At 71.3% G+C, this 230686-nt stretch carries 175 protein-coding genes, 2 tRNA genes and 8 pseudogenes (1 of these 185 cut by a window edge); 80 read left to right on the top strand and 105 right to left on the bottom strand.

The features are described from left to right. On the bottom strand, window positions 1-912 hold the 5' portion of the coding sequence (locus tag IE239_RS13270) for an NADH-quinone oxidoreductase subunit D (RefSeq protein WP_190149464.1). 240 nt of this gene lie to the left of the window's left edge; 912 of the gene's 1152 nt are visible here — the first part of the coding sequence; the start codon lies at window positions 910-912; its stop codon lies beyond the left edge, outside the window. Window positions 913-943: 31 nt separating this feature from the next. Between IE239_RS13270 and IE239_RS13265 the strand changes: the two genes are divergently transcribed. Beyond that, entirely contained in the window at window positions 944-1456 is a 513-nt protein-coding gene (locus IE239_RS13265; RefSeq protein WP_190149463.1) for a PH domain-containing protein, read from the top strand. A gap of 218 nt (window positions 1457-1674) precedes the next feature. Then, window positions 1675-2949, top strand: a complete 1275-nt coding sequence (locus IE239_RS13260) for a PH domain-containing protein (protein ID WP_190149517.1) — start codon at window positions 1675-1677, stop codon at window positions 2947-2949. Between the two features lie 103 nt (window positions 2950-3052). On the opposite strand, the gene IE239_RS13255 is transcribed toward IE239_RS13260, so the two are convergent. Together IE239_RS13255 and IE239_RS13250 are read right to left on the bottom strand one after the other, a co-directional pair. Beyond that, the gene (locus tag IE239_RS13255) at window positions 3053-4696 is read right to left on the bottom strand and encodes a hypothetical protein (protein ID WP_434095664.1); all 1644 of its coding nucleotides are present in this window, start codon (window positions 4694-4696) and stop codon (window positions 3053-3055) included. Window positions 4697-5114: 418 nt separating this feature from the next. Next, on the bottom strand, window positions 5115-6242 hold the full coding sequence (locus IE239_RS13250) for an alpha/beta hydrolase (RefSeq protein WP_190149461.1): 1128 nt from the start codon (window positions 6240-6242) through the stop codon (window positions 5115-5117). A gap of 236 nt (window positions 6243-6478) precedes the next feature. Here IE239_RS13250 and IE239_RS13245 point away from each other — a divergent pair, with 236 nt between their 5' ends. The 6 genes from IE239_RS13245 (at window position 6479) to IE239_RS13220 (ending at window position 11846) form a co-directional block, all read left to right on the top strand. Continuing rightward, a complete protein-coding gene (locus tag IE239_RS13245) occupies window positions 6479-8290 on the top strand; it encodes a phosphatidylglycerol lysyltransferase domain-containing protein (RefSeq protein ID WP_190149515.1) in 1812 nt (603 codons plus the stop codon). Between the two features lie 181 nt (window positions 8291-8471). Next, on the top strand, window positions 8472-9458 hold the full coding sequence (folP, locus tag IE239_RS13240; RefSeq protein ID WP_229878065.1) for a dihydropteroate synthase: 987 nt from the start codon (window positions 8472-8474) through the stop codon (window positions 9456-9458). Next, a complete protein-coding gene (locus IE239_RS13235) occupies window positions 9455-10021 on the top strand; it encodes a nuclear transport factor 2 family protein (protein ID WP_190149460.1) in 567 nt (188 codons plus the stop codon). Before folP ends, IE239_RS13235 begins: the two co-directional genes overlap by 4 nt. Window positions 10022-10309: 288 nt before the next feature. After that, entirely contained in the window at window positions 10310-10669 is a 360-nt protein-coding gene (gene folB, locus IE239_RS13230) for a dihydroneopterin aldolase (RefSeq protein WP_190149459.1), read from the top strand. Beyond that, window positions 10666-11277, top strand: a complete 612-nt coding sequence (gene folK, locus IE239_RS13225; RefSeq protein ID WP_190149458.1) for a 2-amino-4-hydroxy-6-hydroxymethyldihydropteridine diphosphokinase — start codon at window positions 10666-10668, stop codon at window positions 11275-11277. The genes folB and folK overlap by 4 nt, the downstream gene beginning before the upstream one ends. A gap of 83 nt (window positions 11278-11360) precedes the next feature. Continuing rightward, window positions 11361-11846, top strand: coding sequence for a DUF3180 domain-containing protein (locus IE239_RS13220; RefSeq protein ID WP_190149457.1), 486 nt, complete (start codon window positions 11361-11363; stop codon window positions 11844-11846). 73 nt (window positions 11847-11919) lie between these two features. Here IE239_RS13220 and folE read toward each other — a convergent pair whose 3' ends face one another. From folE to dacB, 6 genes are all read right to left on the bottom strand, one after another. Continuing rightward, complete coding sequence (gene folE, locus IE239_RS13215; RefSeq protein WP_190149456.1) at window positions 11920-12525, bottom strand: GTP cyclohydrolase I FolE; 606 nt, start codon at window positions 12523-12525, stop codon at window positions 11920-11922. 154 nt (window positions 12526-12679) lie between these two features. Further along, on the bottom strand, window positions 12680-14719 hold the full coding sequence (gene ftsH, locus IE239_RS13210; RefSeq protein WP_190149455.1) for an ATP-dependent zinc metalloprotease FtsH: 2040 nt from the start codon (window positions 14717-14719) through the stop codon (window positions 12680-12682). A gap of 186 nt (window positions 14720-14905) precedes the next feature. Further along, window positions 14906-15466, bottom strand: coding sequence for a hypoxanthine phosphoribosyltransferase (gene hpt, locus IE239_RS13205; protein WP_190149513.1), 561 nt, complete (start codon window positions 15464-15466; stop codon window positions 14906-14908). Window positions 15467-15540: 74 nt separating this feature from the next. After that, entirely contained in the window at window positions 15541-16572 is a 1032-nt protein-coding gene (gene tilS, locus IE239_RS13200) for a tRNA lysidine(34) synthetase TilS (RefSeq protein WP_190149454.1), read from the bottom strand. Between the two features lie 193 nt (window positions 16573-16765). Further along, complete coding sequence (locus IE239_RS13195) at window positions 16766-17899, bottom strand: Rv3626c family coenzyme F420 biosynthesis-associated protein (protein ID WP_190149453.1); 1134 nt, start codon at window positions 17897-17899, stop codon at window positions 16766-16768. Window positions 17900-18022: 123 nt separating this feature from the next. Further along, window positions 18023-19696, bottom strand: coding sequence for a D-alanyl-D-alanine carboxypeptidase/D-alanyl-D-alanine endopeptidase (dacB, locus tag IE239_RS13190; protein ID WP_229878064.1), 1674 nt, complete (start codon window positions 19694-19696; stop codon window positions 18023-18025). A gap of 79 nt (window positions 19697-19775) precedes the next feature. Here dacB and IE239_RS13185 point away from each other — a divergent pair, with 79 nt between their 5' ends. Continuing rightward, window positions 19776-20267 carry an inorganic diphosphatase gene (locus IE239_RS13185; protein ID WP_007452023.1) on the top strand — a complete coding sequence of 164 codons (492 nt, stop codon included), beginning with the start codon at window positions 19776-19778 and terminating at the stop codon, window positions 20265-20267. A gap of 127 nt (window positions 20268-20394) precedes the next feature. Next, window positions 20395-22059 (top strand): threonine/serine exporter family protein, encoded by a 1665-nt coding sequence (locus IE239_RS13180; protein ID WP_190149452.1) that lies wholly within the window; start codon window positions 20395-20397, stop codon window positions 22057-22059. A 45-nt stretch (window positions 22060-22104) separates the two neighbouring features. Here IE239_RS13180 and IE239_RS13175 read toward each other — a convergent pair whose 3' ends face one another. Next, on the bottom strand, window positions 22105-23118 hold the full coding sequence (locus IE239_RS13175) for a DedA family protein (protein WP_190149451.1): 1014 nt from the start codon (window positions 23116-23118) through the stop codon (window positions 22105-22107). A gap of 141 nt (window positions 23119-23259) precedes the next feature. Here IE239_RS13175 and IE239_RS13170 point away from each other — a divergent pair, with 141 nt between their 5' ends. Beyond that, window positions 23260-23625: a YbjQ family protein gene (locus tag IE239_RS13170; protein ID WP_190149450.1), complete on the top strand. Its 366-nt coding sequence runs from the start codon at window positions 23260-23262 to the stop codon at window positions 23623-23625. A 46-nt stretch (window positions 23626-23671) separates the two neighbouring features. Here the strand turns inward: IE239_RS13170 and IE239_RS13165 are convergent, their stop codons facing one another. Next, on the bottom strand, window positions 23672-24433 hold the full coding sequence (locus tag IE239_RS13165) for a MerR family transcriptional regulator (protein ID WP_190149449.1): 762 nt from the start codon (window positions 24431-24433) through the stop codon (window positions 23672-23674). A gap of 551 nt (window positions 24434-24984) precedes the next feature. Between IE239_RS13165 and gad the strand changes: the two genes are divergently transcribed. Then, window positions 24985-26391: a glutamate decarboxylase gene (gene gad / locus IE239_RS13160; protein ID WP_190149448.1), complete on the top strand. Its 1407-nt coding sequence runs from the start codon at window positions 24985-24987 to the stop codon at window positions 26389-26391. A 255-nt stretch (window positions 26392-26646) separates the two neighbouring features. Here the strand turns inward: gad and IE239_RS13155 are convergent, their stop codons facing one another. From IE239_RS13155 to IE239_RS13145, 3 genes are all read right to left on the bottom strand, one after another. After that, a complete protein-coding gene (locus IE239_RS13155; protein ID WP_190149447.1) occupies window positions 26647-27288 on the bottom strand; it encodes a PadR family transcriptional regulator in 642 nt (213 codons plus the stop codon). A 149-nt stretch (window positions 27289-27437) separates the two neighbouring features. After that, window positions 27438-28898, bottom strand: coding sequence for an aldehyde dehydrogenase family protein (locus IE239_RS13150; RefSeq protein WP_190149446.1), 1461 nt, complete (start codon window positions 28896-28898; stop codon window positions 27438-27440). Between the two features lie 131 nt (window positions 28899-29029). Next, window positions 29030-29866 (bottom strand): Sco1979 family transcriptional regulator, encoded by an 837-nt coding sequence (locus tag IE239_RS13145; protein ID WP_491591139.1) that lies wholly within the window; start codon window positions 29864-29866, stop codon window positions 29030-29032. A gap of 341 nt (window positions 29867-30207) precedes the next feature. Here IE239_RS13145 and IE239_RS13140 point away from each other — a divergent pair, with 341 nt between their 5' ends. Next, on the top strand, window positions 30208-30714 hold the full coding sequence (locus IE239_RS13140; RefSeq protein WP_190149445.1) for an ATP-binding protein: 507 nt from the start codon (window positions 30208-30210) through the stop codon (window positions 30712-30714). A 127-nt stretch (window positions 30715-30841) separates the two neighbouring features. On the opposite strand, the gene IE239_RS13135 is transcribed toward IE239_RS13140, so the two are convergent. Further along, complete coding sequence (locus tag IE239_RS13135) at window positions 30842-31072, bottom strand: DUF397 domain-containing protein (protein WP_190149510.1); 231 nt, start codon at window positions 31070-31072, stop codon at window positions 30842-30844. Window positions 31073-32254: 1182 nt separating this feature from the next. Between IE239_RS13135 and IE239_RS13125 the strand changes: the two genes are divergently transcribed. Both IE239_RS13125 and IE239_RS13120 read left to right on the top strand, forming a co-directional pair. Next, complete coding sequence (locus tag IE239_RS13125; RefSeq protein WP_190149444.1) at window positions 32255-32773, top strand: hypothetical protein; 519 nt, start codon at window positions 32255-32257, stop codon at window positions 32771-32773. Window positions 32774-32867: 94 nt separating this feature from the next. Continuing rightward, entirely contained in the window at window positions 32868-33413 is a 546-nt protein-coding gene (locus IE239_RS13120; RefSeq protein ID WP_190149443.1) for a DUF4232 domain-containing protein, read from the top strand. 33 nt (window positions 33414-33446) lie between these two features. Here the strand turns inward: IE239_RS13120 and IE239_RS13115 are convergent, their stop codons facing one another. Continuing rightward, window positions 33447-34583, bottom strand: coding sequence for a DUF2786 domain-containing protein (locus IE239_RS13115; protein WP_190149442.1), 1137 nt, complete (start codon window positions 34581-34583; stop codon window positions 33447-33449). 228 nt (window positions 34584-34811) lie between these two features. On the opposite strand from IE239_RS13115, the gene IE239_RS13110 reads away from it, so the two are divergent. Continuing rightward, the gene (locus IE239_RS13110; protein ID WP_190149441.1) at window positions 34812-35558 is read left to right on the top strand and encodes a Clp protease N-terminal domain-containing protein; all 747 of its coding nucleotides are present in this window, start codon (window positions 34812-34814) and stop codon (window positions 35556-35558) included. A 38-nt stretch (window positions 35559-35596) separates the two neighbouring features. Further along, window positions 35597-37351 (top strand): bifunctional 3'-5' exonuclease/DNA polymerase, encoded by a 1755-nt coding sequence (locus tag IE239_RS13105; protein WP_190149440.1) that lies wholly within the window; start codon window positions 35597-35599, stop codon window positions 37349-37351. Here IE239_RS13105 and IE239_RS13100 read toward each other — a convergent pair whose 3' ends face one another. The 3 genes from IE239_RS13100 to IE239_RS13090 form a co-directional block, all read right to left on the bottom strand. Beyond that, complete coding sequence (locus tag IE239_RS13100; protein ID WP_190149439.1) at window positions 37352-37492, bottom strand: hypothetical protein; 141 nt, start codon at window positions 37490-37492, stop codon at window positions 37352-37354. Window positions 37493-37610: 118 nt separating this feature from the next. After that, a complete protein-coding gene (locus tag IE239_RS13095; RefSeq protein WP_190149438.1) occupies window positions 37611-38156 on the bottom strand; it encodes a hypothetical protein in 546 nt (181 codons plus the stop codon). 45 nt (window positions 38157-38201) lie between these two features. Further along, the gene (locus IE239_RS13090) at window positions 38202-39092 is read right to left on the bottom strand and encodes a glycosyltransferase family 2 protein (protein WP_190149509.1); all 891 of its coding nucleotides are present in this window, start codon (window positions 39090-39092) and stop codon (window positions 38202-38204) included. Window positions 39093-39453: 361 nt separating this feature from the next. On the opposite strand from IE239_RS13090, the gene IE239_RS13085 reads away from it, so the two are divergent. Continuing rightward, window positions 39454-40413: a D-2-hydroxyacid dehydrogenase family protein gene (locus IE239_RS13085; RefSeq protein ID WP_190149437.1), complete on the top strand. Its 960-nt coding sequence runs from the start codon at window positions 39454-39456 to the stop codon at window positions 40411-40413. 64 nt (window positions 40414-40477) lie between these two features. Here IE239_RS13085 and IE239_RS13080 read toward each other — a convergent pair whose 3' ends face one another. Further along, window positions 40478-41380, bottom strand: a complete 903-nt coding sequence (locus IE239_RS13080) for a hypothetical protein (protein WP_190149436.1) — start codon at window positions 41378-41380, stop codon at window positions 40478-40480. A gap of 33 nt (window positions 41381-41413) precedes the next feature. Then, window positions 41414-41836: an ATP-binding protein gene (locus tag IE239_RS13075; protein WP_190149435.1), complete on the bottom strand. Its 423-nt coding sequence runs from the start codon at window positions 41834-41836 to the stop codon at window positions 41414-41416. Window positions 41837-42038: 202 nt separating this feature from the next. On the opposite strand from IE239_RS13075, the gene IE239_RS13070 reads away from it, so the two are divergent. The 3 genes from IE239_RS13070 to IE239_RS13060 all read left to right on the top strand — a co-directional run bounded on the left by IE239_RS13070 (window position 42039) and on the right by IE239_RS13060 (window position 43462). Continuing rightward, on the top strand, window positions 42039-42890 hold the full coding sequence (locus IE239_RS13070) for a helix-turn-helix domain-containing protein (RefSeq protein ID WP_190149434.1): 852 nt from the start codon (window positions 42039-42041) through the stop codon (window positions 42888-42890). Window positions 42891-42898: 8 nt separating this feature from the next. After that, window positions 42899-43093: a DUF397 domain-containing protein gene (locus tag IE239_RS13065; protein WP_190149433.1), complete on the top strand. Its 195-nt coding sequence runs from the start codon at window positions 42899-42901 to the stop codon at window positions 43091-43093. Window positions 43094-43258: 165 nt separating this feature from the next. Next, window positions 43259-43462: a DUF397 domain-containing protein gene (locus IE239_RS13060; RefSeq protein WP_190149432.1), complete on the top strand. Its 204-nt coding sequence runs from the start codon at window positions 43259-43261 to the stop codon at window positions 43460-43462. Window positions 43463-43473: 11 nt separating this feature from the next. On the opposite strand, the gene IE239_RS13055 is transcribed toward IE239_RS13060, so the two are convergent. After that, a complete protein-coding gene (locus IE239_RS13055) occupies window positions 43474-44220 on the bottom strand; it encodes a class I SAM-dependent DNA methyltransferase (RefSeq protein ID WP_190149431.1) in 747 nt (248 codons plus the stop codon). 374 nt (window positions 44221-44594) lie between these two features. Between IE239_RS13055 and IE239_RS13050 the strand changes: the two genes are divergently transcribed. Together IE239_RS13050 and IE239_RS13045 are read left to right on the top strand one after the other, a co-directional pair. After that, entirely contained in the window at window positions 44595-47912 is a 3318-nt protein-coding gene (locus tag IE239_RS13050) for a right-handed parallel beta-helix repeat-containing protein (protein WP_190149430.1), read from the top strand. Further along, on the top strand, window positions 47909-49204 hold the full coding sequence (locus IE239_RS13045; RefSeq protein WP_190149429.1) for a S8 family serine peptidase: 1296 nt from the start codon (window positions 47909-47911) through the stop codon (window positions 49202-49204). Before IE239_RS13050 ends, IE239_RS13045 begins: the two co-directional genes overlap by 4 nt. A 16-nt stretch (window positions 49205-49220) precedes the next feature. On the opposite strand, the gene eccCa is transcribed toward IE239_RS13045, so the two are convergent. Continuing rightward, a complete protein-coding gene (gene eccCa / locus IE239_RS13040; RefSeq protein ID WP_190149508.1) occupies window positions 49221-53159 on the bottom strand; it encodes a type VII secretion protein EccCa in 3939 nt (1312 codons plus the stop codon). Window positions 53160-53349: 190 nt separating this feature from the next. On the opposite strand from eccCa, the gene eccD reads away from it, so the two are divergent. The 3 genes from eccD (at window position 53350) to IE239_RS13025 (ending at window position 56926) form a co-directional block, all read left to right on the top strand. Further along, window positions 53350-54750 carry a type VII secretion integral membrane protein EccD gene (gene eccD / locus IE239_RS13035; RefSeq protein WP_190149428.1) on the top strand — a complete coding sequence of 467 codons (1401 nt, stop codon included), beginning with the start codon at window positions 53350-53352 and terminating at the stop codon, window positions 54748-54750. A gap of 33 nt (window positions 54751-54783) precedes the next feature. After that, window positions 54784-56340 carry a type VII secretion protein EccB gene (eccB, locus tag IE239_RS13030; protein WP_190149427.1) on the top strand — a complete coding sequence of 519 codons (1557 nt, stop codon included), beginning with the start codon at window positions 54784-54786 and terminating at the stop codon, window positions 56338-56340. A gap of 127 nt (window positions 56341-56467) precedes the next feature. Then, complete coding sequence (locus tag IE239_RS13025; protein ID WP_190149426.1) at window positions 56468-56926, top strand: helix-turn-helix domain-containing protein; 459 nt, start codon at window positions 56468-56470, stop codon at window positions 56924-56926. 130 nt (window positions 56927-57056) lie between these two features. Here IE239_RS13025 and IE239_RS13020 read toward each other — a convergent pair whose 3' ends face one another. The 10 genes from IE239_RS13020 to IE239_RS12975 form a co-directional block, all read right to left on the bottom strand. Further along, window positions 57057-58262: a ricin-type beta-trefoil lectin domain protein gene (locus tag IE239_RS13020; RefSeq protein WP_190149425.1), complete on the bottom strand. Its 1206-nt coding sequence runs from the start codon at window positions 58260-58262 to the stop codon at window positions 57057-57059. Window positions 58263-58357: 95 nt separating this feature from the next. Beyond that, complete coding sequence (locus IE239_RS13015) at window positions 58358-81244, bottom strand: EndoU domain-containing protein (RefSeq protein WP_190149424.1); 22887 nt, start codon at window positions 81242-81244, stop codon at window positions 58358-58360. A 6-nt stretch (window positions 81245-81250) separates the two neighbouring features. Beyond that, window positions 81251-81607 (bottom strand): hypothetical protein, encoded by a 357-nt coding sequence (locus tag IE239_RS13010; protein WP_190149423.1) that lies wholly within the window; start codon window positions 81605-81607, stop codon window positions 81251-81253. Next, complete coding sequence (locus tag IE239_RS13005) at window positions 81600-82100, bottom strand: YbaB/EbfC family nucleoid-associated protein (protein ID WP_190149507.1); 501 nt, start codon at window positions 82098-82100, stop codon at window positions 81600-81602. Before IE239_RS13005 ends, IE239_RS13010 begins: the two co-directional genes overlap by 8 nt. A gap of 14 nt (window positions 82101-82114) precedes the next feature. Next, window positions 82115-85204, bottom strand: coding sequence for an AAWKG family protein (locus tag IE239_RS13000; RefSeq protein ID WP_190149422.1), 3090 nt, complete (start codon window positions 85202-85204; stop codon window positions 82115-82117). A gap of 33 nt (window positions 85205-85237) precedes the next feature. Next, window positions 85238-85699, bottom strand: coding sequence for a type VII secretion system-associated protein (locus IE239_RS12995; RefSeq protein ID WP_190149421.1), 462 nt, complete (start codon window positions 85697-85699; stop codon window positions 85238-85240). A 97-nt stretch (window positions 85700-85796) separates the two neighbouring features. Beyond that, window positions 85797-86120, bottom strand: a complete 324-nt coding sequence (locus IE239_RS12990) for a WXG100 family type VII secretion target (RefSeq protein ID WP_190149420.1) — start codon at window positions 86118-86120, stop codon at window positions 85797-85799. A gap of 46 nt (window positions 86121-86166) precedes the next feature. Continuing rightward, the gene (locus IE239_RS12985) at window positions 86167-86508 is read right to left on the bottom strand and encodes a hypothetical protein (RefSeq protein ID WP_190149419.1); all 342 of its coding nucleotides are present in this window, start codon (window positions 86506-86508) and stop codon (window positions 86167-86169) included. Between the two features lie 538 nt (window positions 86509-87046). Next, window positions 87047-87559: a hypothetical protein gene (locus IE239_RS12980; protein ID WP_190149418.1), complete on the bottom strand. Its 513-nt coding sequence runs from the start codon at window positions 87557-87559 to the stop codon at window positions 87047-87049. 175 nt (window positions 87560-87734) lie between these two features. Then, window positions 87735-88874 (bottom strand): PucR family transcriptional regulator, encoded by a 1140-nt coding sequence (locus IE239_RS12975; protein WP_190149417.1) that lies wholly within the window; start codon window positions 88872-88874, stop codon window positions 87735-87737. Window positions 88875-88960: 86 nt separating this feature from the next. Here IE239_RS12975 and IE239_RS12970 point away from each other — a divergent pair, with 86 nt between their 5' ends. Continuing rightward, window positions 88961-90016, top strand: a complete 1056-nt coding sequence (locus IE239_RS12970; RefSeq protein WP_190149416.1) for a ferredoxin reductase — start codon at window positions 88961-88963, stop codon at window positions 90014-90016. 7 nt (window positions 90017-90023) lie between these two features. Continuing rightward, window positions 90024-91142: a fatty acid desaturase family protein gene (locus IE239_RS12965; protein ID WP_190149415.1), complete on the top strand. Its 1119-nt coding sequence runs from the start codon at window positions 90024-90026 to the stop codon at window positions 91140-91142. A gap of 616 nt (window positions 91143-91758) precedes the next feature. Here the strand turns inward: IE239_RS12965 and IE239_RS12960 are convergent. From IE239_RS12960 to IE239_RS12945, 4 genes are all read right to left on the bottom strand, one after another. Next, window positions 91759-92559 (bottom strand): serine hydrolase domain-containing protein, encoded by an 801-nt coding sequence (locus tag IE239_RS12960; RefSeq protein ID WP_229878062.1) that lies wholly within the window; start codon window positions 92557-92559, stop codon window positions 91759-91761. Window positions 92560-92620: 61 nt separating this feature from the next. Continuing rightward, a complete protein-coding gene (locus IE239_RS12955; protein ID WP_190149413.1) occupies window positions 92621-93625 on the bottom strand; it encodes an HTTM domain-containing protein in 1005 nt (334 codons plus the stop codon). Beyond that, the gene (locus tag IE239_RS12950; protein WP_190149412.1) at window positions 93622-94281 is read right to left on the bottom strand and encodes a DUF5819 family protein; all 660 of its coding nucleotides are present in this window, start codon (window positions 94279-94281) and stop codon (window positions 93622-93624) included. Before IE239_RS12950 ends, IE239_RS12955 begins: the two co-directional genes overlap by 4 nt. Next, window positions 94278-94541, bottom strand: a complete 264-nt coding sequence (locus IE239_RS12945; RefSeq protein ID WP_190149411.1) for a hypothetical protein — start codon at window positions 94539-94541, stop codon at window positions 94278-94280. The genes IE239_RS12950 and IE239_RS12945 overlap by 4 nt, the downstream gene beginning before the upstream one ends. A gap of 562 nt (window positions 94542-95103) precedes the next feature. On the opposite strand from IE239_RS12945, the gene IE239_RS12940 reads away from it, so the two are divergent. Together IE239_RS12940 and IE239_RS12935 are read left to right on the top strand one after the other, a co-directional pair. Beyond that, the gene (locus IE239_RS12940) at window positions 95104-96492 is read left to right on the top strand and encodes a phytoene desaturase family protein (RefSeq protein WP_229878061.1); all 1389 of its coding nucleotides are present in this window, start codon (window positions 95104-95106) and stop codon (window positions 96490-96492) included. Between the two features lie 150 nt (window positions 96493-96642). Next, on the top strand, window positions 96643-96930 hold the full coding sequence (locus IE239_RS12935) for a hypothetical protein (RefSeq protein ID WP_190149409.1): 288 nt from the start codon (window positions 96643-96645) through the stop codon (window positions 96928-96930). A 978-nt stretch (window positions 96931-97908) separates the two neighbouring features. Here the strand turns inward: IE239_RS12935 and IE239_RS12930 are convergent. From IE239_RS12930 to IE239_RS12905, 6 genes and pseudogenes are all read right to left on the bottom strand, one after another. Further along, window positions 97909-99084, bottom strand: a complete 1176-nt coding sequence (locus tag IE239_RS12930; protein ID WP_229878060.1) for an acyltransferase family protein — start codon at window positions 99082-99084, stop codon at window positions 97909-97911. A 1193-nt stretch (window positions 99085-100277) separates the two neighbouring features. Further along, entirely contained in the window at window positions 100278-100697 is a 420-nt protein-coding gene (locus tag IE239_RS12925) for a hypothetical protein (RefSeq protein ID WP_190149408.1), read from the bottom strand. 295 nt (window positions 100698-100992) lie between these two features. Beyond that, complete coding sequence (locus IE239_RS12920) at window positions 100993-101175, bottom strand: hypothetical protein (RefSeq protein ID WP_190149407.1); 183 nt, start codon at window positions 101173-101175, stop codon at window positions 100993-100995. Between the two features lie 127 nt (window positions 101176-101302). Further along, complete coding sequence (locus tag IE239_RS12915; protein ID WP_190149406.1) at window positions 101303-101791, bottom strand: hypothetical protein; 489 nt, start codon at window positions 101789-101791, stop codon at window positions 101303-101305. Window positions 101792-101811: 20 nt separating this feature from the next. After that, entirely contained in the window at window positions 101812-104184 is a 2373-nt protein-coding gene (locus IE239_RS12910) for a ricin-type beta-trefoil lectin domain protein (protein WP_190149405.1), read from the bottom strand. Window positions 104185-105377: 1193 nt separating this feature from the next. Next, a pseudogene (locus tag IE239_RS12905) lies at window positions 105378-105659 on the bottom strand (IS701 family transposase); the annotation flags it as partial. A gap of 323 nt (window positions 105660-105982) precedes the next feature. Here IE239_RS12905 and IE239_RS42040 point away from each other — a divergent pair. From IE239_RS42040 to IE239_RS12870, 8 genes are all read left to right on the top strand, one after another. After that, window positions 105983-106261 (top strand): hypothetical protein, encoded by a 279-nt coding sequence (locus IE239_RS42040; protein WP_229878059.1) that lies wholly within the window; start codon window positions 105983-105985, stop codon window positions 106259-106261. Continuing rightward, the gene (locus tag IE239_RS42035; protein ID WP_229878058.1) at window positions 106258-106533 is read left to right on the top strand and encodes a Uma2 family endonuclease; all 276 of its coding nucleotides are present in this window, start codon (window positions 106258-106260) and stop codon (window positions 106531-106533) included. Before IE239_RS42040 ends, IE239_RS42035 begins: the two co-directional genes overlap by 4 nt. Before the next feature lie 323 nt (window positions 106534-106856). Next, window positions 106857-107123 (top strand): hypothetical protein, encoded by a 267-nt coding sequence (locus IE239_RS12895; protein ID WP_190149403.1) that lies wholly within the window; start codon window positions 106857-106859, stop codon window positions 107121-107123. Window positions 107124-107480: 357 nt separating this feature from the next. Further along, complete coding sequence (locus IE239_RS12890; RefSeq protein WP_190149402.1) at window positions 107481-107834, top strand: hypothetical protein; 354 nt, start codon at window positions 107481-107483, stop codon at window positions 107832-107834. Further along, on the top strand, window positions 107831-108043 hold the full coding sequence (locus IE239_RS12885; RefSeq protein ID WP_190149401.1) for a hypothetical protein: 213 nt from the start codon (window positions 107831-107833) through the stop codon (window positions 108041-108043). The genes IE239_RS12890 and IE239_RS12885 overlap by 4 nt, the downstream gene beginning before the upstream one ends. Next, entirely contained in the window at window positions 108040-108348 is a 309-nt protein-coding gene (locus IE239_RS12880; RefSeq protein ID WP_190149400.1) for a hypothetical protein, read from the top strand. Before IE239_RS12885 ends, IE239_RS12880 begins: the two co-directional genes overlap by 4 nt. Next, window positions 108345-108935, top strand: a complete 591-nt coding sequence (locus tag IE239_RS12875; RefSeq protein WP_190149399.1) for a hypothetical protein — start codon at window positions 108345-108347, stop codon at window positions 108933-108935. The genes IE239_RS12880 and IE239_RS12875 overlap by 4 nt, the downstream gene beginning before the upstream one ends. Then, window positions 108932-109150, top strand: a complete 219-nt coding sequence (locus IE239_RS12870; RefSeq protein WP_190149398.1) for a hypothetical protein — start codon at window positions 108932-108934, stop codon at window positions 109148-109150. Before IE239_RS12875 ends, IE239_RS12870 begins: the two co-directional genes overlap by 4 nt. 444 nt (window positions 109151-109594) lie before the next feature. Here the strand turns inward: IE239_RS12870 and IE239_RS12865 are convergent, their stop codons facing one another. The 4 genes from IE239_RS12865 to IE239_RS12850 all read right to left on the bottom strand — a co-directional run bounded on the left by IE239_RS12865 (window position 109595) and on the right by IE239_RS12850 (window position 119189). After that, on the bottom strand, window positions 109595-110122 hold the full coding sequence (locus IE239_RS12865) for a hypothetical protein (RefSeq protein WP_190149397.1): 528 nt from the start codon (window positions 110120-110122) through the stop codon (window positions 109595-109597). 182 nt (window positions 110123-110304) lie between these two features. After that, window positions 110305-110727, bottom strand: a complete 423-nt coding sequence (locus IE239_RS12860; RefSeq protein ID WP_190149396.1) for a hypothetical protein — start codon at window positions 110725-110727, stop codon at window positions 110305-110307. A 219-nt stretch (window positions 110728-110946) separates the two neighbouring features. Further along, the gene (locus tag IE239_RS12855; RefSeq protein ID WP_190149395.1) at window positions 110947-111411 is read right to left on the bottom strand and encodes a hypothetical protein; all 465 of its coding nucleotides are present in this window, start codon (window positions 111409-111411) and stop codon (window positions 110947-110949) included. Then, a complete protein-coding gene (locus IE239_RS12850) occupies window positions 111408-119189 on the bottom strand; it encodes a ricin-type beta-trefoil lectin domain protein (protein WP_190149394.1) in 7782 nt (2593 codons plus the stop codon). Before IE239_RS12850 ends, IE239_RS12855 begins: the two co-directional genes overlap by 4 nt. Before the next feature lie 306 nt (window positions 119190-119495). Here IE239_RS12850 and IE239_RS12845 point away from each other — a divergent pair, with 306 nt between their 5' ends. Together IE239_RS12845 and IE239_RS12840 are read left to right on the top strand one after the other, a co-directional pair. Further along, entirely contained in the window at window positions 119496-123911 is a 4416-nt protein-coding gene (locus IE239_RS12845; RefSeq protein WP_190149393.1) for a LamG domain-containing protein, read from the top strand. A 309-nt stretch (window positions 123912-124220) separates the two neighbouring features. Next, window positions 124221-124649, top strand: a pseudogene (locus IE239_RS12840) (DedA family protein); the annotation flags it as partial. A gap of 513 nt (window positions 124650-125162) precedes the next feature. On the opposite strand, the gene IE239_RS12835 reads toward IE239_RS12840, so the two are convergent. From IE239_RS12835 to bldG, 11 genes are all read right to left on the bottom strand, one after another. Further along, window positions 125163-125236 (bottom strand) — tRNA-Thr (locus IE239_RS12835). 107 nt (window positions 125237-125343) lie between these two features. Beyond that, window positions 125344-126927 (bottom strand): alpha/beta hydrolase, encoded by a 1584-nt coding sequence (locus IE239_RS12830; protein ID WP_190149392.1) that lies wholly within the window; start codon window positions 126925-126927, stop codon window positions 125344-125346. A gap of 296 nt (window positions 126928-127223) precedes the next feature. Continuing rightward, window positions 127224-128429, bottom strand: a complete 1206-nt coding sequence (locus IE239_RS12825; protein WP_190149391.1) for a DNA polymerase III subunit delta' — start codon at window positions 128427-128429, stop codon at window positions 127224-127226. A 214-nt stretch (window positions 128430-128643) separates the two neighbouring features. Beyond that, window positions 128644-131949 (bottom strand): dTMP kinase, encoded by a 3306-nt coding sequence (gene tmk / locus IE239_RS12820; RefSeq protein ID WP_190149390.1) that lies wholly within the window; start codon window positions 131947-131949, stop codon window positions 128644-128646. A 141-nt stretch (window positions 131950-132090) separates the two neighbouring features. Next, entirely contained in the window at window positions 132091-134931 is a 2841-nt protein-coding gene (gene topA, locus IE239_RS12815; protein WP_190149389.1) for a type I DNA topoisomerase, read from the bottom strand. A gap of 358 nt (window positions 134932-135289) precedes the next feature. Further along, complete coding sequence (locus IE239_RS12810; RefSeq protein WP_190149388.1) at window positions 135290-135487, bottom strand: hypothetical protein; 198 nt, start codon at window positions 135485-135487, stop codon at window positions 135290-135292. A gap of 410 nt (window positions 135488-135897) precedes the next feature. Next, window positions 135898-137439, bottom strand: coding sequence for a DUF7059 domain-containing protein (locus tag IE239_RS12805; protein ID WP_373308089.1), 1542 nt, complete (start codon window positions 137437-137439; stop codon window positions 135898-135900). A 74-nt stretch (window positions 137440-137513) separates the two neighbouring features. Next, entirely contained in the window at window positions 137514-138116 is a 603-nt protein-coding gene (locus tag IE239_RS12800) for a small secreted protein (protein ID WP_190149386.1), read from the bottom strand. Between the two features lie 193 nt (window positions 138117-138309). Further along, a complete protein-coding gene (locus IE239_RS12795; RefSeq protein WP_190149385.1) occupies window positions 138310-140715 on the bottom strand; it encodes a sodium-translocating pyrophosphatase in 2406 nt (801 codons plus the stop codon). A 300-nt stretch (window positions 140716-141015) separates the two neighbouring features. Next, complete coding sequence (locus IE239_RS12790) at window positions 141016-141444, bottom strand: ATP-binding protein (protein WP_190149384.1); 429 nt, start codon at window positions 141442-141444, stop codon at window positions 141016-141018. 114 nt (window positions 141445-141558) lie between these two features. Then, window positions 141559-141900 (bottom strand): anti-sigma factor antagonist BldG, encoded by a 342-nt coding sequence (bldG, locus tag IE239_RS12785; protein ID WP_009189842.1) that lies wholly within the window; start codon window positions 141898-141900, stop codon window positions 141559-141561. 81 nt (window positions 141901-141981) lie between these two features. Between bldG and sftH the strand changes: the two genes are divergently transcribed. Continuing rightward, a complete protein-coding gene (gene sftH, locus IE239_RS12780; protein ID WP_190149383.1) occupies window positions 141982-144486 on the top strand; it encodes a DEAD/DEAH box helicase in 2505 nt (834 codons plus the stop codon). Here sftH and IE239_RS12775 read toward each other — a convergent pair. The 7 genes and pseudogenes from IE239_RS12775 to ssd form a co-directional block, all read right to left on the bottom strand. Next, window positions 144401-144928, bottom strand: a complete 528-nt coding sequence (locus IE239_RS12775; protein ID WP_308435390.1) for an Rv3654c family TadE-like protein — start codon at window positions 144926-144928, stop codon at window positions 144401-144403. The genes sftH and IE239_RS12775 overlap by 86 nt on opposite strands. Window positions 144929-145128: 200 nt before the next feature. Next, window positions 145129-145485 (bottom strand): annotated as a pseudogene (locus IE239_RS42025) (TadE family type IV pilus minor pilin); the annotation flags it as partial. A 70-nt stretch (window positions 145486-145555) separates the two neighbouring features. Continuing rightward, window positions 145556-145765 carry a DUF4244 domain-containing protein gene (locus IE239_RS12765; protein WP_190149380.1) on the bottom strand — a complete coding sequence of 70 codons (210 nt, stop codon included), beginning with the start codon at window positions 145763-145765 and terminating at the stop codon, window positions 145556-145558. A 121-nt stretch (window positions 145766-145886) separates the two neighbouring features. Next, window positions 145887-146672, bottom strand: coding sequence for a type II secretion system F family protein (locus IE239_RS12760; protein ID WP_190149379.1), 786 nt, complete (start codon window positions 146670-146672; stop codon window positions 145887-145889). Between the two features lie 224 nt (window positions 146673-146896). Further along, window positions 146897-147772, bottom strand: coding sequence for a type II secretion system F family protein (locus IE239_RS12755; protein WP_373308087.1), 876 nt, complete (start codon window positions 147770-147772; stop codon window positions 146897-146899). Next, a complete protein-coding gene (locus IE239_RS12750; RefSeq protein ID WP_190149378.1) occupies window positions 147765-148976 on the bottom strand; it encodes a TadA family conjugal transfer-associated ATPase in 1212 nt (403 codons plus the stop codon). Before IE239_RS12750 ends, IE239_RS12755 begins: the two co-directional genes overlap by 8 nt. Beyond that, window positions 148973-150076, bottom strand: a complete 1104-nt coding sequence (gene ssd / locus IE239_RS12745) for a septum site-determining protein Ssd (RefSeq protein WP_190149377.1) — start codon at window positions 150074-150076, stop codon at window positions 148973-148975. Before ssd ends, IE239_RS12750 begins: the two co-directional genes overlap by 4 nt. A gap of 579 nt (window positions 150077-150655) precedes the next feature. On the opposite strand from ssd, the gene IE239_RS12740 reads away from it, so the two are divergent. Continuing rightward, window positions 150656-151489 carry an HAD family hydrolase gene (locus tag IE239_RS12740; protein ID WP_190149376.1) on the top strand — a complete coding sequence of 278 codons (834 nt, stop codon included), beginning with the start codon at window positions 150656-150658 and terminating at the stop codon, window positions 151487-151489. A gap of 458 nt (window positions 151490-151947) precedes the next feature. Here the strand turns inward: IE239_RS12740 and IE239_RS12735 are convergent, their stop codons facing one another. Next, the gene (locus IE239_RS12735) at window positions 151948-152772 is read right to left on the bottom strand and encodes a Fic family protein (protein ID WP_190149375.1); all 825 of its coding nucleotides are present in this window, start codon (window positions 152770-152772) and stop codon (window positions 151948-151950) included. Window positions 152773-152873: 101 nt separating this feature from the next. On the opposite strand from IE239_RS12735, the gene IE239_RS12730 reads away from it, so the two are divergent. Continuing rightward, complete coding sequence (locus IE239_RS12730; RefSeq protein ID WP_190149374.1) at window positions 152874-153854, top strand: ATP-binding protein; 981 nt, start codon at window positions 152874-152876, stop codon at window positions 153852-153854. Between the two features lie 33 nt (window positions 153855-153887). Here IE239_RS12730 and IE239_RS12725 read toward each other — a convergent pair whose 3' ends face one another. After that, window positions 153888-155165 (bottom strand): polysaccharide deacetylase family protein, encoded by a 1278-nt coding sequence (locus IE239_RS12725; RefSeq protein ID WP_190149373.1) that lies wholly within the window; start codon window positions 155163-155165, stop codon window positions 153888-153890. Window positions 155166-155502: 337 nt separating this feature from the next. Between IE239_RS12725 and IE239_RS12720 the strand changes: the two genes are divergently transcribed. The 6 genes from IE239_RS12720 (at window position 155503) to IE239_RS42020 (ending at window position 164268) form a co-directional block, all read left to right on the top strand. Then, window positions 155503-158361: a SulP family inorganic anion transporter gene (locus IE239_RS12720; protein ID WP_190149372.1), complete on the top strand. Its 2859-nt coding sequence runs from the start codon at window positions 155503-155505 to the stop codon at window positions 158359-158361. Window positions 158362-158673: 312 nt separating this feature from the next. After that, complete coding sequence (acs, locus tag IE239_RS12715; RefSeq protein WP_190149371.1) at window positions 158674-160635, top strand: acetate--CoA ligase; 1962 nt, start codon at window positions 158674-158676, stop codon at window positions 160633-160635. 343 nt (window positions 160636-160978) lie between these two features. Then, entirely contained in the window at window positions 160979-162457 is a 1479-nt protein-coding gene (gene nhaA, locus IE239_RS12710) for a Na+/H+ antiporter NhaA (RefSeq protein WP_190149370.1), read from the top strand. 59 nt (window positions 162458-162516) lie between these two features. Beyond that, complete coding sequence (locus IE239_RS12705; RefSeq protein WP_190149369.1) at window positions 162517-163005, top strand: phage holin family protein; 489 nt, start codon at window positions 162517-162519, stop codon at window positions 163003-163005. Continuing rightward, a complete protein-coding gene (locus tag IE239_RS12700) occupies window positions 163002-163958 on the top strand; it encodes an alpha/beta fold hydrolase (protein ID WP_190149368.1) in 957 nt (318 codons plus the stop codon). Before IE239_RS12705 ends, IE239_RS12700 begins: the two co-directional genes overlap by 4 nt. A gap of 127 nt (window positions 163959-164085) precedes the next feature. Next, window positions 164086-164268, top strand: coding sequence for a hypothetical protein (locus tag IE239_RS42020; protein WP_229878057.1), 183 nt, complete (start codon window positions 164086-164088; stop codon window positions 164266-164268). 35 nt (window positions 164269-164303) lie between these two features. Here the strand turns inward: IE239_RS42020 and IE239_RS12695 are convergent, their stop codons facing one another. The 3 genes from IE239_RS12695 to nth form a co-directional block, all read right to left on the bottom strand. Next, complete coding sequence (locus IE239_RS12695; protein WP_190149367.1) at window positions 164304-165503, bottom strand: MarP family serine protease; 1200 nt, start codon at window positions 165501-165503, stop codon at window positions 164304-164306. Window positions 165504-165516: 13 nt separating this feature from the next. Then, on the bottom strand, window positions 165517-166212 hold the full coding sequence (locus tag IE239_RS12690; protein ID WP_190149366.1) for an NUDIX hydrolase: 696 nt from the start codon (window positions 166210-166212) through the stop codon (window positions 165517-165519). 277 nt (window positions 166213-166489) lie between these two features. Next, window positions 166490-167398 (bottom strand): endonuclease III, encoded by a 909-nt coding sequence (nth, locus tag IE239_RS12685; RefSeq protein ID WP_229878056.1) that lies wholly within the window; start codon window positions 167396-167398, stop codon window positions 166490-166492. Window positions 167399-167726: 328 nt separating this feature from the next. On the opposite strand from nth, the gene IE239_RS12680 reads away from it, so the two are divergent. Next, the gene (locus IE239_RS12680; protein WP_020129286.1) at window positions 167727-168401 is read left to right on the top strand and encodes a Crp/Fnr family transcriptional regulator; all 675 of its coding nucleotides are present in this window, start codon (window positions 167727-167729) and stop codon (window positions 168399-168401) included. A 25-nt stretch (window positions 168402-168426) separates the two neighbouring features. Continuing rightward, window positions 168427-169260 carry a nucleotidyltransferase domain-containing protein gene (locus tag IE239_RS12675; protein ID WP_190149364.1) on the top strand — a complete coding sequence of 278 codons (834 nt, stop codon included), beginning with the start codon at window positions 168427-168429 and terminating at the stop codon, window positions 169258-169260. 19 nt (window positions 169261-169279) lie between these two features. Here the strand turns inward: IE239_RS12675 and IE239_RS12670 are convergent, their stop codons facing one another. From IE239_RS12670 to sp36, 4 genes are all read right to left on the bottom strand, one after another. Next, window positions 169280-170110, bottom strand: a complete 831-nt coding sequence (locus IE239_RS12670) for an MBL fold metallo-hydrolase (RefSeq protein WP_190149363.1) — start codon at window positions 170108-170110, stop codon at window positions 169280-169282. Window positions 170111-170231: 121 nt separating this feature from the next. After that, window positions 170232-171110, bottom strand: coding sequence for an NUDIX hydrolase (locus tag IE239_RS12665; RefSeq protein WP_190149362.1), 879 nt, complete (start codon window positions 171108-171110; stop codon window positions 170232-170234). A 192-nt stretch (window positions 171111-171302) separates the two neighbouring features. After that, a complete protein-coding gene (locus IE239_RS12660) occupies window positions 171303-171767 on the bottom strand; it encodes a RidA family protein (protein WP_069768406.1) in 465 nt (154 codons plus the stop codon). Continuing rightward, window positions 171764-171922: a Sp36 family protein gene (gene sp36 / locus IE239_RS12655; protein WP_020129281.1), complete on the bottom strand. Its 159-nt coding sequence runs from the start codon at window positions 171920-171922 to the stop codon at window positions 171764-171766. The genes IE239_RS12660 and sp36 overlap by 4 nt, the downstream gene beginning before the upstream one ends. A 120-nt stretch (window positions 171923-172042) precedes the next feature. Between sp36 and bagA the strand changes: the two genes are divergently transcribed. Together bagA and bagB are read left to right on the top strand one after the other, a co-directional pair. Then, window positions 172043-173020 carry an ATPase BagA gene (bagA, locus tag IE239_RS12650; RefSeq protein ID WP_190149361.1) on the top strand — a complete coding sequence of 326 codons (978 nt, stop codon included), beginning with the start codon at window positions 172043-172045 and terminating at the stop codon, window positions 173018-173020. Further along, window positions 173017-174507 carry an ATPase BagB gene (gene bagB / locus IE239_RS12645; protein WP_190149360.1) on the top strand — a complete coding sequence of 497 codons (1491 nt, stop codon included), beginning with the start codon at window positions 173017-173019 and terminating at the stop codon, window positions 174505-174507. The genes bagA and bagB overlap by 4 nt, the downstream gene beginning before the upstream one ends. Before the next feature lie 18 nt (window positions 174508-174525). Here the strand turns inward: bagB and wblA are convergent, their stop codons facing one another. Further along, a complete protein-coding gene (wblA, locus tag IE239_RS12640; RefSeq protein ID WP_069768403.1) occupies window positions 174526-174864 on the bottom strand; it encodes a transcriptional regulator WblA in 339 nt (112 codons plus the stop codon). 406 nt (window positions 174865-175270) lie between these two features. On the opposite strand from wblA, the gene IE239_RS12635 reads away from it, so the two are divergent. Beyond that, complete coding sequence (locus IE239_RS12635) at window positions 175271-177559, top strand: transglycosylase domain-containing protein (RefSeq protein WP_190149359.1); 2289 nt, start codon at window positions 175271-175273, stop codon at window positions 177557-177559. Between the two features lie 128 nt (window positions 177560-177687). Here IE239_RS12635 and IE239_RS12630 read toward each other — a convergent pair whose 3' ends face one another. After that, window positions 177688-178152 (bottom strand): GatB/YqeY domain-containing protein, encoded by a 465-nt coding sequence (locus tag IE239_RS12630; protein ID WP_190149358.1) that lies wholly within the window; start codon window positions 178150-178152, stop codon window positions 177688-177690. Window positions 178153-178246: 94 nt separating this feature from the next. Between IE239_RS12630 and IE239_RS12625 the strand changes: the two genes are divergently transcribed. The 3 genes from IE239_RS12625 to IE239_RS12615 all read left to right on the top strand — a co-directional run bounded on the left by IE239_RS12625 (window position 178247) and on the right by IE239_RS12615 (window position 180163). Then, window positions 178247-179173, top strand: a complete 927-nt coding sequence (locus IE239_RS12625) for a metallophosphoesterase (RefSeq protein ID WP_190149357.1) — start codon at window positions 178247-178249, stop codon at window positions 179171-179173. Window positions 179174-179261: 88 nt separating this feature from the next. Next, on the top strand, window positions 179262-180047 hold the full coding sequence (locus IE239_RS12620; RefSeq protein ID WP_190149356.1) for a Pr6Pr family membrane protein: 786 nt from the start codon (window positions 179262-179264) through the stop codon (window positions 180045-180047). 42 nt (window positions 180048-180089) lie between these two features. After that, window positions 180090-180163: transfer RNA gene (locus tag IE239_RS12615), tRNA-Pro, on the top strand. 116 nt (window positions 180164-180279) lie between these two features. On the opposite strand, the pseudogene IE239_RS12610 reads toward IE239_RS12615, so the two are convergent. After that, window positions 180280-181005 (bottom strand): annotated as a pseudogene (locus tag IE239_RS12610) (site-specific integrase); the annotation flags it as partial. Window positions 181006-181056: 51 nt separating this feature from the next. Between IE239_RS12610 and IE239_RS12605 the strand changes: the two are divergent. Beyond that, window positions 181057-182133 carry a hypothetical protein gene (locus tag IE239_RS12605; RefSeq protein ID WP_190149355.1) on the top strand — a complete coding sequence of 359 codons (1077 nt, stop codon included), beginning with the start codon at window positions 181057-181059 and terminating at the stop codon, window positions 182131-182133. A 66-nt stretch (window positions 182134-182199) separates the two neighbouring features. On the opposite strand, the pseudogene IE239_RS12600 reads toward IE239_RS12605, so the two are convergent. The 3 genes and pseudogenes from IE239_RS12600 to IE239_RS43250 all read right to left on the bottom strand — a co-directional run bounded on the left by IE239_RS12600 (window position 182200) and on the right by IE239_RS43250 (window position 183721). Continuing rightward, window positions 182200-182855, bottom strand: a pseudogene (locus tag IE239_RS12600) (integrase). Beyond that, window positions 182852-183223: pseudogene (locus IE239_RS12595) on the bottom strand (sigma-70 family RNA polymerase sigma factor); the annotation flags it as partial. The pseudogenes IE239_RS12595 and IE239_RS12600, both read right to left, overlap by 4 nt. Before the next feature lie 141 nt (window positions 183224-183364). Further along, window positions 183365-183721: an ATP-binding protein gene (locus IE239_RS43250; protein WP_190149504.1), complete on the bottom strand. Its 357-nt coding sequence runs from the start codon at window positions 183719-183721 to the stop codon at window positions 183365-183367. 71 nt (window positions 183722-183792) lie between these two features. On the opposite strand from IE239_RS43250, the pseudogene IE239_RS43245 reads away from it, so the two are divergent. From IE239_RS43245 to IE239_RS12570, 5 genes and pseudogenes are all read left to right on the top strand, one after another. Then, window positions 183793-183864, top strand: a pseudogene (locus tag IE239_RS43245) (hypothetical protein); the annotation flags it as partial. Window positions 183865-183939: 75 nt separating this feature from the next. Beyond that, window positions 183940-184398, top strand: a pseudogene (locus IE239_RS12585) (HNH endonuclease); the annotation flags it as partial. A 64-nt stretch (window positions 184399-184462) separates the two neighbouring features. Then, a complete protein-coding gene (locus IE239_RS12580; protein ID WP_190149354.1) occupies window positions 184463-184741 on the top strand; it encodes a CopG family transcriptional regulator in 279 nt (92 codons plus the stop codon). After that, window positions 184738-185163 (top strand): PIN domain-containing protein, encoded by a 426-nt coding sequence (locus IE239_RS12575; RefSeq protein WP_190149353.1) that lies wholly within the window; start codon window positions 184738-184740, stop codon window positions 185161-185163. Before IE239_RS12580 ends, IE239_RS12575 begins: the two co-directional genes overlap by 4 nt. A 145-nt stretch (window positions 185164-185308) precedes the next feature. After that, window positions 185309-185908, top strand: coding sequence for a hypothetical protein (locus IE239_RS12570; protein ID WP_190149352.1), 600 nt, complete (start codon window positions 185309-185311; stop codon window positions 185906-185908). Window positions 185909-186112: 204 nt separating this feature from the next. On the opposite strand, the gene IE239_RS12565 is transcribed toward IE239_RS12570, so the two are convergent. After that, window positions 186113-187411: a hypothetical protein gene (locus IE239_RS12565; protein WP_229878055.1), complete on the bottom strand. Its 1299-nt coding sequence runs from the start codon at window positions 187409-187411 to the stop codon at window positions 186113-186115. A 310-nt stretch (window positions 187412-187721) separates the two neighbouring features. On the opposite strand from IE239_RS12565, the gene IE239_RS12560 reads away from it, so the two are divergent. The 4 genes from IE239_RS12560 (at window position 187722) to IE239_RS12545 (ending at window position 191207) form a co-directional block, all read left to right on the top strand. Then, window positions 187722-187943: a hypothetical protein gene (locus tag IE239_RS12560; RefSeq protein WP_190149351.1), complete on the top strand. Its 222-nt coding sequence runs from the start codon at window positions 187722-187724 to the stop codon at window positions 187941-187943. Between the two features lie 1637 nt (window positions 187944-189580). Further along, complete coding sequence (locus IE239_RS12555; protein ID WP_190149350.1) at window positions 189581-190009, top strand: hypothetical protein; 429 nt, start codon at window positions 189581-189583, stop codon at window positions 190007-190009. Beyond that, window positions 190003-190236 (top strand): helix-turn-helix transcriptional regulator, encoded by a 234-nt coding sequence (locus IE239_RS12550; RefSeq protein ID WP_190149349.1) that lies wholly within the window; start codon window positions 190003-190005, stop codon window positions 190234-190236. The genes IE239_RS12555 and IE239_RS12550 overlap by 7 nt, the downstream gene beginning before the upstream one ends. After that, window positions 190233-191207 (top strand): NAD(P)-dependent alcohol dehydrogenase, encoded by a 975-nt coding sequence (locus tag IE239_RS12545; protein WP_190149348.1) that lies wholly within the window; start codon window positions 190233-190235, stop codon window positions 191205-191207. Before IE239_RS12550 ends, IE239_RS12545 begins: the two co-directional genes overlap by 4 nt. Here IE239_RS12545 and IE239_RS42010 read toward each other — a convergent pair. From IE239_RS42010 to IE239_RS12520, 5 genes are all read right to left on the bottom strand, one after another. Continuing rightward, window positions 191197-191472, bottom strand: a complete 276-nt coding sequence (locus IE239_RS42010) for a ferredoxin (RefSeq protein WP_229878054.1) — start codon at window positions 191470-191472, stop codon at window positions 191197-191199. The two genes, IE239_RS12545 and IE239_RS42010, sit on opposite strands and share 11 nt — an antisense overlap. A gap of 25 nt (window positions 191473-191497) precedes the next feature. After that, window positions 191498-192010 (bottom strand): hypothetical protein, encoded by a 513-nt coding sequence (locus IE239_RS12535; RefSeq protein WP_190149502.1) that lies wholly within the window; start codon window positions 192008-192010, stop codon window positions 191498-191500. A 311-nt stretch (window positions 192011-192321) separates the two neighbouring features. Further along, entirely contained in the window at window positions 192322-192717 is a 396-nt protein-coding gene (locus tag IE239_RS12530) for a luciferase domain-containing protein (protein ID WP_190149347.1), read from the bottom strand. A 113-nt stretch (window positions 192718-192830) separates the two neighbouring features. Next, window positions 192831-193760 (bottom strand): TIGR03943 family putative permease subunit, encoded by a 930-nt coding sequence (locus IE239_RS12525; protein ID WP_190149346.1) that lies wholly within the window; start codon window positions 193758-193760, stop codon window positions 192831-192833. Further along, complete coding sequence (locus tag IE239_RS12520) at window positions 193757-194923, bottom strand: permease (protein ID WP_373308086.1); 1167 nt, start codon at window positions 194921-194923, stop codon at window positions 193757-193759. Before IE239_RS12520 ends, IE239_RS12525 begins: the two co-directional genes overlap by 4 nt. A gap of 194 nt (window positions 194924-195117) precedes the next feature. On the opposite strand from IE239_RS12520, the gene IE239_RS12515 reads away from it, so the two are divergent. Continuing rightward, window positions 195118-197112 (top strand): NAD-binding protein, encoded by a 1995-nt coding sequence (locus IE239_RS12515; protein WP_190149500.1) that lies wholly within the window; start codon window positions 195118-195120, stop codon window positions 197110-197112. A gap of 48 nt (window positions 197113-197160) precedes the next feature. Here IE239_RS12515 and IE239_RS12510 read toward each other — a convergent pair whose 3' ends face one another. Beyond that, complete coding sequence (locus IE239_RS12510; protein WP_190149345.1) at window positions 197161-198978, bottom strand: S9 family peptidase; 1818 nt, start codon at window positions 198976-198978, stop codon at window positions 197161-197163. 146 nt (window positions 198979-199124) lie between these two features. Here IE239_RS12510 and IE239_RS12505 point away from each other — a divergent pair, with 146 nt between their 5' ends. Beyond that, window positions 199125-199964 carry an SURF1 family protein gene (locus IE239_RS12505; RefSeq protein ID WP_190149344.1) on the top strand — a complete coding sequence of 280 codons (840 nt, stop codon included), beginning with the start codon at window positions 199125-199127 and terminating at the stop codon, window positions 199962-199964. Here the strand turns inward: IE239_RS12505 and IE239_RS12500 are convergent. From IE239_RS12500 to IE239_RS12470, 7 genes are all read right to left on the bottom strand, one after another. Then, on the bottom strand, window positions 199934-200962 hold the full coding sequence (locus IE239_RS12500; protein WP_190149343.1) for a hypothetical protein: 1029 nt from the start codon (window positions 200960-200962) through the stop codon (window positions 199934-199936). The two genes, IE239_RS12505 and IE239_RS12500, sit on opposite strands and share 31 nt — an antisense overlap. A 155-nt stretch (window positions 200963-201117) precedes the next feature. Next, complete coding sequence (locus IE239_RS12495; RefSeq protein WP_190149342.1) at window positions 201118-201792, bottom strand: SigE family RNA polymerase sigma factor; 675 nt, start codon at window positions 201790-201792, stop codon at window positions 201118-201120. A gap of 338 nt (window positions 201793-202130) precedes the next feature. Further along, a complete protein-coding gene (locus IE239_RS12490) occupies window positions 202131-203204 on the bottom strand; it encodes an aspartate-semialdehyde dehydrogenase (protein ID WP_190149499.1) in 1074 nt (357 codons plus the stop codon). Beyond that, complete coding sequence (locus IE239_RS12485; RefSeq protein ID WP_190149341.1) at window positions 203204-204481, bottom strand: aspartate kinase; 1278 nt, start codon at window positions 204479-204481, stop codon at window positions 203204-203206. Before IE239_RS12485 ends, IE239_RS12490 begins: the two co-directional genes overlap by 1 nt. A 246-nt stretch (window positions 204482-204727) precedes the next feature. Next, window positions 204728-205393 (bottom strand): DUF5063 domain-containing protein, encoded by a 666-nt coding sequence (locus IE239_RS12480; protein WP_190149340.1) that lies wholly within the window; start codon window positions 205391-205393, stop codon window positions 204728-204730. Next, complete coding sequence (recR, locus tag IE239_RS12475) at window positions 205386-205985, bottom strand: recombination mediator RecR (RefSeq protein WP_109003361.1); 600 nt, start codon at window positions 205983-205985, stop codon at window positions 205386-205388. Before recR ends, IE239_RS12480 begins: the two co-directional genes overlap by 8 nt. Window positions 205986-206077: 92 nt before the next feature. Continuing rightward, a complete protein-coding gene (locus tag IE239_RS12470; RefSeq protein ID WP_190149339.1) occupies window positions 206078-206419 on the bottom strand; it encodes a YbaB/EbfC family nucleoid-associated protein in 342 nt (113 codons plus the stop codon). A gap of 355 nt (window positions 206420-206774) precedes the next feature. Here IE239_RS12470 and IE239_RS12465 point away from each other — a divergent pair, with 355 nt between their 5' ends. After that, on the top strand, window positions 206775-207509 hold the full coding sequence (locus IE239_RS12465) for an SLATT domain-containing protein (protein WP_190149498.1): 735 nt from the start codon (window positions 206775-206777) through the stop codon (window positions 207507-207509). A 39-nt stretch (window positions 207510-207548) separates the two neighbouring features. Here IE239_RS12465 and IE239_RS12460 read toward each other — a convergent pair whose 3' ends face one another. Next, the gene (locus IE239_RS12460; RefSeq protein WP_190149338.1) at window positions 207549-209471 is read right to left on the bottom strand and encodes a serine/threonine-protein kinase; all 1923 of its coding nucleotides are present in this window, start codon (window positions 209469-209471) and stop codon (window positions 207549-207551) included. Between the two features lie 387 nt (window positions 209472-209858). Between IE239_RS12460 and IE239_RS12455 the strand changes: the two genes are divergently transcribed. From IE239_RS12455 to IE239_RS12440, 4 genes are all read left to right on the top strand, one after another. After that, a complete protein-coding gene (locus IE239_RS12455; protein WP_190149337.1) occupies window positions 209859-211214 on the top strand; it encodes an aspartate aminotransferase family protein in 1356 nt (451 codons plus the stop codon). Between the two features lie 284 nt (window positions 211215-211498). Beyond that, window positions 211499-212200 carry a GntR family transcriptional regulator gene (locus tag IE239_RS12450; RefSeq protein WP_190149336.1) on the top strand — a complete coding sequence of 234 codons (702 nt, stop codon included), beginning with the start codon at window positions 211499-211501 and terminating at the stop codon, window positions 212198-212200. Between the two features lie 98 nt (window positions 212201-212298). Then, complete coding sequence (locus IE239_RS12445; protein WP_229878071.1) at window positions 212299-214734, top strand: dolichyl-phosphate beta-glucosyltransferase; 2436 nt, start codon at window positions 212299-212301, stop codon at window positions 214732-214734. A gap of 87 nt (window positions 214735-214821) precedes the next feature. Beyond that, window positions 214822-215472, top strand: a complete 651-nt coding sequence (locus tag IE239_RS12440) for a putative DNA-mimic protein (protein ID WP_190149335.1) — start codon at window positions 214822-214824, stop codon at window positions 215470-215472. Between the two features lie 19 nt (window positions 215473-215491). On the opposite strand, the gene IE239_RS12435 is transcribed toward IE239_RS12440, so the two are convergent. Further along, window positions 215492-215785 (bottom strand): DUF3303 family protein, encoded by a 294-nt coding sequence (locus IE239_RS12435; protein WP_190149334.1) that lies wholly within the window; start codon window positions 215783-215785, stop codon window positions 215492-215494. A 107-nt stretch (window positions 215786-215892) separates the two neighbouring features. Continuing rightward, window positions 215893-216480, bottom strand: coding sequence for a TetR/AcrR family transcriptional regulator (locus IE239_RS12430; RefSeq protein ID WP_229878053.1), 588 nt, complete (start codon window positions 216478-216480; stop codon window positions 215893-215895). Window positions 216481-216586: 106 nt separating this feature from the next. Between IE239_RS12430 and IE239_RS12425 the strand changes: the two genes are divergently transcribed. Then, the gene (locus tag IE239_RS12425; RefSeq protein WP_190149332.1) at window positions 216587-217495 is read left to right on the top strand and encodes an SDR family oxidoreductase; all 909 of its coding nucleotides are present in this window, start codon (window positions 216587-216589) and stop codon (window positions 217493-217495) included. 108 nt (window positions 217496-217603) lie between these two features. Here IE239_RS12425 and IE239_RS12420 read toward each other — a convergent pair whose 3' ends face one another. Continuing rightward, window positions 217604-218887, bottom strand: coding sequence for an adenylosuccinate synthase (locus IE239_RS12420; protein ID WP_190149331.1), 1284 nt, complete (start codon window positions 218885-218887; stop codon window positions 217604-217606). Between the two features lie 206 nt (window positions 218888-219093). Here IE239_RS12420 and IE239_RS12415 point away from each other — a divergent pair, with 206 nt between their 5' ends. Then, on the top strand, window positions 219094-220191 hold the full coding sequence (locus tag IE239_RS12415; protein ID WP_190149330.1) for a diacylglycerol kinase family protein: 1098 nt from the start codon (window positions 219094-219096) through the stop codon (window positions 220189-220191). Window positions 220192-220315: 124 nt separating this feature from the next. Here IE239_RS12415 and IE239_RS12410 read toward each other — a convergent pair whose 3' ends face one another. Further along, window positions 220316-220828, bottom strand: a complete 513-nt coding sequence (locus IE239_RS12410; RefSeq protein ID WP_190149329.1) for a GbsR/MarR family transcriptional regulator — start codon at window positions 220826-220828, stop codon at window positions 220316-220318. 72 nt (window positions 220829-220900) lie between these two features. Here IE239_RS12410 and IE239_RS12405 point away from each other — a divergent pair, with 72 nt between their 5' ends. Next, the gene (locus IE239_RS12405; RefSeq protein WP_190149328.1) at window positions 220901-221791 is read left to right on the top strand and encodes an ABC transporter ATP-binding protein; all 891 of its coding nucleotides are present in this window, start codon (window positions 220901-220903) and stop codon (window positions 221789-221791) included. Then, complete coding sequence (locus IE239_RS12400; RefSeq protein ID WP_190149327.1) at window positions 221788-223359, top strand: ABC transporter permease; 1572 nt, start codon at window positions 221788-221790, stop codon at window positions 223357-223359. Before IE239_RS12405 ends, IE239_RS12400 begins: the two co-directional genes overlap by 4 nt. Window positions 223360-223553: 194 nt before the next feature. On the opposite strand, the gene IE239_RS12395 is transcribed toward IE239_RS12400, so the two are convergent. Both IE239_RS12395 and IE239_RS12390 read right to left on the bottom strand, forming a co-directional pair. Next, window positions 223554-224771: a cytochrome P450 gene (locus IE239_RS12395; RefSeq protein WP_190149326.1), complete on the bottom strand. Its 1218-nt coding sequence runs from the start codon at window positions 224769-224771 to the stop codon at window positions 223554-223556. 442 nt (window positions 224772-225213) lie between these two features. Next, window positions 225214-225657 (bottom strand): ATP-binding protein, encoded by a 444-nt coding sequence (locus tag IE239_RS12390; RefSeq protein ID WP_190149325.1) that lies wholly within the window; start codon window positions 225655-225657, stop codon window positions 225214-225216. A 176-nt stretch (window positions 225658-225833) separates the two neighbouring features. On the opposite strand from IE239_RS12390, the gene IE239_RS12385 reads away from it, so the two are divergent. Together IE239_RS12385 and IE239_RS12380 are read left to right on the top strand one after the other, a co-directional pair. Beyond that, entirely contained in the window at window positions 225834-226703 is an 870-nt protein-coding gene (locus IE239_RS12385; protein ID WP_190149324.1) for a helix-turn-helix domain-containing protein, read from the top strand. After that, window positions 226700-226876: a DUF397 domain-containing protein gene (locus IE239_RS12380; protein WP_190149323.1), complete on the top strand. Its 177-nt coding sequence runs from the start codon at window positions 226700-226702 to the stop codon at window positions 226874-226876. The genes IE239_RS12385 and IE239_RS12380 overlap by 4 nt, the downstream gene beginning before the upstream one ends. Before the next feature lie 117 nt (window positions 226877-226993). Here the strand turns inward: IE239_RS12380 and IE239_RS12375 are convergent, their stop codons facing one another. The 4 genes from IE239_RS12375 to IE239_RS12360 are packed head-to-tail and all read right to left on the bottom strand — an operon-like array spanning window position 226994 to window position 230597. Continuing rightward, entirely contained in the window at window positions 226994-227659 is a 666-nt protein-coding gene (locus tag IE239_RS12375; protein WP_190149322.1) for a response regulator, read from the bottom strand. Then, window positions 227656-229017: a sensor histidine kinase gene (locus IE239_RS12370; protein WP_190149321.1), complete on the bottom strand. Its 1362-nt coding sequence runs from the start codon at window positions 229015-229017 to the stop codon at window positions 227656-227658. Before IE239_RS12370 ends, IE239_RS12375 begins: the two co-directional genes overlap by 4 nt. Beyond that, window positions 229018-229344: a serine hydrolase domain-containing protein gene (locus tag IE239_RS12365; protein ID WP_229878052.1), complete on the bottom strand. Its 327-nt coding sequence runs from the start codon at window positions 229342-229344 to the stop codon at window positions 229018-229020. A 53-nt stretch (window positions 229345-229397) separates the two neighbouring features. Further along, the gene (locus IE239_RS12360; RefSeq protein ID WP_190149319.1) at window positions 229398-230597 is read right to left on the bottom strand and encodes an RNA-guided endonuclease InsQ/TnpB family protein; all 1200 of its coding nucleotides are present in this window, start codon (window positions 230595-230597) and stop codon (window positions 229398-229400) included. Window positions 230598-230686 lie beyond the last annotated feature (89 nt).

Genomic DNA, 230686 nt, shown 5'->3' with positions numbered 1-230686 from the left:
CCGCTGGTTGATCGGTCCGGGCGGCAGGTCGGCGAGACGGTCCAGACAGGCGTCCGCGAGGTCGAGCGCGTTGTGCGTCTGCTCCAGCAGACACTCGAAGCGCGCGAGGCAGTCGCCCTCGGTCCGGGTCACCACCTTCAGCGTGTCCTGCAGCAGCCCGTACGCCAGATACGGCTCGTCCCGGCGCAGGTCGAAGTCGACGCCCGAGCCGCGCGCGATCGGACCGCTCACGCCGTACGCGTGCACGTGCTCCGGCGCGAGGACGCCCACGTCACGGGTGCGCCCGCGGAAGATCTCGTTGCCGAGCACCAGGTCGTCGTACACGTCCATCCGGGAGCGCACGGCGGCGACGGCCTCCCGCGCGCGGGACGTCCAGCCGGCCGGCAGGTCCTCCTTGAGGCCGCCGACGCGGTTGAACATGTAGTGCATGCGCCCGCCGGAGACCTCCTCCATGACGTTCTGCAGCACCTCGCGCTCGCGGAAGGCGTAGAAGACCGGCGTGATGCCGCCCAGCTCCAGCGGATAGGAGCCGAGGAACATCAGGTGGTTGAGCACCCGGTTCAGCTCGGCGAGCAGCGTGCGCGTCCACACGGCCCGCTCGGGGACCTCCATGCCGAGCATCCGCTCCACCGCGAGGACCACGCCCAGCTCGTTCGAGAACGCCGACAGCCAGTCGTGGCGGTTGGCCAGCATCACGATCTGGCGGTAGTCGCGCGCCTCGAACAGCTTCTCCGCGCCGCGGTGCATGTAGCCGATCACCGGCTCCGCATGCCGGATGCGCTCGCCGTCCAGCACGAGCCGCAGCCGCAGCACACCGTGCGTGGACGGATGCTGGGGGCCGATGTTCAGCACCATGTCGGTGCTCTCGGCGGCACCGCCGATCCCGACCGTGGTCTCCGTCGTAGGAGTCATGGCGACAGTCTCCCCTACGTACGCTGACCCCATGGAGACGGGGAGCCCGGTTGACCCGGGGGGCGCGGAGACGGCGGCGGTCGCACCGGTGTGGAGCGGGCTGCCGCCGGGCCTGCTGCGGATGCGGCGGCTGTTGCTGGTGGTGTGGCTGGGACTGGCGGCCGTCGGAGCGGGCCTGCTGCCGGGGCTGATCGCCGGGCCCGCCTGGGCGGCGTTCGCGCTGCTGCCCCTGACGGGCGTCGCGTGGGGCTGGGTGCTGCTCGGCCGCAACTGGCGCTCCTGGCGGTACGCCGAGCGGGCCGACGACCTGCTGATCAGCCGCGGGGTCCTGTGGCGCGAGGAGACCGTGGTGCCGTACGGGCGCATGCAGCTCGTCGAGGTCACCTCCGGTCCTGTCGAGCGGTACTTCGGGCTGGCCAGCGTCCAGCTGCACACCGCGGCCGCCGCGACCGACGCGACCATCCCGGGCCTGGCCCCGGCCGAGGCGGAACGGCTCCGGGACCGCCTCACGGCCCTCGGCGAGGCCCGATCGGCGGGACTGTGAAGACCCCCGACGTCGACAACGGCATACCGGACGGGCCGGGCGGCGGCCCGGACGGCCCCCGAATACCGGACGGCCCCGACGTACGGGACGGGCTCGACGTACGGAACGGGCTCGACGTACGGAACGGGCTCGACGCACCGGGCGGCCCCGGCAAGCCGGACGCGTCCGGTGCGGCGGCAGGGGACGCTCGCCCGCAGCGGGCCGTCCTCGAGCGGCGGCTGCATCCCGTCACGCCGTTCCGGCGGGCCTGGGCGCCCATCGCGGTCCTCGTCGGCTGGGCGGTGCACGACCCGAACCAGGCGCAGGAGCAGCTGACCCGGCTGACCACGACCACCCTGCTGATCGCGCTCGCAGTCCTCGTCCCCGCAGCCTCCCTGTACGGCTTCCTGACCTGGTGGTTCACCCACTTCGCGGTGACGGACAGCGAGCTGCGCATCCGCACCGGGCTGCTGTTCCGGCGCGCCGCGCACATCCGGCTGGAACGCATCCAGGCGATCGACGTCAGTCAGCCGCTGCTGGCCCGGATCGCGGGCGTCGCGAAGCTCCGGCTCGACGTCGTCGGCGCCGAGAAGAAGGACGAACTGGCCTTCCTGGGCGAGGAGGAGGCCCGCGCGCTGCGGGCGGAACTGCTCGCGCGGGCGGCCGGATTCGCACCGGAGACGGCGCACGAAGTGGGCGAGGCGCCCGCGCGCGAGCTCTTGCGCGTGCCGCCGCGCAAGCTCGCGGTCGCACTGGTGCTGACCGGCGCGACCTGGGGAGCGCTGGCCGCCGCACTGGTCGTGCCGCCGGTTCTGTGGCTGGCCACCCACAGCGTGTGGACGGTCCTGGCGACCGGCGTGCCGCTGCTCGGCGCGGCGGGCGCGACCAGCGCGGGCCGGTTCGTCGGCGAGTACGACTGGACGGTGGGCGAGTCGCCGGACGGCCTGCGCATCGATCGCGGCCTCCTGGACCGCACGCACGAGACGGTGCCGCCCGGGCGGGTGCAGACCGTGCGCATGGTCCAGCCGCTGCTGTGGCGGCGGCTCGGGTGGGTGCGCGTCGAACTGGACGTGGCCGGCTCGGCCAACTCCGTTCTCGTGCCGGTCGCTCCGCGCGAAGCCGCGGAAGCCGTCGTCGCGCGCGTGCTGCCCGGGGTGAGCGTCCCGGCCGCGGACTCGTTCTCGCGCCCGCCGCGACGAGCCGGGCGGTGCGTACCGGTGTGGTGGCGGGGTTACGGAATCGCCGTCACCGACGCGGTGTTCGCCACCCGGCACGGACTGCTGCGCCGGAGACTGACGCTCGTACCGCACGCCAAGGTCCAGAGCGCACGGTTGACGCAAGGGCCCTGGCAGCGCCTCTGGCGGCTCGCGGACGTCCACGTGGACACGGGGGCGAACAAGACCGTCACAGCCCGTCTGCGGGACGCACAGCAGGCAGCGGAGCTGCTCGGGAGCCAGGCCGAACGATCACGGACCGGGCGCCTGGACGCCCGGCCCGACCGGTGGATGGCTTAGACAGCGCGACACGCACCGAACACGCGAAACACGCCGACACACGCTGGTGCCACGGAACACGCGGGTGCCACGGAAGACGGAGAAGATCGGAACGGACGGGCGGTCAGGAGACGGCGCTGCGCAGCCCCTGGAGGTCGATGTGCTCCGTCTCGTCGTGCGCGGTCAGGTCGATCACCTGGCCCACTCCGCGCGCCGCCTCGTCCGCCGGCTTGAACCCCGCCTCGGACTCGGCCTTGTGCAGCGCGAGGGCCTCCTGGCCGACGACGTCGGCGAGGTCCTCGTTCTGCACCGCCTCCAGCGCGTCGGGCTCCGTCTCGCTCTTCGTGCCGAAGAAGTCGAAGCCGCCCTCGGCGGTCGGCCGCCGTACCGGCTCGGCGGCCGGGACGACGGCCACGGCGGTCGGCACGGCGAAGTGCCCGGAGGGGCGCTGGACGGGAGCGGCGGGACGCCGGACGACCGCACCCGCCTCGGCGGCGGCAGCGGGCTCGGCGAGGGGGGCGGCGGCCCCACGGCCGGGGCCCGGGCCGGGATCCGGATCGGGGTCGAGGTCAGGGTCGGGGCCGCGGTCGAGGGGCGTCTCGGAACGCGTGGTCCGCGCGCCGTCCGCCGGAGCATCCGTCGCCTCTGCCGGAACGGCGGCACGACCCGACTCGTCCAGGGCGGCCTCGTCGTCCGCCGAGGTGTCGTCCGCGGCGTTCTCGTCCGTGGCGTTCTCGTCCGACGAGGCCCCTCGTGCCTCATCCATGTGGGGGACGGCTGGAGCGACGTGCCCCGGAATCGCTCCGTCGTCGGGAAGCGCGCTCGCCGAAGTGGCGTCCCTGGAAGTCGCTTCCGACGCAGACGCTTCCCTCGAAGGTGCGTGGTCGGTGGACGCGTCGTTCGAAGGCCCCTCGTCCGGCTTCTCACCGTCGGGGGTCTCGTCGTCCTCGACAGCCTTGCGGGGGGCGGTCGCGCGCGTGTGCTCGTCGACCGCCTCGGGCTTCCCCTGCGCCTCGTCCTCCGGCGCGGCCTCCGCGGAGGTCTGCCGTGCGGGCCCCTCGTCGGCAGGGTTGTCCGTGAGCCCCTCCGAAAGGTCCCCGGTGAGGTCCCCGGTGAGCCGCTCATCCGACGCCTTGACGCTGTCGGCATCGAGCCGCGCGAGGGCCTCCTGCGCACGCAGGAACAGCTTGGACCCCTCTGGTGAGAACACCGCCGGCGTCTTCGCCTTCTCCCCGCCGGGTGCGGAGGACTCGACGGCCTCGCCCGATGCGCCGGAGCCGGAGGCCTCGGAGGTCTCGGCCCCCTCGGACGTACCAGACGTACCAGATGTCCCAGACGTCCCGGACATACCAGCCGTATCGGCTGCATCGGCTGCACGGGCCGGGTCGGTGGGCTTCGCGTCCTGCGCCTCGCGCGCGGCGGGCAGCGCGGGCGCCGGAGCCGCCTCGATCTCCAGCAGGCGACGGCCTTCCAGGGCGCTGGCGCGCTCGGTCTCCGCGGTGGCGTAGCGCCGCAGCAGCGCGGCGTGCTCGTTGCGCAGTCCGGCCAGTTCGGCCCGCTTGGCCCGCAGCCGCTGCTCCAGCTTGACCCGGAGCTCACGCGATTCCTCGAGGTCGCTCTCCAGCTCGGCGACGCGTTCCTCGAAGCGCCACTCGTCGCCGGCACGCGCGCGCGTGAGGTCGGCGACCTGCTTGCCGGCCTGCACGTCCCAATGACGCATCACGACCGCGCCGACGATCGCCGTCGCCGCGGCGGCCGCGGCCAGCACACGGAGCGCCGTCGGCTCCGTGAAAACCCAGGGACCCAGGGCGCAGACAAGGGAGACGCCTGCGATCGCCGAGGGGGGCAGCAGCCTGTGCAAAGGAGGGGAATGGCGGTGACGTCCTCGTGGCATGGCCAGAAACTTACCGCGCGTAGGCGATTGTTGGTGCCCCGCCCCACAAAAACACAGCCATAACGAAGCCTTCACACCGCATCAGGAATCAGGGCCGTCGCCGAATTCGACAAGGGGCAAGATCATTTCTGCTCCGGAGAGGCGCCCCGGGACGTCCGTCGCCTCCGTGCCGGGCAGCGGCCGCACCCGCCCGGCACGTAGGCCGCCCCCGGCCCGCCGTCACCTCGCACCCGAGCCCGCCTCCGCCTCAACACCGCCTCCGACCCGCACCCGCACCCGCACCCGCACCCGGTCAACGGTCGCTCAGCCGGCCGCTGATCCACTGCAGCGTCGGCGGAATCTCCCGTCGCCAGGTGTTGAAGTTGTGCCCGCCGCTTTCCAGGATGATCGACGAGACCTTGGTCCTGTCCGTGGCCTTCGCCAGCTCTATGAACTTCTGTGTGGCCTTGTAGTTCGATTCTCCGGCCCTGCTGCTGGTGACCAGCAGAGAGGCGGCGGGAGCGGAACGATTCTTCAGGAACCAGAGCAGATCCGCCTCATTGCGCAGGGTCTTGTTACCGTGGAAGAGGTCTCCGGTGGTCGGGTCGATCGGCGCCTTGTAGTACGCCGACAGGCCCGCTGCCGCCGCATAGGCCTCGGGGTGGTGCATCGCCAGTTTCAGCGCGCAGTACCCGCCCGTGGAGTCCCCGATGATGCCCCAATTGCTCGCCTTCTTGCCCACCCTGTAGTGGGCCGCCACGGCCTCGCGCAGATCCTTCGCGAAGAACGTCTCGGTCTGCGGACCGCCCGGGATGTCCACGCACTCCGTGTCCCTGGGCGGCGCCACCGTGGGACGCATCATCACGAGGATCATGGGCTGCATGCTCCCGTCCCTGGCCAGCTGCCGCGCGGTGCGCGGGTAGTGCAGCTTGTCCACGAGCGCCTCTGCCGTGCCGGGGTACCCCGTGAGGACCACGGCCGCGGGGAACGTCCGCGTGCGATAGGCCGGCTCGAAGTACTCCGGCGGCAGGTACACGTACGCGGGCGTGGTGATGTGCGTCGTCCGCCCGTTGACGGCGACCTTCTGGACCTGCCCGCCGGACCGCGGCCGGCCGTTGCCCCCGCCGTCCACCCGCCGCGTGTCGACCACCCGCAGCGGTCCCGCCGAGCCGCCGCCCGACGAGTGGTCGACGACCACCCCCTGCTCCGTCTCCTGACCGAACAGGTCCGCCCAGCTGGCGTAGAACCCGAACGCCTGGTTGGCGGAGAGCCCAATCGACGCGAAGAGCGCCAACTGGGTGGCGAGCAGCAGTCCGACCCGCCCGCCGACGGCCCGCCAGTTCCGCTCGGCCAGCCTCGGCCACAGCCAGACCGTGCCGACGAACAGCAGTAAGGCGAACAGCACTGACAGCAGCAGCACTTTGTTGCTCGTGAGACCCATGAGGTGGATTCCTGCCTGCTCTCCGTCCGGGATCGCACCCGCTCCCCCCGACTTCTTCGCGAGGACTTGTCCCGGATTTTGCTTCGCTTTTTCAGTGCCTTTGGCGAGATGAGTGAACCTCTCTGCCCAAGACACCGTCCTAGAGGGCGCAATGTCGCCGGATGCCCGAATCGGCACCGGGTCCAAGGTCTCTCGCGGAACTATGGGATGCGATGTCTGTCACGGAAGATGCGGAAATGTCGGGCGGGGTTCCGCGCCGAGCGAGCCGGGTGCGGCGGATAGTGCGAGGTCCGCGCCCTGAGGCCGTTCCCGCCCTCGTCGCGAGGGCCTGTGCCCTCGTGGGCCTGCTGGACGTCGCCGGTGGCGTCTTCCCGCGGTTCCGGCACAGTCGTATGCACACCTTCGCCGAGGTGCTTCCGGGCTCCTTCGGGCCGTTCGCGGCCGCGCTGTCGCTCAGTGCCGGTGTCCTGCTGCTGTTGCTGGCCCACGGCCTCAGGCGCGGCAAGCGGCGCGCGTGGCGGGCCGCGGTGGTGCTGCTGCCGGCCGGCGCGGTGGCCCAGTTCGTGTACCGCCACTCGATCGTGGGCGCGCTCATCTCGGTGGCGCTCCTGGCGCCGCTCCTGGTGCACCGCGACCAGTTCGCGGCGCTGCCCGACCCGCGCAGCCGCTGGCGCGCGCTCGCCAACTTCGTCCTCATGGGCGCCGGTTCCCTCGGTCTGGGGCTGGTCATCGTCAGCGTCCACCCCAACCGCATGATCGGCGACCCGAGCCTGGCCGATCGGCTCGCGCACGTCCTGTACGGCCTCTTCGGCTTCGAGGGCCCGGTCGACTACCAGGGCAACACCTCCTGGACCGTCGGCGCCTCCCTGGGCGCCCTGGGCCTGCTCACGGCGGTCACCACGATCTATCTCGCGTTCCGCCCGGAGCACCCGGCCGCCCGCCTCACCGAGGAGGACGAGACCCGACTGCGCGCCCTGCTGGCCAAGCACGGCCGCCGCGACTCCCTCGGTCACTTCGCGCTGCGCCGCGACAAGGCCGTCGTCTTCTCCCCCAGCGGCAAGGCGGCCGTCACCTACCGCGTGGTCTCCGGCGTGATGCTCGCCAGCGGCGACCCCATCGGCGACGTCGAGGCCTGGCCCGGCGCCATCGAGCGCTTCATGGACGAGGCAAAGGCCCACTCCTGGACCCCGGCCGTCATGGGCTGCTCGGAGACCGGCGGCGAGGTCTGGACCCGGGAGACCGGCCTGGACGCCCTCGAACTGGGCGACGAGGCGGTGGTGGACGTGGCGGATTTCTCCCTGGCCGGCCGCGCGATGCGCAACGTGCGCCAAATGGTCAAGCGCATCGAACGCGCCGGTTACGAAACCCGGGTCCGGCGCGTGGGTGACCTCGGCGAGGCCGAACTGGAGCGCGTCCAGCGCGCCGCGGAGGACTGGCGGGGCACCGACACCGAGCGCGGCTTCTCCATGGCCCTGGGCCGTATCGGCGACGCCGCCGACGCCGACTGCCTGATCGCCACCGCCCACAAGGCCGACGAGGTCCCCGGCGAGTACGGCGACCTGAAGGCGATCCTGCACTTCGTGCCCTGGGGCCCCGACGGCGCCTCGCTGGACCTGATGCGCCGCGACCGCTCGGCCGACCCCGGCATGAACGAACTGCTGATCGTCGCCGCCCTCCAGGCCGCACCGAAGTTCGGCATCACCCGCGTGTCGCTGAACTTCGCCATGTTCCGCGCGGCCCTGGCCCGCGGCGAGAAGATCGGCGCCGGCCCCGTCCTGCGCGCCTGGCGCGGCCTGCTGGTCTTCCTCTCCCGCTGGTTCCAGATCGAGTCCCTGTACAAGTTCAACGCCAAGTTCCAGCCGCGCTGGGAGCCCCGCTTCGTGGTCTACCGCGCCTCCGGCGACCTTCCCCGCATCGGCTTCGCCGCCATGCAGGCCGAAGGCTTCGTCAACCTGGCCCTGCCCCTGCCGCGCTTCCTGCGCCGTCGCTCCGCACCGGCACGCGCGTGTGCGCACACGGTGGCGGACAGGGACGTACGGGCCGCATAGCCCCGCAGCCACGCCGGGTCCGCCTCCGAGCGGACCCGGACCGCCGACCGGACCCGGGTCGCCGACAGCGGCCGGGGCAACGGCCCCGCGTCCCGGTTCCGAGGCCCGGCCCCGCGGGTTCGGGTTCGGCCGGGCCGGGCCGGACCACGGCACGGCTCCCTCCTGGGCCTACGCTGAACGCATGAGCAAGCAGAGCGGACGCGGGCGCGTCGTCGGACTTCCCGAATGGGACCGCTGTGCGGTCATGGGAGTCGTCAACGTGACCCCCGACTCCTTCTCCGACGGCGGCCGCTGGTTCGACACGACGGCCGCCGTCAAACACGGTCTGCACCTCGTCGCCGAGGGCGCGGACCTGGTCGACGTCGGCGGCGAGTCCACCCGGCCGGGCGCCACCCGCGTCGACGAGGCCGAGGAGCTCCGCCGGGTCGTCCCCGTGGTCCGGGGCCTGGCCTCCGAAGGCGTCGTCGTCTCCGTCGACACCATGCGCGCCAGCGTCGCCGCCCAGGCCCTCGCGGCCGGCGCCGCACTCGTGAACGACGTCAGCGGCGGCCTGGCGGACCCCGCGATGATCCCGACCGTGGCCGACGCGGGCGCCCCCTTCGTCGTCATGCACTGGCGGGGCTTCCTCGAGGGAGGCAACGTCAAGGGCGTCTACGCCGACGTCGTCGCAGAAGTCGTGGACGAGCTCCACGCGCGCGTGGACGCGGTGCTGGCGGGCGGCGTCGCCCCCGACCGCATCGTCGTCGACCCGGGCCTCGGCTTCTCCAAGGAGGCCGACCACGACCTGCTGCTGCTCGCCCACCTCGACCGGCTGCACGCCCTCGGGCACCCGCTGCTGGTCGCCGCCTCCCGCAAACGGTTCCTCGGCCGCGTCCTGGCCGGCCCGCAGGGCTCTCCGCCGCCCGCGCGCGAGCGGGACGCCGCCACAGCAGCCGTCTCGGCCCTCGCGGCCCAGGCCGGCGCCTGGGCGGTCCGGGTGCACGAGGTCCGCGCGACGGCGGACGCGGTGCGGGTCGCACGAGCCGTGGAGGGGGCGCGCGAGGAGAAGGACGCGCCGGGCGCAGGCGCACCGCACCGGGCGCGGACGGCGGCGCATTCACCCGGCGCGGGAAGCACGGCCGAAGCGCGGACCGAGTCCGGCGCCCGCCGCGCGGGGGAAGCCCGGTGAGCGCCCCCCACACGGACGTCGAGCAGGTCGAAGCCGCCAACGCCGCCTTCTACGAGGCACTCGAACAAGGCGACTTCGCAGGCGTCTCCTCCCTCTGGCTCGCCCCCGCCGACCTCGGCGTGGACGAGACGTACCACGACCCCGCCGACGTCGGCGTCGTCTCGTGCGTGCACCCCGGCTGGCCGGTGCTCACCGGCCGGGGCGAGGTCCTCAGGTCCTACGCGCTGATCATGGCGAACACCGACTACATCCAGTTCTTCCTCACCGACGTGCACGTCTCCGTCACCGGCGACACCGCTCTGGTGACCTGCACCGAGAACATCCTCAGCGGTGGTCCCCCGCCCGAGGACGGCGAGGAACTGGGTCCGCTCGTCGGCCAGTTGGTGGTCGCCACCAACGTGTTCCGCCGCACCTCCGACGGCTGGAAGCTGTGGTCGCACCACGCCTCTCCGGTCCTGGCCGAGAGCGACGACTCCGACGACTCCGAGCTCCCGGAGACCCCTGGGGGACCTGCGGGCCCCGAAGACCTCGAGGGCCCCGGGAACGACGACACCTCTTCCTGAGCGGACGGACGGGCCGCAACGGGGCAGCAGGCCCTCCGGTCGCCTCGAGTCGACCGGAGGGACGAAGAAGTGGTTGGAATCACGAGCCCACGGGTAGGGGCGGCTACCAACCCGTGAGCCACCGGGTTCTCCAAGGGAAACGCCCGGTGAAAACTCACGGCTCGGGTCCGGGCCACCGCGGCCGGGGCCCGGGACTGTCAGTGCTCGCAGGTAGATTCGTTCGAGGCCGGGCCGCCGCCCGCACCCGGTACGCACCGGCCCCAACCGACGATTGCAGGAGTGATTCGCGTGGATCGTGTCGCGCTGCGCGGCCTGAAGGCCCGCGGGTACCACGGCGTGTTCCCCAAGGAACGCGAGGAGGGCCAGACCTTCATCGTGGACCTCTCCCTGGGCCTGGACACCCGACCGGCCGCCGCCGACGACGACCTGGCGAAGACCGTGCACTACGGCATCGTGGCGGAGGAGGTCGTGGCCGTCGTCCAGGGCGAGGCCGTCGACCTCGTCGAGACGCTCGCCGAGCGCATCGCCCAGGCCTGCCTGAAGCACGAGGGAGTCCAGGAGGTCGAGGTCTGCGTCCACAAACCGGACGCGCCGATCACCGTCCCCTTCGACGACGTGACCGTCACCATCACCCGGAGCCGAGCATGACCGCGTTCTTCACCGAGGGCCAGAGCGACCCGACCGTACAGCCGGTACCCGCCTCCGTCGTCGAGAAGGTCGACGCCGCCGACACCACCCTGCACAACCCCAAACGGGCCGTGATCTCGCTCGGCTCCAACCTGGGCAACCGCCTGGAGACGCTCCAGGGGGCCATCGACGCCCTGGAGGACACCCCCGGCGTCCGCGTCAAGGCCGTCTCCCCCGTCTACGAGACGGAGCCGTGGGGCGTCGACCCCGGCAGCCAGCCGTCGTACTTCAACGCGGTGGTCCTGCTGAAGACGACCCTCCCGCCGTCGTCCCTCCTGGAGCGCGCCCATGCGGTCGAGGAGGCCTTCCACCGGGTACGGGACGAGCGCTGGGGCGCGCGCACGCTGGACGTCGACATCGTCGCGTACGCCGACGTGGTCGACGACGACCCGCGCCTCACCCTCCCGCACCCCCGTGCGCACCAGCGCGCCTTCGTGCTGGCCCCCTGGCACGACGTGGAGCCCGAGGCCCGGTTGCCCGGCCGCGGCACCGTCGCCGATCTCCTCGGCGCCCTCCCCCGCGAAGGCGTCGAAGCCCGCAAGGACCTGGAACTCCACCTGCCCGACTAGTCGTTAAGGTCAGCAGAGAGGTCAACGAGACCACTGCCCGCGAGATCTTCCTGCCGTGGGCTCGGGGGAGCTGAAGGGACACCGTGAGAGAGCTGCGCATCAGGGTGCTGGCAGGCGTGTTCGTCGTGGCCGGGATCCTGTCCTGGGCCGGCGCCCGCCTGTGGAACTCGATCGGGACCTTTCCCAGCGTCCCGCTGGCCGCCCCCATCGTCCTCGCCCTGATCGCCGTCGTGCTGGCGGCCACGGCGCTCTCGCTGCGCGCCCGCCTCAAGGCCCAGCGCGAGCGCCGCCCCGAGGCCAAGGGCGTCGACCCCCTGATGGCGGCGCGTGCGGTGGTCTTCGGCCAGTCCAGCGCCCTGGTCGCCGCCCTCGTCTCCGGCATGTACGCAGGCACGGGCGTCTTCCTCCTGGAGTCCCTCGACATCCCCGCCCGCCGTGACCAGGCGATCTACGCCGGCGCCTCGGTCCTCGCGGGCATCGCGGTGATAGCGGCGGCCCTCTTCCTGGAACGTGTCTGCAGACTCCCGGAGGACGACGACCACGAGAACGGCGCGGCGTCCGCGGCATGACGCCGTCCGCCGCCACGGAGTCCCGCCGCCACGGAGTCACCCCGTCCCGCCGTCGCCGGCAGGTCGGCGTGTGTCAGCGCGCCAGTATCAGGCCCATCGCCTCGGCCCGGGTCGTGGCGTCCCTGAGCTGACCCCGCACCGCGGACGTCGTGGTCTTGGCGCCGGGCTTGCGGATTCCCCGCACCGACATGCACATGTGCTCGGCCTCGACGACGACGATGACGCCGCGGGCCTCGAGAATCCGCATGAGGGAGTCCGCGACCTGCGTGGTGAGACGTTCCTGCACCTGGAGGCGGCGGGCGAACACCTCGACCAACCGCGCCAGTTTGGACAGGCCCGTGATCTTGCCGGACTCCGCGGGAATGTAGCCGACGTGGGCGACGCCGTGGAACGGCAGCATGTGATGCTCGCACAGAGAGACGATCTCGATGTCCTTCACCAGCACCATCTCGTCGTGGCCGAGATCGAACGTGGTGGTCAGGACATCCTCGGGCACCTGCGTGAGGCCGACCAGAAGCTCCCTGTAGGCCCGCGCCACCCGCGCCGGCGTCTCCCGCAGTCCCTCGCGCTCCGGGTCCTCGCCGACCGCGATCAGCAGCTCGCGTACGGCGTTCTCGGCGCGCTTCTCGTCGAACTCGCCGACGAAGCCGTCGCCGTCCAGCGTCACGGGGTCGGTCATGGGGGCCTCGTTCCTGTGCGGGTCGCTCGGGTGGGTATGCACCTCATCTGCGAGCCTACGAAATCGGTCATACGGAAAATGCCGCGCCCCCCAAGCTAGAACCTGGGGTGCGCGGCATCCATTCCGGGCCTGGTGGGGCCTGCCGGAGCCGGGATCAGCTCTCGGGGCGGTCCTCCGGGCTGGGCTCGGCGACCGGTCCGGTCTCGACCGCGGTGGACTTCACGGTCGAGATGGCCGGCGTCGCGCCGTTGGCGCCGTTCGTCAGTGCCAGCTCCCTGGGGGAGAGCACCGGCGGCCGGGTGGACGGCGTACGTCGCGAGGAGCCGGTCCAGGCGGGGCGTGCCGGTCGCTTGACGATGGCGGAGAAGATCTCGGCGATCTCCTCCTTGTTCAGCGTCTCCTTCTCCAGCAGCCGGAGCACGAGGTTGTCGAGGACGTCACGGTTCTCGACCAGGATCTCCCAGGCCTCGTTGTGCGCGTTCTCGATCAGCTTCTTGACTTCCTCGTCCACCAGAGCGGCGACCTCTTCCGAGTAGTCGCGCTGGTGAGCCATCTCACGGCCGAGGAAGGGCTCGGTGTTGTCGCCGCCGAACTTGATCGCGCCCAGCCGCTCGGTCATGCCGTACTGGGTGACCATCGCCCGAGCGGTGGCCGTGGCCTTCTCGATGTCGTTCGCCGCGCCCGTGGTGGGGTCGTGGAAGACGAGTTCCTCCGCCGCGCGCCCGCCCAGCATGTAGGCCAGCTGGTCGAGCATCTCGTTGCGGGTGGTGGAGTACTTGTCCTCGTCGGGGAGGACCATCGTGTAGCCCAGGGCACGGCCTCGGGACAGGATCGTGATCTTGTGGACCGGGTCGGAGTTCGGGGAAGCCGCCGCGACCAGGGCGTGTCCGCCCTCGTGGTACGCGGTGATCTTCTTCTCCTTGTCCGACATGATCCGGGTCCGCTTCTGCGGGCCCGCGACCACACGGTCGATCGCCTCGTCCAGCATGTGGTTGTCGATCAGCTTCATGTCCGAGCGGGCCGTGAGCAGCGCGGCCTCGTTCAGCACGTTGGAGAGATCGGCGCCCGTGAAGCCGGGGGTGCGGCGGGCGACCGCGGCCAGGTCGACGTCGGGCGCGACCGGCTTGCCCTTCTGATGAACCTTGAGGATCTCCAGACGGCCCTGCATGTCCGGACGGTCGACCGCGATCTGGCGGTCGAAGCGGCCGGGACGCAGCAGCGCGGGGTCGAGGATGTCGGGCCGGTTCGTGGCGGCGATGAGGATCACGCCGCCCTTCACGTCGAAGCCGTCCATCTCGACGAGCAGCTGGTTCAGGGTCTGCTCGCGCTCGTCGTGACCGCCGCCGAGGCCGGCGCCGCGGTGGCGGCCGACCGCGTCGATCTCGTCGACGAAGACGATCGCCGGGGCGTTCGCCTTGGCCTGCTCGAAGAGGTCGCGGACCCGGGAGGCGCCGACGCCGACGAACATCTCGACGAAGTCGGAACCGGAGATCGAGTAGAAGGGGACGCCCGCCTCGCCGGCGACGGCGCGCGCGAGGAGCGTCTTGCCGGTGCCGGGCGGCCCGTACAGGAGCACACCCTTGGGGATCTTGGCGCCGACGGCCTGGAACTTCGCCGGTTCCTGGAGGAACTCCTTGATCTCGTGGAGTTCCTCGACGGCTTCGTCCGAGCCTGCGACGTCGGCGAACGTCGTCTTCGGGGTGTCCTTGGTGATGAGCTTGGCCTTGGACTTCCCGAAGTTCATGACCCGGGAGCCGCCGCCCTGCATCTGGTTCATCAGGAACAGGAAGACGACCACGATGAGGACGAAGGGGAGCAGGGACAGCAGGATCCCGACGAAGGCGTTCTGCTTCGTCGGCGAGACCGTGTAGCCGTCCGGGATCTGCTTGTCCTGGTACTTGGTCTGCAGCGTGTTGGCGATCGTCACGCCCTGATCGCCGATGTAGCTCGCCTGGATCTTCGAGCTGCCCTTGATCTTCACGCCGTCTTTGAGCGTCGCCTTGACGGTCTGCTCGTCACCGGTGGTGAGCTTGGCCGACTCGACCTTGTTGTCGTTGATCGCTGCAATGACCTGGCCGGTGTCCACCGTCTTGTAGCCGCCGGACGAGCCGACGACCTGCATCAACACGACCACGGCAAGGACGGCCAGCACGATCCACATGACCGGCCCACGGAAGTATCGCTTCACGTCCATCCATACGGAGCGGTGTCGCCCCGTCCCTCCTGCCATAGTGAGTTTGATAAGACAGTTCTTCTGACGGTACCCCAGCTTCGTCGCGCAAAGCCGCACGGGACGGCTGGCGCACCCGTCTGCATGCTCCAACGGCGTGAGGCCCGCCGGGGTTCCCGATCTTCCCCATGGGCTTGCGCCCTTCGGGTTTCAGCCGCCGTAGACGTGGGGCGCGAGCGTACCGACGAACGGGAGGTTCCGGTACTTCTCGGCGTAGTCGAGGCCGTAGCCGACGACGAACTCGTTGGGGATGTCGAACCCGACCCACTGGACGTCGATGGCGACCTTGGCGGCCTCGGGCTTGCGCAGCAGCGTGCACACCTTGAGGGAGGCGGGCTCGCGCGAGCCGAGGTTGGACAGCAGCCAGGACAGGGTCAGGCCGGAGTCGATGATGTCCTCGACGATCAGGACGTGCTTGCCCTTGATGTCGGTGTCGAGGTCCTTGAGGATCCGCACCACTCCGGAGGACTGGGTGCCCGCGCCGTAGGACGACACGGCCATCCAGTCCATGGTGACGGGGGTGGACAGGGCCCGGGCGAGGTCGGCCATGACCATGACCGCGCCTTTGAGGACGCCGACGATGAGCAGGTCCTTGCCCGCGTACTCCGTGTCGATCTTCGCGGCCAGCTCGGCCAGCTTCGCGTCGATCTCTTCCTTGGTGATGAGCACCTCTTTGAGGTCGGTGCCCATGTCTTTCGCGTCCACCCGCATCACTTTCGGTTGTCCCACCGCGGCCGCCGGGACCGCCCACGACCACGTAAGCGGTCCTGCCGGAGGGCCCGGATTCAGCCTTGCCGAATCACCAGTCTGCCACCCTGGCGCTGGGCGACGACTTTGCCCGGGAGATTGATGACCCCCTGGCCGCGCCAGCCGGTGATCAGCCGGTCGACCTCCTCGATGTGCCGGGCGAAGAGCGAGCCGGCGGGAGCGCCCGCCTCGATCGCGGCGCGGCGCAGGATCCGGCGGCGTACGGCGGGCGGCAGGGCGTAGAGCTTGTCGCACTCCAGGAGGCCGGCCGCGTCGCGTACGGAGGACTCGGCCTGGCCGGCCCAGGCGTCGAGGGCGTCGGCGTCGTCGCGGGAGAGCTGGGCCGTGCGGGCGAGGGCTTCCACGACGCCCTTGCCGAGGGCCTTCTCCAGGGCGGGCAGGCCTTCGTGGCGCAGCCGGGAGCGCGTGTAGGCCGGGTCGGCGTTGTGGGGGTCGTCCCAGACGGGCAGGGACTGGACCATGCAGGCCTTGCGGACGGTCTGCCGGTCCAGGTGGAGGAAGGGGCGGCGGTAGCGGCGGGCGGCGCCGGGCCGCCCGGAGACCGCGGCCATGCCGGACAGGGAGCGGATGCCGGAGCCGCGGGCGAGACCGAGCAGGACGGTCTCGGCCTGGTCGTCGCGTGTGTGCCCGAGCAGGACGGCGGTGGCGCCGTGGGCTTTGGCGGCGGCGTCGAGGGCGGCGTAGCGCGCGTCGCGGGCGGCGGCTTCGGGACCGCCCTCGCGGCCGACGGCGACGACGGTGGACTCGACGGGGTCGAGGCCGAGTTCGCGCAGTCGCAGGACGACTTCCGCGGCGCGCAGGTCGGAGCCGGGCTGCAGGCCGTGGTCGACGGTGACGCCGCCGGCGCGGACGCCCAGCCGGGGGGCTTCGAACGCGAGGGCGGAGGCGAGGCCCATGGAGTCGGCGCCGCCGGAGCACGCCACGAGCACGAGCGGCGCGGTCGGGCGCTCGTGCGGGTTCGCGTCGGGGGCGGGTTGGTCGTTGAGGATGTCGTGAAGTACGCGGCGGACCGCCAGGCGTATCGCCGCGACCGCAGGATGGGGACCCATTGTCCGGTTCCCTTCATGAAGTTTTTCGGGGGTTGGCCCGAGGTTCGGTCACTCAGAGTGTGTAGATGGTGACAGAGCCGGGCCGTTCCCTGAGCATTGCACGCCTACGCAGGCCTCACGGTCCCTCGGACGGGTGATTGCGGGGGCGTTCGTCTGCCGGCGGCCGGATTCGGTTCCCGGCCGTTCCGACGGTTCACGAGTCGGCCTTGCGGTGCACTCGCGCGACCCACTCGGCGGGTTCGGCGATCTCGGCCTTGGTCGGAAGTGTGTTCGGAGAGGTCCACACCCGGTTGAAGCCGTCCATGCCGACCTCGTCGACGACGGCCCTCACGAAGCGCTCGCCGTCCCGGTACTGCTTGAGCTTGGCGTCCAGGCCGAGCAGCCTGCGCAGGGCGATGTCGAGCCGGGAGGCGCCCTTGGCCCGGCGTTGCTGGAACTTCTCGCGGATCTCGGCGACGGTCGCCACGACTTCGGGGCCGACGCCGTCCATGACGAAGTCGGCGTGGCCCTCCAGGAGGGACATCACGGCGGTGAGGCGGGCGAGGATCTCACGCTGGGCGGGCGTCTGCACGAGTTCGACCAGGGAGTGGCCGCCGTCGTCCTCCTCGCCCTCCGGGCGGCCGCCGGCGAGGGACTGGGCGGCGTCACGGACGCGTTCCAGGAACGTCATGGGGTCGACGTCGGTCTCACCCAGGAACGACTGGATCTCGCCCTCCAGGTGGTCGCGCAGCCAGGGCACAGCGGAGAACTGCGTGCGGTGCGTCTCCTCGTGGAGGCACACCCAGAGGCGGAAGTCGTGCGGCTCCACGTCGAGTTCGCGTTCCACGTGGACGATGTTCGGCGCGACGAGCAGCAGACGGCCGCCGCCGTCGGCGCCGGCGGGGAGTTCGCGGGTGGCGGGGGCGAAGGTCTCGTACTGGCCGAGCACGCGGGACGACAGGAACGAGAGCAGCATGCCGAGTTCGACGCCGGTGACCTTGCCGCCGACCGCGCCGAGGACCGCGCCGCCGGGGGTGTTGCCGCGTCGCTCCTGCATCTTCTCGAGGAGGGGTTTGAGGATCTCCCGGAAGCCCGCGACGTTGGCCCGCACCCAGCCCGGGCGGTCGACGACGAGGACGGGCGTGTCGTGGATGTCCTCGGTGGCCATACGAGTGAAGCCCCGGACATGTCGCTCCGAGGCTTTGGCGTGTCGGCGCAGTTCCGCGACGACGGCACGCGCTTCGTCGCGGCTGACCTCAGGTCCCGGCCGTACGAGCCGGGTCGCGGTCGCCACCGCGAGATTCCAGTCGATCATCCCTGATGAGGCGGCGCCACCGATGCTCGTCATGCGTCAACCGTACGTGAGCGCCGCCGGGGAGGGCAGGCCGCGAGAGGCCGGTCAGGGAGATGTCAGGGTCGGGTCCCCGTGCGGCTCGGGGGCGGCCCGGGGGCGGCCCGGAGACCGCGGGGCTCAGCGGCAGCCGCAACCGGCCAGTGCCGTGGCCGCCTTGTCCAGCGCCGCCTGGGCCGCCGCCGGGTCGGTCGTGCCGGCGGCCATGAGGGCGAAGGCGAGAAGCCGGCCGTCCTGGTCGACGACCGTGCCGGCGAGGGTGTTGACGCCGGTCAGGGTGCCGGTCTTGGCGCGGACGACACCGGCCGCGCCGTCGGCGTAGCGGCTGCTGAGGGTGCCGGTGAAGCCTGCGACCGGCAGACCGGTGAGGACGGGTCGCAGGTCGGGGCGGCGCGGGTCGCCGGCCTTGACCAGGAGGGCGGTGAGCAGGTTCGCGGTGAGGTGGTCCCGCCGGTCGAGGCCGCTGCCGTCCATGAAGCGGGCGCCGGCGACGGGCAGTCCGAGCTTCTTCAGCTGGGCCAGGACCGCTTTGCCGGCGCCGGCGAAGTCGGCGCGGACGCCGGTGGCGACGGCGGTCTGGCGGGCGAGGGCCTCGGCGATGTCGTTGTCGCTGTTGGTGAGCATCCGCTCGACCAGGCTGGACAGCGGGGGCGAGGAGACCGTCGCGACGCTCTGCGCGCGGGTGGTGGCCTTGGACGGGCCGGGGGGCGTGGTCCTGACGCCGGCGGCCTCGAGGAACTTCCCGAAGGCGGTGGTCGCTTCGGCCGCCGGGTCGCCCACGCGGGTCGTCGGGCCGCTGTCGGAGCCGTCGGTACGGCCCTCGTCCGCGCTCAGGGCGGTGACCGGGGCGAGGTTGGGGTTGACTCCGATGGGGTGAATCTGCGGGCCGGCGTACAGGGTCGTGTCGTACGAGAGCGTCACCCGGGTGAGTCCGCGCTTCTTCAGGGCGGCGGCGGTGGAGGCGGCGAGGGCGCGCAGGCTCGCCCGGCCGTCGGCGTCCGCGCGGGCCGTGAGGGCGGGGTCGCCGCCGCCGACGAGGACGAGTTCCCCGGTGTCGGGTTCCAGCGCGGCACGGGTGGTGAAGCGGTGCTCGCCGCCCATCGCGGAGAGCGCGGCGACAGCGGTGGCGATCTTCGTGGTGGAGGCCGGGGTCAGCGCCTGGGCGGCTCCGGCGCCGTAGAGGCTCTTGCCGGTGGCCACGTCGACGACCGCGGCGGCGTGCTGGGCGCCCAGGGCCGGATCGCCCAGCAGGGGCCCCAGGACACCCGTGAGGCCCGTGCCGGTCGGGAGGGCGCGGGGAGCGGACTTCACTGTGTCGCCGCCTCCGCCGCCGAGGGCGCCGAGGCCGGTGAGGACCGAGGCGGCGCTGGGCGCGGGCCGGGGCGCTCCGGCCGCCTCGTCGGACGTACCGGACGAATCACCCCGACGTCCGTGATCTGTGCCACCCGTCCGTCCCAGGGCGGCGACCCGGTCCCGCTCGGCCGTACGCTGACCGCTGGAATCCCAGGGCCCGGCCGCGGTCACCACGACGGCGGTCAGCGCCAGCCCGGCGGTCGCCGCACCCGCGGTGTACTGCCAGGTCCTGGCGTTCGGACCAGCCTTCGTGATCCGCGCGAGCTGCGGTCGCGCCGCCTGCGCGAGCCGCGCGGCCTGCGGCTTCACGGCCGCGGCCACGTGCGCGAGGCGGGGCCGTACGATTCCTGCGGCCCGTGCCAGACGCGGTCGTACGGCGTCCGCGACCCGCACCACATGCGGTCTCGCGGTCCGCCAAGGCCTCAGCTCTGGCACGAACACCAGCCCCTTTCGCGATCACACACCTGCGTGAGGGACACTTAACCACCAGAACTATGTGCTGATCATGGAGGAACCACCGGTGGAGTTCGACGTCACGATCGAGATCCCGAAGGGTTCGCGGAACAAGTACGAGGTGGACCACGAGACCGGTCGGATCCGCCTGGACCGTCGACTCTTCACCTCGACCGCCTACCCGACCGACTACGGCTTCGTCGAGAACACTCTCGGCGAGGACGGCGACCCGCTCGACGCGCTGGTCATCCTGGACGAGCCGACCTTCCCGGGCTGCCTCATCCGGTGCCGCGCCATCGGCATGTTCCGGATGACGGACGAGGCCGGCGGCGACGACAAGCTGCTGTGCGTCCCGTCGACCGACCCGCGCGTGGAGCACCTTCGCGACATCCACCACGTGTCGGAGTTCGACCGCCTGGAGATCCAGCACTTCTTCGAGGTCTACAAGGACCTGGAGCCCGGCAAGTCCGTCGAGGGCGCCGACTGGGTCGGCCGCACCGACGCCGAGGCCGAGATCGAGCGGTCCTACAAGCGCTTCAAGGACCAGGGCGGTCACTGAGGGACCCGCGGTGTGAAACGCCTGCGCAGAGGTAGGTGAAGGGCTGCACGCAGGCGCGTGCGGCCCTTTCGCGCGTCTGTGCGCATACTGGGGCCACGGAAGGTGTCGTTCCAGGGAGCGTTGCTGAGTGTCGGAGGCGGAGGACCGCAAGCCGCAGTCGGACGAGGCGAGGAGTGCCTTCGACCCCGAGATCACGTCCGAGTTCGCGATTCCGTCGGGTCTGGCCGTCGCCAAACCCGTGGGTGAGCCGGAGACCACGTCCGAGTTCGCCGTCCCGGCGGGGCTGGACGTGGTCCAGCCGGTCGCCGGCGAGGGCGAGGGGTCGGCGTTCAGCCCGCCGAGCACGTACAGCGCCCGGCAGGCCCCGGCCGCCTTCACCCCGGCCGACGGCGTCCCGGTGGTGAGCCTGATCAAGGACCTGCCCTGGCAGGACCGGATGCGCACGATGCTGCGGATGCCGGTGGCCGAACGGCCCGCTCCGGAGCCGGGGCCGAAGACGGCGGAGGAGGACGGTCCGGCCGTCCCCAGGGTGCTCGACCTGACGCTGCGCATCGGCGAGTTGCTGCTGGCGGGCGGGGAGGGCGCCGAGGACGTGGAGGCCGCGATGTTCGCGGTGTGCCGCTCCTACGGGCTCGACCGCTGTGAGCCGAACGTCACCTTCACGCTTTTGTCGATCTCGTACCAGCCGTCCCTGGTGGAGGACCCGGTGACGGCGTCGCGGACGGTGCGCCGCCGGGGCACCGACTACACGCGTCTGGCGGCCGTCTTCCGGCTCGTGGACGACCTGAGCGACCCGGAGAGCCATCTCTCGCTGGAGGAGGCCTACCGGCGGCTCGCGGAGATGCGCCGTAACCGGCACCCGTACCCGACCTGGGTGCTGACCTCGGCGAGCGGGCTGCTCGCGGGCGCGGCCTCGGTGCTGGTCGGCGGTGACCTGGTCGTGTTCGTGGCGGCCATGCTCGGCGCGATGCTCGGCGACCGGCTGGCGTGGCTGTGCGCGGGGCGCGGGCTGCCGGAGTTCTACCAGTTCCTGGTCGCCGCGATGCCCCCGGCCGCGATCGGCATCGCGCTGACGCTGTCCCACGTCGACGTGAAGGCGTCCGCGGTCATCACGGGTGGGCTGTTCGCGCTGCTGCCCGGGCGGGCGCTGGTGGCGGGCGTCCAGGACGGTCTGACCGGCTTCTACATCACCGCGGCCGCCCGTCTGCTGGAGGTCATGTACTTCTTCGTGGGCATCGTGGCCGGGGTGCTGGTGATGCTCTACGTCGGGGTGCAGCTCGGCGCGCATCTCAATCCGGACGCGGCCCTGGGCGTCACCAAGCGGCCGCTGTGGCAGATCGGGGCGTCGATGCTGCTGTCCCTGACGTTCGCCGTGCTGTTGCAGCAGGAGCGGTCCACCGTGGTCGCGGTGACCCTCAACGGAGGTGTCGCCTGGTCGGTGTACGGGGCGATGCGCTACACCGGCGACATCTCGCCCGTCGCGTCCACGGCCGTCGCGGCCGGGGTGGTCGGCTTGTTCGGGCAGTTGCTGGCGCGCTACCGGTTCGCTTCGGCGCTGCCGTACACGACCGCCGCGATCGGACCCCTGCTGCCGGGTTCGGCGACCTACTTCGGGCTGCTGGCCATCGCGCAGAGCAAGGTGGACGCGGGGCTGGTGTCGATCACCAAGGCCGCGGCGCTCGCGATGGCCATCGCGATCGGGGTGAACCTGGGGTCCGAGGTGTCCCGGATGTTCCTGCGGATCGGCTCCCAGGAGAAGCGGCGGGCCGCCAAGCGGACGAGGGGTTTCTGACCCCCCGTCCCTGTACGCGGTTTCCCGTAGCCCCGGTTGTCGTTTCTAGTAGCCCTGGTTGTCGTAGGGGTACTGGCCGTTGGGGCCGTCGTGGCCGTTGTGCTGAGCCCCGTACGGCTGTTCCTGCTGCGGCTGCGGCTGCGGCTGCGGCTGCGGCTGCGGCCAGTCGTCCTGGGCGTGCCGCTGACGCTGCCGCTGGGGGTACGGCTGCTGTTGCGGGTACTGCTGCGCGCCGTAGTAGTCGCCCTGTCGGCCTTGCCGACCGTGATCCTGGCCGTGGTTCTGGTTCTGGTCGCCGTACGGGTACTGCTGGTCGTGCTGGTCGATCCGGCGGAGCCGGGTCGTCGCGTCGTCCATGACCGGGAACTGCTGCTGGTGGGGCCGGTGCTGCTCAGGGGCCTGCGACGCGGCCTGCGGCGCGGCCTGGGACGCGGCCTTCTTGGACTTGGAGCGGGCCCGCGCGAACTCGATGATGATCGGGACCACGGAGAGCAGGACGATCAGGATGAGCATCGCTTCGATGTTCTTCTTGACGAAGTCGATGTTGCCGAGCCAGGAGCCGAGCAGGGTGACGCCCGCGCCCCACAGGACGCCGCCGATGACGTTGAAGGTCAGGAAGGAGCGGTACCGCATGCCGCTGACGCCGGCGATGATCGGCGTGAAGGTGCGCACGATGGGGACGAAGCGGGCCAGGATCAGGGACTTCGGGCCGTGCTTCTCGAAGAACTCGTGCGCCTTGGTGACGTTCTCCTGTTTGAAGAGCCGGGAGTCCGGGCGGTTGAACAGCGACGGTCCGACCTTCTTGCCGAACATGTAGCCCGCCTGGTCGCCCAGGATCGCGGCGGCGCAGATCAACGCGACCGCGCCCCACAGCGGGAAGTCCAGCTGGTTGGACGTGATCAGCAGGCCGGCGGTGAACAGCAGGGAGTCGCCGGGGAGGAAGAACCCGATCAGCAGGCCGGACTCCGCGAAGACGATGAGCAGCAGACCCCAGATACCGAAGGTGTCGAGCAGGTAGTCGGGGTCCAGCCAGCTCGGTCCGAGGGCGATCGTCGTCACGCTTCCGGGCTCCTGACGGGTGGGGGAACGTACAGCGTCCATGCTGCAGCCGGACAAAGCTATCAACGCAATGCGTCAGCCCCAGGTTCCACGGACGTCTCCGGGATGCACAGTGCGCCCTCCGGGGCGAAGCTGTGAGCCATGGGTATCGAGGATTACGGCGGCGGGCAGGGCCCCCAGCCGGACGTACTGGTCGTCACCACGAACGACGTGCCCGGGTTCCGGGTGCAGCAGGTCATCGGCGAGGTCTTCGGGCTGACGGTGCGCTCACGGCATCTGGGCAGTCAGATCGGCGCGGGCCTGAAGTCGATGATCGGCGGTGAGCTCAAGGGGCTGACCAAGACCCTGGTGGAGACCCGCAACCAGGCCATGGAGCGGCTGGTCGAGCAGGCACGCGCGCGGGGAGCCAACGGTGTGCTGATGTTCCGCTTCGACGTGACGGAGGCGGCCGACGTGGGCACCGAGGTGTGCGCCTACGGGACCGCCGTGGTCCTGGCCCGGGAGTAGGTCCTGGCCCGGGAGCAGCCCCGGACCAGGACCGCCGGGTCGCGGCTCACCCCGTGCGCCGGGACGCGTTCGCCAGGATCGCCTCCCTGAGGTGTTCGGCGAGGCCCGGGTGCATGGCGTCGTAGAACGCCTTGAAGCGCTCGTCGGAGACGTACATCTCACCCAGGCAGCGGTGCATCTCGGGTGGGCAGTCGTAGTACCAGGCGCCGATGTGCGTGCGGTGTTCCTCGGCCAGGTCCATGGCCTCGTCGCCGGTAGCCGGCTCGCCGGCGGCCACCAGGGCGGAGTAGCGCTCGCTCCAGGCGTCGACCTCGGCCTGCAGCCGCTTCCAGTCGGCCTTGGTGTAGCGGGCGACGCGGCGCTGCGACTCGGCGTACGCCTCGGTGCCGCCCCAGCGCTGTTCCGCCTCTTCGGCGTACTGCTCGGGGTCCTTGTCGCCGAAGACCTCGAACCGTTCATCGGGTGTGAGGTTGATGCCCATCTTGCGTGCCTCCATGGCGTGTTCCACGGCCTCGGCCATCTCCTGCAGTCTCCCGATCCGGGCGGTCAGCAGTTCGTGCCGGCGGCGCAGGTGCGCGCGCGGGTCGGCCGCCGGGTCGTCGAGCAGGGCCGCGACCTCCTCGAGCGGGAAGCCGAGCTCGCGGTAGAACAGGATCTGCTGCAGCCGGTCGAGGTCGGCCTCGTCGTAGCGCCGGTGGCCCGCGTGGCTGCGCCCGCCGGGGACGAGCAGCCCGATGTCGTCGTAGTGGTGCAGCGTGCGCACCGTGACACCGGCGAATCCGGCGACCTGTCCTACGGAGTAGCTCACTTCGTCCGCCCCCTTCCCGGTACGCCTCCACGATGCGTCCTCACGTCGCGTGAGGTGCAAGCCGGTCTCCCCGGATCTCCCCGGAGGCGTCCGCGCCCGGATGTAGTGTCCGTTTCGTCCGTTTATCGTGAGGCCGTGGTCCAGACACCTCGCAGTATTCGCCCACCGCTCCGGCGGCGACGGCGCGCACCCTGCTGCCGTCGATCCCGCCCGCTCCGCCGGCCGGGGCCGGCCGGCGCGCCGCGGCGCCCGGGGCCGGGCGTGGGCCCCCGACCTCGTCCGGTCTCCCGAAGCGCGTCAGCGGGCCGCCCAGGGCCCCTGGCAGGCCCAGGACGACACCGCCGTGCGACGCCGCCGAACGGCGGCGCCGGCCTCGGGCGCCGCGGCACACCGGCCCCGGCGTCGAGCACCGCACTGCTCCACGTCGCCTCGCTGCCCGCCCCGCCTCTGGTGACGGGGCCGCCGCTGGTGACGGGGCCGCCGCAGAGGCAGTTGCGCACGGACGGAACTTCGGTCCGCTGACACCCGTTCGATCCTTCAGGAGGCATTCCATGCCGTTGCACAAAGGTTCCCAGAAGTCCGACGAGCGTCCACTGTCCGTCAATCCCTTCTACGGGGAGGCGGATCCGGTCACCGGCATGACCGAGGCGCCGCCCAAGCACCGGCTGCCGGACGGCCCGACGTCCCCGTCGACGGCGTATCAGCTGGTGCGCGACGAACTCATGCTGGACGGCAACGCGCGCCTCAACCTGGCCACCTTCGTGACCACGTGGATGGAGCCGCAGGCCGGCATCCTGATGGCGGAGTGCCGGGACAAGAACATGATCGACAAGGACGAGTACCCGCGCACCGCCGAGCTGGAGCGGCGCTGTGTGGCGATGCTCGCCGACCTGTGGAACGCGCCCGACCCCTCGGCGGCCGTGGGCTGTTCGACGACCGGGTCGAGCGAGGCGTGCATGCTCGCCGGAATGGCGATGAAGCGACGGTGGGCGCGGCGCAACGCCGACCGCTATCCGGGGGCGCGTCCGAACCTCGTGATGGGGATCAACGTCCAGGTCTGCTGGGAGAAGTTCTGCAACTTCTGGGAGGTGGAGGCCCGCCTGGTCCCCATGGAGGGGGAGCGCTTCCACCTCGACCCGCAGCTCGCGGCCGAACTGTGCGACGAGAACACCATCGGGGTCGTCGGCATCCTCGGGTCCACCTTCGACGGGTCCTACGAGCCGATCGCCGAGCTGTGCGCGGCGCTGGACTCCCTCCAGGAGCGCACCGGCCTGGACGTCCCGGTCCACGTCGACGGCGCGTCCGGCGCGATGATCGCGCCGTTCCTCGACGAGGACCTGGTCTGGGACTTCCGCCTCCCGCGCGTGGCGTCCATCAACACCTCGGGGCACAAGTACGGGCTGGTGTACCCGGGGGTGGGCTGGGCGCTGTGGCGCGACAAGGAGGCCCTGCCGGAGGAGCTCGTGTTCCGTGTGAACTACCTGGGCGGCGACATGCCCACCTTCGCGCTCAACTTCTCCCGCCCGGGCGCCCAGGTCGTCGCGCAGTACTACACGCTGCTGCGACTCGGCCGCGAGGGCTACCGGGCGGTCCAGCAGACCACGCGGGACGTGGCCGGACGCATGGCCGGGCAGGTGGAGGCGCTCGGCGACTTCCGGCTCCTCACCCGGGGCGACGAACTTCCGGTGTTCGCCTTCACCACGGCGGAGGGCGTGGACTCGTTCGACGTCTTCGACGTCTCCCGGCGGATGCGCGAGAGCGGCTGGCTGGTGCCCGCGTACACCTTCCCGGCGAATCGGGAGGACCTGTCCGTCCTACGCGTCGTGTGCAGAAACGGCTTCTCGGAGGACCTCGCCGACCTGTTCATGGAGGACCTCACCCGGCTGCTGCCGGACCTGCGACGGCAGTCGGGTCCCGCGATCCGGGACAAGAGCGCGGCGACGAGTTTCCACCACTAGGAGACCGGCCGCGGGCGGGCGGGCGGACGCACGCCGGGTTCGCCGGCCGTGCCGTCGGCGATCGCGCGGCCGCGGTCCACGAGGGACGGTCCGGACGAGCGGGGCACGGCGGTCCCGGGCCGCACGGCCCAGGACCGGGACCTGGAGCCGAAGGCCGGGGGCCGGGGGCCGGGGGCCGGGAGCCGGGGCAAGGTCACACCGGTGAGGATTCGGTCGTCCATGCCGTTGCGGCCGGACACCTGGCGCGTCGACGTGTCAGCGAAGGTCTCCCGGATGCCGCTCGCCCGTGGCGTACGGGTTGTCCTCGCCCTCCCGCAGCACGCCGACGAACGGCTCGCCCTCCCCCGCGAAGGTGTACGCCCCGCCCTCGATGCGGGCGATCAGGCCGCGGGTCCACTCGGCCTCGCCGTCGGCCGTGTGGAGCCAGAGGTTCATGATCTCGCCGATGTGGCCCAACTGCTCCGGGCCCTCCTCGGGGACGTAGTGCGCGGTGACGGCGGAGCGCCACGCCTCGATGCCGCGGATGCGCTCCTCCAGCAGCGACACGGCCTCCGCGCGCGGGAGGTCGAGCATGAAGCCGATGGCCGCCGACTTCACGTCGGTCTTCTGGTCGTACGAGGTCAGCGCGTCGCGCAGCAGCCGGAAGTACTCCTCGGCGCCGGCCTCGGTGATCTCGTACTCGGTGCGCGGCGGGCCGCCCGCGGTGGACGGGGCCGTCTCGTGCTCACGCAGCAGTCCCTGCTTGGCCATCTGCTTCAGCGCGTGGTAGATCGAGCCCGGCTTGGCGTGGGACCACTCGTGGGCGCCCCAGTACTCGAGGTCGCCGCGCACCTGGTAGCCGTGGGCCCGCCCGTGCTGACGCACGGCTCCCAGAACGAGAAGACGGATCGCTGACATGCGCCCAGGTTAGGGCGTGGCGGGCGGACGCCCGCGGGCCACCGCCCCGGCCTCCCGCACCGGGCCGCCCCGGCCTCCCGCACCGGGCCGCCCCGGCCTTCCGCGCCGGGTGGTCGGCGCGCGACCCGCACGGCCCGGCCCGGCGCCGTTCAGAAGGGAAACGTGCTGCGGCCGTGCTGGACCGAGATCCACCTGGTGGTGGTGAAGGCCTCCAGGGTCGTCTCGCCGTTGAGGCGGCCGACACCGGAGTTCTTCTCGCCGCCGAAGGGCACGATCGGCTCGTCGTGCACGGTGGCGTCGTTGACGTGGAACATGCCGGTGACGATCTGCTTGGCGAAGGCCACCCCGCGCTCGACGTCGGCGGTGTGGACGGCGCCGCTCAGCCCGTACGGCGACTCGTTGACCAGGCGCACGGCCTCCTCCTCGCCGTCGAAGGTGTTCACGAACACGACGGGTCCGAAGACCTCCTGCCGGAGCAGCGCGGAGTCGGCGGGGAGGTCGGCCAGGACGGACGGCTCCACCAGGTTGCCCACCGTCGTACCGTGCACCAGCGCGTGCGCGCCCTCGCGGATCGCCTGCTCGACGACGCCGGACACGGCCTCCGCCTGCGAGGAGTTGATCACCGGGCCGATCGCGGTCTGCGGGTCGCGCGGATCGCCTGCCTTGAGGGTGCGCACCTTGGCGACGAACTTCTCGGTGAACTCGTCGGCGAGCGCACGGTCGACCAGGATCCGGTTGGCGGCCATGCAGACCTGGCCCTGGTGGACGAAGCGGCTGAACACGGCGGCGTCGACCGCGTAGTCGACGTCGGCGTCGTCCAGGACCACGAACGCGCTGTTGCCGCCGAGTTCGATGACGGTCCGCTTGAAGTGCGAGGCGGCGACCGTCGCGACATGGCGGCCGACCTTGTCGGAGCCGGTGAAGGAGATGACCCGCGGGACCGGGTGCTCCAGGAACGCGTCGCCGATCTCGGCGATGTCGGTCACGACGACGTTCAGCAGGCCCGGCGGCAGGCCGGCGTCCTCGAAGAGCTTGGCGATCACGGTGCCGCCGGAGACCGGGGTGCTCTGGTGCGGCTTCAGCACCACTGCGTTGCCGAGCGCGAGCGCCGGGGCGACGGACTTCAGCGACAGCAGGAAGGGCACGTTGAAGGGGCTGATCACACCGACCACGCCGACCGGCTCGCGGTAGACGCGGTTCTCCTTGCCGTCGATCGGCGAGGGCAGGATGCGGCCCTCGGGGCGCAGCGACAGGTGGATCGACTCGCGCAGGAACTCCTTGGCGAGGTGGAGTTCGAAGGCGGCCTTGCCGAAGGTGCCGCCGGCCTCGTCGACGAGGAGAGCGCTGATCTCCGCCTCGCGCTCCTCGACCAGGCGCAGCACCTTCTCGAAGACCGTGCGGCGGGCGTAGGCGTTGGTCGCTGCCCACTGCCTCTGGGCCCGGGCGGCGGCCCGGTACGCCTCGTCGACCTCCTCGGCCGTGGCTATGGTGATCGAGGCCAGCTTCTCGCCGTCATAGGGGTTGATGGTGATGATGTCCCAGGACCCGGTGCCCGGACGCCATGTGCCGTCGATGTACTGCTGGGCCAGGTCCGTGAAGTAAGGCGACATGTGATCCCTCAATCCCCTGCTGCGATCGGCTGCGATCGATCGCGGCCACGATCTGATCGCACGTCATCGTACGGCTGATACAGGGGAGTTGTCGGGAACTTCGGCGGGCCGTGGGCCCCGCGGAGGGATCCCTACGACAGCTGGATGAGGCCGCGCAGCAGGTCCCGGCTCTCGTCCGGTCCGGGGCTGTCCTGCTGGAGCTCCGCGAGGGCCTGCTCGTACTGGGCGACGTCCTCGCGTTTGTCCAGGTAGAGCGCGCTGGTGAGCTGTTCCAGATAGACGACGTCCTGCAGGTCGGACTCCGGGAAGCTCAGGATCGTGAACGCCCCCGACTCGCCGGAGTGCCCGCCGAGGCTGAACGGCACCACCTGCAGCCGCACGTTGGGGCGTTCGGAGATCTCGATCAGGTGCTGGAGCTGTCCGCGCATCACCTCGCGGTCGCCGTACGGCCGGCGCAGCGCCGCCTCGTCCAGCACGATGTGGACGTCGGGGGCGTTCTCGGCGACGAGGTACTTCTGCCGCTCCAGCCGCAGCGCCACGCGACGGTCGACGTCGGCCGCGGTCGCGTCCTTCATGCCGCGGCTGACGACCGCGTGGGCGTACGCCTCGGTCTGCAGCAGACCGTGCACGAACTGGACCTCGTACGCCCGGATCAGCGCGGCAGCGCCCTCCAGGCCGACGTAGGTGGGGAACCAGTTGGGCAGGACGTCCGAGTAACTGTGCCACCAGCCGGCCACGTTGGCCTCGCGGGCGAGGCCGACGAGCGACTGGCGCTCCGCGTCGTCCGTGATGCCGTACAGCGTGAGCAGGTCCTCCACGTCGCGGGTCTTGAAGCTCACCCGGCCCAGTTCCATTCGGCTGATCTTCGACTCCGACGCCCTGATCGAGTATCCGGCGGCCTCGCGCGTGATGCCGCGTGTCTCACGCAGCCGCCGTAGTTGCGAGCCGAGCAGCATCCGCCGCACCACCGATCCGGGCTCTCCCGCGCTCACGTTCGCCAGCCTCCCCAGCCGTCTTAGGGCCCGCAGTCTGCCACTAAAACACTTCGAGCAGTACTCGTCCGATTACAGAGATGGAAAGAAGCCAAAGGATACGCGCAGCGAGATGCGTGGGAAGGGTGAGGAGACAGCAAGGAAAGTGCCCTTGATGGGCGAGAAGTTGGCGGAAAAAATGGCCAAGAAGCGGTACGGGCGGGTCCATTTCGGTCATGTGCACGTGCATCTGCCCTTGCATCCACAGTGCGCATCAGAAACCATGGTCCCGCGCCACCGCTGCATCGCAACGACCGCGAATCCCGGGAGTGCCTCGCATGGGGACGAATGGATCGACCATGCTCCAGCCGTTACGGCAGGGCCTTCCGCCGCTCGATCCCGCGGCCGTGTCCGACGCCGCCTCCTGCGCTCTGCCCACCCGGTTCGAAGCGGTGCGCGAGGCACGGCAGTTCGCCAGGAGAACCCTCGGCCAGTGGGACGTGGGCGACAGGCTCGACGACGTCTGCCTGGTCGTCTCGGAACTGGTGACCAACGCGCTGAGACACGGGCTGTCCTCCGAGGACGTCCAGGTCGTACAGGATCACCGGCATGCGCCCGTGCGTCTGCACCTGATGCGGTGGACCGAACGGCTCGTCTGCGCGGTGCGCGACCCCAGCCCCGACAGCCCGCTGCCCCGGGAGGGCGAGGACTTCGCGGCCGAGTCGGGCCGCGGACTCTTCCTCGTGGACTCGTTCGCCGAGAGCTGGGGCTGGCATCCGCTCTCCGGCAGTCTGGGCGGCAAGGTCGTCTGGGCGCTGTTCCGGCTGCACACCCCCGCCGAATGACGAACCGCGGGGCGTGGTGAGGCACCGGCTCTACGCGCGTTGCTCCACAGCGGAGAGCCTGGGCCGCCACGGAGAAGCGCAGGAGACGGACAGGGGGGACGGGCGGCGGCGGTGACGTCGGACGCCGTCAGCTCGCGATGAGATGGTCGAACTCTCCGTCCTTGATGCCCAGCAGCATCGCCTCGATCTCGGCGCGCGTGTAGACGAGCGCGGGACCGTCGGGAAAACGCGAGTTGCGCACGGCCACGTCACCGCCCGGCAGGCGGGCGAACTCCACGCACGAACCCTGTGAGTTGCTGTGCCGGCTCTTCTGCCAGGCAACCCCGTACAGCTGTGTGGCCGTCATGCCGTTGTACATGTCGTGCCCCCCGTCAACGTGGTGGTCCACAGGTCGCTCCCTGGTGGTGCACTGGCTTGTGTGGCCATGGGTGCCGTTGTCAACTGTTCCGGATCATAACTCCGTTCACGTGCAGTTGCATGGGCATATGCACGTGCACGCGCGGTGCCTGAGTGGTTACAGCTTTGACGCCTGCTTTACCCGGCTCGTTCCCTTTCCCGGGCCCGTCATGGGCTCTCCGGGAAAGTCGTCCGGATCGAACCATGAGCATATGAGGAACAGACGCTCAGCACGCCGGTCCTGTTCCGTCGGCAGGAGAACGGATCGGCCGCGGGCACGCGAAGTCCGTCGCAGACGCCGGTACGGGGAGAAGCCGTTCCGGCGGACTCCCTGCATCCGCTCGGGGCCCCGGGCGGGCTCCCGCGGACCGAAGTCGGCGCCCTCCGCGGATCCGGGAAGCCCATCGGTCCGGGCGACCCCCTGCCCGTGACGTCCGGCGACGACGACCGCGTCCCCGCCCACGGCGAGGGAGTCGCGCGCGGGAGCGAGGTGAGGACGGCCGGGCGCATGAGCGACCGGTCGGCCGGTCGTCGGTCGGGGGGACGGGACGAACGGCTCCGGCGGGTGGACGTCAGGAGTGAATCTGCTCGCCTGTACCGAGGAGACGGCCTACGGGGACAGAGGGAGCACGCCTGCGCAGAACGGCGTCGTCCGGCGTGCCGAGAGTGGACGGGAGGGACGCGTACAGGACACGCCTGGGCGGGGACAGGCAGGTTCCTCCACGCGTCCGGGCCGGTGGGCGCTCCGGGCCGGACTCGGGGCGCAGCAGGGGTTGCGCGCCCGCCCCCGCGACGCCGAAGCGGCGCGGATCCGCAACGGGGAGCGGGTGGACGGGCGCCGCGTGGGTGCTTCCGCAGGTTCGGGCTGTCCCGGCCCGGTCTGCCCGAGCAGAGCCGCGCCGGACGGGTGCCCGGGGTGCGGGAGTCGTCCTGGTGGGTCACCGCCCGCCTCGGGGTTCCGCAAGGGCGTGCGGGCAGGTCGCCAGCCCCGGGCCGCGGTTCCGCCAGGATGCGCGGGCAGGTCGCCAGCCCGGTCCGGGGTTCTGTCAGGGCTTGCTGGTAACTTGCTGCGGACCCCCGGCCCCTGCGGTCCTCACGGCCGATGTCCGGGCCGGCCGGCTACAGCACAGCTTGGGAGCCAGCAGTGACTTCGGCGATCTTCTCGCGGGGCGCGTCCCGTCGGCCGGTGCGGGCCGCGGCGGCGGCCGCCGCGCTGGCGGGCGCGCTCGCGCTGACCGCGTGCAGCGACGGCGGCGGGTCCGACGGCTCCTCGGCCACGCCGTCCACGCCGGCGGCCGCGGACGCCGGCGGCGCGGGCGGTTCATCGGCGCCGGCGCCGGTCTCCGCTTCCGACGAACTGGAGGGAAGCTGGCTCGCCACGACGGGCGGCAAGGCAGTCGCCCTGATCGTGACCGGCAAGCAGGCCGCCCTCTTCGTGACCGGCGGGGCCGTGTGCAGCGGCACGGCGGGCGAGGAGGCGGGCATGCGGATGATCCACCTCAAGTGCAGCGTCGGCAAGGACGACCGGAAGACCGGCATGGTCGCCTCCGTCGACGCGAAGTCCCTCCAGGTGACCTGGTCGGGCGCGGCCGGCAAGGAGACGTTCACCAAGGCGCAGGGCGGCCAGTGGCCGTCGGGACTGCCCACGCCGGGCCTCGGGTAGCGAAGCGGTCACAGAAACGGGGGGCGCGCGAACTGCCGCCGCACGCGTGCGTGATGATCCATCGAGCATCGTCACGCGACCCTAGGAATCACTCATGCGCGCCGTTCCCCTCACCGTCACGGCCCTCGCCGCGGCACTGCTCCTCACCGCCTGCGGAGGCGGGGACGACAGCGACTCCGGCGGCGACGAGAGCAAGGCCACCGGCTCCGCCGCACCGGCCGGCGGCGCCTGTGCCGCCGACGGCCTCGGGCAGGAGGTCGGCCCCGTGGACGCCGCACCCGCCGCCGGTGACACCGGCAACGTCACCGTCACGCTGACCAACAAGGGTGCGCAGTGCACCCTCAAGGGCTTCCCCAAGGTGACGCTGCAGGCCGACGGCGCCGCCGCGACCGTGGCCGAGGACGGCGCCGCCGAGGCGCAGACGCTGACCCTCCCGGCGCAGGGGACCGCCTCCTTCACGATCACCTACGTGCGTGGCGAGAAGGGCGGCGACAAGAGCCTCGCCGTCAGCAAGGTGAAGTACGGCCTGCCGGGCGCCTCGTCCACCGTGAGCTTCGACTGGTCGTACGGCGACGTCGCGCTGAAGAGCAAGGACGTGCCGGACGCCACCGTGAGCGCCTTCACGCAGGCGGGCGACTGACCTGCACCGGAGCGGCCGGGGCAGCCGGGGGCGTCAGGGCAGCCGGGGGCGGGCCCGCATGCGGGCCCGGTCGGCGGCTTCGGCGCCCTCCGTCCAGCCCGCCTCGTCGGTGACCCCGCGCAGACGCGTGGACACGGTCTGCGGGAACATCCGGTCCGTCGCCGCGCCGACCGCGACCGCGCGCGTGGCGAGGACCGGCAGCAGATCGTCGTTCACCGCGGTCTCGGCGGCCGCCGCGATCTCGCCGAGGCGGGCGCCGATGCGATGGGCGTACGCGGCGAGGAAGGACTGCCGGAAGGTCTTGGTCCGCCTGCGCCCCCCGGCCCGCTGGCCCGCCTCCGCCTTCGCCATCGCGGACTGCGCCTGCACCAGCAACGAGGTGTAGAGCAGCTCGACGGTCTCCAGGTCGGCCTCGAATCCGACGACCGTGGAGAACGCGAAGGGCTCGTTCCACACCGCCCGGCAGTGGTTCGCGTCGGCGACCGCGTCGAGCAGCACCGCTTTCGCCTGCTCGTAGGGCGGCTCCACGCCGATCCGGCAGGCGCCGGGCGCGTCCGGGTCCGGAGCCCGGGCGTCGAGCAGCGCCTCGTCGACGCTGTGCCGGGCCATCAGCTCCTGCGCCTTCGCGGTGAGCGCCTCCGCCTCCTGCGGGAACCCGGTCGCCTCGGCCTTGGCGAGCAGCGCGCGGATACGGGTGAGCATGCGGGAGTGCGAGCCCGGGCGGGACTGCCGGTGCGGCTCGCGCTCCTGGAGGGGCTCGAGGGCGGGCAGGCGCAGCAGCAGACGGTACAGCTCCAGGACCGCCGTGACGTGCGAGAAGCGGTCGGTGGACGCCGGCGGCTCGGCGGGCAGCTCCGCCAGCTGGTCCGCCCAGCGCCGGCCGCGCGCCCGGTCGTCGCGCGCCTGAGCGCGGATCAGCGCCGTCACGAGGGCCAGATGGACGGCGTCCAGCTCGCGGCGCACGATCCGCACCGCGTCCGCGGGCTGCCAGCCCCGCCGCCAGAGCGCCGCGACGAACTCCACGCCCCGGCGCGTGAGTTCCGCGTCCGTCGCGGGGTCGGCGGCGAGGAGCGACGCACCCGTGTCGAGGGCGGTGTCGGCGCTGTCGTGGAGGGCGGCCCGGAAGGCGCGTTCGACGGTGTCGACCGGACTGCTGCTGGTGCTGCTCACCGGTCGATCGTGCCACGGGACCCGGACGGCTCCCGCGCGCGGGACGGCTGGAAGCGGCGTGAGGCCGAGCGGGGAGACGCCGGCGGGGCGATTGCCCGCGCGCGGGAGCGGCGGGGTGGCCTCAGGGCGGGCTGCGCGTGGGAAGGGGGCGGAGCGGGGCGGCTTTCACGCGGATCGGGGTGACAACCTCGGGTTGACACCCTTTTACTGTCAACCTAGGGTTGACGCATGACGAATCCACGCCCCGGCACCACTTCGTCCGTCCGTCTCGACGACCTCATCGACGCCATCAAGAAGGTCCACGACGAGCCGCTCGACCAGCTCCAGGACGCCGTCATCGCCGCCGACCACCTCGGTGACGTGGCGGACCACCTCATCGGCCACTTCGTCGACCAGGCCCGCCGTTCGGGCGCGTCCTGGACGGACATCGGCCGCAGCATGGGCGTCACCCGGCAGGCCGCTCAGAAGAGGTTCGTGCCGAAGGAGTCGGCCGGCGTCGACGCCCAGAACTTCGGCCGCTACACCCCCCGCGCACGCAACGTGGTCATGGCGGCCCACAGCGAGTCCAAGGCGTCCGGCAACGCCGAGGGGCTGCCCGCGCACCTGGTCCTCGGTCTGCTGGCCGAACCGGACGGCCTCGCCGCGAAGGCGGTCGTCCAGCAGGGCGTCACCCTGGACGCCGTCCGCGAGGCCGCGACCGCCGCGCTCCCGGCGGCCGTCGAGGAGCCGCCGGAGCTGGTCCCTTACGGCGCGGACGCCAAGAAGGTCCTCGAACTCACCTTCCGCGAGGCGCTCCGCCTCGGCCACCACCACGTGGGCACCGAACACCTCCTGCTGGCCCTGCTGGAGCACGAGAACGGCGAGGGCGTGCTCAGCGGCCTCGGCGTCGACAAGGCAGAGACCGAGAGGTTCGTGGCGAAGACCCTGGCCGAGCTGGTCGAGGCGCACGAGGACGAGGAACGGCCACAGGGCTGAGGAGGGCCGTTGTCAGACCCTCCTGCCACACTCGCGGCATGGCCGACCGGTGGGCGCTCGCTCCGGCCGAGGACGGTGGCGTGGAGCTCGCCCCCCTCGGCCCCGGCGGGCTGCCCGCCGGCCCGGTGCTGCGGGAGCCGGACCTCGTCCGCGCCGTGCGCGCGCGGCCCGGCGTCACCCGCTGGGTCTGGCGCTCCACGGCCGAGGTGTATCCGCCGCTGCTCGCCGCGGGGGTGCGGGTGGAGCGGTGCTACGACGTCGAGGACGCCGAGACCCTTCTGCTGGGCCACGAGGGCCGGTCGGGCGAGCCCCGTTCGGCGGCCGCCGCGCTGGCCCGGCTGCGCGGCGGCCCCGTGCCGCCGGATCCGCCGCCGCGCGCTGCCGTGCCCGGCGCGCAGTCGGCGCTGTTCGAGCCGCAGGCCGCCGCCCGGCTCCCCCTCGCCGACCTCCTCGCCGTCTACGCCGAGCAGCAGCGACGCCACGAGCGAGCGGCACACCCGGAGCGGATGCGGCTGCTGACGGCGGCCGAGTCGGCCGGCATGCTGGTGGCCGCCGAGATGAACCGGGCCGGGCTGCCCTGGAGCGCGCACGTACACCGCGCGGTCCTGCACGACCTGCTCGGCGACCGCTACGCGGGCCGCGGCGAGCCCCGTCGGCTGGCCGAGCTGGCCGACGAGGTGTCGGCCGCCTTCGGCCGCCGGGTCCGCCCCGACCTGCCCGCCGACGTCGTCAAGGCCTTCGCGCAGGCCGGGATCAGGGTCCGGTCGACCCGGCGCTGGGAGATCGAGTCCCTCGACCACCCGGCCGTGAAGCCGCTGATCGAGTACAAGAAGCTGTACCGCATCTGGGTGGCCCACGGCTGGTCCTGGCTGCAGGACTGGGTGCGCGACGGACGGTTCCGGCCGGAGTTCCTCGCACACGGCACGGTCACCGGCCGCTGGGTGACCAACGGCGGAGGCGCTCTGCAGATCCCCAAGGTCATCCGACGCGCCGTGGTCGCCGATCCCGGCTGGCGGCTCGTCGTCGCCGACGCCGACCAGATGGAGCCCCGCGTGCTGGCGGCGATCTCCCGCGACCCGGGGCTGATGGAGGTCGCCGGCCGGGAGAGCGACCTCTACCAGGCCGTCTCCGACCGCGCCTTCTCCGGCGACCGCGGCCAGGCCAAACTCGCCGTCCTCGGGGCGGTCTACGGACAGACCTCGGGGGACGGCCTGAAGAACCTCGCGGCACTGCGCCGCCGCTTCCCGCGCGCGGTGGCCTACGTCGACGAGGCGGCCAAGGCCGGCGAGGAGGGCCGGCTCGTGCGGACCTGGCTGGGCCGGACCTGCCCGCCGGCGGCCCGAAGCGGCGACGGCGGATCGGAGGAGGCCGGCATCCCGCTGCCCGAGGACGACGCCGACGGCCCCGGGGCGGGGCAGGCGCGGAGGAGGCCGCGAGGCTACGGCGACGGTGACGGTGAGGGCGACGGACAGGAATGGGTGCCGGGGTACGCCTCGACCGACGCCCGCGCGCGGGGACGCTTCGCCCGCAACTTCGTCGTCCAGGGCAGCGCCGCCGACTGGGCGCTGCTGCTGCTCGCCGCGTTGCGGCAGGCCTGTGCGGGGATGGCCGCCGAGCTGGTCTTCTTCCAGCACGACGAGGTGATCGTGCACTGTCCCGAGGAAGAGGCCGAGAAGGTCGCCGCCGCGATCCGCGAGGCGTCCGACCTGGCCGGACGGCTCACGTTCGGGAAGACGCCGGTGCGGTTCCCGTTCACCACGGCGGTGGTGGAGTGCTATGCCGACGCGAAGTAGTCACACCCGGCCCGCGAGCAGTTCCCTGAGCTCCCCCACGACCGCCTTCGCGTCCGTCCCGTCCAGCGCGTCGAGCGCCGACCGCCACTCCTCGTGCGCCCGCTCCCCGGCTCGCCGGGCCACCCGCCCCTCGGACGACATGCCCCTCGGACGACCGTCGGTTCGAACGGCCTGCCCCCGGTCGGACGACCGGCGGACCCGACCAGCCGACGGACCCGACCAGCCGACGGCCTCGGACGACAGGCGGACTCAGCTCAGCTCAACACTCTGTGATGTCGTCCATGCAATCCTGTACGTCCTCAGCTCCTACGGTGTTGAGTCGCCAGCTGATGATGCCTTCGGTCTCGCCACTCGCTGGTCTGATCTGAGCGGTGATGGGAGCGCCGGCCGGGATGTCGAGTTGGTCCGCTTCGCGGTCACCGCACTCCACGTCCCATTCGTTCGCCACGTCGCCCCGTATCAGCTTCAGCGTGAGCGTGTGCGTTGCGGGAGTCTGGCAGGCGATGTCGAACGTGTAGGGCCTTTTGCCCTGCATGGTGAACGTCCTGTCCAGGCCCTTCGCCAAGGTTGTCGTGTCTGAGTCCTGGCGAGCAGCGGTCTCGGGTTCGACTGCGTTCAGAGCGCGTGTGGCGCGCTGCATCGCCGCTTCTGCGTCTTCTTTGCCGTCCCATGTGGCGGGTTGTGACGCGGATATCGTCTTTTCTTTTGCGGAATCGGGCGGTTCCTGCTTCCGCTCCGTACAGGAGCTGGTGAGAGCTGCAGCGGAGAGGACGAGGGTGAAGACGAGGGGGCGGTGTGCGCGCATGGAGCTCCAGTCGGGTAGATCCCCAGGCTCGGACGACCGGTGGACTCAGACGACCGGCGGCCTGCCCAGTCGGGTGAGCCGCCACACCGTCCGCCACTTCATGGGCCGACGAGCGCCCGCCGGTTTCCGCGCACCCTCCGCGAAACCGCCGAACCAGGCCCTGAGTCCGGCGAGCGAGCGTGTGCGCAGCAGCGTGACGGCGATCCAGACGCCCAGGTGGACCGGGATGAGCGGCAGCGGAAGGTTGCGCCGGACCAGCCAGACCCGGTTGCGCGCGGTGACGTGGTGGTAGATGGCGTGCCGGGCGGGCGACGTCTTGGGGTGCTGGAGCAGCAGCTCGGGCGCGTAGAGGATCTTCCAGCCGGCGTCGGTGGCGCGCCAGGCCAGGTCCGTCTCCTCGTGCGCGAAGAAGAACTCGGCGGGCCAGTCGCCGGTCTCGTCGAGCATGGCCATGCTCAGGGCGTGGCCGCCGCCGAGGAAGCCGGTGACGTAGCCGCCCTGGAGCGGGTCGGACGCGCCGACGCGCGGCACGTGCCGGCGCTGGGTCTCGCCGTGTTCGTCCGCGATGCGGAAGCCGACGATGCCGAGGCGGGGGTCGGCCGCGTAGAGGTCGCGGACGCGGCGCAGGACGTCGGCGTCGACGAGCAGCCCGTCGTCGTCCAGTTCGACGACGACGTCGACGTCCCCGAACTCACGCAGGCGGGCGAGACCGACGTTGCGGCCGCCGGGACAGCCGAGGTTCTCGTCGACGTCGATCGTGGTGACCTCGCCGGGGAGGGACAGCCGCTCGGCGAACTCGGGGAGCACGCAGCCGTTGCCGATGATCACGATGCGGGCCGGGGCCAGGTCCTGCTTGGCCACCGACTCCAGCAGCGCGTCGACCTGGGCGGGCCGGTCCCCCATCGTCACCACGGCGACGGCGATCCTCGGCTCCACCGAGTCACCCGCCTTGTCCGGGTCTCCCGCGTCTCCCGCGTGTCCCGCGTCGAGCGCATCCCCCACGTCCACCACGTCCCTCTCGCTCCGTCCGGCCTTCGACGGCAGCCGCGCCCGGTGCTCGCGCGGCGGCGTCGTTCACCTAGATGTTGCCTCAGAGGCGGCCGTTGCTCCGACAGCCCCCTGTTTCCTCTCCCTTCGCCACATGTTCTTCTTCCCCATGTTCTGCTTCCGCTCGACGCCGCGCTGCTCGGCCAGGGGGTGGGCGGAGGCGCTCACGTCCGCACCGTAATCTCGGACGGGAGCTTCCCGGTCGGGACGGGAAGGACCACCCGCGGACAAGCCGCCTGGAGGAAACGCCGTGCCCTTCCGCTGTGCCGTACTCGACGACTTCCAGAACGTGGCGACGACCGTCGCCGACTGGTCGGTCCCGGGCCGTGAGCTGGAGGTGGTCCCCTTCACCGAGCACTTCGGCGACGAGGGCGAACTCGCAGCGGCGCTGGCCGACTTCGACTGCGTGGTCACGTTGCGGGAGCGGGTCACCTTCCCCGCGTCGCTGCTGGACCGTCTCCCCCGGCTGCGGTTGCTGGTGGCCTCCGGCATGCGCAACTCGGTGATCGACTACGCGGCGGCGAAGGCGAACGGGGTGACGGTCTGCGGCACGCAGAGTTCGTCGACTCCGCCCGTCGAGCTGACGTGGGCGCTGCTGCTGGGCCTGGCCCGGGGCCTGGTCGAGGAGAGCACGGCCCTGCGGGAGGGCGGGCCGTGGCAGTCGACGGTCGGCGCGGACCTGCACGGCCGCCGGCTCGGTCTGCTGGGCCTCGGGAAGATCGGGAGCGCGGTGGCCCGGGTGGGGCTCGCCTTCGGCATGGAGGTGAGTGCGTGGAGCCAGAACCTGACGGAGGAGCGGGCGGCCGAAGTCGGCGTGCGGCGGGCCCCGTCGAAGGAGGCGCTGCTCTCCGAGAGCGACTTCGTGTCGGTGCACCTGGCGCTGAGCGAGCGCACCCGGGGTCTGGTGGGACCGGCTGAGCTGGCCCTGCTGAAGCCGACGGCCTACCTGGTCAACACCTCGCGGGCGGCGATCGTCGACCAGGAGGCGCTGCTGGCGGCGCTGCGCGAGGGCCGTATCGCGGGCGCGGGCGTGGACGTCTTCGACGTGGAGCCCCTCCCCGCCGGCCACCCGATGCGCAGCGCCCCCCGCCTGCTGGCGACCCCGCACCTCGGCTACGTCTCCCGGGCCAACTACGAGCGGTACTACGGGCAGGCGGTGGAGGACATCCGGGCGTACCTGGCGGGAACGCCGGTGCGGGAGCTGGGCTGACCGGTACCGCGAAGAGGGCCCCGGCCACGTCTGCGCGCACGGCCCCCCTCGCCGGCCTTCGCGCTCATGCCGGATCCTCGCCGAACAGCTCCTGCACGTGGTCGACCTCATAGGAACGGTCGAGCCAGGTTCCGAGTTCGTCGAAGTCCGTAGAGGCGAGGACACGTTCGCGGACGGAGGCGGGGACAGCGATCCGGCGCCACTTGAGAGTGCGCAGAATCGCCTGCGCCCGCTCCTGAAGCCGGCCTTCCTCGCGGCCTTCCTCGCGGCCCTGTTCCCGCACCTCCTCGGCGAGCGGATGCCGCCAGAAGTACTGCATCGCCGTCATCAGGTCCCTCCACATCTGCCGGGCCTGGTCATCCGCCAGGCACGAGTCGACGAACTGCACGAGAACCGCGGCGCTGTCGCGGTCCATGCCCTTCAGGGCGGCTGCCAGCGATTCCAGTATGGCGGGAGCCTGCCGTCCCCGGCCGTGTGTCATGGCCGAGAGCGCCGCGAGGGGCGGATCCTGTCTTGCCTCCTCCTCCGTGGCGATCACGGGTACGTTGTCCGGCCCGAGCACGAAAGGGCGCACTGTCAGCGAAGGCATCTCGCGTACGCCCCTGTGGATGGGCTGCGCCGCCCAGCGGGCTGTGGTGCTGCTCTGCGTGACGACGATCAGCACCGGTTCGCAGCGGTACTTCTCGTACAGGTAGCTGAGGTAGTACGGCCAGCTACCGCGCTTCCGCTCGTCCGGCTTGCCCTGCGACTCCACGACCAGCAGGTAGCTTCCCTCGTCGGTCTCGGCCCTGAGGAGCGTGTCCACGCGGCGCTCGACGGGCTCGATCTCGGTGAGGTCGACGTTCATGCCGGCGAAGTCGTACGGCTCCGGAAAGGGGACGTGCAACACCTGTTGAAGTGCACGGGTGAGCAGCGCTGGATCCTTCTGGAAGATCCGGTGCAGCGCCTCGTGCGACGAGCCGACCATCGGCTCTCCTTTCTGTACGACGTGATCAACGAGCTACGCCGCATTAAGTTCGCACCACACCAGCTTGCCCCGGTGCCCCATGCGGGACAGCGGCTGCCAGTGCCAGAGGTCCGAGCAGGCCCGGACCAGGGTCATCCCGCGTCCGCTCTCGGCCTCGCCCGGGTCGTCCGGCCTCCCCGGCGGCCGGGGCGGTTCGGGGTCCGCGTCCCACGCGCCGATCTGCAGGACGCCGTCCCGGAAGCGCAGGCGCAGACACGCGGGGCCCTTGGTGTGCAGGACGGCGTTGGAGACCAGCTCCGAGGCGAGCAGTTCCGCCGTGTCGACGAGGCCGGCCAGGTCGTGCAGCGTGAGGATCAGCCGCAGGGTGCGGCGGCAGACGGTCACGGCTCTGGGGTCGGTGGGGATGGAGAGGGAGTACTCCCAGGCGTCGTCACGGGCGCGGTCGGTTTCGGGCATGGCTCGGCTCCACGGGTGGGTCGGGGGGTGACATCACGGGCGGTGGCATGCCGCAGCCGTCCCGGCAGGACGGAGTGGTGCACTTCCGCAGCGTGTTCGGTGCGTCACCGACGGTAGACCTGGATTTCCAGGTTGGGCAAGTCGGTCCAGTAATCTGACGCCGAACGAGTCGCCTTCGCGGGCGGGTTGGGAGGGGTGGCCGATGGGCTTGAGGCGCGAACCGACCGCACGCCAGGTGCGTCTGGCTGTTGAGCTGCGCAGGCTCCGGGAGGCGGCCGGCCTCAAGGCGCGTGAGGCGGCGGCCCTGCTCGGGGTGAGTCCGACTCAGATCAATCAGATCGAGTACGGCCAGTCCGGTGTGAGCGAGGCGCGATTGCGGAGTCTGGCCGCCCATTACGCCTGCATGGACGAGATGTTCATCGACGCGTTGGTGGCCATGGCGACCGATCGCACGCGGGGCTGGTGGGAGGAATATCGAGGACGACTGCCCTCAGCGTTCCTGGACCTGGCCGAACTGGAGCACCATGCCACGTACCGGGCGGACGTGGAGTGCCTGCACGTGCCCGGCCTCCTGCAGACGGAGGACTACGCACGCGCCGTCTTCGCCTATCGAGTACCTGAACTACCCGGCCCCGAACTGGAATTGCGGGTGCAGCACCGGATGGAACGCAGGGTGATCATCGAGCGGCCGGAGCCCGTCCCCTACGAGGCTGTCGTCCATGAATCGGCCCTGCGCATCAGGGTCGGCGACCGCGCCGCCGCCCGGGCCCAGCTCGTGCACATCCTGCAGCTGTCCGAGGCGGACCACGTCACCGTGCGAGTGATCCCCTTCGACCGCGACGGCTTCGCAGGAGCCTGGAACACCATGATGCTGGCCGGTGGCGCGGTACCCAAACTGGACTCGGCCCAGCGGGACGGCCCGGAAGGCACGGCCCTCGTCGACTCCGAAGCCCAGCTCGACTCCCTTCGAACACTCTTCCGTAAGCTGGAAGCGGAGTCGCTGGGGCCGGACGCGTCGCGCGACTTCATGAGCAGGATGGCCAAGGAAGTGTGAGGCGCGCTGTGACGAGTACCGGCAACTGGCAGAAGTCGTCCTTCTCCGGTGGTTCCGACGGCAACAACTGCCTCGAACTCGCCTCGACCGCGACCCCCGCCGTACTCCTGCGGGAGTCCGTCACGCCCGCCACGGTCCTCACCACCACCCCGACCGCCCTCGCCCATCTCCTGGCAGGCATACGCACCGGCACCCCGGCCTGAGCCGCGGTTCTCAGACCCGGACCGGCTTGCGCCACACGGCACGGCCTACATCGACTCCGAGGCTCAAATGGGCGCACTTCGAACGTTTTTCCGTAAAGTGGAGGGAGTCTCACTGAACGCCGAACGTTCACGTGACTTCATCCACAGGCTGGCGAAGGAGCTGTGATGCGCGCTGCGACGACGTCCGACGACTGGCAGAAATCGTCCTTCTCAGGCTTCGGCGACGGCAACAACTGCCTCGAACTCGCCTCGACCGCCGCCCCCGCCGTACTCCTGCGGGAGTCCGTCACGCCCGCCACGGTCCTCACCACCACCCCGACCGCCCTCGCCCATCTCCTGGCAGGCATACGCACCGGCACCCCGGCCTGATTCACGGTTTGTCAGGCCCGGACCGGCTTGCGCCACACGGAGATGTGCTTGGCGGACTCCTGGGTGAACGGCGACCCGTCCCAGTCCGCGACACGACGCTCCAGCTCGAGCCCGGCGATGCGCGCCATCAGGTCGAGTTCGGCCGGCCAGGCGTACCGGTGCCGGGAGGCGTCACGGCGGTAGCGGCCGTCGTCTCCGTCGGCGGTGAGGTGGTGCGAGACGAGGATCTGCTCGACGAGGTCGAACGTGTCGAAGCCGAGGTGCCGTTCGGAGACGTCGAAGGGCACCGCGACCTGGCCGGGCGGCAGGAACCGCAACGGCGGCACGCCCAGCTCGATGACGAACCGGCCGCCGGGCTCCAGATGACGTGCGGCGTTGCGGAAGCACTCGACCTGCTCGTCCTGGGTGAGCAGGTTCGAGATGGTGTTGTAGACGAGATAGACCAGGGCGAACTCGCCGGGCACGACTGTCGTGGCCATGTCTCCGATGACGACCGGGAGCATGTCCTCACCGATCTTGCGCCGCAGGGCCGCCGCCATGTGCTCGGACAGCTCGATGCCCGCCACCGGCACGCCCCGTTCCCGGAGCGGGACGCCCACCCGGCCGGTTCCGACGGCGAACTCCAGCGCCCGGCCTTCCCCGGCGAGTTCGGCGAGGAAGGCGACCGTCGGCCCGAGGACCGCGGCCGAGGACATCTCGGTCTCCTCGGCGTCGTAGCGGTCGGCGGTCGCGCGGGTCCACAGCTCACTGCTCGTCACGGGCGGCCACTCTGCCGGGCCCGAAGGCGCGCTGTCGACGGGTTTACGTTCCACCGCCTCCCGCGTGCTCCGCCCTTCGCCCGCTCTCCCCGTCGAGCGCCTCCCCCGGAGGCCGGGCCGCGAGGGCGGTCTGCCGTCGGCCTCGTGGGGCGCGGACATGCGCTCTCGCATCGCCGCCGGTCCGTGCCGCTGGCGGAGCCGCCCGCGCCGCCGGCGGGCCGGTCCGGCAGGTGGAAGCTCAAGTCAGGCTCAGGGCTCCTCACTTGAGGCGGTCCCCGGCGTTCCGGCAGGGCCGTGCCCGGCATGATGGTGATCCAGACTTCTCGGGGGCGGGCTCTGTGGCCTTGCGAGGTCGCGAAGAAGGAGGAACGCGCGTGTCACGCCAGGTACTTACGGTCCGACCTGAGGGACCCGACGGCTTCCGGACGATCAGTGAGGTTCTGGCCAGGGCGCGAAGCGGTGCCGTCGTCAATGTGCTTCCCGGCACGTATGCGGAGAACCTGACCCTCACCACCCCGGTCACCATCGTGGCGGAACAGGGGCGCGGCACCGTCCGGATCGCACCGCGCCGTGGCAGCGCGCTGGTGCTCAGGGCCGAGGCCGCCATGCTCACCGACCTGGTGTTCGAGGGGCGTGACCAGGATCTGCCCGTCGTCGACGCGCCGCGCGGACAGCTGGCCATGCACGGCTGCGAGATCACCGGCGCCGCGTGGACGGCCCTGCTGGCCCGGGCCGGCGGCTCGCTCGCCCTGCGGGACTGCCGGATCAGCAATCCCGGCGGCGCCGGCCTCGTGGTCACCTCCCCGGTGGAGACCTCCGTCGAGTCGTGCACGATCGAGCACCTCGGCACGTCCGGCGCCGTCATAGGTGAGAACGGGCGGATGACCCTGCGCGGCTGCACGGTCCGTGACGCCCGCGGCAACGGCGTCCTCGCCGGCGGGGAGTCTCACGGGTCGGTCGAGGAATGCGACATCTCCTCGACCGACAAGCCCGCCGTCGCCCTGGAGGGCCACAGCACCACGCGCGTCCTGCGGAGCGTGGTGCACGACACCAGCACGGGCATCCAGCTCTCCAGCCGGGGCCGGTCGGAACTCGAGGAGGTGCGGGTCACCGGCACCACCGGCGCCGGCATCGTGGTCAGCGGCGGCAGCGACCCGGTCGTCCGGAGATGCCGTACGGCGCGGACCAGGAGCCATGGGCTCCTGATCACCGACCGCTCCCGGGGCACGTACGAGGACTGCTGGCTGGACACGGCCGAGGCCCCCGCCCTCCGGGTGAGCGATCACGCCTCCCCCGTCCTGGTCGGCCTGACCGTCAGGGACTGCGCGGCGACGGCCGTCCTGCTCGAGGAGGAGTCGGCCGCCGAGCTGGACCGGCTCGACGTCACCGACGCGCAGGGAAACGGCGTGTCCATCCGCACCGGCGCCAACCCTCTGGTCAGGCGCGCCCGTATCACGGCGCCGCGGGGGCACGGCGTGGAAGTCCTCGAGGACGGCCGGGGCCGGCTGGAGGACTGCACCGTGGAGCGGCCCGGCGGCTGCGGTGTCAGGTCCGAGGACGACGGCAACGTCTACGTCGGCGGCGGATCGGTCCTCGCACCCGCCGCCGGCGGTGTGTCGATCGGCGCCGACGGCGCCATGACGCTGCGGGACCTGGAGATCACCGAGGCCGCGGAGTCCGGTGTCACCGTCGAGGGCGGCGGAGAGGTCACCGCGACCCGGCTGCGAGTGGCCGGCAGCGGCCGGCACGGGATCCTGGTCGCCGACGGCGCGCGCGGCTCGTTCACCTCCTGCGAGATCCGGGGCAGCGCGCAGGACGGTCTGCGCATCGAGTCCACCGATCCGGTGTCCGTGGTCAACTGCGCCGTCCGGGACAACGGCGGACGTGGACTCGTCCACTCCAGGCCCGGCGAGCGGCTCGCCGTCGAAGGGCTGACCAGCAGCGGCAACGGCGGGCAGGACGCGTGGGGCCCCGACGGGGCGGACGGCGCGGACCTCGCCCGGGGGGACGGCGCGGCAGGCCGGGAAGCCGGGCTCACCCGGGAGGACGGCCCGCTCGGCGCTCTCGACTCCCTCATCGGCCTGGACAACGTCAAGCAACAGGTCCGCACCCTGGTCAACCTGACGCGTCTGGCGCAGCGCCGCGCCAAGGCGGGCATGCCCGCCCCTCCCATGGGCCGCCACCTCGTCTTCGCGGGCCCGCCCGGCACCGGCAAGACGACCGTGGCCCGGCTCTACGGGGCGATCCTCGCCGAGCTCGGCGCACTGCGTTCGGGCCATCTCGTCGAGGTCTCCCGGGCCGACCTGGTGGCGCAGGTCATCGGCGGCACCGCCATCAAGACCACCGAGGCCTTCGAGCGCGCCCTGGGCGGCGTGCTCTTCGTCGACGAGGCGTACACCCTGCTCTCCGACGGCCGTGGTTCCGGCGCCGACTTCGGAAGGGAGGCCGTCGACACCCTCCTCAAGCTGATGGAGGACCACCGGGACGACGTGGTCGTCGTCGCCGCCGGATACTCCGCCGAGATGGAGGCGTTCCTGGCCTCCAACCCCGGTCTGGCCTCGCGTTTCTCCCGGACCGTGGAGTTCGAGAACTACGCGGTGCCCGAACTCGTGGCGATCGTCGAGAGCATGTGCTCCGGGCACCAGTACAGCCTCGACGACACCACCCGGATCAGCCTCGGCGCGCACTTCGAGCGCATGCCTAAGGACGGGTCCTTCGGCAACGGCCGTGCCGCCCGCCAGGTGTTCGAGCAGATGGTCGACCGGCAGGCGTCCCGGCTGGCCACGCTCGCGGACCTGTCCGACCGGGATCTGCAGGTGCTTCTCCCCGAAGACCTCGGCGAGGAGGCCGCGCGCGCGGCCGCCGGCCCGGCCGGCGACCCGTTGGCCCGTCTCGGCGACCTGGTCGGCCTGTCGGCCGTCAAACGCGACGTCACCGACCTGGTCAACCTGCTGTCCGTGACCCGGCAGCGCGAGGCGGCGGGGCTGCCCGCGCCGCTCATCAGCCATCACCTGGTCTTCACCGGACCGCCGGGCACCGGCAAGACCACGGTGGCACGCCTCTACGCCGAACTGCTGGTCTCGCTGGGCGTGCTGCCGCGGGGGCAGCTCGTCGAGGTGGCGCGCGCCGACCTCGTCGGCCGGTACGTCGGCCACACCGCGCAGCTGACCCGGGAGGCGTTCGAACGGGCCCTGGGCGGCGTGCTGTTCGTCGACGAGGCCTACACCCTGACCCCCGGCGGGCCGGGCTCCGGATCGGACTTCGGGCAGGAGGCCGTGGAAACCCTGCTCAAGCTCATGGAGGACCACCGGGACCAGGTGGTCGTCATCGTCGCCGGCTACACGGCGGAGATGGAACGCTTCCTCTCCTCCAACCCCGGGCTCTCCTCGCGCTTCTCCCGCCGGGTGAGGTTCGCCGACTACACGTCGGACGAACTGGTCACCATCGTGCGCCAGCACGCGACCGCCGCGGGGTACGAGTGCGGGCCGGGCACGGGCCAGGCGCTGCGCGCGTACTTCGATTCCCTTCCCCGCGACCGGTCCTTCGGCAACGCGCGGCTCGCCCGGCAGGTCCTGGAAGGCATGATGACGCGGCAGGCCGGGCGGCTGAGCACGATGGCCGCCCCCGGGCTGGAGGATCTCCGGCTGCTGCTTCCCGAGGACGCGACGCCCGCCGAGGCGGTGGCCGAATGAGCCGCGCCGCCGCGTCGCCCGCCCTTGCGCAACCGCCCCGGAGCGACGTCCGCCACGGCACCGCGCGCCGCCCGCGCCGCCCGCGCCGTCCGGGGGCGAGGCGCGCGCTGCGGGTCGTCGTCGCCCTGCTCCCGGTCCTCGCGGCGGTGGCCGGGCCGCCCGCCGCGGCCGGCGCCGCGACCGGGACCCCGGTACGGCTGCCCGTGATGCCGTCCCGGCTGGCGGCCGGGGCCGCCTGCACCGGCGGCTCCGCCACGGTGGCCCGGGCCACGCCCTGGGAACAGCGGAGCCTGGAGCTGACGCGCGTGCGGGAGTTCGCCTCCGGCGCCGGGGTGACGGTGGCCGTGGTCGACACCGGGGTCTCCCTCAAGGCGCCGCCCCTGGCGGGCCGGGTCGCCGCGGCCGGTCAGGCGGGCGACGACTGCGTGGGCCACGGCACCTTCGTGGCCGGGTTGATAGCCGCCGCCCCCGTGAAGGGCGTCGCCTTCGCCGGAGCGGCCCCGCAGGCCCGGGTGCTGGCCGTGCGGGGCACGGACGAGCGGGGCGCCGCGACCGCCGCCACGGTCGCGGCCGGCATCCGGGCGGCCGTGGACGCCGGGGCACGGGTCATCGCGGTCTCCCCCGCGGTGCCGCGCAGTTCCGCCGCGCTCAGGAGCGCCGTGTCCCACGCCGTCGGCCACGACGCCCTGATCGTGGCCGCCGCCGCTCCCGACGCCCCCCGCGACAGCACGTCCTCCGCCGCGCCGCCCGCCGACTACTGGCCGGCGGGCGAACCCGGCGTGCTGTCCGTCGTCGACGTCGACGTGCAGGGGCGCAGACCGCGGGGCGCGGTCGTGCCGATCCACGCCGACCTCGCGGCGCCGGGCGACGGCGTCCTCGGCATCGGTCCCCGGGGACATGGGCACTTCATCGGCTCCGGCCCCTCTCTCGCGGCCGGGTACGTCGCCGCGACAGCCGCTCTGGTGAGGTCCGCGCATCCCGGCCTGTCCGCCGCCGGGACGGCCCGCCGCCTGATCACCAGCGCGTACCCGGCGGACGTACCGAGGCTCGACCCCTTCGGGGCCGTCACCCGGGTGGCGGGCGAGGCGGCCGGGCGGGTGACGCCGGCCGCGGGCTCCGGACCGGTCCGTCTGGAGACGGACGCGTCGGGGGCCGGCGCCACCCGGCGCGCCCTGATGGCGGCGGGGGCGGCCGGCAGCCTGGTCCTGGCGGTCCTCTGGGCCGCCGCGGTCGGCCCGAAGGGCCGCGCCCGCCGCCGGGGTCCGGCCGGAGACGAGACGCCACCGCCCTGACCCGCCCCTCGGCGGCTCACTCCCCGCCCGGCGCCTCCCCCGTCTCCTCGTCCGCGAGCGCGGTCTGCATGAGGACCGCCTTGCGGCGGGCGATGTACTGGGCGCGGCCGGGCGGGAGGTTGCGCGGCTTGACGCTGCCGAAGAGGTAGCCCTCCGAGGGTGGGCAGGACATCAGCAGCCCTGGTGTGTTGATCTCGTCCAGGCGTCTGAGCAGCGGGTCGTTCAGGCCTCGCCCGGCACCGGTCGCGGACCGCGCCACCACCATGTGCAGCCCCGCCTCGTGCCCCAGGTTCAGATGGTCGAACAGCGGGTCGAAGGGGTGCGTGCCGCCGAAGCCGCCGCCGACCATGTCGTAGTCGTCGACGAGCACGAACAGTCTCGGCCCGGTCCACCAGTCCGCGAGCCGCATGCGGGCCGGAGCGATGTCCGGTCCGGGCAGCCTGGCCTTGATGGCCCGGCCCGAACCGGCCGCCATCTCCCGCAGGACGTCGAGCGACACCGCGTGCCCGAGGCGGTACTCCTGCGGCACCGCCTCGACCAGCGTGCGGCGGTAGTCCACGACGAGGATGCGGGCCTCCTCGGGGCTGTAGCGGGCGGTGACGGCCGCGACGACCAGACGCAGCAGGTTGGTCTTCCCGCTCTCGGTGTCGCCGATGCCGATCAGGTGCGGTGTCCGGCTGAAGTCGTGCCAGACCGGCGACAGGGTCTCTTCGTCCAGGCCCAGCGGAATCCGCAGTCCGTCGGCCACCTCCGGCTCCGGCAGTTCCGAGACCGGCAGCCGGTGCGGCAGCGTCCGCACCGGTGGGGCGGCGGGGCCGGACCAGCAGCCGGCGACCCTCTCCACCAGCGCGGCCACCCCTTCGGTGAGGTCGTCGGCGTCCTCCCGGCCGTCGACGCGCGGCAGCGCCGCCAGGAAGTGCAGTTTGCCGTCCGTCGTCAGACCGCGTCCCGGGCTGCGCGGCACGTTCCCGGCCGTGCGGATGTCGACCACGGAGTCCATGGGATCGCCCAGCCGCAGTTCCAGGCGGGTCGCCGCCTGGTCGCGCACCTGGGCGGACAGCTCCATCCAGCGGGCCGTGGCGACGGCGAGGTGCACTCCGTAGTTCAGGCCCCGTGCGGCGATCTGGTTGAAGGTGGGCACCAGCGCGTCGAAGTCCTGACGCAGCGTGCCCCATCCGTCCACCACCAGGAAGACGTCGCCGTGGGGCTCGTCCTCGAACTCACCCGCCGCCCGACGTCTGCGGTAGGTCGCCATGGAGTCGATGTTGTGGTCCAGGAAGAACTGCTCGCGCCGGTTGAGCAGAGCGGTCACCTCTGCCACCGTACGGCTGACCCGCTCGGGATCGAGCCGGCTCGCCACACCGCCGACGTGCGGCAGTCCGGCGAGTGCGGCCAGCGTGCCGCCCCCGAGGTCCAGGCAGTAGAACTGCACCTCGCGGGGGGTGTGGGTGAGGGCGAGCGCGGCGATCAGCGTGCGGAGCACCGTCGACTTGCCGCTCTGCGAACCGCCCGCGACCGCGATGTGCCCGCCGCTGCCCGAGAGATCGACCACGAGCGGGTCACGGCGTTGTTCGAACGGCTTGTCCACCACGCCGACCGGCACCTTCAGCCGTCCGAGCCCCGGCCAGGCCGAGGCCGCCAGCCCACGCTCCGGGTCCTCGCACAGGCCGGGCAGCAGCCCGTCGAGGGTGGGCGGCAGGTCGAGCGGCGGCAGCCACACCCGCAGGGCCGGCGGCCCCGCGTCGCGCAGCCGCTCCACGGCCACCGACAGCAGGGACGCCGCGTTCTCCTCCTCCGGCTCCGGCTCCGGCTGCTGCTGGGCCGGGGAGCGCGGCACCACGTAGTCCGCCGTCCACGGCACCACCTGACTGGCGACCCGTGCCCGGACCACCGCGCCCCGGCGTGAGCGGTACGGCCCCGACACGTACGCCGCACGGAACCTGGTGAGCGCCTCCACACCGCTCTTGAGGAAGCCGGCGCCCGGCTGGGACGGCAGCTGGTAGGCGTCCGGGACGCCCAGCACGCCGCGGCTCTCCATGGCCGAGAAGGTGCGCAGGCCGATACGGTAGGACAGATGGCTCTCCAGCTGGTGCATGCGTCCCTCGTCGAGGCGCTGTGAGGCCAGCAGGAGATGCACCCCGAGAGACCGGCCCAGCCGGCCGATCATCACGAACAGGTCCATGAAGTCCCGGTGGGCGGCGAGCAGTTCGCTGAACTCGTCGACCACGATGAAGAGACTCGGCAGCGGCGCCAGCGCAGCTCCGGCCGCGCGCGCCTTCTCGTACTCGAGGGCGGAGGTGTGGTTCCCGGCTGCCCGCAGCAGTTCCTGACGTCGTATCAGCTCGCCGTGGACGGCGTCGCGCATACGCTCCACCAGGGCCGCCTCGTCCGCGAGGTTGGTGATCACCGCCGAGGTGTGGGGCAGCTCGTCGAGGCCGAGGAACGTCGCTCCGCCCTTGAAGTCCACGAGGACGAAGTTCAGGGTCTCCGAGGAGTTCTTCAGGGCGAGCGCCAGCACCAGGGTGCGCAGCAGCTCGCTCTTGCCCGAGCCGGTCGCGCCGATCAGCATGCCGTGCGGACCCATGCCGCCCTGCGCGGCCTCCTTGATGTCCAGTTCGACCGGGCGTCCGTCGGCGCCCACCGCGACCGGAACGCGCAGCCGGGCGGCGCCCGTGGTGTTCTTCCACAACGTGACCGGATCCTGCCGGTGCAGGTCGGGGATGCCCAGCAGGGCAGTCAGTTCGACGTCCGTGGACAGCGGCTCGGCGATGTCGGCGGTCAGACTCATCCGGTACGGCGCGAGCATCCGGGCCAGCGCCCGCGCGCCGGCCGGCCCGACGCCCTCGGGCCGGCCCAGCAACGTCGACTCCTCCTTGCGGTTGCGGTCGGTGCGCACCAGGCTCAGCCCGTCCGGCCGCACGTCCAGCCGCAGGGTGGTGCGTCCCGGTCGCCACCGCAGGGCCTGCGACAGGTCGAGCACGACGACGTTGCGCAGGCCCGTGCCGTCCACGCGATGGCCGGCGGGGACCCTGCCGCCGTCCACCACGAGCACCGTGAACGGCTCGTCACGGCCGGGAACGCCCTCGGGGTCGAACGAGGGCCGCTCGGTGAACTCCACACCGAGCAGGTCCTCCAGAGCGTTGAGGTCGGCGGCCACCATCCGGGCGGGGCCCGCGCCGTCCTGTTCGTACGGGTGCAGGTTGTGCGGCAGCCACTTGACCCAGTCCCACTCCGCCCGGCGCTCGTCGCTCACGCACAGGACGATCCACAGTTCCTCCGGGGCGTGGAACACCGCCAGTTGGCACAGCGCGCTCCGCACCAGAGCACGTGCCGCCGCCTCGTCGCCGCGCAGCAGCACCCGGGCCCAGGACCGCAGGTACAGGGCGATGGGCTGATCCGGCACCGTGCTGTAGGCCCGCATGAACCGGCGCAGCGCGTGCGCGCACAGCGGGTCGAGGTCCTCCACGGGCTTGGTGGACACGGGGGCCAGCTGCACGGCCAGCTGCTGGTCGCCGACGGCCACCCGCACCTCCGCGAAGTCGTCGTCCTTGGCACGCCGTTCCCACAGCCGTGTGGTGCGCACCATCGAACGCAGCGTCCGCGGCGCCGGATGACGCCAGGCGAGCGCCGAGTGCTGCTCGACGACCGTCCGCTGGACCTTCCGCCGGGTCTGCGCGAGGTAGCGCAGATAGTCCCGGCGCTCGCCGCGCAGGCGCTGCTTGCGCTCGCCGTTCCTGCGCATCACCTGACCGACCATCATCACCGCGGAGCCGACGACCATCACGCCCAGCGCCACGTAGGTCAGCACACCTCCGCTGCCGCCGGGCCGGACGAACGCCAGCATCATCGATACGGACATCAGCCCCATCGGCAGATATGTCCACACCGCCGAATTGTCCGGAACCGTCTCCGGCAGGACCGGCGGCTCCTGGAGGGTCAATTCGCCCTCCGGCATTTCTGGCCCCCGTCTGCGGGCAGGACGGCGGAACAGGACGACACTCAAGAACGTGCTCCTTAACCGTGGCGCGCCGCTCATGGGTCGGGTCAAGAGCGGGAAATCCCCCTGCGGCGTTCACGAATACTTCGGGGTGTCAGTAGTCTGCATCTGTTCAACTCCCAGAACCAAGCTGGCGGATGACATTTCCATGACTGAAAGCCCGGTTTCGGCCCTGTGCCATCTCACCGTGCGCGCCCCGGGAAGAATCCTGGACCTGGCGGTGCCTTCCGACGTTCCCGTCGCCGACCTCCTGCCGGCCCTGTTGCGCTACTCCGGCGAGGAACTGGAGGAGAACGGCCTGGACCACGGAGGCTGGGTCCTGCAACGGCTGGGCGAGGGCCCCCTGGACGACGAGGGCACCCTGGAGTCGCTCGGCCTGAAGGACGGCGAGGTGCTCCACCTGCGTCCGCACGCCGACGCGCTGCCCGAGGTCCGGCTGGACGATCTCGTCGACGCGATCGCCGACGTCATGAACGACCGTGTGCACGGCTGGAGTCCGGCGGCCGGACGCCGGCTGCTCCGCGGGGCCGTGGCGCTCTGCGTGCTGACCGGTCTGGGGGTGCTGGCCTGGCCCGGGGGACCGGTCGCCCTCCGGGCGGTGACCGCCGCCGTGGCCGGTCTGCTGCTGCTGGCCGGAGCGGCGACGGCCGTCCGGGCCGTGGGGGACGCGGCGGCGGGCGCCACTCTCGGCTTCCTGGCGGTGCCCTGCCTGGCACTGTCCGGCTGGCTGCTGGCCGGCGGCACCCTCTCCGGTCCCCACCCCCACCATGTCCTCGGCGCACGGCTGCTGGCCTCGGGGGCGACGGCCGCCGGCGCCGCGGCTCTGGCGCTGGCCGCGACGGCCGTGTACCCCCCGCTGTTCGTCGCCACGGCGGCCGTGGGGATCGCCGCCGCCTCCGCCGGGTCGCTCATGAGCGTCGGGGACGTGCCCGCGGACGGCGCCGGCGCCACGGTGGCCACCGTGGCCGTCGTCCTGGGCGCCTTCGTGCCCTCGCTGTCCTTCAAGCTCGCCGGGCTGCGGCTGCCCCCGCTGCCGGCCGGCGCCCAACAGCTCCAGGAGGGCATCGAACCCCACAACGGCGGTGACGTCACCGCCCGGACCGAACTCGCGGGCGGCTGGATGACGGCCCTGTACGCGGCGACCGGCGCCGTCTGCGCCGGCTGCCTGGTGGCCCTGGTGCGGTCGCCGGAGCTGCCCCAGGTCCTGACCGCCTGCACGGTGTCGCTGCTTCTGCTGCTGCACGGCCGGGGACTGATCAACGTCTGGCAGCGGCTGGCGCTCGTGATCCCGGGCCTGTGGGGAGCGGCCCTGCTGGTCGTGGGCGCCGCGGCCCGGATGTCCCCGGCCGACCGTCCCGCCCTGGTCGTGGGACTCCTGGCGCTGGCCGCCGCGCTGGCCGTCGCGTCCTGGACGGTGCCGGGCCGGCGCATGCTGCCGCACTGGGGCCGCACGGCCGAACTGCTGCAGTCGCTGCTGGCGATCGCCCTGTTGCCGCTGACGTTGTGGACGCTCGGCGTGTTCGGCGCCCTCCGCGCGATCAACGGGTGACCGGCACTCGGAACGGAAAGGGGACGCAGACCCGTGCAGTCCAAGCGTGACCAGGTCCAGGCCCATGCCTTCGCCATGGGCAGGCTCACCTCCAGCATGCTGCTCGCCGATCCGGACGCCCCGGAGAGCCCGCTGTCCCGGACCACCCGAGGCGCGGCCCTCGGCGTGGTCGTGGCCGTTCTCGTCGCGGCCGGCGCCACGGTCTACGGGATCATCTCGCCCGGCGGCGACACCTCCTGGCAGGCCTCGGACACCCTGATCGTCAACAGGGACACCGGAGGCCGCTACCTGTACCTCGACGGCCGCCTGCGGCCGGTGCGGAACTATTCGTCCGCCCTGCTGATCGGCGGAGGCGACCTGAAGACCACGGACGTGCGCGGCGCCTCACTGCGCGGGACTCCCGTCGGAACCCCCGTCGGCATACCGGGCGCCCCGGACACCGTGCCGACGGCCGACGGCCTGGACGGCGGCGCCTGGCACGTCTGCTCGGTCCCCGGCCCCTCGGGGCCCACGGCCACCACCCTCGTCGCCGGCGCCCCGGTGGAGAGCCGGGCGACGGCCGACGGCGAGGCGCTCGTGGCGACCGGTCCCGACGGGACGGCGTATCTGGTCTGGCGGGGCAGCCGGCTCCGGCTGGACAAGGCCTCCGGCGCGGCCGTCTCCCTCGGCTACGGCTCCGTCACGCCCCGCCCGGTGTCCGCCGCCTTCCTGGACACGCTGGCCCCCGGTCCCGACCTCGCCCCGCCCGCCGTCGTGGACCGCGGCGCCGCGGGGCCACGGCTGGGCGACGGCCCCGGCACGGTGGGCCGGGTGTACGTGGTGCGGGTGCCCGGGTCCTCGCCCCGGTACTACCTGCTGCGGAAGGAGGGCCTGTCGCCGCTGACGGACACCGGGGCCGCGCTCGTCCTCGGCGACCCCGCCACCCGTCGCGACGCCTACGCCGGGCGCTCTCCCGAAGCCGAGCCGCTGGGCGCCGACGCCCTGCGCGGCCGTCTGGTCGCCACGGACCGGGCCGGGACGGCCGTCCCCGCGGGTCTGCCCGAGTCCCCGCCCCGGGCGGTCGGCGTACCGGACGGGCTGGTGCTCTGCGCCCGGGTGCAGCCCGTGAACGGGCTGGTCCGGATCAGCAGCGTGCTGGCGCCGCGCGCGTCCCTGGCGCCGGTGGCCCAGCCGGCGCCCGGCGAGTCGGCGGCGGCCTGCCTGCCGGTGGACTCCGTCGTGGTCCGGCCGGGCCGCGCCGTCGTGGTGCGGGCCCTGGGCGCGGGCGGCGCGGCGGTGGGCGACACGACGTACTTCGTGGCCGAGGACGGGGTGAAGTACCGGGTGCCCTCCGGCGAAGCGCTGAAGGCGCTGGGGTACGGCGAGGAGGACGTGGTGACGCTGCCCTCGCCGCTGCTGACGATGCTGCGTTCGGGGCCGGACCTGGATCCCCGGGCGGCCGCCTCCGGCGGCGCCGCCGGGACGACACGCCCCGCGTGCGGCCCGACGCCCGTCCGCCCGCCCGGCGGAACGCGGAACGGGACGACCGGTGGAACGACCGGCGGGACGACCGGCGGGACGACCGGTGGAACGACCGGCGGGCAGAACTGACAGCTCAGAGCTTCCTCAAGTCCCGCTGCCTGTACAGAAGTTGGCTCTACTCTCGTGTCGTTACTCCTCTGCGGCGCCGGGCGGCTCAACCCCAGAGGAGTCCAACACCGCACGAAAGCGACGAGGCATGGACCGACCACCCTTCTCCCCAGCCAACTTCCTGTCGATCCGCCGGCGCCTGGGGATGTCGCCGCACGACGTGGCGCGCGAGATGAGGGTGTTGAACAACCCCGTCCATCCCGAGTTGGTCACCGCCTGGGAGAGCGGCGTACACCCCACCGAGGGGCAGCTGTTCGCCTTGGCGGACGTATTGTGGTGCCGGACCATCGAATTGATGGGCATCGAAGAACCCCGCACTCTCGCCGAGCATCGAATCGCCCGGCAATTCAGTGTCCCGAGGCTGACCCGGGCCATCGAAATGGATGCCGCCGAATACATGAGGGCCGAGGCGGAGAACCGCTGGCCGGGAAATTTACGCCAGACCATTTCCCTGCTGCGCGTGTTGAACATTTCCCAGCGTCAGCTGGAGGCGGCGACCGGCTCCCGTGACGTGATGCACGCCCCCTCCTTCCCGGCGGACGAGTAGGGGCGGGCTCCTCCTTCCCGGCGGACGAGTAGGGGCGGGCACGCGTCCGGCCGGGAAGCAGTCCTCGCAGCGTTCCGTCGGCCGCGCCTGCCTGCCGGACCGGCTGTCCGGCAGGCAGGCGCCCCGGCGGTCAGCCGGAAGCCCACTTCTGGTTGCTCCCGCCGTTGCAGTCCCACAGCTGGAGGCGGGCGCCGTTGCCCGTGCCCCGGCCCTTCACGTCGACGCACTTGTCCGCCTGGGGGTTGACCAGGTCGTGCGCGGCGTTGAGGCGGAACTGCTGGGCGGGATTGCCGCTGCAGGTGGCCAGTTGGATCACCGCGCCGTTGCTGGTCGATCCCCAGGCGACGTCCATGCACAGGCCCAGGGAGCGGACGGTCCCGTCGCTCATGAACCGCCAGGTCTGCTGGGCCGATCCGGTGCAGTCCCAGATCTGCAGCGGTGTGCCGTTGCCCCCGGCGTCCGTGACGTCGATGCAGCGGCCGGAGGCGTAACTCGTGACGGACTTCCCCACGACCGTCGCGGAGCCGCCGGCCGACTGCTGGGAGTGGGAGCCGGACGACGTGCGGTGCGGCGCCGGCGGGGTGGGCCGCGGAGTCGGCGACGTCGTCTTGGGCCTGCTGGGCGCCGCGCCGCCGGTGTGGTTCGCCGGCCGGCCGGAGGAGTTCCCGCCCCCGCCGGGCCCGGCGCCGTCGGCGCCGGGCCCGGCGTACGTCTGCGGACGTCCGGCGGCGTCCGGCGCCGAGGACCGGCCGCCCGCACCTGTCCCCACGGGTCCTGCGCCGGTGGTCGGGGAGGCCGACCCGATGGTGCCGTAACCGGCTTCGTCCGGCCCGGAGCCGAGCACGGTTCCCTGCGTCCCCCCGGACCCGGCGGCGTGATCCTTGTCGTCGCCGCCGCCCACCAGGAACGGTATGGCCAGCAGCAGCACTCCCGCGAAGGCGGCTCCGGCCAGAATGCTCTTGTGCGGCCGTCCCACCGGGGCGGCGGGCGCCGGCTCGGCCATGCCCGCGCGAGCCTGCGCGGCCTCCTCCGTCTCTTCTGTCTCCTGCGCCTCCTGCGCTTCCCGCGCCTCCGCCGCCTCCCGTGTCTCCTCCGTGCGAGAGGCGGGGACGACGGCGCTCTCCTCCTGCGCTCCGGAGACCTCCGGCGGACGGGCCGGGCCGGAAGCGCTCTGCGCCGTGGGCTCGGCCCCGGGGAGAGCGGCGGTCGCGCCGGCCGTGGACGGGGGCGCACCGGCCGCGGCGGTCCGGGCCGCGACCGCCGCGCCCGTTCCCTCCGCCGGTTCGGCCGTCCGGTCAGGTGTGGTCCGAGGCTGCTGGGGCTGTGACGTGGTCATGGTTCCTTCTCGTGAACGACAGGGATGGTGCGGATCGTTTCTGCAGTCGTCCGGCCGGCCGGCCTGACGGCGTGTCCGGCCTGCCGGACGCGCCGTCAGGCGGGGTCCGGAACACGTCCGGGGTCGCGCTCCTGTTGCTCGGTCGTCCTGCGGTCGGCGATCAGCCGAGCGAAGGCGGCCTGCGTCCCGGGGGTGAAGAGAGCCGGGTTGCGACGCAGCAGGCGCTCGAGGCGCGCAGGGCCGAATCCGAGACCGCTCAGCGGCTGCGGCCATGACGCGAGGTCCCACCAGGTCCTCGTCTCCAGGGAGTCGTCCGGTTCCGCCACGTCCTCGCGCCTCACCGGGGTGGCGAGCAGCTCCGCGGAGCCGAGCAGCGCGGCCAGCTCCGCGCCGGGGTCCTGCGCTTCCGGCCCGGGCGCGCTCTCTTCCGGTGCGGAGCCGCGGGCGGCCGGGTGTGGTCCGGGAAGGGAGATCTCCTGAGGATCCGACCATACGAGACGGGTGTTGACGTCCTCCGGACGGAATCGCAGCAGTGGCTCGCCGCCGGGCCGGTGGGAATCCCTGATCTTCCGGAACACGCTCTCGCTGAACGGCGACCTGGGTTCCGCCCAGTACATGTGCGCCCCGTGCATGACGCCCATGTCGTCGGCCCGCATGTCATTGACGAGCTCGTCGTACGAGCGGGGAGTCAGCCTCGAACCGCCGGTCGTCGAGATGTCGAAGATGTCGTGGTCGCCCGTGATCGGTTTCTCGGCGCCGGCGCCGTCACGGCCCAGGACCAGACCGTCCCTGACCACGAAGGTGCCCGCGTCCTCCAGTGCCGCCATGGCCGGCGCCAGCTCCCGGAACTCCCGCGACCGCTGGTCGTGACGCGCCTGGAGACGGCCCCACGAGTCGTCGTCCATGTCGGAGGTGCGCTCGGGCGCCTTCGGCTGGAAGTAGCCCACCAGTCCGATGTGGTCGGGGTCCGCGCCGAGACCGACGTCCAGTTCACTGATCGTCTTCGCCTTGATCTCCTTGGGCTTGGGCAGCGCGCCCCTGGCCAGCCAGCCGGGGGCCGCGGGGTTCGTGGGCCGGACGTCGATCAACAGACCGCGTTCCGACGCGAACCGGCGGAACTTCTCGAAGTTCTTCACCGGCAGTCCGTACTCCCGCTCCGCCGTCCGCGGCGTCACGACAGCCCCGGCGCCTTCCCACCCGCTGTCAGGGGCCGGGTGCGACCCGGCGTCGAGCTCCTCCTGGGGCTCGAGCGCGGCGGCGTCCTCCGATCGGTCATCAGCGGCACCGTCCGGGGTCCCGTCCTCGGGAGCGACGGCCGCCGGGTCACGCACGCCTTCGACGCCGCCTTCGACGAGGCCTTCGTCGACGGCGTCGGCCGTCTCGGCGTCGGCGGCGGTGTCGGCGGCTGTATCGACGGCGGCAGTGCCGACGGGCGTTGTGGCGGCAGTGCCGGAGTCGTCGTGGCGTGGCGCGGGACCGCCGGCCGCACCGCCGTCGGGTCGCGCCAGCAAGTACTCGCCCGCCCTGCGGTACAGCACCACCGGACGCCCCGCCGGCCGGTCGCCCCCGGCCCGGACGCCTACCGTCCCGTCCTGGCTCACGACCGTCCCGTCCTCGCTCACGACGGTCACGTCGGCGCCGAGGACCTCGGCCGCGTAGCGGACCGCCTCCCGCTCGTCGGCGTCGTCCCAGACGCCGTCCCCGGCGGGCGCGTTCCGGTCGCCCCCGGGGTGGGGCGGCCGGGGCCCGGTCGCCGGCAGGGCGCGTGACCCGCCGTCGGCTTCCGGCAGACCGTCGGTGACGGCGTGCCAGAAGCCGTTTCCGTCGCCCACCGGTTCGACCAGGGTGTGGACCGTGCCGTCGGGGCCGGTCAGCGACGGTGCGCGTCCCGGCGGGAAGACGGCGCGCCAGCCACCCGATCCGGCCCTCCACGGCACGGAGGCGTGGGCGGGCCGCGGCGGGCGTCCGGCCGGGATCCCGCCGGTCTCGGCGGCGGCGGCCGCCGCGGGCCGCGGGGCGGGCAGCGCGGGCGTGCGCGGGGGCTCGGCGGCGGGGAGGGCCGGCCGGTAGTGCCGGTCCCTCAGCTGGAGCACGACGTGCGGCCGGGCCTCCTGCTCCCCGTCCGGCACGCCGGAGGACGGCGGCGTGAACTCCTGGAAGGCGCCGTCCGCGCCGACGACCGTGACGCGCGCCCCGAAGTGCCGGGAGGCCAGCGCGGCCAGCAGATCGGCGGCGCCGTGGTCCCAGCCCGCGTCGTCCGCGGCGTCGCCGGAGCGCAGCAGCTGGGCCCGCGCGAGAGCGGCGCGCTGCCCGGCGAGCAGCTCGGCGTGCAACGGCATCCGTTTCACGGCGTCGAACTCGCTGCGCTCCGGCGTGCCCTCCTCGAAGGCCACCCCGCTCTCCCGCAGTTCCGCGTCGTCGAACCCGTCCCTCGTGTCGGGCGACGTGAAGTCCAGCAGGTCGGCGTTGCGCGGATCGCCGAGTTCGGCGGCCAGGCGGCTCCGCAGGTCGCGCACGATCTCCTGGCGGTCCGCCGCCGCCGTCCACTCCTCGGCCTGCTCCGGGGAGGTGTGGTGCACCCCCTCGGCCAGGGCGTGGAAGAACGCGTCGCCGTCGGCGGGGACGTCGTGGACCGTGTAGAAGACGCCCTCGGGTGAGACCAGTCGGTCCGGCGAGCCGTCGGCCTGCGTGTAGCGGGGAGCCTGCGCGCCACCGGCCTGCCCGGCCGACGGAGGCGCCTGGTACACCACCGGCGGGGGCTCGGTGAGGCCCTGGCGCTCTTCCGGCTCGCCGGGGCGCGGTGTCTGCGCCGGCAGTTGGTGCCAGCGGGTGAGCCGGTCGGCGGCCGCGCGTACCCGGTGGAACTCGGTGGCGGCCGCCTCGGCCTCGTCGAGCAGGGGCCGCAGGAGCCGCAGCTTCTCCGCGCCGACCGGTTCGCCGGCCGGTTCGCCGCCGTCCTGCCCCAGGAACCCCTCCGGCTGGTCCGCCAGGGTCCGGCGCTTCTTCCAGTAGGCCTCGTCCGCAGCGATCCAGGCCTTGGACGCCCTGGTGACCTGGTCCCAGGCGTCCGCCACCCGGGCGGGGAAGTTCGCCTCCTCGATCAGGCCCAGCTCGCGGGCCGTGTCCTCGTGCACCACCGTGATCAGCTGGGTACTCGTCTCGACGGCCCGGACGCGCCGGACACGGCCGAACACCCGATGGGAGCGCTCCACGTCGGCGACGCCGAGCCAGCTCGTCGGGACCGCGAACACGAAACTCCGGCCCGCGGGCTTCTCGGTGAGCTGGGCCCCGTCCACGGCGCCCATAATCCAGCGGTCCGTGCCGGAGACGTTGGGCCCCGTGACGCTCCCGGTGGGAGCGACGGATCCGACGGTGTCCGCGGCCAGCGTGGGCAGCACGCCGAAAGCGGAGTCGTAGCCGCTCGTGCGGGACCGGACGGTGCCCTGCCCGGCGCTGTCGCGCTCCGCGACCTCCATCGTGCTCTCGGGCACCACCGCGAGCAGGGTGGCCCGGGTCAGGTCCGGCCGGGAGTGGAGGCGGAAGTCGCCGTGCGCGCTCCGCGCGTCGTTCAGGCCGGGGACCGTGTAGCCCTCGGCGGTGCCGCTCTCGTCGAAGAAGGAGGCCAGCGCGGCGTCCCGGGTCGCTTGGTCGAGAGCGAGCGCCGCGGCGGTGCCGGGGCGGGTGAGCCTGGTGTCGGCGGCACGCTTCGCGGCCGTGTCCAGCCGCGCGCCGGCGAGTTCGAGCGGACCGTCGGCGTCGGGGGTCACGGAGACCCCGAACGCCTCGCCCACGGCCAGGGTGGCGGCCTGCCGCAGGGTGTCCAGGCCGACGACCCTGCGCACCATCCAGCCGACGGCGGGCGGCCGGAAGGGACCGCGTGTGCCGTCCGGGAGTTCGGTGGAGCGCCAGGCGTCGACCTGTCCCTCGACGGCGCCGGGCGTCCACCGGGTGACGGTCCGCGGCGGCGGGGCCACCGCGGGCGGGCCGAGCGGGTCGTCCGCCGGCAGCGCCCGCGGCGTCGGAGCGGTCATGCTGAGCGGTACGTACTCGCGCAGCGTCCCGATCGCGTTCTCCGACCAGACCGGCGTGCCCTGGCCCGTGTCCAGCGTCAGCCGGAGCCGGTAGCGGGTGAGGTACTGGGCGTGCGGTTCGCGGGGGTAGAACCGCTGCGTCCGGGTCTGGGTGCGGGAGAGGCTCCGCCCGGTCTGTCCGGCGGAGACGACCGACCCGTCGAACGTCGCCGGCACCGAGAGCACATCGCCCTGCCGGGCCTTCTCGGGCTCCTCGGTCGTCACCGTGCTCTGGCCGACGAGGGCGCCGACTGCCCTGGACGTGCTCCTCGAACTGCCGCTCGTCCGCGTCACGTTCGCCGTCCGGGTGTCCTCGACGTTCACACCGTGGTCGAGGCCGTCGAACTCCGACTCCTCGGCGATCAGTTCCACCCGCAGACCGGCCACGCGGCTGCCCAGGGGAACTCCCAGGGTCCAACGGCCGATCCGGGTGCGCCCCGTGGCGCCGCCGGCGGTCATCTGCTCCCGCAGGGCACGCAGGGCACGGGGCGCCACCAGGGACCGAACGCGCTCACGGTCGGCCTCCCTGACCCGCAGCTCCCGCAGCCGCTGGTCGAACTCCGCCAGCACCGGGGTGGCGTCCAGGGTGTTGACCGGATAGGAGCCGAACGAGTGCTCGCGCCACCACGGGGCCATGGTCCACTCGTGCGCCGTGTACAGCGGCACCGTGCCCAGGCCGTCCCGGAGCAGCCCGAGCCGGTGGGCCTGCTTCTCGCCGAGGTGGCCGAGGTAACTGTCCGGGAGGGTGAGCCGGACGCCCGCCGGACCGGCGGGGCCGAAGGGCGCGAGTACGGGGCGGAGCAGCCCCTCGATGCGGACGGAGCCCGCGATGTCGTGCCGGGTGTCACCGGCCACCAGGACCTTGTGCCGGCCGTCGTCGGCGTTGGCGTCCCAGGTGACCGTACGCGTCACGGTGGTGGTCTCGGTGCTCGAGCGGCCGCGGCTGTAGCGCAGGCCGTAGGTCGAGACGAGTTCCGTGCCGCCCGGGTGCGTGGTGTCCCTGCCGCCCGCGGCCAGGGTCCAGGCGAAGCTGCGGGCCGCGGTGACGGATCCCCCGACGATCAGGTCGCTGCCGATCGCGAGCTCGGTGCCCATCTTGACGGGCTTGGAGACCACGCGCAGTTCCTGGACCCGGACATGGTGCACCAACTCGCCGACCCGGTGCCGCAGCAGGCCCTCGGCGAAGAACACCGACCGGGAGCCGGCCGGACCGGACGCCTGGTCGAAACCGCCGGTGAGGGCCTGCGACTGGAACAGCCGCACCATGGCGTCGTGCGGGACGGCCCCGGTCCGGGTGAAGTGCCAGGCGCCGCCGGACAGTCCGGCCATGAGGTCCTGGGCGGCGCGGGCGAGTGCCAGGGGCGAGCCCACACCGACGGTCTGGTGGGCGTGACCGCGGAACACGTCCCACGGCCGGTCTTCGCCCGCCTCGTCGGGGGGCGGTGTGCCCTCCATGAGGGCACGGGCCCGAACCGGGTCAAGACGCTCCGTGGACGGCCCCGGCCGGCCCCCCGACGGGGTGCCCGGCTCGCCGGAAGCGGGTGTCTCCGCCCCGGGTTCCCGGGGTTCCCCGGGCTGTTCGGGGTCTTCGGGCTCTTCGGGGTCTTCGGAGTCCCGTTGTTCCCGCGTCGGGGACTCCGGGGTGACCTGGGACGTCCCGGGCGCGGGTGTCGTGCCGGCCCGGCCGGAACGGAGCGCCGGGTCGTCGGACGCCGGTTGCCCTTCCGGCTCGGACGGCTCGGACGGCTCGGACGGCTCGGACGGCGTGCCGTCGGCTGACGGGCTCCTCGGGCCGGTGGTGTCGTGCGGTTGAGCGGCGTCGGCGTCCGTCGTCCGGACCTCCGGCACCGGGTCCAGGGCGGGGGCGGGAACGGGAGCTGCGGTGGGGACCGGATCGAGGGCGGGAGCGAGGGCGGAGGGCGTGTGCTCGTCCGGTACGGCCAGCACGACGCTGCCGGTGAACGGCGCCCCCGCCGCTCCCCCGATCAGGTCGTGGCTCTCCTGGGGCCGTGCGCCGAGCATGCCGAGCGACAGCGCTCGCGGGACCGAGCGGTAGCGGGCGAAGCCCTCGACGGCCGCCGTCAGGCTCAGCCGGTAGCTGTACAGGTGGGACGGACGGGCGCTGGCGGCCAGCGGCTCGAAGGACAAGGTGCCCCCGTACTGCGTGCCGCGGCCCCGGCTGCGGCCCCACATCACGCGGGCCGAGCTGACGGCGCGGTCCGTGACACCGGCCCGCGCCTCCACGCCCCAGCTCGTGGCGCGGTTCACCGCCGAGGAGCCGTCGAGGCGGTCCGTACCGGGGGCACTGCTCCGCAGGATCAGGTCGTTCTGGGTCCCCTCGTAGCGGCGGTGCGTCAGCTCGCCCTCGATGCGGAGGGTGAGCTGCGAGCGGGTCGCGGCGGCGGACGGAACATCCAGGGCGATGGAGAGCCCGGTGGTGGTGATCACCTCCAGACCGCCGGCGACGCTGTGGTGGGACAGGGCGTTGCGCACCCGCAGGGTGTTCTCCAGCGCCATGACGAACTGCTCCCGGTTGCCCCAGCGGGCATCATCCGGTGTGGTGAACGCCTCCAGCGGCGCCAGGACGCGGGGGTAGCGCCGCGCCACGTCCCCGATCACCCGGTCGGTGAAGGTCTCCAGCCAGCCCTGCGACGCGTCTGCCGGAACCCGGCCGCCCTCCCAGCCGAACGCCTCGGGCCTGCTCATGCCCAGCAGGGCGGGGCGGTCGTCGCTCAGGTACGCAGGGGGAAGGGGAACGTTGCCGTGCCGGGCGCGCAGGGTGGTGCCGTCGTCCCAGCCGGCCAGCCTGCGGGCCTCCGTGTGGGTCATCCGGTCCAGACTCCAGGTCTCGAAGGAGATGACCTCCTCGCTGCCGCTCCGGCGCACACGAACGGTCTTGCGGACGTGGTAGAGGACCGTGGGGACGTTCTTCGCCCGGCCGACGATCTTGCGGGCGCCGGAACCGCCGAACCCGGCGCTCTCCGTGACCGTGTGCTCCCGGCCGACGACGCCTCCGGCCGTCGCCTTCCCGAGGAAGCCCAGTTCCGCGCTGGGACCTGCGGTGACCTCGACGCCAAGGGAGGACGAGCGGGAGAAGCTCCGCTCGTTCCTGGCCGTCTGCTGGAGCGTGTTGCGCATTTCGACGACCTGGCTCTCGGTGAGCAGGACGGCCTCCCCGGGCACGATCCGCTCCACGACGAACGCGCCGAGGGGCGCACCCTCCTCGTCGAACAGCACCTGCGTGGCAATGCTCCCTCGGGCCAGCCGGTCGGCGGCCCGCTGGAAGTGATCCGCGCTGAAGAAGGCGGAGAGGTACGTGTGGGCATGGCTGCCGGGCGGGACGTCGACCGCGTTCACGACCCGGTCCCGCAGCGGCCTGAGCGGTCCGTAGCCCTCGGTGTGCACCAGCCGGTAGTCGGCCCGCGCGTCGAGCTCCATCCGCCGCGGCACGCGCCCGGGTTCGGCCGGGGAGGTGGCGCTGTCGGCGAGGCGCACGGTCAGTCCGTTGCGCACCGAGAAGGCGAGACGGTCCCCCGGCTGCTGGGAGGATCCGTCCGCACCGACGACGGTGACCTCGTACCACACGTCGTCCAGGTGCAGATGCGACGCCTCCGCCGCACGGCTCTCCACCTGGCTCAGCGTCGCGTTCTGCAGGGTGTGCTCGTGGGACCTGCTGACGCCCCCCGAGACGCCGATGCGGCCGAACCCGGCCCACCCCGACGGCGGGCCGACCAGGAGGCCCGCCCCGCCCCTCACCCTGCTGCCCGCCACGCCGCCGCGGCTGTCGCCGGTCTGGCTCCGGTGGGCGGCGTCGATCTTGACAGGGGTGGCGTGGACGTCGGTGAACCGCTCCCAGTTGCCGTGCGGGCGGGTGACCACGCGCAGCACCCGGCGCGTCCCGTCGCCGTAGGGCGGGGACTCGTAGCCGTCACCGGCGAAGGCGTGCGGCGTGCTGTCCAGCGCCCGGCGCAGGTCGTCGAGCGCCTCCTCCAGGCCGGGCCCGGCGTTCCGGCCGTCGAGACGGCCGGCGATCTCCGTCACGACCAGGCCGGCGCCGCGCAGGGTGACCCGGCTGTGGCCGTAGCTGCGGGCCCGGCTGTCCTGCGTGCCGTATCCGGCGGTCAGGTACTCGGGCAGCCGGCCGCCGTCGGTGAAGACCACCGGCCCGTCCTCGGCGGCCGGCGCCGGCATCGAACGGTCCACGCGGGGCGGGCGGTGCGTGTCGAGTTGCGTCTCGATACGGGCCAGGGCGTCCGCCCGGTCACTCCCGTCCGTGGCCCCCTCGGAACCGTCCCCGGGCGCGGCGGGGCGTTCGGCTTCCCCGGCGTCCTGCCCGGACGGCATGTCGCCCTCGGACAGGCCGCTCGCCGTTACCCCGGCATCCGGCCCGGACGGCATGTCGCCCTCGGACAGGCCGCTCGCCGTGCTGATGAGGGACAGACGCATGGCGGACGTTCCCGGCGGCGCCTCGTCGTCGGCTCCGCGTGCTTCCTCGGACTCGCCGGACTCCTCGGACTCCTCGGACTCCTCGTCCGAGTCGTCCGAGTCGTCCGAGTCGTCCGAGTCGTCCGAGTAACTCGAGTCGTCCGAGTCAGCCAGGTACCGGTCCCATTCCGCCGACTCCACCGACCCGGACTCCGAGCCGGACTCCGAGCCGGATCCGGATCGGCGCTCGGTCTCGTCTCCGGGCTCCGTGGCACCGTCGGCGTCGGTCGCGCCCCGCGGGCCGGGGGGCGTCAGGTGCTCCGGAACAAGTCCGGGAATCGCGTAGAGGGCTGTGACATCGCCGTCCAGCGCCGCCGCTTCCTGCGGCGTCGAGACATCGGCGAGATGGGAGGCGCGCATGATTTCGTAGAGGGAATGCCCCTGTCCGGGGAGCATCCACCCCATCAACGCGCTCCGGAAGTCGACGGCGTGGGTCCCCCGAACGTTCAGCCACTGGAACTCCCGCATCATGCGCAGCGTCGTTCCCGAGATTCCCGAGATCAGCGGCATCCCCCTGTCCCCATGCCACTGCCGGTACCAGGGCGACTGCTCGTCCAGGTGGTATTTCGTGGCCCCGTTGATCCAGGGCAGGGGCAGTTCAGGTCCCATTTCGTCGGCGGAGACCAGATCGCCCGCGCGAGGCTGCCGCGCTTCCATGGGTTCCCGGACGACGGCGAAGACCCTCAGGTCCGTGCGGGCGGCCGCACCCGGAGCCTCCGGGTCCTGCTGGGCCGACACCCCGTCGGGCAGCGATCCGCGCCGTATCTCGACCCCCACCACACCGGGTTCGTCACGAATGTGGTCGACGAGCGGTTCGCCGCTCTCCGGATCGAACCGCAGGGTGTCCAGCGGTATCTCCCTGCGGGTGAATCCCGTCAGGGGCACTGCTCCCCCACGAAGCCACAGGAGATCGTTCTCACGGTCGGTGAGCGGGACACCGAGATACGCGTAGTCCCGCGGTGTCATGCTGTTCGAACCCGGCTGCCCGGCATCCGGCTGCCTGACGCGGGACGCGAGGCTGTGAGCGACCTCCAGAGGGTCCTTCGGCATGTCCCTCGTGCTGTAGGCGGCGAGGTTGCCCAGGGCGAGGGGATTCCGGACGAAAAGACCGGCCTGATCGCGGATCGCCGGGTCGTCGAGGGCCCGCCGCTCGAACTCCGTCGCGTGTCCTCCGTAAACGAACGCCGCGTAGGCCGCCAGAGATTCGCCGTCGAGCCCCAGTTGCTCGGCGCGCCTCCTGACGCCGTGAGAGGGATCGGTGTTTCCGGACCCTGCGCCCAGAACCCGCTCGATGACATGGGTCACCGACGGAACCAGCGGGTCCCGCTCGTACAGGGTCTTCTTCCCCATGGCGTTGAACAAGGCCGTCATCAGCTCGCGCACCGTGCCCGACTCGATCAGCTCGTCGAGCCGTTCGGTGTCGGGGCCGCTCCGGTTGCGACCCACCTGACCGTCAGCGGTCGTGTCGGCACTGAGGAAAGCAGAGTCGATGAACTCCGGGGAGTAGTGCGGGTAGGCGGCGCGCAGCACCTGCCGGACCCTCGTCACGGCCGAACGGGCGGCCTCGAGCGCTGCGGGGTCGGCGTGATAGTGAGCCCCGAGTTCCTGCTCGAACCGGGCTCGCTCGCGGGCAAGGCCGTCCGCCGCGGACGTCTCCTGCCCGAACGCCGTCACAGCGGCCGGGTCGGGATCGCGGAGCGACGACTCGCCGTGCACCGCCTCGGTCCGACCGGAACGCGCTGCGGGCGGTGCGGCGGGCGCGATGGGCGCGGCGTCCTGTCCGCCGTCGGCCCACGCCTCGTCGTCCATCAGGTCCGACGGCGGGGCCGAGGGGGCGACACGAGGGAGCCAGTCGCCCCGGTCCGAGGGGTCGGGCTCACGCAGTGTGGTGGGCGTGCTGAAGGGGTCGGCCAGTGCGAGCCGGTGGACGGCCCGGCCGAGGTGGAAAGATCCGCCGGCGGTCGGCGTCCAGGCGTCGGGGCGCGGCACCGGGCCGTCGAGCAGTCGCTCGGCCAGCTCGCGCATCGTCCTGTCGCCCGGCATCACCCCGATGAGGAGCTTGGACATGGCGGCCTTGGAGTCCTCGACCCCGGGAAATGAGTGATGTGCCTGCTCGGCGCCGTCGGTGTGCACCAGCGACAGCCGGACCAGAGCACCGTCCGACCGCATCCGGTTCATCGCCGGGTTGAAGAAGTTGGTCAGCGCCGTGCGGACGCTGCCGAAGTTCTCGTACATCCGTGCGACATCGGTTCCGGGAGCGGGGTCGAGATGGACCCGGACCGCCAGCTCGATGGCGCGCTGTCCGTTGGCGAACAGCACGTGCCGGACGTCGAAGGGAAGGACCCGGCCGCGGCTGTCGACCGTCACGGGCTCGGCAGCCGCCTCACCGACCGGACCGTATCGGGGCCAGCCGGTGTGCGGTTGGACGTGCGTGGGCCGGAAGACGAGGATCCGGCCGTCACGCTCCAGGCCCTCGATGCGGACGTCTGCGGCCATGCCGACCCAGTGTTTCGTGCCGCGGTCGTCGGCCGGCCTGACCAGGTTCGCCTCGACGGCGGAGGCGTGCGCGTGCGTGACGCCGGCCAGCAGCCGGTCCGGTCGCCATTCCCGGGGGAACATCACGTGCGGCTCCCCGTCCACGTGGGGGGCCCAGTCGAAGTACCCATACGGTGACCTCGGTTCCTCGCCCTCACGAAGCGGCTGGGCCACGGGAAGCCGGGGGTCGAGGAAACGGACCTGGGCGTCGTACGTGCCGTTGTGGTGTTCCCTGCCGGGACTGACCTCCAGACCGTAGAAGTACTTCTGATGCTCCGGCGGCATCCGGAGTGCGTGGTGGGCGCCGGTGCGGGTGCGGCGGTCGCCGTAACGGACCAGGTCCTCCACGCGCCGGCCGATGACGGGACCGCTGTCGGTGCGGGCCGGCGGAGCGGAGGGCGCCTCGTCGGCCGGCGGAGCGGAGGGCGCCTCGTCGGCCGACGGCGCGGAGGGTGCCTCGTCCGACGGCACAGGAGTACCGGGCTGGTCGTCGCCGGGGCGGAAGTCCGTGAAGACGCCGCGGGAGATCTCTCCCTCGATCCGTACGCCGTCGTATTCGCCGGTCCACTGATAGACACCGGGCCGTTTCGGGACGGCCTGGACAGTGCCTTCCCGCAGGGCGTGCAGGTAGGCCTGTTCGGCGGCGTAGACCGCGTCGTCCTCGGTCCACCGCGCGGGGAACATCATCAGCCCGCGGTCCGGCTGTGACGGCAGGGCGAGATCGCCGGCGTCGGTATGAAGGGCGCGGTCGTCACCCGTCGTCCGCCCGTGCAGGCCCGGGTACCTTGCGCGATAGGTCCCGTTGCCGTTGGCCGTGCCCTCCAGTGCGACGGGCCGGGGCCGGTCCGAGGCGGGTGTGGGCGTCACGCGTCCGCCGCCACCGGTTCGGGCCTCGCCGTGGAGCACCGACCTGCGCACCTCCAGAGCGAAGTGGGCGCGGGCGGGCAGGCCGTCCGGGCGCGGGCGCAGCGCGTCCTCGGTGAAGAAGGTCACCTCCGACTCGGTCCGGCGCCCGGCCGTCTTCAGGGCGGACTCGATCCACGCCCCCAGCTGGCGCAGATTCCGGGGAGGAATCCGCATCCGGCCCTGTGCCACGCCGGAGTTGTGGTCGTTGTCCACAGCGGGGCGGCCTCGGTCGTCCACGAGGAAGGCCCCCATCAGGCCCTCGTCCTCGTACAGGGCACGCCAGCCGTTGCGGTCGAACTCCCGGTACTCGTCCTCGAGGCCCAGCAGGTGTCCAAGCTCGTGCGCCAGCACGAACGGCTTCGCTCCGAGCGCCCAGTCCTCGTGGGACGACCGCTCGCTGTCGCGGCGCACTCTCACGATGTGATGCGGGGAATCCGAGTCGGTGACGAACCGCAGGCCGACCTGGAAGACGTCCCCGTTGGGCAGCCGGTGGCCGGTGTTCCACAGCCTGTCGACACCCTGTCGGGCGCGCTGCCTCAGCTCGGCGAGCTCCTCGTCGGTGATGGGCCGCTCATTCGGCATCGGCATGAGAGACAGACGGACCTCGGCCCGAGAGGCGAACTCGCCCAAGGGGAGCCGGTAGCGCCGCACCTCGAAATGCCGGATCGCGAGACAGCCTCCGTAGGGCGCACCGACCCACCGTCCCGCTCTGCCCGGCCTGATCGTGGCGCGGCCGATCTCGACACCGTCGGCGAACCCGGGCCCGGCGTCCCGGGCGTCTCCCGCGCCCTCCGCCGTGCTCGGCGCGCCCTCGGCAGGGGCCGAGCGCGCGCCGGAGCGCCAGGTCCGTCCCGTGTCGAGGCCGGGTGTGTCCTCGTCGCTGCGGGGGCTGTCGTCGCCGGCCCGGCTCATACCCGGACCCGGAAAGGCCGGCGCCTCCCGGCCCTCCGTCGGTACGGGGCCGGTGGGCGCGCTCGGATGGACGGTCCGGGGCTCCGTCGGCCCACTGGCTTCTTCCTCGGGGCGGCGGACGCGGCCCCGTTCCTGCGACCAGGGGCCGGCATCGGACGGATCGGGTTCACGCAGAGTGGTGGGCCGCGCGAAGGGGTCCGTCAGTTCGCGCAGGTCCAGGGCGTCACGCAGGGCGTCCTGCGCCCCGTCCCGGTCGATGCGGTCGGCCGGCCGCCATGCGACGGCCGCCGGTGTCTCCTGGCCCAGCAGTTCCTCGGCGACAGCGCGCAGTTCGACGCGGTCCGGCAGCGTCTCCAGGACCGCGTCCGAGAACGCGGCCAGGTCGTCCGGGTGCGCGGGAAGCGAGTGGTGCGCTTTCTCAGGGCTGTGGACCCTGACCAACGACGTACGGACGAGCGGCCTGTCCGCCCGGTCCGCCAGAACCTCGTACGCGAAGAGGCCGGAGCCGGCCGCGACCTGGCGCTGCAGTGTGTACCAGGTGTTCTCCACCGAGGGGTTGCCGTCGCCGGGTGCGACCGTCACGTGGATCCGGATCTCGACGTCGATACCGTGCTGACCGTTGCGGAACAGCACGTGCCGGGCGGAGAAGGGAAAGACACGGCCCTCGCGGGTGAACGATCCGGTCGGGACGGACTCCTCGCCGACCGGCACGTGGTAGGGCCACCTGCGGTACGGCTGCATCTGTGTGGGCCGGTAGGCGAGGTGCTGACCGTCGCGTTCGAGGCCCTCGACACGGATGTCGCCGCTCCAGCCGACCCAGTGGTGCGTGCCGGGTACGGCCGACTCCCGGACCGCTCCTGCGGCGACGGCCTCGGAGTACGCGCCGTCGACGGCGTCCAGCAGCCGGTGCGGTGCCCAGCTGTCGGGGAACATGACGTGGCGGTCCCCGTCCTGGTGCAAACGCCAGTGGCGCAGAGCGGCCGCCCTGCGGGTGCCGACGCGGACCGCGGGGTCGAGGAACCGGACCTCGGCCCGGTACGTGCCGTTGTCGTGTTTCAGGCCGGGGATGACCAACACGCCATGCTTCCGCGCCCGATCCGCCGCACTGACCTTGGGCAGGTGGTAGGCGCCGGTCCGCGTGCTTCTGTCGCCGTACCGGGCCACGTCCTCGACCCGCTGCCCGAACTCCGGTCCTGTCCGGGCACGGGCCGGTGCCGGCCCGGGTGACGCGGGGGCGTCCGTGTCGGGCTGGTCGTCACTGGGACGAAAGCCGGTGAAGGCGCCGTTGACGAATTCCCCCGTGATACGCACTCCGTCGTACTCACCGGTCCAGACGTGAGCGCCGGGTCTGTCGGCGACAGGCCGGACCTCGTCCGCGCGCAGGGCATGCAGATATGCCTGCTCGGCGGCGTAGACGGCGTCGTCCTCGGTCCAGTGCGCCGGAAACATCATCTGTCCGCGCGTCGTCTCGTCCCGTCGGCGGATGTGCAGGTCGCCGGCGAGGGGGTGTGAGCCGGTCGACGCCTCCGGCCGCCGCACAGGCAGCCCCGGGTACTCGGCGCGGAAGGTCCCGTTGGCGTGGGTCGTCCCCTCCAGCGCGACCGGCCGCACACGGGCCGACATGCCGCCGGGCGGCAGGTGACCACCTGAGACACGAGGCTTTCCGTACAGCACGGCCTGCCGGGTCTCCAGGGAGAAGTGGGCGCGGGCCGGCAGTCCGTCCGCGCGGGGCCGGAGCGAGTCATCGGTGGAGAAGGCCACCTGACGGTCGATCCGCAGCCGTGCGGTCGCCAGGACGGACTCGACGGCCGCTCCGATCTGGCGCAGATGGCGGGGGGCGATCCGCTTCCGGCCGAGGCCCACAATGCCGTCCGGGTGCTCTGCGTCGACGAGTTGGCGCCCTCGGCTGTCCACGCCGTAGCCGCCCATCAGGTTCCCGTCGTGGTAGACGGTACGCCCGCCCCGGGCGTGGCTCTCGCGGTACTCGTCGTCGAAGCCCAGCAGGTGCCCCACCTCGTGGGCCAGCACGTGCGACGGGGTCCCGAGGCCCCAGTTCCTGTGGTTGGCCCGCTCGTACGTGCGGTGCACCCCGACAGGGTGGCGAACGGACGTGAAATCGGCATCGAAGTCCAGGTCGACCCGGAACAGGTCTCCGCCGGGAAGGCGCGAGCCGACGTTGTACAGCTCGTCGACGCCTTGCTGCGCACGCGCGGCGAGCGCGCGCATCTCCTCCCCGGAAAGACGCGGGTCCTGCCCGCCGCGATTCATCATCCAGATCCGGACCACCGCGCGCGTGAGGAAGTCACCCCCCGGCAACCGGTACCGCCGTACCTCGAAGCGCCGTACGTCGAGCACTCCCCCGTCTGCCCCGACCCAGACCCGCCAATCGTCAGGTCTCGGAGCGCCCAGCAGGTAGCCCACCTCGTGGGCCAGCAGGTCGGAGCCGGTGTCGAGTCCCCAGTTCTCGCTGTCCGGCCCCTTCCGCTCCGCGTGCACGGCGACGACATGGTGAGCGGATTCGGCTGTGGGGACGAACTCCAGGTCGACCTTGAACCTCTGCCCGTCGGGCAGCCACAGCAGGTTGTCGTTGAACCATTGGCGGACGCCGTCCCGCGCTCTGTCCTCGAGTTCGCGCAGTCCGTCCTCGGAGACGGACGCCCCGCTTCCGGGGGCCGGCACCAGCGCTATGCGCATCACCACGCGCGTGACCGACCCAGACTCCGACGACTGGTCCTGCCGCACCTCGAAGCGCCTGAGGTCGAGCGTCCCGTCGGCTGCTCCGACCCAACGGCGCCAGTACGCAGGGTCATGGACCTGGTGGACCGGGGAGGGTTCCACCTCGCCGCGGGCGATCTCGACGGCGCCGGGAAAGCCCGGCACCGGCGCCTCCGGCACCGGCTCCGGCCCCCCTGCCGCCTCCGGCTCCGCCTCCTGCTGCGTCCTCGTCCGGTCCGGGACCGAGCCGTGCAGCCAGTTCCTGACAGCCTGCCAGAGCCGCCCGGCCCAGGCGGCCGTGGCCCGCCGCATCCCGACGATCCGCCCCCAGATGTCCCGCAGACGCCCGATCAGGCCGTCCCATGCGGAGGCCTCCTCGGCGTCGACGGCCCGTTCTCCCTCCGGGGGCGCGGCATCTTGACCGCCCCGGCCGAGCCTGTCCGCCGCGTCCTGGGAAGGGGACGCGGTGACCGGATCCGGGGAGTCGGCGGTGAACCCGGCCTGGAAGACCACCCCCGGTGGCGTGTTCGAGAACCGCCACACCCGCTCCTCGCGGCCCACGACCAGGTGGTCGCGCTCGTTCGGAGGCACCCTGGTCAGGTCCACGGCCGGTACGGTGTCCGCCTCGGCGGGGGTGCTCGACTCGGTGCGCAAGGCAGCGGCGGGCTCCGTGTCGGTGGCAGTGGCCGGCTCGACGGCGGGGGCGGTGGTGGTGTGGTGGAGGTAGGGGGTCAGGACGTCGGCGATCTGCTGCAGGTGGTCGGTGGTGAGGACGAAGTCCTGGTGTGCGGGGTCGGTGAAGGCGCCCATCAGGCTGGATTCGCCCTCGGCGACGGTCTGCTCGCTGCGGCCGCCGGGGGTCAGCAGGACGCGCGGGTCGGCGTCGTCGTCACGGACACCGAGGCCGTGGACGATCTCGTGGACGTACGCGGCCGGATGCACACCGGTGTACCAGGCGTTCTGCACCATCGACCGCTCGGAGGGCGGCAGACCACCACGTACGGTGACGACGGAGTCCGCCTGCTCCTCCGAGCCGACGAACCGCACCTCCACCCGCAGCAGCGGCCCCGGCAGGGAAGGACCGGTGACCTGGTCGGGCTGGAGCGCCGGCAGACGGTAGTCGCGCTGGTTGACCAGGTCGTCCAGGGCTGCGCGCAGGCCGTTCTGCAGGACGGTGACCTGTTCGGGCGATGCGTCCTGGGTGGCCAGACGGATCCGGCGGGTGAAGTGGACGGTGTCCTGGGCGGGGGTCGCACCACGGTAGCGGGCCCAGGAGTAACCGGCCTGCGTCCGCTCGCCGGAAGATCTCGGGCGGTCCACCAGCCACGGCGCGTCGAACTCGACCAGCTCACCGTCGACCAGCCGGGTCACCGTGCGGGCGCCGGGCGCAGCGGGCGTGAACTCGAACGCCTCGCGCGTCCCTTCACCGCCGAACGGAATCCACCGGTCACTACGTACCTCACCCGAGGCCGACAGCTCACCGCCGGCCCAGTCGACCGACTCGGTGCCCGGGTTCCAGGTGCCGGTGCGGTGCAGTTCCCGGTCGAAGACGCTGACCACGGCTTGGGCAGTGATCGGGCCGGTGAACGCGATCTCCTGCTCGTCGAGCTGCATGTCGATCGTCGCGTTGACGTCGATACCGGTGGGGTCCGGGTTACGGGCGGGGTCGATCTGGTAGCGGTACCGGCGGTCCCCGTACCACAGTTCGCGGTTGCGGGTCGTGCCCACGAACTGCGCCGACGGGTTCTCGGTCACCCATTCCATGATCGGCACCGCATTGCCCGGGTCGTACGGACGAAAACCCTCCCGGAACACCTGCTCCGGCGGCAGATCCGAGAACCGCCACACCTGCTCGCCCGCACGGCTCTCCGGGTAAGGGAAGAGATCGAAGTCGTCGCCGTGCACCATGGTGTAGTCCACCGCCGGCGCCACGTCGCTCGCCGTGTCCCCCGTGCCCGCCGTATCGGCCGGGCGGCCGCTGCCGGCCAGATCGTCCAGCAGGTCCTCGACGGCACCCGGCTGCTCGAACCACTCGTCCAGTTGCGACTCGTCCGCACCGGATCGGTCGTTCAGCCGTCGCTGCTTCGCCGGAGGCCGTCCCTCAGTGGATTCGGCGGCCCGGCTTGTGGCGGGCCGGGTCGTGCCGGGCTGGACGTGCTCCTCGCCCGTCGTGCTCACGGACTCGTGGGACGACGCCTGCAGCCACTGTTCGCTGAGGAAGAGGGCCTCGTCCTCGGTGAACAGATTCTGGAAATCACCCGTCAGGAAGTCGGCATCGTCCTCAGTGATGAGCCACTGCTCGCCCCCTGTTTCGTCACCGGGGTGCGGCGAGTGAGGCGGCCCTGACCGGACGGCACGTTCCCCCTCCTCTTCGAGTTGCGTACCGTCCGTGGGTTGCGCGTCCCCGAAGAAATCCAGCTCGTTTCCGGTGAGCTGGACAGGCTGCTCGGCGCTGTCACCGAAGTCGACGCCCAACACCCGCAGCCGATCGCGGACCGACTCGTACGCTGCATCGATTCGGTCCCTGTCGAGCATGGACGGAGCAGCGAGCTCACCGGACATCAACCTCCTCACGGTATTGGGCCCAGTACCGACGCTTCTGGCCACGGCCTTCTTCGACCCCAGCCGCTTTTCCAGGTCAGCCAGCTTGCCGCGGGCGTCGTACGGCGTGACGCGTGCTGTGACGTCGGCGGCGGTGACCGTGCCGCTGGGGCCGCGTTCCGCAAGCAGGGCCAATGCCGCGTCGAACCGATCGGCGATGTCAGGCGACAAGTTCGTGACACCGCCGAAGCGGTAATGGTCCACGTCTCTCACCTTGATACGGAGGATGTCTGCCACGGCCTCGCGCGATCCCAGCCAGTCCAGCAGGCGCGCCGTCTTGGACTGGAGAGGGCTCCAGCTGCTGCGGACCCGGTCCGTGACCTCATCCGCGGTGACCGGGCCGGTGCGGCCGGGTTCCTTGAGCAAGGCCACCGCCGCCTTGATCCGCTCGGCAACGCCTAGCCCCGGAGGTTCGCCGCGCCTGTAGCCCCGCACCAATTCCGCGTGGTCCTTGAGTATGCCGGCCACGGCCTTGTCCGACCCCAGCCGGTTCACCAGATACCGCACGCTCGCCTGGGACACGGTGATGACATCGGCGAGCCCCAGCTCCAGGTACATGCTGTGCGCCGCATCGAGCCGATCAGCGAAGTCCGCCCCTGGGTTGTCGCTTCTGAGGACGTCAGATATCGACGCTCTATGCACATTGAGCTCCCGGGCCACGGCCCTCGCCGACCCCAGCCACTTTTCCAGGTCAGCCAGCTTGCCGTAGGCGTCGTACGGCGTGACGCGTGCTGTGACGTCGGCGGCGGTGACCGTGCCGGTACGGCCGGGTTCATCAAGCAGGGCCAATGCCGCGTCGATCCGGTCGACCATGGCCTTAGCCGGGTTCCGGATATCGCCGACGCGGTAAGCGCTCACGACGCTCACGTGGACGCCGAGGACTTCTGCCACGCCCTTGTCCGATCGCAGCCGTTCCCTCAGGCGCACCACCTTGGACTGGAGGGGGCTCCAGCTGCTGCTGACCCAGGCGTCAACCTCCTCACCGCTGGGGGGGCCGGTGCGGCCGTGCTCCTGGAGCAGGTCGACCAACGCGCGGAGCCGCTCAGCATGGACCACGTCCAGCGTCGAAGTCCGGCCGCTCTCCCAACTTTGCACCCTTGGCATGCTGGCACCGACGATGTCGGCCACGGCCTGGAACGATCCCAGACTGTGCCGCGCATAGCGCACCTCGGCCTGGAGGAGAGTCGCCGGGCTGTGCCCGTCGGCCGCCGTACCCGCCACGGTCGAAACGCCCGCCGCGGGCGCCTGCGGCGCAACAGGCCCTGCAGGCTCCCCGTTCGTACCCGAGGACTCCTGGGGCCGGCCGAGGAACTCGTCACTCCCGAGGAAGTCGAGCTCCCCCGGAGTGAAGTCCGGCAGACCCTGCGGCGGTCGTCCGTCAAGCGCACCGGGATGCGCGACCGCCTGCCCCTCGCCCGCGGTCCGGGCGGCCACGCCCTCGCCCTGTTCTCCCGCTCTCCGTGCATCGCGCATCGCCGGGGCGACATCCGGACCGCGCCGGCCTGAGGGTTCCTCCGCAGCCGCCGCATCGGGCGCGTTCTCCGAACGGGACGCGGCGACCGCGTCCGAAGCCGTGACCATCACCCCCTGAGCCGACGTGGCGCCGACCGTGTTCTGGTGGAGGTAGGGGGTCAGGACGTCGGCGATCTGCCGCAGGTGATCGGAGGTCAGGAGAGCCTTCTTGCCGTCCTGGTACGGGTCCATCAAGTCGTAATGGCCATCGGGGACGTCCTGCGGGCGGTGACCACCCGGCGTCAGCAGGACCCGCGGGTCGGCTCCGTCCCTGCCATCACGCACACCCAGGCCGTGAACGATCTCGTGAACGTACTTGTCGGCGGCAGCGTCGGTGTACCACTCGTTCTGTCTCATCGGCTCGTCGTCGTCGGGCCTTCCCTTGACGACGTCCACCACGGTGTGCGCCCGGTCCCCGGAGGTGACGAACTCGACGGTGACCTGGAGCCGGGGGCCCGCCTCTCCCCGGTCGTCGCCCTGGTCCTGGAGGGCCGGCAGCCTGTGGCCCGGCTCGTTGACGAGGCGGTCCAGGCCCCGGACGAGCGTCTTGCGGACCTCGGCGACCTCGGCCTCGCTCACACCGTCCTTCGGAACCAGAAGGACACGGCGGGTCAGCCGGATGGTGTCCTGCTCCGGCGTGCTTCCCCGATGCCGTTCCCATGCGTAGCCGACATCGGTCCGCTCTCCCGAACTGTCGGGCCCCCGCCGCACCACGGGTGACCCGTCCTTCAACCCGAACTCGAACGCCTCCGCCAGATGTTCTCCCTTCGGCCCCTGCCCGGCCCGGTAGGGAATCCACCGCTCGGAACGCACCTCGCCCGCCCCCCACAGCGCACCCGGCTCCTGCCCGTCGGCATTGCCCCCGCCGCCGGGTTGCGCGGCAGGTTCCACGGTCACGGGCGTGACCGCGGTGGCCTCGCCCTTGACGGACCGCCCGGAAGGGCCGGCGGACACGGCGGTGTCGCTGTCGGACTCCGAGACGTCGGGCCGGTCGGGCCTCCGCTCCTCCGTCCGTCCGTCATCGGCGCCGGCCGCGGGTCCCGCGACGGCTCCGGACACGGTGGGCACCTGTCCGGCAGGCGCCACCGCACCGGCGTCCTCACCGTGGGCCAGTGCGTCCTGGGCCGGTGCGTCGTGAGTCAGGGGGTCGTGAGCCAGGGCGTCGTGGGCCGGATCCGCCGCGTTCCCGCCCACCGTCTGGACCGGGTCCGCGGCCTCCTGGGCCGGGGCCGCCCCGTCTGCCTCCCCAGGGGTCTTGGGCACCGTCTGCGCTCCGGCAGTGGGCCGGGCTGTGGCGGCCGGCGCGGCAGCCGTCGGGGCGGAGTGCGGCGCGGCGGCGGGGACGGGCTGGACCAGAGGGGGAGTGCGGTCCGTGGACTGCCCGTCCGTGCTGACCGGGCCGGGGGTCGGCCCGGTCGACGGGACGGAGCCCGCGGAGGTCTCCGAAACCGTCCGCACAGGGCCGTCGGCGCCCTCTTCGCCGACGGCGGCATCGCTGTCGGTGTCGCTGTCGTGCTCACGGTCCCCGGCCGTGTCCGGGTCCCCGGAGACGGTCCGCACGGGCCGTGACGCGGGGGCGTGGGCGGGGTCGCCCGAGGGGGCCGGCTGAGGGGCAGCCGTACCGGAGTGCGGCGCCTCGGCCGGGACGTCCGTGGGCGTGGTGGCCGGCGGCGTGGCCGTCACGGGAGTGACGGCGGCGGGTGTGACCGCTGTGGGCGCGAGCGGTGGAGTCCGGTCCGGGTCGGTCTCCCCGGCTCCGGCGTCGTGCGCGGGCGTGCCGTCGGGGTTCTCGCCCTGGCCGGCGCCGGGGCGGTTGCCGGGGACGTTCGTGGTGTTCGTGCTCGGCGTAAGGCTCGCGGGGGCCGCCGAGGACGGCGTCGTCGGGGTGGCGGCCTGCGGAACCGAGGTTCCCCCGAGGCCGGTGGAGCCGTCCGAGGCAGCGGCGGGGCCCTCGGCCCCGGGTGCGGGCCGCGTTCCCGTGTCGAGGCTCCCCGGGACCGTGGGACCGGCGCTGACGGTGGGAACGGGGACGACAGGGTCCGACGGTCCGTCGCCGGCGTGTGTGGACCCACCGCTCCCCGCAATGCCCGGACGGGCGTCCTTCCCGGTCGTGTCCTTGTCCTCGCCGCCGGTGCCCGGGCCGGCGTCCGGCCCGTTGACCGTGGCAGCGGGCTGGTCGACGGAGAACTTGGTGTTGATCCACGTGCCCGAGCCCACGGCGCCCGTGTGGAGGACGTGTTCGGACCGGTTGCTCAGGCCCGCGCCGACGAACGTGTCCGGGGACGTGGACCAGTTGCCGTAGAAGAGCCCGCCGCCGAGCACTTCGGCCAGGGACTCGCCGCCCGCCTCACCGAAGGCGTGGCTGCCGCCCGAGAGGTGCCGCCCCTGTGCCGGCTCGACAGGTACGGCCGGCCCCGTGACCGTCTTGCCTGCGGGGTTCTGTCCGGGCACGTGATTGTGCACCGGGGGACCTGACTTCTTGCCGATCTTGGGGATGACGTCGTCGGCGACGTTCTTGACCGCCGACGTCCCCTTGAAGCTCTTCTTGAACGCGTCGAAGACGCCCTGACTGCCCTTGGCCATCGGGGCGATGAACGCCCCCGCGAACGCGCCGAAGACGCCGTCCTGCGCGATCTGCTTCCAGTCGAAGCCCTTGGGGCTGAACTCGCCCTCCGTGAAGGCGATCATGCCCAGGCGCACCGCGAACGACTGGAACGCCTCCTCCAGCGCCTCGCTGAGGATGGGCAGCATGCGGGTGTGCCGCATGAGCGTGTCCATGAGCGTGAGGATCACGACGCGGCTGCGCGCCTTGGCCACGGCGGCCCGGCCGGCCGCCGCCCCGCCGCTGAACACCGACAGCGCGAAGACGACGACCAGCTCGACCATGAGGCGGATCACCTCGGCGATGATCTGCCACTTGGCCTCCTTGATCTGGTAGGAGGTCCTCACCCTGTTGTCGGCGACCTCGTCCAGCCGCCGGGAGAACTGCTGGAGCGGAGCCGCCCCGCCCTGGTCCACGAACATGCGCATCGCGCGCACGTAGTTCTGCCCGGCCTGGGGCGGCAGCGCCCGGGCCGCGCCGCCGATCGACTTCTCGATCAGGTCGGACAGCTCGTCCAGATTCCTGGCCAGCTTCCGGTAGGGCGCGTGGCTCTCGCGGGCCAGGTCCTCGTTCGCCTGGATGAGCCGTTCGCCGATGAGGACGAACAGCATGTTGTTCACCGGCTTCGAGGCCTGGATCGCCATGTCGGGTCAGCTCTTTCTGCCGGTGCCGGTGCCGCCCGTGCCCCGTGACTGGTGGATCGCGTCGAGGTTCTCGCCCTGGGTCCGCAGGATGTTCCGCGCGTTCTCGAGACTGCCGTGGGAGACGGCGCCGATCGCGCCGGCCACCGCCTTCCCGGTGTCGGTCGTCGACGTCCGTTCCTTGTCCAGGTTCTTGCGCAGCGACCGGCCGTAGCTGTCGTCGCCCTCCCAGCCGCTCGTCGCCCGCGCCCCGTCGGCGAAGTCGCCGACGATGGAACCGGACATGGCGGCGATCTTGTTGATGAGCTCCGCCGCCCTGCGGACTTCGTCCGCGTTCGCGCTGTAGGAGCCACCGGTGTCAGACATCGTGCTCGCTCTCCCCGTCCTCGTGGATCTCGTCGCGCAGCCGGTTCCTGGACGGCGCGGATGCGGTGTGCGCGCCCTCCTGGACGCCGGGACCGAAGATCGCGGCCCAGTCGACGTCCACACCGGTCATCTCGGGCACGGCGTCGCTCGGCCGGGTGAAGGGCTCGAACGTCTCCATCACCTGCCGGGACATCTGCGTCCGGGCACGGTCCGCCGCCTCCAGGACGGCGGCGGCGAGGTCGCCGGCGCTCATGGTGCGGTACTTGCCGTCGAGGAACCTCAGTGCCGTCAGCTCGCCCTGGTGGCCGACCGTGACCTCGACGGCGCGGTCCTTGGAGCGCACGGTGCAGGAGGCGTGGCGCAGTTCCGCCTCCGCCTCGGCCACGGCCTGCTGGGTGGCTTCGAGTTCGGCCATCGCCCGGGCCAGCCGCTGCTCGATCGATGCCGCCGCCGCGGTCTCCCGGGGCGTGTCCCCGCCGTCGCCGTCGTTCATCGTCCTGTCTCCGCTCATCGTCCGATCACCGCCGGAGCGCCTCCCTCGTCCGTGCCCCACACGTCGTCGTCCTCGTCCGTCCCCCAGTTCGACCGCACGCGGTCGCCGGACTCCGTGGACCGGCCGCCCTGACCGCCGGCCGCGCCCACGGGGGCGTACGGGGTGGAGGTCGTGACGGGCCGTCCGCCCCTTGTGACGACGACGTTCTCCTCGTCGTCGGCCGCCGCGGCCCCCCGGGTCCTCGGCCGTCGGCGCAGTGCGGCGCCGTCGCCGTCGCCGAGCACCGAGCGGACGCGTTCACCGTTCGAGCCGCCGCCTCCGCCCCCGCCTCCGCCCATGCCGGGCATCCCGCCCATGCCGCCCATGCCGCCGAACGCCATGGGGTTCAGCGGCATGCCGCCGGTGGCCCCCTGACCGGCCGCGGAGTCGCCCGGGGAACCGGCCGCGTCACCCGTGGGCGCGCGGAGCGCGCCACCGTCGTACGGGGTGCTGTCGTACTCCTCGTAGGAGTCCTGTCCGGCCTCCCCGGCCGCGCCGGCGCCGGCTCCGCCGAGGCCGGCCAGATCCGGGTTGAGCGGTGTGGCCGCGAGCCCTCCGAAGTCGAGACCGGAGGTGTCGAAGTCGTGGTCGTCGCCGTAGTCGTGGCCCTGCTTGTCCGGGCCGGACGAACTCGGCGCGGGCAGACCGTCGTTCAGACCGGACGTACCGCCGCCCGAGGCGCCGCCCTTGCCCGGGGCGTCGGTTCCGGCGGATGATCCGTCCAGGTCGGTGGTGGTGACCTTTCCGTCGGGGTCGGTGGTGGTGACCGTCCCGTCGGGTCTGATCGTCTGGACCGACCCGTCCGGGTACTTCGTGGTCAGCGAGCCGTCCGGATTCAGGGCGGTCGTGCTGCCGTCGGGGTTGGTGAACGTCTTGCCGGGGGCGAGGGAGTCGGTGTGCTTCGTGCCGTCCGGCGAGGTGGTCGTGACCGTGCCCGCGGACGGATCGACGGTCTCCTTCGTACCGTCCGGGAAGGTCGTCGTCAGCGTGCCGTCCGGGTTCAGCTTCGTGGTGGAGCCGCTGGGCGTGGTGACCGTGCCCGGTGAGGGATTCAGCTGCGAGGAGTGGACGGAGCCGTCGGGGTCGGTGGTGGTGACCGTTCCGTCGGGTCTGATCGTCTGGACCGACCCGTCCGGGTACTTCGTGGTCAGCGAGCCGTCCGGATTCAGCACGGTGGTGCTGCCGTCGGGGTTGGTGACCGGCTTCCCCTGGCCCAGCTCGGTCGTGCTGATCTTCCCGTTGGCGGAGGTCGTGGTCATGAGCCCGGTGGAGGGGTTGAACGCCGTCACCGTGCCGTCGGGGTAGGTGGTGGTCAGGGTCCCGTCGGGGGAGCGGGTGGTTGTGCTGCCGTCGGGGTTTCTGACGGCGTCGCCGGTGCTCCCGTCCGACGTGTCCGTGCCGAGGCCGGGCAGGAGGTCGTTCAGTGGTGAGGTGACCGGCGGACGGCCTCCGTCCGCGGCGTTCCCCCGGCCGTCGCCTCCGCCGCCGAAGACGTCCCCCAGACTGTTGCCGAAGCCCTTCAGGCCCTCGTTCAGGCCGCTGACGTTGTCGCCGATGCCCTTGGTGACGTCTTCCAGGCCCTTGTTCATGCCCTGCCCGAAGTCGTTCAGCCCCTTGTTCATCCCCTGGCCGAAGTCGTTCAGCCCCTTGTTCAGCTCCTGACTGAAGCCCCCCAGCCCTTTGCCCATGTCACGGCTGAAGTCGTCCATGGACTTGTTCAGCTGCTTGCCGAAGTCACCGAGGCTGTTGAGGGTCTTGCTGAGGGAGTCGCCCTCCTTCGCGGCCTTCTCCTTCGCGAGTCGGGCCTCCTCCTTCTGGAACCTCTCGGTCGGTGTCTCGGTCGACCTGGTCCGCAGCGGGACGCCGACCGCCTTCGCGGCGTCCAGCCACTGATTGCTGAGATGCGCCAGGGCGTTGCGGGCGTCCTTCTCGACGTAGAAGTCCTGCCACTCCCGCCACTTCCTGACGGCCGTCTCGCCCAGCTTCTTCCAGGCCTCGTCCTTGTTGAGGTCGCCGTACACGGGGTGGACCTGGTGGAAGCCGGCTCCGGTGTGAAAGATCGGCGGAAGGAGCGAGTGCTGGGGGCCGGTCCCGCCGGCCGTCATGAGCACCTTGGTGAGGTTGTTGGTGATCAACCATCCGACCAGGTCGTCCAGCAGGGTCACCACCACGCGGTGCGGGTCGTGCCAGTCGGAGTCGGCCCAGTCCTGCCAGGCGCGTTCCAGCACCTTCGCCTGGGCGAGGAGGTTGCGCTGCGCGACCGTGACCGCGTGACCGGGCCTGGACGTGGGCCGGTAACCGTCGACCGTGAGGTGTGCGCCCTGGTAGTCCCGGCCCCCGAGCTGGTCGGCATAGCCGTCGTAGTTCTTGTGCAGCTGTTCGATCAGCCCGCGGAAGACCCCGGCGGCCTTTCCGCGCCAGGCGGCCTGCTCCGACCCCAGGGCCTTGTTCCACTGCTCCAGCGTCGCCGCCTGACGCACGAAGAAGTCCTTCGTACGGTCGAACGACTGCGCCGTGCGGGTGAACGAGCGCAGATCGACCGCGCTGCTGTCCGCCACGGACTGCCCGGCGTAGGTGAAGTCCTTGGTGCTGTGCTGGCCCGTGAGCGCCCCCAGCGCTCTGCGGCCTCCGAAGATGTACTGGGCCATGGCGGAGGCGTCCCACTGTTTGCCCCCGATGCCGGTGAACGTGTTGTTGTCACTCCACTGGTCGCCCAGAGGGTCCTTGTTCTCGCCGAAGAACGTGGCCCGGCCGTTCGCGTCGGCCAGGACGCCGATCAACACGATCCGGACCCGTCGCATCTTCACGCCGCCGTGCGCGCCGTCCCCGCCCGAGGAGGTGTAGAAGACGACGTCGTAGTCCTCGCCCGAGCGGACGTTCCGGCCGTATTCGCCCGGATGCACCTGCCTCACCGGCAGGGTCTCGATCCCGTGCCGGTAGAGGGGGACGTCCTTGTCGCTCTTGAGCTTCTCGAACAGCTCGTTGCGGTTGGGCAAGGGGTACCCGGTGAACAGGGAGACGGCCCTGGACCAGTAGTCGTCGTCGACGGATGTGCTGTCAGCCACTGCGGGAGACTCCCGGGATGAGGAGGGGACGGCTCAGGAGCGGGAGGACGAAGCGTCGGCCAGGTCGGCCTCGATGTCCGAGAAGACGTCGAGCAGCTTCTCCCCCTCGACGGCGGCCAGACTGGCGGCCTGGTCGCGCAGCAGCGTGTCGACGGTCGTCTGCAGGTTGCTCTCGATGTCCTTGAACAGGGTCTGCTGTGCCGTCAGAACCTTGTCGACGGCCTGGGCGGCCTTCGTCAGCCCCTCGACGAGGGCCTTGCCGTGCGTCAGTTCGTCACCGCTCATGGTGCCGATGGCGAGGACCGGGTTCTGGTTCAGCGTCTCGGCGGTGGTGCGCCCCTCCACCAGACTGCTGAGCGAGGGAACGGAAAGGGTCGTCCCGGACTTCGGTGCGTCCGCACGGATCACCTTCAGCGCCTTGCTGAACTCGGCCACCTCTTCGATGAACCTTTTCAGTTCCTTGGCGTCGAGGTGCGTCAGATCGAGATCGGTCACTGTCTGTCTCCTGAGTGCGTGCCCGCCGCCCGGAACGGGGGCCGGGCGGCGGGCGGTGGCGCGAACGCGGGGGATCGCTCGCGCCGGCCGGGGTGGCTCAGCGGCCGATGGTGACGTCGGACCACATCTGGGACAGGGAGTTCTCGCTGTACTTGTAGTTGTCGGAGATGTCCGTCAGCAGACCGGCGTGCGAGATCAGCAGCTGTTCCATGTTCCGCACGGCCTGGTCCCACATGGCCTGCTTCTGCCGGTACACGTCCGCGTCGGCGCCGTACCAGGTGTTCTTCAGCTCGTTGAGTTCCGCTTCCAGGTTGGCCAGGGTGGTGGCGATCGCCTTCGTCTGGCCGACCATGTCGTCCGCCGCGTTCTGCACATGGGAGTAGGCGACGTAGATGTATCCGTCGGTGAGGTTGTCGCTCATCACTCGTCTCGTCTCGGTCGTCGGTGCGGGAGGGTCGGCGGGCGGATCAGGAGCCGTTGAGCTGCTGGAAGATCCCCTCCGAGGTGTGGGAGGCCTGGACGATGGCCTCCCCCGCGGAGGTCTGGGTCTGCTGGTGCTGCTTCATGCTCAGTTCGAGCGCGACGACCATCTCCTGGAGGTTCTTCTGGATGACGCCGCACTGCTCGTCCCACAGCCGCAGCAGCTCGCCGAACTGCCCTCCGTCACTGCCCTTGTACGCCGCGGAGAGGCCGCCGCGTGTGGCGTCCACATCCTGACGGCACCGCGTGACGCCGTTACGGGCGGACTCCAGAGCCTGGATGCCGTTCCGGGTCGACTGTGCGCTCGACTGCTGTCCGCCGCCTGCCATGGGCCTGCTCCTGGGGTGATGAGTCACTGGGAGGGAACGGCATGAGATTAGAGCCCAACTCCTCAGTAGCTTCCGCCTGTTGAGCAAGTTCTGAGCTTTCGCCCCTTAAACGACCTGCACTTTCTTCCGTCTCCCGGGAACCACCGGCCCGCCCGTGCCCCACCGAGACGGTTCACGGCATCGAGAGGTCGGCGGGACGGGGCTCGGCGGGATGCCGTGAGGCTCGGCGGGGCAGGGCTCGGCAGGACGCCGTGAGGCTCGGCGGGCGGGCTCAGCGGCCGCCGCCGGTCAACTGTGCGGTGGATGCTGAACGTCCTCGGCACGGGAGCCTCCCTCACACCCGGCCTGCCGCACCGTCAGGCCGCTGGGCGGAGTCGCCGGCCGGCCACGGCGGCGAGCCGATGCCGCCGCGCTCCGCCACGGCCTCTCACGGCGCGCCCTGACGGCCGCCGCGCCCGCACGAACGACGTCGCCGAGCCGATCGCCTGCCCCCTCGCCGGACTCGCCACAGCTGAGTTGAGCCGAGCAGGCTACCGGCTCATGACCTGCGGTCCTCGGTGTCCGCCTGCCCGGGCGTGGTCCAGCCGTGCTGAACCCCGTACGGCTCCCGGTCGTCCGTCCTGTTCACCTCGGGGGTGTCGAAGCCCTGGGTCAGGACCAGACTGCGCAGGGTGTTGTACCCGAGCAGGACGGCCGCGGCCCCGGTGAGGAACAAGCCGAACAGGTCGTCGTACCCCAGGCCGTCACCGGTGCGCACCACCTGCACGAAGCCCCAGCCGCTCAACACGGCCAGCAGGGCCCACACCGGCCACAACAGCCGGTGCGTGCGCCGCCGCTGCCGTATGTCGGCAGTGGACCGGAGCACCACCCGCAGCCGCGCATCGCAGTGCTCGCAGAACACGCTCGTCTCGCTGGGCCGTTCGGCGAACCGGTCCAGGCTGCCCACCCCCGCGTTGACCAACGTCGCCGTCCGTGTGCTGTCACCGACGCGCAGCGTGACGTAGGTGTGCGTGATGCTGTACCGGACTCCCTCCGAGATCTCGCTCCCCACAGCGCCTCCCCTCTCCCCCGGCTCCAGCCGGTTCCTTCCCGTTCTCGACAGTTCACACCCGTGGGCGACAGGGACGGTTCCGGTGGGCGACAGGGAGGGGCCCGGTGGGCAGAAAGGCAGGCCGGCGAGGCTGAGGCACGATTCCCGGACCGCTCGCGGACGGCCGAAGAACGCGTCAGCCGACGGGAAGGCCGACCGCCAGCGTCAGTTCGAGGATCCGGTGCGGCGACCCGAGATCCGGAAACAGCTCCCGCAGCTGCGACACCCGGTACCGGACGGTCTGGGGGTGGACGAACAACGCCGCCGCCACCTCGTTCCGCCTGCCGTGGTGCAGCAGCCATGCCCGCAACGTCTCCTCCAGCCGCCGCGCGGTCGCGGCAGGCACGGTCCGCAGCGGTGCGAGGGCTCGGGCACGCAGGTCCGCGAACGCGTCCGCGTCGGCGCTGAGCACCAGCTCGGGCAGGTGGTTCTCGGTGTCGCGGATATCGGCGGAGAGGGCCCGCGCGCGTACGGCCCGTGCGTACGAGGCGGACGCACGCGTCCACGGCCGGGCCGGGCCGACCACCGCGGTGCGGTCGGTCAGCTGCCTCAGGAGATGCGATCGGTCGGCATCGGGGACGAGCAGCACGCCGAGGGCGTCCGGCAGATCGTCGAGGACGAGGGTGCTCGGGTCGAGCGTGCGGTAGGCGGGCCGGGCCTGGGCGGCGGGCAGCAGGACCGCGGTCAGCGAGACCGAGGGCTGCCACCCGGCCCGCTGAGCAGAGGCCAGCAGCACGTCCGGGCTCGCGCCGGCGAGAAGGTCGCGGACCAGTTGTTCGAGGTGGCGCTCATGAGCCCTGCCCCGGGCGGCCAGCTCGTCGGCGTGGCCCGCGGCGCTCGCGGCGGAGAGCTCGTCGATGTAGGCGAAGGTCAGCTCGGCGAACTTGGCGACCTCGGCGGCGGGCAGACCTGCGGGCACGGCGCCCGCGGCCAGGCATCGCCAGGCCACGCGGGCGCCGACGCGGTAGGCGCTGAGCAGAGCGTCCATCGACCGGCCGTCGCGCACTTCGCCGCGGCCCAGCTCGTAGGCTGCGTCACCGGCGTCGCCGCCCGTGGCGTTCCCGCTCGCGAGGTCCAGGTAGTGTCCCAGCGCGGTGCGGACGGCTCGGCGGATGGTGCCGCCCATGTGTCCCGAAAGAGCGTTGGCGTAGGGAGGGACCTCGTCGATGATCGCCTGGACCACCTCGTCGGCGGTGGTCCTCAGCGCGGCCCGAAGTGCGGTGACCGTCGTCTCATCCAGGGCCAGTTCGGTGGCCTTCCGGATTACATGGCTCATTTTCTGTTCCTTGCGAACAATTCCGCCGAGCAGATTTACGTCCTACGGACAGGACTTTACGCCTCGAGGCACATCAAGCTGGAGTCATGACGAGTACAGCCCTCCGCAGCAGGGCGTGGAAACTGCTGGAGATGGTCACGACGCCGGTGCTGCCGTCGGACTACCTCGACCTGGTCAGCCCGCTGCGCGCGGGCGCCGACCTGCGTGGGCGCATCGAGGCCGTGCACCCCGAGACGGATGACGCGGCGACCGTCGTGATCAGGCCGGGGCGGGGCTGGCGCGGCCACACAGCGGGTCAGTACGTGCGGATCGGGGTCGACGTCGACGGAGTGCGCCTGTGGCGCGCCTACTCGCTCACCTCCCCGACCGACCGCCAGGACGGCCGCGTCACGATCACCGTGAAGGCGATCCCGGACGGCAAGGTCAGCAACCACCTGGTCCGCAGAGCGAAGCCGGGCACGCTGATCCAGCTCGACCAGGCGACCGGTGACTTCGTGCTGCCGCAGGCCAAGCCCGCCAAGGTGCTCTTCCTGACCGCCGGCAGCGGCATCACGCCGGTGATGGGCATGCTGCGCGACACCGAGTTCGACGACGTCGTCATGGTCCACTCCGCGCCACAGCCGCAGGACGTGATCTTCCGCGACGATCTGCACGCCCTGGTCGCGGACCGGAAGCTGCGTCTGACCGAGCTGCACACCGACACGGACGGCATGCTCGACATCACCCGTCTCGACGAACTCGTGCCGGACTGGGCCGAGCGCGAGACCTGGGCCTGCGGGCCCGCGGGCCTGCTCGACGCCGCCGAAGAGCACTGGACCGGGCGCGGCGTCCGAGAGCGCCTGCACACCGAACGCTTCCGCCCCGCCATCGTCGTCACCGGCGACGGTGGCGAGGTCACGTTCAGCACCACCGGCAAGACCGTCGACGCGGACGGCGCCACGCCGTTGCTGGACGTCGGCGAGGAGGCCGGCGTGCTCATGCCGTCCGGATGCCGCATGGGCATCTGCTTCGGCTGCGTCACGCCGCTCAAGGCGGGCGCCGTCCGCGACCTGCGCACCGGCGAGATCACCGAGGCCGAGCCGGGCGTCCTCATCCAGACCTGCGTGTCCGCCGCGGCGGGTCACTGCGCCATCGAACGGTAGGAGCACCTTGACCGCCATCGACCCCACCGCCCACCTGACCGCCGAGCAGATCGAGGAGCTCGGCCGCGAGCTGGACGCGATCCGCGACGAGGTGATCGCCGACCGCGGCGAGAAGGACGCCGCCTACATCCGCAAGGTCATCTCGGCGCAGCGCAAGCTCGAGCTGGTCAGCAGGGGCGTGCTGCTGTTCTCGATCTTCCCGCCCGCGTGGCTGATCGGCACCGCCGGTCTGTCCGTGGCGAAGATCATGGACAACATGGAGATCGGCCACAACGTCCTGCACGGCCAGTGGGACTGGATGCGGGACCCGAAGATCCACTCCACCACCTGGGACTGGGATCACGTCTCGCCGGCCGAGCAGTGGAAGCACTCGCACAACGAGCTGCACCACACGTACACCAACGTGATCGGCAAGGACAACGACCTCGGCTACGGCATCATGCGCGTCGACGAGGACCAGAAGTGGCACCCGTTCCACCTCGGCCAGCCGCTGTGGAACTTCATCAACGCCTGCTTCTTCGAGTACGGCATCGCGGCGTACGACCTGGAGCTCGGCAAGAACCTGCACAAGCGCCGCCGCAAGGACCCGGAGTTCCGCGCGCGGGCCAGGGCCGTGGGCCGCAAGATCCGCAAGCAGGTGCTCAAGGACTACGTGATCCACCCCGTGCTGTCGGGCCCGTCGTTCCTCACCACGCTCGCCGCCACGTTCACCGCGAACCTGGTCCGCAACGTCTGGTCCCACTCGGTGATCATGTGCGGGCACTTCCCCGAGGGCGTGCAGGTCTTCGAGCGCCGGTCGATCAAGGGCGAGACGCGCGGCCAGTGGTACCTGCGCCAGATGCTGGGCTCGGCGAACATCAGCGGCAGCAAGGCCATGCACTTCATGACCGGCAACCTGTCGCACCAGATCGAGCACCACCTGTTCCCGGACCTGCCGAGCAACCGGTACGCCGAGGTCGCGGTGAAGGTGCGCGCGTTGTTCGAGAAGTACGAGCTGCAGTACGTCACCGGGCCGCTGCCCAAGCAGGTGTTCTCCGCGTGGCACAAGGTCTTCCGGCTCTCGCTGCCCAACAAGAAGCCCAAGCTCAAGGTGCCGGACCGCGAGCAAGAACTCGTCGCGGCCTGATTCCCGCCGCTGGTTCAGGTCTTTCGGCCGTCCCGGCGCCACCGCCGTTCCGGTGAATCCGTTGCCGACGGCGGGCGACCGCGACGGCAGACCGTACGACACGGGCTCCGGACCGGCCCGGAGCCCGGCCGCGCCGCCACCGGGGTGCGCCAAGAGCCCGGCTCACAGCCCCCGGCAAGCGCACCCGGCAAGGCGGCGGGGTGCGCCGGCCCGCCATGGCCGGGCCGGTGGCCGGACGCCTGCACGCACTCGGCTCGCCGACGGCCGGGCCGGGCCGGGCCGGGTGCGAAACGCGGCCGTGGCGGCGATGGTGATGAGCCGCCCGGCACCCTGCGCCCTGCGCCCGGAGGACCACGGAGCCGTCTTCGGCATCCGAACCCGAGACCTGGGCATGACGAGGACTGCCGCGATCGGGATGGGCAGTGCCGACTCGTGCCGCGCGGCGCTGTTCCGCAGACCAGCGCCGCGCGGCACGTTGCCGCGTCCGGCGCGCGATGGCTTTGTGCCGCACCCTCCGCTCACACACCGCTCGCACACCGCTCATACACGGCTCACGCAGACCGAACCGCGCACCGCAGTGAGGTTCCCCGGTGTGCGGAAGGCGGAAGCCGCTGCTTCATCCGCCTTCCTCGGCCGCTGCGCGGAGTTCGTCGATTCCCGCCGCATCCGTGTCCTCGGTGGATCCGGAGAGGCGATGAACCACGACCCAGCGGCCGTCGGGCAACGCACCGGCGAAGACCCTGGATTTTCGGGTGGCGCCGTTGTGGAAGGTCAGCGGCAGATCTCCGACCCGGCGCCAGGTGAGCGCCGGCTCACCGAGGGTCTTGTCGACGAGCAGTCCGGTGAGCAGACGGGCGGTTGTGCGCGTGCTGGCCCACATGCCACCCGCGGGCAGGATGGCTCCGGTCAAGTCCCATGGCTTCACGGGGCGGCCGAACCAGCCCGACGCCAGCAGACGCCGGTCCGCGGGTGGTCTGGCGGTCACCGACCCCGCGGGCAAGCCGAGAGGCGCGAGCACATGATCGCCGACCAGTTCCTCGTAGTCCTGGCCGGCAGCCGAGACGAGTGCGGCGCCGAGCACGGCGTACCCGGCGTTGGAATACTCCTCGCGCTCACCCGGGCTCGCGGTCACCACACTGTCGAGACGACCCACGAACTGTTCGAGCTGAGTCTGTGTGAAGTCCCGGTACGGGTTGAACAGGCCCGTGTCAGGAGGCAGCCGCGGAAGGCCGGAGGTGTGGTCGGCGAGGTGTCGCAGGGTGACACCGGTCCCTGCCGGCGCGTTCAGCCACCGTTCGACCGGATCGTCGAGGGAGACGACGCGCTTCTCGGCGAGCACGGCCAGGACGGTTCCGGTCAGGACCTTGGTGAACGAGCCGAGCTCCACGTACGCGTCGGGATCATGCCCGCCGGTCACACGAGGAGCGTCGAGGTGACTGCCGATGACGCAGGTGGGAGGACGTCGCACGGAGAGCCTTTCAGTCGGCGGAAGCGGCCGCTACCGGCTCGCGGTGGTGTGCCGCACTGCTTCCGGCGCCGTCGGCCGCTGCTCTCTCCTTGCGGCGTGCGCTCAGCTTTCGCGCCGCCTGCAGTGCACGGGACAGTTCCGGTGACAGGAAGACGAGGTCACACGCGATCATCGTCAAGGCGAATCCGGTGAGACCCATGAACAGGCCGATGGAGAGGTGGAAACCGATGGATGCGGCAGCCGCCCATGGGCGCAGGGACCGTACCAGGACCCCCATGGGGAAATAGACGAGAAAGAGGACGGTCGCATAGGTGCCGAGGTACACCAACAGATCGTTGTTGTAAACGAAGTGCGAAATGCCGGGGAGTTCGAATTCCGGTACCCGCATGATGTAGAAGAGAGCGGTTCCGTCCTGCCACGCCTGCCCCTGCACCTTGTAAAGCCCGCTGACCATGTAGACCATGCACATCTGCACCGCGATCGCGATGACGCCCAGGTTGTGCAGCGGGGCTCCGACGGCTCGCAGAGCCATGGGGACACGCTGCAGCACCCGTTGCCCCAGCGGAGAGCGCAGGGAGAAATGGTCGTAGCAGCGCGTGAGAAGCAGCATCGGGACGACGAGCTGCATGAGGTTGTCGCCGCCGTCCATGAGCGCCGACTGCCTTTGGTAGAGCGACCAGAGCAATACGGCGTGCAGCGCCAGGACGGGACGTCCCCCGATACCCAGCGTGACAGCCAGAGCGGCGATCAGTCCGAGGTGGAACAACACCTCGAACGCGACCGGTGAGTTGCTCCACGCATAGACGCTGAGACTCCCCGAGTCCTGCAACTCGTCGAGGAAGAGGTGGTAGGGCAGCAGCGTGTCGTTCCCGGGGCCGAAGAGGTAGCGCCGGTCCCCGTACTGGCTGACATAGAACATGAGGCCGACGAACCCCAGTAACGCGCGGGTTCCCGACACACCCAGGACCGCGACAGGGCGGCTGGCCCAGATGTCGATCTTGTCCGATATTTTCACTGCAGATCAGCAGCTTTCTTCCATGGAAAGTCGTAGGCGTCGACCTTGTCGCGGGCGTGGGCGTTGTTCCTCTGCGACCAAGGCGGGAGAGTCCGGACGTACATCCGGACCTGCACCGCCTGAAGACTTCGGCCGTCCGCGCACGCCTGAGTCATCTGAGTCATCGCATACCTCGACAGGTAGTTCACCGCTTGGTCGCGGGTGCGTTTCTCGTACGGCAGCAGCGGAATGGGGTTCTTTCCCGGCTTCTTCGCCTTCCCCTTTTCCTTCTGCTCGCGGAGGCGCCTCAGCAGGTCGTCGGTCGAGTTGTACTGCTGGATGCCGTTGCTCACGACCCGGGACATCCTCGCGGGAAAGAACCTGTCGTTCTGGACCCTCTGGATGGTCGGGCCCGTCACGTCGTAGTACTCCGTGACCTCACCGTCGCTGCAGCGGCCCCGCGCGATGACCCCCTGGTCGACCATCACCGGATCCGGGGCGAAGAGCATCCAGTTCTGCGAGAAGTACGGCTGGAGATAGGCGTTCAGGAGCGGCGCCAATTGCACCTTGGCAGGACTCAGCGGCGTCTGGGAGAAGGCCGCAATGGAGAAGTGGGCACCCAGGAGGGCGGCACCGGCAAGCAGTACCGCCCTCTGGACGCGACGAGTCGCCGTCACCTATCGAACGCGGTCGCACTGGAGACGCCGCTGGCGATTCTGGCCGGCTCGCTGAACACTCCGCCGAGGCTCAGGTTGTCCGTCAGCGCTCCCACGGCGTGCCCCACGGAAGGGCAGGCAGCCCTGGCGTGCACGGCCGCTCGGGCGGCCGCCCGGCCGACCGCGCTTGCCGCGGCCTTGGGCGCGACGGCCTCACCCTTGCTGACGGCCGCCTTCTCGGCCACCGGCGCCACAGGCGTGGCCTGGGCCGAGCCCTGCATGGTCAGTGCAAGGCACGTGCCCGCGACAGCGGCACCGATAACGGCACCGACAGTTCGCTTCTGCATTGTTCCCCATTTCGTTTTTCCGGTCATTGCACAGCCCCCACGGTTCCCGGATCCCCTCGGCGCCTCTGGATGAGAGCACCACTGATCACCGGGGATGTTCCCCCGCGTCCAGGGCTGGAGTCAGCTGCATTGCAACCGTTCGGAGCGAACAAAGCCCAACATCTAGAAAGTCAGGCCTCTGGTCGCGTTCGCTCCTGACATCCAACTTAGCGTGTTCATGATCGCGGGACAAGTGATTATTTCCGGGGCCCCGTAATGCGCCAACCGATAGTTTCCGAGCGAACAGGACAAAAGAAACCAAGGGGCCCACCACCACATCTTGCTGAGCCATGGCGTTTCATGTTGCCTTGTGTCGCCTATTGGGCGAGCCGTCGGGCAGGTCACATGTCGGCCGACCTGCGAGACGGCACTTGCCGACGAAAGGGAACAGCCGGTGACGAAAGCGGACGTAACAATCGTGGGGACGGGCCCGAACGGGCTGGCGGCCGCAGTCGTCATGGCCCGCGCTGGATTGCAGGTGCAACTTTTTGACGGACACCATGAGATCGGCGGAGGCCTGCGCACCACATCGCTGTTCGACACTGACATCACGCACGACGTGTGCGCGGCCGTCCACCCCATGGCAGCCGCGTCGCGGTTCTTCCGGGAGTTCGATCTGCCCTCGCGCGGGGTGCGCCTGTGTCTGCCGGAGGTCAGCTACGCCCACCCGCTGCCCGACGGCACGGCCGCCCTGGCTCACCACGACCTGGAGACGACCTGTGCTCGGCTGGGGGCGGACGGCGAATCCTGGCGACGCCTGATGACTCCACTGCTGGAGCACAGCTCCGCCGTGGTCGACCTCGCTCTTTCCCACCAGCGCGCCGTCCCCCGGGACCTGCTCGTCGCAGTCCGGTTCGCTGCGCGGACTCTCGCGCTCGGCACTCGGCTGGGAAGGCGGACTCTGACCACCGAAGCCGGCAAGGCCCTGTTGACCGGTGTCGCGGCACACGCGGTGGGACGACTGCCGAGTCTCGCCTCGGGCGCGATCGCACTCCTGCTGGGGCACCTCGCCCACGGCAGCGGCTGGCCCCTTCCCGAGGGCGGCAGCAGCCGCATCGCCGAGGCACTGGCCGCGGACATCACCGCGCACGGTGGCGTCTTCCACACCGGATGCAGGATCGATGATCTGCGGCAACTACGGGAATCGAAGGCGGTGCTGTTCGACACCGCCCCGAAAGGCCTTCTCCAGGCCGCCGGCGACCTGCTCCCCGCCCGTTACGCCGGCCACCTCTCCCGTTTCCGCCACGGCCCCGGGGCCGCCAAGGCGGACTTCCTCGTCAACGCTCCCATCCCCTGGAAGGATCCTGACGTAGGCCTGGCAGGCACCGTGCACCTCGGCGGGACACAGGCGCAGATACGTCACCAGGAAGGCCTCACCGCCGCAGGCATCGCCGCACCGGAGCCCTTCGTCCTGGTCGTCGACCCCGCCGTGACCGACCCGACTCGGGCCAGGGGCGGAAAGCGGCCGGTGTGGGCCTACGCCCACGTACCGAACGGGAGCTCCCAGGACCCCATGCCCCTGGTGCAGGCACGTATCGAACAGTACGCGCCGGGCTTCACGGACACCGTCGTCGCCGGCCGCGGTATCAGCGCCCGCGACTACGAGGCCTACAACCCCAACTACGTCGGCGGGGACATCAACGGCGGTGCTGTGACCCTGAAGCAGAGCGTGCTCCGCCCGGCCCCCCGGGTGGATCCCTACCGCACGCCGCTCCGTGGCGTGTACCTGTGCTCCGCGTCCACACCGCCAGGACCTGGCGTGCACGGCATGTCCGGTTACCTGGCCGCCCGTTCCGCGCTGAGACACGAATTCGGCATTCACACGGCACCGAGCCTCGCCCCCTGACCGGAGCGCCCGCCCCCGTCCATGGGGCGGCGGGCACGACAGACCGCAGAGGTCCCTCGTACACAACCTGTGCGACCTGGGCATGTCGCTCACTTCCCCGGGCCCGGGCCCGGCACGACCACGGACCGTGAATGCGTTAATGTGCGAGCCATGACGGCTGATGAGCGTGAACACCCTGGCAACGAGCAGGAGTTGGCGGAGACTCCTTGGAGCTGGGGGGGCTTGGGCCCGGTCGGCGGGTTCCTCCTGACGCTCTCCGGAATCGGTCTGCTGCTGTGGGGTTTCCTGGGCCGGACGAGCACCGGCCCTTCGCTGATCTACCAGGCCGCGAAGGTCGTGGCGGTCGGTCTGGTGATCACCGGCACCACCCTGATGGCCCGCCGACGCGGCTCCTCACGACGCCCCGACGCAGAGACCGAGTCCGCTCCGCGGTCGTGACACGTACCGGTCCGAGCCGGAGATCCGGCTCGCACCGACGGTGCCCTTGCAGCAGCTGTCCACAGTCGGGCCGGACCCCTCACAAGGCCACCAGGAAGACAGCCGACGGCAAGCGCGGCGCCGGCCTCCGGGCAGCAGGACCGCACGCCCTGACGGGGCCACCGACGTCCTTGCCTTCCTGACCGAGGACCAACTCACCAAGCTCGAAGGCGTCCGCCCCAAGGCCGCCGACTCACGGCCGTCCGCCACCGTCAGGATCGTGGGCGCGCTGAGGGAGGTGAACGACACTTCCTTCAGCGGCCCGAGCAGCGCACGGCCCCCGGCGTCGGCGCCGCGTGACCGTCGGTCATGCCCAGGGCGTTGACGCCCTCCCCTGCCCGAGGGCAGGAGATTCCGGTCCGTACCGCTACGCGGTACCACCTCGGGTTCCTGTTTCACGGGCCACTGCCGACCGGTGAGGATCGGTCTTACACGGCCTCCGCAGGCCTGACATCCCGCCCGTCCGGCGGTAGATCCGACAACTACGTCGTCGGACAAGGCGATCCTGCCATGAATCTGCGGCCCTCCGGGCCGCCAGGGGCAGGATGCCCTACACCTCCACCCTGAAGGGTGGAGCACTGGGCAAGAGTTCGGTAGCGCAGGCCCACCGTGACCTCGTCCGCGACGACGACCGCCCCGGCCCGGGAGCACAGTCGCCGCACCTCTCGGTACCAGGCGGGCGACAGGTGCATGTGATCGGGCGACGACCACCGCGGCGCCCCGCTCAGGGAGCCCGGCATCCCGTTCCCGCGCACCGCCGAGCGCGGCGGCGACAGCTTCGGAACTGTTCCTCGGGGGCTCACCCGGCCCGGATGCTCCTGATGATCTTCGGCGAGCCGCGCCCCGGTACATCGTGGGCGGCCCGGCGCAGCCACTGCCGACGGCGCCCCGCCGACGAATCTGCCGGCCGGGCAGGAGACGAAAGAACGAACTGGAGAATCAATTCCGTTGAAGGTCTGGCGCGCTCCTGCCGGCCCAACGGGAACGGCACAGCGCGATCATGGATTTCCAGGACCTGTTCCCCTTGAAGGGAAGCTCGAAGACTCGGGCGAAAAGCCATGACCCAAGCACCGAGACCGGCAGGGCCACGATCAGCGTGAAGCCGAAGGTGGGCAGTCCGCGCGAGACGAAATGCGGGGCCACCCGGCGAATCACGGCCATGACGATCGGCAGATGGATCAGGTAGAGGCTGTAGGAGAAGCTACCGAGACTTTGAACGGGCCGCGCGGTCAGGCACCGCACGAGGACGGCGGGCCTGCCGGTGGCAACCGCGGCGATCAGCATCGTCATGGCGGGAGCGATGGCGAGATCCACCCAGAAGTAGTGGTTCACCGTCCACACAGCCCCCCGGACGACACCGACAGTCACGACAGGCATGGCGGCCAGCACGGCGAACCACCCCCAGGGCAGACGCCGGACCCGGTCCGACGCGACGACGATCCCCGCGCCCACCATGCCCGCGACGAACACGGGAGCGAGATGCGGAGCGAGCCAGTTGGCGCCCTCCACAGGAGACGCGCCAGGCGCCATCAGGCCACGAGTGACCACCGGAAGAGCCACGCACGCGACCAGGACCGCCGCACCCCACCGCCGCCGGACGAGCAGCAGAAGGGGAAAGAGGAGATACAGCTCGGCCTCGACCCCGATCGACCAGAAGGCGCCGTTCGGCGTCGGTGCGGTGAACACGTCCTGAGCGAGAAGGCCGTACACCAGAACCGACGAGCCGGTCGGCAGTCCGAAGTGCGAAGCCGGCACCACGAAGAAGGAAATGATCAGACTCATGGCCAGCGCCGCCCAGTAGGGAGGCAGAATGCGCCAGGCCCGTCGGTGCAGGAACTGGACGACGCCGCCCGACCCCCAGCCATGACGCGCCGGGGAAATCGCCAGGGAGAAGCCGGACAACACCAGAAAGAAGACGACGGCAAGACGCCCGAACATCAGCTCGTCCAGCCACGGAGGCGCCGAACTGTTCGGATACCCCGGGAACGTGTACAACCAGCAGTGGAACAGCACCACATACAGTGCGGCCAGGCCGCGCAGACCATCCAGGCCGAGAACCTGCCGCGGGACGTCTGCCCCGCCCGCCCCCTCCGCCCGCCCCACCGGGGCGGCCACGTCGAGAGCGCTACCGACCGAACGGCTCGAATCCACTGAAATCGTTCAGCCCTCTTCCTGGACACCGCTTCCACAGCACGCCGCCGACACCTCGACGGCCGCCACACGATGCACACCACGACCGGCACCTGCCCGCCGACCCGATCCCTGCTGGTACACCGGGCGCCACGATGCCACCCACCGAGACTGATACGTGGCGTCCGGCTGCGCAGTTCAACTCACCGGAGCCCTACGTCCCGGCCGTCGCCCCTGCCGTGACCGACCCCACGGGCCCGGGACGGAAAGCGGCCGGTGTGGACCTGCCCGGCGCCCGCCCCGGAATCTCAGCCGGCGCCCGCCCCGGAACGGTCCGCTGAGACCAGAATGGAGACCACGGACAGCCGCGCGGCCCGCGCTCAGCGCCGTCGCCGCATCCGGCAAAAGCAAAAGCCCCAGGTCACGGCGAGTGAGTCCTGAGGCTTCGGCAGAGCCGCCTTCGGGATTCGAACCCGAGACCTACGCATTACGAGACCATGAGCGTTCGTGTTACGTGATGCTTCGTCGTGCTGCCTGGTGATGTTCTGCCTGATCAGAGCACCTGCAACAGGTTGACCCGTGCCACCCCGTCATGAACCGTCCAAAGGCGTCTGTCCACCGGCTGTCCACCGACGAGGTGATCGTCAACCTGCCAGCCGCGACAGCCCCCGGGGTGTCGCGATACTGCAGGCCGAACGAAGAGACGAGTGGGCGTCACTATGGAGACCCTACAAAATAATTCACCGGGCGGTCCCGCTGTTGACCGTTCCCAGCAATACCGCATCGCGGGTGCCCGGGGTCTCAGTGTTTCCTGGTCTGTGGTGCCTACCGGGCCTGCGCCGTGGAGTTGCCCCGCCAGCTGCTGCCCGCCATGGGAGGTGCTCTGTATCGACGAGACCCGGCGGAGCCCCACACGCTGGGAGCGGCGTATGCCGCCCCGGGCTTGGTTGCCGTCGGGCCCGAACCGGTTCAGCTCGGTCCGCTGCTCCCTGAGAGCCAATCGATCAGCTTCTCGATCTCTGCGCCCGCCCGATCCGCATGCACGTCGGACATTTCCCGCGCTCCGCCCGTCAGTTCTCGTCCCGTTTTCCCTGTCGTACAAGGCGGCCGGTCAGTCAGCGAGGTAATCGGGCAGATCCAGCTGCCCTGCATTTCGGTAAGCGCTGAGCCGGTCCCCGTCATCCTCGATTCACCCGCAGGACGTAGTAGGCGCATCCGACAATGCCTGGCAAGGCGCCTGACCACAGATCCCGGTACAGCAGCCAGAGCCCCTGCCGCGCGATCTCCTGGCATGCCTTCGACGAGTCATCACCGTCGTTGAACACCAACCCGCAGAGCAGATCCAGGCACACGAACCTCACGCCTGGGGAGAGGTCGCCCGCAAGCGCCGCCATGAGCACAGAGGCTACGGGCACCGGCTCCTGAGGGATCGACTGGATCAGGGCGTGGTTCTCGATGTGAAGCGCCCGCGCCTCCTCGACCGACTGCGCCTCGACCAGTCGCCGCAAGTCGTCCGCCAGGTGCGCGGCCGAATTCGTGCACCCGCACTCGTACGCCGACCAGTCGTAGCGGCCTGCCTCCACATCAACCAGCCGCATATCCCACCCTTTCACCGGGACCGGTAATGCTCGAGCCTCGCCGGTTCCCACTCCACGATGTCCAGCACGTCATCGGCGCACGCCTTGGCTGCAGTGCTGCGGGCACCGAGGTACACCCTATGGACGAGCCGGGCTTCGCACGGCGCCGGAGGCGCCGCCGGCGAGGATGATCTCCAAGGTGCCGACCGGTTGCCGCGCGGGGTGACCGCAGCCGCACGGGATCGCGTCCCAGTCATGCCGCTTCAACTCAGCACGCACGAGAGTCACCGGCATCGACCGGCGGTGCACCGTCCGATCAGCCGACGAGGTCGTCGGGCAGGTTGAGCTGCCCCGAGTTCCGGTAGGCGCGGAGTCGATCCTCATCGGTCTCGATCACCTGCAGGATCTTGTAGGCGTAGCCGACAATGCCGCGCGAGGCGCCGAACCACAGGTCTCGGTACAGCACCCAGAGCCCCTGCCGCGCGATCTGCTGGCACATCTCAGATGATTCGTCGTCATCAGTGCCGACCAGATGCTGAGCGGAGTGACCGCGGCCGCACGGGGTCGCGTCCCGGTTGTGCCTGGCCACATCCGTTCGAGCGAGACCCATCGACGTGTTCAAAGTTTCAGTCGGCCAGATGGTCGGGCAGTTGGATCCGGCCCGAATCCCGGTAGGTGCGCAGCCGTTCCTCGTCAGTCTCGATCACTCTGAGGACGAGGTAGGCGTAGATCACCAGGTCGGGGTGGGTGTTGGACCACAGGTCCCGATACAGCCCCCAGAGCCCCTGCCGTGCGATGGACTGGCACGTCTCCGCCGAGTCCTCGTCGTCGGTATCGACGAGCCGGAGGAGCAGATCCAGACACACGACCCGCGCGCCGACAGCCAGGTCACCTGACAGTGCTGCCATCAGGACGGCGGCGACGGGCACCGCCGGCTCCTGCGGGAACGACTGGATCAGCGCGTGGTCGTCGATGCGGAGAGCACGTGCCCCCTCCCGGGACTGTGCCTCAGCGAGCAGTCTCAGGTCATCGGCGAGGTGCGCGGCCGTTTTCCCGCATCCACACTCGAACGTCGACCAGTCGTACCGGTCGATCTCCACATCGATCAATCGCATGCGCGCTTCCACTTCGATCGTCATCCGTGCAACTCGTCCCAGTCGCCGCCGGGTTCATGTGTGATACCCGACACGAAGTAATCGCGGGTGGGGAAATCGCTCTGGCACCTCTTGCACACGGGCTTCACTCTGGCTGAGAAGGCGCCATCGTTAACCACCACCTCGTACGCGTGTGTGAACCGCACCAGTCCCGGATCGCCACCGAGAGCCCGCACCACATTACCTTCGGCGCAGAAGCCACACGTCGGGCCGATACCGCCGGGGGCACCGCCGCCTCCGGACGAGGCCAGCGCGATATCCCCGGTCTCCGTGTGGTAGCCGCCAACGTACGCCCGGTTCATCGGCTGGTTGCCTTTCGCATGCTTGACGGCGAAGTCGGGCACCATGTTTCCGGCCGCCTCAAGCTGCCCCTCAGGTGTCCAGCCGTCCGCTGCGGGAATGTGCTTGACGGCGGGCGGTCGCTTGGCGCTTCCGGCCCCGCGCGGCGTAACCCGGGCAGGCCGGGTAGCGGGTGCTCCCGTGGCAGGGCTGCTCGGCGCGGCCGAGGCGGCCTCCGCCTGCTCCGCCCGCGCCTGGGCGTTCGCGCGCTTGATGGCGGCGAGGTCCGCGGTGTCGGCGGCCGCTTCGTTGACGCCCTTCGCGGCCGCTCCGGCCGCGGCCGCCGCGTCGGCGTCGGCTCCGCCCCTGGCCGTGTTGACGAGCGCGCTCTCCCCCTCGCCCGCGGCACCGCGCTCGAGAGCTCCGATGCCGCTGCCTTCCATGCCTCCGCCGGAGACGACGCCGCCGGCCACCTGGCAGGCCTGGTCGTGGTCCGGTCCGCTTCCCGTGAGCCAGAACTCGCAGACGGACAGGGAGCGGATCGCCAGACCGATGTCCTCGAAGCTGCTGTAGAGGAGGTCGGGGGCGGCGTTCGGGTCGGGCGGCGTCGCCGGAGGGGTGACCCCGGGAGACGGCTGCGCAGTGGAGCTGCCAGTGCCGCCGCTGGAGGTGCTGGTGGGCGCAGGCGCGGGTGACGGGGAAGGCGTCGGACCGCAGTCGATGACGCACTTGTTCATCGACGGGTCGTTGTACCAGTCGTCGTATCCCGTCGGGTCGGAGCTGCTCGCCGGGTTGTCGGCGGCGTACGTGTACCCGCCCATCTGGTTGGGATCGCCCGCCTGGAAGATCGGGTCGGGCGTGAGGAAGCGGCCCAGGGTCGGGTCGTAGTTGCGCGCTCCCAGCAGGTCCAGGCCTGTGACCGAGTCTGCCGGTTGACCCAGGAAGCCGTGGTTCTCGTCCGCCGCCACCCACGTCGACGGTTTCGTGCCCCTCGGGTTGCCGTAAGGGTCGTAGAAGCGGCGGGTGACCGCCAGGGTGGAGGCGTCGACGGCCGTCGTGGCCGTGCCCTGGGATGTGGCCACCTGGTACGTGACCGCCCCGGAGCTGGAGCGGGTGACGCTCGTCCCGTCCGGCCCCGTGTAGTACCGCAGCGCCGTGCACGTCTTCGCCGTCACGTCCAGCGTCAGCTGTTCCGCGCCGCCGAAGAGGTACAGGACCCGCGTCTTGTCGGTGCCGCCGACCGACGCGGTCTGCTCCAGCAGGTCACCGTCGGCGTCGTACACATAGGAGCTTGTGCGGGTCGTCGTGCCCGACGGCGTCGACACCGTCGCGGTACGGCCCTCCGCGTCGTAGGTGAACGTCTGCGTCTGGCCCGCCGGGAGCGCGCCCGTCGTGACGGTCGACCAGATCTGGCCCTTGCCGCCGCAGGTGGCGGCGGTGAGCTGGGTACCCTTCGTCGCGCTGGCGCTCGGGTCGGTCAGGCACAGGGTGCTCTTGGCCGCGTTGACGAGGGTGCCGGTCGACGTCACCCGCCACTTCTGGGTGGCGTCGGTCGAGCAGGTGTCGACGACGACCCCGGCGCCGGACGTGGTCGAGTTGCTCGCCGTGTCCAGGCAGAGGCTCGCCGCGCGAACCGTGCCGTCCGCGCCGATGGTCCACTTCTGGGCCGCCGACGAGGCGCTGCAGGTGTTGACCTCGACCTTCGCGCCCGAGCCGGTCTCCTCCACGCACAGCTTGCCGCCGCCGGTGAGCGTGAAGCCGGTCGTGACGGGGCCCGTCGTCCTTGTCGCGCGGGTGACCGTGTTGCCAGCGTTCTTGCCGGTTGCCGCGTCCGTGTACGACGGGGTCTGTGTGACCGTGCCCGTGCCCGGGTTGGCGATCGTGGTCGCGCCCGCCTGGTCGGGGCGGGTGGCGGCGGTCGTACCGTCGACGCCGGGGTAGGAGGTCGCCTGGGTGGTGTCCGCCAGCGCGTTGCCGGTGGTGGCGTGGTCGACCGTGCCGGTGCGGTCGCCCAGCAGGTCGTAGGTGTACGTCTGCCAGTACGGCGCCGGGCCGCCGACCGTCTTCGTCTTCACCGGGGCCGCGCTCGTCTGCACGGAGGCCGTGGCGCAGCCGCCGACCGCGCCGACCGGGGCGGTGCCCGAGCCGGTGATGCCGACGGTGTCCGTCCAGGCGGCGGTCAGCCGCTGGAACGAGTCGTAGCGGTCGGTCAGCGTCCACGGGGTCTACCGCCTCGCACCCCAGTCCGCAGAGGAACTGCGTGCCGTCCTCGACAATGAGGTCGCACAGCCGGAGCCGATGGCGCACGGCCTCTACGAGTTCCACCTGAGACCTGAGCGCCCAGGTGACGGACACTCCGCTGCCCGTCACCCCCATACCTCGCTCTCGACATCTCCATGGTGATCGTCGGGGACTTCACGAACGGTCGGGATTCGAGCGGCAACTGCCCGGCGCCGACAGGGCCGCGCCTCTTGGCATCCAGGGCGTTGGGGGCACCGAATCCGAAGAGCTGATCCTGCTCTGAAAGGACGACGCTCGCGCATGGACCGACGCAGCCGCCCCTTCAATGCCCTTGCCTGGTCACGGCCCATCATCGCCAGGACCCGAGCCGGACGTGAGATCTGTCCGGACCGGACAGTCCCGACGACGCCTATCGTCCTATCGGAGACCAGTGGATTTCACCCATCGCCGCAGGGCAACAAGAGTCCCCTGATGGAGTGTCACGCACAGCTGTCCACCGGTTGTCCATCGGGACCCATCACGCAAGCGTGATGGGTCCCTTCAGAGCAAGCAAAAGACCAGGTCAGAAGGCCCGATCGTCGATCTCCTCACAGAAACCAAACCTCTGGCCTACGCATTACGATCACAGGCAGACAGTGCCCGATTTGCCAAGATTCCAAGGTCACCCAAAGCAAGAAACCCCAGGTCAGAGGACTGACCTGGGGTTCACCTCGGAGCCGCCATCGGGATTCGAACCCGAGACCTACGCATTACGAGACCGTGAGGGATCGGGCTGCCGGGTACTGCGTGATGCCGCCGAGTGATGTCGTGCCTGATCAGAGAACTTGCGGCAGGTTGCCCTCTGCTACTTCATGCTGCCCCGTCCAAAGGCGTCCGGCCACCGAGCGGCCACCGGATCGGGTACTCCCGAAGCAGCGGGTCTCGAATCGCCGAGTTGTCCGACTCAGACAAAGCCCCCCATCCACTGGACATCAAAGCCACCACCACTGACCACTCCAGCCGTAGTTGGTGATCTTGATGTGAGGGATGCGGTTCGCCTCCCGTAGCAACTGGTGCGTGATCGTGCCTGGTGGGCGGCCCCAGTCGGACCAGGCAAGTGAGTGGGCCGTGTCGCGGGCGGGCCGGACGACGAGCGCGATGAACAGGCGGCAGATCTCGTCGCAGGACAGCGGGATCACGTCGTCCGGCGTGGGCCGCTGTGCGTGTTCGTCGGCGCGGGCGACGGCGAGGAAGGCGTGGGCCGGCATCGCGAGGGTGACCAGCGGGCCCAGGCGGGACAGCGGCCGATCTGGTGCTCATCCAGCCCGCCCGGCCCTGGTGACGACTAATGCCGCCAGATGCCGTTGTGCCTGATCAAACCACATGCGTCGTAGCGGACGCAGGTACCTCGTTCCGCAACGTCCAAAGGCGTCCGGCCACCCCATGGCCAGCCGGAAGGTGCCCGCCGCCCCTGGAGGTCACCCAACGCCAGCTGTTGGGTCCGAACACCTACGGGCCCAGCTCACGCCCCGCGTCACGGCGTCCGCTCGTGCGGACCGGTTCCCCCCTGTGGTGCGCGCACGCCACGGAAGTCCACCCGTGGGACGGCTCTGTCCGCCGTATCATGACGGCACACGGGAAGGAGCACCGTCCATGAGTGTCGACGCGATCACGCACACCGAGTTCCCCGCGGGATACGTGGTGTTCTTCGGCGCAAACGGAAAGATCATCATGACCCCGCAGAGCGAAGAGCACTCCAGCACGATCAGGTCGATGCAGATCGACTCTCTCGCCCTCGGCCGTCACGCGAAGGTCACCTCGGACGTCTACATCGACTTCCCTGCCGACGAGAACTCCGCCCCCGACCTGGCCATCCTGCGCGAGGACGCGCGCAGGAGGGCAAGCGCTACAGCTTCGAGGACGTCCTGTTGATCTCGGAGGTCGTCTCCACGCCCTCGGCACGCAAGGATTACGACGACTGCACCGCGAAGTACGGCCGGTACGGCATCCCCGTCTACCTCGTCGTGGATCCCTACGCCCGGGAAGTCGTCCTGCACACCGAGCCCACCTCCAGCGGCTACAGCACCGCCCACACCCGCGCATACGGCACAGGCAGGCTCCCCATCCCCCTGGCCGACGGCCGCACCTTCCCCCTCGACCTCGACGAACTCCCCCTGCCGGACCCGGAGCCCGACACTCACTGAGTCTGAGAAACGCGCCCCGAAGCAGGAAGAGGCCCGGCAGCCGGTCGGCGAGGGCACGATCATCGAAACCCGCGACTGAAGAGCTCCACGCAATCGGGCGCCCGGGTTTGGTGATCACTCCCGGGGTTTCCCTGTCCTTCCGGCCCCATTCTGGCCCCAGGAAGGCCCGGCGGCGGGCTGGGCCGGGCTCCATCGGGCGGGACTCCAGTTCTGGCCCCGGCGATAGAAGGGCGTCCAGCGCACCGACCTTGCGACGCGAAGACGCTCTTCTCACATCCCCGCACCGTTCATCCGGTGCGGGGCAAGTCGGCACCATCATCGACGTGGTCCGCTCCGTCGTCGCCTCCGCCGCCCTCATTGCCGACCAAGCCGAGACCGCGATCGTCGAGGCCCCGAACCCGGCTGGCCTGGAAGAGGTCGGCGAGATCCCCCCGGTCGAGCAGATCGAGGTCGCCGCCCGCGAGTACGAGCGCGCCGCCGACCAGGCCCGCCGCACTGACCGTGGCGAGCGCGCCGCGAAGAAGGTCCTCGACCAGCTACCCGCCGGCACCTACGGCACATGGCGCGTCTTCCGCACCCCGTCGCGGTAGGCCCCGGACCTCGCTGAGATCACCCGCTTCTTCAAGGCCCACGGCCTCGCCCCGTCTCGATGAATGCCTGCGCCCCGAGCCTCAAGGTGGAGCTCGCCGAGGCCGCACCGGCCGACGTCGATACCGCGGTTCTCGTCCCCGGTCTAGCAGTCGTCCAAGATCCCCAAAAAAGGAGCATTCTACGCACTTCATAGCAAGGCGGTAATCGGTCTCGGGGGCAGCGTCCCCCGAACGGAGAAGGACGCCTGTTCCGCCCTCGTCAGGGCGACTACCACCGAAAGCAGAACGCCCTCGGCCGGTGGTTACGTCAACGGTCCCGAGGTCTGGACCCAACTCCTGCATCGAAGGAGCAAGACCATGGCGAAAACAGCAGCAAGCGTTACTCCCGTCGGCGTCGCCAAGTACCTGGCTTCTCTGCCTCAACAGCCCGAAGCCCTCGATCTCGACGCAGAAATGCAGGCCCGTGTCGAGCAGGACGTCGCCCGCATCATGGCTGCCATCAACGACCCCACCACCGCGTTCGAGATGCTCACCGCTGCGCATGGCATCCAGGTCGTGGAGTTGGAAGGTCCATTCGACGGCCTGTACGGGCACTACCTGCAGCACAAGGACGGCACCCGTCTCCTCGTTGTCGCCGCCGGACTGGCTCCCTCCACCCGCCTGTGGGCCGTACGCGCGCTCCTCGCCCACCAGGGCGTGATGCCGGTATGACCTTCTCCGACTTCGACAAGGCCACCGCCGCCACCCCCACCGCGTTCCTCGACCGGCCCGCCGCCGTCCTCCCCGGGGCGGTCGACGAGGCGATGCGGAAGGCCCTCCCGGGCGTGTACATCCCGGAGAAAGCCAAGGAACTCGCGGGCGACATCTTCCTTCGCCTCCGCCAGCTGTACACCGACAAAGCCACGGAGGTGACGCTGTGACCATCTCCGCCACGAAGCCGTCCGCCGACCACCTGATGGACACCCCCCTACCCGTGCTCATCAACGAGTTGGGCGTCACCCTCGCCGACTCCCCGATCACCGACCGGACGTTCTTCGGCGCCGTCATCGTCCAGCGCAAGACGGGTGAGCTGCGGCTCACCATGCCGACCGGGCGCAGCGAACTGGAGCACGACACCGTCGCCCGGTACCTGCTCGCCCAGGCGCTCGGGGTACCGGTGCCTGGCATGCCAGCGCCGTTCGTCACGACCCGTATCCCCACCAAGCAGACCGAGGTGACACTGTGACCGCCACGATCCCCCTCGACCTCACCCTCACGGTCCGACGCGGAACCACCTCCCCCGGCAAGGCCGCCGTCATCCGCGACCTCAGCCCCGCCGACGGCACCGCCACCCTCGTCTACGACAGGCACCTCGCCAACCCCGGCACCGCCGTCTGCCTCGCCCGCATCTCGCTGCGCCGGCACGGGTACGCCGTCCGCGAGGTGATCCTCGACGGCATGAGCCCGGGCATCACCGCCCTGTTCCGGGAAGCGTCCCTGCTCCGCCTGGACGTCCACCTGGGTAGCGGCAAAAGCACTCCCAGGGTCGTCACCTACGACGACAGCCCGGCCGCGTACCAGGTCCCGGCTGGCTGGGACCTGGCGGATGCCACCGACCGGCTGCCCGCCGCGCATGCGGCGGCCCGCCCCCACGTTGTCCGCGTACTGCGCGCCATCGACGTAGAGAAGGAGAACAACGGCGGGCGTATCGACAAGGCCCTCGACGTGGCAGCCGGGATGATCCTGGAGACCGGGGACCCCGACCAGGTGTGGGACACGCTCACTTGTGTCCTCTGCGAGACCGGATCCGAGCGGGCGGAGGTGCCGGCATGACGACCGCCGTCAACACCGACGCCGCCCGCATCATCGGGCAACTCCAGGAAGGGCACGCCGCGATGAACGCGGCCGGGCTCGGCAGCCCCGCACTGGACGACTTCAACAACCTGCTCACCGAAATGATCGCCGAGGCTCCCGACCCGAAGTTCCGTCTCCACGAGATCGTCGAGCTCCTCGCCCGAGAACGCGGCATGACTGCCAAGTCTGCCTGAGCGGCACCCCGTAGATGGCCCCGGGCTCAGCGACTCCACCGCTGGCCCAGGGCCTGGGACTCGACCATTCACCAACAAGGAGTCAGACCTTGTGCAGGCCAGTACCCACCTCTTGGAGCACGGCGAGGCCGAGGGATGGTGGCACTGGGAGGAAGGGTGCGTCACCACCGCCCGGCGATCCACGGCCACTACCTGACTGCCGTGTTGGCGCTGATCGTCTCCCTCTGATGCCACTCGCTCAGCCGCGGTTGCTGTCTACACGGTCCGAAGGCGTCCGGCTCCCCATGCGCTCCCCACCACTTGACGAAACGGCTGCGCCGGGATGAGTTATCCATCATTGACGACATGCGAGATCAGGCTGCGGAATTCGCACAGGCGAGACGGCACCCGTCAGGTCCAGGCTCCTCACTCGCCATGATCACGCTGGTGAGCAGCTCACCTGCTTCACCAGCCTGTCGGTCCGTGACGCTTCGCCCGCTTCTGAATCCGACCCTTCAGATTGGCGTCGAAATACTCGAAGCGTTCCCGATCGTTGTCCACCACATCCAGGACGAGCCTCGCAAGCAGCGCCCGGCCGGTCGCGTATTCCTGGTAGAGCGTCCAGAGGCCCTCCCGGGCCGCGATCTGGCAGTCGATCTCGATCTCAACTGCGCCTGCCTCAACCTCGGTCCAGTGGGACTCCCCGCCGACACAAGCGCCGAGGTCGTCCAGGAGCCTGCTGCGTACATCCTCCCAGAGGGGCTCGTTCAGGGCCGCCACGACCATCGAGGAGACGGGAACCGCCACCTCGAAGAGGAGCGACTGGATGTAGACGTGGCCCTCTAGGGATGCCTCCGCCACCTCCTGCGGCGTCGTCGCTTCGACCAAGGCCGCGAAGGTCTCGGGGATATGCGCGCCGGTCTTGCCGCAGCCACACCGCAGGGAAGCCCAGTCGACCCGTTCGGCCTGGATCAGCGACGCTCTGATGCCCATGTTGTGCACTCCCCATCGCCCCGTCCCACTTCAGCGCGCGCCGGCAGTCTCGCACCGAATCGCGTCCCAGCCGTGCTCCAACTCCGTGTGAGCGAAACCCAGCGACCTGTCCGGAGGTTCAGCCGGTCAGATAGTCGGGCAGTTTGATCCGACCCGAGTCCCGGTAGGCATACAGCCGTTCCTCATCCGTCTCGATCGCCCTCAGGACGTAGTAAGCGTTGGCGACGATGCCAGGGGAGGCACCCGTCCACACATCCCGGTACAGCAGCCACAACCCCTGCCGGGCGATCTCCTGGCACCTCTCCTCCGAGCTCGCCGTCGTTGAACACCAGCGCACCGAGCAGATCCAGGCACACGAACCTCGCCCCGGGGGACAGTTCACCCGCGAGCGCCGCCATCAGCACCGAGGCGACGGCTTCCGCCGGCTGCTGCGGGATCGACTGAATCAGGGCGTGGTTCTCGATGTGCAGCGCCCGCGCTTCCTCCTCAGACTGGGCCTTGGCCAGCCGCCGTAGATCACCGGCCAGATGTACAGCCGACTTCGTACAGCCACACTCGAACGACGCCCAGTCGTACCGGCCGATCTCCACATCGATCAATCGCATGAGCGCCTCCGCGCTTGGGCCAAGGCGCCACTTCGCCGTCTCACGGGACCTAGAAATCGAACCCCTCCGGCGGCCTCGCAAGTCCCGCCGCCAGGCCGGGTGGCTTCGCCACAGTTCGTGTTAGACACCCCATTGCATTTGAGGTGGCGAGGAGCCATAGATCCCGTCGCCAACGCTGCCGTACCTGACCAGATGATCCCCAAGGGAACAATGGTCAAATCATCGATACCTCAGTCGGTGATAATATTCCCGGAAAAGATCCATCAGGCTGCGAAAAACCCGGGACTTCGCTGGATTCGCAAGCCATCGCTCATAGAATTCATCCTGCTCCACCACAGTACCGACATCACTCAGGCTAGCCGGGGCGAATATCCAGGCCTTCTTTCTTGCCTCCCGGTTCGGCTCGAGTAGATAGACGAATTCACCTTGAGTCGTATCGCTCAGCATGCCAGATGGGCGCGCGTTCACCATTGATCCTGCGCACAAAACCTGGTATCCATCCGCATGCAAGGAAATCCGGAGGCTCCTCAGTGCATCAAACCAGTCGGAACCGGAGCCGCGCCGCTCGGCGCCCGCAATATCGTGCGTGACGATGCTGAAGGTGTCTCCGCTGACGCATTCGAAAACCCAGACGGCCGAGTGGCCATCCGCCCCCACCACCGGCAGGTCCACTGACTCTTTCATCGCTTGCCCTCAAAGTTCGGATTGTAGACCCAGTCACCCGAGGGCATAAGCCCTCGATACGGACGAGCGCGATAGATGTACTTTGCATCGATTCTGCTGACGTAGGCTATCTCGTACTCTCCATGGAAGACTGATTGGTTGCCGAGGGTGGCATTGACATCAATACCCTCCTCGGGTGACCGGATCTCGTACATCCAGCCGTCCCATATCCCCTTCTGCTTGTCGACCGTGAACCCGGCAGCCGACGTGCGGCGGGTTGATGTGCTGACGACGTTCGCAGACTGCTTGTACCACACGTAGTCTTTCAGGGTTGCTGTGCCGTCCTTGGCATCGAATCCCTGCTTGAAGATGTGGTCCGGTCCCCGATCGGCCCCCCGCTCACCTCTGTAGACCTTCTTGGGAGTGCTGGTCTTTATGGGTTTGCCTGGCACACCGGTATCGATGTCGCTGGGCTTGGCTGCAGTTGCTTCGGCTTTCTCGGCCTGTCCTTGGGCGTTGGCGCGTTTGAGCGCCGCCAGGTCCGCGACGTCGGAGGCGGCCTCGTCGACGGCCTTGGCACCAGCGCCCGCCGCGGCGGCAGCGTCGCCCTCGACGACTCCCTCCGCCGCCCCTTCCGCGTCGCCCACCACACCGCGCTCGGCGGCTCCGAGACCACCGCCTTCGAGACCGCCGCCCGAGACGACACCGCCGGCCGTCTGGCAGGAAGCGTCGTGGTCCGCGCCGCCTCCGCTGAGCCAGAACTCACAGTTGACCAGGTCGTACGCCGTCTTGACGAGGCTGACGACGACAGCGGTGACGAAGTTGTGCGGGGCCGGCGGGTACGGCCCCGGAGTGGGCGGCGCGCCCGGCGAAGGCGACGGAGTCGGTGAAGCACCGCTGCTGCCGCTGCCGCCGCCGGTGTCGCCGCTTGAGGTAGTGGTGTCGTCCCCGCCGGAGTTGCTCGACGTCGTGCCGGTGTTCTGCCCGTACCCGTCACAGATGTCCTTGGGGCACAGGCCCGACGGGTCGGACTGCGTCGCCGGGTTGTCGCCTGCGTAGCTGTAGCCGCCCATCTGGTTGGGGTCGCCGGACTCGAAGACCGGGTCGGGGGTCAGGAAGCGGCCCAGGGCCGGGTCGTAGTTCCGGGCCCCCAGGAGGTCCAGTCCCGTGACCGAATCCGACGGCTTGCCCAGGTAGCCGTGGTTCTCGTCCGCCGCCACCCACGCCGACGGCTGGGTACCGCGCGCGTTGCCGTACGGGTCGTAGAAGCGGCGGGTCACGGCGAGGGTGGAGGCGTCGACGGCCGTCGTCGCCGTGCCCTGGGAGGTCGCCACCTGATAGGTGACCGACCCCGAGCTGGAGCGGGTGATCCGCGTCCCGTCCGGCCCCGCGTAGTACCGCAGTGCTGTGCACGTCTTCGCCGCGACGTCCAGCGTGAGCTGCTCCGCGCCGCCGAAGAGGTACAGGACACGCGTCTTGTCGGCGCCCCCGACGGACGCGGTCTGCTCCAGCAGGCCGCCGTCCGCGTCGTACAGGTAGGTGCTGGTACGGCTGGTGGTGCCGGACGGTGTGGTGACCGTCGCTGTACGGCCCTCGGCGTCGTAGGTGAACGTCTGGGTCTGGCCCGCCGGGAGCGCGCCCGTCGTGACCGTCGTCCAGGTCTGGCCCTTGCCGCCGCAGGTGGTGGCGGTGAGCTGGGTGCCCTTCGTCGCGCTGGCGCTCGGGTCGGTCAGGCAAAGGGTGCTCTTGGCCGCGTTGACCAGGGTCCCGGTCGACGTGACGCGCCACTTCTGGGTGGCGTCGGTGGAGCAGGCGTCCGCGACCACGCCCGCGCCGGATGTCGTCGAGTTGGCCGCCGTGTCCAGGCAGAAGCCGGCCGCCTTCACCGCGCCGTCGGTGCCGATCGTCCACTGCTGGGCGGCGGCGGACGAACTGCAGGTGTTGACCTCGACCTTGGAGCCCGAGCCGGTCTCCTCCACGCACAGCTTTCCGCCGCCGGTGAGCGTGAAGCCGGTCGTCAGAGGGCCCGTGGTCTTCGTCGCCCGGCTGGCCGTGTTGCCCGCATTTTTGCCGGTCGTCGCGTCGGTGTACGTCGGGGTCTGCGTGGCCGTGCCCGTGCCCGGGTTGGTCGTCGTGGTCGCGCCCGCCTGGTCCGGGTGCGTGGCGGCGGCCGTACCGTCCAGCCCCGGGTACGTCGTCGCCTGGGTGGTGTCCGCGAGTGCGTTGCCGCCCGAGTCGTGGTTCACCGTGCCCGTGCGGTCGCCCAGCAGGTCGTAGGTGTACGTCTGCCAGTACGGCGCCGGGCCGCCGACCGTCTTCGTCTTCACCGGGGCCGCGCTCGTCTGCACGGAGGCCGTGGCGCAGCCGCCGACCGCGCCGACCGGGGCGGTGCCCGAGCCGGTGATGCCGACGGTGTCCGTCCAGGCGGCGGTCAGCCGCTGGAACGAGTCGTAGCTGAAGCACTGTGTGTCGTGGGTGGTGTTGTTCTGGAGGTCGTCCGTCGCCGTGAGCTGGCCGGTCTGGTCGTAGCGGTAGTTGACGACGTCCAGGGCCGTGGTGGACGTCTGCAGCATGCTGGACGTCTGGGTGACCCGGCCGGTCGTCGCGTCGTACTGGGCGAAGGTCGCGAGTTCCTTGCCCGTGGGGCCGTAGTTGGTCTGCAGGACGCGGCCGAAGGGGTCGTGGACCGTGCCGTCCAGGTAGGACGGGGTGTTGGCGGCGTTGATGTAGCCGCCGAAGCCGTCCAGCGCGCCCTGCTGGGTGTAGCCGTAACCGATGCGCTCAGCGGGCAGGCCGCCGTCCGCCTGGTACTGGGTAGTCGCGAGCAGGCCCGTGGTGGGTGTGTAGGTCGAGGCCAGGCTGTACGTGACCGTGCCGCTGTCCTTGCCCGCGGCGCCCGGGAAGCCGTCCGCGGACGGGATCGTGAGGGTCGAACCCAGCGGCTGGTAGGCGGTGTTGTAGCCGGTGACGGCCTCGGTGTAGGCGCTGCCGTTCGCGCCGCCCAGGTAGCGGGTCGAGGACGTCGGGTAGCCCTTGAGGAGGGTGTCGTAGACCCGGGAGATCTGCTGCTTGGCGGGGTCGGGCGTGGCCGACCAAGGGGCCGCGTATGTCGCGGTGAGCCGGTTGTCCCAGTCGTAGGCGTACGACAGCACCTGGCCGCGCGCGTCGGTGGACTGGAGCAGGTTGCCGAGCACGTCGTACTTGTCGAAGCTCGTGGTCCCGGTGTTGGGGTCGGTCTGGGAGGTCCTCTGGCCGAGCGGGTCGTAGCTGTACGACCAGGTGTTGCCCGCGCTGTCCTTGATCGTGTCGATCTGTCCGGCGGGGGTGTAGGTGTAGCGGGTGGTGGCGTCGGCGGCGGGAACCGCGCCTGCGGTGCCCTGCTTCCAGAGCACGGCGGTGCCGTCGCTCGCGACGACCGCGAGGGTGGAGTCGGCCCGGACCTGGAGGGTGGCGCCGGTGGTCGCGGTCAGGCCGGTCGTCCACTTGGAGGTGCCGGCGGGGGTGTAGACGGCGAGGTTGCCGTCGGCGCCGAACTGGGCGTAGGCGCCCTGGTTTCCGCTGGTGCCGGAGGACCAGACGGTCTTGCCGGTCGCCAGCGCGGAGAGGACCAGGTTGCCGTCGGCCTGCATGGTCAGACGGACGCTGCCCGAGGTCAGCGAGGTGCCGGACGGGATGATGCTGCCGCCCTTGAGCGTGACCGTCGCGCCGGTGTTGCGCACCACCGACTTTGCCGTCTGGCCGAGGGCGTCGGTATACACGGCGGTCGCCCGGCCGCCGGCCGGCGGGGTGGAGTCGGTCTCGTCGGCGCCGGGGTAGGCGGTGGAGGTGCTCCACTGTTTGACGGCCTGGTGCCACAGGGTGCCGGTGGTGGCGCGGCCCTGGCCGTCGTACGTCGTGGTGGTCTCGGCGGGGATCTCGTTCTCGTTGGCCGCGTACAGGGTGGCGGACGGGGTGTGGTCCGGCTCCGAGTAGGGGGCGTACGAGGCGCTGGGCCAGCCGTGGGAGTCGTAGAAGGTGTCGGAGATGATCCGGCCGGAGTCGGAGTCGCCGTCGGCGGTCGTCTGGGCCTGGCGGGGCTGGAGCATCCCGTCGTAGATGCTGATCGACGTGGCGTAGGTGCCGTCCTCGCGCAGGGTGCGCGTGGTGACGGAGGTCGGGTCGCCGGGCTTGGTGATGGTGCCGCCGGGGGCGGGCACCGCGCCGGGGTTGATGGAGTATGCGAACGTCATGTCCGCGCTCTGCGTCGCCTTGTCGCGGCCGGGCAGCCAGACTGCGGTACGGCGTCCGAGGGCGTCGTAGGTGATGTCCGTGACGCGGTCGTTGGCGTCGACGTTGCGCAGAGGCTGGCCGCGCAGCGGGTCGAGGGTGGAAGTGACCTTCCACTGTTTCTGGTTGGTGGAGACGATGCTGGTGGGGTTGGTGTTCCCGCCCGCGCTGCTCCACTTGGGCAGGTAGTCGGTGTGGGTGCCCTTGCCGGTTGCGTCGAGGGCGTCGGTGACGCGGCCCGCCCCGTCGTAGGCGATACCGCTGGTGGTGCGCCAGTTCTCGGTGCCGTCGGTGGCGAAGCCGGTGGCGACCTGGGTGCCCGTGACGTGCGGCTGGGCGACCATGCCGTAGGCGCCGAGGGCGGTGACGGAACCGTCGCCGTCGTAGTAGACCTTCTTGTCGGAGAGCAGCGTGTCGGCGCCGGCCTTGGTGCCGCACGGCCCGGAGACCGCGGTGATGCGGTCCGGGTAGGCGAGCAGCATGGTGTTGCCGGCCGAGGAGGCCGGGTCGGCGTACTGCGTGGTGCTGCACTTCTCCTGCGTGGCCACGGAGACGTCGCCGTGCGCGTCGACCGTCTGGACACGGCCCCGGTCGTCGTAGGCCGTGTCGGTGCGGGTGTGCCGCCAGGTTCCGTCGGCGAGGAGAGCGTAGCCGTGCGTCTGGGCGGACTTGACCCGTCGGGCGGTGAGGTCGGGCAGGGTGGCCTTGTCCGGTGCGGTCTCGCCCGGGTGGTCCTCCTGGGTCCAGGCGGTCCACGAGGTGCGGTCGGCGTGCGCCGTGGTGGTGAAGGCGAACGGGCCGTTGACAGTGGAGGCGTTCACCGTGCCGCCGGAGGCGGTGTAGGTGTCCGACTGCAGGGCGGTTCCGGCGAACTGGTCGGCGTCGGTGACCGTCTCAACGGTCTTGCCGCCGACCGTGGCGTCCACGCTGACGGAGCGGCGGCTGCCGTCGGCCTTGTAGTCGCCGTCCATGCCCTGGAGGTAGGTGGTGGTCAGCTGGGTGACCGGCTCGGGCGCCTTTCCGGTGCGCACGGTGACGGTGCGGAAGCCGCGGAACTGGTCCCAGGTGCGGTACTGGTCGTCCGTGAGGTCGGAGTCGTCGCGGTGCCAGGCGGCACCCGAGTAGGCGTAGGTGTAGACGTGCGCCTCGGAGCCCGCCGGGATCTTGGAGGCGTCCGGGTTGTACTGCGCGGCGATCGTCAGGTCGGCGGCGGTGACGCTGTGGACGGTGACCTTGTTGAACCAGTCGGCGATCGGTTTGGAGGCGCCTGGGACCGTCCAGTACACGGGGTAGCAGGAGTTGGTGTTGGAATCGGCGTGCTCGATGTCGAGCGTCTTGCCCGCGCACGGGGTCTGGTTGTACTCGACGGTGATCGACTCGCCGGTCTCCGTCTGGATGTTGGAGATCCGCGGCCGGTACAGCGGAGGGGCGGACGGCGAGTCGTCGTCCACCCGGTTGTCGATCTCTGTGCCGGTGAACGACACCTGGTTCAGTGTGATGTCGCTGTTGCCGTTGCCGTAGGTGCCCTTGCCGGTGTGCTTGATGGACTGTAGCCACATCACGGCCTGGAGCGAGCCCGCGTCCTTGGGGTCGACGGTGGTTCCGGTGACCGGGTCGACCGTACCGCCCGCGTCGGAGTACACCTGCCCGAGGGCGTAGGAGTCGACCGGGACCAGTTTGTCGGTGTCGCCGTCCTTGACGCGCACCTTGGTGGTGATGGTGTCCAGCCGGGTCGTGGACCAGAACGTCGGCGACGAGACGATGCACACGTCGGTGGGGACCTTGGTGGCGTCGTCCGGCAGCTTGGTCTTGTCGGTCGCGTCGCAGTGCAGGTCCCACGGCACATCCGGCCAGTGCGGCGCCGTGTTGTCGTCCAGGTTCCCGGCCGAGCAGTCGGTGAAGGAGGACGTGGTCTGGCAGCGCTGCTTGGAGGCGAACACCACCTGCGAGGACGGGGTACGGCCCGCCTGCTCGTCGTCCAGCGTGTAGCCGTACGAGATGGAGGTGAGCGTTCCGCCGCGGGTGAACGAGGTGAGGGTGCCGGTGTCGTCACGGTCGTCGGTCGCTGCCGCCTGGCCGCCGCCGAGGTCGTAGTAGCCGGTCTCGGTGGAGTAGTCGTAGCGCTGCACGAAGCCGTTTGGCGAGACGACGAAGTCCAGGTTCCAGCGCCAGCCCTCGGGCTTGTCGCAGCGCGACTTCTTGCCGTCGGAGTCGCTGTGGCAGGGGTCGGAGGATCGTGGGTGCAGAACGGGGACGCCCCAGGCCGCGTGCGTGGAGTCGTCGCCGGAGTTCGAGGAGGCCAGGCCCTTGGTGCCGGGGCCGGTCGGTGAGTGGTCGGCCCCGAAGTAGGCGGCGGTGCCGTCGGTGGTCAGGACCCGGAAGTAGGTGCCGTCGTACAGGCCGTTGGCGGCACCCGACAGTTCCTGCACGACGGTGCCGTCGTCGCCCTGGAGCCGGAACTCCCTTGTTTCGCCCGGTACTCCGGAAGTGGCGGTGGGCACGAGGACGCCGGAGTGGGAGCCGAAGGATACGGTGGCGTTGCCGCCGCCCCAGCACTGGTCACCCGAACCCTTGAGGATCTTCTTCCCGTCGGAGTCGAGCAGCGAGCCGCACGAACGGTACGTCCGCTGCACGAAGCCCGGCTGGTAGCCCCAGCCGTCGCCGATCCAGGACGCCTGCGAGTTGCGGGCCGAGGTCTCCCCGTCCACCGACTGCGAGTCGTACGACAGCGCCACCGACGGGCCGGTGTCTCCGAGCCCCGCCGGTACCTGGACGGGATACGAGTAGGTGTAGGCACCGGTGCCGCTGGTCTGCCACGTTCCTTCGGGGGTCAGCGAGGTCGCCGAGTAGTCGCCCTGCGAGCCCCGGCTGCCCGAGGTGACGGCAATCGCCGAGTCGGCGGTGGTGGTCGCGGTGAGCTGGTTGGCGGTGGCCCGGTTGACGGCCTTCAGGGGTGTGGCGGTACGGCACTCCGCACGCTGAGGGGTCGTCAGGGCACAGGCCGGGAGCCGGGTGAGGGTGAGCCGGGAGCCGTAGCCGCCGCCGTAGGCCTTGGCGACGGCGGAGTAGTCGATGACGACACTCACCTTGTCGGTAAGGGACTTGGTGGCACCCAGTCCGACGAGGAGACCGGAGTCGGCGCCGGCGCGCAGGGCCTGGGCGCGGGAGGCAAGTCGGACGCCGACCTGGGGAGCGCTCCGCTGCCTGCCCGCCGACGCCACCCACACCGGCAGCGAACCCGCCTTGCTGGGCTCGTCCTTGAGGGCGACCGTGTGCGAACCTGCCTTCGGCCAGCCGGACTTGCCGACGGCTGTGTATCCGGTCAGCGGACGGTAGCCCTTGGGACGGACGGTCTTCGGACGGGTCAACTCGTGGTCGCCGACGGCGGGGGTCTCCGGCAGCGGTTTCGGCTTCCAGAAGTCGCCGTGGAAGACGTACGGCCCGATGCCGTCCTGCGCCACCGCCCCGGTCACCAGCAGCACCATCGCGGTGAAAAGGGCAGAGACGAGCGTCAGCGTTCTTCGCACACCCACCGTGTGAAGTCCCCCCGTATGAAACGGACATGGACGTCCGCTGTCTGAACAGTCACGTGGTCGGCGTGATCCAGGAAGGGAGGCTAGGAACCGAATTGACCCAGCCTCAAGACTTTTTGCCAAGACCATGACAAATGCGTGTTCGATTTTGGCTTTTGCTGTGTACGTTCTGTGCCGGGGGAGCGAACATCACCGCCGCACGCCCCGCCGCCGACGTCCTGACCATCGTCCGGCCGCGGGCCGCTTCGGGCGCGGATGGTCGCAGATCTCGCATCTGCTCTGTCCGCTGTGCGAAGGGGTTACTCCGTGCTGTCGTCATCCGTCCGCAGACTGGCGCTGCTTCCCGTGGCCGGTGTGCTGCTCGGCGCGCTCACCGTCCCGGCCGGCGCGGTCACCGCCGACGACCCGTCAGGCCCCACCGATCCGCTGCTCGTCGCCCAGGCGAAGGCGGTCGCCGACGGCACAGCCGTACCGGTCGACGCGCTCACCAGCGAGACCGACACCGTGACCGCCCAGCCGGACGGCACCTTCATCACGACGTCGACCATCCTGCCGGTGCGGGTACAGAGGGATGGCGACTGGGTGCCGGTGGACGCCACTCTCGTCGCCCGTGCCGATGGCACCTACTCCCCCAAGGCCACGCCCAGCGGCGTACGCCTCTCCGGTGGAGGCGGTGGGCCGCTGGCCACGCTCACCGATCCGGCCGGGCACAGCATGAGTCTGACCATGCCCTTCGCCCTGCCCACCCCCCGGGTCAGCGGCGACACGGCGCTGTACGCCTCCGTGCTGCCCGGCGTCGACCTGTCGGTCTCGGTGACGGACCAGGGCGGCTTCAGCGACGTACTGATCGTTCACGACGCACAGGCCGCCGCCGATCCGCGCGTGCGCACGCTCACGGTGGCGACGGACACGGACGGCCTCGACCTGGCGGCAACCCCTGCGGGCGGCATGACCGCCACAGCCATGGACGGCACGATGTCGTACACCAGTCCACGCCCTCTGATGTGGGACTCCGGCACGTCGACCGCGTCGGATGCGACGGCGGCCGTAAGTCCCGCGTCCTTCGTGCGGGCCGCCGCCGACACCCCCGCGGCCCCCTCGGACGCCTCCTCCGCCGCCGGCCCCGGCATCGGCGCCCAGATCGGCCAGGTCCCCATGACCACCGCCGCCGACGCCATCACCCTGGCCCCCGACACGTCGCTGCTCGACGACCCTGCCACGCACTACCCCGTGTACATCGACCCGTTCGAGAACCCGGTCACCAGCAAGTCCGGCGCCTTCGACGAGGTGTACTCCAGCTCCGCCTGCTCCGACGCCCCGCAGTACAACAAGCCCCAGACCAACGGTGAGGGCGTCGGCTACCAGCGCTGGGGCGGCCCCTGCGGGGTCGGGCTCGAGCGGTCGTACTACGCGGTCAACACCAGTGGCCTCGACCCGTCGATGGTGGTGATCAAGGCCGAGGTGAAGGTCAGCACCACCTTCGCGGCCAGCTTCGACTGCTCGCACGACCAGCCGATCACCCTGCACACCACGGGCGGCATCAACGCGAACACCGACTGGGAGCACCAGCCCGACACCCTCGACGACAACGGATACCCAGCGGTGAAGACCACCGTCCCCAGCGGGGCCAACGGCAACAGCAGCTGCTCCAACAGCACGGCGTCCTTCCGCGTGGACAAGCAGATCCAGAAGATCGCCGACGGCAACAAGGGCACCTGGACGATCGGCCTCTTCGGCAACGAGTCGAAGACCGGCTCCAACGACGACTACCTGCGCATGTCGCAGGTCCTCACCCTCACCACCGTCTTCGACATCCCGCCGGACATCCCCACCAAGCCGCGCACCACGCCCAAGCCGCTGGGCGCGGACGGCGACTGCGTCACCGGCGCCGCCGCGACCGGCTGGATCGGTGCCACGACGTACAGCGACGCGGGCAGCAACATCCAGCTGCACTCCACCGTCACCACGCACATCTCCGGCGAGCACGCCGAGGCGCACTACCACGTCTGGGACCGCACCGACCTCGACGCCGACGGCAACGCCGTGGACAAGGGCACTCCGGACAGCGGCATGGTGGCCTCCGGCCAGGACGCCGACGCACCGATCGGCTTCACCCTCAAGGACGGCCACGAGTACGGCTGGGACGTCTACGCCCAGGACAACTCTTCCATCAAGCTGAAGTCCGAGGTCAGCGACCACTGCTGGTTCGACACCGACTTCACCCCGCCGCAGACGCCGACGATCGCCGACAACCCGCACTTCCCGCCGGTGGGCAGCGGCGCCGGCGACACCTACGCGGGTGCCGATGTCAAGGCCGCCTTCGCGGTCTCCGCCGCCGACAATGCCCCGGCCGACACCTGCGACCCGGCCGGGTGCAAGGCCAGCGGCGTCGACCACTTCCTGTGGCAGCTCGACGGCCAGCCCACCGCCGCCACCGGCCACACCGCCAAGGTGACCTCGACGAGCGGCAGCATCGCCTCCGGCACCGTCAGCGCCCCTGTCATCAACTGGGGCGTGCACACGCTGTACGTCGCGGCGGTCGACCGGGCCGGGAACCTCTCCCAGAACCCGGTCGGCTACACCTTCACCGCACCCTGGGACCCGAAAACCAAGATCGCGCCCGGGGACGTCACGGGCGACGGCAGCCCCGACCTGCTCGCCACCACCAGCACCGGCGACCTCGAACTCATCCCCGGCGACAGCGACCCCGCCCAGTCACCCGTCCCGGCGCAGGACGGCCCGGTCACCGGCACCCCGCCCGCGGTCACCAGCCCGGTGATCGTCTCGACCGCCGCGGGCGCGCCCACCGGCACCTGGAACGACTACCTGATCGCCCATCGCGGCAACCTGCACGGCGACACCCACGACGACCTGCTCGCGTACAACAAGAAGACGCAAGCGCTGTACGTCGTGAAGAACGACCTCGACCCCAAGGACGACGGCTCCTTCCCTCGCACGCCGTACTCCACCTTCCCGGGTTTCGTCGGCCGCCGCTACGACGTGGTGACCAAGGACGCCTGCGAGGCCACCGACACCGTCCCCGCCGACCGCTGCGCCGAGGCGGGCTACGACCCGGCCAAGCCCTGGAGCCTCTCCCAACTGGTCGTCGACGGAGACGTGTACGGCAACGCCGACCACCCCGCAGTGATCACGGTCGAGAACAAGAAGCTGTGGCTCTACCAGTCCTACGGCATCAACCACCTCGGCCACCCGCTCCTGCTCGGCGACGGCGACTGGTCGGGCCTGACCCTGATCGCGCCCGGCCGGGTCGGTGGCGCCTTCTCCGTCGACGAGGACGGCAACGGCAAGCTCACCGGCGGCACGCCCACCCTGTGGGCTCGCGACGACTCCTCGGGCACCGTCTACACCTTCCCGATCGACGTCGCCGGCTCCGCCCTGCTGCCCCAACTGCTGCACGCCCCCGTCCGCACGGCGCTCGTCGCGGGCGTGAAGACGTCCTCCGGCGGCACGATCTGCCTGGACGACGCGAGCGCCCACACCGCCGACCACACCAGGATTCAGGTCTACACCTGCAACAACTCGCCGTCCCAGCAGTGGGTCCTGCACAACGACGGCTCTCTGCGCGTCCTCGGCAAGTGCCTCGACGTCACCGACGGCGGCACTGCCGACGGCACCCTGCTCCAGCTCTACAAGTGCACCGGCACCGGCTCCCAGAAGTGGACCACCGGCGCCTCGGGCAGCCTGGTCAACCCACAGTCCGGGAAGTGCCTGGACGACCCCCAGCAGAGCACCGCCAACGGCACCCAGGTCCAACTGCACACCTGTAACGGCACGGCCGCGCAGAACTGGACCGGCGGCACGACGCCGGGCTGGAACACCCACCCGGCCACGGGCCTGGGCGTCGTCCTGCCCCTCAAGCAGTACCCCACCGTCGCCTCCCCCGGCGATGTCAACAGCGCCTCCGGCGGCCCGGACGGCAAACCCGACCTGTACGCCACCGACACGGCCGGCCAGCTGACGGAGTACCCGGGCGCCGCACCCACCGGCACCACGGCCACCTTCTCGTCCCCCGTCTCCCTGGGCACGGTCACCGACACGGCAACCCACCGCTGGCCCCTCACGGACAGCAGCGGCACGACCGCCTCCGACTCCGTCGGCGGCCTCCCGGCGACACTCCACGGCGCGGCCTCCTGGAAAACCGACGCGACGCGCGGCCCGGCCCTGAACCTCACCGGCACCACGGGCTACGCCGACACGACGGGCCCGGGCGTGGACACCTCCCACGGCTTCACCGTCTCGGCATGGGTGAAGCTCAACTCCCTCGACGGAGGCAACTCCACCCTCGTCTCCCAGTCCGACGACCCGTCCGTGAACACGGCCAACGGCTTCCAGCTCTACTACTCCTCCGGCGGCGGTGTCTGGGCCTTCGGCCGGCGTACCGCAGACACGGCCACCGGCACCTGGACCGCCGCCTACGGTACGAAGGCCGTCGCGGGCAAATGGACCCGCCTGGTCGGCGTCTACGACCCGGACACCGACCGCCTGCTCCTGTACGTCAACGGCGCCCTCACCGCCACCAAGCCGTTCGACTCCGACTGGAACGCCACCGGCCCCGTCCAACTGGGCCGCCGCCTCTCCTCGGACGCCTACGGCGAGTACGCCAACGCCGCGCTCAGCGACGTCCGCCTCTACCCCACGGCTCTGCCCCCCGCAGACGCGGCGGCACCAGGAGGCAACTCAAAGCTGACACAGCTCGGCTGACTCCAAGGAGGGCCCCGAGGCTGCGGAAACGCACGCGAACGCCGGAGGCGGGCCGGAATCCGGCCCGCCCTCCCGAACGTAGCCAGGGGCGGAATGGAGCCGCTGTAACGAAGTGAGCGGTGGTGCTGCTCCGAGGGTGCGGGGCTGGCTGCAAGCACTCGCCGAGGCGGACGATGACCCGGTCGGCCGGGGCCGCTCCATCGTCTACGCCCTCTACGACAACCACGTCGCCGGGCTCTTGGAGCAGGCCCTCTTCCGCGTCGAACACCTGCGATTAGGCCTGCGCGACGGCAACGGTCCGCGTTCGGCCTGCTGGGCGTGGGTGTGGTGCTGTTCGCCGAGACCGGGCTGCTGATCGGTTTCTTCCTCCCGGGCGACTCGTTGTTGTTCACCGCAGGGCTGCTGTGCACCGGCGCCGCCGACCGCGGCCTGAAGCTGTCACTCGCCCCGCTCCTGGTCGCCGCGGCGATCGAGGCGCTGGCCGGCGCACAGTGCGGATATCTCCTGGGCCGAAGAGCGGGCGGCGCCCTGCTCGCCCGCAGCCGCTCGGCCCGCCTGCACGAGGGCGCGGAACGTGCGGAGGAACTGCTGGAGCGCTACGGCTACGCGAAGGCGATCGTGCTGGCCCGCTTCGTTCCGGTGGTGCGCACGGTCCTGAACCCGATGGCGGGCGCCCTGGGGGTGCCGGTGCGGACGTTCACCCTCTGGCAGGTGACCGGCGGACTGGTGTGGAGCCTTTCGTTTCCCCGGTGCATTCAGCATGAGACAGACCTTCAGCGACCCGTTCCCGCCAGGCCGCCGGTCGCTGGCGTGCCTCCCCGCACAGGTGACTGGTGTGGTGAGAGACCGAGTGCCATGTCCGAGCCGCAGCTGGCATCCACGTTGGGTGACAAGGATCCAAGACGGAGTGAGACCTGTCAGGACCGGACAGTCCCGACGCCGCCGATCGCCCCGTCGGAGATCGGTCCATTTCATCTGTTGTCCCATGGACAGCGACAGACCCCTGATGGAGTGTCAAGCACGTCTGTCCACCGGTTGTCCACCGGGGCCCTTCGCACGAGCCCACCCCACTCGCCCCGAACAAGCAAAAGGCCAGGTCAGAGACTTAGATCGCCTACGCCAACACAGAAACCACACCTCTGACCTACGCATTACGATACACAGACCACACATGCCCGATTGGCCCGGATTCCAAGGTCAACAGAAACAAGAAACCCCAGGTCACGGCGAGTGAGTCCTGGGGTTTCTCTGAGCCGCCTTCGGGATTCGAACCCGAGACCTACGCATTACGAGTGCGTTGCTCTGGCCATCTGAGCTAAGGCGGCGCGCTGTCCGCACTATGGTGCGATCAGCAACGTCGGTAAGTCTACACAGTTTCCGAGGGTGCTCCGAACCGGCCCGGGGCGCTGCAGACGGGGGGCCGACCGTGGGGTCATGAGCAGCGCTTTCCCTTCGCCGGAGGGGTTCCGTGGAGCAGGTAGGCGTTGATCGCGGAGTCGATGCAGACGCTGCCACGGCCGTAGGCGGTGTGGCCGTCGCTCTCGTAGGTGAGGAGGCGGCCCGAGGCGAGCTGGCTCGCGAGGGAGCGGGCCCACGGGTAGGGGGTCGCCGGGTCGCGGGTGGTGCCGACGACGACGATCGGGGCGGCGCCCTCGGCCTCGATGCGGTGGGGCACACCCGTGGGCCCGACCGGCCAGTACGCGCAGTTCAGTGAGGCCCAGGCGAGGCCCTCGCCGAAGACGGGGGACGCCTTCTCGAAGGACGGCAGCGCCTTCTCGACCTGCTCCGGGGTGCCGAAGGCCGTCGGGAGGTCCAGGCAGTTGACGGCCGCGTTGGCCGCCATCAGGTTGGCATAGCGGCCTTCCGGGCCGCGCTCGTAGTAGCCGTCGGAGAGGGCGAGCAGTCCCGCGCCGTCGTTCTCCTTGATCGCCGAGGTCAGCGCCTCGCGCAGCTGCTCCCACGTGCTCTCGTCGTACATCGCCGCGATCACGCCGGTCGTGGCGAGGGCCTCGCCGAGCTTGCGGCCGTCCTGGTCGCCGGTGGGGATCGGGTGCGCGTCGAGTCTGCGGAAGAAGGCCTTGAGGTCGGCGCCGACCCGGGCCGGCGTCGCGCCCTTCGCGCCCCCGCCGAGCGGACAGTCGGAGTGTTGCACGCAGTCCCTCGCGAACGACCGGAACGCCGTCTCGAAGCCCGCCGTCTGGTCCAGGTTCAGCCGCCGGGCGGGCAGCGACGGATCCATCGCGCCGTCCAGGACGAGCCGGCCCACCCGGTCCGGGAACAGGCCCGCGTACGTGGCGCCGAGGAACGTGCCGTACGACGCCCCCAGGTACGTCAGCCTCCGGTCGCCGAGGACCGCGCGCAGGAGGTCCATGTCCCGTGCCGCCTCCACGGTGGAGACATGCCGCAGCAGCTTCGGCGCGTGCGCTCCGCAGCCCTCCGCGAACTTCTTGTAGGCGTCGACCAGTCGGGTTCTCTCCTGTTGGTCGTCGGGGGTGGTGTCGGTCTGCGTGTACGCGTCCATCGCCCGCCCGTCGAGGCACTCCACGGGTTCGCTGCGGGCCACGCCTCTCGGGTCGACGGCGACCATGTCGTAACGGGCGCGGACCCCGGCGGGGTAGCCGACGCCGGCGTACTGCTGGAGGTAGCCGACCGCAGAGCCGCCCGGGCCGCCCGGGTTCACCAGCAGCGAGCCGAGCCGCTTGCCCGGACCCGTCGCCTTCTTGCGGGCGACGGCGAGCCGGATGTCGCCCGCGCCCGGCTCCGCATAGTCGAGCGGCGCCTTCATGGTGGCGCACCGGAAGCCGGGAACCCCGCAGTCGCGCCAGCTCAACTTCTGTCTGTAGTACGGCGAGAGCGCCGACGGCGTAGCCCTCGGCAGCGCGGCGAGCGCCGCCACCGCCGTGGAGCCGGCGGAGCTGGCCGGCTCGTCGGCGGAGCAGCCGGAGACGAGCAGCGCGGCGAGGGACAGCAGCGTGACGCCGGCACGAGACCTTCGGAGGGAACGCCTGATGTGCATTCAGCGAGCGTAACTCTGTGCGACGAGGTGAATGCCGTACGTGCGGTAAGTGCCACGGACGAGGTACCCCGTCAACCCTCGGTCGACGTGTTCCCTGCCGCCTTCGGACCGCTCACGGAGACGGCCTGCTCGCCAAGACGCAGCCCCCGATCCACTTGCGATCCTGCTTCCGATCCCGATGTCGGCCACCAGTGCCGGCCCCGCGCCTCGGCCCCGCTCTCAGGCCCCGTCCGGCCCTCGGTACCGGCCCCGGCCCCCGGCTCGGTCTGCCTCCGGGTCGGACACCGGCCTCCGGGTCAGCCCGCTCTCAGCGCCATCGTCATCGCCTCGACCGCCAGCAGCGGAGAGACGTTCCGGTCCAGGGCATCTCTGCACGCGGCGATGGCCTCGATCCGGCGCAGTGTCGACTCCGGTCTGCCGCCACGGGCGAGCCGCTCCAGCGCCTCCTCGGAGTCCGCGTTGGCGATCGCGACGCGGGATCCCAGCTGGAGCGCGAGGACGTCGCGGTAGAAGGCCGTCAGATCGGTGAGCGCGACGTCGAGGCTGTCGCGCTGCGTCCGCGTTCTGCGGCGCTTCTGCTTGTCCTCCAGGTCCTTCATCACGCCCGCCGTGCCGCGCGGCATCCGGCCGCCCTGTACCGCGCCCAGCGCCGCCTTCAGTTCCTCGGTCTCCTTGCCGTCCGTCTCCTCCGCGAGCTGCTTGGCGTCCTCGGCGGCCGCGTCGACCAGCTCCTGGGCCGCTCTGAGGCAGCCGCCGACGTCGTCGACGAGCAGGGGCAGCTTCAGCACGGCCGCTCGGCGCCGGCGCGCGGCGGGGTCGGTGGCGAGGCGCCGGGCCCGGTCGACGTGGCCCTGGGTGGCCCGGGCCGCGGCCGCGGCGACGGCCGGCTCGACGCCCTCGCGCCGTACGAGCATGTCGGCGACGGCGTCCACCGACGGCGTGCGCAGGTTCAGGTGCCGGCAGCGGGAGCGGATCGTGGGCAGCACGTCTTCCAGAGAGGGGGCGCACAGCAGCCAGACCGTGCGGGGCGCGGGCTCCTCCACGGCCTTCAGGACGGCGTTGGCGGACTTCTCGTTGAGGCGCTCGGCATCCTCGACGAGGATGACCTGCCAACGGCCCGTGGCGGGCGAGGTGTACGACTTGCGGACGGTGTCGCGCATGTCCTCCGCAAGGATCTGGGAGCCGACGGCCGCGACGGTGGTGACGTCGGCGTGGGTGCCGACGAGCGCCGTATGACAGCCGTCGCAGAATCCGCAGCCCGGGGTGCCGCCGAGCGCCCGGTCCGGACTCACGCACTGCAGCGCGGCGGCGAAGGCCCGCGCCACCTGGGTCCGGCCGGCGCCGGGCGGACCGGTGAACAGCCAGGCGTGCGTCATCCTCGACGCCTCGGGCGGGGCGGTGCGAGTGGTGGCCGCGGTGACGAGCGCGTCGGCGTCCCGAGCGGCGGCGGTCAGCTGCTCGCTCACCCTCTCCTGGCCGATGAGGTCGTCCCACACGGTCATGCTTCACCCGCCCTTTCGTCACGTTTCGCGCTGCGGGTTCCATTGTGCGGGGCGCCACTGACAATCGAGCCCGCTCGCCCCGGTCCCCGTCCCACCCGGTCCCCGGCCGGCCGTACGGGCAGACGCCCGGACGGCCGGACCGACCGCCGGACCGACGGGCGGCCCGGCGGCCCGGGGCTGAGCGGGTATGTGGCGCCCGGCGGCCGGGCCGCGCTCAGCGGCGTCGGCCCCGGCCCCGGCCCTCGTCGGGCCCGTCCTCGTCCCGGCGCGGCCCCAGCAGTTCGTCCGCGAGGGTCGGAAGATCGTCCAGCGGGGTCTCCTCGGCCCAGTCCGGACGCGGCCGCTGCCGGGGCTCGCCTTCCTCGTCGACCTGCGGAAGCTCACGGGTGCGGTCGTCGGCTCCGTCCGGCCGGGCCTCGCCGCGCTCGCTCCGCTCGTCCCGGAAGTAGCCCGGAGGCATCCGGTCCGAAAGACTGTCGTCCCGCACCGGGGGCAGCACGGCCGTCTCGTCCTCGGGGCCGGACAGGCGCCGATCACTCGGGCCGCTCCGGCCGTACCGGCCGCTCTGACCGACCTGGCCGCTCCGGTCACGCACCGGGGGCAGGACCGCCGTCTCGTCCGACGGCCCGTCGGACGCGTCCGTCGGCGCCGGCCGCGGGGGCTGCGGCAGTTCGGCCGTCACCTCGGCGTCGGCTCCCCCGGCGGGGGACGGCTTCGCGGAGGACTTCGCGGACGGACGGGAGGTCTGCTCGGGCTCCTTGTCCATCCGGACCGGCGGCAGAACCGCCGTCTCGTCCACCGGCCCGCCCGACGCGTTCGTCGGCGTCACCACCGGCGTCGGCACGGTCGAGGCCTCCGGCGGGACCGTCGGCGCAGGGGCCGGCGCGGGGCGCATCGGCTTCGGGCCGACCTGCGCCGCAGCGGCCGCCTGCTCCGCCGCGCGCCGGGCCTGCTCGGCCCGCAGGAGGGCCTCCTCGGCCTTGCGCTGCTTCTCCAGCCGACGGCTCTCGGCCTCGGCGCGCAGCCGGGCCTCTTCCTCGGCCTGCTTGCGCCGCCGCTCCTCCTCCGCCTTGCGGCGGGCCTCCTCCTCGGCGCGGGCCTTCTCCTCGGCGAGGAGCCGGACGCGCTCCTCCTCGGCACGCTTGCGCGCCTCCTCGGCACGCCGCCGCGCCTCCTCGGCCTGCCGTTCGGCCTCGCGCCGCTGCGCCTCCTCGAGCTCGCGCCGCTTGCGCTCCTCCTCCTCGGCGCGCAGCTTGGCGAGCTGCGCCTGGCGCTCACGCTCCAGGCGCTCCTCCTCGGCCTTGCGGGCTGCCTCTTCCTCGGCCTTGCGGCGGGCCTCCTCCTCGGCCTTGCGACGGGCCTCCGCCTGGGCCTTGATCTCGGCCTCGGACAGGGGCAGCAGCTGGTCGAGTCGGTGCCGGACGACGGATGTGACGGCGCCGGGGTCCTGCGCGGCGTCGACGACCAGATAGCGGCCGGGATCGGCGGCGGCCAGGGTGAGGAAGCCTGCGCGCACACGCGTGTGGAACTCCGCCGGCTCCGACTCGAGGCGGTCCGGCGCCTCCGTGAACCGCTCGCGGGCGGCCTCCGGGGACACGTCCAGCAGGACCGTCAGATGCGGCACCAGGCCGTCCGTCGCCCAGCGCGAGATCCGCGCGATCTCGGTCGGGGACAGGTCGCGGCCTGCGCCCTGGTAGGCCACGGACGAGTCGATGTACCGGTCGGTGATCACCACCGCGCCCCGCTCCAGGGCGGGCCGTACGACCGTGTCGACGTGCTCCGCGCGGTCCGCCGCGTACAGCAGGGCCTCCGCGCGGTGCGAGAGTCCGGCGCTGGACACGTCCAGCAGGATCGAGCGCAGCCGCTTGCCGACGGGCGTGGCCCCCGGCTCGCGCGTGAGGACGACCTCGTGGCCCTTGGCCCTGATCCACTCGGCGAGCGCCTCGGCCTGGGTGGACTTGCCGGCGCCGTCGCCGCCCTCCAGGGCGATGAAGAAGCCGTTCGCGGCCGGCGCCGTCACCGGGTCGTCGCCGCCCAGCAGCGCGTCCCGCAGGTCCTTTCGCAGGGGGACGCCTGCGCGGTCGTCGACCTTGGCGAGCACCAGCGCGGCCACCGGCAGCAGCAGCGCGCCGACCAGCACCAGCGTGAAGGCGGCCCCGCCGTGAGCGAAGACGAACCTGCCGTTCTCCAGCCGGTGCGGCCCGATGAGCGCCGCGACCAGCGGGGCAAGCACCGCGCCCAGCGCCACGAGGACCCGCACCACCGCGTGCAGGTGCTCGGTCGTCCGCGTGCGGCGGTGTTCCTCGGTCTCCTGGTCGAGCAGCGCGTGCCCGGTGTTGGCGGCGACGCCCGCGCCGACGCCCGCCAGGACCATGATCAGCAGCACGCTGGTGACGTCCGGGACCAGTCCGGCGGCGAGCAGCGCGACGCCGGTGAAGGCGATGGCCAGCGCGAGCAGCCGGCGCCGCGAGAGCGACACCAGCACCTTCGGCGCCGTCCGGACGCCGACCACGACTCCGCCGGTCAGGCCCAGGACGAGCAGCCCGTACAGCACCGGGCCGCCGCCCAGGTCCATGGCATGCAGCACGGCCACGGCGACGGCGGCGGAGATCGCGCCGGCGACGGAGGCGCAGGCAAGCACCATCAGCGGGATCACGCCCGTGCGGCCCGAGTCGACGCCGGTGGCGGTCCTGGGGCGGCGCAGGCCCTCGAGGGGGGACCGCGCGCGGGGGGTGCGCAGCGCCGGCAGCTCCAGGAAGGTCACGACGGACAGGGATCCGGCGAACAGTCCGCCGGCGACGTACGAGGCGAGGGCCGCGTGGTGCTGGTCGAACCAGGCGATCGCGGTGCCCAGAAGATTGTTGAACAGGGCGGCGACGACCAGCGTGGCCGCGCCCAGCGGGATCGTCAGGAAGCCCGTGCGCAGCGAGAGTCGGCGCAGGGCCTCCATGTGGTCGGGCAGCGGTCGTACGGTCGCGCCCTCCGGGGGCGGCGCGGGCAGCAGGGCGGGCGCCGCGCTCTCCCGCGCGACCGTCCAGAACCGCTCGGCGACGCCCGTCACGAACACCGTGACGAGCAGCAGGGCCAGGGCGTCGTCCGGCGTCCAGTCGATCCACAGCGGCGCGACGATCAGCAGCGCGGCGCGCAGACCGTCCGCACCGACCATGGTCCACCGGCGGTCGAGGGGACCTTCCGGTGAGGTCAGCGACGTCAACGGGCCCAGCAGGACGGCGCCGAAGAGGAGAGTGGCCAGAATCCGCACACCGAAGACGGTCGCCACTGCGAACGCCACGCCTCGGTAGCCGCCCCCGAAGGAGCCCTCGGCGATGGCCGCCTGGAGGACGAGGAGGACGAACACCAGGAGGGCGAGGGCGTCTCCGACCCCGCCCACCAGCTGTGCGCTCCAGAGGCGCTTGAGTTGCGGTTCGCGCAACAGGGCGCGCACGGCGCGCTCGCGGGAGTCGGCCACCAGGGCGTCGTCCGGGGCCGGGTGGGCCGTTGGCTGCTCGGCTCGCGTCATGCTTTCAGCCTATCGGCCGCGACTGACAGCCCGAGGCCCCCGCCCCTGCATACGACCACCCCGACACCAAAGTGATGCCGGGGCGTTCGTTTCGCGAACCTGCTGTGGAGGAACGGTGGCCGGACCGGGCCCGCCGGGCCGTCAGTCCTCCGCCGAGGACGACGGGGAGGCCGTCGCCTTCTTCGCGGCCGTCTTCTTGACGGTGGTCGTCTTCTTGGCGGCAGTCGTCGTCTTCGCGGTGGTCTTCTTGGCGGCGGTCTTCTTCGCCGGGGCCGCCTTCTTGGCCGTCGCCTTCTTCGCGGGCGCCTTCTTGGCCGTCTTCTTGGCCGGCGCCTTGGCGCGCTTCTCGGCGAGCAGCTCGTAGCCGCGCTCCGGGGTGATCTCCTCGACGCTGTCGCCCGAGCGCAGGGTCGCGTTGGTCTCCCCGTCGGTGACGTACGGCCCGAAGCGGCCGTCCTTGACGACGACGGGCTTTCCGCTGACCGGGTCCGCGCCCAGCTCCTTCAGCGGCGGCTTGGCAGCGGCCCGGCCCCGCTGCTTGGGCTGCGAGTAGATCTCCAGCGCTTCTTCGAGCGTGATCGTGAAGAGCTGGTCCTCGGTCTGCAGCGAGCGCGAGTCCGTGCCCTTCTTCAGGTACGGGCCGTAGCGGCCGTTCTGCGCGGTGATCTCCACGCCCTCGGCGTCCACGCCGACGACCCGTGGCAGCGACATCAGCTTGAGGGCGTCCGCCAGCGTGACCGTGTCCAGCGACATCGACTTGAACAGCGAGGCCGTGCGCGGCTTCACGGCGTTCTTGCCGGTCTTCGGGGTGCCCTCGGGGAGCACCTCGGTGACGTACGGGCCGTAGCGGCCGTCCCTGGCGATGATCTGGTGGCCCGACTCGGGGTCGGCGCCCAGCTCGAAGTCACCGCTCGGCTTGGCGAGCAGTTCCTCGGCGAGCTCGACGGACAGTTCGTCGGGCGCGAGGTCCTCGGGGATGTCCGCGCGCTGGTGGCCCTCGGAGTCCTTCTCGCCGCGCTCGATGTAGGGGCCGTAGCGGCCGACCCGCAGCACGATGCCGTCGCCCACCGGGAACGAGGACACCTCACGCGCGTCGATGGCGCCCAGGTCGGTCACCAGCTCCTTGAGGCCGCCGAGGTGGTCCCCGTCGCCGTTGCCTGCGTCCGCGGCTCCGCCCTCGCCCGTGCCTTCGCCGAAGTAGAACCGCTTAAGCCACGGCACGGCCCGCGCCTCACCACGGGCGATGCGGTCGAGGTCGTCCTCCATCCTGGCGGTGAAGTCGTAGTCGACGAGCCGCCCGAAGTGCTTCTCCAGGAGGTTGACCACGGCGAACGACAGGAAGGACGGGACGAGCGCCGTGCCCTTCTTGAAGACGTAACCGCGGTCGAGGATCGTGCCGATGATCGACGCGTACGTCGACGGCCGGCCGATCTCGCGCTCTTCGAGTTCCTTGACGAGGCTGGCCTCGGTGTAGCGGGCCGGGGGCTTGGTCGCGTGCCCGTCGACCGTGATCTCCTCGGCGGACAGCGCGTCGCCCTCGCCGACCTGGGGCAGGCGGCGCTCGCGGTCGTCCAGCTCGGCGTTCGGGTCGTCGGCGCCCTCGACGTACGCCTTCAGGAAGCCGTGGAAGGTGATGGTCTTGCCGGAGGCGCTGAACTCGACGTCCCGGCCGTCGGCCGCCGTGCCGGCGATCTTCACCGTCACGCTGTTGCCGGTGGCGTCCTTCATCTGGGAGGCGACCGTGCGCTTCCAGATCAGCTCGTAGAGCCTGAACTGGTCGCCGCTCAGGCCCGTCTCGGCGGGCGTGCGGAAACGATCACCCGAGGGGCGGATCGCCTCGTGCGCCTCCTGCGCGTTCTTGACCTTCCCGGCGTACGTGCGCGGCTGCGCCGGCAGGTAGTCGGCGCCGTACAGCTGCGTGACCTGGGCACGAGCGGCGGACACGGCGGTGTCGCTCAGCGTCGTGGAGTCGGTTCGCATGTACGTGATGAAGCCGTTCTCGTACAGCTTCTGGGCGACCTGCATGGTGGCCTTGGCGCCGAAGCCGAGCTTGCGGCTGGCCTCCTGCTGCAGCGTCGTCGTACGGAACGGGGCGTACGGCGAGCGCCGGTACGGCTTGGACTCGACGGACCGCACGGCGAACCGCGTGTTCTCCAGGGCGGCGGCCAGGGCGCGGGCGTTCGCCTCGTCGAGGTGGAGGGTGTTCGCGCTCTTGATCTGTCCCAGGGAGTCGAAGTCGCGGCCCTGCGCTACCCGCCTGCCGTCGACGGCCTGCAGGCGGGCGACCAGCGACGACGGGTCCGACGAATCACCCGCGCGGCCGGTCGCAAAGGTGCCCGTCAGGTCCCAGTACTCAGCAGAACGAAACGCGATGCGCTCGCGTTCCCGCTCGACGACGAGCCGGGTGGCGACGGACTGGACACGGCCGGCCGACAGGCGCGGCATGACCTTCTTCCACAGGACCGGCGAGACCTCGTAGCCGTAGAGGCGGTCGAGGATGCGGCGGGTCTCCTGGGCGTCGACGAGCTTCTGGTTGAGCTGGCGCGGGTTGGCGACGGCGGCCCGGATCGCGTCCTTGGTGATCTCGTGGAAGACCATCCGCTTGACGGGGATCTTCGGCTTGAGGACCTCCTGGAGGTGCCAGGCGATCGCCTCGCCCTCCCGGTCCTCATCGGTGGCGAGGAAGAGTTCGTCGGACTCCTTGAGCAGGTCCTTGAGCTTCTTGACCTGCGCCTTCTTGTCGGCATTGACGACATAGATGGGCTGGAAGTCATGTTCGACGTCCACGCCGAGGCGACGCACCTCGCCCGTGTACTGGTCCGGCACCTCCGCGGCGCCGTTGGGAAGGTCACGGATGTGCCCGACGCTGGCCTCGACGATGTAGCCGGGGCCGAGGTAACCCTTGATCGTCTTCGCCTTGGCAGGCGACTCGACGATCACGAGTCGGCGGCCGCCGTGTGCGGTCTCGCTGGTCGGGGACAACTTCGCTCTTCTCTCCGGATCGACGCTGGGGCCTCCCCAGGCCTTGCTCCCGGGGTCGGGTCATGGTGACGCTGCGGAGTGTGACGGTACATCCCGCCCCCGTGTCAAACGGGAAAAGCCCGCAACGGCCACTCGAACGGTAACCCGACTACCGCCATTCCTGCCGCCCGGAGTACCGACCGGTCCTTTTCCGTACGGCCGGAACATGTCGTCCCCTTTGCCTGCGGGACAGCTACGGGATCACGCGCACGCCACTCGAACGAAGATCCGGCAGCGTCCACGAAGACGGCCCGCCGCAGGTCCCGTCGGTGGTCCGCGCGGTGGTCGCGCCGTGTCCGGACATGATCCCCCGACGGTCTCAGAGGCGGATGAAGCACCACGCGCCGAGGGCCAGCGTGGCGACCGCGGCAAAGCCCGCCAGGGCCGCCGATGCGACGGGGCTCACATCCTGGGCCACCGGCTCGCCGTGCCGCACCCGCACCGCGGTCCACACCAGGAGCGCACCCCCGAACAGGACGAACACCATCCCCGCGAAGATCGTCGGCCCACTCTCCATGCGCGTCCCCGCCTCTGCTCTCCCGCTCCCGCACGCCCCGGCCCCGGGAGACTGGCACGCACGGGCGGCGACCCGGCGAACCCGAGGTGAACGCCGGGACTACGGGCGGGGGCGAAGGGCCGGGTATGCCCCCGAGCAGGCGCGACATCCGGGCCGGGGGGCGGTGCGAGGGCGCGGCGACGGCGGGGACGGGGGCGGGGGCGGGGGCGACGCATGCGGAAAGGGCGGGCGCGAGGAGCACGCCTCCGGGTGCAGCCCGGACCGCTCCGGGCCGGGCGCCGGCCCGGAGCCGGGACCGGAACGGACGCGGCACACGGCACACGGCACACGGCACACGGCAGATCCGTCCCAAGGTCCGCGGCCACCCGCCCGTTCCGCGGTCACCCGTCATGAACTTCGCGGTCCTGCAGTCACTCCGCCGGTTCGAGGAATCCCTGCTCCACCAGCAGGCGGATCTGTGCCGGGGTGCGGTCCCGCAGCAGCACCGGGTCCTCTCCGACCAGCTGGGCGATGGCATCGAGGATCCGGCCCGCGCTCAGCGAACCGTCGCACACGCCCGCGAAGCCCGCGCCGACCGTGTCCACCTTGGTGGCCCGGCGCATGCCGCGGTTCTGGCGGAGCACGACGTGCTCCGGGTCCTCGGCGCCGGGCAGCCCGACCTGCTCCTGGACGACCTCCACGGCCAGACGGAAGCGTCCGGCGAGGAGGGCCGCGTCGTCGTGCGTGCGCAGGTGGTCGAGCCGCTCGAAGTGCGCCAGGACCGTGTCGCCTAGCGGCTGTTCGACCGGATGCGGCCATTCCTCCACCGTGATCACGGGCTCCGCGGACTTCGTCCTGCGCAGCGTGATCCAGCCGAATCCGACTGCCTTCACCTTGCGCGCCTCGAACTCATCCAGCCATGCGTCGTAGCGCGCCCGGTACTCGGCGGGGTCGCCCCGGTGGTCGCCGGCGTCGCGCAGCCAGAGTTCCGCGTACTGCGTGACGTCCTGCACCTCACGCTGCACGATCCACGCGTCACAGCCGCGTGGCACCCATGACCTGATCCTGTCCTGCCAGTCCTCCCCCTCCACGTGCTGCCAGTTCGCGAGGAACTGCGCGAACCCGCCGTCGTTCAGCCGTTCCCCCGCTCCCTGAACGACCGAGCGGCACAGATCGTCCCCGCCCATCCCGCCGTCCCGGTAGGTCAGCCGGGCGCCCGGCGAGATCACGAACGGCGGGTTCGACACGATCAGGTCGTACGTCTCGTCGTCGCGGAGCGGCTCGAACAGCGAGCCCTCGCGCAGATCCGCGGCCGGGGCTCCGGACAGCGCGAGCGTGAGCGCGGTGATGTGCAGCGCCCGCGGGTTGACGTCGGTCGCCGTCACGCGCGTGGCGTGCTGGGCGGCGTGCAACGCCTGGATGCCGGATCCGGTGCCGAGGTCGAGGGCGGCGGAGACGGGCTTGCGGACGGTGATGCCCGCCAGGGTCGTCGACGCGCCGCCCACACCCAGGACGACCGCCGCGTCCGCCTGGCGGCCCCCGCTCGCGCTGCCGCCGGCGCCGCCGACCGCGCATCCCAGGTCGGACACGATGAACCAGTCCTCGCCGTCCGGCCCGCCGTACGGGCGTACGTCGACGGTCGCGGCCACCTCGTCCACTCCGGCGGGGGCCAGCCAGCCGCTCTCCACGCACGCGCGTACCGGCAGGAACTCCGCCACGCGCGCGTGCGGCACCGGCTGCTGGAGCAGGAAGAGGCGGACGAGCGTCTCCAGCGGCGTGTCCCCGCGGGTGGCACGCAGCGCGGGCACGGTCTCGCTGCGGGCCAGGGCCGCGTAGGCAGGTGCGCCGAGCAGTTCGAGGAGGCCGTCCGCGGTGAAGGAGGCCGCGAGCAGGGCCTCGCGCAGCCGGGCGGCGACCTCGGGTCGGTCGGCTGAGGGCAGGGGGGCTGGGGTGGCGTTACTCACGCCGGCCATTGTCTCCCGTCGCCTGTCTCCCGTCGCCACATGCGCGGCGTCCCACGGGGCGCCTCGCCTCGTACGGCCGTCAGTCAGCTCGTCGTCGCGCGGGCCTTGGCGGAGGAGGCGACCTTCTTGCAGGTCTCCTGCTCGGCCATGGCGTTCTTGACGTCGCCCTGTTCGAGGTTCTTCAGCGCGGTGTTGCCGCTCTTGCTGAGTTTGCCGAGGTCGGTGGCGATGTTCTGCAGCCCGTCGGCGAACTTCGCCTGGTCCTTCGTGTCCAGCGCGTCGACCTGCTTCTTCAGAGCGGCGTAGGAGGTCGAGAGGGTGGTGAGCGCCGAGACGGCGTCCTTCTGCTTCTTCTCGCCACCGTCGACGCCGGGCGGCGTCCCCGCCTTCTGGACGGCCTGGGCGAGCGCGTTGTAGGCGTCGGACATGTCCTGGAAGGCCTGCGAGTCGGTCTTCTGGACGTTCGCCGGGGCGTTGTTGTCCGTGGCGGCCTGCTTGATCGCGGCGTTGGCCGCGTCGACCTTCGCGTCCTGGGCGGGCAGGGCGTCGCAGACCTGCTTGGCCCAGGCGTCGAGTTCCTTGTTGCCGCCGTCGTCGCTGCTGCATCCGGACAGCGCCAGTACCAGTACCGCAGCGCCGGACAGTGCGGCCGCGAGCTTCTTGTTCACCGGATCGGTCCCTTCCATGGCTCTCGGCCCCGGAACATACACGGCCACCGGGCGCAACCCCAGAACGAATGTCCGCTATGCAGACGAATGAAGCCGTTTGCGCCAAGGGAGAGAAGGGTCACGGCTTGGTCACACACCCGACACAGCGGGCGGGCGGCGCGGCAACCCGCGCCGCCCGCCCGCCCTTTGAGCTGGGCACCGGTGAGCAGGTCTACGAAACCACCGCGGGATCGGCCGACTTGGACGACGTCCCCGCGTTGTTCTCGTCACCCACGGCGATCCCACGCCGCTTGGAGACGTAGACGGCGGCCACGATGACGGCCAGCGCGAGGACCGCGATCATGATCCGTACGCCGATGCTCTTGTCCGCGCCGTAGCTGAACTTGATCACGGCGGGCGCGATGAGCAGCGCCACCAGGTTCATGACCTTCAGCAGCGGGTTGATCGCGGGACCGGCGGTGTCCTTGAACGGATCGCCGACCGTGTCGCCGATCACCGTCGCGGCGTGCGCCTCGCTGCCCTTGCCGCCGTGGTGGCCGTCCTCCACGAGCTTCTTGGCGTTGTCCCACGCGCCACCGGAGTTGGCCAGGAAGACGGCCATCAGGGTGCCGGTGCCGATCGCGCCCGCCAGGAACGCGCCCAGTGCCCCGACTCCGAGCGTGAACCCGATGAAGACGGGCGCCAGCACGGCGAGCAGTCCCGGTGTGGCCAGCTCGCGCAGGGCGTCCCGGGTGCAGATGTCGACGACCTTGCCGTACTCCGGTTCCTCGCTGTAGTCCATGATCCCGGGGTGTTCGCGGAACTGCCGCCGCACCTCGAACACCACGGAACCGGCCGACCGGGACACCGCGTTGATCGCCAGCCCCGAGAAGAGGAAGACGACCGCCGCGCCCGCGATGAGGCCGACGAGGTTGTTGGGCTGCGAGATGTCCATCATCAGGTTCAGGGGCGCGCCCGCTCCGGAGAGCTTTTCGCCGACGTCCTGTGCGCCGGTCGTGATCGCGTCCCGGTACGACCCGAAGAGCGCCGCCGCCGCGAGGACCGCGGTGGCGATGGCGATGCCCTTGGTGATGGCCTTGGTCGTGTTGCCGACGGCGTCGAGGTTGGTGAGCACCTGCGCGCCCGCGCCCTCGACGTCTCCGGACATCTCCGCGATGCCCTGCGCGTTGTCGGAGACCGGCCCGAAGGTGTCCATCGCCACGATCACGCCGACCGTGGTGAGCAGACCGGTGCCGGCCAGCGCCACCGCGAACAGCGCCAGCGTGATCGACGTGCCGCCGAGCAGGAACGCCCCGTAGACGCTGAGGCCGATCAACAGGGCGGTGTAGACGGCCGATTCGAGCCCGACCGAGATACCGGCGAGGATCACCGTGGCGGGGCCGGTCAGCGACGACTTGCCGATGTCGCGCACCGGACGGCGGGTGGTCTCGGTGAAGTAGCCCGTCAACTGCTGGATGACGGCGGCCAGAAGGATGCCGATCGCCACGGCGACCAGGGCGAGGACGCGCGGGTCGCCGCTCTTGCCCTGGACCGCGGCGTCGGTGACGCCGTCGAGGTCGGCGTACTTCCCGGGGAGATAGAGGAAGACGGCCACGGCGACCAGCACGAGCGAGATCACCGCGGAGATGAAGAATCCCCGGTTGATCGCGGACATGCCGCTGCGGTCGGCGCGTCGCGGGGCGACCGCGAAGATTCCGACCATGGCCGTGAGCACGCCGATGGCGGGGACGAGCAGTGGGAAGGCGAGTCCGGCGTCGCCGAAGGCCGCCTTGCCGAGGATCAGGGCGGCCACCAGGGTCACGGCGTACGACTCGAAGAGGTCCGCCGCCATGCCCGCGCAGTCGCCGACGTTGTCGCCCACATTGTCGGCGATGGTCGCGGCATTGCGCGGATCGTCCTCCGGAATGCCCTGCTCGACCTTGCCGACCAGGTCGGCGCCGACGTCGGCGGCCTTGGTGAAGATTCCGCCGCCGACCCTCATGAACATCGCGATGAGGGCCGCACCGAGGCCGAAACCCTCCAGTACCTTCGGCGCGTCGGCCGCGTACACCAGCACCACGCAGGCGGCCCCGAGCAGCCCGAGCCCCACCGTGAACATGCCGACGACGCCGCCCGTGCGGAATGCGATCTTCATCGCCTTGTGCGAAACGGTGGTGAGATCCTTTTCGGGTTCACCTTCCCCCGGAGTCGCTTCACGGGCCGCCGCGGCGACACGCACATTACTGCGCACGGCCAGCCACATGCCGATATAGCCGGTGGCCGCCGAGAACGCCGCGCCGATCAGGAAGAAGATCGACCGCCCGGCACGCTGATTCCAGTCGTCCGCGGGCAGCAGCATGAGCAGGAAGAACACGACGACGGCGAATACGCCGAGCGTGCGCAGCTGACGGGCCAGATAGGCGTTGGCGCCTTCCTGCACCGCCGCCGCGATCTTCTTCATGCTGTCGGTGCCCTCGCCGGCCGCGAGCACCTGGCGCAGCAGTACGCCCGCGACCACGAGAGCGGCCAGCGCCACGACCGCGATGACCACCACGAGCAGGCGGTTTCCATCGGTCAGTACTGCCGCTGCGAGAGTTGTGGGGTGGTCCAACGGATGAGAGGTGGAAAGCCCCGCCATTCGTCCTCCTTGACGCTTGGGCTGAGCTCAAGATGTGGACGGATTGTAGGTACCGGAACCTGATCAAAACAGAGTGCGGGAGACGAAATTCGCCTTTTCGTCAAGTAATGCCTTCAAGGCATTGATCGTGAATTGCTTCACGAATTGCAGTCGATTTTCGCCACCACATGACTCGGCATGACTCGGCGTCCCATGACTCACTTCATGAGACCACTGCCAGCATGCACGGGTAACCAGGTCCGCGCATGCCGAAGGGCCCCACCTGAGTGGGGCCCTTCGGGTGAAGAAACGTCGGTCGGCTCAGACCGGTGTGGCCGCGGCCGAGGCCCTCGGCCAGGTCATGCGGATCTGCCCGCCGTGTTCGCCGGCGGTGACCTCCACATCGTCGACCAGGCCGCTGATGACCGCGAGGCCCATCTCGTCCTCCTCGGCCTCCACGCCCCCACCGGAACCGGGCGCCCGGTCACCGGGCGCGGAACGGGGCGCCTCGTCGCCGACCTCGATGGAGAACTGCTTCTCCTCCTCGATCAGCAGCACCTTCACCGGAGCGGTGATGCCGACGGTCTGGTGCAGTCCGACGGCGCGGGTGCAGGCCTCGCCGACAGCGAGCCTGACCTCGTCGAGGACGGCCTCGTCCACTCCGGCCCTGCGCGCCACCGCTGCCGCCACCAGTCGGGCGGTCCTGACATGCTCGGGCAGCGCGCTGAAACGGAGTTCAACGGTGGCCATGCGTCCCCCTCGGAACTACGGGCGTGCTGTCAGGGGCCGGGCCGCTCAGCCCGGACCCCTTCGTTGTTCGGCCAACCGGGCCCGGGCCGCGCGGGGCGACCCGGGACGGGGTGGTCAGTCGGTGGCAGCGACCGCTTCGTCGACCGAGGTGTGAATCGGGAACACCTTGGTCAGACCGGTGATGCGGAAGATCTTCAAAATACGCTCCTGGTTGCAGACCAGGCGGAGCGAGCCCTCATGGGCGCGCACCCGCTTCAGTCCGCCGACCAGCACGCCGAGCCCGGTGGAGTCGAGGAAGTCCACGCCCTCCATGTCGACGACGAGGTGGAAATTCCCGTCGTTCACCAGCTCGACCAGCTGCTCGCGCAACTTGGGCGCGGTATATACGTCGATTTCGCCACCGACCTCGACGACCGTACGATCGCCGACGGTACGGGTCGACAGAGACAGGTCCACGGATCCTCCAGCACCTTGCTATCGAGCGGTCGTCCCTCGGAACACCTGGGCAGGAGCCCCCGGGACGGTACGCCAGCCGCGATGGCATTCAATCACTTACCGGCAGGCGTGCACGACGCCTTGGCTCCATTGTCCGTCACGCCAGTGACACACTCGGTGCCGATGGCCAAGAATCACCGATCCGATCGACCCTCGTCCGAGGCCGCGCCCCGCCTGTCTCCGGGCGAGGTCCTGGACCGGCTCGCCCCGGGACCGAGCCGGGCGTCGCGCATCACTCATACGGAGCACTTGCCCCCGCGGGCGGGCCGCCATGCAGTCTGGCCGGACCGGATTCGTTCCGAGGTCATCGCGGCCGTGCAGGCCTGCGGCATCGAGCACCCCTGGGCGCACCAGGCCCGGGTCGCCGAGCACGCCCTGGACGGCGAAAGCGTGGTCGTCGCCACCGGCACCGCCTCCGGCAAGTCCCTGGCGTACCTCGTGCCGGTCCTCTCGGCCCTCCTGGACGGCTCGGAGGCCCCCAACGGCCGCGGGGCCACCACCCTGTACCTGGCCCCCACCAAGGCCCTTGCAGCGGATCAGCGTCGTTCGGTGAAGGAACTTTCACAATCTCTCGGCAACGCCGTACGGCCGGCCGTGTACGACGGCGACACCCCGTTCGAGGAACGGGAGTGGATCCGCCAGTACGCCAACTACGTCCTCACCAATCCGGACATGCTGCACCGGGGCATACTCCCGTCCCACCCCCGCTGGTCCTCCTTCCTGAAGTCGCTGAAGTACGTCGTCATCGACGAGTGCCACACCTACCGCGGCGTGTTCGGCTCCCACGTCGCCCAGGTGCTGCGCCGCCTGCGCCGCCTCTGCGCCCGCTACGGCGCCTCCCCCGTCTTCCTGCTGGCCTCCGCGACGGCCGCCGAGCCGGCGGTGGCGGCGGGCCGCCTGACCGGCCTCCCGGTGGTCGAGGTCGCCGACGACGCCTCACCGCGCGGCGAACTGGTGTTCGCCCTCTGGGAACCTCCGCTCACCGACATGGTCGGCGAGAAAGGTGCACCCGTCCGGCGTACCTCCACCGCCGAGACCGCGGACCTGCTGACCGACCTCGCCGTCCAGGGCGTGCGCACCGTCGCCTTCGTCCGCTCCCGGCGCGGCGCCGAACTGATCTCGGTGATCGCGCAGGAGCGCCTCGCCGAGGTCGACCGCTCACTGGCCCGGCGTGTCGCGGCCTACCGCGGCGGTTACCTCCCCGAGGAACGGCGCGCCCTGGAGCAGGCCCTGCACTCGGGCGAACTCCTCGGCCTCGCCGCGACCACCGCTCTGGAGCTCGGCATCGACGTCTCCGGACTCGACGCCGTCCTGATCGCCGGCTATCCGGGCACCCGTGCCTCCCTGTGGCAGCAGGCCGGCCGGGCGGGCCGGTCCGGGCAGGGTGCGCTGGCGATCCTCATCGCCCGTGACGACCCGCTGGACACCTTCCTCGTCCACCATCCGGAGGCCCTGTTCGACCGTCCGGTGGAATCGACGGTCCTCGACCCCGACAACCCGTACGTCCTCGCCCCGCACCTGTGCGCGGCGGCAGCGGAACTCCCGCTGACCGAGGAGGACCTGGACCTGTTCGGCCCCGAGACCGAGGGCCTGCTGCCACAGCTGGAGGCCGCGAAGCTGCTGCGCCGCAGGACCAGGGCCTGGCACTGGACCCGCCGGGAGCGTGCCGCCGACCTCGCGGACATCCGCGGCGAGGGCGGCCGGCCGGTCCAGGTCGTCGAGGCCGGCACCGGCCGGCTCCTCGGCACGGTCGACGCGGGCTCCTCCCACACCACCGTCCACGAGGGCGCGGTCCACCTCCACCAGGGGCGCACCTACCTCGTGCGGTCCCTGGACCTGGAGGACTCCGTGGCCCTGGTCGAGCAGGCCGACCCGCCCTACTCGACGGTCGCCCGTGACACCACGTCGATCTCCGTCCTGGAGACGGACGTCGAAGTCCCCTGGGGGCAGGGCCGGTTGTGCTACGGATCCGTCGAAGTCACCAACCAGGTCGTCTCCTTCCTGCGTCGGCGTGTCATCACCGGCGAAGTCCTGGGCGAGTCGAAGCTCGACCTCCCTCCTCGTACGCTGCGCACACGCGCCGTGTGGTGGACGGTCACGGAGGACCAGCTCGACGCGGCCCGGATCAACCCGGAGATCCTCGGCGGCGCCCTGCACGCCGCCGAGCACGCCTCGATCGGCATGCTGCCCCTCTTCGCGACCTGCGACCGCTGGGACATCGGCGGGGTCTCGGTTCCCCTCCACCCCGACACACTGCTGCCGACGGTCTTCGTCTACGACGGCCATCCCGGCGGTGCCGGCTTCGCGGAACGGGCCTTCCACACGGCCCGCGCGTGGCTCACGGCCACCCGCCAGGCCATCGCCTCCTGTGAGTGCGACGCCGGCTGTCCGTCGTGCATCCAGTCCCCCAAGTGCGGCAACGGCAACGATCCGCTGCACAAGAGGGGCGCGGTCCGCCTGCTCACGGAACTCCTGCGGGAAGCTCCCGAGCAGAAGGCGGAGACAGCGGCGGAGCAGGCGTCGGAGGCGACGGGGCCGGTGGGGTAGAAGGGGCCTGAGGATCCTGGTGGGTTGGAGGGGGTTCAGTATCCGGGTGGACCTGAGGGGGCAAGGGCGTGGGAACCGCCACCGTGTCCGGCGGCCCCGCGCGTGCCCTCATCTCGGCGGTGAACAGCCCCCGTCCCGAGGCCGCCGTCACGTCCGAGACCTCGCCGACGACCGCGCAGCGCACCACCCGCGCACCCTGTGCCCGGGCCACCCGGTCCGCCCGGGCACAAGCCTGCGCGACACCGTCGGACCAGTGATCGGCTGCGGCGAGGGCCGCGAGATCGGCGCCGCCCGCGGCACGGTGCCGGGCCGCCACAGCCTGCCCGAGGGCGAGCACGAAGCCGAACACCACACACAGCACGGCCATCGCTCCGAGGCTCCAGACGGTGGCGGATCCGCGATCGGCTTCTCCCCGCCCCCGGCCGAAACGCCGGGCGCTCACGGCCCCGCCTCCGATGCCGGGCCCGCCCCTGAATCCGGGCCCGGCCCAGGTGCCGGCCCCGACACCGAGCCCAATCCCGGCCCCGAGCCCACTTTCGGCCCCGGCCTCGGTCCGGAGCCCGGCCCCTGCCCCGAGGCCTGGCCCGAGGCCGGGCGGGTGTCGGCATCCGCGCCCGCGCCGGATCCTCGGGCCGCCCCCGAACCCTCTCCTGTCGCGGCCGGGGCGTCCTCTGCCGCCGCCACGGCTTCTTCGCGTACCTCGAAAGGCAGCGCCCGCAACGCCGGCGGCTTCGCCACGACCACCACGCGGACCTGATCCCCCTCGCGGCTGACCCTCACCTCCGCCCCGCGCGGCGCCGTCGCACGGGCCACCGCGAGGACCGCGTCGGCCGGATCCTGCCGGGCCGCGGCCCGGGCGCCCGCCCTGGCCGCGTCCACGCACCGGATCTGGGCGGACATGACGAGCAACCCCCAGACCAGCGCCATCGCGAACGCCACCAGGACCGGCAGGACCACGGCCGACTCCGCCGTCACAAACCCCCGGTCCCCGGCGAACATCCGCCGGCCCTCACACCCGGACCCGCCTTCACGCGCCCGCACACGCGTCGGCACACGTGCCTGCACACGCTCACGCGCCCGCACTGAGCGCCTGCCTGACCAGGGTCGTCAGTTGCGCGGAGACACCCTCGCTCGTCACCACCTGATGGAGAAGCACCGCGAAGCCGACGGCCGCCACGATCCCCATCGCGTATTCGGACGTGACCATCCCCGCGTCCTTGCGCGCCGTACGCGCCCTGCCCATCAGGGCGCACAGCCGCGCCCGTACCGCCTTGTACATCTCAACCCCCGTGAGGTTCCGTTCAGTCGATCTTTGATCGTTCGGACATGCAGTCGTCATCGCGCCTCACGGCGCGTCGTCGCCCTCCATCCGCGCTCCCAGCGCGTTTCTCACCCCGCTGTCATCGCCCACCCCCTTCCATCACCGCGCCCGCGAGTCCGATCACGATCGGGAGCACGCCGACCGCGATGAAGGCGGGCAGGAAACACAGCCCCACCGGTGCGGTGACCATGACGGCGGCCCGCCGTGCCCTCGCCGTCGCGGCACGCGCCCATTCGGCGCGGGTGTCGGCGGCGAGCCGGGCAATCGGTCCGGCCGCAGGCAGACCGGAGACGTCGGCCCGTTCCAGCAGCCCTGCCAGGGACGCCGCCCCCGGAAGGGAGGCCAACCTCCGCCATGCGGTGGCCGGTTCGCCACCCAGCCGGACCTCGGCGGCGCCACGGGCCAGTCCCTCCCCGACAGGACCGCCGAGGGCCTCCCCCACAGCCTGCGCCGCGGCCACCGGACCGGCGCCGGCGGCGATGCACGCCGCCAGCAGGTCAGCGGCCAGAGGGAGCTGGCGGGCGGCGAGACGGACGTCTGCGTCGCTCACCGCCCGCGACGTCCGCTGTCGACGGCGCCACCGCCCCAGCACCACCGCGGCCATCAGCCCCGGGACAAGACCGGTCATGCCGCCGAACAGCAGCCATCCGGCACCCGCCACCGCCGCCTCCGGAAGGCGGCGCCGTACGGCCTCCCACGCGGCGAACGGCGGGCCGTCCGGCCGACGACCGGAGCCCAGCACCCGGGTCACACGCCGCCGCGCCCTGCGGTCGCCTCGTGCGCTCTCCAGCCGACGACCCAGCCACCACAGGACCGTCACGATCCCCACGGTCACCCCCAGCCTGTGGATGACTTCTCCGCTCATGCCACGCCTCCACGCTGTCCGCCTTGCGTCGCCGTCGCTGCCGTCGCCGTCGCCGTCGTCCACGTCATCCGGGTAGTCCGCGTCGCCCCTCGGCGTCTCCGCGGAGAGGCCGTTGCGGGCATCCGCGCCTCGGGGCAGTTCCGCGGTGCCGTGCGGGCGCCGCAGTCGCCGGCTGCCCGGCCGCCGCACGCGACCCGCAGCCGCTGCCGCCCGCCGCGCGCTCTTCACGTCGCCTCCGCGTTGCGCACGATCCGCAGGGCCCACCATGCGCCCGCGGCCTCCAGCGCGCCGCCGATGAGCAGGCAGCCCAGCCCCGCCCCGCTGTGCAGCAGGACATGCAAGGGATCGGCGCCGAGCGTGGCTCCCAGCAGAAGGCCGAGGGCCGGCAGGCCCGCGAGCATCACGACCGTGGCGCGTGGACCGGACAACTGGGCTCGCAGGTCGGCTCGTTGGTCCCGGTCGGCACGCAATGCCTCCTCAAGGCGGTCCAGTCCGGCTGCCAGGCCCGCGCCGCGGTCCACGGCGACCCGCCAGCACGCCGCGAGTCCCAGCAGCCCCTCTGCCCCCGGCTGCCGTGCGGCGACCCTGAGGGCTTCGGGCACGTCTCCGCCGAACCGGGCAGCCGCGAGCACCGACGGCTGCGCCGCGCCCAGCCCCGCGGAGTCGCGCGCCGCCCGCTGCAACGCCTCCCCGGGCTGCCGGCCGGCCAGCACCTCCCCGGCCAGCGCCGCACAGAGCGCGATGACCGCGTCCCCTCGGCGTTCCCGCGTCCGCCGCGCGTCGGCGGCACGTCGCGCCCGTCGCAGCAGCGGCACCCCCGCCGCACCCGCGACGACCGGCAGCACCGAGCCGCCCAGCACCGCCAGGACGAGTCCGGCCGCCGGAGCCCACCACTCGGGCCTCCACCGGGCCCGCAGTCGCTCCAGTTCACGATTCAGCTGCTCCCACGACGGGGGCAGCTGGCCGACCGTCCCGTCGCCGTCCACCCCGTCGCCGGCGAGCACCAGCCGTGCGCGCCTGACTCCGCACCGGGGTCCGCCCAGCATCCAGGCAGCCGCTCCGGCGCACGCCACGGCGGCCGCCATCGGCATCTCATCCATCCCGGCCGTCCCTCTCCTCGTTCTCGTGGCTCCGCAGCAACTCACGGAGCCGCTCCCACCCCCGCTCGTGGACGAAGGCGTCCGCCCGCCATCGCAGCGCCGGCACGGTGCGCACCAGCCCGGACGGGTCCCGCTCCAGCACGTGCACCTCATCGATCCGCCGCCGCCCGGCCGGGTCGCGCACAAGGTGCAGGACGACCGACAGGGCTGCCGCCAACTGGCTGTGCAGCGCGGCGCGGTCGAGCCCGGCCGCAGTCCCGAGCGCCTCCAGACGGGCCGGGACGTCCGCGGCGGCGTTGGCGTGGACCGTCCCGCACCCGCCCTCGTGTCCGGTGTTCAGCGCGGCGAGCAGGTGCACGACCTCCGGCCCGCGCACCTCGCCCACGACCAGCCGGTCCGGCCGCATCCGCAGGGCCTGGCGAACCAGGTCCTCCAGCGTGACGAGCCCGGCTCCCTCCTGATTGGCGGGTCTGGTCTCCAGGCGGACCACGTGCGGGTGATCGGGACGCAGCTCCGCCGAGTCCTCCGCGAGCACGATCCGCTCCCCCGGCCCGACCCTGCCGAGCAGCGCACTCAGAAGGGTCGTCTTTCCGCTGCCGGTACCGCCGCTGACCAGGAAGGACAGCCGCGCCCGCACCAGGGCCCGCAGGACCCGGTCTCCGCCCGGCGGCACCGTGCCCGCGGCCACCAGTTCGTCGAGGGTGAACGCGCGGGGCCGTACGACGCGCAACGACAGGCAGGTGCAGCCGACGGCGACCGGGGGGAGCACCGCGTGCAGACGCGTCCCGTCGGGCAGCCGCGCGTCGACCCAGGGCCGGGCGTCGTCCAGGCGCCGCCCGGCCACCGCGGCCAGGCGCTGCGCGAGGCGGCGCACAGCGGCGGCGTCCGCGAAGGAGACGCCGGCCAGCTCGAGGCCTCCGCCCCGGTCGACCCAGACCCGGTCCGGGCCCGACACCAGCACGTCGGTGACCCAGGGGTCTGCCAGCAGTGGTTCCAGGGGTCCGCTTCCGATCAGCTCGGACCGCAGTTGTTCGGCCGCGCCGAGGACCTCCGCGTCCCCGAGGACCCGCCCCTGTTCGCGCAGGGCCTGGGCCACGTGCGCGGGCGTCGGTTCGGCCCCGCTCTCGGCGAGCCACTGCCGTACGCCGTCGAGGAGCGTCCCGGTGCCGCCCCGCGCCCGTCGGAGGCCGGCCGGGGTGCTCATGAGCCGCCCGCCTCGGTCAGCGCCCGCTCCCAGAACGCCTTGCAGAAGCGGGCGAGAGGTCCGCGCGCGGACGCGCCCGGCGGCGCCTTGCCGCCGTCCGGACGCAGCAGCCCGGGCTCGACGGGCACCTCGCCGACGAGCGGCAGCCCGAGCAGTCCGGCCACCTCGTTGTCGTCGAGTCCGGGTCCGTAGGGGCCGCGTACCGCGACCCTCAGGTCGCGCACCACCATGCCCACGGCTGAGGCCACGCGGCCGCCCGCAGCGACGGCGCGCAGTTCGGCCGGGACGACGAGGAGCCCCAGGTCGAGCTGGGCCAGGACCTCGGCGACCCCGTCGTCGATGCGGCGCGGCAGATCGACGACGACCGTGCCGCCACGGCGCCGGGCGGCCGCGAGCACCGCACGTACGGCCTGGGGTGCGATGGCGACGCAGTCGCCGCGGTCCCAGCTGAGCACCCGCAGCGAGTGCAGTCGGGGCAGCGACTCCTCCAGGGCGCAGCCGCCGACCCGGCCGCGTGAGGCGGCGAAGGCGGGCCAGCGCAGTCCTTCGGCGCTCTCGCCGCCGAGGAGTACGTCGAGTCCACCGCCGAGCGGGTCGGCGTCCACGAGGAGGGTGCGCAGTCCCTCACGCGCGGAGGTGACGGCGAGGGCGCACGCGAGCGTGGACGCTCCGGCGCCGCCGCGCCCGCCGATCACCCCGACGGTGAGCGCGGGCCGTCCGACGCCCTCGGCCACGTCGGCGATGCGGTCGACGAGCCACTGTTCGCCGTCGGGCAGCATCAGGACGTGGTCGGCGCCGATCTCCACGGCGCGCTGCCACACGCCCGAGTCGTCCTGGTCGCGTCCGACGAGGACCACCCCGCGACGACGGGCGGTCCCTCGCAGACGGCGCGCCGCATCGTCACCGACCAGGACGAGTGGCGCGGACTCCCAGCTGCCGCGGCGCTCCGGGACCGAGTGGTGGACTTCCGGTGTGGCGCCGGCCGCGGCGCACAGGCGCAGCAGATCGTCGAGGAGGTCCACGTCCTCCGTGACGATCAGCGGCTTGCCGGGCCGCCCTCCGGCGGTGGGCGGCAGGCCTTGTGTGACGGCTCCGGTCACGATTTCCTCCCCTTCGCCGCGGGTCGCAGAGTCACTGCGGCCCCGCGATTCCCCAATGTGCGGAGAACCGGCATCCGGTCTCCCTGTGAACGGCCGGAGAAACCGGCCGCGGACGCCCGGCAAACGGAACCGGCCATGTGAAGTCGGCACGAGCGAACGTCCGGGATTCACGGTGCGGCGAACCGGGAAATCGTGTGGATCTTGGTGGATAACTGTGGACGAGTGGGCACTTGTGAATATCGCCGTCACCCATGCCGGTGAGGAGTGCGTCCTCTCGTGTGCGACTTCCACAGAGCAGCCCGATGACTACACAAAGTGACCGCGTGCGGGCATGCGCAAGGGACGGCCCCAGGCCGTCCCGATGCGACGCGCCGGTCGCGTGCAGAATGCGAAAACCCGCCCGGACATGCGACGACCCCCGCCGGGGGGGAGAGCGGGGGTCGTCTCCACGGCCGACTCGGGGGGGGAGGAGCCGGACCGGGTTAGCACGGTCGCGAACGATCCGTGACTTCCATGGTGTACCCGAGAGGCCTCCCAGGCAAACCCACGCGCCCACCTTACGCCGAATGGGCTGCCCCTATGCTCTTGGTTGTGGAAAACCACTCCCTGCCCCGCACAGCGGCCTTCTTTGACCTGGACAAGACGGTCATTGCGAAGTCGAGCACGCTCACCTTCAGCAAGTCCTTCTACCAAGGCGGGCTGATCAACCGCCGAGCGGCGTTGCGGACCGCGTACGCCCAGTTCGTGTTCCTCGTGGGCGGTATGGACCACGACCAGATGGAGCGGACTCGGGAGTACCTGTCCGCCCTCGTACGCGGCTGGAACGTCCAACAGGTGAAGGAGATCGTCGCCGAGACCCTTCACGACCTGATCGATCCGCTGATCTACGACGAGGCCGCCTCCCTGATCGAGGAGCACCACACCGCCGGCCGTGACGTCGTCATCGTGTCGACGTCGGGCGCCGAGGTGGTCGAGCCGATCGGGGAACTGCTCGGCGCGGACCGCGTGGTGGCCACCCGTATGGTCGTGGGTGAGGACGGCTGCTTCACCGGCGAGGTGGCCTACTACGCGTACGGCCCGACGAAGGCCGAGGCCGTGAGGGAACTGGCCGAGTCCGAGGGATACGACCTCTCGCGCTGCTTCGCCTACAGCGACTCGGCGACCGACCTGCCGATGCTGCAGGAGGTAGGGCATCCGCACGCCGTGAACCCCGACCGGGCCCTGCGTCGTGAGGCTGTGGCGCGCGGGTGGCCGATCCTCGACTTCCACCGGCCGGTGCGCCTCAAGCAGCGGATTCCCTCGTTCTCCGTTCCGCCCCGCCCGGCGCTGGTCGCGGCGGCGGCCATAGGAGCGGCGGCCGCGACGGCGGGCCTCGTCTGGTACGCGAATCGGCGGCGGGCGGCTGCCGTCTGACGCAGGCCTCGCGCGCGCTCGCCTCGCCGCCACTCGGTATCGCCCCGGCAACGCCCGCTCTCATCCTGTCCGGACGCAAAAGCAAAGAAGTGCTGACGACACTTCCGCTCGTCCGGGTCCTGGAGTACAAAGGACTTGACGGCCCGCGAGACCAAGGACATCCGAGAGGATCACCTTAATAACGCATTTGGCCCCACGGACCGCGCATGACCACCGGGCACCCACGCGACGTCGACCCGTCGATTACGGGCCAGCCACACCAGGTGACGGGCGAAGTTCCCGACCTGATGGGCAATACATCGAGGACGCTTGGTAACCGGGTGGGCATGCCAGCGGCGGTACGAGAACTCGTACCGCCGCAACCCTTTTCGATCGCCAACACTTCAACGGCCCCCACGCGGGGCCTTTTTCGTGCCGACTCTCCCTTGAGCGCCGGCACTCCGCCCGCGTGTGGCCGACTACGCCGCGCCGCGCTGCAGCGCCTCGCACACCGCCATCGACTCCCGGGCGCCGAGTTCGACAGCCTTGCCGCAGTGGGCGATCCACGCCGCCATGCCGTCCGGGGCTCCTGACGCATAGCCGTCCAGCGCCGACAGACAGGCGGCCCGCCCCAGCTCGGCGTGGCCCACCTCGGCCGGGCACACCGACTTGGGATCGAGGCCGCTGCCGATCAGGACGATGCGTTCGGCGGCCCTCGCGACCAAGCCGTTGTACGAGGTGAAGGGCCGCAGCGCCAGAAGCTCGCCGTGCACGACGGCGGCCGTCACCAGGGCGGGCGCGGACCCGCCCGCGATGATCAGTTCCGACAGTCCCTCCAAGCGGCCGGCAACCTCCTCCGCGCTCGGCAACGGCAGCTCGATCAGCGGCTCGTCGACCGCCTCGCCGGCCTGTCGCGGACGCCCGACCTCGCCGTCGTCACGTGCCGCGGCCACCATGTGCAGCCGCGCCAGCACCCGCAGCGGCGACTGCCGCCAGATGGACAGCAACTGGCCCGCCTCGGAGGTCAGCCGCAGCGCGGCTCCCATGACCCGCGATTCGCCGTCGACGCCGAAGTCGCTGCGCCGACGCACCTCTTCCAGCGCCCAGTCGGCCCCGGACAGCGCCGCCGAGCCACGCGCGCCGCGCAGGGCCGCCTCGGAGGTGATCGCAGCGCTGCGGCGGCGCATGACCCGGTGCCCGTAGACCCGGTCCACGGCTTTGCGCACGGACTCCACGGACTCGGTCACACCGGGCAGCGAGCCCAGGGCCGCAAGCGGATCGGCGGACGCGCCTGTCGTACTCATGAGTACGACAGTACGCAATCCCCGCCCGCGCCCCACGAAGGAGTGGTCTTCTTCACGCGCACCTGTCACATACAGCTATGAAAGCACTACGCTTGGTGAACATGAAAATTGCTTTCGTCGGGAAGGGCGGCAGCGGCAAGACCACCCTGTCCTCCCTGTTCATCCGCCACCTCGCAGCATGCGGCGCGCCCGTGATCGCGGTCGACGCGGACATCAACCAGCACCTGGGCCCCGCGCTCGGCCTCGACGAGGCGGAGGCGGCGGGACTGCCCGCGATGGGCGATCGGCTGCCGCTGATCAAGGACTACCTGCGCGGCTCCAACCCCCGCGTCGCCTCCGCCGGGACGATGATCAAGACCACGCCGCCCGGCGAGGGATCCCGGCTGCTGCGGGTGCGCGAGAACAACCCGGTGTACGACGCGTGCGCCCGACCGGTGGAACTCGACGGGAACGCCGTCCGTTTGATGGTCACGGGCCCCTTCACGGACGCCGACCTCGGGGTCTCCTGCTACCACTCCAAGACGGGAGCGGTGGAACTGTGCCTGAACCACCTGGTGGACGGGCGCGACGAGTACGTCGTGGTCGACATGACCGCCGGCTCGGACTCCTTCGCCTCCGGCATGTTCACCCGCTTCGACGTCACGTTCCTCGTCGCCGAGCCGACCCGGAAGGGGGTCTCCGTCTATCGCCAGTACAAGGAGTACGCCCGTGACTACGGCATCGGGCTGAAGGTCGTCGGCAACAAGGTGCAGGGCCCCGAGGACGTGGACTTCCTGCGCGCCGAGGTCGGGGAGGACCTGCTCGTGACAGTCGGTCACTCCGACTGGGTGCGCGCCATGGAGAAGGGCCGGCCGCCCCGGTTCGAGCTCCTGGAGAACGCCAACCGGCGTGCCCTGAACCTGTTGCAGACGACCGTCGACTCGGCGTACGACAGGCGCGACTGGGAGCGCTACACACGGCAGATGGTGCACTTCCACCTGAAGAACGCCGAGTCCTGGGGCAACGAACGCACCGGGGCCGACCTGGCGGCGCAGGTCGATCCCGGATTCGTCCTCGGAGAGGGCGTCGCGGCCTCCGTGTGACGGCCGAGCCGCGGTCGCGGTTCGCGTCTGCCGCTACTGCTTGACCGCCGGCGCCCCCGGCACGCCCTTCGGGGCCGGGGCGGGGTCGCCGGAGAGGAAGGAGGTCCAGCCCTGCTTCGGGGCTTCGCCGACGTCCAGTGTGCGTAGCTTCGCCAGCGTCTTCGGGTCCTGGGCGTCCAGCCAGTCCGCCAGCTGCCGGAAGGACACACAGCGGACGTCGGGCTTGTTGCAGACGTACTCGACGACCTCCTCGACGGCGCGCATGTAGGTGCCGCCGTTCCAGGACTCGAAGTGGTTGCCGATGATCAAGGGCGCACGGTTGCCGTCGTAGGCCCGGTGGAAGCCCTTGAGCAGGCCGTCGCGCATCTGGTCGCCCCAGAACGCGAACTTGTCGGGGTCGCCCTGGGTGGCGGTCCCGGACTGGTTGACCATGAAGTTGTAGTCCATGGTGAGCTGCTCGTACCTGTGGCCGGGGAAGGGCACGAGCTGCATCGACAGATCCCACAGGCCCTGCTTCCTGGCAGGCCAGACCTGGTTGTCGACGCCGCTGGTGTCATAGCGGAAGCCCAGTTCACGGGCGGCCTCCATGAAGTTCTTCTGCCCCTCCAGGCAGGGCGTGCGGCCCCCGACGAGTTCTTTGTCGTAGTCGAAGGGCAGCGGAGCCGCCCTGTTCAGACCCGTGTTCGTCTTCCAGGTCTTCACGAACTCCTTGGCCTGGGCGATCTCGTCCTTCCACTCCTCGACCGACCACGCGCCCACCCCGGTCTTCCCGCAGAAGTGGCCGTTGAAGTGGGTTCCGATCTCGTTGCCTTCCAGCCAGGCCAGGCGCAACTGCTTCACGGTGTCGGCGATGCCTCGCTCGTCGTTGAAGCCGATGTCGGAGCTGCCGCGCGAGTGCTGCGGCGGGCTGTAGAGCTCCGCCTTCTCTTGCGGCAGCATGTACACGCCGCTGAGGAAGTACGTCATCGTCGCGTTGTTGGCCTTGGACACCTTGCGGAAGTGGGAGAACAGCTTCTGGCTGTCCTCGCCGGCGCCGTCCCAGGAGAAGACCACGAACTGCGGCGGCTTCTGGCCCGGCTTCAGACGCTCGGGCCGGGGCAGGTGGGGTTGCGCTCCGGTGTACGCCGTGGAGCCGTCGCCGATCAGGCGGACGACGCTCTTGGGCGCCGGAGCCGGCTTCGCCTTCCGGGCGCCCGACGCGCCTTCCGCGGAACCGTGGGAATCGTGGAATCCCGTCCCGCAACCGGCGAGTGACACGGCGACAGCCGCGGCGACCGCGGTGCCGACGGTGATCCTGTGGGTGGCGGCCATCTTCCGCCCACCTTCTTCCTTCTCTCGGCCAACGCCGACGGTGGCGTCCTCTGGTGACACGCCGGGGCGAGCCGGCGGCGCGGCCAAGGTCACACAAGGATCGAGAAGGAATTAATACGACAAGCCGACAAGAAGACCACTTCACTCATGAGAGTGATCTATTGACCTATTTGCCAGAAATATCCATGCTTGACCTTTACTCTGCATTACGATTCGTTTACCGAGCGTTGATTATTCATCCCGCCGCTGCACGCCGTGACCCACGGCCGCGACCGCCCCCGCCACAGCCGGGGGACCACCTGTTCCGCGACCGCGCTGCCCCGGAGGAGACGGGAACATGTCCGCCTGCGTCCCCACCCGCACTGCCCACCCGACGCACACCGAGCGCGTCCACCAGTCCCACAGTCCCCCACCGGCCCCGCGCCGCCGCCCCCGCATCGCGAGCGCCGACGTGTCCGCCGCCATCGCCGTCTTCCTGATCGCGCTGCCGCTGTCGCTGGGCATCGCCCTCGCCACCGGCGCGCCCCTCCAGGCCGGCCTCGTCGCCGCCGCCGTGGGAGGGATCGTCGCCGGCCGGGTCGGAGGCTCGCCGCTCCAGGTCAGCGGGCCCGCGGCGGGCCTGACCGTCGTGACCGCCGACCTCATCCACCGCTACGGCTGGCGGACGACATGTGCCATCACCGTCCTCGCAGGGCTGGCCCAGCTGGGCCTCGGCTGCCTGCGCGTGGCGCGCACCGCGCTCGCCGTCAGTCCCGCCATCGTGCACGGCATGCTCGCCGGCATCGGCATCACCATCGCCGTCGCCCAGCTGCATATCGTGCTCGGCGGCACGCCCCAGAGCTCGGTCCTCGACAATCTCCGTGCCCTGCCTGCCCAGTTGGCCCGCCTGCAACCCGCGGCCGTCGCCGTGAGCCTGCTGACCCTGACCCTGCTGCTGCTCTGGCCGCGCATCCCCGGCCGGGCCGGCCGCCTGCTGCACAAGGTGCCCGCCGCACTCGTCGCCGTCACGGGCGCCACCGCCGTCGCATCGCTCAGCGCCCTCACCCTGCCCAAGGTCGACCTGCCGTCCTGGAGCAGCCATGCCCTGGCCGGGCTCCCCGAGGGTCCGGTCCTCGGGCTCGCCGCCGCCGTCCTCACCACCACGATGGTGTGCAGTGTGCAGTCATTGCTCGGCGCGGTCGCCGTGGACAAACTGATCGCCGCCCGTCCCGGCCTGCCCGGCTCCCGCGCCGCCCGGGTCGGCCGCTCGGACCTGGATCGCGAGCTGCTCGGTCAGGGCGCGGCCAACATCGTCTCCGGCGCGCTCGGCGGACTGCCCGTGGCGGGCGTGGCCGTGCGCAGTTCGGCGAATGTGCGAGCCGGCGCCGTCAGCCGGAACTCCACGATGCTGCACGGCGTTCTCGTAGTGGTAGCCGCGCTGCTGATGGTCCCGATCCTGGATCTCATCCCGCTCGCCTCACTCGCCGCCCTGGTGATGGCCGTCGGCATCCAGATGGTGTCCCTGCACCACATTCGCACGGTGACCCGCCACCGAGAGGTGCTGGTGTACGCCGTCACCACCCTCGGCGTGGTGAGCCTCGGCGTCCTGGAAGGCGTGACGATCGGCGTCGCCGTCGCCGTGGCCGTCGCCCTCCACCGCCTCACCCGCACCCGCATCACCCATCACGAGAAGGAAGGAGTCCATCACGTACACGTGAGAGGCCAGTTGACGTTCCTCGCCGTGCCACGGCTCAGCCGCGCCCTGCACCTCGTGCCTCACCACACGCACGCTGTAGTCGAGTTGGACGGCTCCTTCATGGATCACGCCGCCTACGAGGCCCTGCAGGACTGGCAGAAGGCCCACACCGCGCAGGGCGGCACGGCCGAGCTGACCGGGCGCCGCCCCCGCACGGGGCTCGACCCCGCATCCGAGGTCGGGACGGGAGCGGGCGACAGTGCGGAGGCCGAGGGAAATCTGTGGACCGTTCCACCGGTCCTCGGACCTGCCCTGGCCGGTGACGCCCCGATCGCCGATTGCCGCTGTCGTCCCTGGACGCCATGGCGCAACCACCAGTGCCAGGTGCCACAGGCGGCTACGGCGACCTCCCGGCCGCCGAAGACCGCCGCCCCGGCGAACCGGACGGACATGACGAACCCGACGGACACGGCTGATCCGGCGCAGACGTCGGGCACGTCGGGCACGTCGGGCACGTCGGGCACGAAGAGCACGAGAATCGTGAGGAGCACGGCGGACTCAACGGAGTCCGGCCCGGCAACGGCAGCGACCCTCGTCCCTGCGGCAGGCCCGGCAGGCCCGGCGGACCTCGCAGACGCGACCGCGACGGTCACCCCGGCAGAGGCACCGCCCGCCTCCGAAGGAAGAGGACCGGCACAGCGGAAGGAGACCCCGGAGAACGCGGCGAGTACGGCGAGTACGGCGAGTACGGCGAGTACGGCGACGAACGAGCACGCCGGATCGGCGACGCCCCGCGTGGAGGCGGCCCGGGCCCTCGAACCGAGTGGGCACCAACTGGTACGAGGAATCAGCGCGTTCCAGCGCAACACGGCGCCGTTGGTACGGGGTGAGCTGGCGCGGTTGGCCCGGGAGGGCCAGCGACCCACCCAGCTGTTCCTCACCTGTGCCGACTCACGACTGGTCACCTCGATGATCACCTCCAGTGGTCCCGGCGATCTGTTCGTGGTGCGCAATGTGGGCAACCTCGTGCCGCCGCCCGGCGAGGAGAGCGGTGACGACTCGGTGGCGGCCGCGATCGAGTACGCGGTGGACGTTCTGGAGGTGCGGTCCGTCACGGTGTGCGGGCACTCCGGGTGCGGGGCCATGCAGGCACTGCTCAGCGCCGAATCCGGCGAGGCGCGGACCCCGCTGAGACGGTGGCTGCGGCACGGGCTGCCGAGCCTGGAGCGGTCGGCCGACGACGGCCGTCCACGAGCCCGGCTGGCCGGCCGGGCCCCCGCGGACGAGGTCGAGCAGCTCTGTCTGACCAACGTGGTCCAGCAGCTGGAGCATCTGCGGGCCCACGAGTCGGTGGCGCGGGCTCTGCGGAACGGGGCCCTGGAGCTCCACGGACTGTACTTCCACGTGGGTGAGGCCCAGACGTACCTGCTCACCGAGGCCACCGGCGACGCCGAGGACGGAGGGGACAGCGGAGACGGTGGGGTGTTCGCCCACGTGGGGATGGTGAATGTGTCCCCCTGAGCCAGTGCCGGCGTGCTGTCCGTGCGGGGGCCGAGGCCGTAGACCGGTGCCGTCACGGGAGGTGAAAGGCGTCACATCGGCTGAACTTGGTCCGCCCGGCGTCCGTGGGTACGGATGACCACCGGGCGACCGGCCCCGTGGTCGCGAAGCCGGACTCCACAGAGGTCTAAACCAATAAACCGGCGACCCTTGTCACTGGCCCCCTGGTCTGATGAGCTGTGGCCTGGACACAAAGGACACGAACACCCTTCGAAAGGGAGATGTCGTGAGCAACGAGAGCCTGGTCGACCTGCCGAGGGAGGAGAGTGGCGTATGAGCGAGTCTCCTTCACTTTCCAACCTGCTCAAGGAAGAGCGCAGGTTCGCGCCGCCGGCCGACCTGGCGGCTCACGCCAACGTCACGGCGGAGGCATACGAGCAGGCCAAGGCTGACAGGCTCGGCTTCTGGGCCGAGCAGGCCCGCCGGCTGACCTGGGCCAAGGAGCCTACGGAGACGCTGGACTGGTCCAACCCGCCGTTCGCCAAGTGGTTCGAGGACGGCGAGCTCAACGTCGCCTACAACTGCGTCGACCGCCATGTGGAGGCCGGGCTCGGCGAGCGCGTCGCCATCCACTTCGAGGGCGAGCCGGGCGACAGCCGCGCCATCACCTACGCCCAGCTCAAGGACGAGGTGTCCAAAGCGGCCAACGCGCTCCTGGAGCTGGGCGTCCAGAAGGGCGACCGGGTCGCCGTCTACATGCCGATGATCCCGGAGACGGCGATCGCGATGCTGGCCTGCGCCCGCATCGGCGCCGCGCACTCCGTCGTCTTCGGCGGCTTCTCGGCGGACGCGCTGGCCACCCGCATCCAGGACGCGGACGCCAAGGTCGTCATCACGTCCGACGGCGGCTACCGGCGCGGCAAGCCGTCCGCGCTGAAGCCGGCCGTCGACGACGCGCTCACGCGCGCGGACAACGTCCGGCACGTGCTGGTCGTGCGGCGCACCGGCCAGGACGTCGGCTGGACCGAGGGCCGCGACGTGTGGTGGCACGAGGCGGTGGACCGTCAGTCGACCGAGCACGCCCCCGAGGCGTTCGAGGCCGAGCACCCGCTGTTCATTCTGTACACCTCGGGCACCACGGGGAAGCCGAAGGGCATCCTGCACACCTCCGGCGGCTACCTCACGCAGACCGCGTACACGCACCACGCGGTCTTCGACCTCAAGCCGGAGACCGACGTGTACTGGTGCACCGCCGACGTCGGCTGGGTCACCGGGCACTCGTACATCGTCTACGGGCCGCTGGCCAACGGCGCGACGCAGGTCATGTACGAGGGCACGCCCGACACACCGCACCAGGGCCGCTTCTGGGAGATCGTGCAGAAGTACGGGGTGACGATCCTGTACACGGCGCCGACCGCCATCCGCACGTTCATGAAGTGGGGCGACGACATCCCCGCGAAGTTCGACCTCAGCAGCCTGCGCGTGCTGGGCTCGGTCGGCGAGCCGATCAACCCCGAGGCCTGGATCTGGTACCGCAAGCACATCGGCGCCGACCGGACGCCCGTCGTGGACACCTGGTGGCAGACCGAGACCGGCGCGATGATGATCTCTCCGCTGCCGGGTGTGACGGCGACCAAGCCGGGCTCCGCGCAGACTCCGCTGCCCGGCATCTGCGCGACCGTCGTCGACGACGAGGCGAACGAGGTGCCCGACGGCGGCGGTGGCTATCTGGTCCTGACCGAGCCGTGGCCGTCGATGCTGCGCACCATCTGGGGCGACGACCAGCGGTTCCGCGACACGTACTGGGCGCGCTTCGAGGGCAAGTACTTCGCCGGGGACGGTGCGAAGAAGGACGACGACGGGGACATCTGGCTGCTCGGGCGGGTCGACGACGTCATGCTCGTGTCAGGCCACAACATCTCCACCACGGAGGTCGAGTCGGCGCTCGTGTCGCACCCGTCCGTCGCCGAGGCGGCTGTCGTGGGCGCGGCGGACGAGACGACCGGACAGGCCATCGTCGCCTTCGTCATCCTGCGCGGCACGGCGAACGCCGACGACGAACAGCTCGTCGGCGACCTGCGCAACCACGTCGGGGCCACGCTCGGACCGATCGCCAAGCCGCAGCGGATCCTGCCGGTCGCCGAGCTGCCGAAGACACGCTCCGGCAAGATCATGCGGCGACTGCTGCGCGATGTGGCGGAGAACCGTCAGCTGGGTGACGTCACCACTCTGACCGACTCCACGGTCATGGACCTCATCCAGGCCAAGCTGCCGGCATCCCCGAGCGAGGACTGAACCCTGCGGGACCGAGCGTCCGTGGGGCCGGGCACCAGAGCCCGGCCCCACGGGCCATCCAGGGACCGAGTCCGGACAAGCCGCCCGAGGCCGAACCCCTGGCCGACCCTCTGGCGCGTCTCCCTGAGCCGGTCCCGCCGCGGCAGGACCCCCACCCGAAGGGAGACCTGCGCGAAGCGGCACAGCGCCCTTTTTGCACCTACCGTGAGAGGTGCCGAATGCCGCCCGATACCCCCGGGCTGCCTTTTAGGTAAACTAAACAAAGCAACGTGACACGCTAGGTGCGCCGGGAAGTCTGGTCGGCAAGTCGCTCTGTCCTGCCCACCGACCGGAGGCCGCCGCCGTGACCGCGCCCCGCACCCCCCGCACCGGCTCCACCCCCAGCTCCAGCAAGGTTCTCGGGCGGCTCTCCCTGCCTGAACGGAACTTCGTCGCGGAGGCGCTGCGCACCGAGACCGTCGGCGGCGTGCTGCTGCTCGTCGCCGCCGTCGCCGCGCTGGTCTGGGCGAACGTGCCGGCGCTGCACGGCAGCTACGAGAGCGTCAGCGACTTCCACCTGGGTCCCGAGGCCCTCGGACTGCACCTGTCCGTCGCCCACTGGGCAGCCGACGGCCTGCTCGCCGTCTTCTTCTTCGTCGCCGGCGTCGAGCTCAAGCGCGAACTGGTCGCCGGCGACCTCAAGGACGCCCGGGCAGCCGCGCTCCCCGTGGTGGCCGCGCTGTGCGGGATGGCCGTACCGGCGCTCGTCTACACGCTCACCAACCTCACCGGCGGCGGCTCCCTGGCCGGATGGGCCGTGCCCACGGCCACCGACATCGCGTTCGCCCTGGCCGTGCTCGCCGTCATCGGCACGTCCCTGCCGAGTGCCCTGCGCGCCTTCCTGCTCACCCTCGCCGTCGTCGACGACCTGTTCGCCATCCTGATCATCGCGGTGTTCTTCACGAGCACCATCGACTTCGCGGCGCTGGCCGGTGCCGCCGTCGGGCTCGTCGTGTTCTGGGTGCTGCTGCGCCTGGGCGTGCGCGGCTGGTACGTCTACCTGCCACTCGCGCTCGTGATCTGGGCGCTGATGTACAACAGCGGCGTGCACGCCACGATCGCCGGCGTCGCGATGGGCCTGATGCTGCGCTGCACGACGCGCGAGGGCGAGGAGCGCTCCCCCGGCGAGCGGATCGAACATCTCGTGCGCCCGCTCTCCGCCGGTCTCGCGGTCCCGCTGTTCGCCCTGTTCAGCGCCGGTGTGACGCTCTCGGGCCACGCCCTCGCGGACGTGTTCGACAAGCCGGAGACGCTGGGCGTCGTGCTCGGTCTCGTCGTCGGCAAGACGGTCGGCATCTTCGGCGGCACCTGGCTGACCGCACGGTTCACCCGTGCGTCGCTCAGCGAGGACCTCGCCTGGGCGGACATCTTCGCCGTCGCGTCCCTCGCCGGCATCGGCTTCACCGTCTCGCTGCTGATCGGGGAACTCGCCTTCGAGGGCGACCCGGTCCTGACCGACGAGGTCAAAGCAGCCGTCCTGCTGGGATCGTTGATCGCGGCGACCCTGGCGACGGTCCTGCTGAAGCTGCGCAACGCCAAATACCGCCTGATGTGCGAGACCGAGGAGCGCGACGACGACCTCGACGGCATCCCGGACGTCTACGAGCAGGACGACCCGGCGTACCACCTGCGTATGGCCGACATCCACGACGGCAAGGCCGCGGAGCACCGCCGGATCGCCGCGGAGATCACCCGACGGCTCGCCCGCGAGGGCGAGGCCGCGCGCCACGGGCTTGCCGAAGTGCCGGGCGGGGCAGGCGAGGACGGCGACCGTCCGGCATGATCTGACGGGACGGTACAAAAGAAGTCAGAAACACAGAGCAGCAGGAGAGGGAGAACGCGATGAGCGCACCCGACGGCAGCCCGGTCGGCGCCGAACGCAGCATCGGCCAGCTGTTCGCCTCGGCGACGACCGAGTTGTCGGCGCTGGTGCACGACGAGATCGCGCTGGCGAAGGCCCAGCTGAAGCAGGACGTCAAGCGCGGCGCGGTGAGCGGCGGCGCGTTCTCGGTGGCCGGGGCGGTGCTGCTGTTCTCGCTGCCGATGCTGAACTTCGCCCTGGCGTACGGCATCCGGACCTGGAGCGACTGGAACCTCGCGATCTGCTTCCTGCTGTCCTTCGCGGCGAACGTGCTGATCGCGCTCGTCCTCGTGCTGATCGGCGTGGTCTTCGCGAAGAAGGCGCAGAAGAGCAAGGGTCCGCAGACGGTCGCCGCGTCCATGAAGGAGTCGGCCGGCGTCCTGCAGAACGCCAAGCCGCACCCGCGGCCCGAGCTCGCGCAGGACCGTGTCCCGGAGGCCATCGAGGCTGTGGCACGCTCATCGTCATGACGGACCCCGACGGCACCACCCCTCCGGCCCAGCCCGCTTCGGTCGTACGGCCGGACGCCGTCCTCGGCGTGCCGGTCACTCACCGCGAGGTCGCCGCGAACGGTGCGCGGTTCCACATCGCGGAGCTGGGCGACGGTCCGCTGGTCATGCTCGTCCACGGATTTCCGCAGTTCTGGTGGACCTGGCGGCACCAACTGGTGGCCCTGGCCGACGCTGGCTTCCGGGCCGTCGCGATGGACCTGCGGGGTGTGGGCGGCAGCGACCGCACCCCCCGCGGATACGACCCGGCCAACCTCGCCCTCGACATCACGGGCGTGATCCGCTCCCTGGGCGAGCCGGACGCCGCGCTGGTCGGCCACGACCTCGGCGGCTATCTGGCGTGGACGGCGGCCGTGATGCGCCCCAAGCTCGTGCGCCGGCTCGCCGTCGCTTCCATGCCCCATCCCCGGCGCTGGCGGTCGGCGATGCTCGCCGACGTCCGGCAGACCTCCGCGAGTTCCCACATCTGGGGGTTCCAGCGCCCGTGGATCCCCGAGCGTCGGCTCACCGCCGACGACGGCGAGCTGGTGGGCCGTCTGATCCGGGACTGGTCCGGGCCGACGCTCCCGGACGCGGAGTCGGTGGAGACGTACCGGCGCGCGATGTGCATCCCCTCCACCGCGCACTGCGCCGTCGAGCCGTACCGCTGGCTGGTGCGCTCCCTGGCACGTCCGGACGGCGTCCAGTTCTACCGGCGCATGAAGAGGCCCGTGCGCGTGCCCACGCTGCATCTGCACGGCTCCCTCGATCCGGTGATGCGCACCCGCAGCGCGGCCGGCTCCGGCGAATACGTCGAAGCGCCCTACCGATGGCGGCTGTTCGACGGGCTCGGGCACTTCCCGCACGAAGAGGACCCGGTCGCTTTCTCCACCGAACTGGTCAGTTGGCTGAAGGATCCCGAACCCGATCGGTGACAGATCGATCGCGCCCGGTATCCGGATCTGAACGTCTGTACTACGAACAGCCAAATGCCCGACGCATAGGCCAATTGGCGGCCCCGAGGGCGGTTATCGACCTTGGGGCAGGGGCAGACGTCCGGGTATGGGCTGGACGCACGACTACAGTGACGCAGGACGCACCCGCCGCTCGGCCAGTGGCCTGAGCCCCCACCAGCGAGGTGCCGACCCGCAGCTGCCGGGTACCGATCTGCGCGTGGGCATCCCGCGCATCCTGCGTCGCCGGGCGCGCTGGGTCTCGGTCCGCCTGCGTCACCCGCGAGGCTGATCCGCCGGACGGCACCGGGCCCGCGCCGAAACAACTCACAGGGCGCAGCTGTCGCTGTCCACCTGCTGACCGGCCGTCCGGCCGGCGGTGATGTCGTGGCGGATCTCGTCCGCGGTGAGGGCATAGCCGGTCTGGGCGTCGTCGCGCGACTTCGCGAAGACCACGCCGTACACCTTGCCTTCGGTGGTGAGCAGCGGTCCTCCGGAGTTGCCCTGCCGCACGGTCGCGTACAGCGAGTACACGTCACGGCGCACGGTGCCACGGTGGTAGATGTCGGGGCCGCTGGCGGTGATGCGACCGCGCAGCCGCGCGGCTCGCACGTCGTACGACCCGTTCTCCGGGAAGCCGGCCACGATCGCGCTGTCGCCGCTCGCCGCGTCGTCGGTGGAGAACTGCAGCACGGGCGCGTCGAGTTCCGGTACGTCGAGGACGGCGACGTCCCGCTTCCAGTCGTACAGGACGACCGTGGCGTCGTACTTGCGGCCCTCGCCGCCTATCTGGACGGTCGGCTCGTCGACGCCGCCCACGACATGCGCGTTGGTCATGACGCGACGCTCACCGAAGACGAAGCCGGTGCCCTCCAGGACCTTGCCGCAGCTCTCCGCGGTGCCCATGACCTTGACGATCGAGCGCTGCGCGCGCGTGGCCACCGCACTCCTGGCCAGGGCCGGGTCGGGCGGCTGGACGTCGGTGATCGGCTCGTTGGAGAACGGGCTGAAGACCTGCGGGAAGCCGTTCTGCGCCAGGACGGAGGAGAAGTCGGCGAACCACGTGTCGGCCTGGGCGGGCAGCGCCCGGGACACCCCTTGCAGCACGTTGGAACTGCGGACCTCCTTGCCCAGCGTGGGCAGGGTGGTGCCGGCGAGGGCGGACCCGATCAGCCACGCGACCAGCAGCATGGCGACCACGTTGACCAGCGCGCCGCCCGTGGCGTCCAGCGCGCGGGCCGGGGTCCACGTGATGTACCGGCGCAGCTTGTTGCCGAGGTGGGTGGTGAGAGCCTGGCCGACCGAGGCGCAGACGATCACGACGATGACCGCGACGACGGCGGCCGTGGTGCTCACCTCGGAGTTCTCGGTCAGGGCGTCCCAGATCACGGGCAGCAGGTAGACGGCGACGAGGCCGCCGCCCAGAAAGCCGATCACCGACAGGATGCCGACGACGAAGCCCTGGCGGTAGCCCACGACCGCGAACCAGACGGCGGCGACCAACAGCAGGATGTCCAGCACATTCACGGGGATCACCCTGTCATGACCGCCAGTCCAACGGGACCTGCTTCTCCCGGTCCCAGGGGACCTCCCAGCCCGCGAAGTGGAGCAGACGATCGATGACACCGGCCGTGAATCCCCACACAAGCGCGGATTCGACCAGAAATGCCGGGCCGCGGTGACCGCTGGGATGCACGGTCGTGGCCCGGTTGGCCGGATTCGTGAGATCCGCCACGGGAACCGTGAAGACCCGGGCCGTCTCGCCGGGATCGACGACGCCCACCGGGCTCGGCTCGCGCCACCAGCCCAGGACCGGAGTGACGACGAACCCGCTGACCGGGATGTACAGCTTGGGCAGCGCGCCGAAGAGCTGGACGCCGGACGGATCGAGGCCTGTCTCCTCCTCGGCCTCGCGCAGAGCCGCCTTGAGCGGCCCGTCACCGTGCGGGTCGCCGTCCTCCGGATCCAGGGCGCCGCCCGGGAAGGAGGGCTGGCCTGCGTGGGAGCGCAGGGAGCTCGCACGCTCCATGAGCAGCAGCTCCGGGCCGCCCTCGCCCTCGCCGAACAGGATCAGGACCGCCGACTGGCGCCCCGCGCCGTTCTCCGGCGGCAGGAAGCTGCTGAGCTGGCGCGGCCGGACCGTCTCCACCGCGTGCACCACCGGGTCCAGCCAGGCGGGCAGTCCCTCCCGGCTGAGAGCCACCGGACCGCCCTGGGTGTCGCTCGCGCGCGTCATCCTCACACCACCCCCCGTTCTGCCGGGTACAACGCCCGGACACCGACAGATCGTTCCGCGAGCCGCCGCGCGTCCGCCCCAGCCTTCGCCGCACCCGCCGCCGCGACCACCCCTGCCCCGGCTCCCACGAGGCCCGACGACATCCGTCGCGTCGCCCGCCCCTGCGCCCGTCCCGTGTCCGGCTCCCTGGCCCGTACCGTCGTCGGCTCCGCCGTCACCCGTGCAGTCCGTCCGGCGGCGGGGGGCGCTGGCGGCCCGGCCGCCGGCCGTCCTGCCGTCATCCGGCCCCCAGCGGCGGGGCCGGCCGGCCGCCCGCGTCCAGGTACGCCTGGGGCGGGTTCAGACGCTGGCCGGGGAAACCGCCCTTCTCGTACTTCAGGAGCTTCTTCGCCTTCTCGGGGTCCGTCTCGCCCTCGCCGTACGCCGGACAGAGCGGGGCGACGGGGCAGGCGCCGCAAGCCGGCTTGCGGGCGTGACAGATGCGGCGGCCGTGGAAGATCACGTGGTGCGAGAGCATCGTCCACTCGCTCTTCGGGAAGAGCGCGCCGACGGCGGTCTCGATCTTGTCGGGCTCGGTCTCGTCGGTCCAGCGCCAGCGCCGGACCAGACGCTGGAAGTGGGTGTCCACGGTGATCCCGGGCCGGCCGAACGCGTTGCCCAGCACCACGAAGGCGGTCTTGCGGCCGACGCCGGGCAGCTTCACCAGATCTTCCAGCCGGCCGGGGACCTCGCCGCCGAACTCCTCCACCAGGGCCTTGGAGAGGCCTATCACCGACCTGGTCTTGGCCCGGAAGAAACCGGTGGGACGGAGGATCTCCTCGACCTTCTCCGGGTCCGCGGCCGCCAGGTCCTCGGGGGTGGGGTACTCGGCGAACAGCGCGGGGGTCGTCTGGTTCACCCTCAGGTCGGTGGTCTGCGCGGACAGGACCGTGGCGATCACCAGCTGGAAGGGGTTCTCGAAGTCGAGCTCGGGGTGGGCGTAGGGGTAGATCTCGGCGAGTTCGCGGTTGATGCGGCGGGCGCGGCGCACGAGAGCGGTGCGCGACTCCGGCTTCCCGACCGCGACTCCAGCCCCCGCCGGCTTCTTCGCGGCGGCCTTCCCGGTCGCGTCTTTCCCGGCGGTCGTCGTCTCGTCGTCTTTCCCGGCGGTCGCCTTCCCGACGGCGGCCGCTTTCTTCGCAGACATCCCGTTTGTCACCTTTGCCGTTTTTCTACCACCACCGGGGCCCTGTTCGCCCACAGCGGAAACGCGACGTGCAACCACCCGTCCAGCCCCCTCGGCCTGTGCTCTCACCGGCGTTTTGGACACCCGGCCAGCCTAAAGCCCGACACCGACATCCGCCCCGGACCCGGAAGATCGGCCCCCAATTGGACCCCTGCCGCTTACCCCAGGACATGTGTGCGGCATCCTTGTGACAGATCACACTGTTTGGACCGCCCGGCAAAACGGGGAACACGGACCCCTGATATGCGGGGAGCAAGATCCCCTGAGCAGGTCGACAAGGAGAGAACTCGTGGACGACGTCCTGCGGCGCAACCCGCTCTTCGCGGCCCTCGACGACGAGCAGGCCGCCGAACTGCGCGCCTCCATGAGCGAGGTGACCCTGGCCCGTGGCGACTCCCTGTTCCACGAAGGCGACCCCGGTGACCGGCTCTACGTCGTCACCGAGGGCAAGGTCAAGCTGCACCGCACCTCCCCGGACGGCCGGGAGAACATGCTGGCCGTGGTGGGCCCCAGCGAGCTGATCGGAGAGCTGTCGCTCTTCGACCCGGGCCCGCGTACGGCGACCGCCACCGCCCTCACCGAGGTCAAGCTCCTCGGTCTCGGCCACGGCGACCTCCAGCCCTGGCTGAACGCCCGCCCCGAGGTGGCCACCGCGCTGCTGCGCGCCGTCGCCCGGCGCCTGCGCAAGACCAACGACGCCATGTCCGACCTGGTCTTCTCGGACGTCCCCGGCCGCGTGGCCCGAGCGCTGCTGGACCTCTCCCGCCGCTTCGGCGTGCAGTCCGAGGAAGGCATCCACGTCGTCCACGACCTCACGCAGGAGGAGCTGGCGCAGCTCGTCGGCGCGTCGCGCGAGACCGTGAACAAGGCGCTGGCCGACTTCGCCCAGCGCGGCTGGCTGCGCCTGGAGGCGCGCGCGGTGATCCTGCTGGACGTGGAGCGACTGGCCAAGCGGTCGCGCTGACGCCTGTCTTCAGGCCCCGGACGCCATGACCGAAGCGGTTGTCTCCCGAGGGCTCGACGCCCTGGGGTACATCGTGCGCGAGGGCTCCCTCGCGCGTGTGACGCACGATTTCCAGCCGGTCGTCGCGGCGGCCCGGGAGCGGATCCCGGGCCTCTTCGGAGCGCGCCTGCACAGCGCGTACGTCAACGGTTCGATTCCACGGGGCACCGCGCGCGTGGGCCGCAGCGACGTCGACCTGCTGGTGGTGCTGCGTGACGAGCCCACCGAGGCGGACCGGGCCGCGGGACGAGCCATGATCCGGACTCTCGACGCACAGTTCCCGCAGATCGACGGCGGCGGAACGCTGCTCTTCAGCCGTGCCCGCATGCTGAGCGATCTGGAGAGGCACGACCTGGGGTTCTTCGTCGCCTGTCTGTGCACCCCGCTTCTCGGCGAGGACCTCGGCCCCGACCTGCCCCGCTACCGTCCCGACGCGCTGCTCGCGCGCGAGACCAACGGCGACCTCGCCCTGTTCCTGCCCCGCCGGCGTGAGCGCGTCGCCTCGGCGGACGGCTCCGAGGCCTCCCTGCGGCCTCTGGTGAGGTTCATGTCCCGGCACCTGGTGCGCACGGCGTTCACGCTCGTCATGCCCCGCTGGAACGGCTGGACGAGCGACCTGCACGAGATGGCGGCCGCCTTCGCCGCGTACCACCCCGCGCGCGGGGTACAGGTGCGGGCGGCGGCCCTCCTCGGGTACGAGCCGCGGGGCGACCGCGCCGTCCTCTCGTCCTACGTGGACGACCTCGGCCCCTGGCTCGCCGGTGAGTACGCGCGCGTGCACGGTGTGAAGGCCCGCAGGCCCGAGGACGCCCAGCCGTGACGCCCGGTGAGGTCAGGGCCTAGATGAGCCCGTGCTCCGTCAGGTACTCCAGCTGGGCGCGCACCGACAGCTCCGCCGCCGGCCACAGCGAGCGGTCGACGTCGGCGTACACGTGGGCGACGACGTCGGCGGGATCGCTGCGGCCGTTCTCGACGGCCGTCTCGACCTGGGCCAGCCGGTGGGCACGGTGAGCGAGATAGAACTCGACGGCGCCCTGGGCGTCCTCCAGGACCGGCCCGTGGCCCGGCAGGACGGTGTGGACGCCGTCGTCGACCGTGAGGGACCTCAGCCGCCTCAGGGAGTCCAGATAGTCGCCCAGGCGGCCGTCGGGATGCGCGACGACGGTCGTGCCGCGGCCGAGGATCGTGTCGCCCGTCAGAACGGCACGGTCGGCCGGCAGGTGGAAGCACAGGGAGTCGGCGGTGTGTCCGGGCGTCGGCACGACCCGCAGCTCCAGGCCGCCCACACCGACCACGTCCCCGGCGGCCAGGCCCTCCTCGCCCAGCCGCACCGCCGGGTCCAGGGCCCGCACCTTCGTGCCGGTCAGTCCCGCGAAGCGGACGGCGCCCTCGGCGTGGTCGGGGTGGCCGTGCGTCAGCAGGGTCAGGGCGACGCGCTTGCCGGCCTTCTCGGCGGTGTCGACGACCGCGCGCAGATGACGCTCGTCCAGCGGTCCCGGGTCGATCACGACCGCCAGCTCGGAGTCGGGCTCGGCGACGATCCAGGTGTTCGTGCCGTCCAGGGTCATCGCGGACGCGTTCGGCGCGAGGACGTTGACCGCGCGCGCGGTGGCGCGGCCCGAGAGGGCTCCGCCTCGCGGCTGGCCGGGGAGGGCGGCTGCGTCGGTCATGCGAGAGGGCCTTCCATCGGGCGTCGTCAGACTGTCGTCGGGCGGAGCGGAGCATCCCGCCGCCGGTCCTGGACGGGCCGCCGGTCCGGGACGGGGACGGCGAGGGTGCTCGGAGCGGCCGTCATCCGGGCTCTCCCCCGGGCGCGGCGGCCGGGATGTGCTTGGTGAACTCGTCGTGCCCGGGCCAGGACAGCACGACCACGCCGTCCTCCAGGCGGGCCTGCGCGAGAACCGGGCTCAGATCGCGGTCGGGGGCCGCGGCGAGCGCCTGCGCCGCCGTGGCGTACGGGACGAGCCGGCGCAGCGTCGCGATGGTGGGCGGCATCATCAGCAGCTCACCCCTGTCGTACGAGGCCGCCGCGTCCGTCGGGCGGATCCACACCGTGCGGTCGGCCTCCGTGGACGCGTTGCGGGTGCGCTGGCCCTCGGGAAGCGCGGCCACGAAGAACCAGGTGTCGTAGCGCCGCGACTCGAACTCGGGAGTGATCCAGCGCGTCCAGGCGCCGAGAAGGTCGGAGCGCAGCACCAGACCGCGCCGGTCGAGGAACTCGGCGAACGACACGTCACGGGCGGCCACCGCGGCCCGGTCCGCCTCCCAGTCGGCGCCCGTGATGTCGCTGACCACGGAGTTCGGGGTCGGCCCGGCGAGCAGGACGCCGGCCTCCTCGTACGTCTCGCGCACGGCCGCGCAGACGATCGCCTGGGCCGCCGTCTCGTCGACGCCCAGGCGCTCGGCCCACCACGCGCGGGTGGGGCCCGCCCAGCGGACGTGCCGGTCGTCGTCGCGCGGGTCGACACCGCCGCCGGGATAGGCGTACGCGCCTGCGGCGAAGGCCATGGAGGCGCGTCTGCGCAGCATGTGGACGACAGGGCCGCTGCCGGTGTCCTTCAGGAGCATGACGGTGGCCGCGCGTTTCGGGGTGACCGGAGTGAGCGTGCCGTCCGCCAGCGCGCGGATGCGTTCCGGCCAGTCCTGGGGGAACCACTGCCCATTCGCCATGGGCGCGAGGCTATCCCGTGGCGCGCGAATGTTCGAGAGGTGCCCGAGGTCAGGGCACCTCTCGACGGGATGCCCGCGAACTCCTGCGAGGCCCTCCCGGGACCCGTGCAGGGCCGCGGAAAGCTCCACACGGTCCTCCACGGATCCCACGGGCTCCACGGCTCTTCCGGCCCGAGAGGGCGCTCGTACCGGCTACGGGACGAGTTCCACCTGGATCTCGACCTCGACCGGCGCGTCCAGCGGCAGCACCGCGACGCCCACCGCGCTGCGCGCGTGCACGCCCTTGTCGCCGAAGACCTCGCCGAGCAGCTCGCTCGCCCCGTTCAGGACGGCGGGCTGGCCGGTGAAGTCGGCGGCCGACGCCACGAAGCCGACGACCTTCACCACGCGCGCGACGCGGTCCAGGTCGCCCGCGACCGACTTGACGGCGGCCAGGGCGTTCAGCGCGCAGGTACGGGCCAGCTCCTTGGCCTCCTCAGGGGTGACCTCGGCGCCGACCTTGCCGGTGACCGGCAGCTTGCCCTCCACCATGGGCAGCTGCCCGGCCGTGTACACGTACGGGCCGGACTGCACGGCGGGCTGGTAGGCCGCAAGGGGCGGCACGACCGCCGGCAGGGTCAGTCCCAGCTCGGCCAGCCTCGCCTCGACCGCGCTCACGCCTTCGCCCGCTTCAGGTACGCGACGAGCTGCTCCGGGTTGTTCGGCCCGGGCACGACCTGGACGAGCTCCCAGCCGTCCTCGCCCCAGGTGTCCAGAATCTGCTTCGTCGCGTGGACGAGCAGCGGCACGGTTGCGTATTCCCACTTGGTCATGAGGGCGACTGTATCCGCTGCCGCCGGAGGGGCTGTTCCCCAGGCCATGTGGCCGATTGCCGCCCCCGTTGTCCACAGCCTCCCGGTCGCCTCGGGCGCCGACTGGTTACGCTCGAAGACGTGAGCAGGCTCCAGGTCGTCAGCGGCAAGGGCGGGACCGGCAAGACGACGGTCGCCGCGGCCCTCGCGCTGGCCCTCGCCACGGCGGGGAAGCGCACGCTTCTCGTCGAGGTGGAGGGCCGGCAGGGCATCGCGCAGCTCTTCGAGACAGAGGCGCTGCCCTATGAGGAACGCAAGATCGCCGTAGCGTCGGGCGGCGGGGAGGTGTACGCCCTCGCCATCGACCCCGAACTGGCCCTTCTGGACTACCTCCAGATGTTCTACAAACTGGGGGGCGCCGGACGGGCCCTGAAGAAGCTCGGCGCCATCGACTTCGCCACCACGATCGCGCCGGGCCTCAGGGACGTGCTCCTCACCGGCAAGGCGTGCGAGGCGGTACGGCGCAAGGACCGGGACGGACGGTTCGTGTACGACTACGTCGTCATGGACGCCCCGCCCACGGGCCGCGTCACCCGCTTCCTGAACGTCAACGACGAGGTGGCCGGGCTGGCCAGGATCGGCCCGATACACAATCAGGCGCAGGCCGTGATGCGGGTGCTGAAGTCGCCGGAGACCGCCGTGCACCTCGTGACGCTGCTGGAGGAGATGCCCGTCCAGGAGACCGCCGACGGCATCGCCGAGCTGCGGGCGGCGAAACTTCCGGTGGGGCGGGTCATCGTCAACATGGTGCGCCCCGAGGTGCTGGACGAGGACCGGCTGGAACTCGTACGGACCGTGACGCGTTCTTCGGTCGCCCGGTCCTTGTCCACGGCGGGGCTGGGCGGGGCGCGACGCGGCGGGCGCGCCGAGCGGCTGGTGGATCCGCTCCTGAAGCAGGCCGAGGAGTACGCGGAACGGTACGCGCTGGAGCAGGAGCAGCGCGCGGTCCTGGGCGAGCTGGGCCTGCCGTCGCACGAACTGCCGTTGCTCGCCGAGGGCATGGACCTCGCGGGCCTGTACCAGCTCGCCACCGAACTGCGGAAGCAGGGGATCGCATGAGTGCGGACCGGACCCACGACCAGGGAAGCCCCCGGCGGCTCGCCCCCGCGCCCGTGCTGGAGCTCGATCCGCTGCTCGACGATCCGACGACCCGCATCGTGGTCTGCTGCGGCTCGGGCGGCGTCGGCAAGACGACGACGGCGGCGGCGCTGGGGCTCAGAGCGGCCGAGCGCGGCCGCAAGGTGGTCGTCCTCACCATCGACCCGGCGCGCCGGCTCGCGCAGTCCATGGGCATCGACTCGCTCGACAACACCCCGCGCCGGGTGAAGGGCGTCGAGGGGGACGGCGAGCTGCACGCGATGATGCTCGACATGAAGCGCACCTTCGACGAGATCGTCGAGGCGCACGCCGACCCGGACCGGGCCGCCGCGATCCTGGGCAACCCGTTCTACCAGTCCCTCTCGGCGGGCTTCGCGGGCACGCAGGAGTACATGGCGATGGAGAAGCTGGGCCAGCTCCGCGCGCGGGACGAGTGGGACCTGATCGTCGTCGACACCCCGCCGTCCCGCTCTGCGCTGGACTTCCTGGACGCGCCCAAGCGGCTGGGGTCCTTCCTGGACGGCAAGCTGATCCGCGTCCTGCTCGCGCCGGCGAAGGTGGGCGGCCGGGCGGGGATGAAGTTCCTGAACGTCGGGATGTCGATGATGACCGGCGCGCTGGGCAAGCTGCTCGGCGGACAGCTGCTGAAGGACGTGCAGACGTTCGTGGCGGCCATGGACTCGATGTTCGGCGGCTTCCGCACCCGCGCGGACGCCACGTACAAGCTGCTCCAGGCACCCGGCACGGCGTTCCTGGTGGTGGCGGCTCCCGAGCGGGACGCGCTGCGGGAGGCCGCGTACTTCGTGCAGCGGCTGGCCGCCGAGGACATGCCGCTGGCCGGTCTGGTGCTCAACCGCGTCCATGGCAGCGGCGCCGCCCAGCTGTCCGCCGAGCGGGCGCTCGCCGCCGCGGAAAATCTTGAAGAGCCCGGCATTGTGGATCAGGACGGCGGGAAGGCTGGACTTCGTAACTCTCCCGACACGCACGGCAGTTCAGAATCACCCGCATCTGATCCGGAGCCCGGCGCCCCCACCGAGACAGACCGGACCACTGACGCAGACCCCGCCACCCACACGGCCCGGACCACGGACACCGACCCGGCCACGGACACCGACACGACCGCCGACGGCGACGCCGACACGACCGGGACCACGGGAACCCACACGGACCGGGCGACGACGACGGACGCCGACCGGACGGCGGCGACCGAGGCGGAGCGGGCCGTGGACGACCTCACCGCAGGCCTGTTGAGGCTGCATGCGGAACGCATGCACCTGCTCTCCCGCGAGCAGCGCACGCGGGACCGCTTCACCGCGCTCCACCCCGAGGTGGCGGTGACCGAGGTGGCCGCCCTCCCCGGAGACGTGCACGACCTCATGGGCCTGCGGGACATCGGGAACCGCCTCGCGACCGAGCGGCCGGAGCTGCCCGAGGCTGCCGACGCCTGACGAACCGAAGGGCTGTGCTCAGCCCACCGCCGCGTAGTTCTCGTACATCTGGTCGTCGTCGAGCGGCAGGATGCCCGCCCCACGCTCGTACTCCGAACGCGCTGTCTCCAGGAGCCGGCGCCAGGACGTCACCGTCGGACGCCTGCGCAGCAGTGCGCGGCGCTCACGCTCCGTCATGCCTCCCCACACGCCGAACTCGACGCGGTTGTCGAGCGCGTCCGCCAGACATTCGGTGCGTACCGGGCATCCGGTGCACACCGCCTTGGCCCTGTTCTGCGCTGCTCCCTGAACGAACAGTTCATCCGGATCGGTAGTGCGGCAGGCGGCCTGCGCACTCCAGTCGGTTACCCAGCCCATACCGGCGCCGTCCTCTCCCGAATCGAGGCTCCCCCACGGCGGCAGCGGCATATTCACCGCCGCCAGTTGAGGACGTTACGGAAGGTGGGCACAGCGCAACACCCCCTTCGGGCCCAATCTTGAATGGCCCGAACGGACTATGGGTAAGCGGCAGATCACCCGGGGGAGTGAGCCCGCGACATATGCGACTCTCCCGACGAGCGGGACAGTTCGACTGAGTCACAACGGACGCCGAGTGACACACAAGGCGGATTCGGACACGCCCCCACCAAAATTCCGGGGAACATCCGGAACGATTCGGGGTCGCCGGACGTATTGATACGTAGCCCTGCTGCTGTGACAGTTGAGAGCAGCTTAGGCCAAGGCATTGACGCGTGTCCGGCGAATCAGAACGTAGGCTGCCCTCATGCCAAAGAAGCGCTCGGGCGGTGGTCTGTCGCCAACGCAGCAGGCCGCCAAGTTCCTCGGTGTCAGTGTGCTCGCAGGAGCGGTGCTGGCCGGTATCGCCCTGCCCGCGTTCGGCGCGCTGGGCCTGGCCGCCAAGGGATCGGTGGAGTCGTTCGACGAACTCCCGGTCAACCTCAAGACACCACCGCTGAGCCAGCGCACCACGATCCTCGACTCCGAGGGCGGCCAGATCGCCACGGTCTACTCGCGTGACCGCACGGTGGTCGACCTGAAGAGCATCTCGCCGTACATGCAGAAGGCGATCGTCGCGATCGAGGACTCGCGTTTCTACGAGCACGGCGCGGTGGACCTGAAGGGCGTCCTGCGCGCGCTCAACAAGAACGTGCAGAGCAGCGGGGTCTCCCAGGGCGCCTCCACGCTCACCCAGCAGCTCGTGAAGAACGTCGCCGTCGAGGAGGCCGGTGACGACCCGACGAAGGTCGCACAGGCCACGCAGCAGACCATCGGCCGCAAGATCAAGGAACTGAAGTACGCGATCCAGCTCGAGGAAGAGCTCAGCAAGAAGAAGATCCTCGAGAACTACCTGAACATCACGTTCTTCGGTGAGCAGGCCTACGGCGTCGAGGCCGCCTCCCAGCGCTACTTCTCCACGCACGCGAAGTCCCTCACCCTGCCGCAGGCGGCCCTGCTGGCCGGCATCGTCCAGTCGCCCAGCCGCTACGACCCGGTCAACGACGAGCGCGAGGCCACCAAGCGCCGTAACACCGTGCTGGCGCGCATGGCCGAGGTCGGCGACATCTCCGAGGCCGAGGCGGCCGCGGCGCAGAAGGCCCCGCTGGGGCTGAAGGTCAAGAAGCCGAAGAACGGCTGCATCACTGCCGTCCAGGGCGCGAGCTTCTTCTGCAAGTACGTGGAGCGCGTCTTCCTCAGCGACCCGGTCTTCGGCAAGACCAGGGAGCAGCGGGCGAAGATCTGGAACCAGGGTGGCCTGACCATCCGCACCACGCTCGAACCGCAGGCCCAGAAGTCCGTCCAGAGCTCGCTCAAGGACCACGTCTACAAGTCGGACAAGGTCGCGGCGGCCGCCACGCTCGTCGAGCCCGGAACCGGCAAGATCCTCGGGATGGGCCAGTCGAAGCCCTACGGCTACGGCAAGAACGAGACCGAGTACAACTACTCGGTCAACGCCTCCATGGGCGGCTCCAACTACGGCTTCCCGACCGGTTCGACCTTCAAGCCGTTCGTGGCCGCGGCCGCGCTGGAGGAGGGCCGCCCGCCGAACCAGAGCTACCCGGCGCCGTACCAGATGCCGTACCCGGACACCGTCCAGACGTGCAGCGGCAAGCCCTGGATCAACGACGGCAGGCCGAAGTACACGCTGGAGAACGAGAGCGAGTCCGAGAAGGGGCCGTACCAGCTGAAGAAGGCCATGGAGCTGTCGGTCAACACCTACTTCGTGCAGATGCTCTCCGACATAGGCATGTGCCCCGTGGTGAAGATGACCGACAAGCTGGGCGTGGTCCAGGGCAACGGCACCAAGGTTCCCGAGGTGCCCTCCTCGATGACCCTGGGCTCCACCGGCCTCTCCCCCCTGACGATGGCCACCGCGTACGCGGCCTTCGCCGACCGGGGCATGTACTGCACCCCCGTCGCCATCGAGTCGATCACCCAGACCGTGGGCGGCGCGAAGAAGTCGCTGGAGGTCCCGAAGTCCACCTGCTCCCGGGCCATGTCCGAGAAGACCGCCGACACGATAAACACACTGCTGAGCGGCGTGGTCGACTCCGGTACGGGCCAGCAGGCCGGACTGTCCGGCCGCGACAACGCCGGTAAGACGGGTACGACGGACTCCCGCAAGAACGCCTGGTTCGTCGGCTACACCCCGAAGCTCTCCGGCGCCGTCTGGGTCGGCAGCGCCACCCAGAAGGTCGAGATGACCAACATCTGGATCGGCGGCCAGTTCCACGACCAGGTCTACGGCGGCGACACCCCCGGCCCGATCTGGCGCGACGCCATGACGGGCGCCCTGGAGGGCAAGGAATCCGGCGAGTTCAACCTCGTCAGCATCCCGAACCCGCCCGACAAGAACCGCGACAAGGGCAACGGCGACGGGAACGCGAACGGCGGCAACCCGGGCGGCGGCGGCAACGGAGACAACGGCGGTTTCCTCAGCGGCCTGCTCACCAACGGCGGAAACAGCAACGGCGGCAATTCGACCGGCGGTCCCGGGGGCGGGTTCTTCCAGGGCCAGAGCAACGGAAACGGCAACGGCGGCCCGCACGGCTGAGAGCGGCGCCGACGCCGGTACCCATGACGAACGGTCCCCGACTCCCCTTACGGGAGCCGGGGACCGTTCGTCGTACGCGCCACCAGAGGCGGGCGACCCCTCCGGGGGAGCCGGTGGACCCGGGCGGGTCAGCCCGCCAGGTGCGTCTTGACGACGGCGGCGACCCGGCCGCCCTCCGCCAGACCGGCCACCTTGGGGTTCACGATCTTCATGACGGCGCCCATGGCCCGCGGCCCCTCGGCGCCGCCCGCCTTCGCCTCCGAGACGGCCTGGGCGACGATGCCTTCCAGTTCCTCGTCGCTGAGCTGCTTGGGCAGGTACGTGGCGAGGAGCTCGCCCTCCGCCTTCTCCCGCTCGGCCGACTCGGCGCGACCACCCTGTGCGAAGGCGTCCGCGGCCTCGCGGCGCTTCTTCGCCTCCTTGGTGATCACCTTGAGGACCTCGTCGTCGGAGAGCTCGCGCTTCTCCTTGCCCGCGACCTCTTCCTTGGTGATCGCGGCGAGCGTCAGCCTGAGCGTCGCGGAACGCAGCTCGTCGCGCTCCTTGATCGCGGCGTTGAGGTCTTCGTGCAGCTTGGACTTGAGCGTGGTCATGGGTCCGATTGTCGCAGGTGCGGACGTCCGCACGCCCGCCGATTTAAGGGGCGGCGCGGCAAAGGGCGTTGACCGCGTCTGACACGATGGAGGTATGCGCGCGCGATACGGAGTACCTCTGTCCATTGCTGCGGCCGGCGTCGCCGGTCTGACGTACGCGGTGGGTTTCGAAACCCGCTCGTTCCGCCTCCGACGGGTCACCGTGCCCGTTCTGCCGGCAGGAATGCGGCCGCTGCGCGTGCTGCAGGTCTCCGACATCCACATGGTCGGCGGCCAGCGCAAGAAGCAGCGCTGGCTGCGCTCGCTGGCCGGTCTGCGCCCCGACTTCGTCATCAACACGGGCGACAACCTGTCCGACCCCGAGGGCGTCCCCGAGACCCTGGACGCGCTGGGTCCCCTGATGGAGTTCCCGGGCGCGTACGTCTTCGGCTCGAACGACTACTACGGCCCCAAGCTGCGCAATCCCGCCCGCTATCTCCTCGAGAAGACCCAGGGCCGCCACGGCCTGAACGGCAACCCGCCCGCGACGAACGTCGTCCACAACCCGTGGGAGGACCTGCGGGACGGATTCGACGCGGCGGGCTGGCTGAACCTGACGAACACCCGGGGCGTGCTGAAGATCGAGGGCGCGTCGGTGGAGCTGACGGGCCTGGACGACCCGCACATCAAGCGCGACCGCTACCCCCGCGTCGCCGGCGGCCCGTCGGCGTCGGCCGACTTCTCGATGGGCGTGGTGCACGCCCCGTACCTGCGGGTCCTGGACCCCTTCACGGCCGACGGCTACCCCCTGATCCTGGCCGGCCACACCCACGGCGGCCAGGTGTGCATCCCCTTCTACGGAGCCCTGGTCACCAACTGCGACCTCGACACGGACCGGGTGAAGGGCCTGTCGACGCATACGGCGGAGGGGCGCACGTCCTACCTGCACGTCTCAGCGGGCTGCGGCACGAGCCGCTACACCCCCATCAGGTTCGCCTGCCCGCCGGAGGTGACGTTGCTTACGTTGGTGGAGAAGGAGTAGGGGCAAGGACCCGTCCGGAGGTCGCTCCGGGTCCCCCGGACAGCCCACCCGTATCGCCCGTTTCGTCACGCTTGCCTAACGTGAGGGCATGACCGCGCCGATACCCAGGGACATCCCGGATCTGCCTGCGATTCCGCGGACCCACGCGCTCCTGCTCTCCTCCGTCCCCGCCTCGGCGGTGGTGGCCCCCGCACGCCGCCCCCTGGCCGCCGTCCTCCGCCTGCTGCTGGCCGGCGCGGCGGCGGCGGGCGTGACCCTCGCCCTCATGCTCGGCAGCCCGCCGCGGGTCCTGAGCCACTTCGCGATCCAGAGCAACATCCTGCTCGCCCTGGTCACGCTACTGTCCGCCCGCCGCGCCTGGACGGCCCGCCGGCCGCTCCCCGCGGCCCTGACCGGGGCCGCGCTCCTCTACGTCATGATCACCGGCCTGGTGTACCACCTGCTCCTCGCCGGCGCGTCCGTCCCCTTCTCGGTGACCGGCACCGACACCGCCCCCACGGGCTGGCACGCGGTGACCGGCCACCTCCTCCACACAGTGACGCCGGTGGCCGCCGTCCTGGACTGGCTGCTCCTGACGGCTCCGGGCCACATGCGCCTGCGCCGGGCCGCGACATGGATGCTCTACCCCGTCGCCTACCTGGCGTTCTCCCTCACCCGCGCCCAGGTGATCGCCGTCGGCACGCCGGGCCGCTATCTCTACCCGTTCCTCGACGTCGAGGCCCACGGCTACAAGCACACCCTGGCCAACGCCCTCCTGCTCGGCCTCGCCTTCTACGCCCTCGCGGTCGCCCTCGTAGCCCTCGACCACGCCCGCCCGAACCCGATCACTCACCGTGCCAAAACCGGATTTCGTCTCCGGCCACCAGTGGGCTAAAGTAAACGACGTCGCCGCGACAAGCAGGACAAGCAGCGACATCGGGGTGTAGCGCAGCTTGGCAGCGCGCTTCGTTCGGGACGAAGAGGTCGTGGGTTCAAATCCCGCCACCCCGACAGCTGAATAGCAGTTCAGAGGGCCCTTACCGAATCGGTAAGGGCCCTCTGGCGTTGCTGCGTGTCTAACTGCGTGACTATCGATTCCTGAGTGCTCGACCGCGTGACTGCGACAGCTACGGCAGCCGCGGATCGCTGCCGAAGATACCGTCCATGGCGACGGCCCCGGTCTGGATGACCGGCCGGGTCTGCTTCCGGTAGACCTCCTCGGTCACGGCCGTACCGGAGTGCCCGACGAGCCGGGAGGAAGGCGCGGCGGACGATGGCGGCGTCGAGCGGCTTGGCCGACGGCCGAGGAGAGGACGAGCCCGTCTTCCTCCCACTTCTCGTCAGCGGCCAGCCGATCCCAGCCCTGATCTTCGAATTGCTGCCACAGAGCCTCGACGCAGCGCGCCGGCAGTAGCGAGCGTGCGCCGGGACTTCCGGGTCTTGGTGTCCCTAGTCTTTCGGACCGAGCACCAGACGGCGATGTGCGGAGGCTGCGGCGGGTCGGCATCCGGCTTGCCCTTGAGAAAGACGTGATCCCAGGTAAGCGCCCGGAGTTCCTCGGTCCGGGCTCCGGTCAGCAGCGCAAGGACGATGCACGCGTCCATCGAGGTACCCACAGCGCCCCTGAGAACTGCGTCGGCCTGAGCGAAGGTGAGTGGACCGCCGCCTGACTCGCCCTTGGAGACCGAGCACAGCTCGCCGACGTTGCGCTTCGTCTTGTCCCACGCCATGGCCCGCTTGACCGCGCGGTTCAGGTACGAGTGGAGCGACTGGACGGTGTGCGTGCTGAGTGTCTTCGCCTTGGTGGCCAGCCGGCGGTCCACGTCTTCCGCGCTGAGGTCGCGGAGCTTGCGGGGGAGAGATGCTGCAGGGGACTGTCGGTGGCTGGTGGCAGGATCGCCGGCATGGGTTTCGTACGTACTACTCCGCCGCGGCCTGTCGAGGTGACCGCGGTCTTTCCCGAGCTGGCTCCGTTAGCGCGACCTGCCATCCGGCTGCATCCGCGTCCGGGTGCGCCCTCGGTCAGAGAGAGCTCGGTCGGCGGGCCGTTGCTGTGGCCGGCTGGGGAGCCGTGGCCGCACTGCGAAGACGCGCACCTGCATGTGGACACTGGATTCCGCCAGTCACCGACCGAAGTGCGGCTCGAGAGACGCTTGCAGGCCCGGTGGCGCCCTGATGACCGACGTCCCGCGTTCACGCCCGAGGAGGAAGCGCTCAAGGAGCGCAATGCCGCGTGGCTCGCCGAACGACTCGACGCCGGCCCTCCCAGTCCCGCCGAATGCCCGGTTCCGATGTTGCCCGTGGCTCAGCTGTTCCTGCGTGACATACCCCTGTTGCGACCGCCCGGGCAGGCCGATCTGCTTCAGATTCTCTGGTGCCCGTACGAGCACGAACCGAATTACAAGCCGGCGACCGCACTGTTCTGGCGGTCGGTCGCGGAGGTCGGCGACATCCTCGCCACACCACCGGAACCGTACGAGGCGGATTATCCGGGTTACGTGCCGGAGCCGTGCGTGCTGGCGCCGGAAGCGATCACCGAATACCCCAACAGCCTGGATCTGAGCCCGGACCTGCAACGGATGCTGGAGGACTGGAACAGGTGGCAGGCAGCCGGCGTCGACGTGGACAGCTCCTACGCGGAGTATCCGCGCGACTTCTATTCCATCCACCTGGGCAACGCACCCGGCTGGAAGGTCGGCGGCTGGCCCCCTTGGGGCCGCACCGACCCGAACCCCCGGCACTGCGCTGTGTGCGAGGTGCAGATGGTCCCGCTACTGACGATCGCTTCCCGGGAGTGGCACGGCGGTGAAGGTCACAGCTGGGCTCCGCAGGAAGACCAGGCCGCAGCTCTCGCTGGTTCCTACTACGCGGGCCAGGCTCCCTCGCGGCCGACGGGGGTGGAAGTAGGCAGCACGGACAACATGCAGATCTATGTCTGCCCGGCCTCCCCCGAACATCCACACACCGACCTGATCCAATGAAAAGCTGGTTCACGCCCTCTGTGATGACTGGCCGTAGTCATGCCGCTCAGGACCGGTTGAGTGCCCTCACAGCGACCAGTGAAGGGCCGTAGCGTCATCCCGCGCCTTGCCCCGCGGCCGCCGGCGAACGTGAGGAACTCCTCCCTCAGCTTCCCGTACTCGGCGGATCAGCTCACCGGCCCGGATGAGTTCAGAACAGTCAACGTCGTTTCCCAAGTTGCGACTTCGAAGGGGACCAGGGCGACGCCGTGTTCGGTTGAGCTGTAGGCAGTTCATCGACCTGCCCGCGGAGCCTCCTGCCGACCTCGTCCAGGCGCTGGTCAGTGATAGCTGTCGTCTTCCCGTCCTCGTCGGCGATGAGGAGCGTTGAATCACCGCGCACGAGGTATTCCAAAGTTCCCGCGTTGGCCCGGACGGCGACGACGGTACTGGTCGGACTGGCCCGGTAGGTCAGGTCGCAACTCTCCTCATGCAGGGACCGAAGGACCCGGATCGAGTCGGCCAGACAGTCGGCGAGGCCGGGCCGGGTGCGCGGCGATGGTGCTCAGCAGCAACCCTCCCAGCGTCGCGGAGAACCAGGCGATGCCGTGCGTGCAGCCGGTATCGGCCCCGGCAACGCCAGCCCCGTCCAGGAGGACAGCCGCTCCCGGCGCGGCGGCGGCGGCGAAGTCCTCGTTCTCCCGGTCCGGTTCGGCAGGCTCCGAGCCGAGGGCGACGTTCACGCCGTCGTCTCCTCGTCGTGCCGGTAGAGGGGGGTGAGCAGTTCGACGGTTTGCGGTTCGTCCGTCTCCGGGGCGTACTCGACGCTCACCAGCGTGGAGAAGCGGTGCTCTCCCACCTGGCCCCAGAGCGTGTTCAGATCGGAGGCGCGCAGCTGGACGACGCCGAGGGAGCCCGCGGTGTGGATGCCCGCGATGGCCAGGACGGAGCCGTTGCCGTCTGGGCGAGGCAGCCGGCCGAGATACCCGACGTCGTGCGGGGTGCCGAAGTCGGTGTCCACTCCCGCGCGGTACGCCGTTCCTGTACGCCGGTCCACCAGCGCCCACGGTTCGCCCTCAGGGTGCTCCCAGCTGAGTACCGGATCCTGGGCCCTGGACAGAATGGGCGGGAGTCGCCTGCCCGGATGAACACCGATCACGTAGAAGCCGGCCCGACGCCCAGGCACTCCCCGGGGCCTCACCCGCCACTGCTCGCGGGCCACCACGGATCACCGCTGGAAAGCCGCCCATCACTAGCCGAACCGCACCAGATCGGCCCAGACGCAGCGTGCGCCGGAGGGCCGGTCCTTCACACCCCAGTTCTTGACGCAGGCCGCAATCAGCATCAGCCCGCGGCCGTCCTCTTCCACATGCCCGGTAACGCTGCGAACCATGGATTCCTCGTCGACGCCCTGGTCGACGACCTCGATGCGGACCAGGTCATCCCCGAAGTGGACGAGTACGAGGAACCATCCTCGGTACCAGCCGCTCCGTGTGTGTTTGACGGCGGTGGCCGCCAGCTCGCCGACGACCAGGACCGCGTCGTCGACCAGGTCCGTGGTCTCGTCCTCCAGCAGAGCGGCGACGAAGTGACGAGGAGACTCCTTCAGGGGCCGTCCTCGATGACGCGGTGCGGTCTGCTCAGCTGGTCCGGTCGTTCCAGTGCGTCGTCCTGCCGGCCATGCTTCAGAGCGCTGAGTACGCCCGGCGCGTCTTTCAGAGTGCTCCGAACCTGCGCCAGGCGCAGCTTCCACGGCGACCAAGAGGCCCCGCACCTCGCGAGACGTCGACTCGTCGAGATCGAGAGCGAGCAACAAGCGCCCGATTCTCGGCCGTGCGCAGGCGGCGGGATCCCCGGATGCGGGAGGAGGTCCTGACGGCATACGAGTACCAGTGCGCCTTCTGCGGCTACGACGGCAGGATCGGCGCGGTGCCGGTCGGGCTGGAGGCCGCGCATGTGCGCTGGTGGGCGTTCGACGGCCCTGACGACGTCGACAACGGCCTGTGCCTGTGCTCGCTGCACCACAAGCTCTTCGACAAGGGCGTCCTCGGCATCGGATGGGGGTCCCCCCGCTCGAGCGAAGCCGAGAGTGGGGGAAGTCACCGCATCCTGGTCTCGCAGCGCTTCGTCGGCCACAGCCCCGCCGCCCGCGAGCACGTCGTAGCGCTCGCCGGCCGGCCGCTCATCGGACCTCAACCGGGCGTCCGCCCCGTCGCGGCGACTCACCTCTCCTGGCACACCAGCCAGGTCTTTCACGGCATCCCACGCCCCGCCCCGGCCGCCTGATCGTCGAGCGTCGATCACGTGACCCACTGGTAAGGAGTGCGATACCAAGAGTATGGTCTCTTGTATGGCGACAAAGAAGGTGACCGTGACGATTCCCGCGGATCTCCTGGACGAGATCCGCGCGGACGCGGCAGAGCGGGGCCTGTCGGCGTACGTCGCCGAGGCGCTGCGCTTCAAGCGCGACCGGGACCGGCTCGCGGAACTGGTCGACTGGCTGCAGGAAGAACACGGCCCCGTCACCGAGGACGAGCATGCGGCAGCGCTCGACGAGCTGGAGGAACTCGACGCCGAGCACGAGCGGCGTCGAACCGCCGGAAAGCACAACGCCGGAGAGGCTGCGTGAAGAAGCGAGCCGGTGAGCACGGCCAGCGTCTCCTTCGTGTCTTCGTACTGGACTGTGAAGCCCTGTCCCTTGCGGTACGCGGCGACCGGAAGATGATCGCCTGGCTCGACCTCGCGGCACGAGGGGAAGCCGAGGTGGTGACTTCCCCGATGACACTGGTCGAGGCGTACGACGGCAGAACGACCGAGCAGCGCTGGGACTGGGTACTGTCCCGGCTCCAGGTCGTCGACATCGGGAAGGACGAGGCCCGCCAGGCGCGTCGGCTCCTGGCCGACGCCAAGTTGCACGGCCACAAGCACGCGATCGACGCAGTGCTCGCCGTCATTGCGCGACAGCAGAAGGGGCAGGTCACCGTCTTCACCTCGGACGTCGACGACCTGGAGAAACTGGTTCCGGACACGATCGTCGTCAAGAAGGTGTGACCCCACCCGCGCCCCTCCAGCGCCCGCACCCACGCTGGTGAGCACCCGCGATGCCATCGCGCACTTCCTCCGGACCACATAAACCGACAGGCGCCCGGAGGGCGGGGCGTGAGAGGGTGCGGTTCGATCCGAGACGGGGGGAAACGTGGGGCTGATCTACGGCTACGACATCTGTCTGCGTCCTCGGAATGTCGCCAGGGCGTTGGCCAATCTGGCCGCGCTGGCGCCACCGGGCCGTGCCGTGCCGCCGCTTGAGATCACCCTGCCCAGCGGTGAGCGGCTCGTCCTCCCGTTCACGTCCCGGTTCAAGAGCGAGCCGGTCGACTGTTCAACGAGCAGCACGCTCGAGCTCGACACGTCCCTCATGTTCGACGTCGATGACGCACTGCGCGAGTATGCGCAGACGGGCGGCCCCCAACCCGAGGCGGACGGGCGCATCCGGATCGGGTACATCTACGCGACGATCCGGTTCGAGTCCCTTCTGCACCCTGGCTACACGTCGGTGGAGTGCTGGGCAGCGACGTCGGGGATGAGCCGCTTGTTTGCGCGGTCGGCCAACATCAGAAAGGTGTTCACCGGTCTCACTGCCGACAGCGGAGGAGTGTGCTGCCTGTTCGACACCGGCGACGGCGCCCCCGAGCAAGTGTGCTGGCTCAACGGTGAACCCACCCAGGAGATGGTCTGCGGTCCCCGCTTTCCGGATCGGCGGGCACTTGTGGCGTCTTGGTCCGACTCCGAGAACTGAGCGGCGGGCGACGCCTGACGTACCGGCCGACAGTGTCAGAGCGGAACAGCAAGGAGCCGGAGCGCCACGGCCGTACGCAAACTTGCTCACGCAATGACGCCCAGGAGCGGCACCCACATCCCGATAACGCCAGGGCTGGGAGAAAACCGGGAGATGATCTTCTGCCGGAGGGTCCGCCGGAGTCCGGTGGTGCGTGTCATGGCTTCAGTGGGCTTCCTCCGGTTCGCCGGATGTCTGGGGAGGAACGTATCTGCCGTCGTCGAACGGGGTGAACCAGGACCTGAAGGCCGTCGAGGCGACTCGTGGTGCGGCTCTCGTGGAGGCTTCGTCCCCGAACGCGTCGGCCGAGTCGTCGTGGAGCCACTCCTGGCCCATGTCCCCGTACGGCTCGTACGTCGCGTACACCTGGTACGCCCCGTACACGTTGTCCGTGAACGTGTCGAGCGCGGCCGACACCTCCTCGTCGAGGAGGCCGTGCAGCTCCAGGGTCGTGGTCGCCTGGTTCAGGAGGAACCTCAGGGCTATCTCCTCGGCGACGCAGTTCAGACGACGGAAGCTGCCGTCGGTGAAACGGGTGGTCAGGGCGATCACCGTCACCAGGAAGCGGCGCGCGAAGCGGGCGTCGTACTGGAGGGCATAGCGGTCGGGGAGGCGTTCCAGGTGCCACAGGGGGCCTTCGCACTCCGCGACGGTGGCGTCCTCCTGGGCCAGGACCTGGACGTCCTCGAACAGCTCCTCCACCAGGATGTCGGCCGCGTAGACCAGTGCGCCGGCGGCGAGTCCCGGAGCGCTGCGGCGTCCGTCGTCGCGTTCCGCGCGCGGCTCGGCGGTGCCGTCCGCACGGCCGTCCGCACGGCTGTCCGCGCTCCTTGGGCGCCGGTCGGCGTCCTCGGGCGTCACTCCCGCCGTGTCGGCTCCGTCGGTGTCGTCGACTCCGGCGGGTGCGTCGTCAGCGGGGGCGCCGAACATCGTCAGGGGGAAGGAGCGCAGTTCGTCGGCCATGGCGAGGATCCGCGTGCGCACGGCCGCCGTCCTCTCGCCGTCGTCCCGGCCGGTGCCGTGGCCGTCGTCGGCTTCTTCGGGGGGCGGGGCCGCCATGTGGCGGGCCTTGCGGGCGGCCGGGTCGTCGGGCGGGGCGTCCGGGCCCTCGGCCGCGTCGAGGCTGGCGTGGGCCCGGTCCTGGTGCAGCTCGACCTCGCAGCGCTCGATCGTCCAGTCGGCCAGCAGCTCGGTGCGTTCCAGCAGCTCGTCCACGAGCACCTGAACGGAGTCCTCCGCCGACTCCAGTGCCGGAGCGTCCACGACGACCTTCAGAAGGGCCCCGCCGGGGTGGACGGACACGATGGTGTCGAGCAGGTCGACCTTCACGCCGTCGGGCCCCTCGACGGCCCGGACAGAGTCGAAGCCGTCCTCGATGAGTGCCACGGCGCCGGCACGCTGAAGCGGATCCATCTCCGGAGTGCCCTCCGGGATGCAGGTGTCCACGGTCACTACGTACGTCACGTGCCGAGCCTGTCAGGAGAGGGCGGCCCAGCGCGAGGGAGATGCCCGGTCCGCGAAGTGAAATCCGGTCTGCGAGGGCCGGCCGGCCGGACTTCACGCCACAAGTGTGCCGGATGCAGAAAATCAGTCGAAGTAAACAAGGCGTCAAACAGGCGAGGCGTCCGCCGCCCCGTCGGCATCGAAACCCCAGGTCAGGAGCGTGCGGTCGCGGATTCTCCGCTCTGCGGCGACGGGCGTCGGCCGGGTCCGTGCCGAAGAGCGCACGCGGACGGCTGCCTCGAACCGACCACCGCAGGCCATACTGGAGTCAATGACAAAGCCAGCTGCACAGAAGCGCTACTTGCCTACCAGCCCCTTCAAGGCTCCGGTCGCCCCACCGCCCAAGCAGTTCGCCGTGGGCGACCAGGTCACGCACGACATGTACGGCCTCGGCCGGGTGATCGGCATCGAAGACGGCATCGCGGCGCTCGTGGATTTCGGGTCGGCGCAGGAGCGGATCTTGAGTCCGTACGCCAAAATGAGCAAGCTGTAGTACCGCTGTGCCCGGTCACGGCACACCGGGCCCCTGAGCGGGCCTGTATCGAAGGGGAGACCTCTCATAGACCTGACCTCGCTGTTCTCCGCCCCGGAAGGGGCCCTCTCGCACTCCGCCGCGGCGTCGCCGCCGCCGGTGACGAACCCGTTCCAGGCCCCGGACTTCGGGGATGACGAGACTTTTCCGGGCTCCTTCGCAGCCGAGGACCCGGACGTGTCCGGCTCGCATGCGAGCACGGTCCGCCGCAGGGCGAGCTAGTCCGGACAGCTACGTTCACGGCCGTTCAGGCGGGATGCCGAGCAGACCCGCCTCATGGGCCGTCCGGCCATGAACGCAGTACGACTCCGACTTCGGCATGCCTGTGGTGCCTGTGGTGCTTCTGGTGCCTGTGGTGCTTCTGGCGCCTGTGGTGCTTCTGGTCCTGGTGGTCGCCCCCGGCCGGAAGTCTCCCGGTCCCGCGCCTCCGTCGGCCCGTGCACTCCGCGGAAGGCTGAGCGGCGGCCTTCATTCCTGTGCCCCCGTACGTCTTCCCGTGCCCTCGGGCGTCTTCTCGTGGTCCGGATGCCGCCTCATACTCCGGATGCCTCCTCATGCTCTGAGCGCTCCTCCGCGCTGGGGCTGTGCGACCGTGCTCCGGCTCCACGGCGCCCGTGTCCCGGCCCGCACGCCCGTTCCTTCCGGCTCGTGACGCCCGCTGCCGACACGGATGACGTCGTTCTGCCTGATGGTGAGCGGGCGGACAGCCGACCGGCGCAGAGTGATCCCGATCACAACGGCAGGGCAGGTGAGCAGTCGACCCCCGCCGGACCAGCAGCCTTGTTAGCCTTGGCCATAGCCCGGTCGCTGGTGCATCCCCCGTCGCCAGCGACCGGGTCTTTCGCTGCCCGCTGGCAGCGCGGCCCGCAGGGTGAAAACGCGCCTGAGGCCTCCACAGTGACCGCGGTCCGAGACAACGACCGGCATCAGCGGGAGAAGGACCGGGCCCGTCGACCCGAAGCCGCCGCGCCACGACCGGTGCGACGGAACGCGACACCGGCCTGACTCCGAGGAACTGGAGTCAGGCCGAGTACCGGCACATCGAGGCGTTCCCTGTCCTCGTTCAGGAGCGTGCGGGGGCAGTGCCGCACGGTACGCCGAACGCGTAAGCGAGGGACTCGGGGAGTCTGCGTCCGCGCCGGGTGCGTCGGCCCTCCCCCCGCTCGGGATCCGCTTCGGCGTCCTGCCCGTTTCGTTCTTCGGAGCCGCCCCTTACGACTTGGCCTTCTCCTCCTCGGCGGCAGCCTTCTCCAGCGCGGTGAGGACGTCCTGGCCCACGTGCGTCCCGGCGGCGGCGCGGTGAGCACGCGTGGTGGCGGACCTGCGGCGTCTCCCGCCGCTGCCCGCCCGTCCTGAAACGCCGGATCACCCCCTCGCTCAACTACTGCCGCAACCGCTCGAGATACGGGCCGTACTCGCCGATCGGCAGATACGGCTCGATGAACTCCCACTGCACATCCCTCAGTTGCACTCGCGTCACGCAAGACGATCCACCGGAGGCACTCGGCAGCCAACATCCGTGTAAAGAAAGCTTGACATCATGTCGAGGTTGTTTGACACTCCCAGATGTCAGGTTCTATTCACAAGGGGAGCCGGTAGTGGCATTCGAAGAGAAACGGGCCTGGATCCTGGCCCTGGTCACGACCACGTCGTACGCGGCGTACCTGGCGGTCGTCCTCGGGCGGGGCGGACATGCACCCCTCGCTCACGCGCCTTATGCGGCAGCACTGTTGTGGACGGTCGGCGGCTCAATCGCCGCGTCGTTCGCGCTGCACGTCATCGTGTCGACCGTGTCGCCCGAGGGTGCGAACGTCAAGGACCAGCGCGACGGGGAGATCCACCGCTTCGGCTCGTACATCGGCCAGTCGTTCCTGGTCATCGGCGGCGTAGCCGGGCTCGTCCTGGCGATGGCCCGCGTCGACCAGTTCTGGATCGCCAACGCGATCTACCTGGCGTTCATCCTGTCCGCGCTGCTCGCATCCGGGGCGAAGATCGTCGCCTACCGGTTCGGCCTCCACCGGTGGTGAGGCCGACCAGGGTCACCAACGCGATCCGGGCCTTGCGGTTCGCCCACGGCGAGATGACCCAGGCCGAACTCGCCCGCCGCATCGGCGTGACCCGCCAGACCGTCATCGCCATCGAGCAGGGCCGCTATTCTCCCTCGCTGGAGATGGCCTTCCAGATCGCCCGAGCGTTCGCCGTTCCGCTCGAAGACGTCTTCCAGTACCCCCGATCCGAGGAAGAGACTCCATGAAGGCCATCGTCCACAACCGCTACGGACCGCCCGAGGTCCTGCGCCTCGAGGAGGTCGCCAAGCCGACGACGCCCGGCAGCGGCGAGGTGCTGCTGCGCGTCCACGCCTCCGCGGTCGATCAGGGCGTGTGGCACGTCACGGCCGGGCTGCCGTACCTGATCCGCGCCACGCCCTACGGCCTGCGCGGGTCGAAGCCCCGCGTGCGGGGCATGGACGCGGCGGGTGTCGTCGAGGCCGTCGGCCCGGGGGTGAGCCGCTTCCGGCCCGGCGACGAGGTGTACGGCACCTGCGACGGAGCATTCGCCGAGTACGCGTGCGCCAAGCAGGACCGGCTCGCACCGAAGCCGCCCGGCCTGGACTTCGCGGCGGCGGCTGCGATACCCGTGTCCGGATGTGCCGCCCTGCAGGCCCTGCGGGACGCCGGACGCGTGCGGGCCGAGCAGCGGGTCCTGGTCATCGGCGCGTCCGGCGGGGTGGGCAGCTTCGCCGTCCAGCTCGCCAAGGCCTTCGGCGCGCACGTCACCGGCGTCTGCAGCACGGCCGGTACGGACAGGGTCCGTTCCCTGGGCGCGGACGAGGTCATCGACTACACCCGCGAAGACCCGACGGACGGCGCCCGCCGCTACGACCTCGTCCTCGATATCGCCGGAAACCGGCCGCTGCACCGGCTCCGCCGCGCCCTCACCCCGCGCGGAACCCTCGTCATCGTCGGCGGCGAGGGCGGCGGCAAGTGGACCGGCGGCATCGGCCGCACACTGCGGGCACTGACGCTGTCGCCGTTCGTCGGCCAACGACTGCTGGGGCTCGTCTCCACACAGAAGCACGACGATCTTCGGCTCCTCGCGGACCTGGTCGAGGCCGGCTCCGTGAAGCCCGTCGTCCACCGGACGTATCCGCTGGCCGACGTCCCCGAGGCCATCCGGTATCTGAGAGGCGGTCAGGCCAGCGGCAAGATCACCGTCAGCGTGTGAGGAACGCCTCCAGCCGTCCCGGCTGTCCGGGTTCAGCCCCAGCCTGGGGCCGGCGGCAGCGGTCAGGCGGGCGGATCGGGAGCGGACGGTCGGCCGCGAGCGCGCGGCGGTGCTCGGCCATGTCCCGCACCTGCGGATCCTCGCCCGACTCCTCGCGTCCCGGTATGACGGCTCCGAAGCCCTCCACCGCGGTGAAGACGGAGGGCACGCGGTGCGCGCACTCTCCGGAGCCGTAACACGCCTCGGGGTCCACGGAGACTCTCATGCGACCTGCCTGCCCGCCGGACGGGTCACCCAACCGGCCTTCCCGCCACGGCCATCCAGTGCGCGACCCGGCGCAGCGTGGTCTCGTCGACGCGGTCGACCAGGGTCCGCACGGCTGTCTCGTCGTCCGGGCCGAGGTCGTAGAGACCAGCCTTGCTCAGGCCCGCCATGAGGACCTGGTGCCGGCGGTCGTCCAGACGTTCCGTGTGTCTGGCGTGGCCGGTCCTCACCGCGTCCTCGGCCGGCGGGACGGCGGGCTCCGGCGCGGGGGCGTCGAGGGCGTTCGCCGCGGCGGGGTCGAAGCGCTGCCACTCATCGCCGTCGGGGCCCCAGAGGGCGACCGTCACCTCGTCGCCCCTGGCCCGCTTGACCTGCGTCATCTCACCGATCGCGTACAACACGGGCGTGCGGTCCGGGGATTCGGCGGCGCACCGCCAGGACGCCGAGAGCGGGTCGTAGAACATCGCCGCCCAGCGGGGGGTACCCGGCGGCGGCGGGCTCTGCGGAGGCCGGGTCGAACGGTCCGGGTCGGCCGCCATGGCGCTCACCCCTTCTGCTTCGGCACGTGTTCCGGTGCGGCAGACCATAACTGACGGATCGTCAGGTAGCCAGCCGGTCGTCGTGGAACCCCACCGGACCGCTGTGCCGACGGACTCACGGACTCACCGGCTGACGGGCTGACGGGCTGACGGAGTCACGGACTGACGGGCCGCCGGCAGATCCACGGACGGGACGGCCTGACGGGCGACAGGGCCGACGGCCGACTGGCCAACTCGCCGACTGGCCGACCGACCGACTCGCCGACCGACCGACTCGCCTATCGGGCAACGGAGTTGATGAGCAGCGGAGCTCAGACGCCGCCGACGCTTCCGCGGGTGAGCGTCGCTTCCCGGTGGTCGTTGCATCGCGGGAGCGGCGCGTCATCGGCGCCGGGATGCCGTTGATGGGCCTGCAGAGCGGCGCTGACCAGCGTCATGAGCAGGTCGATGTCCGTCTCGCACTCCAGATGGACGGTGACCCACGACGAGCCGGGCAGCAGCCGGATGGCCGTGGAGTGCCTGAGGTCCTTCTCGAACCGGCGGATCGCCTTGGCCGTGAGATGCAGGTCGACACTCCGGTCGGAGTGGAAGTGCACGATCTCGACAACGCCCGAGCGCAACGCCCGGCCGGTGCCGCAACTGGGCCGGCCCTCCGCGAGGTCCGGCCAGATCGCCAGTCGTGTCATGGCACGCGAGGCCGCCGTCATGGCCCCATCATGAGGCGCTCACCGTCCGGCCACCAGAGGTTGAGGAAGGCTTAACCGAGCTGATCGCGGAAGGCGGCCGCGCTCCGGCACCGATCGTGATCCGCGCGGAACCCTCAGTTGTTCCACGACTCGTCGTAGGGGTCACTGGGCGTCGGCGCCGGCTTGGCCTGCGTGACCTTCAGGAAGGGGATCGGGCCGCCGTTGACCGGGTCGCGGGCGGTGCGCGGGGTGTAGACGCCGGTGACGGTCAGCCAGGCGTCGGGCTGGAGGACCGGGGGGATGCGACCGGTCAGGCCGATCTTGACCGGCTGGGCGTCGGCAGCACAGCAGTTGAGGGCCATGCGGACGAGGTAGGGGGTGCCGTCCTGGTCCAGGGCCACGAAGCCGGTCAGCCGGACGGCCCGGCCCGCGAGGGAGCGGCCGTGGTCGTAGACGGCCCGGCCCGCGTAGTCGACGACGCCGAGCGGGAGGGGGTCGGTGGCGGGGAGGGACGGGTAGGCGAGCGGCTCCTGCAGGGCCGTGCCGGTGCGGGTCGCGCTGTACGAGCCGAGGGCGGGCGGGGCGACCAGGATCAACGCCAGGAGGGGCAGGATCAGCAGCCAGGCGACCCGGGGTTCGGGGTGGGAGTGGGCCGCTTGTGCTTGTGCCTCTGCTTCTGATGGCGCCTGTACTCGTGCTTGCGCACGGGCATGGTCGTCGCTCTGCGCGTGGGCATGGTCGTCAGCCTGCGCGGCGGCCCGCGTGTGGGTCCGTGAGGTGGGGTGGTCGTGGGGGTGGTCCTCGACCCGCGTGTGGGCGTGGTCCTCGGCCCGCGTGTGGGAATGGTCGTGGGTCTGTGGGCCGGGTTCCTGGCGGTGTCGCTTCGTTCGGCGCCGCTCGTACCACCCCGTCGCCAGCGCCGTCAGGATCAGGACCGCGCCGGCCGCCAGCAGCAGCGGACGCAGGCCCGCCTTGACGTAGCGCAGGTACAGGTCGGTGGCGCCGGCGTGCAGCAGGGCCGCGCCGAGGAGGAAGAGGACGGCCGACTGGGACTGTCGGTTCACAGCAGCACCCACCCCGTGAGCAGCGCCGACGCGATGGCCAGCGCGAAGGTCGCCGGGGCGAAGCGAAGCGCGAAGCCCCGGCCGAACGTGCCCGCCTGCATCGCGAACAGCTTGAGGTCGATCATCGGGCCGACCACCAGGAAGGCGAGCCGGGCCGTCAGGGAGAACTGGGTCAGGGAGGCGGCGACGAACGCGTCCGCCTCCGAGCAGATGGAGAGGATCACCGCGAGGAGGGCCAGTGTCAGGACGGCCACCGCCGGGTTGTCCGCGGCCGTGCGCAGCCAGCTCGCCGGGGCGACGGCCTTCAGCGTCGCCGCCGCCATCGCGCCCACGACCAGGAATCCGCCCGCGTGCATCACGTCGTGCCGGACGGAGTCCCAGAACGCCTCCCCCCTGCTCTCCCCCTCGTGCGGCGCGTGGGCCGGCAGCCGCAGCCAGTCCGTGCGGCCCAGCCGCTGCCACAGCCAGCCCATCGCGCACGCCGCGAGCAGACTGGCGGCGAACCGGGCCAGCACCATCTCGGGGTCGCGGGGGAAGGCGACGGCCGTCGCCGTCAGCACGATCGGGTTGATGGCCGGGGCGGAGAGAAGGAAGGCGAGAGCCGCGGCCGGGGTGACGCCCCGGCGGACCAGCGCACCCGCCACGGGGACCGACGCGCACTCGCAGCCGGGCAGCACCGCGCCCGCGAGCCCGGCGACCGGCACCGCCAGCGCGGGGCGCGCGGGCAGCGCGCGGGCGAAGAAGGAGGGCGGCACGTAGACGGCGATGGCCGCCGACAGCAGCACCCCGAGGACCAGGAACGGCAGCGCCTGGACCACCACCGCCACGAACACCGTCATCCAGCTCTGCATCACCGGCGCGGACAGCGCACGGCGGACCGGGCTCTGCAGCAGCACCATCAGGAGCAGCAGCATGGTCAGGACGAGCGGGGAGCTGAGACGTGCGGGCCGGTCGGACGCCCCGACCGCCACCGCCGCCCCCGCCGCCTCCTCCTGGACGCCCCGCCGGGCCTGCGGAACCTGCCGGGCCTGCGGGACCCGCTCGGTCGGTCGGTCCTGCCGGTTGTGCTCGTCCGGCCCCTCGTGGGGGGCCTTGCGGTCTCGGGCGTCCTGCCGGTCCGGACGCGTGCCTTCCTCGTGCGGGGCCGCTTTGGCGATGGCCACGGGTCGGGCACCTCCGGCTTCCGGGTTCTCCCTGTTGCCTGTTTCTCGCATTCCCTCCCCTTTCCTACGAGAGTTCCGCCCCGGGTGTTCACGTACTTCGTGGAACCTTCCGCCCCGGTGAGGCAGTCTTCTCCCTCGTGGGAAGCGTTCCGAACCAGGGTCGGCCGCCGGGCGCCGCCGGCGCGCACGCGCACATGGTGGTGTGCGGCGACGACGGCCTGGCGCACCGGCTCGCCGCCGAACTGCGGGGCGTCTACGAGGAACAGGTCACGCTCGTCGTGCCCCCCGCCGAGCGCATGGTCCGGCCGCCGGTCGTCGGACGGGCCCGGGCGGTGTCGGCGGCGCTGCTCGACCGGGTGGTGAGCGCGGCCGTCAACCGGGCGGCGGGCAACGGCACTCATCCCACGGCCACGGGTGAACTCGGTGGCGGTCAGCGCACGTTGGAGGCCCTGGAAGCCACCGAGGCCGTGCTGGCCGAGGCGGGCGTGGAGCGGGCCGCCGCGCTGGCCCTCGTGTACGACGACGACGAGACCAACATCCGTGCGGCCCTCACCGCCCGCCGGCTCAATCCCCGGCTGCGGCTGGTACTGCGGCTCTACAACCGGCGGTTGGGCCAGCACATCGAGGAACTCCTCGATCAGGCGGCCGCGTTGGCCACCGGCAGCCGTCCCGATTCCACGGATTCCCCCGATTCCCCGGATTCGACGGGCTCCTCCGCCTACTCGAGCTCCTCCGGCTCCTGGGGCTCCTCGGGCTCCTCGGGCTCCTCGGGCTCCTGGGACTTACGCGGGGACGCGTCGACCACCGTCCTGTCCGACGCGGACACCGCCGCTCCCGCGCTCGCGGCGACCGCCGTGGTCGGCACCAGCAAGGTCGTCCAGACGGGCGGCCTGCTGCTGCGCGCCGTCGAGCGGCCGCCGTCCGGGGCCGGGGACGCGGGCGGGCCGGGACGCCTCACGCTCGCGCTGCTGTCCGCGAACGGCGGCGACCCGGCGTTCGCGGACGGCTCCGAGACCAGCGGCGAGCAGGGGCCGCTGCTCCTGCCGGACGCGGCGGCCGTGCGGGAGGCGGCCGCGTCCGGCAGACGCGGGTCGGTCGTCCTGGAGCAGGTCGCGTACTCGGCCGGTCCGGCGCTGCCCTCCGGGCGGGGCGCCGGGGTGCTGGCGCCGTTCGCCTCGCTGTTCTCGCGGCGGCTGCGGTGGTCGCTGGCGGGGCTGGTCGGGTGTGTGCTCGCGCTGGCGGTGGCGTTGTGGCTGGCGACCGGGATCCACCCGCTGGGCGCGCTGTACCTGACGCTGCTGGACCTGTTCGCCATCAACGACCCCGCGGTCGGGGCCACCACCGAGCGTCAGGTCCTGCAACTCCTCTCCGGGCTGATGGGGTTGCTGCTGTTGCCGGTGCTGCTGGCGGCGGTGCTGGAGGCGCTCGGGACGTTCCGCGGGGCGGGGGCGCTGCGCCGGCCGCCCCGGGGGCTCGGCGGGCATGTCGTGCTGCTCGGGCTGGGGAAGATCGGCACGCGGGTGCTGATCCGGCTGCGTGAGCTGAACATCCCGGTGGTGTGCGTCGAGGCGGGGCCCGAGGCGCGCGGGCTGGCGGTGGCGCGGCGGCTGCGGGTGCCGGTGGTGCTGGGGGACGTCACCCAGGAGGGGGTGCTGGAGGCCGCGAAGATCCACCGTGCGCACGCGCTGCTCGCGGTGACCAGCTCCGACACGACGAACCTGGAGGCCGCGCTGTACGCGCGGTCGCTGCGGCCCGATCTGCGGGTGGTGCTGCGCCTGTACGACGACGACTTCGCGACCGCCGTGTACCGCACCCTGCGGGCGGCGCATCCGCAGGCGCTGACCCGCAGCCGGAGCGTCTCCCACCTGTCGGCGCCGTCGTTCGCCGGGGCGATGATGGGCCGTCAGATCCTGGGCGCGATCCCGGTGGAGCGGCGGGTGCTGCTGTTCGCCGCGCTGGAGGTCGCGGGGTGCGCGCAGTTGGAGGGGAGGACGGTCGGGGAGGCGTTCCGGGCCGGTTACTGGCGGGTGCTGGCGCTGGACACCGGGCGTGAGCGGCAGGGTGGGCCGGGGCTGGTGTGGGACCTGCCGGACGAGTACGTCCTGCAGGGCTCGGACCGGGTGGTGCTGGCGGCTACCCGCCGGGGGCTGGCCCAGTTGCTGCGGCGCCGGCGGCAGGGGGCCGGGTGATGTCACCCCGCTCCCCCGCCGCCGGTCCCCGCCCCTCTGCCGAGCGGTTCAGGAGTTCAGGTGGCGTTCCGCGAACTCCAGTTCCAGGCGGACCTGCTTGATGCGTTCGTCCACCACCAGGGAGCCGTGGCCCGCGTCGTAGCGGTACACCTCGTGCACCGCCCCTCTCGCCTCCAGGCGCTCGACGTAGTTGTCGATCTGCCGGATCGGGCAGCGGGGGTCGTTCACACCGGCCGAGATGTGGACGGGGGCCCGCACCTTGTCGACGTACGTCAGCGGGGACGAGGCCTCGAAACGCTCGGGGACCTCCTCCGGGGTGCCGCCGAGCAGGGTGCGGTCCATCGCCTTCAGAGCCTCCATCTCGTCGTGGTAGGCCGTGACGTAGTCGGCGACGGGGACGGCGGCGATGCCCACGGCCCAGGCGTCGGGCTGGACGCCGAGTCCCAGGAGGGTGAGATAGCCGCCCCAGGAGCCGCCGGTGAGGATCAGCCGGGCGGGGTCGGCGAGGCCGGAGCTCACCGCCCACTCCCGCACGGCCTCGATGTCCTCCAGCTCGATCAGGCCGACCCGGTGTTTCAGCGCGTCCGTCCAGGCACGGCCGTAGCCCGTGGAGCCGCGGTAGTTGACCCGCACGACCGCGTAGCCGTGGTCCACCCAGGCCGCCGGCGCCGCCGCGAAGGCGTCGCTGTCGTGCCAGGTCGGGCCGCCGTGGATGTCGAAGACGGTGGGCAGCGGGCCGGTGGCGCCCGCGGGCTTCTGGACCAGCGCGTGGATGCGGCCGCCGGGGCCCTCCACCCACACGTCCCGCACCGGGACCGAGCCCGGGGACTTCGGGCCGGGGGGATCGAGGACCACCTCGCCGGTCGTCGAGTAGACCGCGGGCGGCCGGGCGGAGGAGGACCACAGGTACTCCACGCTGCCGTCCGGGCGGGCCGTCGCCCCGGAGACCGTGCCCGGCGGGGTCGGGATCCGCTCCAGGGCGGCGCTCGCCAGGTCGTAGCGGAACATCTCGCTGCGGGCCTCGAAGCTGTGCACGACGAGCAGGCCCGAGCCGTCCGGGTACCACTCGGCGCTGACGTCGCCGGGCAGATCGAGGTCCAGATCGGTCTCGGAGCCCGTCGCCACGTCCCAGACCAGGGGTTCCCAGCGGCCGCGGCGCTGGTGTCCGATGAGCAGGCGGGAGTCGCCGTCGACCGGGGCGAAGCCGAGCACCTCCAGGCCCAGCTCCTCGGTGCCGCCGCGGGTGTCGTCCAGCTCGGCGACCTTCGTGCCGTCCGGGCGCAGGACGCGCAGCGCGGAGTGCATCGCGTCGCCGTGCTCGGTGTGCTCGACGGCGATCAGGCTGCCGTCGTGGGAGAGGTCGCCGACGCCCGCGGACTCCCGGTGGCGGTAGAGCTCGAAGGGGGGCTCGCCGGTCCGGGCCACGTGGATCGTCGTGCCCTCCTCGTCGGTGGAGCGGCCGACCACCGCGGTGCGGCCGTCGCGGCCGAGGGCGAGGCCCGCCGGGTAGGAGGGGTCGAGGCCCGGGGCCGCCAGTTCGTCCTCGCCGCCGGTGAAGGACTGGCGGCGCCAGACTCCGAACTCGTCACCGTCCTTGTCGTCGAACCACCAGATCCAGGCGCCGTCCGGGGAGAGCACGCCGTCCGTCGTGCCGTTGGCCCGGTCGGTGACCTGCCGTCGTTCACCGGTGGCACGGTCCCAGGCGTACAGCTCGTACGTCCCGGTCGCGTTCGACACGAAGAGGGAGTGGTCGGGGGCGTCCTGCGCCCAGTCGGGCAGCGACACCCGGGGCGCCCGGAAGCGCTTCTCCCAGTCAGGCATGTCCTCGTATCGGTCGGGTGCGGCGGACCCGTTGCTCTCAGTCATGGCCCCATACTGCCCGCCCGCGCCCACAAAGAGACGCCAAGGTTCCCAGCCTGTGGACAACTTCCCACCGTCTTCGCACCCGCTTCCCACCGAAGAGGCTCACCCCGCGGGGTACGGGCCCGTCGCGGCCCCGTACCGTGGGGGGCGTGTACCGGTTTCTGCTGACGCCCCGCTGGTGGGGGATCAACGTCTTCGTGCTGCTGGCCATCCCCTTCTGCGTGTTCATGGGGTCCTGGCAGCTGAGCCGGTTCGAGGCGCGGGTGGACGACCATCGTGACGCGAAGGCCCAGGCCGAGTCCGCCCGGACGGACCCCGCCCGCCCGCTGGCCGAGCTGCTGCCCGTGGACAAGGCGACCTCCGGCAGGCAGGCCACCGCCACCGGCCGCTACGGCGAGCAGCTGCTGGTGCCGGGCCGGGAGCTGGCCGGGAAGAACGGCTTCTACGTGCTGACCCTGTTGCGCGTCGACGGCGGCAGGGCGCTGCCGGTCGTGCGCGGCTGGCTGCCGGGCAGGGCCGACGCCGCGAAGGCCCCGGCGCCGCCCGCCGGCGAGGTGACCGTCACCGGGGCGCTCCAGGCCTCCGAGCAGCCCGGCGACGACGGGGTGAGCGCCCGGGGCGGCCTGCCGGCCGGGCAGACCGCGGCGATCAGTGCCGCGTCGCTGGTCAACCTGGTGCCCGACGACCTCTACGACGCCTGGATCACCCTGGACACGGCCGGTCCGGGGATGACGGCGGTGCCCGCGAAGGCGGCGGCCGGCACGGGGCTCGATCTGAAGGCGTTCCAGAACCTCGGCTACACGGGCGAGTGGTTCGTCTTCGCCGGGTTCGTGGTGTTCATGTGGTTCCGGCTGCTGCGCCGCGAGGCGGAGTCCGCGCGGGACGCCCGGCTCGGGATCCTCCCGGAGGAACCCGCGGCCGCCGGAGCGCCCGTGGCCGCCGGGTCGCCGGACCGGGCTCAGGACGAGGCCAGCACGCCCGTCCGGTAGATCGTCCCCGCGCACGCGTTCGGCACGGTCGCCTTGGCCACCGCCGAGCCGTCCTCGGCCTTGTACGACACCACGACGCTCCCGTCGGCCGTGCCGTCCGCGGCGTACAGCTGGGCCGTGGCGCCGGAGGCGGTCTCGCCGCCGGTCGTGCCGGGCTGGCCGCTCGGCGTGGGCGAGGGGGAGGCCGTGCCGCCGCCGTCACCGCCGTCTGCTCCGCCCGTGGCGGGGCAGGTCTGCGAAGGCGCCCAGGCGAACTTCACCTCGTAGGCGGAGCCGGGCGCGAGGGTGAGCCGGGCGACGTCGAGGGAGGGGTCGGGCAGCCCGGCCGCCACGTCCCCGGAGGCGTGCGCCGACACGGTGATCTTCGAGGCGTCGGCGGCGCCCTGGGCGTCGTACGTCAGGGAGACCGCGCCCCCGACGGTGCAGGCGGCGGTCGAGGAGTTCTGCACGCGGAAGACGCCGTAGACGATGCCGGCCGCGTCGGGGACGGCGACGGTGGGGTCGGCGGCCTTCAGCTGGGCGGGCAGGCAGCCGGGCGGGCTCGCCGGGGAGGAGACGGCGGGGCCGGCGGAGGCGGTGCCGCCCGAGGACTCCTTGCCCGGGCCGGAGCCGGTGGCCCCGCCCGTCCCCGGTTCGCCGCTCTTGCCCGACGAGTCGCCGATCTCGCCCGAGGCGGCGCCGTCGGGGTTCTTGCCCTGGTCCACGCCACCCAGCGCCTGGGAGGCCCGGCCGGCGACGGAAGGGTCGGCGTCGGAGCCGCCCGCGTTCGAGACGTGCAGCACGGCGGGGACGGCGGTGCCGAGGAAGAGGGCCGCGGCCGCCATGCCGACGGCCGCCTGCCGCTTGCGGGCCCGCCGGACGGGCACGGCCCGCCGCAGGTGGTCCAGGGCGCCGTCACGGGGCTCCAGCTCCTGGACGGCGTCCTGCAGCATCCGGCGCAGTGCCGGCTCGTCCGAGTCGAGCCCGTCGGGGCCCTGGTCGTCGAGGCGGTGGTTCACGGTTGAGTTCCCAGCGTGCGATTGCTTCGGCTGTTGTGCGGGCGACGGCGGCCCGTGCCCCGCGAGGGGCTCGTCGCGCTCGGGACCGTCAGGACTGCCGGGCCCGCCGGGGCCGTCGGGGAGGCCGTGGGGGTCCCGCTCTCCGGCTGCTCCGCTCACGCCGACGCCTCCATGGCTCTGCGCAGGGCCGCTATCCCGCGCGAGCCGTACGCCTTGACCGAGCCGAGGGAGATGCCGAGGGTCTCGGCGACCTGGGCCTCGGTCATGTCCGCGAAGTAGCGCAGCACGAGGACCTCGCGCTGCCGGCGCTGCAGGCCCTTCATCGCCTTGATCAGCGAGTCGCGCTCCAGCTGGTCGTAGGCGCCCTCCTCCGCGCTGGCCATGTCCGGCATCGGCTTGGAGAGGAGCTTCAGGCCGAGGATGCGGCGGCGCAGCGCGGAACGGGAGAGGTTGACGACCGTCTGGCGCAGGTAGGCGAGCGTCTTCTGCGGGTCGCGGACGCGCTTGCGAGCGGAGTGGACGCGGATGAAGGCCTCCTGGACGACGTCCTCGCAGGAGGCGGTGTCGTCGAGGAGGAGGGCGGCCAGACCGAGCAGCGAGCGGTAGTGGGCCCGGTAGGTCTCGGTGAGGTGGTCGACGGTGGTGCCGGCGGCCACGGCGTTCTCGGCGGCTTCGGCGCCGTCACGCTGGCTGGGGACGCGGGCGGGCCGCGCTGCGGGCATGGGCGCGATCACCGGCATGCCGCCGGACGTGCGGGGCCGCACGGAGCCGCGCGGCGGCCGCAGGGCGGCGCCGCGGGGCGCCACCGGGAGTTCGAGTACCTCTGCCACGCCAGTTGGACACACTTCCCCCCGTGGAGGTTGTACGCGTCCGGCGTCTCTTTCGCGTCGGCCGAGGCCCCGCGCACCCGTCTCATGTGTCCCGCTCTTCCCCTGTATCCCATAGGAACGGGCGCCCCCGCGCCCGGACCACGGCATCCCCATACGCTGTGATCGCTCACACGCCTGCGCACACCGAAGGGTGACCGCAAAGACGCCCCCCGCCCTGCGCGCGGTTGCGGAGGGCGGGAGGGAAATCTTCGGATGCCAAAGGTGCCCGATACAAGTGGTTCGGACCGTCGACCGGCTCACATTGCCTGAAAGATCTTACAATCCTCGATGCACGCTGGTCAGCGCCCCTCGCCGTGGGACAGTTCCGCCGCCAGCAGCTCCGCGATCTGCGCCGTGTTCAGGGCGGCCCCCTTGCGCAGGTTGTCCCCGCACACGAACAGTTCCAGCGCCGTCGGGTCGTCCAGGGCGCGCCGCACCCGGCCCACCCAGGTGGGGTCGGTGCCGACCACGTCGGCGGGCGTGGGGAACTCCCCCGCGGCCGGGTTGTCGAAGAGGACGACGCCGGGAGCCGTCGCGATGATCTCGCGGGCCCCGTCGACGGTGACCTCGTCCTGGAAGCGGGCGTGGACGGTGAGCGAGTGCGTGGTGACGACGGGGACGCGCACGCAGGTCACCGCGACCGGCAGCCTGGGCAGCCCGAGGATCTTGCGGGACTCGTCCCGCACCTTCATCTCCTCCGAGGACCAGCCGTCCTCGCGCAGCGACCCCGCCCACGGGACGACGTTCAGGGCGACCGGCTCCGGGAACGGCCCCGTGTTGTCGCCGACGGCCCGCCGCACGTCGCCCGGGTGCGTGCCCAGCTCGGTGCCGGCGACGAGCGCGATCTGCTGCCGCAGCGTCTCCACCCCGGCCCGCCCGGCCCCGCTCACCGCCTGGTACGAGGACACCACCAGCTCGCGCAGCCCGTACTCGGCGTGCAGCGCGCCCAGGGCGACGATCATCGACAGGGTCGTGCAGTTGGGGTTGGCGACGATCCCGCGCGGCCGGTTGCGCACCTTGTGCCCGTTGACCTCCGGGACCACCAGCGGCACGTCCGGGTCCATCCGGAAGGCGCCGGAGTTGTCCACCACGACCACGCCCCGGGCGGCGGCGACCGGCGCCCAGTGCGCGGCGACCTCGTCGGGGACGTCGAACATCGCGACGTCGACCCCGTCGAAGACCTCCTCCGACAGGGCCAGCACCTCGACCTCCTCGCCGCGCACGACCAGCTTGCGGCCGGCCGAACGCGGCGAGGCGACGAGTCTGATCTCGCCCCAGACGTCGGCACGCTGGGACAGGATCCGCAGCATGACCGTGCCGACCGCCCCGGTCGCCCCCACGACCGCGAGCGTCGGCCGGCGCGTTGCCGAGATCAACGCCCGGTGCCCCCGTAGACGACGGCCTCGTCGCTGTCGGAGTCGAGCCCGAAGGCGCTGTGCACGGCGCGCACCGCCTCGTTGACGTCGTCGGCCCGGGTCACGACCGAGATGCGGATCTCGGAGGTCGAGATGAGCTCGATGTTGACGCCCGCGTCGGCGAGAGCCTTGAAGAAGTCGGCCGTCACGCCCGGGTTGGTCTTCATCCCCGCGCCGACCAGGGAGATCTTGCCGATCTGGTCGTCGTAGCGCAGCGAGTCGAAGCCGATGCCGGACCGGTTCTTCTCCAGGGCGTCGATGGCCTTGCGGCCCTCGGCCTTGGGGAGGGTGAAGGAGATGTCCGTCAGGCCCGTGGAGGCCGCGGACACGTTCTGCACGATCATGTCGATGTTGATCTCGGCGTCGGAGATCGTGCGGAAGATCGCGGCGGCCTCGCCCGGCTTGTCCGGCACGCCGACGACCGTGACCTTGGCCTCGGAGGTGTCGTGCGCGACACCGGAGATGATGGCCTGCTCCACCGGCTTGTCCCCTTGCTCGATCGGTGCACTGCTGACCCACGTGCCCTCGTGACCGCTGAAGGACGAGCGGACGTGGATCGGGATGTTGTAGCGGCGGGCGTACTCCACACAGCGGTGGAGCAGCACCTTGGAGCCGGAGGCCGCGAGCTCCAGCATGTCCTCGAAGGCGATCCAGTCGATCTTGCGGGCCTTCTTCACCACGCGCGGGTCGGCGGTGAACACGCCGTCCACGTCGGTGTAGATCTCGCAGACCTCGGCGTCGAGCGCGGCGGCCAGGGCCACGGCCGTCGTGTCGGAACCGCCGCGCCCCAGCGTGGTGATGTCCTTCTTGTCCTGGCTGACGCCCTGGAACCCGGCGACGATGGCGATGTTGCCCTCGTCCAGCGCGGTCCGGATGCGGCCCGGCGTGACATCGATGATCCGGGCTTTGTTGTGGACCGAGTCGGTGATCACGCCTGCCTGGCTGCCGGTGAACGACTGGGCGCTGTGACCCAGGTTCTTGATCGCCATAGCCAGCAGGGCCATGGAGATCCGCTCCCCGGCGGTCAGCAGCATGTCGAATTCCCGGCCGCTGGGCATCGGTGACACCTGCTCGGCGAGATCGATCAGCTCGTCCGTCGTGTCGCCCATCGCGGAAACGACGACGACCACCTGGTGGCCGTTCTTCTTCGCTTCCACGATCCGCTTGGCGACGCGCTTGATGCCCTCGGCATCGGCTACGGAGGAGCCTCCGTACTTCTGCACGACAAGGCCCACGTGCGCTCCTCGCTCAGTTTGTCTCTTTCCCGCACATACGCCCTTGTACTGCGGTCGGCTCAGTCTAACGAGCGCCCGAAATCCGCCTCCCGGGTACCGCATGGTGAGACTCGCGGGCCCGCGGAGGACGCGCGGACGCCCGTCGTCGGGACTTCCCTGCCCACTGACGCCGAAGTGATAGCTGTGAATTAAGTTTCAAGCACTGTCGTGCGGGCGCGGACATGCTTCCCGGCCGCCGCGCGGTCGTCAGCTCCTGACGCCGTCGAGCCCCGGCTGTCCGCCGATCTCCTGCGCCATCAACCGGCCCGCCTCGAACTCCAGTGTCTCGTCGCCCAGGGTCGACTGGTCGGTGTCGAGGCCGTCCAGTTCCTCCAGGGGCTGGTCCAGACGGACGTGGGCGAGCACCGAGTGCAGGGCGCGCAGCGTCGCCGACGCCGTGGAGCCCCAGTTGGAGAAGTAGGAGAACTGCCACCACCACAGGGCCTCGGTGGTACGGCCGGCCCGGTAGTGGACCATGCCGTGGCGCAGGTCGGCGATGACGTCCGCGAGGTCGTCGGAGATCCGGGCCGGCACGGGCGCCTTGCGGGGCTCGTAGGGGTCGAAGACCTCGGAGTAGACGTCGACCGGCTCCAGGAGGCGGGCCAGGTTCTCGCGCAGCTCGTCCGCGTCCGGCTCGAAACCCGGGTCGGGCTCGTAGCGCTCGTCGGGGAGGATGTCCTCGTGGGCGCCGAGGCGGCCGCCGGCCAGCAGCAGCTGGGAGACCTCCAGCAGCAGGAAGGGGACCGCCGAGCCCGGCTCGTCGCCCTTCGCCACCTCGGTGACGGCCACCAGGAAGCTCTCGATCTGGTCCGCGATCTGGACCGCGAAGTCGTCCGGGTTCTGCTCGGTCGCGTGCAGCGTGGCGTCAGACATCTAGGAGTCGTCTCCCCTCGAAGGCGCGGCCGAGGGTCACCTCGTCCGCGTATTCCAGGTCGCCGCCCACCGGGAGGCCGCTGGCCAGGCGGGTGACCTTCAGGCCCATGGGCTTGATCATGCGGGCGAGGTACGTGGCCGTGGCCTCGCCCTCCAGGTTCGGATCCGTGGCGAGGATCAGCTCCGTGACCGTGCCGTCGGCCAGCCGCGCGAGGAGTTCCCGTATCCGCAGGTCGTCGGGACCGACCCCCTCGATGGGGCTGATCGCGCCGCCCAGGACGTGGTACTTGCCGCGGAACTCGCGCGTGCGCTCGATCGCGACGACGTCCTTCGGCTCCTCCACCACGCAGATGACGGACGGGTCGCGGCGGCTGTCGCGGCAGATGCCGCACAGCTCCTCCTGCGCCACGTTGCCGCAGGTCGCACAGAAGCGGACCTTCGCCTTGACCTCCAGGAGGGCGTGAGCGAGGCGCCGGACGTCCGTCGGCTCCGCCTGAAGGATGTGGAAGGCGATCCGCTGCGCGCTCTTGGGACCGACGCCGGGCAGCCGCCCCAGCTCGTCGATGAGGTCCTGGACCACGCCTTCGTACAACGGACTGCCGTCCTTCCTGGGGTTCCTTGCCGTACGTACGGTAGTCGGCCGGGGCCGGTCCGCGTAAGGGCGGACCGGACCGCGGACCGGGACTAGAAGGGCAGACCCGGAATGCCGCCGCCGCCCAGGCCCTGGGTCAGCGGGCCGAGCTTCTGCTGCTGCAGCGTCTGCGCGTTCTCGTTCGCCGCCTGGACGGCCGCGACGACCAGGTCGGCGAGCGTCTCGGTGTCCTCCGGGTCCACCGCCTTCGGGTCGATCCGCAGGGCCCGCAGCTCGCCCGAGCCGGTCACGGTCGCCTTCACCAGGCCGCCGCCCGCCTGCCCGTCGACCTCCGTGTTCGCCAGTTCCTCCTGAGCGCGGGCCAGGTCCTGCTGCATCTTCTGGGCCTGCTGGAGCAGCTGCTGCATGTTGGGCTGGCCACCACCGGGAATCACGATCAGCTCCTGTGTCTACGAGTGTCGGGCGTGCCTCCGAACGGGTTTCACTCCGCTCGGCACGAGCCTACGTGGTCTGTGCGGGTGTCGCCCCGGCACTCTTTCGAGTGAGTTTCGTGTGCGTCCTATACCTGATCAAGGCCCACTTCCAGGCGTAAAAGCGGTGAAACCTTCGGCTGAGCCACCCATTGGGAGGTAGGAAAGGTCCGGCGCAGCGGCGTCAGGCTTCGCGGGTGTCACGCAACGCGAGCGGTCGAGAGCGGTCGGCGTCGTCGGGACCGGTCGGCTTCATCGGATCGGTGGGGACCGGCCGGTCGGGATCAGTAGGGAGTGCCGGGTGGTTCAGCAGCCGGAGATGCAGCCCGAGCGTCCGTCCCAGGACGGGCGGGGTGAGGGCGCGGCCGGGCTGCGGCCGGGCGACCTGACCGGGCGGACGCTGCCGCTCGGGGACTGGGGCGAGCCCGCCGAACGGCTGGACGAGCTGTACCGGTGGGTGGAGCGCGGCGCGCTGGAGACCGCCGCCTGGTACCTCGGCGACCGGGTGTGGAAGCGGCGCGGCGCCCGGATGCTGCGCGCCGGGGCGGCGGCCGGGACGGTGTGCGGGGCCGCGCTGCCGTTGCTGGACCTCACCCGCGTGCTGGGCGGGGTGGCTCCCTGGGGCTGTCCGGCCCTGCTGCTGGCGGTGGCCTGTGTGGCGGTGGACCGGTTCTTCGGGGTGACGTCCGGCTGGATGCGGGACGTGGCCACCGCGCAGGCCGTGCAGCGCCGGCTCCAGGTGCTCCAGTTCGACTGGGCGTCGGAGAGCGTCCGGGAGGTCCTGGGCCCGGCCGAGGGCACGGCGAGCGAGGCCGCCGAGCGGTGCCTCGGGGTGCTGCGACGGTTCTCGGAGGACGTCACGGACCTGGTGCGCACGGAGACGGCCGACTGGATGATGGAGTTCCGGGCCGGTCCGACGCCCCTGGGGATCCAGGCGGCGATCTCCTCCGGCGGCCGGCCCGACGCCGGCGGGGGCGCCGGCCGCTTCCCCTCCCCGCCCGGGGTCAACGCCCGCCCCAACATGCCCCGCCAGAGGCCGCCGGAGCCCCGGTGAGGGGCGGGAGCCCGGCGGGCACGGGCCCGGCAGGGCCGCTCAGCCTCTGGTGTAGGTGAGCTTCTCGCCCGTTCCGGTGTTGGTGCGCTGGAGTCTGCCGTCGGCGAGGAGGGTGACCTCGGAGGCGGCGCCGGGGCTGCACGAGGAGAGGGGACGGCCCGCGGTGACCTTGGAGGGGCCGATCTGCAGCGGGCCGCCGGCGGCGGGCAGCCGGGTGAGGGTGGCGCTGAACTCGCAGTGGTACGCCTTCCCGTCGGCGACGAGGGCGAGCACGGCGTCGCCGGTCTCGCCCTGCGTGATGGTCAGCCGCCGGGTGTTCGTGCCGGTCTCGTTCTCGATCGTGGTCGTCCACACGCCGAGGAAGGCCGCGGGCACCGCACCGGCCGAGGAGGACGGGGAGGGGGAGGCGGACGCCCCGGGCGCGGACGACGAGGGCGGCGCCGAGTCCTTCGCGGAAGGGGTCCCCGAGGCGGAGGCGCCGGCCGCCGGGTCCGCTCCGGAGCCGCCGTCGCCGTTCATGAACGCGTACACCGAGCCGCCCGCGGCGATCGCGACCACCAGCGCGACCAGGACGAGCAGCAGCGTCGTCCGGCCGCTGCGCCCCGGGGGCTCCTGCGTGTCGGCGGTGAGGTCGGCCGGCCCGTAGGGGCCGTACGGCGGCGCGGTGGCGCCCGGCATTCCGGCGCCGTCCGCGTACGGGTTGTACGGTGCCGGGATGCCGGGCGCCGCGGACCAGCCGTCCGACGCCCCGGGCGCATGCCCGTAGCCGGGGGCCGGCTGCGGATGCTGCTGGGCGTGACCGTACGCCGGGTGGGCGGGAGCGTCCGGGCCGGGCGGGCCCGGCGGGGGCGTCTGCGGCGGGATGCCGTCGGAGCCCGCGACCAGCGTGCGGCGATGCTCCGGCGCGAACATGTCGCCGCGCGGCCCCGAGTGTTCCCCGGCGGCCGCCGCGCTGCCGACCGGGCTCGCCGGGTTCTCCGTATCCGCGAGGTACCCCGTGTTCTCCGCGCGCTCCGTGCTCCCTGGGCTCCCCGGGTTCTCCGGGTCCTCCACCTCCAGGAGCCGCACGGCGTGCCGGCCGAGCTGGGCCACCAGCGCGCTGGGCAGCCAGGGGTCGCGCGAGCGGCCGTCGGACACCGTGTCGTCGACGCCGGTGAGCTCCAGCACGCGCGCGAGGGAGGGGCGGGCGGCGGGGTCCTTGCGCAGACAGGCGCGGACCAGGTCGGCGATGCCCTCGGGGACGCCCGCGAGGTCGGGCTCGTCCTCGGCGATGCGGAACATCAGGGCGTGCGCCCCCTCGTCGGGTGCGCCGAAGGGCAGGACGCCGGTGGCCGCGTAGGCGATGACCGAGCCCAGGCAGAAGACGTCGCTGGCCGGGGTGACACCGTCCCCGCGCACCTGCTCGGGGGCCATGAAGCCCGGTGAGCCGATGACCGCGCCGGTCTGGGTCAGCCGGCTGTCGCCGGTCACGCTCTCCAGCGCCCGCGCGACGCCGAAGTCGATGACCCGGGGCCCTTCGATGGTGACCATCACGTTGGACGGCTTCAGGTCGCGGTGGACGATGCCGGCCGCGTGGATGTTGGTGAGCGCGTGGGCGAGCCCGGCGGCGAGGATGCGCACCGACCGCTCGGGCAGCGGGCCGTGGTCGTGGCCCACCACCTGCTGCAGGCTCGGCCCGGCGACGTAGCCGGTGGCCACCCAGGGCACGGCGGCCTCGGTGTCGGCGTCGAGGACGGGGGCCGTCCAGAAGCCGCCGACGCGCTGGGCGTTGCGCACCTCCTGGCGGAAACGCGCCCGGAACTCCTCGCGCGCGGCCAGTTCGCGCCGGACCAGCTTCACGGCGACCGTGCGCCCCCGGTCCGAGCGGGCGAGGTACACCCGGCCCATCCCGCCCGCCCCCAGCCGCGCGAGCAGCCGGTAGCCGCCGATGCGCTGCGGGTCCCCGGGGCCCAGCTTCTCCATCGCAGCGCCGCCTTTCCGCCACATGTGTGATCGGGACATGTGTGTGGAGGCGAGAATAATCGGGCCGTTCGGGGGATAGGGAGGCGAGGTGTCTACGGTTCCGTAACAGGCGACGCCGGCCCGTCCGGCGCCGTGGACAGACCTTCCGGGACGTGGACGGCCCCGGCCGGCTCCACCTCTCGCAGGGCTCCCGCGCCGGCCGATCGGCGAAGGCCCCGCCCCGGGGACGACGGGCGGTACGGACGATCGCGGCCCACCCCTGAACGGCGGGCGCGAGCGGTTCGGCGCGACCCGCCCGCACGCCCGACAACCTGTCGCGGAATCGGGCCGTCCACGGAACAGGACGCCGATATCGCTTCCGCATCGCGGACATTTACGCTCGCCGGTATGACCCCTCAGATCGATCCCCTGGCCGGCGCCGCCGTGAAGGCCGCGGACCGCGCGCATGTCTTCCACTCCTGGTCCGCCCAGGAGCTCATCGACCCGCTCGCCGTGGCCGGCGCCGAGGGGTCGTACTTCTGGGACTACGAGGGCAAGCGCTACCTCGACCTCACCAGCGGCCTCGTCTACACCAACATCGGCTACCAGCACCCGAAGGTCGTCGCCGCGATCCAGGAGCAGGCCGCCCGCCTGACCACCTTCGCGCCCGCCTTCGCGGTGGAGGCCCGCTCGGAGGCGGCCCGGCTGATCGCCGAGCGCACCCCGGGCGACCTGGACAAGATCTTCTTCACCAACGGCGGGGCGGACGCCGTCGAGCACGCCGTGCGCATGGCCCGGCTGCACACCGGCCGGACCAAGGTGCTGTCCGCCTACCGCTCGTACCACGGCGGCACCCAGCAGGCCGTGAACCTCACCGGCGACCCGCGGCGCTGGGCCTCCGACAGCGCCACCGCCGGCGTCGTGCACTTCTGGGCGCCGTTCCTGTACCGGTCCCGCTTCTACGCCGAGACGGAGGAGCAGGAGACCGCGCGGGCGCTGGAGCACCTGGAGACGACCATCGCCTTCGAGGGCCCGGCGACGATCGCCGCGATCATCCTGGAGACCGTGCCGGGAACGGCGGGGATCATGCTGCCGCCGCCCGGTTACCTGGCCGGTGTGCGGGAGATCTGCGACCGGCACGGGATCGTCTTCGTCCTGGACGAGGTCATGGCCGGGTTCGGCCGCACCGGCGAGTGGTTCGCGGCCGACCTGTACGGCGTGACGCCCGACCTGATGACCTTCGCCAAGGGCGTGAACAGCGGATACGTGCCGCTGGGCGGCGTGGCCATCTCCGGCGCGATCGCGGAGACCTTCGCCAGGCGGCCCTACCCGGGCGGTCTGACGTACTCCGGGCACCCGCTGGCCTGCGCGGCCGCCGTCGCGACGATCAACGTCATGGCGGAGGAGGGCGTCGTCGAGAACGCGAAGCACCTGGGCGCCTCCCTGGTCGGGCCCGGTCTGGCGGAGCTGGCCGAGCGGCATCCGAGCGTCGGCGAGGTGCGCGGCGTCGGCATGTTCTGGGCCGTCGAGCTGGTGAAGAACCGTGAGACGCGCGAGCCGCTGGTGCCGTACAACGCGACGGGCGAGGCGAACGCGCCCATGGCCGCCTTCGGCTCCGCCGCCAAGAAGGCCGGGGTGTGGCCGTTCGTGAACATGAACCGCACCCACTTCGTGCCGCCGCTCAACGTCTCCGAGTCCGAGGTCAAGGAGGGCCTCGCGGCGCTGGACACGGCCCTCTCGGCGGCCGACGAGTACACCGTGTGACGAAGGGTGAGGCGGCGACGGATCCGGTCACGGGAGAGCGCCGTTCGCGAGCGGCTCCGGAACCGGTCCCGGAGCGGTTCCGGGACCGATCTCCGGGCCGCCCCGGAACCCGCCCGTGAGACGGGGTCCGGGGAGGCCCGGGACCCGTCTTCGGGCGGCCCGGGAGCCGGCTCGGGACCCTTGTGCACGGAGGGGCTCGATTTCGTCGAACGCGTAAGGTGGCGTGCTCGTACATAACGATGAGCACGCCATTTTCCGCCCCCGACGAGGGAGACGCCTCGACCATGCCCGGCAGCACCGGTAACGGCGCCGTGACGCGCAGCACCCTGCGCCAGCAGATCGCCGACGCGCTCCGCGACGAGGTGCTGGGGGGCCGGCTGCAACCGGGGCAGGAGTTCACGGTGAAGGAGATCGCCGAGCAGTACGGCGTCTCCGCGACCCCCGTGCGCGAGGCCCTCGTCGATCTCTCCGCGCAGGGCCTCCTGGAGGCCGACCAGCACCGGGGTTTCCGGGTCCCCGAGTACTCGGCCGCGGACTACCGGGGCATGATCGAGGCCCGCAGCCTGATCATCGAGGGGATGTTCATCGCCCTCGACGCGGGCCGTCAGAGCCACCAGAACTTCGAGGAGCCCCGGGTCGCCGCCGCCATAGCGGGGGTGCGCCGGCGCGGCGAGGAGGCGCAGCGGGCCGCCTCGGCCGGCGACCTCACCGTCCTCATCGGCTACGACCTGCGGTTCTGGCGCGAGTTGAGCGCCCTGTTCGGCAATCCCTATCTCACCGACTTCCTGCACCGGCTGCGGGTGCAGTCCTGGGTGTGCACGGTGCAGCATCTGCGCCGGCTGTCCGACCTGCGCGGCTGCCTGTGGTCCGGCCACACCGAACTGGTCGACGCCCTGTACGCCCGCGACACCGACGCCGCCCGGGTGATCCTCGCCGCGTACAACGACGAGTCCATCGGCCTGATCGAGCGGCTGGCGACGCGGTGAGCCGTGCGGACGCCCCCGGCACCCGTCCCGTGCCCCGCGCGGGCGCCCGCCCCGCGCGCCCTTCCGCCCCGCGTGCCGCCGGGACCGCGGCCGGCGCCCTGGACCTCTCCGTCGTCATCCCCGCCTACAACGAGGAGCGCCGGCTCGGCCCCACCCTGGACGCGGTCGGCCGTCATCTCGACGCGACCGGGAGCCGTTGGGGCAGCTGGGAGATCCTGGTCGCCGACGACGGCTCCACCGACGCCACCCGCGAGCTCGTCACCGTCCGCCGCGACTCCCGCGTGCGGCTCGTCACCGGCTCCGGCTCAGGCAACCGGGGCAAGGGACACGCCCTGCGGCTGGGAGTCGCCGCCAGCCGGGGCCGCCGCGTCCTGGTCATGGACGCCGATCTCGCCACCCCCGTCGAGGAGTTGGAGCGCCTGGAGAAGGTGCTCGCCGCCGGTGGACACGCGGCGGCGATCGGTTCGCGGGCCGTGCCCGGCGCGACCCTCGGCGAGCGGCAGCACCGGATGCGCGAGGTCCTGGGCGCCGCGGGCAACCTGCTCATCCGCCGCACGACCCTGCGCGGGATACGCGACACCCAGTGCGGTTTCAAGCTGTTCGACGGCGACAAGGCCCGTGCCGCGTTCGCCGCGTCCCGCCTCAACGGCTACGCGGTCGACGTGGAGGTGCTGCGGCACTTCCAGCGCGCCGGCTGGCCGGTCGCCGAGGTGCCGGTGCACTGGTCGCACCGGCCCGGCTCGAAGATCCGCCCGGCGGACTACCCGCGGGTGCTGCGCGACCTGGTGCGGCTGCGGTTCCCGGCGCCCAAACCGGCGGACGTCCTCGCGGCCGTCCTCTTCCTGGCGATGGCCGTCACCCTGTACTCCGGCCGCGTCCTCGATCCGGCCCACCGCTACCTCACCGACTCCCTCCAGGACCAGAACCAGTGGGAGTGGTTCTTCGCGGTGACCGCGGACAACGTCGCCCGGCTGCGCAATCCCCTCTTCACCGACCTCCAGGGCTTCCCCGGCGGCGTGAACCTGATGGCCAACACGACGATGCCTGGCCTGTCCGTCCCGCTCACCCCGGTCACCCTGCTGTTCGGCCCGGCCGTCTCCCTCAGCCTGGTGATGACGCTGGGTCTGGCCGCCACCGCGCTCGCCTGGTATCGGCTGATCGTGCGACGGCTCGTGCGCCAGCGGGCGGCCGCCTTCGCCGGGGCCGCCCTGGCCGCGTTCGCGCCGCCGATGGTCAGCCACGCCAACGCCCACCCGAACTTCGTCGTGCTGTTCATGATCCCGCTGATCATCGACCGGGCTCTGCGGCTCACCACCGGCGAGCGGGTCGCGCGCGACGGGGTCGTCCTCGGCCTGATGGCGGCCTACCAGGTCTTCCTCGGCGAGGAACCCCTCCTGCTGACCGCGCTGGGACTGCTCGTGTTCGCCGTCTCCTACGGCATCGCGCGTCCCGACGTGGCCCGTGCGGCCGTACGCCCTGCGCTGAACGGCCTGGCGATCGCCGCCGCCGTCTGTCTGCCGCTGGTCGTCTACCCGCTGGCCTGGCAGTTCTCCGGCCCGCAGAGCTACTCCGGCATCGACCACGGCAGCGCGACCGGCGTCGGCAACTCGGTGCGCGCGCTGCTCTCGTTCGCCGAACGCTCCCTGGTCGCGGGCGACGCCGGGCGCGCCGACGCCCTCTCCCTGAACCCGACCGAGCAGAACGCCTTCTACGGCTGGCCGCTGGTCCTGCTCGCGTTCGCCGTCGCGACGGCGCTGTGGCGGCGGCCGGTCGTCAGAGCGCTGGCCTGCACGGCGGCGGCCGCGGCCGTGCTGTCCCTCGGCCCGCGCGTCGCCCTCCCCCTCACCGGCGTCACCGTGCCCGGCCCGTGGGCCGCGCTCGCCGGCCTCCCCCTCTTCGAGTCGGTGATCGAGAGCCGGGTCGCGCTGGTCTGCGCCCCGGCGCTGGGCATGCTGCTCGCCCTGGCCGTCGACCGGCTGGCGCGGGCCCGCCGGCTGGGCGCCCAGTACGCCGGGCTGCTCGCCGTCTGCCTCGCCCTGCTGCCCCTGATCCCGGCCCCGCTGAAGTCCGGGCCGCGCGCCCCGGCGCCCGCCTTCTTCACCGAGGGCGCCTGGAAGGCGTACGTCCGGGGCGACGAGACGCTGGTCCCGGTGCCGCTCGCCGAACCCGAGGCGGCCGAGGCCCTGCACTGGCAGACGGCGGCCGGGCTCGGCTTCCGGATGCCCGGCGGCTACTTCAACGGCCCCTACGGAGACGGCGACCGCACCGGCGTCTACGGCGTCCCGCTGCGCTTCACCGCGAGCCTGCTGCGGGACGTGCGGTACACGGGCGTGGTCCCGGTGATCGACGCCCGCGCCCGGGCCGAGGCCCGCGAGGACCTCGCGTACTGGCGGGCGGGCGCGCTGGTGCTGGCCCCGCAGCGGTACGAGGACCGGCTGCGTGAGACGGTGGACAAGCTGGTGGGCCGCCCCGGGAAGAGGGTGGCCGGAGTGTGGGTATGGGACCTGCACCAGGGGACGCACGACGGGAGCTGACGTGAGCCGTACCGACTACCCTTCCCTGACCGGCATTGCCGCATTGTCCGTGCACGACCGTGCAACGCGCTGAGTGAGGAGCTCTCTTTGGCCTGTGACCTGTGGCTGGTGCCGCTCGTCGACGTGTTGTGCCACACCCCCGACAACCCCTTCGCCGACGAACTCGCCCAGTACAACAAGGTGCTGGCCGAGGCGGGTCTCCCGCCGGTGCCGGTGTACCAGTACATGCCCGGTCTGACCGGCGAGGTCGCCCCGGTGGCCGGCTTCGACTACGACGCCCTGCACTTCCTGCGCCGCGCCTACCTGCTCCAGGTGTGCGGGCTGCCGGTGACCCCGGTGGACGAGCTGGGCGGCGACTACGAGCAACTCCTGGAGATGTTCGAGGCGACGGCCAAGCAGTCGCACCTGGTCTGGCACTACGACCACGCGGGCGCCTACGTCCCCGTCGACTTCCTGCAGCCGCTGTCCAGCGACGAACTCCTCTCGGGCGGCGGTCCGTTGGGCTCCTCGCAGTCGCTGCTGCGGGAGCTGGAGTTCGTGGCGCCGTCCCTCGGCATCGATCCGGCCAATCCTCCGGCGGCGCCCCAGCCGCCCGCCGGTCCCACGGAGTTGGAGGAGCCCGCCGTCCCGGCGCCGTACGATCCCAGCCCCTTCGCCCGTGAGCGGCACGTCTGGCTGGGACTGCACGCGGCGGCCACGCGCAGCCTCGCCCAGGGGTCGATGATCGTGTTCAGCTGAGGCGGGTCCCGTGGGAGGGTCAGCGGCCGAGCTGCGAGAGGCCCTTCTGCACCTCTTCCATGTTCATCACCGGGGTGTAGGTGATCTCGGCGTCGACGTTCTGGAACCAGGGCTCGCTGAGCACGGGCATCTGCGAGCTCTCCTGCATATCGAAGACGATGTAGGCGGTGCGCCGGCCGTGGTCGGTGGTGAAGTAGGACGCCTCGGGCTTGGTCTGCTCCATCGACTCCTGGATCATCTTCGTCAGGGTGCCGTTGTGGATCGCCTCGTTGGCCTTCTCCGTGTCCATGGACACCTTCAGCAGTACGCGCATCGCACTCACCTTCTCCGGACCGACGCACGTGGCCATATGGCCTCAGAATATGCCCTTCTGCCACATACGACCTCCGCTGCACCAGGCGAGGGGATCAGACGAGGGGGTCAGGCGAGGGCGTCGATCTCGCGGACGAGACGGGCCCCTTCGCGGGTCATGATCTCCGGGTCGCGCAGGGCGCTGGAGAGCAGCGACATGCCCTGGTAGGCGCCGACCAGCGCGAGCGCGCGACCGTCGGGCTCGTCGGCGCCCATCTCGCGGTACTGCCGCTCCACCCAGTCGAGCAACCGCCGGATGACGAGCCCGGCGGCGAGGTCGAGACCGCCCTCGTCGCGCTTGTCGAGCTCGACGGCGAGGGTGCCCGTCGGGCAGCCGTAACGGGCCGCGACCTGCCGCGCCCCGACCCAGTCGGCGACGAGGCTCTTCAGGCGTTCCCGCGGGTCGGCGAGTTCGTCGAGCCGGGCGGTGAGCGCGTCCAGATACTCGGCGTGCCGGTCGAGGGCCGCCTCGACCAGCTCGTCCTTGGTCTTGAAGTAGTAGTAGACGTTGCCGACCGGGACGTCCGCGGCGCGGGCGATGTCGGCGATGGTCGTCCGCTCCACGCCCCGCTCGTGCAGCACCGAGGCGGCGGCCGCCACGAGCCGCTGCCGCTTGCCGCCCTTCTTCGCGGCGCCCTTCTCGATTGAGTCAGTCACCCGACTGACTATAGACACCGACCCCGGGATCCGTGCTAGCGTCACGCCCGTCAAGTAAGTTAGCTGACTGACTAACAATGAGCGACGGGGACGACGGATGACGCACATGACGACGCACGAGACACACGACGTGGCGGAAGCGGCTGAACTGGCTGAAGTGACCGGGGCGGCCAGGGCGGACAAGGTGACCGGCGCGATCGTGGTGACCGGCGCGACCGGCAACGTGGGCCGGGCCCTGGTGCGGATGCTGCACGAGGCCGGGGCGCCCGTGACGGCCGTCGCCCGCACGGTCGCCGAGACCGACGTGCCGGCCGGGGTGCGGGCGGCGCCCGCCGATCTTGCCGAACCCGCCGGGCTGCGGGCCGCGTTCGCCGGAGCCGAGGCACTGTTCCTGCTGGTGGCGGGCGAGGACCCGCACGGCGTCCTGGCCGAGGCGAAGGCCGCCGGGATCCGCCGGGTCGTCCTGCTGTCCTCACAGGGCGCCGGAACCCGTCCCGAGGCGTACCGGCATCCACGCCTGTTCGAGGAGGCCGTACGGGAGTCGGGGCTCGACCGGACGATCCTGCGGTCGGGCGGAATGGCCACCAACGCGTTCGCCTGGGCCGAGTCGATCCGCGCCCGGCGGGAGGCGGCGGCGCCGTTCGGCGACGTCGGCCTGCCCTTCGTCGACCCCGACGACGTGGCCGCGGTCGCCGCCGCCGCTCTGCTCGGCGACGACCACCTGGGCGCCACCTACACCCTGACCGGTCCCGCGCCGACCACCCCGCGCGGGCGGGCCGCGGCCATCGCCGCCGCGCTGGGCGAACCGGTCCGCTTCACCGAGCAGACGGTGACGGAGGCCCGCGAGCTGATGTCGCGGTTCATGCCGCCGCCCGCGGTCGAGGGCACCCTCGCGATCCTGGGCGAACCGACCGAGGAGGAGCAGCGCCCGACCCCCGACGTCGAACACGTCCTGGACCGGGCCCCGAACAGCTTCGCCGACTGGGCCGCGCGCAACGCGCCCGCCTTCCGCTGAACACGGGACGGGCCGGCGGGAAAGGCGGCGCGGACAGACCTCGGGCCGGTCACGGATGTCGTGACCGGCCCGAGCCGCCGTCCCGCCGACGGAACTACAGGGACGGGACTACAGGAAGGAGTTGACCTCGATCGTCTCGTCCCGGCCCGGTCCCACGCCGATCGCGGAGATCGGGGCGCCGGACATCTCCTCCAGCGCCTTCACGTACGCCTGGGCGTTCTTCGGCAGGTCGGAGAAGGACTTCGCCTTGGTGATGTCCTCGGACCAGCCGGGCAGGGACTCGTAGATCGGCTTCGCGTGGTGGAAGTCGGTCTGCGAGTAGGGGAGTTCCTCGACGCGCCGGCCGTCGATCTCGTACGCCACGCAGACCGGGATCTGCTCCCAGCCGGTGAGGACGTCGAGCTTGGTCAGGAAGAAGTCCGTCAGACCGTTGACGCGGGTCGCGTACCGGGCGATGACGGCGTCGAACCAGCCGCAGCGGCGGTCACGGCCGGTGGTGACGCCCCGCTCGCCGCCGATGCGGCGCAGCGCCTCGCCGTCCTCGTCGAAGAGCTCCGTCGGGAAGGGGCCCGAGCCGACGCGCGTCGTGTAGGCCTTCAGGATGCCGATGACCCGGCTGATCTTCGTCGGGCCCACGCCCGAGCCCGTGCAGGCGCCGCCCGCGGTCGGGTTGGAGGAGGTGACGAAGGGGTACGTCCCGTGGTCGATGTCGAGGAGCGTGCCCTGACCGCCCTCGAAGAGGACGACCTTGTCCTGCTCCAGCGCCTGGTTCAGCACCAGGACCGTGTCGGTGACGTACGGAGCGAGCTTCTCCGCGTAGCCGAGCAGTTCCTCGACGACCTGGTCGACGGCGATCGCGCGGCGGTTGTACAGCTTGGTCAGCAGCTGGTTCTTGCCGTCGAGGGCCGCCTCGACCTTCTGCGTGAGGATCGACTCGTCGTAGAGGTCCTGGACGCGGATGCCGACCCGGTTGATCTTGTCGGCATAAGTCGGACCGATCCCGCGTCCGGTGGTGCCGATCTTGCGCTTTCCGAGGAAGCGTTCCGTCACCTTGTCGACAGTCACGTTGTAGGGCGTGATGATGTGCGCGTTGCCGCTGATCAGCAGCTTCGACGTGTCGACGCCGCGCTCGTTCAGACCGCTCAGCTCGGAGAGCAGGACCGACGGGTCGACGACGACACCGTTACCGATGACCGGCGTGCAGCCGGGAGACAGGATTCCGGAAGGGAGCAGGTGGAGTGCGTACTTCTGGTCGCCCACGACGACCGTGTGGCCGGCGTTGTTGCCGCCCTGGTAGCGCACTACGTAGTCCACCGAGCCACCGAGAAGGTCGGTGGCCTTTCCCTTGCCTTCGTCACCCCACTGAGCACCGAGCAGCACAAGTGCGGGCACGCGCGTACACCCCTTCCGGGTGGGGCATGTCCAAGGCCGGAGGTGTACGCGATGGATCGTTCCACCACGCGCACCGCACGCACCGCGACCGTGGTCGGCCGCCGCTCGTCGGACCCGGATGCCCCGGAATAGACGAAGCCCCTGGCGCAATAGCGCAAGGGGCTCTTGCACCAAGATGCTACCCGAGGAAGCGAGGCAGGACCGAGGTGGCCACTTCCGCGACGTCCGAACAGCTGCTGGTGATCATCGATCCGGTCGCCCGGCGCCTGGACGGGGAGTCCGTACGGATAGCGAAAGACGTGCTCAGCGCGGGTGCGGCGAGTACCAAGGTGTGCCTGCCGGACGGCCCGGAGGAATTCGCCCGGGTGCTGGCGCGACGGGGTTCCCGGCGGCCGGTGGTCATCGGGGACGACCGTGCGCTGACCCGGGCGGTGGCCCTGCTGCACCGGCAGCGGGCGCTGACCGCCTGCGTGCTGTCGGTGGTTCCGGTGGGCGGTTCGCTGGGCGTCGCGCGCGCCCTGGGGGTCCCCACGGGGGCCGTGGCGGCGGCCCGGGCCGTCCTGGACGGGACCGAGCGGCGGCTGGACCTGCTGGTGGACGACAGTGACGGCATCGTGCTGGGCGCGCTGCGCATCCCGCCCCTGCCGCTCGCCCCGCCGGACCCCGAGGTTCCCCAGGACTCCCCCGACTCCTACGACTCCCGGGACCCACGCGAGCCCCGGGACCCGCGCGACGCCCATGAGCCGCGTGAGGCACCCGACGCGCGGGACTCCGGGTCCTCGCGGGACCCGCGGGACCACCAGCGGCACGGGCCCTGGGGACTGCACGGGACATGGGGGCTGCACGGAGCGTGGGGCTCGGGCGCCCCACGGGGCTCACGGGACTCGAGGGATCCGCGAGGGGACGACGGGGAGGGCACGGACGCCGGCCGGCCGTGGCTGCGGACGTGTCAGTCCCTCGTCCGGACCCTGGTGCCCTCCCGGCCGTCCCGGCTCTCCCCCGTGCCCCCGCCGCCGGGGCCGGCCCGGCTGCGGATCGAGGTCGACGGGGTGACGCTGATCGACCTCGACCAGCCCGTCGAGGCGGTCTCGGTGACCCCGGGCGCGTCCGGCACGGTGACGGTGGAGGTGCGGCCGCTGTCCCTGGGCGCGGAGGCGACCCCGTTGCAGGCCCGGGGGCGCACGGTGACCGTCTCGGGCGCGGACTTCCGCTACCGGGCGGACACGGTGATCGCCGGTCCGGTGCGGCGGCGGACCTGGACGGTGCGCGAGGGAGCGCTGGGGCTGATGCTGCCGGGGCGGTGATTCACGCCCCCCGTCGTCCTCCGAGGGCCCGAGCCCGGTGGCGCCGAGACGAAGGGGAATGCCGGCGACCGGGCCATCGGGCCGCCGACCGACGGGCCGTCGGGCCGCTCAGGCCGCTCGGGGCTCAGCCCCCGAAGATCTTCTCCCGGTGGACCCGCCACCGCTCCATCATGGCCGCCAGCTCACCGTCGACGAACTCGAAGAACGCCAGGGTCTCGGCCAGTCGCCGCCCCGCCGGGGTGCGCTCGCCGAGACCGGCGACGCCCTCGCGCAACGCGTTTCCCCACCGCTTGAGCACGGCCTCACGGCTGGTGAGGGCCTCGTACCACTGGTCGCTGTGCACCCGGTAGCGCTCGCGCCGTGAACCGGGCTCACGCTCCCGCGAGACCATGTGCTGCTGGGACAGGTAGCGCACCGCGCCGGACACCCCTGCGGGACTGATCCGCAGCTGCTCGCCCAGCTCGGCGGAGGTCATGGCGCCCTGGTTTGAGGCGAGGAGCGCGGCGAAGACCCGGGCCGGCATGCGCTGCATCCCCGCCTCGACGAGCTGCGCCGCGAAGGACTCCACGAACCGGGACACGGCCTCGGCGTCCCGCCCGCCCGCTCCGTCACCCGTCGCACCCGTTGAATCCGTCATACGCCCATCCTATCGATCGTTCACTACCTTCCTCATCTTCACAATTTTCTGAAAGAAGCGTACGTTCTGAGCATGACGAAGGCCATCACCGTGTCCGGACTGCACAAGTCCTTCGGGCGCACCCACGCCCTCGACGGCCTCGACCTGGAGGTCGAGACGGGCGAGGTGCACGGCTTCCTCGGCCCCAACGGAGCCGGCAAGTCCACCGCCATCCGCGTCCTGCTCGGCCTGCTGCGCGCCGACGCGGGGGCCGCCCGGGTCCTCGGCCTCGACCCGTGGACGGACGCGGTCGAGGCGCACCGCCGCATCGCGTACGTCCCCGGCGAGGTGACCCTGTGGCGCAACCTCTCCGGCGGCGAGGTCATCGACCTGTACGGCCGGCTGCGCGGAGGCCTGGACACGGCCCGCCGGGCCGACCTGATCGACCGCTTCGAACTCGACCCCACCAAGAAGGGCCGCACCTACTCGAAAGGCAACCGGCAGAAGGTCGCCCTGGTGGCCGCGTTCGCCTCGGACGCCGACCTCATCGTCCTGGACGAGCCGACCTCCGGCCTGGACCCGCTGATGGAGGCGGTCTTCCAGCGCTGTGTGGAGGAGGAACGCGACAGGGGCCGGACGGTCCTGCTGTCCTCCCACATCCTCAGCGAGGTGGAGGAGTTGTGCGACCGCGTCAGCATCATCCGCAGCGGCCGCACGGTGGAGACGGGCTCGCTGGCCGACCTGCGCCATCTCACCCGGACCAGCGTCACGGCCGAACTCGCCGGTGCGCCGGACGGATTGACCCCTCTGCCCGGCGTCCACGACCTCGACGTACAGGGCCATCGGGTGAAACTCCAGGTCGACACGGACCAACTCGACGCCGTGCTCAAGGCGTTGACGAAGTCGGGTGTCCGGTCGCTGACATCGACGCCGCCGACCCTGGAGGAACTCTTCCTGCGCCACTACGAGGAGAGCGGACGATGAGCGCTCTCACCGGCACCGGCACCCTGCTGCGCTTCGCGCTCCGCCGCGACCGGGTGCTGATCCCCGTCTGGGTCGCCGTGAACGCCCTGATGGTCCTCTCCATGCCGAACTCGCTCGAGAGTCTCTACGCCACCCCGGCCGAACGGGCCCGTCTGCTCGACCAGATGGACGCCAACGCCTCCTTCCGCGCGCTGATCGGCCCCGTCTTCGACGACTCCCTCGGCGCGCTCACGGCCTGGCGCGTGGGCGTGTTCGCGGGTCTGCTCGCCGCGGTCACGAGCCTGCTGGTCGTCGTCCGGCACACCCGTGACGAGGAGGAGAGCGGCCGTCAGGAACTCATCGCGTCCGGCGCGGTGGGCCGGCGCGCCCCGCTGACGGCGGCGCTGCTGGGGGCGGCGGTCGCGAACGGCGTCCTCGCGCTGCTGGTGGCGGTGGGCCTGGCGGGTCAGGGGGCGGCTGGCGCGGTCGCGTTCGGCCTCGGACTCGCCGGGGTCGGCATGCTGTTCGCGACGACGGCGGCGATTCTCGCGCAGCTCACCGAGAGCGCGCGGTCGGCCCGGGGACTGACGGCCGCCGCCCTGGGCGCCGCTTTCGTCCTGCGGGCGGCGGGGGACTCCGCGACCGACGACGGCTCCTCGGTGCTGACCTGGCTGTCCCCGCTGGGCTGGCTGGAGAACCTGCGGCCGTTCGCGGGCGAACGGTGGTGGGTGCTGACCCTGTTCGCCGCAGCGGTCGCCGCGCAGGCGGCGGTGGCGTACGGGCTGGCCGGCCGGCGGGACGTGGGCCTGAGCTTCCTGCCCACGCGCCCCGGCCCGGCGGCGGGCCGGCTGGGGACGGCCGCCGCACTGGCCTGGCGGCTGCAACGCGGCGGCGTGCTGGGCTGGAGCACCGGCTTCTTCCTCGCGGGGGTGGTGTACGGCGGTCTCACGGAAGGCGCGGCCGACCTCGTCGGGGACAACGAACGGGCCCGCGAGATCTTCGAGCGGATGGGAGGCCGGTCGGACCTGACGGACGCGTTCCTCGCCGCCATGATCGGCGTGCTCGGACTGATCGCGGCCCTGTACGTCGTGTCGTCCGTCCTGCGGCTGCACGGCGAGGAGACGTCGGGCCGCGCCGAACCGGTGCTGGCGAACGCGGTGGGCCGGCTCCGCTGGGCGGCCGGTCACCTGGTGATCGCCTTCGGCGGCTCGGCCCTGATCATGGTCCTGGCCGGGCTCGGCTTCGCCGCGGGCTACGGCAGGCAGACCTGGCCGATCCTGGGCGGCTGTCTGGTGCAGGTCCCGGCGATCTGGCTCGTCGGCGGCCTGGCCGTCCTGCTGTACGGGACCGCGCCGCGGCTGGCGCAGGCCGCGTGGGGGGTGGCGGGCGCGATCCTGCTCATCGGCTGGATCGGCCCGGCGCTGGACGCTCCGCGGGCCGTCCTGGACCTGTCGCCCTTCGGTCACCTGCCGAAGCTGCCGGGCTCGGGGATGGAGTGGCCCCCGGTGCTCGTGCTCCTGGGCGGAGCGGCCCTGCTGGTGGCCGTCGGGCTGACGGGCCTGAGACGCCGGGACATGACCTCGTCCTAGCCTCCCGGCGAGGCGAGGACCGCCCCGGGTAGGACGAGGGCCGCCCCGGACAAGACGGGGACCGTCCCGGGTAGGACGAGGGCCGCCCCGAGCAAGGCGGGGACCGCCCCGAGCAAGGCGGGGCCGCCCCAGGCAGGACGAGGGCCGCCCCGGTCGGCTCGGGGCTGTGCCCGGTCGGGCCGGAGGATCACGCTTCAGACGGTCACACTGAGCCCCTCCAGCCCCCGGATCACGAAGTTCGGCTTGCGCCGGGGCTCCGCCGCCAGGGCCAGGGTCGGGGCCTTCTCCAGCAGAGCCGTCATCGAGGCGGCGAGCTCGATGCGGGCCAGGGGCGCGCCGATGCAGTAGTGGATGCCCGCGCTGAAGGAGATGTGCGGGTTCTCGGCGCGGGCGAGGTCGAGCCGGTCCGGCTCGGCGAAGACCGCGGGATCGTGGTTCGCCGACCCGAAGAGCATCGCGATCTCGGCCCCCCGGGGCACGACGGTCCCGTCGATCTCGATGTCGTCGAGCACCCACCGCTCGAAGAGCTGGAGCGGGGTGTCGTACCGCATCAGCTCCTCCACGGCGGAGGGCACGAGCGCGTGGTCGGCGCGCAGCGCGGCCAGTTGCTCCGGGTTCCTGAAGAGCGCCCACCACCCGTTGACGGTGGCGTTCACGGTCGCCTCGTGCCCCGCGTTGAGCAGCAGCACGGCGGTCGAGATCATCTCCTGCTCGGTGAGCCGGTCGCCCTCGTCGTGCGCGGCGATGAGACCGGAGACGAGATCGTCGCCCGGCTCCTTGCGCCGGGCCGCGATCAGCTCCCGCAGGTACTCGGAGAACTCCACGGAGGCCCGCACGGCCCTCGCCGCGGTCTCCTTGGACGGGCTCAGCTCGTACATCCCGCAGATGTCCGCAGACCAGGGCCGCAGCGGCCCCCGGTCCGACTCCGGGATGCCCAGCATCTCCGCGATCACGGCGACGGGCAGCGGCTCGGCGACATCGCTCAGCAGGTCGCCCCCGCCCGCCTCCACCAGCCGGTCCACCAGCTCCCCGGCCAGCCGCCGCACGTACGGCTTCAGCTGCTCGACGGTGCGCGGGGTGAACGCCTTGGACACCAGCCGCCGGATCCGGGTGTGGTCGGGCGGCTCCAGGTCGAGCATCCCGTGATCGTTGAGCGTGTGGAACGGCTCCTGCTCGGCCGGCGGCGCGGTCCGCCCGAAGTCCTCATGCGTGAACCGGTGCTGGTACGTCCGCCCCAGCCGCCGTTCCCGCAACAGTGCCGAGACATCCGCGTGCCGCGGCACCAGCCACTGGTCGGTCGGCTCGTAGTAGATCACCCGCCCCCGCTCCCGAAGCGCGGCGTACGCCGGGTAGGGGTCCGCGACGAACGCGGGATCCCAGGGGTCGAAGGAGAGAGTGTCGACTGCTGCCATGAACGGACGCTAACCGCTGGACGGGCTGCTGACCAGGGGGGTCTCGACGGGCGCGCCCGGTCGCCCTGCCTGGGCGCCCGCCCCGCCGCGCTCGCACCGTGACCGTCCCGACCGGTCACCGGACACGTACGGCCGGACCACGTCGTCGAAGGCCCCCCAAGGGGGATTCCGGGGGCGCACACGGGTCTGCCAGCACGCTTCCTCCCGGGGGAACGGGAGAGAGTGACCGGCCTCGCGGTTGCGTCTGGCCCAGCGGCGCCAGCGGGCCTCGCGCGGGTCCGGCAGCCGCCACACGTACGGATCCGGCGTCCGGACCTCCCGGACCTGCCAGACCTCTCGGTCCTCTCGGTCCTCTCGGTCCTCTCGGTCCTCTCGGTCCTCTCGAGCCGCTTCCCGGCCGGTCGCCAACGGGCCGCCCCTGTGCCGCACACCGGCGAGCGCCTCACGAATCCACCGGAACATGCGCCCTCCCCCGCTCTTCCACGAGCGTGAACCGCGCCCACACGCACTTCGTGTGCCGCTGCTGCGCGTGCCCCCAGGCCCCGGCCAGCCGCCCGACGAGCGCGAGGCCGCGTCCGCCCTCGTCGTCCGGTCCGCAGGCGCGGGGCGCCGGGAGCCGGTCCCGGTCCGGGTCGTAGACCTCCAGGAACAGGTACGGCCCCTGGACATACAGCCTGACCCCGACCTGGGCGTGGGCCACCCGGCAGTGGGTCACCGCATTGGTCACCAGCTCGTTCGCCGACAAGGTCACGGCGTCGGCGAGTTCGCCGCTCACGCCCCAGCCCGCGAGCACCTTCCGGACCTGGTTCCGGGCGACTGACACGTGTCTCCTGTGCTTGGGGATGCGGAAGGTCTCGGTCTCGGTACCGGTCTCGGTCTCGGGCATGGGGGTGCCGTACCTCCTGACGTGCTGTCAAGAAAGCGCCGTTCATTGGCGTGTATATGGAGGCTAGGGCCACAATGAGAACTCTCGCAAGCCAATCAATTAGCATGCATGCGGCAGTACGCATGTGCGATATCGAGTCTGTTCTACAGTTGACTTGCGAGAGAAAGGGGTTCGCGATGCCCGCAGGGGGACGTCCGACCGTGCGCAGCAGGCGACTTGGAGCGGCGCTGAGGCGATATCGGCAAGCAGCAAGGCTCGACCAGCCGCAGGCCGCCGAGGTGATCGCGGCACACCAGACCAGGGTCAGCCGCATCGAGACCGGACATGTCATCGCTCGCCCGATCGAGATCCGGGCCATGCTGAAGGCGTACGGCGTCGGCGACCCCGAAGTCCGGGAGAAACTCGAGACGTTGGCCAAGCAGTCGAACCGGCGTGGCTGGTGGCTCGAACATGCCGCCCACCTGCGCCCGGACTACCTTGACCACATCGCGTTGGAGGACGACGCGACGTACATCCGTGAGTGGCAGCCGGTCCTGGTACCGGGGCTTCTGCAGATTCCGGCCTACACGGAGGAGAACATCGCGGCGGGGCCCGACTACGTCGCCCCTGACCTGGTTGCCGACCTGCTGAAGGTGCGCCAGGCACGACAGGCCAAGATCGAGGAAGGCGGGGCGACGTACGCCGCCGTTCTTTGGGAAGGGGTCATCACACATCCGTTGGTGAGCCCTGAGGTGCACCGGGAGCAGCTGTCCGCGATTCTTGACGTCACGAAGAGGAAGAACGTCACCGTGCAGGTTCTGCCGTTCAGCGCAGGTGCGTTGGCGGCCCTCACCTCCGCCTTCTCCACCTTCAGCTTCGACGCTGAACCCACCGTTGAGGCAGTCACCCTGGAGAACCTGAGGGGCACATCGGTCCTTGAAGGACCGGAGGACCTGGCGGCTTACGCCAATGCGTTCGACCAACTACGATCGGCGGCGATGGGCCCGGACGCGAGCGCGAAGCTGATCCGGCGCATACTGCGGAACCCCGAGGATGACGCATCGTGACCGAGGATGAAGGATCCTTCCGGAAATCTTCGTACTCCGGAACACAGAGCAACTGCGTGGAGGTCGCCGTCACGGCCGACAATTGCCGTGCCGTCCGCGACAGCAAGCAGCCGCACGGCCCCCTCCTCACCGTCTCCGGTGAGGGCTGGCGCGCATTCGTCCAGCACCTCTGAGCGAGGCGACCGCACAAGGTCCGACCGAAGACACGGACGTGGTCGGCGGGCAGCCGCCTTCCGCTTTCCCCCGACGGCGCACTCCGCGACCCGGCCTCGTCGGCCGGTCGGTCGGGATCAGCCAGGTGTCACGAGACGGGCCTCGTAGGCGAACACCGCCGCCTGGGTCCTGTCCCGCAGGCCCAGCTTGACCAGGATCCTGCTCACGTGGGTCTTGATGGTCGACTCCGCCACCACCAGCCGGCCGGCTATCTCGAGGTTCGACAGACCCTGGGCGATCAGGACCAGTACCTCCGTCTCCCGTTCGGTGAGGTCGCCGTACGTCGACTGTGCCGTCGCGGACAGCCGCGGGGCATCGGAGAGCTTCGAGAACTCCGTGATCAGCCGCCGGGTGACGGACGGGGCCAGCAGCGCCTCCCCCGATGCCACCACCCGGACCCCGTCGGCCAGTTGACGGGCCGACGCATCCTTGAGCAGGAAGCCCGAGGCTCCCGCGCGCAGCGCCTGGTAGACGTACTCGTCCAGGTCGAAGGTGGTCAGGACCAGGACCTTCGCCGAGCCGTCCGCCGCCACGATCTCCCTCGTCGCCTCGATGCCGTTCAGCTCCGGCATGCGGATGTCCATCAGGACCACGTCGGGGGACAGCTCGCGGACGCGGTCCACCGCTTCCCGGCCGTTGACCGCCTCGCCCACGACCTCGATGTCCGGCATCGCGTTCAGCAGGACCGAGAAGCCCTCCCGCACCATCATCTGGTCGTCGGCGATCAGCACTCGGATCGTCATGTTCCACTCTCGCTGGGGGCGGGCACCGGCAGGAAGACCGTCACCTCGTAGCCGCCGGCCGGTGTCGGCTCCGCGGTCATCTCACCGTTCAGCATCGTGACCCGCTCCCGCATCCCGGTGACGCCGTGACCGGCCCCCGGCGAGGGCTTGATCAGCGTCGGGTTGGGCGGGGGGCCGTTGACGATCCGCAGCCCCAGACCGCCGAGCACATAGCCGATCTCCACGCGGGCGCTCGCGCCGGGAGCGTGGCGCAGCGTGTTGCTCAGCGCCTCCTGGACGATCCGGTACGCCGACAGCTCCACGCCCTGCGGCAGCTCGCGCACCGCTCCCGTGACCGTCTTCTCCACGTCCAGGCCCGTCTCCCGCACGTTGGCGAGCAGCCTGTCCAGGTCGGCGAGCGTCGGCTGCGGGGCGTCGGGGACCTCGTAGTCCTCGGCGCGGACCACGCCCAGGACCCGGCGCAGTTCCGTGAGGGCCGCCACGGCGTTCTCCCGGATCGTGACGAAGGCCTTCTCCAGCTCCGGCGGCGGGTTCTCCACCCGGTAGGGGGCGGCCTCCGCCTGGATCGCGACCACCGACATGTGGTGCGCGACCACGTCGTGCAGCTCGCGCGCGATCGTGGTGCGCTCCTCCAGGAGAGTGCGCCGCGAACGCTCGTGCGCGGTCACCGTCTGCTGGGCCGTGACCTCCTCCTCGGCCTGCCGGCGGATGTGCCAGACGGTCACGGCGAGGAGGAGGATCGCGGAGAAGACCAGCATGGGGGCGCTGTTGGTGGCGTAATGGCTCCAGCCGAAGAGGGTCTCGGCGACGAAGCCGTAGGCCGCCGTCAGCAGCCACATCCACGCCGCGGTGCGCGGGCGGGTGCGTATCGCCACGACCGTCAGGACCATCAGGTGGGTGATGAAACTGCTCGGCGTCCACGGCCAGTCGCCCGACGTCGTGCTGACGACGGTGGTGACCGCGGCCGCGGCGAGCGACAGCCAGAACGCGCCCGCCGGCCGCACCAGCGTCAACAGCACCGGGATCAGAGCGAGCAGGCCCGTGAGGAGGCCGACGCCGCCGCCCCCGCCGCCGACCCAGGCGATCAGCATCGCCAGGGCGCCGACCGCCCCGACCACCGCGTGCCGCGACCAGGTCACGTACTCCCGTTTGCGGCCCTTCAACCTGCTCAGAACGCGGCCCGCGGGCTCCTTGCGGGTCAGCGGGCGGTAGGCGAACGCATCATGGAAAAGGTCCTGCCGCAGGCCGCGCAGGGCTTCCGCCGCCGCCCTGAACTCCGGGCTGCGCGGCCTCTGGTCCTCGGGGGAGTCTTCCGGGTCGTCCGGATGCGCGGTGTGCGTCTGCGTAGTCTGGGTCACCTACAGAACGGTAGGCGCGGCAGGGGGCCCGGTCGTCACCTGTGAGAGGGGTTCCGACGGATCCGCCTCAAGTACTACGGGTTTGGACGAGGGGCAGAGGGCGGTGGTCATCAGGGCGAGGGCCGCAGGGGTGGCGTCGGCGTCGGTGCCCCAGTCGGTCCAGTCCACCGTGACTTGGCGGGTGCCGTCGAGCGTGTGGAAGGAGATGGTGCGGTAGCCGGGAGTGCCGCCGCCGTGGCCCACGATGGTGCCGCAGGGAAGCGTGGCCATCTCCAGGCCGAGGCCCCAGCCGTTGCCGCTGGTGTCGGCGGTCATCTCGCTTGACATGCTCCTCGGGCTGCAGCCCGAGGATTCTGGCCTTCTCGATCGTTGCTGTGCCGCTACGCGGCACGGGGTTCGGTCGGGAATCCGTGGCTTCCTGTTTCTTCGCGCTGTACCGGGATCGCTCCTGGTCTTACCGGCGCTCCGCAGGCCGATACCGCCAGTCCGGCGGCCGTCTTCACGTTGATCGCGGCATTGGTGTCCCGGTCGTGGACGGTACCGCAGGCGGCACACGTCCATTCCCGGACGCCGAGGGGTTTGGGTCCGTCCTTGACGCCGCAGGTGGAACAGGTCTGGGAGGTCGGCTCGAACCGGCCGATCCTGACCAGGGTCCGGCCGTACCGTTGTGCTTTGTACTCCAGCATGCCCACGAATGAGGACCATCCGGCGTCGTGCACGGACTTGGCCAGTCTCGTGCGGGCCAGTCCCGCCACCGACAGGTCCTCCACGGCGATCCCTTGGTTCTCGGAGATCAGCTTTGTGGAGAGCTGGTGGTGGAACTCACGGCGGGCGTCGGTGACCTCGGCGTGGGCGCGGGCGACCTTGAGCCGGGCCTTGGCCCGGTTCTCGGATCCTTTCTGTTTGCGGGACAGTTCCCGCTGGGCCTTCTTCAGCTTCTTCTCCGCGCGGCGAAGGAAGCGCGGGGAGCCGATCTTCGTGCCGTCGGACAGGACCGCGAAATGCGTCAGGCCGAGATCGATGCCGATGGTGCGGTCGGTGGCGGGCATCCGCTCAGCATCCGCATGTGGGTCGGTGTCGATGACGAAGGAGGCGAAGTACCTGCCGGCCGCGTCCTTGATGACGGTGACCGAGGACGGCGGGGTGGGCAGGGTGCGGGACCACTTCACCTTCACCGCACCGATCTTCGGCAGGTTCAGCCGTCCGCTGTCGGTGAGGTGCCAGCGGGCGTTGGCGGTGAACCGGATCGACTGCCGGGCATCCTTGCGGGACTTGAACCGCGGCGCACCCGTCCCGGGCCCCTTGCGGGTGCCCTTCAGGGAGGCGAAGAAGTTGCGGTACGCCGTCTCGGCGTCGCGCAGGGACTGCTGGAGCACCACCGCGGAGACCTCGCCCAGCCAGGAACGCTCCACGGTCTGCTTCGCCTGGGTGATCAGCCGTGTGGACAGCTCGCCGATCTTCGGAAACGGCTTCCCAGCCTTGCGGGCGCCCTCACGGGCGTACACGGCGTCGTTGAACACGACGCGTGCGCACCCGAACGCCTTCGCCAACGCCCTCTGCTGACCGGTGTCCGGGTACAAGTCGGGTAGCCGGGATGCATTACTGCATCCCGGCCCCCTCAGAACCGTGCGTGCACCTTTCAATGCACACGGCTCAAGCTCGCCCCATG

Origin of the sequence: Streptomyces humidus, assembly GCF_014649655.1 — a bacterium.
GTDB lineage: Bacteria > Actinomycetota > Actinomycetes > Streptomycetales > Streptomycetaceae > Streptomyces > Streptomyces humidus.
This window is presented reverse-complemented; position numbering and strand designations above follow the sequence as displayed.

Bases quoted from the DNA above. Each gene is read 5' to 3' on its own strand.
- IE239_RS13265 (WP_190149463.1), top strand. From the start codon at position 944: ATGGAGACGGGGAGCCCGGTTGACCCGGGGGGCGCGGAGACGGCGGCG.
- IE239_RS13250 (WP_190149461.1), bottom strand. From the start codon at position 6,242: ATGGGTCTCACGAGCAACAAAGTGCTGCTGCTGTCAGTGCTGTTCGCC.
- IE239_RS13245 (WP_190149515.1), top strand. From the start codon at position 6,479: ATGTCGGGCGGGGTTCCGCGCCGAGCGAGCCGGGTGCGGCGGATAGTG.
- folP (WP_229878065.1), top strand. From the start codon at position 8,472: ATGAGCAAGCAGAGCGGACGCGGGCGCGTCGTCGGACTTCCCGAATGG.
- folK (WP_190149458.1), top strand. From the start codon at position 10,666: ATGACCGCGTTCTTCACCGAGGGCCAGAGCGACCCGACCGTACAGCCG.
- folE (WP_190149456.1), bottom strand. From the start codon at position 12,525: ATGACCGACCCCGTGACGCTGGACGGCGACGGCTTCGTCGGCGAGTTC.
- ftsH (WP_190149455.1), bottom strand. From the start codon at position 14,719: ATGGACGTGAAGCGATACTTCCGTGGGCCGGTCATGTGGATCGTGCTG.
- hpt (WP_190149513.1), bottom strand. From the start codon at position 15,466: ATGCGGGTGGACGCGAAAGACATGGGCACCGACCTCAAAGAGGTGCTC.
- tilS (WP_190149454.1), bottom strand. From the start codon at position 16,572: ATGGGTCCCCATCCTGCGGTCGCGGCGATACGCCTGGCGGTCCGCCGC.
- IE239_RS13195 (WP_190149453.1), bottom strand. From the start codon at position 17,899: ATGACGAGCATCGGTGGCGCCGCCTCATCAGGGATGATCGACTGGAAT.
- IE239_RS13170 (WP_190149450.1), top strand. From the start codon at position 23,260: ATGGGTATCGAGGATTACGGCGGCGGGCAGGGCCCCCAGCCGGACGTA.
- gad (WP_190149448.1), top strand. From the start codon at position 24,985: ATGCCGTTGCACAAAGGTTCCCAGAAGTCCGACGAGCGTCCACTGTCC.
- IE239_RS13155 (WP_190149447.1), bottom strand. From the start codon at position 27,288: ATGTCAGCGATCCGTCTTCTCGTTCTGGGAGCCGTGCGTCAGCACGGG.
- IE239_RS13150 (WP_190149446.1), bottom strand. From the start codon at position 28,898: ATGTCGCCTTACTTCACGGACCTGGCCCAGCAGTACATCGACGGCACA.
- IE239_RS13140 (WP_190149445.1), top strand. From the start codon at position 30,208: ATGGGGACGAATGGATCGACCATGCTCCAGCCGTTACGGCAGGGCCTT.
- IE239_RS13135 (WP_190149510.1), bottom strand. From the start codon at position 31,072: ATGTACAACGGCATGACGGCCACACAGCTGTACGGGGTTGCCTGGCAG.
- IE239_RS13120 (WP_190149443.1), top strand. From the start codon at position 32,868: ATGCGCGCCGTTCCCCTCACCGTCACGGCCCTCGCCGCGGCACTGCTC.
- IE239_RS13110 (WP_190149441.1), top strand. From the start codon at position 34,812: ATGACGAATCCACGCCCCGGCACCACTTCGTCCGTCCGTCTCGACGAC.
- IE239_RS13105 (WP_190149440.1), top strand. From the start codon at position 35,597: ATGGCCGACCGGTGGGCGCTCGCTCCGGCCGAGGACGGTGGCGTGGAG.
- IE239_RS13100 (WP_190149439.1), bottom strand. From the start codon at position 37,492: ATGTCGTCCGAGGGGCGGGTGGCCCGGCGAGCCGGGGAGCGGGCGCAC.
- IE239_RS13095 (WP_190149438.1), bottom strand. From the start codon at position 38,156: ATGCGCGCACACCGCCCCCTCGTCTTCACCCTCGTCCTCTCCGCTGCA.
- IE239_RS13080 (WP_190149436.1), bottom strand. From the start codon at position 41,380: ATGGTCGGCTCGTCGCACGAGGCGCTGCACCGGATCTTCCAGAAGGAT.
- IE239_RS13075 (WP_190149435.1), bottom strand. From the start codon at position 41,836: ATGCCCGAAACCGACCGCGCCCGTGACGACGCCTGGGAGTACTCCCTC.
- IE239_RS13070 (WP_190149434.1), top strand. From the start codon at position 42,039: ATGGGCTTGAGGCGCGAACCGACCGCACGCCAGGTGCGTCTGGCTGTT.
- IE239_RS13060 (WP_190149432.1), top strand. From the start codon at position 43,259: ATGCGCGCTGCGACGACGTCCGACGACTGGCAGAAATCGTCCTTCTCA.
- IE239_RS13045 (WP_190149429.1), top strand. From the start codon at position 47,909: ATGAGCCGCGCCGCCGCGTCGCCCGCCCTTGCGCAACCGCCCCGGAGC.
- eccCa (WP_190149508.1), bottom strand. From the start codon at position 53,159: ATGCCGGAGGGCGAATTGACCCTCCAGGAGCCGCCGGTCCTGCCGGAG.
- eccD (WP_190149428.1), top strand. From the start codon at position 53,350: ATGACTGAAAGCCCGGTTTCGGCCCTGTGCCATCTCACCGTGCGCGCC.
- IE239_RS13025 (WP_190149426.1), top strand. From the start codon at position 56,468: ATGGACCGACCACCCTTCTCCCCAGCCAACTTCCTGTCGATCCGCCGG.
- IE239_RS13020 (WP_190149425.1), bottom strand. From the start codon at position 58,262: ATGACCACGTCACAGCCCCAGCAGCCTCGGACCACACCTGACCGGACG.
- IE239_RS13015 (WP_190149424.1), bottom strand. From the start codon at position 81,244: ATGGCGATCCAGGCCTCGAAGCCGGTGAACAACATGCTGTTCGTCCTC.
- IE239_RS13010 (WP_190149423.1), bottom strand. From the start codon at position 81,607: ATGTCTGACACCGGTGGCTCCTACAGCGCGAACGCGGACGAAGTCCGC.
- IE239_RS13005 (WP_190149507.1), bottom strand. From the start codon at position 82,100: ATGAACGACGGCGACGGCGGGGACACGCCCCGGGAGACCGCGGCGGCG.
- IE239_RS12990 (WP_190149420.1), bottom strand. From the start codon at position 86,120: ATGAGCGACAACCTCACCGACGGATACATCTACGTCGCCTACTCCCAT.
- IE239_RS12985 (WP_190149419.1), bottom strand. From the start codon at position 86,508: ATGGCAGGCGGCGGACAGCAGTCGAGCGCACAGTCGACCCGGAACGGC.
- IE239_RS12975 (WP_190149417.1), bottom strand. From the start codon at position 88,874: ATGAGCCATGTAATCCGGAAGGCCACCGAACTGGCCCTGGATGAGACG.
- IE239_RS12970 (WP_190149416.1), top strand. From the start codon at position 88,961: ATGACGAGTACAGCCCTCCGCAGCAGGGCGTGGAAACTGCTGGAGATG.
- IE239_RS12945 (WP_190149411.1), bottom strand. From the start codon at position 94,541: ATGCAGGGCTCGGCCCAGGCCACGCCTGTGGCGCCGGTGGCCGAGAAG.
- IE239_RS12940 (WP_229878061.1), top strand. From the start codon at position 95,104: ATGGCCCGCGCTGGATTGCAGGTGCAACTTTTTGACGGACACCATGAG.
- IE239_RS12935 (WP_190149409.1), top strand. From the start codon at position 96,643: ATGACGGCTGATGAGCGTGAACACCCTGGCAACGAGCAGGAGTTGGCG.
- IE239_RS12925 (WP_190149408.1), bottom strand. From the start codon at position 100,697: ATGCGGCTGGTTGATGTGGAGGCAGGCCGCTACGACTGGTCGGCGTAC.
- IE239_RS12920 (WP_190149407.1), bottom strand. From the start codon at position 101,175: ATGTGCCAGCAGATCGCGCGGCAGGGGCTCTGGGTGCTGTACCGAGAC.
- IE239_RS12915 (WP_190149406.1), bottom strand. From the start codon at position 101,791: ATGCGATTGATCGATGTGGAGATCGACCGGTACGACTGGTCGACGTTC.
- IE239_RS42040 (WP_229878059.1), top strand. From the start codon at position 105,983: ATGAGTGTCGACGCGATCACGCACACCGAGTTCCCCGCGGGATACGTG.
- IE239_RS12890 (WP_190149402.1), top strand. From the start codon at position 107,481: ATGGCGAAAACAGCAGCAAGCGTTACTCCCGTCGGCGTCGCCAAGTAC.
- IE239_RS12885 (WP_190149401.1), top strand. From the start codon at position 107,831: ATGACCTTCTCCGACTTCGACAAGGCCACCGCCGCCACCCCCACCGCG.
- IE239_RS12870 (WP_190149398.1), top strand. From the start codon at position 108,932: ATGACGACCGCCGTCAACACCGACGCCGCCCGCATCATCGGGCAACTC.
- IE239_RS12865 (WP_190149397.1), bottom strand. From the start codon at position 110,122: ATGGGCATCAGAGCGTCGCTGATCCAGGCCGAACGGGTCGACTGGGCT.
- IE239_RS12860 (WP_190149396.1), bottom strand. From the start codon at position 110,727: ATGCGATTGATCGATGTGGAGATCGGCCGGTACGACTGGGCGTCGTTC.
- IE239_RS12855 (WP_190149395.1), bottom strand. From the start codon at position 111,411: ATGAAAGAGTCAGTGGACCTGCCGGTGGTGGGGGCGGATGGCCACTCG.
- IE239_RS12830 (WP_190149392.1), bottom strand. From the start codon at position 126,927: ATGCACATCAGGCGTTCCCTCCGAAGGTCTCGTGCCGGCGTCACGCTG.
- IE239_RS12825 (WP_190149391.1), bottom strand. From the start codon at position 128,429: ATGACCGTGTGGGACGACCTCATCGGCCAGGAGAGGGTGAGCGAGCAG.
- tmk (WP_190149390.1), bottom strand. From the start codon at position 131,949: ATGACGCGAGCCGAGCAGCCAACGGCCCACCCGGCCCCGGACGACGCC.
- IE239_RS12810 (WP_190149388.1), bottom strand. From the start codon at position 135,487: ATGGAGAGTGGGCCGACGATCTTCGCGGGGATGGTGTTCGTCCTGTTC.
- IE239_RS12805 (WP_373308089.1), bottom strand. From the start codon at position 137,439: ATGGCCGGCGTGAGTAACGCCACCCCAGCCCCCCTGCCCTCAGCCGAC.
- IE239_RS12800 (WP_190149386.1), bottom strand. From the start codon at position 138,116: ATGGAAGGGACCGATCCGGTGAACAAGAAGCTCGCGGCCGCACTGTCC.
- IE239_RS12795 (WP_190149385.1), bottom strand. From the start codon at position 140,715: ATGGCGGGGCTTTCCACCTCTCATCCGTTGGACCACCCCACAACTCTC.
- IE239_RS12790 (WP_190149384.1), bottom strand. From the start codon at position 141,444: ATGGCCACCGTTGAACTCCGTTTCAGCGCGCTGCCCGAGCATGTCAGG.
- sftH (WP_190149383.1), top strand. From the start codon at position 141,982: ATGGCATTCAATCACTTACCGGCAGGCGTGCACGACGCCTTGGCTCCA.
- IE239_RS12765 (WP_190149380.1), bottom strand. From the start codon at position 145,765: ATGTACAAGGCGGTACGGGCGCGGCTGTGCGCCCTGATGGGCAGGGCG.
- IE239_RS12760 (WP_190149379.1), bottom strand. From the start codon at position 146,672: ATGAGCGGAGAAGTCATCCACAGGCTGGGGGTGACCGTGGGGATCGTG.
- IE239_RS12755 (WP_373308087.1), bottom strand. From the start codon at position 147,772: ATGGATGAGATGCCGATGGCGGCCGCCGTGGCGTGCGCCGGAGCGGCT.
- IE239_RS12750 (WP_190149378.1), bottom strand. From the start codon at position 148,976: ATGAGCACCCCGGCCGGCCTCCGACGGGCGCGGGGCGGCACCGGGACG.
- IE239_RS12740 (WP_190149376.1), top strand. From the start codon at position 150,656: ATGCTCTTGGTTGTGGAAAACCACTCCCTGCCCCGCACAGCGGCCTTC.
- IE239_RS12735 (WP_190149375.1), bottom strand. From the start codon at position 152,772: ATGAGTACGACAGGCGCGTCCGCCGATCCGCTTGCGGCCCTGGGCTCG.
- IE239_RS12730 (WP_190149374.1), top strand. From the start codon at position 152,874: ATGAAAATTGCTTTCGTCGGGAAGGGCGGCAGCGGCAAGACCACCCTG.
- IE239_RS12725 (WP_190149373.1), bottom strand. From the start codon at position 155,165: ATGGCCGCCACCCACAGGATCACCGTCGGCACCGCGGTCGCCGCGGCT.
- IE239_RS12720 (WP_190149372.1), top strand. From the start codon at position 155,503: ATGTCCGCCTGCGTCCCCACCCGCACTGCCCACCCGACGCACACCGAG.
- acs (WP_190149371.1), top strand. From the start codon at position 158,674: ATGAGCGAGTCTCCTTCACTTTCCAACCTGCTCAAGGAAGAGCGCAGG.
- IE239_RS12705 (WP_190149369.1), top strand. From the start codon at position 162,517: ATGAGCGCACCCGACGGCAGCCCGGTCGGCGCCGAACGCAGCATCGGC.
- IE239_RS12700 (WP_190149368.1), top strand. From the start codon at position 163,002: ATGACGGACCCCGACGGCACCACCCCTCCGGCCCAGCCCGCTTCGGTC.
- IE239_RS42020 (WP_229878057.1), top strand. From the start codon at position 164,086: ATGGGCTGGACGCACGACTACAGTGACGCAGGACGCACCCGCCGCTCG.
- IE239_RS12690 (WP_190149366.1), bottom strand. From the start codon at position 166,212: ATGACGCGCGCGAGCGACACCCAGGGCGGTCCGGTGGCTCTCAGCCGG.
- nth (WP_229878056.1), bottom strand. From the start codon at position 167,398: ATGTCTGCGAAGAAAGCGGCCGCCGTCGGGAAGGCGACCGCCGGGAAA.
- IE239_RS12675 (WP_190149364.1), top strand. From the start codon at position 168,427: ATGACCGAAGCGGTTGTCTCCCGAGGGCTCGACGCCCTGGGGTACATC.
- IE239_RS12670 (WP_190149363.1), bottom strand. From the start codon at position 170,110: ATGACCGACGCAGCCGCCCTCCCCGGCCAGCCGCGAGGCGGAGCCCTC.
- IE239_RS12665 (WP_190149362.1), bottom strand. From the start codon at position 171,110: ATGGCGAATGGGCAGTGGTTCCCCCAGGACTGGCCGGAACGCATCCGC.
- sp36 (WP_020129281.1), bottom strand. From the start codon at position 171,922: ATGACCAAGTGGGAATACGCAACCGTGCCGCTGCTCGTCCACGCGACG.
- bagB (WP_190149360.1), top strand. From the start codon at position 173,017: ATGAGTGCGGACCGGACCCACGACCAGGGAAGCCCCCGGCGGCTCGCC.
- wblA (WP_069768403.1), bottom strand. From the start codon at position 174,864: ATGGGCTGGGTAACCGACTGGAGTGCGCAGGCCGCCTGCCGCACTACC.
- IE239_RS12635 (WP_190149359.1), top strand. From the start codon at position 175,271: ATGCCAAAGAAGCGCTCGGGCGGTGGTCTGTCGCCAACGCAGCAGGCC.
- IE239_RS12630 (WP_190149358.1), bottom strand. From the start codon at position 178,152: ATGACCACGCTCAAGTCCAAGCTGCACGAAGACCTCAACGCCGCGATC.
- IE239_RS12625 (WP_190149357.1), top strand. From the start codon at position 178,247: ATGCGCGCGCGATACGGAGTACCTCTGTCCATTGCTGCGGCCGGCGTC.
- IE239_RS12620 (WP_190149356.1), top strand. From the start codon at position 179,262: ATGACCGCGCCGATACCCAGGGACATCCCGGATCTGCCTGCGATTCCG.
- IE239_RS12605 (WP_190149355.1), top strand. From the start codon at position 181,057: ATGGGTTTCGTACGTACTACTCCGCCGCGGCCTGTCGAGGTGACCGCG.
- IE239_RS12580 (WP_190149354.1), top strand. From the start codon at position 184,463: ATGGCGACAAAGAAGGTGACCGTGACGATTCCCGCGGATCTCCTGGAC.
- IE239_RS12560 (WP_190149351.1), top strand. From the start codon at position 187,722: ATGACAAAGCCAGCTGCACAGAAGCGCTACTTGCCTACCAGCCCCTTC.
- IE239_RS12545 (WP_190149348.1), top strand. From the start codon at position 190,233: ATGAAGGCCATCGTCCACAACCGCTACGGACCGCCCGAGGTCCTGCGC.
- IE239_RS42010 (WP_229878054.1), bottom strand. From the start codon at position 191,472: ATGAGAGTCTCCGTGGACCCCGAGGCGTGTTACGGCTCCGGAGAGTGC.
- IE239_RS12535 (WP_190149502.1), bottom strand. From the start codon at position 192,010: ATGGCGGCCGACCCGGACCGTTCGACCCGGCCTCCGCAGAGCCCGCCG.
- IE239_RS12530 (WP_190149347.1), bottom strand. From the start codon at position 192,717: ATGACGGCGGCCTCGCGTGCCATGACACGACTGGCGATCTGGCCGGAC.
- IE239_RS12515 (WP_190149500.1), top strand. From the start codon at position 195,118: ATGGTGGTGTGCGGCGACGACGGCCTGGCGCACCGGCTCGCCGCCGAA.
- IE239_RS12510 (WP_190149345.1), bottom strand. From the start codon at position 198,978: ATGACTGAGAGCAACGGGTCCGCCGCACCCGACCGATACGAGGACATG.
- IE239_RS12480 (WP_190149340.1), bottom strand. From the start codon at position 205,393: ATGTCTGACGCCACGCTGCACGCGACCGAGCAGAACCCGGACGACTTC.
- IE239_RS12465 (WP_190149498.1), top strand. From the start codon at position 206,775: ATGCAGCCCGAGCGTCCGTCCCAGGACGGGCGGGGTGAGGGCGCGGCC.
- IE239_RS12460 (WP_190149338.1), bottom strand. From the start codon at position 209,471: ATGGAGAAGCTGGGCCCCGGGGACCCGCAGCGCATCGGCGGCTACCGG.
- IE239_RS12455 (WP_190149337.1), top strand. From the start codon at position 209,859: ATGACCCCTCAGATCGATCCCCTGGCCGGCGCCGCCGTGAAGGCCGCG.
- IE239_RS12450 (WP_190149336.1), top strand. From the start codon at position 211,499: ATGCCCGGCAGCACCGGTAACGGCGCCGTGACGCGCAGCACCCTGCGC.
- IE239_RS12435 (WP_190149334.1), bottom strand. From the start codon at position 215,785: ATGCGCGTACTGCTGAAGGTGTCCATGGACACGGAGAAGGCCAACGAG.
- IE239_RS12425 (WP_190149332.1), top strand. From the start codon at position 216,587: ATGACGACGCACGAGACACACGACGTGGCGGAAGCGGCTGAACTGGCT.
- IE239_RS12410 (WP_190149329.1), bottom strand. From the start codon at position 220,828: ATGACGGATTCAACGGGTGCGACGGGTGACGGAGCGGGCGGGCGGGAC.
- IE239_RS12405 (WP_190149328.1), top strand. From the start codon at position 220,901: ATGACGAAGGCCATCACCGTGTCCGGACTGCACAAGTCCTTCGGGCGC.
- IE239_RS12400 (WP_190149327.1), top strand. From the start codon at position 221,788: ATGAGCGCTCTCACCGGCACCGGCACCCTGCTGCGCTTCGCGCTCCGC.
- IE239_RS12395 (WP_190149326.1), bottom strand. From the start codon at position 224,771: ATGGCAGCAGTCGACACTCTCTCCTTCGACCCCTGGGATCCCGCGTTC.
- IE239_RS12390 (WP_190149325.1), bottom strand. From the start codon at position 225,657: ATGCCCGAGACCGAGACCGGTACCGAGACCGAGACCTTCCGCATCCCC.
- IE239_RS12385 (WP_190149324.1), top strand. From the start codon at position 225,834: ATGCCCGCAGGGGGACGTCCGACCGTGCGCAGCAGGCGACTTGGAGCG.
- IE239_RS12375 (WP_190149322.1), bottom strand. From the start codon at position 227,659: ATGACGATCCGAGTGCTGATCGCCGACGACCAGATGATGGTGCGGGAG.
- IE239_RS12365 (WP_229878052.1), bottom strand. From the start codon at position 229,344: ATGTCAAGCGAGATGACCGCCGACACCAGCGGCAACGGCTGGGGCCTC.